Origin of the sequence: Pseudomonas sp. B16(2017) (assembly GCF_002113205.1) — a bacterium.
Classification (GTDB): domain Bacteria; phylum Pseudomonadota; class Gammaproteobacteria; order Pseudomonadales; family Pseudomonadaceae; genus Aquipseudomonas; species Aquipseudomonas pharyngis.
The window spans coordinates 1-169431 of sequence record NZ_NEKA01000016.1; the positions used below are offsets into that span (position 1 = coordinate 1).

150 protein-coding genes, 4 tRNA genes and 1 pseudogene are annotated in these 169431 nt (G+C 60.6%); 71 read left to right on the forward strand and 84 right to left on the reverse strand.

Annotated elements, in window-relative coordinates; translation table 11 throughout:
* Positions 1 to 294: pseudogene (locus tag CAG25_RS23280) on the reverse strand (energy transducer TonB); the annotation flags it as partial.
* 1090 nt (positions 295 to 1384) lie between these two features.
* On the opposite strand from CAG25_RS23280, the gene CAG25_RS23285 reads away from it, so the two are divergent.
* A complete protein-coding gene (locus tag CAG25_RS23285; RefSeq protein WP_085612736.1) occupies positions 1385 to 2008 on the forward strand; it encodes a glutathione S-transferase N-terminal domain-containing protein in 624 nt (207 codons plus the stop codon).
* Here the strand turns inward: CAG25_RS23285 and CAG25_RS23290 are convergent, their stop codons facing one another.
* The gene (locus CAG25_RS23290; protein ID WP_011335068.1) at positions 2009 to 2449 is read right to left on the reverse strand and encodes a CBS domain-containing protein; all 441 of its coding nucleotides are present in this window, start codon (positions 2447 to 2449) and stop codon (positions 2009 to 2011) included.
* Positions 2450 to 2638: 189 nt separating this feature from the next.
* Here CAG25_RS23290 and CAG25_RS23295 point away from each other — a divergent pair, with 189 nt between their 5' ends.
* A complete protein-coding gene (locus CAG25_RS23295) occupies positions 2639 to 4999 on the forward strand; it encodes a DNA polymerase II (protein WP_178076489.1) in 2361 nt (786 codons plus the stop codon).
* Here the strand turns inward: CAG25_RS23295 and CAG25_RS23300 are convergent.
* From CAG25_RS23300 to CAG25_RS23310, 3 genes are all read right to left on the reverse strand, one after another.
* Positions 4964 to 5434 (reverse strand): DUF1810 domain-containing protein, encoded by a 471-nt coding sequence (locus tag CAG25_RS23300; RefSeq protein ID WP_085612734.1) that lies wholly within the window; start codon positions 5432 to 5434, stop codon positions 4964 to 4966. The two genes, CAG25_RS23295 and CAG25_RS23300, sit on opposite strands and share 36 nt — an antisense overlap.
* Before the next feature lie 29 nt (positions 5435 to 5463).
* The gene (locus tag CAG25_RS23305; RefSeq protein ID WP_085612733.1) at positions 5464 to 6285 is read right to left on the reverse strand and encodes an aldo/keto reductase; all 822 of its coding nucleotides are present in this window, start codon (positions 6283 to 6285) and stop codon (positions 5464 to 5466) included.
* 90 nt (positions 6286 to 6375) lie between these two features.
* The gene (locus CAG25_RS23310; protein ID WP_085612732.1) at positions 6376 to 7524 is read right to left on the reverse strand and encodes an aldose epimerase family protein; all 1149 of its coding nucleotides are present in this window, start codon (positions 7522 to 7524) and stop codon (positions 6376 to 6378) included.
* A gap of 247 nt (positions 7525 to 7771) precedes the next feature.
* Between CAG25_RS23310 and CAG25_RS23315 the strand changes: the two genes are divergently transcribed.
* The 3 genes from CAG25_RS23315 to CAG25_RS23325 all read left to right on the forward strand — a co-directional run bounded on the left by CAG25_RS23315 (position 7772) and on the right by CAG25_RS23325 (position 9757).
* Positions 7772 to 8521, forward strand: a complete 750-nt coding sequence (locus CAG25_RS23315) for a hypothetical protein (RefSeq protein ID WP_039767696.1) — start codon at positions 7772 to 7774, stop codon at positions 8519 to 8521.
* 95 nt (positions 8522 to 8616) lie between these two features.
* The gene (locus CAG25_RS23320; protein WP_011335062.1) at positions 8617 to 9402 is read left to right on the forward strand and encodes a sulfite exporter TauE/SafE family protein; all 786 of its coding nucleotides are present in this window, start codon (positions 8617 to 8619) and stop codon (positions 9400 to 9402) included.
* A gap of 13 nt (positions 9403 to 9415) precedes the next feature.
* Positions 9416 to 9757: a hypothetical protein gene (locus CAG25_RS23325; RefSeq protein WP_085612731.1), complete on the forward strand. Its 342-nt coding sequence runs from the start codon at positions 9416 to 9418 to the stop codon at positions 9755 to 9757.
* On the opposite strand, the gene CAG25_RS23330 is transcribed toward CAG25_RS23325, so the two are convergent.
* Positions 9747 to 10211 carry a GNAT family N-acetyltransferase gene (locus tag CAG25_RS23330; protein ID WP_085612730.1) on the reverse strand — a complete coding sequence of 155 codons (465 nt, stop codon included), beginning with the start codon at positions 10209 to 10211 and terminating at the stop codon, positions 9747 to 9749. The two genes, CAG25_RS23325 and CAG25_RS23330, sit on opposite strands and share 11 nt — an antisense overlap.
* Positions 10212 to 10421: 210 nt before the next feature.
* Here CAG25_RS23330 and CAG25_RS23335 point away from each other — a divergent pair, with 210 nt between their 5' ends.
* Entirely contained in the window at positions 10422 to 10988 is a 567-nt protein-coding gene (locus CAG25_RS23335; RefSeq protein ID WP_085612729.1) for a DUF4174 domain-containing protein, read from the forward strand.
* A 170-nt stretch (positions 10989 to 11158) separates the two neighbouring features.
* Here CAG25_RS23335 and CAG25_RS23340 read toward each other — a convergent pair whose 3' ends face one another.
* Complete coding sequence (locus CAG25_RS23340; RefSeq protein ID WP_085612728.1) at positions 11159 to 12307, reverse strand: AAA family ATPase; 1149 nt, start codon at positions 12305 to 12307, stop codon at positions 11159 to 11161.
* 481 nt (positions 12308 to 12788) lie between these two features.
* Between CAG25_RS23340 and CAG25_RS23345 the strand changes: the two genes are divergently transcribed.
* Positions 12789 to 13121 (forward strand): hypothetical protein, encoded by a 333-nt coding sequence (locus tag CAG25_RS23345; RefSeq protein WP_371857745.1) that lies wholly within the window; start codon positions 12789 to 12791, stop codon positions 13119 to 13121.
* A gap of 61 nt (positions 13122 to 13182) precedes the next feature.
* Here CAG25_RS23345 and ampC read toward each other — a convergent pair whose 3' ends face one another.
* Entirely contained in the window at positions 13183 to 14349 is a 1167-nt protein-coding gene (gene ampC / locus CAG25_RS23350; protein WP_085612727.1) for a class C beta-lactamase, read from the reverse strand.
* Between the two features lie 160 nt (positions 14350 to 14509).
* Between ampC and CAG25_RS23355 the strand changes: the two genes are divergently transcribed.
* On the forward strand, positions 14510 to 15385 hold the full coding sequence (locus CAG25_RS23355) for a LysR family transcriptional regulator (protein ID WP_085612726.1): 876 nt from the start codon (positions 14510 to 14512) through the stop codon (positions 15383 to 15385).
* On the opposite strand, the gene gudD is transcribed toward CAG25_RS23355, so the two are convergent.
* Positions 15382 to 16725 carry a glucarate dehydratase gene (gene gudD, locus CAG25_RS23360; RefSeq protein WP_085608310.1) on the reverse strand — a complete coding sequence of 448 codons (1344 nt, stop codon included), beginning with the start codon at positions 16723 to 16725 and terminating at the stop codon, positions 15382 to 15384. The two genes, CAG25_RS23355 and gudD, sit on opposite strands and share 4 nt — an antisense overlap.
* A gap of 24 nt (positions 16726 to 16749) precedes the next feature.
* Positions 16750 to 18096, reverse strand: coding sequence for an MFS transporter (locus CAG25_RS23365; RefSeq protein ID WP_085612725.1), 1347 nt, complete (start codon positions 18094 to 18096; stop codon positions 16750 to 16752).
* A gap of 364 nt (positions 18097 to 18460) precedes the next feature.
* Here CAG25_RS23365 and CAG25_RS23370 point away from each other — a divergent pair, with 364 nt between their 5' ends.
* Both CAG25_RS23370 and CAG25_RS23375 read left to right on the forward strand, forming a co-directional pair.
* Positions 18461 to 19174 (forward strand): FadR/GntR family transcriptional regulator, encoded by a 714-nt coding sequence (locus tag CAG25_RS23370; protein WP_039767639.1) that lies wholly within the window; start codon positions 18461 to 18463, stop codon positions 19172 to 19174.
* Positions 19175 to 19268: 94 nt separating this feature from the next.
* On the forward strand, positions 19269 to 19499 hold the full coding sequence (locus CAG25_RS23375) for a hypothetical protein (protein ID WP_085612724.1): 231 nt from the start codon (positions 19269 to 19271) through the stop codon (positions 19497 to 19499).
* Positions 19500 to 19536: 37 nt separating this feature from the next.
* Here CAG25_RS23375 and yegQ read toward each other — a convergent pair whose 3' ends face one another.
* Positions 19537 to 20865 (reverse strand): tRNA 5-hydroxyuridine modification protein YegQ, encoded by a 1329-nt coding sequence (gene yegQ / locus CAG25_RS23380; protein WP_064597885.1) that lies wholly within the window; start codon positions 20863 to 20865, stop codon positions 19537 to 19539.
* Between the two features lie 156 nt (positions 20866 to 21021).
* Between yegQ and CAG25_RS23385 the strand changes: the two genes are divergently transcribed.
* Entirely contained in the window at positions 21022 to 22083 is a 1062-nt protein-coding gene (locus tag CAG25_RS23385; RefSeq protein WP_039767635.1) for an AI-2E family transporter, read from the forward strand.
* On the opposite strand, the gene CAG25_RS23390 is transcribed toward CAG25_RS23385, so the two are convergent.
* From CAG25_RS23390 to CAG25_RS23400, 3 genes are all read right to left on the reverse strand, one after another.
* On the reverse strand, positions 22080 to 22262 hold the full coding sequence (locus CAG25_RS23390; protein WP_064597883.1) for a hypothetical protein: 183 nt from the start codon (positions 22260 to 22262) through the stop codon (positions 22080 to 22082). The genes CAG25_RS23385 and CAG25_RS23390 overlap by 4 nt on opposite strands.
* 102 nt (positions 22263 to 22364) lie before the next feature.
* Positions 22365 to 22559, reverse strand: coding sequence for a hypothetical protein (locus CAG25_RS23395; RefSeq protein ID WP_007951579.1), 195 nt, complete (start codon positions 22557 to 22559; stop codon positions 22365 to 22367).
* 259 nt (positions 22560 to 22818) lie between these two features.
* Positions 22819 to 23169 carry a hypothetical protein gene (locus CAG25_RS23400; protein ID WP_007951578.1) on the reverse strand — a complete coding sequence of 117 codons (351 nt, stop codon included), beginning with the start codon at positions 23167 to 23169 and terminating at the stop codon, positions 22819 to 22821.
* Positions 23170 to 23423: 254 nt separating this feature from the next.
* On the opposite strand from CAG25_RS23400, the gene CAG25_RS23405 reads away from it, so the two are divergent.
* A complete protein-coding gene (locus CAG25_RS23405) occupies positions 23424 to 24242 on the forward strand; it encodes a shikimate 5-dehydrogenase (protein ID WP_064597881.1) in 819 nt (272 codons plus the stop codon).
* A gap of 190 nt (positions 24243 to 24432) precedes the next feature.
* Entirely contained in the window at positions 24433 to 24951 is a 519-nt protein-coding gene (locus CAG25_RS23410) for a cupin domain-containing protein (protein WP_085612723.1), read from the forward strand.
* Positions 24952 to 24968: 17 nt separating this feature from the next.
* Here CAG25_RS23410 and CAG25_RS23415 read toward each other — a convergent pair whose 3' ends face one another.
* A complete protein-coding gene (locus CAG25_RS23415) occupies positions 24969 to 25619 on the reverse strand; it encodes a YceH family protein (RefSeq protein ID WP_085612722.1) in 651 nt (216 codons plus the stop codon).
* A 126-nt stretch (positions 25620 to 25745) separates the two neighbouring features.
* Between CAG25_RS23415 and CAG25_RS23420 the strand changes: the two genes are divergently transcribed.
* On the forward strand, positions 25746 to 26255 hold the full coding sequence (locus CAG25_RS23420; protein ID WP_007951572.1) for a DUF1993 family protein: 510 nt from the start codon (positions 25746 to 25748) through the stop codon (positions 26253 to 26255).
* 65 nt (positions 26256 to 26320) lie between these two features.
* Here CAG25_RS23420 and sstT read toward each other — a convergent pair whose 3' ends face one another.
* On the reverse strand, positions 26321 to 27553 hold the full coding sequence (sstT, locus tag CAG25_RS23425) for a serine/threonine transporter SstT (RefSeq protein ID WP_064600897.1): 1233 nt from the start codon (positions 27551 to 27553) through the stop codon (positions 26321 to 26323).
* Positions 27554 to 27890: 337 nt separating this feature from the next.
* On the opposite strand from sstT, the gene CAG25_RS23430 reads away from it, so the two are divergent.
* On the forward strand, positions 27891 to 29051 hold the full coding sequence (locus CAG25_RS23430) for an MFS transporter (protein WP_007951570.1): 1161 nt from the start codon (positions 27891 to 27893) through the stop codon (positions 29049 to 29051).
* On the opposite strand, the gene nhaR is transcribed toward CAG25_RS23430, so the two are convergent.
* Positions 29048 to 29947, reverse strand: coding sequence for a transcriptional activator NhaR (gene nhaR / locus CAG25_RS23435; RefSeq protein ID WP_085612721.1), 900 nt, complete (start codon positions 29945 to 29947; stop codon positions 29048 to 29050). The genes CAG25_RS23430 and nhaR overlap by 4 nt on opposite strands.
* A 146-nt stretch (positions 29948 to 30093) precedes the next feature.
* Here nhaR and CAG25_RS23440 point away from each other — a divergent pair, with 146 nt between their 5' ends.
* Both CAG25_RS23440 and CAG25_RS23445 read left to right on the forward strand, forming a co-directional pair.
* Positions 30094 to 30333 carry a hypothetical protein gene (locus tag CAG25_RS23440; RefSeq protein ID WP_039767627.1) on the forward strand — a complete coding sequence of 80 codons (240 nt, stop codon included), beginning with the start codon at positions 30094 to 30096 and terminating at the stop codon, positions 30331 to 30333.
* Between the two features lie 29 nt (positions 30334 to 30362).
* The gene (locus CAG25_RS23445; protein ID WP_039767626.1) at positions 30363 to 31112 is read left to right on the forward strand and encodes a TerC family protein; all 750 of its coding nucleotides are present in this window, start codon (positions 30363 to 30365) and stop codon (positions 31110 to 31112) included.
* A gap of 74 nt (positions 31113 to 31186) precedes the next feature.
* On the opposite strand, the gene CAG25_RS28695 is transcribed toward CAG25_RS23445, so the two are convergent.
* A complete protein-coding gene (locus CAG25_RS28695; RefSeq protein WP_178076488.1) occupies positions 31187 to 31354 on the reverse strand; it encodes a hypothetical protein in 168 nt (55 codons plus the stop codon).
* Positions 31355 to 31585: 231 nt separating this feature from the next.
* Here CAG25_RS28695 and CAG25_RS23450 point away from each other — a divergent pair, with 231 nt between their 5' ends.
* The 3 genes from CAG25_RS23450 to CAG25_RS23460 all read left to right on the forward strand — a co-directional run bounded on the left by CAG25_RS23450 (position 31586) and on the right by CAG25_RS23460 (position 32776).
* On the forward strand, positions 31586 to 32257 hold the full coding sequence (locus tag CAG25_RS23450) for a peptidase C39 family protein (RefSeq protein ID WP_085612720.1): 672 nt from the start codon (positions 31586 to 31588) through the stop codon (positions 32255 to 32257).
* A gap of 93 nt (positions 32258 to 32350) precedes the next feature.
* Positions 32351 to 32557 carry a DUF6021 family protein gene (locus tag CAG25_RS23455; RefSeq protein ID WP_041475356.1) on the forward strand — a complete coding sequence of 69 codons (207 nt, stop codon included), beginning with the start codon at positions 32351 to 32353 and terminating at the stop codon, positions 32555 to 32557.
* Positions 32558 to 32569: 12 nt separating this feature from the next.
* A complete protein-coding gene (locus tag CAG25_RS23460; protein ID WP_007951563.1) occupies positions 32570 to 32776 on the forward strand; it encodes a hypothetical protein in 207 nt (68 codons plus the stop codon).
* Between the two features lie 53 nt (positions 32777 to 32829).
* Here the strand turns inward: CAG25_RS23460 and pbpG are convergent, their stop codons facing one another.
* Entirely contained in the window at positions 32830 to 33768 is a 939-nt protein-coding gene (pbpG, locus tag CAG25_RS23465) for a D-alanyl-D-alanine endopeptidase (RefSeq protein ID WP_011335039.1), read from the reverse strand.
* Between the two features lie 229 nt (positions 33769 to 33997).
* Positions 33998 to 34852: a bifunctional methylenetetrahydrofolate dehydrogenase/methenyltetrahydrofolate cyclohydrolase FolD gene (gene folD / locus CAG25_RS23470; RefSeq protein WP_011335038.1), complete on the reverse strand. Its 855-nt coding sequence runs from the start codon at positions 34850 to 34852 to the stop codon at positions 33998 to 34000.
* Between the two features lie 274 nt (positions 34853 to 35126).
* Here folD and CAG25_RS23475 point away from each other — a divergent pair.
* From CAG25_RS23475 to CAG25_RS23520, 10 genes are all read left to right on the forward strand, one after another.
* Positions 35127 to 35203 (forward strand) — tRNA-Arg (locus CAG25_RS23475).
* A 32-nt stretch (positions 35204 to 35235) separates the two neighbouring features.
* Positions 35236 to 35311: transfer RNA gene (locus tag CAG25_RS23480), tRNA-His, on the forward strand.
* 57 nt (positions 35312 to 35368) lie between these two features.
* A tRNA-Leu gene (locus CAG25_RS23485) sits at positions 35369 to 35453 on the forward strand.
* A gap of 76 nt (positions 35454 to 35529) precedes the next feature.
* Positions 35530 to 35605, forward strand: a tRNA-His gene (locus tag CAG25_RS23490).
* 400 nt (positions 35606 to 36005) lie between these two features.
* On the forward strand, positions 36006 to 37316 hold the full coding sequence (tig, locus tag CAG25_RS23495) for a trigger factor (RefSeq protein WP_064597869.1): 1311 nt from the start codon (positions 36006 to 36008) through the stop codon (positions 37314 to 37316).
* A 92-nt stretch (positions 37317 to 37408) separates the two neighbouring features.
* Positions 37409 to 38044, forward strand: a complete 636-nt coding sequence (gene clpP, locus CAG25_RS23500) for an ATP-dependent Clp endopeptidase proteolytic subunit ClpP (RefSeq protein WP_007951559.1) — start codon at positions 37409 to 37411, stop codon at positions 38042 to 38044.
* A gap of 113 nt (positions 38045 to 38157) precedes the next feature.
* The gene (gene clpX / locus CAG25_RS23505) at positions 38158 to 39441 is read left to right on the forward strand and encodes an ATP-dependent Clp protease ATP-binding subunit ClpX (RefSeq protein ID WP_064597867.1); all 1284 of its coding nucleotides are present in this window, start codon (positions 38158 to 38160) and stop codon (positions 39439 to 39441) included.
* Between the two features lie 162 nt (positions 39442 to 39603).
* Positions 39604 to 42000, forward strand: a complete 2397-nt coding sequence (gene lon, locus CAG25_RS23510) for an endopeptidase La (protein ID WP_039767614.1) — start codon at positions 39604 to 39606, stop codon at positions 41998 to 42000.
* A gap of 148 nt (positions 42001 to 42148) precedes the next feature.
* Positions 42149 to 42421: an HU family DNA-binding protein gene (locus CAG25_RS23515; RefSeq protein WP_002552737.1), complete on the forward strand. Its 273-nt coding sequence runs from the start codon at positions 42149 to 42151 to the stop codon at positions 42419 to 42421.
* Positions 42422 to 42652: 231 nt separating this feature from the next.
* On the forward strand, positions 42653 to 44524 hold the full coding sequence (locus CAG25_RS23520) for a SurA N-terminal domain-containing protein (protein ID WP_085612719.1): 1872 nt from the start codon (positions 42653 to 42655) through the stop codon (positions 44522 to 44524).
* Between the two features lie 60 nt (positions 44525 to 44584).
* Here CAG25_RS23520 and CAG25_RS23525 read toward each other — a convergent pair whose 3' ends face one another.
* Positions 44585 to 45790 carry an MFS transporter gene (locus CAG25_RS23525; RefSeq protein WP_085612718.1) on the reverse strand — a complete coding sequence of 402 codons (1206 nt, stop codon included), beginning with the start codon at positions 45788 to 45790 and terminating at the stop codon, positions 44585 to 44587.
* 122 nt (positions 45791 to 45912) lie between these two features.
* Between CAG25_RS23525 and CAG25_RS23530 the strand changes: the two genes are divergently transcribed.
* The 3 genes from CAG25_RS23530 (at position 45913) to CAG25_RS28700 (ending at position 48085) form a co-directional block, all read left to right on the forward strand.
* Positions 45913 to 46812 (forward strand): LysR family transcriptional regulator, encoded by a 900-nt coding sequence (locus CAG25_RS23530; RefSeq protein WP_085612717.1) that lies wholly within the window; start codon positions 45913 to 45915, stop codon positions 46810 to 46812.
* A 92-nt stretch (positions 46813 to 46904) separates the two neighbouring features.
* The gene (locus CAG25_RS23535; protein ID WP_085612716.1) at positions 46905 to 47768 is read left to right on the forward strand and encodes a DUF2242 domain-containing protein; all 864 of its coding nucleotides are present in this window, start codon (positions 46905 to 46907) and stop codon (positions 47766 to 47768) included.
* A 167-nt stretch (positions 47769 to 47935) separates the two neighbouring features.
* Positions 47936 to 48085, forward strand: a complete 150-nt coding sequence (locus CAG25_RS28700) for a hypothetical protein (RefSeq protein ID WP_178076487.1) — start codon at positions 47936 to 47938, stop codon at positions 48083 to 48085.
* Between the two features lie 4 nt (positions 48086 to 48089).
* Here the strand turns inward: CAG25_RS28700 and CAG25_RS23540 are convergent, their stop codons facing one another.
* Together CAG25_RS23540 and CAG25_RS23545 are read right to left on the reverse strand one after the other, a co-directional pair.
* Positions 48090 to 49130 (reverse strand): AraC family transcriptional regulator, encoded by a 1041-nt coding sequence (locus CAG25_RS23540; protein ID WP_085612715.1) that lies wholly within the window; start codon positions 49128 to 49130, stop codon positions 48090 to 48092.
* Between the two features lie 3 nt (positions 49131 to 49133).
* Entirely contained in the window at positions 49134 to 50261 is a 1128-nt protein-coding gene (locus CAG25_RS23545) for a nitrilase-related carbon-nitrogen hydrolase (RefSeq protein ID WP_085612714.1), read from the reverse strand.
* Between the two features lie 205 nt (positions 50262 to 50466).
* Here CAG25_RS23545 and CAG25_RS23550 point away from each other — a divergent pair, with 205 nt between their 5' ends.
* The gene (locus CAG25_RS23550) at positions 50467 to 52506 is read left to right on the forward strand and encodes an NADPH-dependent 2,4-dienoyl-CoA reductase (protein WP_085612713.1); all 2040 of its coding nucleotides are present in this window, start codon (positions 50467 to 50469) and stop codon (positions 52504 to 52506) included.
* 41 nt (positions 52507 to 52547) lie between these two features.
* Positions 52548 to 53456: a 1-aminocyclopropane-1-carboxylate deaminase/D-cysteine desulfhydrase gene (locus CAG25_RS23555; RefSeq protein WP_085612712.1), complete on the forward strand. Its 909-nt coding sequence runs from the start codon at positions 52548 to 52550 to the stop codon at positions 53454 to 53456.
* Here CAG25_RS23555 and CAG25_RS23560 read toward each other — a convergent pair.
* From CAG25_RS23560 to CAG25_RS23570, 3 genes are all read right to left on the reverse strand, one after another.
* Positions 53453 to 54007 carry a cytochrome b gene (locus tag CAG25_RS23560; RefSeq protein WP_064597845.1) on the reverse strand — a complete coding sequence of 185 codons (555 nt, stop codon included), beginning with the start codon at positions 54005 to 54007 and terminating at the stop codon, positions 53453 to 53455. The genes CAG25_RS23555 and CAG25_RS23560 overlap by 4 nt on opposite strands.
* A 196-nt stretch (positions 54008 to 54203) precedes the next feature.
* A complete protein-coding gene (gene phnX, locus CAG25_RS23565) occupies positions 54204 to 55031 on the reverse strand; it encodes a phosphonoacetaldehyde hydrolase (RefSeq protein ID WP_085612711.1) in 828 nt (275 codons plus the stop codon).
* 86 nt (positions 55032 to 55117) lie between these two features.
* A complete protein-coding gene (locus CAG25_RS23570) occupies positions 55118 to 56227 on the reverse strand; it encodes a 2-aminoethylphosphonate--pyruvate transaminase (RefSeq protein ID WP_085612710.1) in 1110 nt (369 codons plus the stop codon).
* Positions 56228 to 56340: 113 nt separating this feature from the next.
* On the opposite strand from CAG25_RS23570, the gene CAG25_RS23575 reads away from it, so the two are divergent.
* Positions 56341 to 57201: a LysR substrate-binding domain-containing protein gene (locus CAG25_RS23575; RefSeq protein ID WP_085612709.1), complete on the forward strand. Its 861-nt coding sequence runs from the start codon at positions 56341 to 56343 to the stop codon at positions 57199 to 57201.
* Positions 57202 to 57255: 54 nt separating this feature from the next.
* On the opposite strand, the gene CAG25_RS23580 is transcribed toward CAG25_RS23575, so the two are convergent.
* The gene (locus CAG25_RS23580; protein WP_064597834.1) at positions 57256 to 58128 is read right to left on the reverse strand and encodes a LysR family transcriptional regulator; all 873 of its coding nucleotides are present in this window, start codon (positions 58126 to 58128) and stop codon (positions 57256 to 57258) included.
* Positions 58129 to 58398: 270 nt separating this feature from the next.
* On the opposite strand from CAG25_RS23580, the gene CAG25_RS23585 reads away from it, so the two are divergent.
* Positions 58399 to 59724: an MFS transporter gene (locus tag CAG25_RS23585; protein WP_085612708.1), complete on the forward strand. Its 1326-nt coding sequence runs from the start codon at positions 58399 to 58401 to the stop codon at positions 59722 to 59724.
* 66 nt (positions 59725 to 59790) lie between these two features.
* Entirely contained in the window at positions 59791 to 61188 is a 1398-nt protein-coding gene (locus CAG25_RS23590) for an FAD-dependent oxidoreductase (protein ID WP_178076491.1), read from the forward strand.
* Positions 61189 to 61191: 3 nt separating this feature from the next.
* Here CAG25_RS23590 and CAG25_RS23595 read toward each other — a convergent pair whose 3' ends face one another.
* Entirely contained in the window at positions 61192 to 62598 is a 1407-nt protein-coding gene (locus CAG25_RS23595; RefSeq protein WP_085612706.1) for a type VI secretion system Vgr family protein, read from the reverse strand.
* Between the two features lie 220 nt (positions 62599 to 62818).
* On the opposite strand from CAG25_RS23595, the gene CAG25_RS23600 reads away from it, so the two are divergent.
* Entirely contained in the window at positions 62819 to 63523 is a 705-nt protein-coding gene (locus CAG25_RS23600; protein ID WP_011335021.1) for a YebC/PmpR family DNA-binding transcriptional regulator, read from the forward strand.
* 127 nt (positions 63524 to 63650) lie between these two features.
* On the opposite strand, the gene CAG25_RS23605 is transcribed toward CAG25_RS23600, so the two are convergent.
* Both CAG25_RS23605 and zapE read right to left on the reverse strand, forming a co-directional pair.
* The gene (locus tag CAG25_RS23605; RefSeq protein ID WP_085612705.1) at positions 63651 to 64961 is read right to left on the reverse strand and encodes a leucine-rich repeat-containing protein kinase family protein; all 1311 of its coding nucleotides are present in this window, start codon (positions 64959 to 64961) and stop codon (positions 63651 to 63653) included.
* Positions 64962 to 65023: 62 nt separating this feature from the next.
* Complete coding sequence (gene zapE, locus CAG25_RS23610; protein WP_085612704.1) at positions 65024 to 66157, reverse strand: cell division protein ZapE; 1134 nt, start codon at positions 66155 to 66157, stop codon at positions 65024 to 65026.
* 287 nt (positions 66158 to 66444) lie between these two features.
* Between zapE and CAG25_RS23615 the strand changes: the two genes are divergently transcribed.
* The 7 genes from CAG25_RS23615 (at position 66445) to CAG25_RS23645 (ending at position 72868) form a co-directional block, all read left to right on the forward strand.
* Entirely contained in the window at positions 66445 to 66954 is a 510-nt protein-coding gene (locus tag CAG25_RS23615) for a spore coat U domain-containing protein (RefSeq protein WP_085612703.1), read from the forward strand.
* Between the two features lie 101 nt (positions 66955 to 67055).
* Positions 67056 to 67589, forward strand: a complete 534-nt coding sequence (locus tag CAG25_RS23620; protein ID WP_085612702.1) for a spore coat U domain-containing protein — start codon at positions 67056 to 67058, stop codon at positions 67587 to 67589.
* A 20-nt stretch (positions 67590 to 67609) separates the two neighbouring features.
* Complete coding sequence (locus tag CAG25_RS23625) at positions 67610 to 68146, forward strand: spore coat protein U domain-containing protein (protein WP_064597818.1); 537 nt, start codon at positions 67610 to 67612, stop codon at positions 68144 to 68146.
* Positions 68147 to 68150: 4 nt separating this feature from the next.
* On the forward strand, positions 68151 to 68651 hold the full coding sequence (locus tag CAG25_RS23630; RefSeq protein WP_064597816.1) for a spore coat U domain-containing protein: 501 nt from the start codon (positions 68151 to 68153) through the stop codon (positions 68649 to 68651).
* Between the two features lie 24 nt (positions 68652 to 68675).
* Positions 68676 to 69458 carry a molecular chaperone gene (locus tag CAG25_RS23635; protein WP_085612701.1) on the forward strand — a complete coding sequence of 261 codons (783 nt, stop codon included), beginning with the start codon at positions 68676 to 68678 and terminating at the stop codon, positions 69456 to 69458.
* Positions 69459 to 69542: 84 nt separating this feature from the next.
* Positions 69543 to 71900 carry a fimbria/pilus outer membrane usher protein gene (locus tag CAG25_RS23640; protein WP_085612700.1) on the forward strand — a complete coding sequence of 786 codons (2358 nt, stop codon included), beginning with the start codon at positions 69543 to 69545 and terminating at the stop codon, positions 71898 to 71900.
* Positions 71897 to 72868 carry a spore coat U domain-containing protein gene (locus tag CAG25_RS23645; RefSeq protein WP_085612699.1) on the forward strand — a complete coding sequence of 324 codons (972 nt, stop codon included), beginning with the start codon at positions 71897 to 71899 and terminating at the stop codon, positions 72866 to 72868. Before CAG25_RS23640 ends, CAG25_RS23645 begins: the two co-directional genes overlap by 4 nt.
* A gap of 5 nt (positions 72869 to 72873) precedes the next feature.
* Here the strand turns inward: CAG25_RS23645 and CAG25_RS23650 are convergent, their stop codons facing one another.
* Positions 72874 to 73626: an anti-sigma factor gene (locus CAG25_RS23650; protein WP_085612698.1), complete on the reverse strand. Its 753-nt coding sequence runs from the start codon at positions 73624 to 73626 to the stop codon at positions 72874 to 72876.
* Positions 73623 to 74129 (reverse strand): RNA polymerase sigma factor, encoded by a 507-nt coding sequence (locus tag CAG25_RS23655; RefSeq protein ID WP_085612697.1) that lies wholly within the window; start codon positions 74127 to 74129, stop codon positions 73623 to 73625. The genes CAG25_RS23650 and CAG25_RS23655 overlap by 4 nt, the downstream gene beginning before the upstream one ends.
* Before the next feature lie 157 nt (positions 74130 to 74286).
* On the opposite strand from CAG25_RS23655, the gene CAG25_RS23660 reads away from it, so the two are divergent.
* Entirely contained in the window at positions 74287 to 75381 is a 1095-nt protein-coding gene (locus tag CAG25_RS23660) for a catalase family peroxidase (protein WP_039767523.1), read from the forward strand.
* Positions 75378 to 75923, forward strand: coding sequence for a cytochrome b (locus tag CAG25_RS23665; RefSeq protein ID WP_085612696.1), 546 nt, complete (start codon positions 75378 to 75380; stop codon positions 75921 to 75923). Before CAG25_RS23660 ends, CAG25_RS23665 begins: the two co-directional genes overlap by 4 nt.
* Positions 75924 to 75930: 7 nt before the next feature.
* Here the strand turns inward: CAG25_RS23665 and CAG25_RS23670 are convergent, their stop codons facing one another.
* A complete protein-coding gene (locus CAG25_RS23670) occupies positions 75931 to 77139 on the reverse strand; it encodes an MFS transporter (protein ID WP_085612695.1) in 1209 nt (402 codons plus the stop codon).
* Between the two features lie 146 nt (positions 77140 to 77285).
* Complete coding sequence (locus tag CAG25_RS23675) at positions 77286 to 78437, reverse strand: M14-type cytosolic carboxypeptidase (RefSeq protein WP_085612694.1); 1152 nt, start codon at positions 78435 to 78437, stop codon at positions 77286 to 77288.
* 97 nt (positions 78438 to 78534) lie between these two features.
* Between CAG25_RS23675 and CAG25_RS28490 the strand changes: the two genes are divergently transcribed.
* On the forward strand, positions 78535 to 78753 hold the full coding sequence (locus CAG25_RS28490; protein WP_143492966.1) for a hypothetical protein: 219 nt from the start codon (positions 78535 to 78537) through the stop codon (positions 78751 to 78753).
* A 163-nt stretch (positions 78754 to 78916) separates the two neighbouring features.
* On the opposite strand, the gene CAG25_RS23680 is transcribed toward CAG25_RS28490, so the two are convergent.
* The gene (locus tag CAG25_RS23680) at positions 78917 to 79255 is read right to left on the reverse strand and encodes a DUF6124 family protein (RefSeq protein ID WP_039767517.1); all 339 of its coding nucleotides are present in this window, start codon (positions 79253 to 79255) and stop codon (positions 78917 to 78919) included.
* 129 nt (positions 79256 to 79384) lie between these two features.
* Between CAG25_RS23680 and CAG25_RS23685 the strand changes: the two genes are divergently transcribed.
* Entirely contained in the window at positions 79385 to 80041 is a 657-nt protein-coding gene (locus CAG25_RS23685) for a LexA family transcriptional regulator (RefSeq protein WP_039767691.1), read from the forward strand.
* A 39-nt stretch (positions 80042 to 80080) separates the two neighbouring features.
* On the opposite strand, the gene CAG25_RS23690 is transcribed toward CAG25_RS23685, so the two are convergent.
* Genes CAG25_RS23690 through CAG25_RS23705 form a run of 4 tightly spaced genes read right to left on the reverse strand, consistent with a single transcriptional unit; the run spans position 80081 to position 85642 of the window.
* On the reverse strand, positions 80081 to 82030 hold the full coding sequence (locus tag CAG25_RS23690) for an acetyl/propionyl/methylcrotonyl-CoA carboxylase subunit alpha (RefSeq protein WP_085612693.1): 1950 nt from the start codon (positions 82028 to 82030) through the stop codon (positions 80081 to 80083).
* A complete protein-coding gene (locus CAG25_RS23695; protein WP_085612692.1) occupies positions 82030 to 82845 on the reverse strand; it encodes a gamma-carboxygeranoyl-CoA hydratase in 816 nt (271 codons plus the stop codon). The genes CAG25_RS23690 and CAG25_RS23695 overlap by 1 nt, the downstream gene beginning before the upstream one ends.
* A 13-nt stretch (positions 82846 to 82858) precedes the next feature.
* Positions 82859 to 84466, reverse strand: coding sequence for a carboxyl transferase domain-containing protein (locus CAG25_RS23700; RefSeq protein WP_085612691.1), 1608 nt, complete (start codon positions 84464 to 84466; stop codon positions 82859 to 82861).
* A gap of 12 nt (positions 84467 to 84478) precedes the next feature.
* Complete coding sequence (locus tag CAG25_RS23705) at positions 84479 to 85642, reverse strand: isovaleryl-CoA dehydrogenase (protein WP_039767508.1); 1164 nt, start codon at positions 85640 to 85642, stop codon at positions 84479 to 84481.
* A 201-nt stretch (positions 85643 to 85843) separates the two neighbouring features.
* On the opposite strand from CAG25_RS23705, the gene CAG25_RS23710 reads away from it, so the two are divergent.
* Entirely contained in the window at positions 85844 to 87541 is a 1698-nt protein-coding gene (locus tag CAG25_RS23710) for an AMP-binding protein (protein WP_085612690.1), read from the forward strand.
* A gap of 669 nt (positions 87542 to 88210) precedes the next feature.
* Here CAG25_RS23710 and CAG25_RS23715 read toward each other — a convergent pair.
* From CAG25_RS23715 to CAG25_RS23725, 3 genes are read right to left on the reverse strand one after another with little or no spacing between them, the layout of a single operon-like run.
* The gene (locus CAG25_RS23715; protein WP_007951509.1) at positions 88211 to 89110 is read right to left on the reverse strand and encodes a hydroxymethylglutaryl-CoA lyase; all 900 of its coding nucleotides are present in this window, start codon (positions 89108 to 89110) and stop codon (positions 88211 to 88213) included.
* Positions 89111 to 89164: 54 nt separating this feature from the next.
* Positions 89165 to 89566: a MerR family DNA-binding transcriptional regulator gene (locus CAG25_RS23720; RefSeq protein ID WP_011334998.1), complete on the reverse strand. Its 402-nt coding sequence runs from the start codon at positions 89564 to 89566 to the stop codon at positions 89165 to 89167.
* 55 nt (positions 89567 to 89621) lie between these two features.
* Positions 89622 to 90566, reverse strand: coding sequence for a LysR family transcriptional regulator (locus CAG25_RS23725; protein WP_011334997.1), 945 nt, complete (start codon positions 90564 to 90566; stop codon positions 89622 to 89624).
* A gap of 189 nt (positions 90567 to 90755) precedes the next feature.
* On the opposite strand from CAG25_RS23725, the gene CAG25_RS23730 reads away from it, so the two are divergent.
* Entirely contained in the window at positions 90756 to 91985 is a 1230-nt protein-coding gene (locus tag CAG25_RS23730) for an acyl-CoA dehydrogenase (RefSeq protein ID WP_085612689.1), read from the forward strand.
* A gap of 138 nt (positions 91986 to 92123) precedes the next feature.
* Here CAG25_RS23730 and CAG25_RS23735 read toward each other — a convergent pair whose 3' ends face one another.
* Together CAG25_RS23735 and xthA are read right to left on the reverse strand one after the other, a co-directional pair.
* Positions 92124 to 93458: a substrate-binding domain-containing protein gene (locus tag CAG25_RS23735; RefSeq protein WP_085612764.1), complete on the reverse strand. Its 1335-nt coding sequence runs from the start codon at positions 93456 to 93458 to the stop codon at positions 92124 to 92126.
* 120 nt (positions 93459 to 93578) lie between these two features.
* Positions 93579 to 94391, reverse strand: coding sequence for an exodeoxyribonuclease III (gene xthA / locus CAG25_RS23740; protein ID WP_085612688.1), 813 nt, complete (start codon positions 94389 to 94391; stop codon positions 93579 to 93581).
* Positions 94392 to 94565: 174 nt separating this feature from the next.
* Between xthA and CAG25_RS23745 the strand changes: the two genes are divergently transcribed.
* The 3 genes from CAG25_RS23745 to CAG25_RS23755 all read left to right on the forward strand — a co-directional run bounded on the left by CAG25_RS23745 (position 94566) and on the right by CAG25_RS23755 (position 100681).
* Complete coding sequence (locus tag CAG25_RS23745; protein ID WP_085612687.1) at positions 94566 to 95216, forward strand: N-acetyltransferase; 651 nt, start codon at positions 94566 to 94568, stop codon at positions 95214 to 95216.
* Positions 95217 to 95282: 66 nt separating this feature from the next.
* The gene (locus CAG25_RS23750) at positions 95283 to 97010 is read left to right on the forward strand and encodes an autotransporter assembly complex family protein (protein ID WP_085612686.1); all 1728 of its coding nucleotides are present in this window, start codon (positions 95283 to 95285) and stop codon (positions 97008 to 97010) included.
* A complete protein-coding gene (locus CAG25_RS23755) occupies positions 97007 to 100681 on the forward strand; it encodes a translocation/assembly module TamB domain-containing protein (protein WP_085612685.1) in 3675 nt (1224 codons plus the stop codon). The genes CAG25_RS23750 and CAG25_RS23755 overlap by 4 nt, the downstream gene beginning before the upstream one ends.
* Positions 100682 to 100865: 184 nt before the next feature.
* Here CAG25_RS23755 and CAG25_RS23760 read toward each other — a convergent pair whose 3' ends face one another.
* From CAG25_RS23760 to CAG25_RS28915, 8 genes are all read right to left on the reverse strand, one after another.
* On the reverse strand, positions 100866 to 103355 hold the full coding sequence (locus tag CAG25_RS23760; protein WP_085612684.1) for a fimbria/pilus outer membrane usher protein: 2490 nt from the start codon (positions 103353 to 103355) through the stop codon (positions 100866 to 100868).
* 85 nt (positions 103356 to 103440) lie between these two features.
* Complete coding sequence (locus tag CAG25_RS23765; protein WP_085612683.1) at positions 103441 to 104190, reverse strand: molecular chaperone; 750 nt, start codon at positions 104188 to 104190, stop codon at positions 103441 to 103443.
* Between the two features lie 72 nt (positions 104191 to 104262).
* Positions 104263 to 104850 carry a fimbrial protein gene (locus CAG25_RS23770; protein WP_011334439.1) on the reverse strand — a complete coding sequence of 196 codons (588 nt, stop codon included), beginning with the start codon at positions 104848 to 104850 and terminating at the stop codon, positions 104263 to 104265.
* 109 nt (positions 104851 to 104959) lie between these two features.
* Positions 104960 to 105607, reverse strand: a complete 648-nt coding sequence (locus CAG25_RS23775; protein WP_085612682.1) for a response regulator — start codon at positions 105605 to 105607, stop codon at positions 104960 to 104962.
* Positions 105608 to 105629: 22 nt separating this feature from the next.
* Positions 105630 to 108791 carry a hybrid sensor histidine kinase/response regulator gene (locus CAG25_RS23780; RefSeq protein WP_085612681.1) on the reverse strand — a complete coding sequence of 1054 codons (3162 nt, stop codon included), beginning with the start codon at positions 108789 to 108791 and terminating at the stop codon, positions 105630 to 105632.
* Positions 108792 to 108878: 87 nt separating this feature from the next.
* Positions 108879 to 110066, reverse strand: coding sequence for an EAL domain-containing protein (locus CAG25_RS23785; protein ID WP_085612680.1), 1188 nt, complete (start codon positions 110064 to 110066; stop codon positions 108879 to 108881).
* Entirely contained in the window at positions 110053 to 112863 is a 2811-nt protein-coding gene (locus CAG25_RS23790) for an ATP-binding protein (RefSeq protein ID WP_085612679.1), read from the reverse strand. The genes CAG25_RS23785 and CAG25_RS23790 overlap by 14 nt, the downstream gene beginning before the upstream one ends.
* A gap of 93 nt (positions 112864 to 112956) precedes the next feature.
* Positions 112957 to 113961 carry a fimbrial protein gene (locus tag CAG25_RS28915; RefSeq protein ID WP_085644029.1) on the reverse strand — a complete coding sequence of 335 codons (1005 nt, stop codon included), beginning with the start codon at positions 113959 to 113961 and terminating at the stop codon, positions 112957 to 112959.
* Positions 113962 to 114316: 355 nt separating this feature from the next.
* Here CAG25_RS28915 and CAG25_RS23800 point away from each other — a divergent pair, with 355 nt between their 5' ends.
* The 4 genes from CAG25_RS23800 (at position 114317) to CAG25_RS23815 (ending at position 119161) form a co-directional block, all read left to right on the forward strand.
* On the forward strand, positions 114317 to 114799 hold the full coding sequence (locus CAG25_RS23800) for a MarR family winged helix-turn-helix transcriptional regulator (protein ID WP_085612677.1): 483 nt from the start codon (positions 114317 to 114319) through the stop codon (positions 114797 to 114799).
* Entirely contained in the window at positions 114789 to 116258 is a 1470-nt protein-coding gene (locus tag CAG25_RS23805; RefSeq protein ID WP_085612676.1) for an efflux transporter outer membrane subunit, read from the forward strand. The genes CAG25_RS23800 and CAG25_RS23805 overlap by 11 nt, the downstream gene beginning before the upstream one ends.
* A 15-nt stretch (positions 116259 to 116273) precedes the next feature.
* Positions 116274 to 117476, forward strand: a complete 1203-nt coding sequence (locus tag CAG25_RS23810) for an efflux RND transporter periplasmic adaptor subunit (RefSeq protein WP_039767481.1) — start codon at positions 116274 to 116276, stop codon at positions 117474 to 117476.
* Positions 117477 to 117631: 155 nt separating this feature from the next.
* Complete coding sequence (locus CAG25_RS23815; RefSeq protein ID WP_039767480.1) at positions 117632 to 119161, forward strand: DHA2 family efflux MFS transporter permease subunit; 1530 nt, start codon at positions 117632 to 117634, stop codon at positions 119159 to 119161.
* A gap of 60 nt (positions 119162 to 119221) precedes the next feature.
* Here CAG25_RS23815 and lpxH read toward each other — a convergent pair whose 3' ends face one another.
* Together lpxH and CAG25_RS23825 are read right to left on the reverse strand one after the other, a co-directional pair.
* Complete coding sequence (lpxH, locus tag CAG25_RS23820; RefSeq protein ID WP_085612675.1) at positions 119222 to 119974, reverse strand: UDP-2,3-diacylglucosamine diphosphatase; 753 nt, start codon at positions 119972 to 119974, stop codon at positions 119222 to 119224.
* Entirely contained in the window at positions 119971 to 120477 is a 507-nt protein-coding gene (locus CAG25_RS23825) for a peptidylprolyl isomerase (RefSeq protein WP_085612674.1), read from the reverse strand. The genes lpxH and CAG25_RS23825 overlap by 4 nt, the downstream gene beginning before the upstream one ends.
* A 269-nt stretch (positions 120478 to 120746) precedes the next feature.
* Here CAG25_RS23825 and CAG25_RS23830 point away from each other — a divergent pair, with 269 nt between their 5' ends.
* From CAG25_RS23830 to CAG25_RS23840, 3 genes are all read left to right on the forward strand, one after another.
* A complete protein-coding gene (locus CAG25_RS23830; RefSeq protein WP_064597770.1) occupies positions 120747 to 122447 on the forward strand; it encodes a glutamine--tRNA ligase/YqeY domain fusion protein in 1701 nt (566 codons plus the stop codon).
* Positions 122448 to 122467: 20 nt separating this feature from the next.
* Entirely contained in the window at positions 122468 to 123850 is a 1383-nt protein-coding gene (gene cysS, locus CAG25_RS23835) for a cysteine--tRNA ligase (RefSeq protein ID WP_085612673.1), read from the forward strand.
* Between the two features lie 206 nt (positions 123851 to 124056).
* Positions 124057 to 125268 (forward strand): MFS transporter, encoded by a 1212-nt coding sequence (locus CAG25_RS23840; RefSeq protein ID WP_085612672.1) that lies wholly within the window; start codon positions 124057 to 124059, stop codon positions 125266 to 125268.
* A 16-nt stretch (positions 125269 to 125284) separates the two neighbouring features.
* On the opposite strand, the gene CAG25_RS23845 is transcribed toward CAG25_RS23840, so the two are convergent.
* The gene (locus CAG25_RS23845) at positions 125285 to 127150 is read right to left on the reverse strand and encodes a sigma-54-dependent Fis family transcriptional regulator (RefSeq protein WP_085612671.1); all 1866 of its coding nucleotides are present in this window, start codon (positions 127148 to 127150) and stop codon (positions 125285 to 125287) included.
* 270 nt (positions 127151 to 127420) lie between these two features.
* Here CAG25_RS23845 and CAG25_RS23850 point away from each other — a divergent pair, with 270 nt between their 5' ends.
* From CAG25_RS23850 to CAG25_RS23875, 6 genes are read left to right on the forward strand one after another with little or no spacing between them, the layout of a single operon-like run.
* Positions 127421 to 128515, forward strand: a complete 1095-nt coding sequence (locus CAG25_RS23850) for an ABC transporter ATP-binding protein (RefSeq protein ID WP_064597764.1) — start codon at positions 127421 to 127423, stop codon at positions 128513 to 128515.
* Positions 128515 to 129627, forward strand: a complete 1113-nt coding sequence (locus tag CAG25_RS23855; RefSeq protein ID WP_007951488.1) for an ABC transporter ATP-binding protein — start codon at positions 128515 to 128517, stop codon at positions 129625 to 129627. Before CAG25_RS23850 ends, CAG25_RS23855 begins: the two co-directional genes overlap by 1 nt.
* Positions 129624 to 130490 (forward strand): carbohydrate ABC transporter permease, encoded by an 867-nt coding sequence (locus tag CAG25_RS23860; RefSeq protein ID WP_007951487.1) that lies wholly within the window; start codon positions 129624 to 129626, stop codon positions 130488 to 130490. The genes CAG25_RS23855 and CAG25_RS23860 overlap by 4 nt, the downstream gene beginning before the upstream one ends.
* A gap of 9 nt (positions 130491 to 130499) precedes the next feature.
* Positions 130500 to 131300 carry a carbohydrate ABC transporter permease gene (locus tag CAG25_RS23865; protein ID WP_007951486.1) on the forward strand — a complete coding sequence of 267 codons (801 nt, stop codon included), beginning with the start codon at positions 130500 to 130502 and terminating at the stop codon, positions 131298 to 131300.
* 10 nt (positions 131301 to 131310) lie between these two features.
* Positions 131311 to 131583, forward strand: a complete 273-nt coding sequence (locus CAG25_RS23870) for a DUF2160 domain-containing protein (protein WP_039767461.1) — start codon at positions 131311 to 131313, stop codon at positions 131581 to 131583.
* 47 nt (positions 131584 to 131630) lie between these two features.
* A complete protein-coding gene (locus CAG25_RS23875) occupies positions 131631 to 133373 on the forward strand; it encodes an ABC transporter substrate-binding protein (RefSeq protein WP_007951484.1) in 1743 nt (580 codons plus the stop codon).
* A gap of 55 nt (positions 133374 to 133428) precedes the next feature.
* On the opposite strand, the gene CAG25_RS23880 is transcribed toward CAG25_RS23875, so the two are convergent.
* From CAG25_RS23880 to CAG25_RS24010, 28 genes are all read right to left on the reverse strand, one after another.
* The gene (locus CAG25_RS23880) at positions 133429 to 133806 is read right to left on the reverse strand and encodes a type II toxin-antitoxin system VapC family toxin (RefSeq protein WP_085612670.1); all 378 of its coding nucleotides are present in this window, start codon (positions 133804 to 133806) and stop codon (positions 133429 to 133431) included.
* A complete protein-coding gene (locus CAG25_RS28920) occupies positions 133803 to 134234 on the reverse strand; it encodes a type II toxin-antitoxin system Phd/YefM family antitoxin (RefSeq protein WP_256575417.1) in 432 nt (143 codons plus the stop codon). The genes CAG25_RS23880 and CAG25_RS28920 overlap by 4 nt, the downstream gene beginning before the upstream one ends.
* 158 nt (positions 134235 to 134392) lie before the next feature.
* The gene (locus tag CAG25_RS23890; protein WP_085612669.1) at positions 134393 to 135271 is read right to left on the reverse strand and encodes an alpha/beta fold hydrolase; all 879 of its coding nucleotides are present in this window, start codon (positions 135269 to 135271) and stop codon (positions 134393 to 134395) included.
* Entirely contained in the window at positions 135268 to 136173 is a 906-nt protein-coding gene (locus CAG25_RS23895) for a trans-aconitate 2-methyltransferase (RefSeq protein WP_256576184.1), read from the reverse strand. Before CAG25_RS23895 ends, CAG25_RS23890 begins: the two co-directional genes overlap by 4 nt.
* Before the next feature lie 41 nt (positions 136174 to 136214).
* Positions 136215 to 137438 (reverse strand): YcaO-like family protein, encoded by a 1224-nt coding sequence (locus CAG25_RS23900; RefSeq protein ID WP_085612667.1) that lies wholly within the window; start codon positions 137436 to 137438, stop codon positions 136215 to 136217.
* Between the two features lie 50 nt (positions 137439 to 137488).
* Positions 137489 to 137617, reverse strand: a complete 129-nt coding sequence (locus CAG25_RS28925; RefSeq protein ID WP_256574470.1) for a hypothetical protein — start codon at positions 137615 to 137617, stop codon at positions 137489 to 137491.
* Between the two features lie 489 nt (positions 137618 to 138106).
* Complete coding sequence (gene nuoN / locus CAG25_RS23905) at positions 138107 to 139570, reverse strand: NADH-quinone oxidoreductase subunit NuoN (RefSeq protein WP_064597748.1); 1464 nt, start codon at positions 139568 to 139570, stop codon at positions 138107 to 138109.
* A 7-nt stretch (positions 139571 to 139577) separates the two neighbouring features.
* Positions 139578 to 141110 (reverse strand): NADH-quinone oxidoreductase subunit M, encoded by a 1533-nt coding sequence (nuoM, locus tag CAG25_RS23910; protein WP_011334963.1) that lies wholly within the window; start codon positions 141108 to 141110, stop codon positions 139578 to 139580.
* Positions 141111 to 141149: 39 nt separating this feature from the next.
* A complete protein-coding gene (gene nuoL / locus CAG25_RS23915; RefSeq protein ID WP_085612666.1) occupies positions 141150 to 143003 on the reverse strand; it encodes an NADH-quinone oxidoreductase subunit L in 1854 nt (617 codons plus the stop codon).
* The gene (gene nuoK / locus CAG25_RS23920; RefSeq protein WP_003180046.1) at positions 143000 to 143308 is read right to left on the reverse strand and encodes an NADH-quinone oxidoreductase subunit NuoK; all 309 of its coding nucleotides are present in this window, start codon (positions 143306 to 143308) and stop codon (positions 143000 to 143002) included. Before nuoK ends, nuoL begins: the two co-directional genes overlap by 4 nt.
* 3 nt (positions 143309 to 143311) lie before the next feature.
* A complete protein-coding gene (gene nuoJ, locus CAG25_RS23925; protein ID WP_007951462.1) occupies positions 143312 to 143812 on the reverse strand; it encodes an NADH-quinone oxidoreductase subunit J in 501 nt (166 codons plus the stop codon).
* 9 nt (positions 143813 to 143821) lie between these two features.
* The gene (gene nuoI, locus CAG25_RS23930; RefSeq protein WP_011334960.1) at positions 143822 to 144370 is read right to left on the reverse strand and encodes an NADH-quinone oxidoreductase subunit NuoI; all 549 of its coding nucleotides are present in this window, start codon (positions 144368 to 144370) and stop codon (positions 143822 to 143824) included.
* Between the two features lie 11 nt (positions 144371 to 144381).
* The gene (gene nuoH / locus CAG25_RS23935; protein ID WP_007964859.1) at positions 144382 to 145389 is read right to left on the reverse strand and encodes an NADH-quinone oxidoreductase subunit NuoH; all 1008 of its coding nucleotides are present in this window, start codon (positions 145387 to 145389) and stop codon (positions 144382 to 144384) included.
* Entirely contained in the window at positions 145386 to 148100 is a 2715-nt protein-coding gene (gene nuoG, locus CAG25_RS23940; protein ID WP_085612665.1) for an NADH-quinone oxidoreductase subunit NuoG, read from the reverse strand. Before nuoG ends, nuoH begins: the two co-directional genes overlap by 4 nt.
* A gap of 138 nt (positions 148101 to 148238) precedes the next feature.
* Positions 148239 to 149594, reverse strand: coding sequence for an NADH-quinone oxidoreductase subunit NuoF (gene nuoF / locus CAG25_RS23945; RefSeq protein ID WP_085612664.1), 1356 nt, complete (start codon positions 149592 to 149594; stop codon positions 148239 to 148241).
* Entirely contained in the window at positions 149591 to 150088 is a 498-nt protein-coding gene (gene nuoE / locus CAG25_RS23950; RefSeq protein WP_003223804.1) for an NADH-quinone oxidoreductase subunit NuoE, read from the reverse strand. The genes nuoF and nuoE overlap by 4 nt, the downstream gene beginning before the upstream one ends.
* Before the next feature lie 2 nt (positions 150089 to 150090).
* Positions 150091 to 151875, reverse strand: coding sequence for an NADH-quinone oxidoreductase subunit C/D (gene nuoC, locus CAG25_RS23955; RefSeq protein ID WP_039767687.1), 1785 nt, complete (start codon positions 151873 to 151875; stop codon positions 150091 to 150093).
* 69 nt (positions 151876 to 151944) lie between these two features.
* Complete coding sequence (locus CAG25_RS23960) at positions 151945 to 152619, reverse strand: NADH-quinone oxidoreductase subunit B family protein (protein WP_007951456.1); 675 nt, start codon at positions 152617 to 152619, stop codon at positions 151945 to 151947.
* Positions 152620 to 152629: 10 nt separating this feature from the next.
* Complete coding sequence (locus CAG25_RS23965) at positions 152630 to 153043, reverse strand: NADH-quinone oxidoreductase subunit A (RefSeq protein ID WP_003223812.1); 414 nt, start codon at positions 153041 to 153043, stop codon at positions 152630 to 152632.
* Positions 153044 to 153590: 547 nt separating this feature from the next.
* Positions 153591 to 154916 carry an isocitrate lyase gene (gene aceA, locus CAG25_RS23970; protein WP_064597742.1) on the reverse strand — a complete coding sequence of 442 codons (1326 nt, stop codon included), beginning with the start codon at positions 154914 to 154916 and terminating at the stop codon, positions 153591 to 153593.
* A gap of 476 nt (positions 154917 to 155392) precedes the next feature.
* A complete protein-coding gene (locus CAG25_RS23975) occupies positions 155393 to 156145 on the reverse strand; it encodes a secretin N-terminal domain-containing protein (protein WP_085612663.1) in 753 nt (250 codons plus the stop codon).
* Between the two features lie 243 nt (positions 156146 to 156388).
* Entirely contained in the window at positions 156389 to 156814 is a 426-nt protein-coding gene (locus CAG25_RS23980) for a GNAT family N-acetyltransferase (protein WP_039767415.1), read from the reverse strand.
* Positions 156807 to 157982 carry a cupin domain-containing protein gene (locus tag CAG25_RS23985; RefSeq protein WP_007951451.1) on the reverse strand — a complete coding sequence of 392 codons (1176 nt, stop codon included), beginning with the start codon at positions 157980 to 157982 and terminating at the stop codon, positions 156807 to 156809. The genes CAG25_RS23980 and CAG25_RS23985 overlap by 8 nt, the downstream gene beginning before the upstream one ends.
* A gap of 86 nt (positions 157983 to 158068) precedes the next feature.
* The gene (purB, locus tag CAG25_RS23990) at positions 158069 to 159439 is read right to left on the reverse strand and encodes an adenylosuccinate lyase (protein WP_039767413.1); all 1371 of its coding nucleotides are present in this window, start codon (positions 159437 to 159439) and stop codon (positions 158069 to 158071) included.
* A 127-nt stretch (positions 159440 to 159566) separates the two neighbouring features.
* Complete coding sequence (gene hflD, locus CAG25_RS23995; protein ID WP_039767411.1) at positions 159567 to 160190, reverse strand: high frequency lysogenization protein HflD; 624 nt, start codon at positions 160188 to 160190, stop codon at positions 159567 to 159569.
* Positions 160187 to 161311, reverse strand: a complete 1125-nt coding sequence (gene mnmA / locus CAG25_RS24000; protein WP_007951446.1) for a tRNA 2-thiouridine(34) synthase MnmA — start codon at positions 161309 to 161311, stop codon at positions 160187 to 160189. Before mnmA ends, hflD begins: the two co-directional genes overlap by 4 nt.
* Positions 161312 to 161370: 59 nt before the next feature.
* Positions 161371 to 161817, reverse strand: a complete 447-nt coding sequence (locus CAG25_RS24005) for an NUDIX hydrolase (RefSeq protein ID WP_085612662.1) — start codon at positions 161815 to 161817, stop codon at positions 161371 to 161373.
* Between the two features lie 78 nt (positions 161818 to 161895).
* Entirely contained in the window at positions 161896 to 164121 is a 2226-nt protein-coding gene (locus tag CAG25_RS24010) for an NADP-dependent isocitrate dehydrogenase (protein WP_085612661.1), read from the reverse strand.
* Between the two features lie 481 nt (positions 164122 to 164602).
* Here CAG25_RS24010 and icd point away from each other — a divergent pair, with 481 nt between their 5' ends.
* On the forward strand, positions 164603 to 165859 hold the full coding sequence (gene icd / locus CAG25_RS24020) for an NADP-dependent isocitrate dehydrogenase (protein WP_007951441.1): 1257 nt from the start codon (positions 164603 to 164605) through the stop codon (positions 165857 to 165859).
* 79 nt (positions 165860 to 165938) lie between these two features.
* On the opposite strand, the gene CAG25_RS24025 is transcribed toward icd, so the two are convergent.
* The gene (locus CAG25_RS24025) at positions 165939 to 166232 is read right to left on the reverse strand and encodes a cold shock domain-containing protein (protein ID WP_085612660.1); all 294 of its coding nucleotides are present in this window, start codon (positions 166230 to 166232) and stop codon (positions 165939 to 165941) included.
* Between the two features lie 224 nt (positions 166233 to 166456).
* On the opposite strand from CAG25_RS24025, the gene clpS reads away from it, so the two are divergent.
* On the forward strand, positions 166457 to 166840 hold the full coding sequence (clpS, locus tag CAG25_RS24030) for an ATP-dependent Clp protease adapter ClpS (protein ID WP_011334948.1): 384 nt from the start codon (positions 166457 to 166459) through the stop codon (positions 166838 to 166840).
* A gap of 30 nt (positions 166841 to 166870) precedes the next feature.
* Positions 166871 to 169141: an ATP-dependent Clp protease ATP-binding subunit ClpA gene (clpA, locus tag CAG25_RS24035; RefSeq protein WP_007951436.1), complete on the forward strand. Its 2271-nt coding sequence runs from the start codon at positions 166871 to 166873 to the stop codon at positions 169139 to 169141.
* The last annotated feature ends 290 nt before the right edge of the window (positions 169142 to 169431 follow it).

Here is a 169431-nt window from a genome sequence, read left to right on the forward strand (position 1 = left end):
GGGCGGCGGCGGCTCCGGTGTCGGCGGGGCCGGCGGTGTCGGGCTGGTCAGCTCGACGGTCATTTCCGGAATTTCCGGTGGCGTGGGCAGCGGTTCGGCCCGCGCCTGCTGGAAAAACCACCAGGCGCCGCCGTGTATCAACGCCGACACCGCCACCAGCAACAGCATCTGCTGTTTGTTCAGGCCGCCGGGCTGCGAAGTGTTGGCCTTAAACACGGGCCGGCCCGCAACCGACGGGAGCGGCGCTTCCCGCAAGGGCCCCGGCGGACTTCTGTGCTTTACCGCATCGTTCATTAAAGCTCCCTCGGCTGGATGAAGGGCAATAAGGTGCCGTTCGAACAACACCGCGTTGTTCGAGTGAGTGGTCGCAACTTTCATACAGGTGTGCAGAAGCCGATAGTTGAACTATCTATTGAACAGGGCTTGTGCAGCTTATTGCTTCAGTAACGTCGACTTCGATGGTTCATTGATCCGGTCCGTGGCTGTTCTTTTATAAGTGAGTGTGCAATTGAGTGGCGAACATCATTCTTGCCCTCATGGTTGATGCAATAGCAACCGCTGTGCCAAAGAGTGACCAAATGTGTATCGGTTATTTCATGGGTGATACGTATGTCGCATTTATATAAGTTTCATTAAACAGGCCGGTTTTCCTGGGCGCATGTCGTCCCGATGGCCCTGTTTGCAGGGCTTTTTTCAGGGCGAGACAGCTCTGGCGCGGTATCGCGCTGTTCAGCGAGATAGAGCGGCTGTTCTCGTGTCGGCCAGGGCGCGTGATGGTGCGTGGCGGACTGATTTGGTGCGGGTCAGGGTTTTAGCGGGTCACAGGCGATGTTCCTTGTTCTTGTTTAAGTAAAGTCGGTCGCTCCGCATGAACGATGTAATGACTGGAAGTGCAGTTTTGGTGCGCTTCGAGCATCAACTCCAAACAGCAAAAGTTGTACGGGTGTGCTGTCTGAAAGTTATTGTCGAACAATCTGTTCTGGCATTCATTAATGCAGCGCGCACGCAATGACTGCTTGCGTGCTATTTAAAAAATAAATAGTGAAGGTGTTCAGGTAATAAAAGGAATGCACGGACTGTTCGGCGGGCGAACGCGGCGCAGGTAAACGGGCACGGAGAGAAGAGGGTGGCGCAGCAGATGAAGATTCACGCGGTGAACTCCTTGTTGCCAGCTCGGATACGCGAACTTTTGGTTCGGTATCGCACCTTACAAGAACGCGGATAGCGTTCGCTGATTGCTCTTGGTGCGGGATGGGCACCGCCAGCGCTGTTTTGCGAGATCAGGGATTCGCAAGCTGCCGATGAATGCGCAATCCGTGCCAAATTCGATACAACGGCTATAAATAGGGCCAGGCGGGATGCCTTTCGCAGTGGAGGAGGGGATATGTATCAGCTCTACGGACACCGCAACTCAGGAGCAGCGGCCATCGAGGCGGCGCTCGAGCTGTGCCAGGTGGCTTACCGCTTCATCGATATCGAGGCCAGTGCGGAAGCGGCGCAGGAGCTGGCGCGGCTCAATCCGCTCAAACAGATCCCGACCCTGCAACTGCCGGACGGCAGTGTCATCACCGAAAGTGCGGCGATCCTGATTCATCTGGGGCAAAGCTTTGCGCAATCCGGCCTGCTGCCGGCCAACGGCGCTGACCGCGATCAGGCGATTCGGGGCCTGGTGTACATCGTCAGCAATTGTTATGCGGCCATCGGGATCATTGATTACCCGGAACGCTGGCTGGTGATGCCGGACGAGGTCTCGCGACAGAATCTGATGGCGGGTGCGCGGGAACGACTGCACTGGAGCTGGGAGGTGTTTGCCGATCAGTTCTCGGCCGAGCTGTACCTGGACGATGAAACACCGGGCGCACTGGATGTGCTGGCGGCGGTGGTCACGCGCTGGGCCGGTGCCCGCGATCACCTGCGCCAGGCTCGACCCGGTTTCCATGCGTGGCTGCAGCGCATCGACCGGCACCCGGTGCTGGCGCCGGTCTTTGCGCGGCATTGGCCCGGCTGATCACTCCCCGCGAATGTACTGCTCCAGCTGTTTGATCAGTTCGGCCTGTTCGGCAATCGCTTCCTTGACCAGGTCGCCGATCGACAGCAGGCCGATCAGCTTGCCGTTCTCCACCACGGGCAAGTGACGCAGGCGTTTGTCGGACATGATGCCGAGGCAAGTGTCGACGGTCTGATGGGTGTCTACCGTGATCACGTTCGCCACCATGATGTCGCGCACCGGCGTGCCCACCGAGGAGCGTCCGTGCAGCACCAGTTTGCGTGCGTAATCGCGCTCGCTGATGATGCCCACCACGTTGTCGTCTTCCACCACGAGCAAGGCGCCGACGTTCTTCTCGGCCATTTTCATCAGCGCTTCGAGCACCATGTGATCGGGTTTGATCTGGTGCACTTCCTGATTTTTCGGATCTTTGAGCTTGAGCAGTTGGGCGACGGTTTTCATGGCGGTTACTCAGGTGTTGTCGTTGTTCTCCAAGCATCGTAGACGCAGGCGCGCAGGGCAAGGCCGCAAAACGGCAGATAACACGCAAAAAACGTCATTTGACCGGGTTTTTCATGGCGAGGCCTTTGTCACGGGTGGCGGCAATGCCGCGTAGAATGCCCGTCTGAATCAATTCCTGAGGTTGCAGTGGTGGATTTACAGCAGGGCTTCGTCCTGACCCGGCATTGGCGCGACACCCCGGCCGGCACCGAAGTCGAGTTCTGGCTGGCGACCGACGCCGGGCCGCGCCGTGTGCGCCTGCCGCATCAGCCGTCGGTGGCGTTCATCCCGGCGGCGCAGCGCGAGCAGGCCGAGCGGGTGCTGGCGGACGAAAAGAACGTCGAACTGCGCCCCTTGGCCCTGCAGGATTTCGAGCATCGCCCGGTGCTCGGGCTGTATTGCCAGCAGCACGGTCAGTTGATGCGCCTCGAAACCGCGCTCAACCGGCACAGTGTCGATGTCTTCGAAGCCGACGTGCGACCGCCCGAGCGCTACCTGATGGAGCGTTTCATCACCGCGCCCGTCTGGTTCAGCGGCACGCCCGATGCCGACGGCGTGTTGCTCGACGCCCACCTCAAACCTTCACCTGACTATCGCCCGCAACTGCGGCTGGTCTCGCTGGACATCGAAACCACCGAGCAGGGCGAGTTGTACTCCATCGCCCTGGAAGGTTGCGGCGAGCGCCAGGTATACATGCTCGGCGCACCGAATGGCGATGCCAGCATCGTCGATTTCGATCTCGAGTACTGCGAGTCGCGCACCCTGATCCTGAAGAAGCTCAACGACTGGTTCGCCTGCCACGACCCAGACGCGATCATCGGCTGGAATCTCGTGCAGTTCGACCTGCGTATCCTCCACGAACACGCCCGGCGCCTCGGCGTGCCGCTCAAACTCGGGCGCGGCGGCGAGGAAATGCAGTGGCGCGAGCACGGTAGCCGCAATCATTACTTCGCGGCAGCGGCGGGGCGGTTGATCATCGATGGCATCGAATCCCTGCGTTCGGCGACCTGGAGCTTTCCCTCGTTCAGTCTGGAAAACGTCGCCCAGACCCTGCTTGGCGAAGGCAAGTCCATCGACAATCCGTACCAGCGCATGGACGAGATCAACCGCATGTTCGCCGAGGACAAACCGGCGCTGGCCAAGTACAACCTCAAGGACTGCGAACTGGTCACGCGGATCTTCGCCAAGACCGAGTTGCTGAAGTTTTTGCTCGAGCGCGCCAGCGTCACCGGCCTGCCGGCGGATCGCAGCGGCGGCTCGGTGGCGGCATTCACCCATTTGTACATGCCGCTGATGCACCGCCAGGGTTTTGTGGCGCCGAACCTCGGCACCAATCCACCGCAGGCCAGCCCCGGCGGGTTTGTCATGGACTCGCAACCGGGGCTGTACGAATCGGTGCTGGTGCTCGACTACAAGAGCCTTTACCCGTCGATCATTCGTACCTTTCTGATTGATCCGGTGGGGTTGATCGAAGGCTTGCAGCATCCTGACGACAGCGACTCGGTGCCAGGTTTTCGCGGCGCTCGTTTCTCTCGCACCCGGCATTGCCTGCCGTCCATCGTCGCCCGGGTCGCCGAGGGCCGCGAGACCGCCAAGCGTGAGCAAAACGCGCCGTTGTCCCAGGCGCTGAAGATCATCATGAACGCCTTTTACGGTGTGCTCGGTTCCAGCGGCTGCCGGTTTTTCGATACGCGACTGGCGTCATCGATCACCCTGCGCGGCCACGAGATCATGCTGCGCACCCGGCAGTTGATCGAAGCCCAGGGCCACGCGGTGATTTATGGCGATACAGACTCGACGTTCGTCTGGCTGCGTCGCCCCCACGGTCAGGAAGAGGCGGCAACCATCGGCCGGGCGCTGGTGCAAAACGTCAACGACTGGTGGCGCGAGCATGTGCGCGAGCAGTACGGGCTGGAAAGCGCCCTCGAATTGCAGTTCGAAACCCACTACAAGCGCTTTCTGATGCCGACCATTCGCGGTGCCGAGGAAGGCAGCAAAAAGCGCTACGCCGGCCTGGTGACCCGCGCCGACGGCAGCGAGGAAATGGTCTACAAAGGCCTGGAAACCGTGCGCACCGACTGGTCGCTGCTGGCCCGGCAATTCCAGCAGGAGCTGTACGAGCGGATCTTCCAGCGCAAGCCGTATCAGGATTACGTGCGCGATTACGTGCGCAAGACCCTGGCCGGCGAGTTCGACGAGCGACTGGTCTACCGCAAGCGCCTGCGCCGCACCCTCGACGATTACGAACGCAACGTGCCGCCCCATGTGCGCGCCGCGCGGCTGGCCGATGATTACAACGCGCAACACGGTCGCCCGCGCCAGTACCAGAACGGTGGCTGGATCAGCTACGTCATCACCCTGGCCGGCCCAGAGCCGCTGGAAGTGCGCCGCGCGGCCATCGACTACGACCACTACATCACTCGCCAGCTGCAACCGGTGGCGGATGCGATCCTGCCGTTTGTCGACGACGATTTCTCAACCCTGATCGGGGGGCAACTGGGCCTGTTTTGAGTCCAGCAGTTGCAGGGTCCACTCGTCCTGAATGCCGTGGAAGAAACGCTCCAGCGCCTGATGCCAGAGGCTGTCGTCGTCAGCGAACTGGGCGAACAGGGTCATCGATGAGTGGAATTTCAGGTCGTCTGGATGGCCGAAGATTTCGGCAATTGAACGCTGCTGTGCGTTCAGCACCAGCTGCGTGCAGGTTCGCAGCCGGGCGCCGAGCAACGGGTGGTCGAGGTAGGCGCGGGTTTCCGGCGCCGAGTTGATCGCGAACCGCCGCGACATCTCGCTGCCGCCGAGCCCGGCCAACTGCGGGAACACGAACCACATCCAGTGGCTGCGTTTGCGGCCCTCGCGGAGCTCGCGCTGGACCCGTTCGAACACCGGGTCCTGGGCAAGCACGAAGCGTTGCAGGTTGAATGGATCGTCCTGATCAGTGCTTCTCATGGCGAAGCCCTCTGTCAGTCGGCGGTGGCTCAGACCATGGCCAGCCGCTGCTTGCGTTTTGGCGCCTGAAACACCTGGTCCAGCGCCGCCAGATCCCCGGCCTCGAGTTGCAGCTGCGCGGCTTGTGCATTGAGCTGCACGTGTTCCGGGCGCACGGCCTTGGGAATTGCAATCACCCCATCCTGACGCAGAATCCACGCCAACGAAACCTGTGCCGGGGTCACGCCGTGACGAGCGGCAATCTGTTTCAACACCGGCTCGGCAAGCATCGCGCCACCCTGGCCGATCGGGCAGTACGCCATCAGCGGCATGCGCTGCTGTTGGCACCACGGCAGCAGGTCGAATTCGATGCCGCGCTCTTCCAGGTTGTACAGCACCTGATTGGTCGCGCAGGCCGAACTCGACAGTTCCTCGAGATCATCGACGTCGAAATTCGACACGCCCCAGCGACCGATCTTGCCGTCCTCGCGCAGACGCTCGAAAGCCTCGACGGTTTCTTCCAGCGAATACTGGCCGCGCCAATGCAGCAGATAGAGGTCGATGTAATCGGTGTCGAGCCGGCGCAGACTGCGCTCGCAGGCCTGGGGAATGCCCTTGCGACTGGCGTTGTGCGGGTAGACCTTGCTCACCAGGAACACTTGATCGCGCAGGCCGGCAATGGCTTCGCCGACCACGCTTTCGGCACCGCCCTCGGCGTACATTTCGGCGGTGTCGATCAGGGTCATGCCCAGCTCGATGCCGCTGCGCAGGGCCGCGACTTCACGCGTGTGCGCCGAGCGGTCTTCGCCCATGCGCCAGGTGCCCTGGCCAATCACCGGCACCTGCACGCCAGCCAATTCGAGGGTACGCATTCAAACCTCCTTTCTGAAACGGTCGATACCTTGAGTGGGCAGCAGAATAGCCCACGGGTTCCGTCCGGTTCCAGAAAGGAGGTCAGGTGCTTACTTGGCGGAGAACTTCAACACCACGCTCTGGGTGTAGGTCTGGCCGGGATCGAGCCGGGTGCTCGGGAAGTTCGGCTGATTCGGCGAATCCGGGTAGTGCTGAGTCTCCAGGGTGAACGCGCCCCAGTGCGGATAGACCTTGCCACCCTTGCCCTTGACCGTGCCGTCGAGGAAGTTGCTGGTGTAGAACTGCACGCCCGGTTCGTTGGTGTACAGCTGCAAGTGGCGACCGGATTGCGGGTCACTGACTTCGGCAGCGAGTTTGCTGACGTCACCCTTGGTGTCCAGCGCCCAGTTGAAATCGAAACCGCCGTGTTTTTCTTCGGCGAATTTCAACTGCGGATGGTCGGCCTTGATGTGCTGGCCGATGGCGGTCGGTTTGGTGAAGTCCATCGGCGTGCCGGCCACGGGCGCCAGTTCGCCGGTCGGAATCAGCTTGGCGGTGACCGGGGTGTAATGGCTGGCGTGCAGGGTGGCGACTTGCTTGAGGATATCGCCATTGCCGGCGCCGGCAAGGTTGAAGTAGCTGTGGTTGGTCAGGTTGAGCACAGTGGGTTTGTCGGTGCTGGCCTTGTAGTCGATGCGCAGTTCGTTGCTGTCGGTGAGGCGGTAGGTCACCTCGGTGGTGAGGTTGCCGGGGAAACCCATTTCACCATCCGCCGACAGATAGGTCAGGGTCACGCCGACCGAATCCTTGTCCTTGGTTTCCTTCGCCTTCCAGACCTTTTTGTCGAAGCCCTGAGTGCCGCCGTGCAAGGCGTTGGTCTTGTCGTTCTGCGGCGCCTGGTAGCGTTTGCCGTCGAGCTCGAACGCACCGTCGGCCAGGCGATTGCCGAAGCGGCCGATGGTTGCGCCGAAGTACGCGGTGCCTTTCTGATAACCCTGCACATCATCGAAACCGAGGACGATGTCGTCGAGCTTGCCGTGCTTGTCCGGCACTTGCAGTGCCTGCAAGGTCGCGCCGTAGGTGATGACCGTGGCTTGCATGCCGTGGCTGTTGCGCAGGATGTATTGCTCGACCGGCGTGCCGTCATTGGTTTTGCCGAAGGCTTTGTGTTCGCTGGACAGGCCGGCGGCCTGGGCGGAGAGGGTGGCGATCATCAGGGACAGTCCGAGGCCGCAGAGTGAGTGTCGGGATTGAAGCATGGGTTGACCTTCCTTTTTGTTGTTGTTTTGAAAATCTTTAAATAGTCATGCTAATTAATGGATGAATGGGAATTTATAGCGGATTAAACGATTAATGCAAAAATAAAGTCGGACTAAATTGATTGAGCCAAGGGCGCCGAAGGTCGGGAATCCACGCCGGCACTGCACTTTTGCGAAATCCGCGGCTCTATCCATGGCCAGGGTGCGGTGACTTCCGCCGCACAGGAACGTGTCCGTCAAAGAATTCATGCCGAGAGTTTTGCACCCCATCGCTGCATTCATTCATCGCCCGTGCCTGCTGCTGGCCTGCCTGTCGACGCTGCTGCTCGGCGGTTGCAGCCATCAGGACGGCAACAATTTCATCACCCAGATGCGCGAGGGCAGGCCTCAGGAATTTCTCCAGACCAGCGTCGATCGCATGGCAACTCTGGCGATGCGTGACAACCTCGACAGCCTCTACCGCTTGATGGGCAAGTTGTATTTGCGTAACCCGGAGGAACTGCGCAAATCCGGTTTTCTCGACATTCGCACGGCGGTCAAGCAGGTGCGACTGGCCATCGAGCAACAGCAACCCTTGCCAACCCTCGGCGGCAAAAAGGATCTGGCAGCGCTGAGCTATGCCATGAGCCCGGAATTCCTTGGCGACCGGGTCGGCGCGTTCATCTATGCGATCGGCAGCATGCTGGTCACCGCCCACGGCAATCGCACCGAGTTCTACATGACCGATGCGATCAACCCGACCTTCGTCAACAACGCCGCGCGCAACATCGAGAAAGCCACGTGGATCCTCGCTCAGCGGCAGAACAAGGATGGCCAGCCGCTGCTGTTTTCCAACGAGATTTCCGAGGAGGGCAGCAACCTGAGCTTCGCCACGGAGTTCGGCAAAGTCGTGGCGCGTCTGGATCTGCTGACCCAGATGCTCGACGAGCGCTACCGGCGCATCGGTTTGAATTACGCCCAGAGCCTGTTGTTTTTGAATTTTTTGCCTGTGCAGTGAAATGGCATAACGATAGATCCGATCGATATAGGGCGTTATAAGAAAACTGGTTATGCTGCGGGCCGGATTTTCCTGTGGTTTGTCTGGACGTCTTAATGGAATTGGCAAATTTCGGCCTGGTGATTGCCGGGCTGGTGGTGGGGTTCATCGTCGGCATGACCGGTGTCGGCGGCGGTTCGTTGATGACGCCGATCCTGCTGTGGTTCGGCATCAATCCGGCCACGGCGGTGGGCACGGATCTGCTGTACGCGGCCATCACCAAATCCAGTGGCGTGCTGGTGCACAGGAAGAACAAGAACATCGACTGGGCCATCACCGGCTGGCTGACCCTGGGCAGTGTTCCGGCGGTGGCGATGACCTTGTGGTTCCTCAGCACCCTGCACACCGCGCCGGATGCGATGAACGCCATCATCAAGCAAGCGCTGGGCTTCGTGCTGTTCGCCACGGCGCTGGCGATTCTGTTCAAGAAGCGCCTGCTGGAATTCGCCCACAAACGCGCCGGCGGCAACTATAACCCCAGCGGCGCGCGCCTGAATGTCATGACCGTGATCACCGGTCTGATCCTCGGCACCATGGTCGCCCTGACCTCCATCGGCGCCGGCGCCCTTGGCACCGTCGCACTGTTCATCCTCTATCCGCTGCTGCCGACCCGCCGCCTGGTCGGCACCGAAATCGCCCACGCCGTCCCGCTGACCTTGGTCGCCGGCCTCGGCCACGCGAGCATGGGCAACATGGACTGGGGCGTGCTGGGCTTTCTGCTGGTCGGCTCGCTGCCGGGCATCTGGCTCGGCAGCCACCTGACCGGCCGCGTCTCCGATGAACTGCTACGCCCGTGCCTGGCGACGATGCTGGTATTGATCGGTTACAAGCTGGCGTTCTGATCGGCAGGCAGCCATGAGCGAAATCACATTCCATTGCAATGGCCGTCTCGCCATCACGGTCGAGCCCCGGGAAATACGCATGAGCCACTGGCTCTACGCGCCTCTAGTGGTTGATCAGCAGCGCCAACAGACGCTGCTGGACTTGAGTGGCAGCCAGTGGGACCTGATTTCCACTACCAATGAAACCGCTGGCGGTATTGATCTACTGCTGCGCAAATACCCGGGTGACAAACCAGCGGTGACATTGAGCGTCAGCCTTGATGACGGAATGCTTTGGCTTGGCGGCCGATGCGTCGAACTCTCCGGGCTGGAAGCGGCGCTGGAATTGGCGCTGAGCCAAGCGATCACTGGCTGATAGAGCGCTTCATCACCGTCACCGGCAATCCGTCATATTCCATTTCCTCCAGCACCTCCCAACCCAGGCGCGCATATAGCGACTGCGCGGCATCGGTGTACAGGTACAACTGTGGCACCCCCAGTGCGGCGGCTTCCTCGACGATGCGGTTGACCAGTTGCGAAGCGATCCCGCGGCCGCGCTGTTCGGCCTTCACGTAGACCCCGGCCAGCCACGGCGTCAGTTGCGGACGGGTGTCCATGTCGCTGTCGATCAGCAGCGCACCGCCGAGCAGTTTTCCATCTTCGATCGCCACCACCACGCTGGGGATCGCGCCTTTGCCGCAGGCGGCGCGCATGCGTTCGGTGCGGCTGGCGAGGGTGTCTTCGGGGCTGTACTGGCCCCATTCCTTGAAGTTGAGTTCGGCCAGTTCCTCGATCAGTTGCGGGTGATGGCAGAGGTAGTCGATGTGCATGCGCGTTGAACTCCATTTCACAGGTTGAACAGCCACCCTAATGCGGTCATAAAAGGTAATCAAATGCGCGACATGATCGCGCCCAACCGGTTGCGCAAAATCGGTGCTGACCTAAGCTTTGGGCAAGGCGAAACACTTTTGCCGGGCACCCCCCGGAACAATCGCCGCGATGCGCAATCATTAGAGCGTGGATATCAAAAGGAGATGCGCATGCTCATCAGGTCACTGACCCTGACACTCTTGCTGGCGATTGCCGGCCCCCTGTTCGCCGCCGACGGCGATTCCCCTCTGGACGTCGACAAGGGCATTAACCGCCCATTGATCGTGATCGCTTCCAGCACAGTCGATTCTTATTGGGTCAGCCTGAAAAAAGCGCTGGACGACCCGGCCAACAAACAAGGCATCGCCGACCGCAAGATCAAGGTTTACACCATCCTGAGCATGAGCGGTCAGGTCGATGGCAAAAGCCTCGAGCAGCAGCAAACCATGGCGCTGCTGCGCTCGCTGAAGCTGGGCGCCGGGGCGTATCCGAAAGTCTTCCTGGTGGGCAAGGATGGAGAGACCAAACTGACGGCTTCTGGAGAGGAAGCGGCGGCGGTCGATCTGAAGAAGATCTTCGACACCATTGATGCGTTGCCTGCCGCTGAAAAAGAAGCCACTTCCACCGTGGTCACGGCCCCGGCTGCTGCAGAACCGGCGCCGGCCAAGGGTGCGAAAGGGATAAAACCGGCGAAACCGACCAAACCGGCCAAGCCGCCGGAAATGCCGGATGATTGATTGAGGCAGGCTCTGAATAAAAATGGCGAACGTTATCAAGCGGTCGCCATTTTTTTGCCCACGGTGTTTTGATCTGAAGATGACCGCAGGCGGTCATGGAGGACAATCCAACACTGTTCTGCGATGCCGGTTCCTGTGGTTTTGATCCACATCTGATTGGCATCGAGTTTTTAAAGGTTGTTGCGCTCGTAAAGCTCGTCGTCATTCAGCACATAAACCAGTGCATCTTTTGCTTCGCTAACGACCAGGGGAGATTGGGTTGTCAGCACGAATTGGCAGTTTGGAAATGTTTTGCTCAATTGCTGGATAAGGTTGAGCTGCCATTCCGGATGCAGATGAAGGTCCACCTCATCGATGAGGACGACGCCTTCGCCGTGGAGCGGGTTGTCCAGTGACGGGTTCATCATGGCCAGTCGGCGGGCTATGTCGCCGACCAGCGCCAGCATCGACTTTTCGCCTTGCGACAATTGGGCGACATTGAAAGTGACGCCGTCCTTGTCGACCGCCATGTGCAGGCGAGGTTGTCGCTGTACTCGCAGGTTGGTGAAGCCCGGCATGAAGGCCGCGATGGCGCAGCAGACGGCCGTCAGTTGGGCGTCACGGGACGAAGCTTTTAGCTCGGATAACGTCTTCCAGGCTTCGCTCTCAGCACCAAGCTTTTGAGCTATTTCGTTCAATGCGGAATCGGAAATGCCGGACTCGTTTTCGCTGTCTTCACGCTCTCGAAACCATTCAAAGAAGCGGCGAAAGTCGGTGCTGTGTTTCAGTGAGTCGTCGTAGCCCGCCAGTTGATCGAAGGTTTGTCCGCTTTTGATTTTCAGCGGGATTTCGATAGCCGATCGCTCCACCGGATAGTAGGCGATCAGGGGGAGTGAGGCGTTGTCATCGGCTGTCAGCAGGACGCGATAGTGATCGGCGAGCAGATTTACGTCTTCCAGGGAGCTGCTCAGAGCCGTTTTCCCTTCCTGCTTGCTGTGTGACATACCCCATACGAATACATCGTCTTCTTCATCGGGATCAGAGTCGGGACTGACTCGCGGATGTGCAGGTTCTGCTACCGCGATCGAGACGATGGCAGCCGGGGTCTCTTTGCGAATGTCTTCCTCTGCGATATGGCTGCCATTGCCTTTTTGGGTGCGAATTCTTGCTATCAGCCAGCTCAGGCAGGTGGTGAGCGCTTTCAGCAGGGTGGTTTTACCGGCGCCGTTGATTCCCACGAAAACTGTGACGTTGGAATGGGATCCGGAGAGAGGAGCCAAATGAACGGTGATGTCATTGAACCGACCTACATTCGTGAGTTTGAGGCTGTCGATCTTCATTCATTCCCCTCTGTGTTTCAGTCGGTCAGGTGTTTGGCGAACGTCATTTCATCCGCGATAACCCGGCAATGCGGTGCAGTTTAGATGCATCTCTTTGAGCCGGTCACCTTTGAAAATCATTGCTGAATGTGCCCGGAAATTTACGCGGCAACACCCTTCAAACCCATCGGAAGTTTCCTTCAAAACGCGGCGGCGTTGGTGAACTGGTGGCTTGAGTCGTACGCCGATAACCTCATCGGGCCGCTGCAAAATCAGCGGTCGGATGTGGAAGTCCGGGGATAACAGGGAAGCGTATGTGCGCCTGTGACCACATGTTGGTATTTTTTATGCCACCATCGTTGTTTATGGCAGCTATGCGCAGGAGCACTCTCAAGTGCACCGGGTTTCTCTGGCCCCGGACTTCCACACCTGCGCAAAGCTGCCACCCTCTCGTGGAAGGGAGCTCGGCAGTTTTCTCCCTTAACGTCAGAGGTCTTCACACATGAAAAAAGCAGATCCGAGCAGGCCAGAAACTCCCACGAATTCAGATTCCCGCGAACAAATCGCTAATTCCAAACCCCGTTACATCCCCATCACCGGCATCGACTGCCAGATTCCCTGTCTCCTGATCGACCGAGAAGCCCCGTTAGACGTACTCCACGGCACCGCCGCCTACCGCTTGCGCAGCGTGACGCAGTTGCTGGAAACACTTTCATTGAGCGACGGCATCGGCCACGACGCCTTGCTGCTGCAGGACTTCGCCCGGGTGCTGGCAATCCCGCTGCGCGACAGTTGCGATCTGATGGATGTACTGGGCTGGAAGCTACAGGCGTAGTTTTCAAACCCTGAAATAAAAACGGGCGACCTTCTCAGGTCGCCCGTTTTTTATGGCGTGATTACCGGGTCAACTCACCCAGAATCCTGTGCGCAATCTTCACTCGCTCTCCATTCGGGTAGTTGCGATTCGCCAGAATCACGATCCCGACTTTCTTCGACGGTACAAACGCGACATACGCACCGTAGCCAGCGGTGGAGCCAGTCTTGTTCAACAGCACGTTCGCCAGTTCTGGCTGTGGCGGATTCAGCCATTTGACCTTGTGCGGTTCCATGGCCATTGGCGTCGAGTTGCCGTCCAGCAGGCGCTCGAGGCTGATCGGGTAGGTGTAGCGTTCCCAGCCCAGGCCCTGGGTCATGTCGCCGACCGTGTAGTAGCCGGTGTGGGTGAGGGCGATGGCTTTTTGCAGAGGTGTTTCGAGTTTGGCGGTGTCGAGGTTGGCCTGGACGTATTGCAGCAGGTCGGCGGCGCTGGTTTTCACGCCGTAGGCTTCGGAATCGAGGGCGCCGGGGCTGACTCGAACCGGTTTGTTGTTCTTGTCATAGCCCTGGGCGTAGAGCTTTTGTTCAGACGCCGGCACTGACAGGAAGGTGTGCTTGAGCCCGAGTTTCGGCAGCAGGGTTTCGGTCATGACCTGATTGAACGGCTGGCCGAGGCTTTTCGCCGCCAGGTAACCGAACAGACCAATGCTTGGATTGGAATACAGGCGCTGGCTGCCGGCCGGAAAGGTCGGTTTCCACTGTTGGTAATAGCCGAGCATCTTGTCGGCAGAATCCGCGGCATCCGGGAATTGCAGCGGCAGGCCCCCGGCAGTGTAGGTGCCCAGTTGCAGCAGGCTGATGTGGTCGAAGGCGCTGCCCTTCAGCTCGGGCCAGTGCTGGCTGGCCTTGTCGGAGAATTGCAGTTTGCCGCTGGCCTGGGCGTACGCGGCGAGGGTCGCGGTGAAGGTTTTGCTCACCGAACCGATTTCGAACAGGGTGTTTTCACTTACCGCTCGCCCGGTGCTTTTGTCGGCGACACCGTAATTAAAGTAATGCGCCTTGCCATCGACTGTCACGGCCACGGCGAGACCTGCGATGTCCTGTTGCTGCATGACCGGGGTCACGGTGGCCTTGACCAGTGCCTGCAACTGATCGTCGGTTGGCGGGGCGGCCAGGCAAGTGGCGGTGCTGAAGAAAAGTCCGAAAGCGCTGTAGGACTTGAATTTGTTCAGGTTGATCGAAGACATGCTTGAACCACTCTCCATGAGTGTTGATGGTGTTATCCCGCTACACTGCGAGCGTTTTTTCATTGGGCTGCTGATCGGCGCCGCCAAATCTAGGCAGTCCGTTGTCTTTCGGCAAACGATGAAAACTCGGATGAGCCATTAGAAAAATTTGGGATTAGGCATGATTCGACCTCAATTGCCTTTGAATGCATTGCGCGCCTTCGAGGCCTCTGCGCGTCATTTGAGCTTCACCCGCGCCGCCGTGGAGTTGTGCGTGACCCAGGCGGCCGTCAGCCATCAGGTCAAAAGTCTGGAAGCGCAACTCGGCGTGATCCTGTTCAAACGCCTGCCCCGTGGGCTGATGCTGACCGGCGAGGGCGAAACCCTGCTGCCGGTGCTGACCACGTCGTTCGATCATATCGCGCAGATGCTCGAGCGTCTGGCAGGCGGGCAATATCGGGAAATGCTCACGGTCGGCGCGGTGGGCACCTTTGCCGTTGGCTGGTTGTTGCCGAGGCTGGCGGACTTTCAGGCGAAACATCCGCTCATAGATTTGCGGCTGTCGACCAACAACAACCGGGTGGACGTCGCCGCCGAGGGGCTGGATTACGCGATCCGGTTTGGCGCCGGGGCGTGGCACGGCATTGAAGCGACCCGTTTGCTGGAGGCGCCATTGTCGGTGCTCTGCGTGCCGGAAATCGCCCGGCAACTGCACACGCCGGGGGATCTTCTGCAGCACCGTTTGCTGCGCTCCTATCGCACCGACGAGTGGCCGGAATGGTTTCACGCGGCCGGTCTGGCGACCCATGCTGCGCCGCCCCAGAGCATCGTGTTCGACTCGTCGCTGGCGATGATGGAAGCGGCGTTGCAGGGCGGCGGGGTGGCATTGGCGCCGCCGTTGATGTTTGCCCGGCAACTGGCGGCGGACCTGATCCGCCAACCCTTTGCCATCGAAATCAGCACCGGCAGCTATTGGCTGACGCGCTTGCAGTCTCGGCCGGAGACGTCAGCGATGGCGGCGTTCAAACACTGGTTGCTGGAGGCTGCGCAGGCTTAACGCACCAGACACGGCTTCTTGTTATCGAACGTCCAGCCCGGAATCAGAAACTGCATCGCCACGCTGTCATCCCGTGCGCCCAGCCCCATGCCTTTATAGAGTTCGTGGGCCTTGGCCACCTGATCCATGTCCAGTTCCACGCCCAGCCCCGGTTTCTTCGGCACCTGCACGCAGCCGTCGACGATTTGCAGCGGTGCCTTGGTCAGGCGCTGGCCGTCCTGCCAGATCCAGTGGGTGTCAATGGCGGTGATGTCGCCCGGTGCGGCGGCCGCGACGTGGGTGAACATCGCCAGGGAAATGTCGAAGTGGTTGTTGGAGTGCGAGCCCCAGGTCAGGCCCCACTCGTGGCACATTTGCGCCACGCGCACCGAACCCTGCATGGTCCAGAAGTGCGGGTCGGCCAGCGGAATGTCGACTGACTGCAACTGGATCGCGTGGCCCATTTCGCGCCAGTCGGTGGCGATCATGTTGGTGGCGGTTTTCAGCCCGGTGGCACGGCGGAATTCAGCCATCACTTCGCGGCCCGAATAACCATTCTCTGCACCGCACGGGTCTTCGGCGTAGGCCAGCACATGATGCTGGTCGCGGCACAAACGGATCGCTTCTTTCAATGACCACGCGCCGTTCGGATCGAGCGTGATGCGGGCATCCGGGAAGCGCTCGGCCAGTGCGGTCACCGCTTCGATTTCGGCATCGCCGCTGAGCACGCCGCCCTTGAGTTTGAAGTCCTTGAAGCCATAACGCGCGTGCGCAGCCTCGGCCAGACGCACCACGGCGTCGGCGGTCATGGCTTTCTCGTGACGCACGCGGAACCAGTCGTTGTCGGCATCCGGTTCGCTGCGGTAGGCGAGGTCGGTTTCCCGGCGGTCGCCCACGTAGAACAGGTAACCGAGCATCTTCACTTCATCACGCTGCTGGCCTTCGCCGAGCAATGCGGCCACTGGCACGTCGAGGTGCTGGCCGAGCAGGTCGAGCAGGGCGGCTTCCAGCCCGGTGACCGCGTGAATGGTGATGCGCAGGTCGAAGGTTTGCAGGCCACGGCCGCCGGCATCGCGGTCGGCGAAGGTCTGGCGGACCTGGTTGAGGATCTTCTGATAAGTACCGATCGGGCTGCCGACCACCAGGCTGCGAGCGTCTTCGAGGGTCTGGCGGATGCGTTCGCCGCCGGGCACTTCACCGACGCCGGTGTGGCCGGCGTTGTCCTTGAGGATGACGATGTTACGGGTGAAAAACGGCCCGTGGGCGCCGCTCAGGTTGAGCAGCATGCCGTCGTGGCCGGCCACCGGGATGACTTGCATTTCGGTGATGATCGGAGCTTTGGCGATGTCGTGTGCGGTCATTTGGCGTTGTCCTTTCAAGCGGATTCAGGCGTGTTTCGGCGCGGCATCGGCCACGGCGACGTCAGGTGCGGATTTGGGTGTCATACGGGCGGCGAATACGATGATCGCGGCAATGATCGAGGTCGCGGCCAGGCCATAGAGGCCGCCCTGGATCGAACCGGTGTGTTGCTCGAGCAAACCGAAAGTGGTGGGAGCGACGAAGCCGCCGAGGTTGCCCACTGAGTTGATCAACGCGATCACGGCAGCGGCGATCCGCGCATCGAGATAAGCCTGCGGAATCGGCCAGAACAGCGACGATGCGGATTTGAAACCCAGTGCGGCAAAGCAGATCGCGACAAAAGCGAAGATCGGCCCGCCGGTGGTGGACATGAACATCCCCGCAGCAGCGATCAGCAATGCAGTGGCCACCCACGCCTGCTGGTGTTTCCACTTCGCCGAGAACGAAGCGAACGCGTACATGCCAATGATGGACAGCAGCCACGGAATCGAGTTGAACAGGCCGACCTGGAAGTCGCTCATCTCGCCCATCTTCTTGATGATGCTCGGCAGCCAGAACGTTGCGGCGTAGATCGTCAATTGAATGAAGAAGTAGATCAGGCAGAACAGGATGATCTGGCGATCCTTGAGCAGTTTGCCCAGCGACGGGCGGATCGGGGTCGCGGCTTCGCGGGCCTTCTGTTCATCGTCGATGGCTTTGACCAGCGCATCCTGCTCGGCGCGGGTCAGCCATTTCGCATCGTGGGGCTTGGCGTCGAGCCAGAACCAGACGAATACGCACAGGCAGACCGAAAACATCCCCTCAATGAAATACATCCACTGCCAGCCATGCATGCCCAGACCTTCGATCTGCAGCAACAGGCCGGACAACGGGCCGGAAATCAGCGAGGCCACGGCCGAACCGCTCAAGAAAATCGCAATCGCCTTGCCGCGCTCGGCCCCCGGCAACCAGCGGGTGAAGTAGTAGATCACTCCGGGAAAGAACCCGGCTTCGGCCACGCCGAGCAGAAATCGCAGGATGTAGAAGTGGGTTTCGTTCTGGATGAACGCCATGCCGGCGGCCACCAGGCCCCAGGTGAGCATGATGCGGGTCAGCCAGATTCGCGCGCCGACCTTTTGCAGCAACATGTTGGAAGGGACTTCGAACAGCGCGTAACCGATGAAGAACAGACCGGCACCGAAACCGTAGGCCGCGGCACCGATGCCGAGGTCGTGTTCCATGTGGGTACGGACGAAACCGATGTTCACCCGGTCAATGTAATTGACGATGAACATGATGACGAACAGCGGCAGGACGTGGCGTTTGACTTTGGCAATGGCGGAGGACAGCACCGAATTGGCGCCCTCGTTCATCCCGGCAATGGACGATTTCACTTGGTTTTCTCCCACTCGTTATTTTTATGCGGGTTGTGGCTGGTGTTGCGTTGTTGATAGACATCATACAACTAGATTTTTTTGTCCTACAAGCGGGAGTGCTCAATCAAATTTGTCTACGGGAAAGGGTTTTTATGCTTTTTCAGATTTTATGCGCCGTGTTTGTTGGCTTTTGTAGGGGGGGTGGCACGCGTAGTAGAGCGTTTTGTTCCAGTGCAAGTGGGGCGACTGCCCGGCGCAATGGATGAATTTCTATCTAAAATTGAGTGTTGTCATACAAGTTGGATCCCGGAATTCATAGGAGCTCATACAAGTCATTGCCGCCAGTGCTACGATCGGTTTGCCTCGATCACCGGAACCGACCATGCAAGACGACTTCGACGCCCCCGCCCGTAAACGCGCGCACAACCTGGCCCACGACCTGGTGGAAAAACTGACCCAGAGCATCCTGCTCGGTCAGATGCTGCCCGGTGACAAGTTGCCGTCGGAAAACTCGATCGTTCAGGAACACGGCGTCAGTCGCACTGTGGTGCGTGAGGCGATTTCAAAATTGCAGGCGTCGGGGCTGGTGGAGACGCGGCATGGTATCGGCACCTTCGTGATCGAACGCGCGCCGGAGCAGGGGCTGCGGCTGAATGTCGACACCGCGCTGGGGGTGCGCAGTATTCTCGAGCTGCGCATGGGCCTGGAGACGCAAGCGGCGGCGCTGGCCGCGCAGCGCCGCACCGAGCAACAACTGGTGCAGATGCGTCAGGCGCTGGACGACTATCAGCGTCTATTGGCCAATAACGACAGCTGCGTCGAAGCCGACCGGCGCTTCCACTTGCTGATTGCCGAAGCCACCGGCAATGTCTGCTTCACCGAAATCATGCAACACCTTGGCAGCGCGATGATCCCGCGCACCCGGGTCAATGCGGCCGAGCGCGGGGCGGTGGATTTGAGCAAGCTCGGGCAACTGGCGAATCTTGAGCATGAGGCGATCTTCAACGCCATCAAACGTCAGGACGCGGACGCGGCGCGCGCGGCAATGTGGTTGCACCTGACCAACAGTCGAGACCGGTTTTCAGCCACGAGCTGAATGCCGCTGGTCTGTTCAATAGCACGCCCGGTGCGGCGGCACTTCCAACGAGTACGACCCGGATCTTCCGGGCCTCATGCTCTGAGGTGCAATCATGGCTGACGATACGCTGTTTCAGGGAGGCACGGCCCCAACCGACCCTACCGGCAAAGTCCCCGGTACGGATGAGCCGACTCTGGCCGATCACGAGATGCCGCCGGGCGTCATGCCCGGGCGCGACCCGTTGAGCGATGCCGACCGGCCGGAAGACTGGAAGGATCCGTCGTCCGATGAAGACATACCGCCGGCTGACGAGCCGACACCGCTGTCCGATGACAGGCGCTGAACAAAACCCGGCTGATTGCCGGGTTTTTTTGATGCTTTTAAACAGCGCCGAGATCGCGCATCAACAAGCCGAAGCGCAAATCCACCGCATCCGGAATCGGCAGATACACCGTGTGCCCGTCCCCCGGCGCCACGTCGATGGCTTCGCCCTTGAGGTTCTGCAGTTCATGCAGATCAAAATGGAAATTGCCCTTGGGCGTCATCAGTTCCAGATGATCGCCCAGCGCAAATCGGTTCTTAACCTTGACCTCGGCCAGACGATCCCGGCGCTCGCCGGTCAGTTCACCCACGAACTGCTGACGCTCCGACACCGAGCTGCCGTTCTGATAGTTCTGGTATTCGTCATGCACGTGCCGGCGCAGGAAGCCTTCGGTGTAGCCGCGCTGGGCGAGGGATTCCAGATCGGTCATCAGGCTGCGGTCGAATTCGCGGCCGGCCACCGCATCGTCAATGGCCCGGCGATAGACCTGGGTGGTGCGCGCGCAATAGAAGTGCGATTTGGTCCGGCCTTCGATCTTCAGTGAGTGCACGCCCATGCGGGTCAGGCGCTCGACGTGCTGCACGGCGCGCAGGTCCTTGGCATTCATGATGTAGGTGCCGTGCTCGTCTTCGAAGGCCGGCATCAGCTCGCCGGGTCGGTTGGCTTCCTGCAACAGGAACACCTGATCGGTGGGAGCGCCGAGGCCGAGGGTCGGTTGCGGTTCGAAGGTCTGCACGATTTCGCCGAGCTGGTTTTCGCTGGCCTCCTGCGCCGAGTATTTCCAACGGCAGGCGTTGGTGCAGGTGCCCTGATTGGCGTCGCGTTTGTTCATGTAACCCGAGAGCAGGCAGCGGCCGGAATAGGCCATGCACAGCGCGCCATGGACGAACACTTCCAGTTCCATGCCGGGCACTTGCTCGCGGATTTCGCCGATCTCTTCCAGCGACAATTCACGGGACAGGATGATCCGACTCAAGCCCTGCTGTTGCCAGAATTCGACACTCGCCCAGTTCACCGTGTTGGCCTGCACCGAGAGGTGGATCGGCATCTGCGGGAAGTGGCGGCGCACCAGCATGATCAGGCCGGGGTCGGACATGATCAGCGCGTCCGGCGCCATCTCGATCACCGGCGCCAGGTCCTTGAGGAAGGTCTTCAGTTTGGCGTTGTGCGGCGCGATGTTGACCACCACGTAGAAGCGCTTGCCCTGGGCCTGGGCTTCGCGAATGCCAAGCGCCAGGTTGGCATGATCGAACTCGTTGTTGCGCACCCGCAGGCTGTAGCGTGGCTGGCCGGCGTACACCGCATCGGCCCCGTAGGCGAAGGCATAACGCATGTTTTTCAGGGTGCCGGCGGGGGCGAGCAGTTCGGGGGTGAAGGAGGTCGTCATGGCGGCGTCGGTCGCAAAAGCGCGGCAGGGTAGAGCAGTTGCGCCGAGGGTTTAATGATCTGGATCTATGCTCAATGAAGAAACAGGGCACTCGCGCTGACGCTGGCTGACTAAACGGGACGGGCGCGGGTGGCGCCTGACTGACCTGGACCGGACATGAACCAAAAGAGTCTGCAATTCAAATCCCTCACCGTGCTGTTGTTTCTGGTGACGGTCGCCTTCATCTGGATCCTGCTGCCGTTCTACGGTGCGGTGTTCTGGGCGGTGATCCTCGGCATCCTGTTCGCACCGATGCAGCGCCAGTTGCAACTGAAATTCGGCTGGCAACGCAACCTCACATCACTGTGTACCTTGAGCATCTGCCTGGTGATTGCGATCTTGCCGGTGATCGTCCTCAGTGTACTGCTGGTGCAGGAAGGGGCGACGCTCTACGACAATATCGAAAGCGGCAAGCTCGATATCGGCGCTTATCTGGCGCAGTTCAAGCACAGCCTGCCGCCTTACTTTCAGCATCTGCTCGACCGCTTCGGCATGGGCGAGCTCAATGCCTTGCGCGAGAAGATCGTCAAGACCGCCATGCAGGGCAGTCAGGCGCTGGCGAGTCAGGCGTTCAGTTTCGGCCAGGGCACGTTCGAGTTCGTGGTGAGTTTTTTCATCATGCTGTACTTGCTGTTTTTCTTCCTGCGCGACGGCGCCGAACTGGCGCGCAAAGTGCGCACAGCGATACCGCTGGAGGAGCATCACAAGCGTCGCTTGCAGTTGAAATTCAATCGCGTGGTACGCGCCACGGTGAAGGGCAATCTGCTGGTGGCGATCACGCAGGGTGCGCTGGGCGGGGCGATTTTCTGGTTTCTCGACATTCCCAGTGCGTTGCTCTGGGCGGTATTGATGGCGTTTCTGTCGTTGCTGCCGGCGGTGGGCGCGGGGATTGTCTGGGTGCCGGTCGCGGTTTACTTCCTGCTCAGCGGGATGATCTGGCAGGGCGTGGTGCTGGGGCTGTTCGGGGTGTTCGTGATCGGTCTGGTGGACAACCTGCTGCGCCCGATCCTGGTGGGCAAGGACACACGGATGCCGGACTACATGATCCTGATCTCGACCCTGGGCGGATTGGCGGTGTTCGGGCTGAACGGCTTTGTGATCGGGCCGCTGATCGCGGCCCTGTTCATGTCGAGCTGGGCGCTGTTCATCGAAAGCAAACCGAAAGTGCAGCTGCCTTAAGCCTTGAACGGGCCGCTGAGCAGTTGTTGCGACAGCGCTTGAGCCGCCGGCAAGGACGTGAGCGGGCCGCTGACCGGCTCGCCGTCGCGCACCAGATACCAGCAGGCGAGCAGCCCCAGCTCTCTGAGCGATGCGGGAACGGCGCTGCCGACAACGGACATGATTTGAACCTGAGCCATGAAAAGTACCTCCATCAATCTGTGGAGCTACCTTAGGGAATTGGCCGTTTCAGGGACAATCAACGCTTTCGATAGTGGTCATTGACGCCGCTGAGGGCTGGCTCAATCCACCACTTGATCGAGCATGTGCACGATCTCGTGTTCGTTGAGAAAACCCTTACGCACCAGGTTTTCTGCCAGCAACGAGAGAAACTTCGCCGTGCGGTGGCCTTCCAGGTGCTTGAGTTCGGTCAGAGCGTTGTAGACCTTGCTCGAGGTGCATAAACCGACGATGCGGTGCGGATTCTGTGTAGGCATTCAAGTCGTCCTTGTTGTTATCAACCTGTTGTTTGCGGACGGATTCAGAGTGCGGTTCCGTCATGACAAATAGATGACCGTTTGTGTGTTGCCCCCGACGGTCGAGTCCATCATGCCGACTTTAACGGTTCAAACTGTCCCCACAGCGACCTTGGCGAGATTTTTTCAGACCTTGGCCGACGGACGGTTGGCTTTTCCGCCGGCAATAATATGCGCGCAATAAAAAGCCCCGCTAACAAGCGGGGCCCTTGTGTGCCGGTTACCAGCGCGGGCCACCGTAGTAGTGTGGCCGGCCGTAATAACCACGCGGCGGGCCGTAATACACCGGGGCCGGTTGGACGTAGACCGGTTGCTGCACATAGACCGGGGCCGGCTGGTAATAAACCGGTGGCGGCGGTTGCTGCACGTAGACCGGAGCCGGTTGAGCGTAAACAGGCTGTTGGACATACACCGGGCGATCCTGGTTGATGAGCGCCGAGCCGATGATGGCCGAGCCGACGATCGCACCAAATACCGCCGGGCCCTGCCAGCCACCGCCGTGGGCTTCTGCCTGACCCGTGATCGCGAATGCACCAATCAACAAGGCCACGATGGGGAGTTTACGAATCATGATAATTCCTCGGTTCTTCGACCCGGCGTCCGAACCTGCAACAGGCCCGGAATGGCGCGGGGATACTTCTAAGACAGCAACATTTTGAAAAACAGCACGGCCGCTGGGTAAATTTTGTGTAAGGTCTGTACCGGTTTGTTTACCGAGCTTGCGGCATCGACTGTGATGCCCGGAACAGACCGCCTAATCATCGTTCAGAACCCGATGGCCTGGCTAATCCCGTCCATCCGAAAGTGCATTCGAAGGAGCCTCCCATGCAGATGAACCCCAACAAAGACACCCAATTGTGCATGTCCCTGTCTGGGCGTCCCGGGAATTTCGGTCTGCGGTTTCATAACCATTTGTATGAACAACTGGGCCTGAATTTCTACTATAAGGCGTTCAGCAGCCAGGACCTGCCCGGTGCGGTCGGCGGGATCCGCGCGCTGGGGATTCGCGGTTGCGGCGTGTCGATGCCGTTCAAGGAAGCGAGCATTGCGCTGGTTGATGAACTGGACGCCTCGGCGGCGGCGATCCAGTCGATCAACACCATCGTCAACACCAACGGCCATCTCAAGGCCTACAACACCGATTACATCGCCATCGCCCAGTTGCTGGAAACCCACGCGGTGCCGAAGGACTCGACTTTCGCCCTGCGCGGCAGCGGCGGCATGGCCAAGGCTGTGGCCAGTGCCTTGCGCGATGGCGGTTACAAAAACGGTTTGATCGTCGCCCGCAACGAACGCGCCGGGCGTGCGCTGGCGGACTCCCTGGGGTATCGCTGGCAGGCGGAACTGGGCGACGAGCGCCCGCAGATGCTGATCAACGTGACCCCTGTCGGCATGGACGGTGGCCCGGAAGCGGGTCAACTGTCGTTTGAGGTGGATGTGATCAAGTCTGCCGACACCGTGTTCGATGTGGTGGCGATCCCCTCGGAAACCCCGCTGATCGTGCGCGGTCGTGCCGAAGGTAAAAAGGTGATCACCGGGCTGGAAGTGATCGCGATCCAGGCGCTGGAGCAGTTCGTGCTGTACACCGGCGTGCGGCCGACGGTCGAGCAGTTCGATGCGGCGGTGGCGTTTGCCCGCAGCTAAAGAGCTTGGGTCGTGCGGTGCCTGACCGGGCCTTTTCGCGAGCAAGCCCGCTCCCACATTGAAATGCATTTCCCCTGTGGGAGCGGGCTTGCTCGCGAAGGCCGCGACATGGTTTTTGATCCGAACAGTTTGCCTATACTGCCGGCTCGGCAAGCACAGACTTGCCCATCACAAAAAAGCCGAGGTTTGCATGCATCCGCCCATTCTCAACCTGAATGACGTCGAACTCGAACCACTCCCCGAATCATTGGCCCCCGAGGGCGAAACTGCCGGGCGTTATCAGCAGAAGTTCGCCCGGGTCGGCCAGCAACTTGGCGCGCAGAAACTCGGTTATCGGCTGTATGCATTGCCGCCAGGCATGCGCGGCAGTCCGTTTCACAGTCATCGGGTCAATGAGGAAATGTTTTACGTGGTGGCCGGGGAAGGGGAAGTGCGCCTCGGCGCCGAACGTTTCCCGATCCGGGCCGGCGACGTGATCGCCTGCCCGCCGGGCGGCCCGGAAGCAGCGCACCAGATCATCAACAGCAGTGCTGCGGAACTGCGCTATCTGGCGGTCAGCACCCAGCAGCAACCGGAAATCTGCGAGTACCCGGATTCCAACAAATACGCGGTGATGGACAACTTCAGCGTCGATGCCGAAGGCAATGCCTCGGGCTTCGTGGCGGTGGCGCGGCAGGCGGACGGGGTGGATTACTGGGACGGCGAATAACACCGTCCCCGGTGCACTTATTCTTCGAGACGGGCCAGACGCTCTTCCAGCGCCGCAATCCGCGCTTCCAGCTCTTCGATGCGCTCCACTGACACACCGCTGGCAGCCCCGCGATCACTCGGGTTCTGCCGCGCCGCGATAATCGCCTCGATGTCCGCCGGATCGCCCAGCGCGTGGGTATAACGATCTTCGCGCTGGCCGGCCTGACGTGGAATCAACACCGCCAGCTCCCGGGCGATCAGGCGTTCCAGCTGATGCACCACTTGTTCGGCGTCTTCAAACTCATGCATGCGACCGCTGCGGGTCAGCAGTTCGTTGACGGTCTGCGGGCCGCGCAGGAACATCAGCCCGGTCAGGATCAATTGCGCCGGCACCAGCTCCAGTGCCTTGTCGACCTTGTGCTCCCAGCGGTCGGCGCGGCTGCCCATCACCAGTTTGGTGAAGCCGCGGCTTTCGAGGGCGCGCAGGCTCTGGCCGACCTGGCCCTGGGTCAGGTTCATCACTGGCTCCCGGCTGGTTTTCTGGTTGCAGGCCAGCACCAGTGCGTTGAGGGTCAACGGGTAGGTTTCCGGGCTGGTAGCCTGTTTCTCGATCAACGAGCCCAGAATGCGGATTTCCGTGGCGTTGAGCCGTGGTTCGTCGGAGCGGGTTTCAAATTCTGTGGTCATCGCGCGTTCCCTCTGCAGTCGAAGGCGCCTAGCCTAATCCTTGCTGGATAAAAGACAAGCCGCGCCGCCATGCGAGCATGGCTATAATCGCCCCCACGATTCACCCAGCCACCACGTGAGACTGCCATGACCATTTCCCTGTACGCCGCATCCGTCCCGGTTTTTCAACAAATGCTCAACGCCGTGAGCGATGTGCTGAAAAAGGCTGAAGCCCACGCCACCGAGAAAAACATCGACCCGAACGCCTTCCTGCAAGCGCGTCTGTACCCGGACATGTTCCCGCTGGTGCGTCAGGTGCAGATCGCCGTGGACTTCGCCAAAGGCGTTTCCTCGCGTCTGGCCGAAATCGAAATCCCGAAATATGACGACACCGAAACCACCTTCGCCGAGCTGCAAGCGCTGATCGCCAAGGTTCTGGCCTTCATCGGCGAGATCAAGCCAGAGCAGATCAATGGCAAGGAAGGCATCGAGATCGTGACCCGTCCAGGCACCCCGAAAGAGAAGCGCTTCAGCGGCCAGGCTTATCTGCTGAGCTACGGTCTGCCGCAGTTCTTCTTCCACGTCACCACCACCTACGCACTGCTGCGTCACAACGGTGTGGAAGTGGGCAAGCGCGATTACATGGGCGCGTTCTAAAACGTTCTGCAACAAAAAGCCCGCCAAGGTTTGCGCCTTGGCGGGCTTTTTGTTGCGCCGGTTTTTTACGCCGGGCGCTGGGCTTTCTGCTCTTCGCCCAGGCACGCGGCGGCGGTGAACAGCACGTCGGTGGAGGAGTTCAGCGCCGTTTCGGCCGAATCCTGCAGCACGCCGATGATGAAACCGACGGCCACCACCTGCATGGCGATTTCGCTCGGGATGCCGAACAGGCTGCACGCCAGCGGGATCAACAGCAGCGAACCACCGGCCACGCCCGAGGCACCGCAGGCGCAGATCGCAGCGACGACGCTGAGCAGGATCGCGGTCGGGATGTCCACGGCAATGCCCAAGGTGTGCACGGCGGCGAGGGTCAGCACGGTGATGGTGATCGCCGCGCCGGCCATGTTGATGGTGGCGCCGAGCGGGATCGATACCGAGTAGGTGTCTTCATGCAGGCCCAGGCGCTTGCTCAGTTCCAGATTGACCGGAATGTTCGCCGCCGAGCTGCGGGTGAAAAACGCAGTGATGCCGCTTTCACGCAGGCACTGGAGCGTCAGCGGGTACGGGTTGCGGCGCAGCTTCCAGAACACGATCAGCGGGTTCATCACCAGCGCGACGAACAGCATGCAGCCGAGCAGTACCGCCAGCAGGTGCGCATAACCGATCAATGCGCCAAACCCGGAGGTGGCCAGGGTCGACGCTACCAGACCGAAAATGCCCAGCGGTGCGAAGCGAATCACCACCCGGACAATCAGCGTCACGCCGTTGGACAGATCACCCAGCACTTCGCGGGTGGTGTCGCCGGCGTGCCGGATCGCCACGCCCATGCCGATGGCCCAGGCCAGAATGCCGATGAAGTTGGCGTTCATCAGTGCGCTCACCGGGTTGTCGACCACGCTCAGCAACAGGCTTTGCAGCACTTCACTGATGCCGCCCGGCGCGCTCACCGCGATGTTGTCGGTGGACAGCACCAGATGCGACGGGAACATCATGCTGGCAATCACCGCGACCACGGCAGCGGCGAAGGTGCCCAGCAAGTAAAGGAACAGGATCGGCCGGATGTGGGTTTCCTGGCCGTGCTTGTGGTTGGCGATCGAGGCCATGACCAGCACGAACACCAGGATCGGCGCCACGGCTTTCAGGGCCGAGACGAATACTTTGCCGATGAAGGCCGTGCCTTTGGCCGCTTCCGGCGCGAACAGCGCGAGGGCGATGCCGGCAATCAGGCCGATCAGGATCTGGGTGACCAGGCTGAGGCTTTTAAGACGTTGCAATAGAGAAGGGGATGAAGCGGTCATGAACGGCATCTCTGTTTTTTATAGGGTGCAAGGTTGCGTGATCCGGGCGATTGATCGGGGGCAGGCCACGGACACAAACCGAAAGGACTGACGCGCCAGCCACACCGTTAAACGGGTGGTTGAATAGGGTGTACGTTTTGCAGGGCGCGGACTTTATCACAGGGTCGTCCGATTCCTTCAGGCCTGTGACGATCTGCCACCGGATCCCTCTACAACTTAGACAGGTTTGTGCAAGTCACTCGGGAAACACTCTGTTAAGATTGCGCATCCTTATTTTCAAGTTCTGCCAGCGGGCCCTCGGGTCAACGCTGGTGTCGTCGTTTTGCTGGAGTTCCTCATGCTGTTGCCCATCCTTCTGTTGTCCGCCGCCGGGTTTACGGTGCTGACCACGGAGTTCGTCATCGTCGGCCTGCTGCCGGCGATTGCCCGCGACCTGGCCGTCACCATCCCGCAAGCCGGGTTGCTGGTGACGCTGTTCGCTTTCACCGTAGCGATGTTCGGTCCTTTTCTGACCGCGTATTTCGCCCGTTTCGAGCGCCGCAAACTGTTCATCACCATCCTGATCATGTTTGGCCTGGCCAATACCGTGGCGGCGTTGGCGCCGAACATCTGGGTCATGGCGATTGCCCGGCTGATCCCGGCGCTGGGGCTGCCGGTGTTCTGGGCGCTGGCCAGTGAAACGGCGGTGGACATCGTCGGCCCGGACTTCGCCGGTCGCGCGATCGCCAAGATCGGCTTCGGCATTGTCTGCGCCACCGTGTTCGGCATTCCGGTCGGTACGCTGATTTCCGATGCGTTCGGCTGGCGCAGCGCGTTCGCCATTCTGGCGGTGATCGCGTTTGCCAAGGCGCTGCTGCTGTTTGTCTATCTGCCGAAAACCAGCCTGCACCAGCATCAGGTCAGTTTCGCCTCGCAGTTCAAGATCCTGCGCAGCCCGTTGATGCTCGGCCATGTGTTGCTGTCGATCCTGGTGTTCAGCGGCATGTTCACCGCCTACACCTATCTGGCGGATATTCTCGAAAGGCTGGCCGGCTTCAATGGCACCGTGGTCGGCTGGTGCCTGATGGGCTTTGGCGCGGTCGGTCTGATCGGCAACTCGCTGGGCGGTCGTGCGGTGGATCGCCATCCACTGATGGCTTCGGTGATGTTCTGCGCGTTCATGATTCCGGGGATGGTGGCGCTGGTGCCGAATATCAATTCGTCGCTGGGTCTGGCGGCGGCGATGGGCATCTGGGGCGTGACGCAAGCGGCGCTGTTTCTGGTCAGCCATGTGCGCTTGATGAAAGCCGCACCTGAGGCGCCGGCCTTCGCCGCGTCGCTGAACATTGCCGGGGCCAACCTCGGGATCGGCCTGGGCGCGATCATTGGTGGTCGGGTGATCGACAGCGCCGGTCTGGGCTTTGTGGGTTTCGCCGCCGCCGGGTTCATCCTGCTGTCGATTTTCCTCGCCATGGTGCTGATGGTGCTCAAGCCGCGCGACGTCTGCGCGCCGGCTTAAAAGGCTGTAAACAGCTCGCGTCGGGCACCTTCGGTAATCGCTTTGATGCCGGGGTGCTTGACCTTGCGCTCCACCGAGATCGCGTAGAACGACTCGCTCACCGCATCGGTCTGGCCGATCAACTCGACGCCGTACTGGCGCTTCACCTCATCGGCAATCACGCTCGGGCCGATGAAAATCCCGCTGCCGGACTGGCCGAACGCCTGCATCAGGGCGCTGTCATCGAACTCCCCGACAATCCTCGGCTGAATCTGCTGCTCGGCGAACCAGCGCTGTAAACGGCTGCGCACCACGGTTTCCGCGCCGGGGATCAACAGCGGCGCACCGTGCAGGCTGCGGGGAAAATCCTGACCGTATTGCGCGGCCAGTTCGGCGGTGGCAAAGAAACTGATCCCGCATTCGCCTAGCTTCTGGCTGTAGCCCTTGATGTCCAGGTGCGAGGGCATCGGGCTGTCGGAGATCACCAGGTCCAGGCGCTGGATTGCCAGATCCGCCAGCAGGCGCTCGAGCTTGTCTTCGCGGCAGGTGATGCGCAGCGGTTCGCTCAACTCCATGGTCGGCGCGATCAGGCGATAGACGATGGATTTGGGCACCACGTCCGCCACGCCGACCCGAAACAGGATCTGCTGTTCATTGGGCTGGGCGCGCAGCATCAGCTCCAGCTCGCCGCCGAGCTGGAACATCTGCTCGGCGTAGGGCAGGGTCTGACGCCCGGCCTCGGTGAGTTCCAATTGCCGTCCGACCCGTTGAAACAATTCGATGCCATAGGTCTGTTCGAGCAAGGAAATCTGCCCGCTGATGGTCTGCGACGTCAGGTTCAGTTGCTCACAGGCGCGCACGATGCTGCCGGTCTTGGCCACCACCCAGAAGTAGTGCAGTTGTCGGTAATTGAGCATGGGGTTCGGTCCGTCCAATACAGTTCGTATAAATCGAAGTATAGCCGCTAAAAATACGAATTTTCCTGAAGTGTTTGTCTCCCTAGAATGCCCAGCCATCGACGGCTGGCCTGTACGGCGCTGTCTGTTCTATCGAGGGAAGCATCATGAAACTAAAAACTACGGCGTTATTGATCGCGTCTTTACTGGTACTGGCCGGTTGCGATCAGGCCGAAAAGAGCGCCCAGCAACTGATGGGGCAGGCGGCTGAAGCGGCCAAGCAAGCCATCGATGACACGCACAAAGCCGCCGAGCAGGCGCTCAGCGATGCCACCGGCAATCTGATCAGCAAGAAAGAACCGAAAGACGACGAAGAAAAATCCGAATCGTCCTCCCAGGAAATCTAAACCGTCTTACACAGAGTCAGGACTGACCCATGGAATACCTGTTAGAACTCGCTTCCAGCCCGACCGCATGGATTGCCTTGGCCACACTGGTGGTGATGGAAATCGTGCTCGGCATCGATAACCTGATCTTCATCTCGATCCTGACCAACAAGCTGCCCGAGCAGTACCGGCAGAAGGCTCGTCGTCTGGGGATCGGCATGGCGCTGATCATGCGTCTGGCCCTGTTGAGCACCATTGCGTTCATCGTTCAATTGACCGCGCCGGTCATCGAGATCCTCGGCCACGCGTTCTCCTGGAAGGACATGATCCTGATCGCCGGCGGCCTGTTCCTGTTGTGGAAGGCGACGACCGAGATCCATCACAGCATGGACCCGGCACCGGAAGATCCGAAGACCGCGACGTCGAAGGTGACCCTGGGCTTCGCCGCCGCCATCGGGCAGATCCTGATGCTGGACATGGTGTTCTCGATCGACAGCATCATTACCGCTGTCGGCATGACCGAACACTTGCCGATCATGGTGATTGCGGTTGTGGTCTCGGTGCTGGTGATGCTGTTTGCGGCTGATCCGCTGGCCAAGTTCATCAACGACAACCCGACGGTGGTCATGCTGGCTCTGGGCTTCCTGATCATGATCGGCATGACGCTGATCGCCGAAGGCTTTGGCGCCCACGTACCGAAAGGTTATGTGTATGCCGCCATGGCGTTCTCGGCTGCGATTGAAGTGCTGAACATGATGTCGCGCCGCGCCAAGCAGAAGAAACTGACTGCCGAAGCGTAAACGCTGGAAAACCAAAGGCCGCCTGAACTTGCGAGAGTCCAGGCGGCCTTTTTGTTGGAGTCGGTTACGGAAAATCAGTGCGCGGTGGCGTGACGGGCATCGTTTTGCTCGATCTTCCTGGTCGGTGCGGGTTGTACCGGGTGGTGATGGCGGCGGGAAATCCGCAACACGCCCCACAGCATGGCGGCGGCAACGGCCAGCCAGCCGGCAATCAGCATTACGATGGTCATGGTCAGGCTCATCTGTGCCTCCTCTTTGCCCTGCGTCGGGCGCGCTTTCTTTGGCTCTTGTCTGAATGACAGTCTAGTCGCTGGTGTGTTTCAGGCTATTGACCAAAGGTCGGTGGTGACCAATCAGTTCGCTCTATGCAGCCGACGCATCTGCCGCTTTGGGCTATACCGCAGCGTGGCGCCGTCCTATGATCCTCGACCAAGCCGGAACACGATGACCGGTAACTGATCAAGAGAGTGATGATGGTGCAGCTATTTTCCCGGATTCGCGCGGCGCTGCTGGTGGCCGGTTGCGTGACAGCATTGGTGGGGTGTGCGGGCAGTGTGGCGCCGGAGGTCAAGCGCCTGCCGGAGCGGGTCGAGCTTAGCGGTACGTTCTATCGCGGGGAGGCCTATCAAAGCGGGCCGCAAGTGCTGGCCAGCCTGCTGTCGCAGCAGGGCATCGTGATCACGCCGGGTCTGCTGGAAAAACCGCTGCGCTTGCCGGGCGCCGAGGACAAATTGCAACAGAATCTGCAGAACCTTGCCCGTGAATACGGCATGGTCGTGTATCCGCTGGACAGCAACCTCCCGGCGCTGCTGACTCAGGTGGCGGCCGGGTATCCGGTGATGGTGCGTTTCAGCGAGGGTTCGGCGTTTTGGGCGGAGCCGCGTTACGCGATCCTGTCCGGCTACGATCGCTTGAAGCAGAAGGTGCTGCTGCGCGCCGGGATGAATCGCCGTGAATTGATGAGCTTCAGCTCGTTCGAGTCGGCCCTGGAAAAATCCGGCGGCTGGGCAGTGTTGATCCAGAAGCCGACGCAGATACCGGCGGCGGTCGACCAACAGCGCTGGCTCAAGGCTGCCGACGCACTGGCGCAAGCCGGGCAGGAGCGGGAAGCGGCGCAGGCGAGGAAGGCGCTGGCGGCGCATTGAGGTTCCGTTCGTCGCCTGTCGGGCACCCTGGCGGAGGATGCGCTTCTGAACTGTAGCGTCCCGTGTTTTACGGGCCAGTTTCAGGAGGCGAACATGGCAATTCCAACTTCACCCAGCGGGCCGCATTCTTCCGAGCATGGGAGCGGCGACGACCTGGGCTTCGATCCGGACTCGCCTGATCTGGACGATCCGCAAGTCGATCCCATTGGCCCGGCGAAGGCGCCGAAGGATGTGCAGCCGGGCGACGATCCCAAGCGTCCGGCCAAGCCTTACGATCCCTTGGCTGATCTCAAGCCTTGAAGCGAGGTGCGTATGAGTACCGATTCGAGTTTCGATGACCACAAGCCTGACAGTGTGCCAACCACCCCCGAGCCGGAAGTCGATCCGGTGCTGGATCCGGAGAGCCCGCTGCGCGATCCGCTGGCGCGTCCGGCGGTGGTGACGCCGGAGCATTCCCGCGACCCGAGCGCTGGTGATGGCATTCCCGATGACGACAAGATGCCGTTGCCCAACGACTGAGTGCATAAATGAAAAAGCCCCGACGATTCGGGGCTTTTTCATGGGGGGACGGATTACTTGGACGCTTCGATCACGCCGCTCTGGCGACTCTTGAGGTTTTTGTCGGCCTTGTATTGCTGAGCCACGGCGGGGACGTTGGCACTCTTGCCGGTTTCCACCCAACTGCGGATGCGGCTGGCATCGGCGAAGTGAGTGTATTTGCCGAACGCGTCGAGAATCACCAGGGCGACCGGGCGGTTGGCCATGCGGGTCACCAACACCAGACAGTGACCGGCAGGGTTGGTAAAACCGGTCTTGGTGATGCGGATATCCCAGTCGGCCTTGTTGACCAGGTGATCGGTGTTACGGAAGCCCAAGGTGTAATTGGGTTTGCGGAACGAGACGGTCTTTTCCTTGGTGGTGGTCAACTCGATGAGCAGCGGCTGTTTGTGCGCGGCCACCAGTAACTTGCTCAGGTCGCGGGCGGTGGAGACGTTGCGCTCGGACAGGCCGGTGGGCTCCACAAAATGTGTGCTGGTCATGCCCAGCGCCTTGGCCTTGGCGTTCATCGCGGCGATGAACGCCGCGTAACCGCCCGGATAGTGGTGAGCCAGGCTGGCGGCGGCGCGGTTTTCCGAGGACATCAGGGCAATCAGCAGCATCTCCCGGCGGGGCAGTTCGCTGCGCAGCTTGACGCGGGAAAACACGCCTTTCATTTCCGGCGTGTGGCTGATGTCGACGTCAATCCATTCGTCCATGTTCTGGTGCGCTTCGACCACTACCAAACCGGTCATCAATTTGCTCACGGAAGCGATGGGCACCACCACGTCCGGGTTGCTGGAATAAATGACTTTGTTGGTCTGCAGATCCATCAGCAGGGCGCTGCCGGAGGCAATCTTCAATTGCGAAGCGTCTCGAGGGGCGGCGGTGGTTTCGGCGGCGTTGACCGTTGGCGTGAGGAGCGTGCCTGAAAATGCAAAAACCAGGCTCAGGATGGACAGACGAATATTCACGCGGGCGAACTCATGAAGGTTGGAAATGCCGTTCTTTGTAACGGCCTGTGTCGTAAAAACGACGCATTGTAGGAGTATGGTTGAAGAACTGTCGATGGTTGTCCGCAAGGCATGAAAAAGTCGTGAAAAGCCCTGTAAAAATAGGGGTTTCCGGCGAACGGTAAAGGTTTTTTCGAGGGCATGAAAAACCCCGCACAAGGCGGGGTTCTCGGAGTGCGGAAAACGCGACTCAGGCGTGCAGGGTTTCTGCCGCGTAGAGGGTGTTTTCCAGCAGGCAGGCACGGGTCATCGGGCCGACGCCGCCGGGTACCGGAGTGATCCAGCCGGCGCGGGGCAGGGCGGTCTCGTAGACCACATCACCCACCAGTTTGCCGTCTTCCTGGCGGTTGATGCCGACGTCGATCACGATCGCGCCTTCCTTGATCCACTCGCCCTTGACCAGGCCCGGCTTGCCGGCGGCCACGACCACCAGGTCTGCGCGGCCGACGTGTCCGGCCAGATCCTTGGTGAAGCGGTGGGTAACGGTCACGGTGCAACCGGCCAGCAACAGTTCCATTGCCATCGGGCGACCGACGATGTTGGACGCGCCGACAACGACTGCGTCCATCCCGTACAGATCGGCACCGGTGCTTTCCAGCAGGGTCATGATGCCCTTCGGGGTGCAGGGGCGCAGCAGCGGAATACGCTGGGCCAGACGACCGACGTTATAAGGATGGAAACCGTCGACGTCCTTGTCCGGGCGGATGCGTTCCAGCAATTTGGAGGCGTCCAGGTGCTCTGGCAGAGGAAGTTGAAGCAGAACGCCGTCGATTGCCGGGTCGTCGTTCAGTCGATCGATCAGATCGGTCAGCGCTTCTTGAGTGGTTTCGGAAGGCAGGTCGTACGCTTGAGAGAGGAAGCCGACCTCTTCACAGTCTTTACGCTTGTGCGAGACATAAACCTGAGAGGCAGGATCGCTGCCGACCAGGATCACCGCGAGGCCTGGCGTGCGCAGACCTTGCTGGCGACGTTCGGCAACCCGTTGGGCGATCTGCTGGCGCAGGCTGGCGGCGATCGATTTGCCGTCGATTAGTTGTGCAGTCATTGCGCGTGATTAACCATCGAGAGGGGAAAAAAAGAGAACGTATTCTCGCATGTCAAACGGTGAGGGCAAAGGCGCTTGGTCAGCAAATTCCCCTAAGCCCTTTAATTAAATGAATTTTTTTCAAAAAGGATTTGACGACCTTCAGGTCGCTCTATACTATTCGTCGCACTTGTCGGGCACAGCCTAGCACTGGTTAAGAAGGTCGAGCGAAATCAACGTTTTGCGAGACTGGAAAGCACTTAGTTTGTAGTCCTCCAAGGGTACAGCTAACAAGGCGCCCGTAGCTCAGCTGGATAGAGCATCCGCCTTCTAAGCGGATGGTCGCAGGTTCGAGTCCTGCCGGGTGCGCCATTAGGTAGCATTGGCACAAGTAACGCGATATGGTGGGCGTAGCTCAGTTGGTAGAGCACGGGATTGTGACTCCCGTTGTCGTGGGTTCGATCCCCATCGTCCACCCCATATTTCGAAAGGCGCCAGATGTAACAGTCTGGCGCCTTTGCTTTAAAAGCTTCATCTGCGGATGTGGTGGAATTGGTAGACACACTGGATTTAGGTTCCAGCGCCGCGAGGCGTAAGAGTTCGAGTCTCTTCATCCGCACCAATCAAAGCTTCATTCATGCCATTGGCCGGGTGAAGTTCTACAAAGAAGTTGTTTGGCTTCTTTGGCACGCAATATGGTGGGCGTAGCTCAGTTGGTAGAGCACGGGATTGTGACTCCCGTTGTCGTGGGTTCGATCCCCATCGTCCACCCCATATTCCGAAAGGCGCCAGATTTAACAGTCTGGCGCCTTTTTTGTTTTACGGTTTCGGATTTCGGCGGCTGCAGGTTTCGGGCCGCAGGGCAGGGTGCTTCGTCGTATTAATGTTGCTCGATGATGCTGCGCTGTCCGCCGGCCTTGCTTGCGAGGTTGGCTGTCAGGGAGATGATTCAACCGCCTCTATATATAGAAGAGGTTGGCGCAGAGCCCTGGCTTGAATTGGCTGTATTTGCTAACAGGGCGAGGCGCAACCGTTTGTCCCCGTCTTCAAATGGCCTGCTGTTTTTTTACCCGTTTTCAGTAGGGTGACTTCTTGAGTTTGACCTACTAGAATGCTTGCCCTTGATTCTTGGGTCGGAAACGGCCGGCTAACGTCTGTGCAACGAGGAATATCCATGCAAGTTTCTGTTGAAAATACTACTGCTCTTGAGCGCCGCATGAGCATCACCGTGCCGGCTGAGCGCATCGAGACTCAGGTCAACAAGCGTCTGCAGCAGACTGCCCAAAAGGCCAAGATTGCTGGCTTCCGTCCAGGCAAAGTGCCAATGAGCGAAATCAAGCGCCGTTTCGGTGCTGATGCGCGCCAGGAAGCGATCGGCGACGTGATCCAGTCCTCCTTCTACGAAGCTGTGGTTGAGCAGAAGCTGAACCCGGCCGGTTCGCCGTCGATCGAGCCTAAGTCGCTCGAAGCTGGCAAGGACCTGGAATACGTAGCCGTATTCGAAGTGTTCCCTGAGTTCACCGTTGCCGGCTTCGAAGGCATCACCGTTGAGCGCCTGAGCGCTGACGTGGCTGACGCCGATCTGGACAAGATGCTGGACATCCTGCGCAAGCAGAACACCCGTTTCGAAGTGGCCGATCGTGCTGCCCAGAACGAAGACCAGCTGAACATCGATTTCGTTGGCAAGGTTGACGGCGAAGTGTTCGCTGGCGGTTCCGCCAAGGGCACTCAGCTGGTACTGGGTTCCGGCCGCATGATCCCTGGCTTCGAAGAAGGCCTGGTCGGCGCTAAAGCCGGCGAAGAGCGCGTTCTGAACCTGACCTTCCCAGAGGACTATCAGAACCTGGACCTGGCTGGCAAAACCGCCGAGTTCACTGTGACTGTAAACACCGTTTCCGAGCCAAAGCTGCCAGAGCTGAACGAAGAGTTCTTCGCTCAATTCGGCATCAAGGAAAGCGGCATCGACGGTTTCCGCACCGAAGTTCGCAAGAACATGGAGCGTGAACTGCGTCAGGCGATCAAATCCAAGGTCAAGAATCAGGTCATGGACGGTCTGCTGGCCACCAACCCGATCGAAGTGCCTAAGGCTCTGCTGTCCAACGAAGTTGACCGTCTGCGCGTGCAGGCTGTCCAGCAGTTCGGCGGCAACATCAAGCCAGACCAACTGCCGGCCGAGCTGTTCGAAGAACAAGCCAAGCGTCGCGTTGTCCTGGGTCTGATCGTGGCTGAAGTGGTCAAGCAGTTCGACCTGAAGCCAGACGAAGCCCGCGTTCGCGAAATGATTCAGGAAATGGCTTCGGCTTACCAGGAGCCTGAGCAGGTCGTGTCCTGGTACTACAAGAACGACCAGCAACTGAACGAAGTTCGTTCGGTTGTGCTGGAAGAACAAGTTGTGGATACTGTTCTGCAGAAAGCTAGCGTGACCGACAAATCGGTCTCTTACGAAGAAGCGGTCAAGCCGGTAGAAGCTCCAAAAGCCGACTGATTGTTTTTGCGTTAGAAGCACACACCATAAGCCAGCCTTCGAGCTGGCTTATGCGTATTCAAGACATGACTATTTGGGAGTGACTGCAGAGCATGTTCCGTAATTCCTATATTCAGCAGAACTCTGATATCCAGGCCGCCGGCGGCCTGGTCCCGATGGTTGTCGAGCAATCTGCTCGTGGCGAGCGCGCCTATGACATCTACTCGCGTCTTCTCAAGGAACGAGTAATCTTTCTGGTGGGTCCGGTAGAGGACTACATGGCCAACCTGATTTGCGCGCAATTGCTGTTCCTTGAAGCGGAAAACCCGGACAAGGACATCCATCTTTATATCAACTCCCCGGGCGGTTCGGTGACAGCGGGCATGTCGATCTACGACACCATGCAGTTCATCAAGCCAAACGTATCGACTACCTGTATCGGTCAGGCGTGCAGCATGGGCGCATTCCTGCTGACGGCCGGTGCACCTGGCAAGCGTTTCTGCCTGCCGAACTCGCGCGTGATGATTCACCAGCCACTGGGCGGTTTCCAGGGTCAGGCATCGGACATCGAAATCCATGCCAAGGAAATCCTCTTCATCCGCGAGCGTCTGAACACGCTGATGGCCAAGCACAGCGGCCGTACGCTTGAAGAAATCGAGCGCGACACCAACCGCGACAACTTCATGAGTGCAGAAGCTGCGAAGGAATATGGTCTGATCGACGAAGTGATCAACCAGCGCCCAGCTTAAAAATAAGCAGCTCAAAATAGGCTTGGTCGGCGCGTCTGATCAGCGGCGGGCTTGAAAAAGCCCGCAATAGCCTTCATCTTGTGTTGCAAGCCTATCGGATTTGGATCGAACGAATGACTGACACCCGCAACGGCGAGGACAACGGCAAGCTGCTCTATTGCTCCTTCTGTGGCAAAAGCCAGCATGAAGTACGCAAATTGATTGCCGGCCCCTCGGTCTTTATCTGCGACGAGTGCGTCGACCTGTGCAATGACATCATCCGCGAGGAGGTGCAGGAAGCACAGGCCGAAAGCAGCGCGCATAAATTGCCTTCGCCTAAAGAAATCAGCGGCATCCTTGATCAATATGTCATTGGTCAGGAGCGTGCCAAGAAGGTTCTGGCAGTAGCGGTGTACAACCACTACAAGCGTCTGAACCAGCGTGACAAAAAGGCTGACGACGTCGAACTCGGCAAGAGCAACATCCTGCTGATCGGCCCGACAGGCTCCGGTAAAACCCTGCTGGCCGAAACCCTGGCCCGCTTGCTGAACGTTCCGTTCACCATCGCCGACGCAACCACCCTCACCGAGGCGGGTTACGTGGGTGAAGACGTCGAGAACATCATTCAGAAGCTGCTGCAGAAGTGCGATTACGACGTAGAGAAAGCCCAGATGGGCATTGTCTACATCGACGAAATCGACAAGATTTCGCGCAAGTCCGACAACCCGTCGATCACCCGGGACGTTTCCGGTGAAGGCGTGCAGCAGGCCTTGCTCAAGCTGATCGAAGGCACGGTCGCTTCCGTACCACCACAAGGTGGCCGCAAGCATCCGCAGCAGGAATTCCTTCAGGTTGATACCCGTAACATCCTGTTCATCTGCGGTGGCGCATTCTCCGGTCTGGAGAAGGTCATTCAGAACCGTTCCACCAAGGGTGGTATCGGTTTCAACGCAGAAGTGCGCAGCAAGGAAGAAGGCAAGAAAGTCGGTGAATCCCTGCGTGAAGTCGAGCCTGACGATCTGGTCAAGTTCGGTCTGATCCCGGAATTCGTCGGTCGTCTGCCGGTCCTGGCGACGCTGGACGAGCTGGATGAGGCTGCTTTGATGCAGATTCTCACCGAGCCGAAAAATGCCCTGACCAAACAGTATGCCAAGCTGTTCGAGATGGAAGGCGTGGATCTGGAATTCCGGTCCGACGCGCTGAAATCGGTCGCCAAGCGTGCCCTGGAACGTAAAACCGGTGCCCGTGGCCTGCGTTCGATTCTCGAAGGTGTGCTGCTCGACACGATGTATGAAATCCCCTCGCAGTCCGAGGTGAGCAAAGTCGTGATCGATGAAAGCGTGATCGAAGGCACGTCCAAGCCACTGTATGTCTACGAAAACAGTGAGCCGGCTGCCAAGGCTGCACCGGACGCGTAAGCGCCCGGCCTGCCGGAACAAGGAAGGGGCCTTCGGGCCTCTTTTTTTTATGTCGTTTTTTACATCCGCTTTGCGCTTGTTTTTTTTCAAGGCAACCCCCATCTTGGTTTCAAGCTTAATTCCATCTGATTACGGCCATCTGGCCGCCGTAGAGGCGAAATCATGAAGACCACCATCGAATTGCCTCTCCTGCCATTGCGTGATGTCGTTGTGTATCCGCACATGGTTATCCCGCTGTTCGTGGGGCGCGAGAAATCCATCGAAGCCCTCGAGGCCGCGATGACGGGCGACAAGCAGATCCTGCTGCTGGCCCAGAGAAACCCGGCTGACGATGATCCCGGTGAAGAAGCTCTCTATCGCGTAGGTACTATCGCCACCGTTCTGCAGCTGCTGAAACTGCCGGACGGCACCGTCAAGGTTCTGGTCGAAGGCGAGCAGCGTGGCGCTGTCGAGCGCTTCAGCGAAGTCGATGGCCACTGCCGTGCCGAAGTGTCGCTGATCGACGAGGTCGACGCCGCCGAGCGCGAATCCGAAGTGTTTGTGCGCAGCCTGTTGTCGCAGTTCGAACAATATGTGCAGTTGGGCAAGAAAGTCCCGGCTGAAGTCCTGTCGTCGCTCAACAGCATCGACGAGCCTGGCCGCCTGGTAGATACCATGGCCGCGCACATGGCGCTGAAGATCGAGCAGAAGCAGGAAATCCTCGAAATCATCGATTTGTCGGCCCGGGTCGAGCACGTTCTGGCCTTGCTGGACGCCGAGATCGACCTGCTGCAAGTCGAAAAACGCATTCGTGGCCGCGTCAAAAAGCAAATGGAGCGCAGTCAGCGCGAGTACTACCTGAATGAGCAGATGAAGGCCATTCAGAAAGAACTCGGCGACAGCGATGAAGGCCACAACGAAATTGAAGACCTGAAAAAGCGCATCGACGCTGCCGGTCTGCCGAAAGACGCGCTGGCCAAGGCCACTGCCGAGCTGAACAAGCTCAAGCAAATGTCGCCGATGTCCGCTGAAGCCACTGTGGTGCGCTCGTACATCGACTGGCTGGTTCAAGTGCCGTGGAAGGCCCAGAGCAAGGTACGTCTGGACCTGGCCCGTGCCGAAGACATTCTCGACGCCGATCACTACGGCCTCGAAGAGGTCAAGGAACGCATCCTTGAATACCTCGCCGTGCAGAAGCGCGTGAAGAAAATCCGTGGCCCGGTGTTGTGCCTGGTCGGTCCTCCGGGCGTGGGTAAAACCTCGCTGGCCGAGTCGATCGCCCATGCCACCAACCGCAAATTCGTGCGAATGGCCCTCGGTGGCGTGCGTGACGAAGCGGAAATCCGTGGTCATCGTCGGACCTACATCGGTTCGATGCCAGGAAGATTGATTCAAAAGATGACAAAAGTGGGTGTCCGCAACCCGCTGTTCCTGCTCGATGAAATCGACAAAATGGGCAGCGACATGCGTGGCGACCCGGCGTCGGCGTTGCTGGAAGTGCTCGATCCTGAGCAGAACCACAACTTCAACGACCACTATCTGGAAGTCGATTACGACCTCTCGGATGTGATGTTCCTGTGCACCTCGAACTCGATGAACATTCCACCGGCGCTGCTGGACCGGATGGAAGTCATCCGTCTGCCGGGCTACACCGAAGACGAGAAGATCAACATCGCGGTCAAGTACCTGTCGCCCAAGCAGGTTGCAGCCAACGGCCTGAAGAAGGGCGAGCTGGAATTCGACGAAGAAGCGATCCGCGACATCATTCGTTACTACACCCGCGAAGCCGGTGTGCGTGGCCTCGAGCGGCAGATTGCCAAGGTCTGCCGCAAGGCGGTCAAAGAGCACGCGCTGGAAAAACGCTTCTCGGTAAAAGTGACAGCTGATCTGCTGGAACATTTCCTCGGCGTTCGCAAGTTCCGCTACGGTCTGGCCGAGCAGCAGGATCAGATTGGTCAAGTGACCGGCCTGGCCTGGACTCAGGTGGGCGGCGAACTGCTGACCATCGAAGCCGCTGTGGTGCCGGGTAAAGGTCAGCTGATCAAGACCGGTTCGCTGGGTGACGTAATGGTCGAATCGATCACTGCGGCCCTGACCGTTGTGCGCAGCCGTGCCAAGAGCCTGGGTATCCCCCTGGACTTCCACGAGAAGCGCGACACGCACATCCACATGCCGGAAGGTGCTACGCCGAAAGACGGCCCGAGCGCCGGTGTAGGCATGTGTACTGCGCTGGTGTCGGCTTTGACGGGTATTCCTGTGCGCGCCGATGTCGCCATGACCGGCGAGATCACCCTGCGTGGTCAAGTTCTCGCCATTGGCGGTCTGAAGGAAAAACTACTGGCCGCTCACCGTGGCGGAATCAAGACAGTGATTATTCCGGAAGAGAACGTGCGCGATCTGAAGGAGATTCCTGACAATATCAAGCAGGATCTGCAGATCAAACCGGTTAAATGGATTGACGAGGTCCTGCAAATTGCGCTGCAATACGCGCCGGAGCCCTTGCCGGATGTGGCTCCGGAGATAGTTGCCAAGGACGAAAAACGTGAGTCTGACTCTAAGGAAAGAATTAGCACGCATTAATACGCTTTTGCCTGGGGGGCTTCCTTGACAGCTTTTTAGAGCCCTTGTTATAAAGCGGCTCTTAAGTGTCTGTAGGCCATTCAGCACTCGTTTTTGCTTTCACCAAAAAACTTAGAATCATACTCAAATAGATATAAGGGGACTTAGAGTGAACAAGTCGGAACTGATTGATGCTATCGCTGCATCCGCTGATATCCCGAAAGCTGCTGCTGGCCGTGCGCTGGACGCTGTAATCGAATCCGTCACTGGCGCTCTCAAGGCTGGCGACTCCGTTGTTCTGGTTGGTTTCGGTACTTTCTCCGTGACTGATCGTCCAGCTCGCATCGGTCGTAACCCACAGACCGGCAAGACTCTGGAAATCGCGGCAGCCAAAAAACCAGGTTTCAAAGCCGGTAAAGCCCTGAAAGAAGCCGTCAACTAAGTTTGATTCAGGTTTTTACCCATCCGGGTCGGGGTCATGCCTGACTTGGCAGCGGAGCGGTAGAGCAGGCGGTTGGAATAGCTGCCTGTCACACCGGGATCGAGGGTTCGAGCCCTGTCCGCTCCGCCAGTTACGAGAAGGCGCATCCTCGGATGCGCCTTTCTTCTATCCGGATTCTACCCACGCTCCACGGTTGCCTAATTTTGAAGTTCAACCGTTTCTGGGGGACGCATGCTGCAGAATATCAGGGACAATTCACAAGGCTGGATTGCCAAGACCATTATCGGGGTCATCGTTGCACTGATGGCTCTGACCGGTTTCGACGCCATTTTCCAGGCCACGACTCACAAGAATGAGGCGGCCAAGGTCAACGGCGAAGAAATCAGCCAGAACGAGCTGAGCCAGGCGGTGGATATGCAACGCCGTCAGCTGATGCAACAACTGGGCAAGGACTTCGACGCTTCCTTGCTGGACGAAAAAATGCTGCGCGAATCGGCCCTGAAGGGTCTGATCGATCGCAAGCTGCTGCTGCAAGGCGCAGAACAATCGAAATTCGCTTTCTCCGAAGCGGCCCTGGACCAAGTGATCCTGCAGACGCCTGAATTCCAGGTCGACGGCAAGTTCAGTTCCGACCGTTTCGATCAGGTGATCCGTCAACTGGGCTACAGCCGCATGCAGTTCCGCCAGATGCTGGCTCAGGAAATGCTGATCGGCCAACTGCGCGCCGGTGTGGCGGGCAGCGGTTTCGTGACCGACGCTCAGGTGCTGGCCTTCGCCCGTCTGGAAAAACAGACCCGCGACTTCGCCACGCTGAACATCAAGGCTGACCCTTCGGCCGTGAAGCTGACTGATGACGAGGTCAAGGCCTACTACGACGAGCACGCCAAGGAATTCATGACCCCGGATCAAGTGGTCATCGATTACCTGGAGTTGAAGAAGGCTTCGTTCTTCGACCAGGTCGCCGTCAAGGACGAAGACCTGCAGGCGGCGTATCAGAAAGAGATCGCCAACCTGTCGGAACAGCGTCGTGCGGCGCACATTCTGATCGAAGTCAACGACAAGACCACCGAAGCCCAGGCCAAGGCGAAGATCGAAGAAGTCCAGGCGCGTCTGGCCAAGGGCGAGAAGTTCGAAGCGCTGGCCAAGGAGTTCTCGCAGGATCCGGGTTCGGCCAACAATGGCGGTGACCTCGGTTATGCCGGTCCTGGCGTTTACGACCCAGCCTTCGAGAAAGCCCTGTATTCGCTGAACAAGGATCAGGTTTCCGAGCCGGTTCGCACCGACTTCGGGTTCCACCTGATCAAGCTGCTGGGTGTCGAGGCGCCTGAAGTGCCGACTCTGGCCAGCCTGAAAGACAAGCTGACCCGCGAGCTGAAAACCCAGCAGGTCGAGCAGCGTTTCGTGGAGGCGACCAAGCAACTGGAAGACTCTTCGTTCGAAGCATCCGACCTGGCCCAGCCGGCGCAGGATCTGAAACTGACCGTGCACACCTCCAAGCCGTTCGGCCGTGAAGGTGGCGAAGGCGTTGCAGCCAACCGTGCCGTTGTGACGGCCGCGTTCAGCACCGAAGTGCTGGAAGAGGGTGCCAACAGCACCGCCATCGAGCTGGATCCGGAAACCGTGATCGTGCTGCGCGCCAAGGAGCACCTCAAGCCGACTCAATTGCCGCTGGAAAGCGTGGCCACCGCCATTCGCACCCAGTTGACCAAAGAGCATGCCAGCGCGGCTGCCAAGACCAAGGCGGAGCAACTGATCGCCAGTCTGCGTGATGGCAAGACCCCGCTGGACAAGGCGGTGGACGGTCAGAGCTGGAAAGTCACTGAAGCGGCGAACCGCGCTCAGGAAGGCGTTGATCCAGCGGTGCTCCAAGCGTTGTTCCGCATGCCGAAACCGGCCGCCAAGGACAAGCCGACCTTCACCAGCGTGAAGCTGGCGGACGGTAGCCTGACCATCGTGCGTCTTAACGGCGTGAACGAAGCAGCGGCTCCGACCGATGAAGAGAAAGCGCAATACCGTCGCTTCCTCGCCTCGCGTGTGGGCCAGCAAGACTTCGCGGCGTACCGCAAGCAGCTGGAAGCCGAAGCCGACATCAAGCGTTTCTGATGCCTGGCTGAGCCGCAAGACCCGAGCCCCGGATGAAAATCCGGGGCTTTTTTATGCGCGCTATCCGGCGTTCGGGAAGCCATGGCTCGGGGCATTGACGGTCGCATACAGGGTCAACAGCAACAGACCCGCGACAATCCACGGGTAACTCCCGACGCCCAGGTTGTTCAGCAACAGACCGCCCGCAAGCCCGCCGCCGGCAATTCCGACATTCCACAGGGTCACCAGCATCGATTGCGCGGTGTCGGCAGCCTCCCTGGCGGTTTTCGCCAGGGCCGTCTGCAACAGCGAGGGCATCGCGCCGAATGCCAGGCCCCAGACGGCGGTGGCGGTGTAGACCACGCCCGGCCATTCGCGCCACAGACCCAGTGCAATCGCCGACAGCAGGAACAGCGCCGCACTGACCAGAACCAATTGACGCAGCCAGCGATCAATCAGGCTGCCGACGATCCACAGGCTCAGTACCGACGCCAGGCCGAATACCAGCAACACCCGGTCGATTTCTCCGCCAAGTCCCGACGGTTCAAGAAAGGGCGCGATGTAGGTGTACAGAAGGTTGTGCGCGACGACGTAGGACAAAGTCACAAACAACACCGATCGCACGCCCGGCAAGGTAAACACCTGACGCAGTGGCAGGCGCTTTCCGGCGCGTTCACCGGCGAAATCCGGCACTTGCCAGCGCACCCAGATCACCAGCAGCAACGTCAGCCCGGTCATGATCGCAAAGCTCAGACGCCAGCCGACCGCCGTGCCCAGCAGCGTCCCGGCCGGAATGCCCAGCGACAGCGCAAGCGGCGCCCCGAGCATGGCCACCGTAATCGCCCGGCCCTGCAAATGAGGTGCGACCATCCGGCTCGCGTACCCGGCCAGCAGAGCCCAGAGCAGCCCGGCGAACACGCCTGCGATCAAGCGTGCAATCAGGGTCAGCCAGTACAGTTCCGACAGTGCAGTGATGCTGTTGGCGATGGCAAATCCACCAATGGCCGACAGCAGCAGCGGGCGTCGGCGCCAGCCTCGGGTGGCAATGGTGAGCGGAATCGCCGCCAGCATCGAACCGATGGCGTACAGCGTGACCAGTTGCCCGATCAGTGCCTGAGAGACATCAAGCCCCGCGCTCATCTGCGGCAGCAGGCCGGCGGGCATCGCCTCGGTCAGCACGGTGATGAAGCCGGCGGTGGCCAGCGCGAGCAGTGTGCCCAGCGGTAGTCGTTCATCGTGCTGGACGCTATTGGTCAGCGGTGTAGAGGTGAGTTGCGCATCGTTCATGATCCAGCATCCCTTTTGCCGAGAAAGACGAAGGCCATAGGGTAGGGCGCTGCACATTCGGGAAAAACAGGTTAGGGTTCCGAACATCTCGGACAAGAATGTCGTGAATCAGGGAGGGATGAATGGACAGCCTGGGCAGTATTTCAGTGTTTGTGCAGGTGGCGGAAACCCGCAGCTTTACCGAGGCCGGCCGCTTGCAGGGCGTGTCTTCGTCGGCGGTCGGCAAAAGCATTGCCCGACTGGAGGCACGACTCAATGTGCGGTTGTTTCACCGCACCACTCGCAGCATCACGCTGACCAGTGAAGGCGCGCTGTTTCTTGAACGTTGCCGCAAGATCCTCGCCGAAGTGGAGGCGGCGGAATTTGAACTGTGCGATGCCGCAGCGGCGCCTCACGGCAAGTTGCGGGTCAGCCTGCCGCAGGTGCATGACCTGGTGATGCCGGTCATGAACGAATTCATGGCGCTGTACCCGCAGATCGAACTGGATCTGGACCTGACCGATCGCATGGTTGATGTGGTTGAAGAAGGTTTCGACGCAGTGATTCGAACGGGGAAACCGCGAGACTCGCGACTGATGGCGCGACCGTTGGGCGAGTTTCATAGGGTGCTGGTGGCCAGTCCCGCGTATCTGCGCGAGCGCGGCGAGCCGCTGACTCCGACCGATCTGACTGAACATGCCTGCCTGCGCCATACGTTTCACGCCACCGGCAAACTGGAGCCCTGGCCGCTCAGACGCGAGGAGGGCGCTCCCGAACCGACCCTGCCGACACGCCTGGTCAGTACGTCGATCGAAGCCGTGCGGCATGCAGCGCTGGCGGGCATGGGCATCGCCTGTCTGCCGGATTTCATGATCCTTGAGGCGCGGCAGCAGGGTCGCCTGCAGCGCGTGCTGGATGAGCATCTGGAGCACGTCGGACAGTTCTGGGTGCTGTGGCCGTCGAGCCGGCATGCAACCGCCAAGTTGCGGGTGTTCATCGATCATTTATCGGCGCGACTTTTTCCTGCCACTGAAGGTCGATAGAGTTGTAACTGTTTTAAGACACTAATCCATACGCCGCGGGGCAGCGATCTGTTGCACAATACGCCCCGGACCGTTTTCCCTCAGGATGTTTAATGTTGAATTCTATTCCCGTGCGTTTCATCGGGTTGGCGTTGTTGCTGACCGCCGCTGCCGGCTGCTCCAAGGACAAGCCCATCTACGAGCATGAGAATTTCGACGACTCCGGCACCTTTTCGCGCAATTACCCGGTGACCGACACCGCCAGTTGCGAAGCGGCCCGCCGAGCGTTGCTCAGCCAGGGCTACATCATTACCAGCAATGACCCGAAACTGGTCAGCGGACACAAGAGCTTCCAGCAGACCGGCGAAACCCACCTGGAGATCAGCTTCAACGTGGTATGCGCCGATGATGGCAGCGCCGGCCATCACGCCACCGTGTTCGCCAATGCCCTGCAGGACCGCTACGCGCTGAAGAAGACCAACAACTCGGCCAGCCTCGGTGTCGGCGTGTTGGGCTCGGTTTCGATGCCGATCGGCTCGTCTGACGATTCGATGGTCAAGGTCGCCAGTGAAACCGTGTCGTCGCAGAAGTTCTACGAGCGCTTCTTCACGCTGGTCGAGCTGTTCCTGCCGGCCGAAGCGAAGAAGGCCGCGCACATCACCGAAAAACCGAAGACCGACCTGGGTGTGCCGGAAGCCAAAGCGGCGTCGGCTCCGTTGACTCCAGCCCCCGCGGCTGAACCGAACCCGGCCCCAGCACCGGCCGCCGAGCCCGCTGCAGCACCTGCGCCAGCGCCTGCAGAAGCGACCCCGGCCAGTTCCGAGCCGGTAGCACCGCCAGCGGAAGTGGCGCCGATTACCCCAGCACCGGTTACCGAGCCTGCGCCCGCCACGGAAACCATCACGCCACCGGCCAATCCGACGGACATACCGCCGCCCTCCGAGCCGATTCCGGCCATGCCTGCCTCCGGGCAGTAAACTTCACGCCACGCGTCCGACTCCTGTCGGACGCGTGGCGTTTTGTTGTCTCCCTTGAGCTTCTTCCTGCAAGCCTCGTCGAAAAATATCCCGCGATAAATTCCTGACCGCCTGCTACGTTTATTTCATGAAGGCCGTGTTTCATTTTTCCTTCACACGGGCACTTTATGCTCGAGGCACTGGTCATTTGTTCCAGGCCATTTCAAGCAAGCGTCAGGGGGGATTACGCAATGGATGACTATCAAGAAGAACTGCTCGAATTCCAGGCCTTTGAGCTGGATTCACCAGAGCCTGCGGAAGACGCCACCGAGCTGTAAGGCGTCAGCCTGTCTTGCGGTGACTGCGGCGAAATTCGCCCGGTGTCTGGCCGTTCCAGCGCTTGAAGGCGCGCTGGAAAGCTTCGGCCGAGGCGAAGCCCAGTAGGTAGGCAATTTCACCGAATGTCAGTTCGGTGTCGCGGATGTAGGTCATCGCCAGATCACGGCGGGTGTCATTGAGGATTGCGCGAAACTGCGTGCCTTCCTCGGCCAGTTTGCGCCGTAACGTCCAGGTCGGCAGCTTCAGGCGTGTCGCCACTTCTTCCAGGTCGGGTTCCCGGCCACCATTGAGCAACGGCCCGAGCAATTGCGTGATGCGTTCGCGCAGGCTGCGGGTGCGGGTCAGTTGTTCCAGTTCCCGTTCACACAAACCGAGCAAATGTTTCCAGGTGCTGGGGCAATGCTCCGGGTTGCGTTGGGCCAGGCTGGTGAGACTCAGGCGCAGTTGATTGTGTTCAGCGCCGAACTGGATCGGGCATTCGCCGAGTACGGCATAAGCGTCGCGATAATCCGGACTGTCGAATTCGATCTCGATCCGTTCGGCGCGCAAGGGCTCAGGGCTGACGCTCGACAGCTGATGCAGCCAGCCGGCAATGATCGAATCCACCACAAAGCGGTTGTAGGCGTTGTACGGGCTGATCGAGTAGAACCGCAGCCAAGCACCGCTGGCGTCCTCGTGGAAACTCGACTGGCCACGATAGTTGGAGCCGTACAAGGGCTCGAAGCGAGTCAGGCAGCGAGCGGCTTCGCGTACGGTCGGTGCCTGCGCAGCGGTGACACCGGCCAGCCCGGCCTGACTCAGGCGACTGAGCCGGCCCATGCGCAAACCCAGTGCCGGGTCGCCGGTCAGCTGGATCGCGCCATGCCCCAGGCGCATGTAGCGCGGGATCGACAGGCGCGCCCCGGCTTCGGCCAGTCGTGCGGTGTCCAAACCGTACTGTTCGAGCAATGGCAGCGGGTCGATCTCATGGCTGCGCACGGCATCGGCCAGGCTGTGGACGAAGCCCACCGACAGATCCCCGAGACGCATCGGCAGCGGCTTCACGGTTTACAACCAGAGGTTCAGCAGGCGCGCGCCGCGGGCTTCGCTGTCGGCGAATTGCTGGCCGTTGCTACTGAGGAAACTTTGCCCGGCGCTCGGCTTGTCCCAGAACTGCCCGCGCAGAAACACACTCATACCGGCCAGCGCCTTGCTGGCCGGCGGTTGCGCGGTCAGGGTCAGTTGGTGCCAGGCCTGGCCTACACTGACTGCTCCCGGTTTCAGGCTGACCGAGTCCGGCACGCTCGAGCCTTTGTAACCCTTCCAGGGTTGATCCCACACGCCATGACCGACGACAAACGCGGGCACCGCGATCAGCTGCGCGCCTTGCTCGTCGAGTTTGCGGTAGTTGTCCGGGTACCAGCTGTCGTTGCCGATCAACACGCCGAGGCGTCCGGCCGGGGTGTCGATCACATTGAACCGCGAAGCTTCTCGGGTGCCGGAGTCATCCTGATCGAAGACCGGACGCATCTGCCGCTGTGGCTGGCCGAGCGGCGCGCCGTCACGACCAAACACCACCGTGCTGTTGTACAGCGCGCCGCTGCCGGCCTTGAGCCGGCCGTCGGTAATGTTCGGTTCAGGCAACACGATCGAGCCGGCCACCAGGGTGATGTGGAACTCCTTGGCCAATCCACCGAACAGAGCCTGATAGTCCTTGGCCATGTCCCGGGACTTCATGCGCAGGTGCGCGTCATCCAGACGGCTGCTGCCCTTGGCGGCGAGCCAGGCGCGAGCAAACTGCACCGGGTTGCTCGCCGCCAGCCAGTTCATCGCTTCGGCGAGGGTGGCGGCCTGGTACAGCTCGTCTTTCTCGCCGCTGATCATCAGCCAGGTGCCGACATGCTCCGGCAGGATGACCACGGTTTTATCATTCAACAGCCCCTGATCCTGCGCCTGCTGCAAATAGGCGGCGAGCTTGCGGTGCAGGCGTTCGGGGCTTTGGTAGTCGGTGGGGAACAGCTCGGGCTGGATGCCCAGCAGGTTGCCGCGATCGGCGGGCGTGCCCTGATCGACCGCCAGTTTGATCCGCAGGTCCGACAGGTAATGACCGGTCGGGCGGTCAGCCGCCCACATGGCGTAGAAGGTGAGCGCGGCGATGAGCGCCATGGAAAAAGTCAGGTACAGAAGTTTGCGCATGAAATCCAACAACAACCGGGTACAGGGTGTGCGGACAGGGTAGGGCGCCAGCCCCGGCTTGCCAAGGGGCGCTGCGCATTTGGATCAATAACTTGTCAGTTACGGTCATTGAGTGACAGCGATGCGACTCCTAATCTGTCGAACATGACTGACGGGGGACGCAGAGCTCCCGCATTTTCCGTGATCGCTCGCTGTGGAGTTAACGATGACCGCCACTCAATACCCGCACCTGTTGGCCCCGCTGGACCTGGGATTCACCACCTTGCGCAACCGCACCTTGATGGGCTCGATGCACACCGGCCTGGAAGAGAAACCGGGTGGTTTCGAACGCATGGCGGCGTATTTCGCCGAGCGTGCCCGTGGCGGCGTCGGCCTGATGGTCACCGGCGGTATTGGCCCGAACGACGAGGGCGGTGTGTACTCGGGCGCGGCCAAGCTGACCACCGAGGAAGAAGCGCTCAAGCACCGCATCGTCACCCGCGCCGTGCATGATGCGGGCGGCAAGATCTGCATGCAGATCCTCCACGCCGGCCGTTATGCCTACAGCCCGAAACAGGTCGCACCGAGCGCCATTCAGGCGCCGATCAACCCGTTCAAGCCCAAAGAGCTGGACGAGGAAGGCATCGAGAAACAGATCCGCGATTTCGTCACTTGCTCGGTATTGGCCCAGACTGCCGAGTACGACGGCGTGGAGATCATGGGCTCGGAGGGTTATTTCATTAATCAGTTCCTCGCGGCCCACACCAACCACCGCACTGACCGTTGGGGCGGCAGCTATGAAAACCGCATGCGCCTGCCGGTGGAAATCGTTCGCCGCGTACGTGAAGCGGTCGGCCCGAACTTCATCATCATCTTCCGTCTGTCGATGCTCGATCTGGTGGAAGGCGGCAGCACCTGGGAAGAAATCGTCACCCTGGCCAAAGCCATCGAGCAGGCCGGCGCAACCCTCATCAATACCGGCATCGGCTGGCACGAAGCGCGGATCCCGACCATCGCCACCAAAGTGCCGCGTGCGGCGTTCAGCAAGGTCACGGCCAAGCTGCGTGGCTCGGTGAATATTCCGCTGATCACCACCAACCGCATCAACACCCCGGAAGTTGCCGAGCAGATTCTTGCCGAAGGCGATGCCGACATGGTCTCGATGGCGCGGCCGTTCCTCGCCGACCCGGACTTCGTCAACAAGGCTGCCGAAGGCCGCGCCGACGAAATCAACACCTGCATCGGCTGCAACCAGGCCTGCCTCGATCACACCTTCGGCGGCAAGCTCACCAGTTGCCTGGTCAACCCGCGTGCCTGCCACGAGACCGAGCTCAACTACCTGCCGGTCAAGCAGATCAAGAAGATCGCCGTGGTCGGTGCCGGTCCTGCCGGTCTGTCCGCTGCCACCGTGGCCGCCGAGCGCGGGCATCAGGTGACCTTGTTTGATTCGGCCAGCGAGATTGGCGGCCAGTTCAACGTCGCCAAACGTGTGCCGGGCAAGGAAGAGTTCTACGAAACCCTGCGTTACTTCAAACGCAAACTGCAGACCACCAACGTCGAGGTGTGCCTGAACACCCGCGTCGACGTGGCGAAACTGGTCGAGGGCGGTTACGACGAAGTCATTCTGGCGACCGGTATTGCGCCGCGTCTGCCGGCGATTCCGGGTGTCGAGAACGCCAAAGTGCTGAGCTACCTGGATGTGCTGCTCGAGCGCAAACCGGTCGGCAAGCGTGTGGCGGTGATCGGCGCTGGCGGTATCGGTTTCGACGTCTCGGAATTCCTCGTCCATGAAGGTGTGGCCACCAGTCAGGATCGCGCTGCGTTCTGGAAAGAGTGGGGCATCGACACGAATCTGGAAGCCCGTGGTGGCGTGGCCGGGATCAAGGCTGCACCGCACGCACCGGCCCGTGACGTGTTCCTGCTGCAACGCAAGAAGTCCAAGGTCGGCGACGGTCTGGGCAAGACCACCGGCTGGATTCACCGCACCGGTCTGAAGAACAAGCAGGTGCAGATGCTCAACAGCGTCGAATACCTGAAGATCGACGACGAAGGCCTGCACATCCGCATCGGCGAAACCGGCGAGCCGCAAGTGCTGCCGGTGGACAACATCGTCATCTGCGCCGGCCAGGATCCGCTGCGCGAGCTGCACGACGGTCTGATAGCAGCAGGGCAGAACGTGCACCTGATCGGCGGCGCCGATGTGGCGGCCGAACTGGATGCCAAGCGTGCGATCAATCAGGGCTCGCGTCTGGCCGCCGAGCTCTGATCCACCCTAGAATGCCGGCTCTTTGCACAGAGCCGGCCTTCATGTTTCTGCCTCCCACCGACTGGCTACCTCAAGCCCCCCTCGATCCCTTTCATCTGGACTGGCTCACTGCCGCCGGCATTGAAGTCGCGATCCTGCGTCTAGACCGCATCGATCCGCTGATCAGCGGCAACAAGTGGTTCAAACTCGTCGAACATCTGAAGGCCGCCGACCGCGCGGGTGCCGAAGGCATCATCAGCCTGGGCGGTGCGCACTCCAATCATCTGCATGCGCTGGCGGCTGCGGGCAAACGCCTGGGATTCACAACGGTCGGGTTATTGCGCGGGCATCCGCAGGACAACCCGACGGTCAGGGATCTGCAGGATTTCGGCATGCAGTTGCACTGGCTCGGTTACGGCGGTTATCGGGCGCGGCACGAGCCGGGGTTCTGGCAGCCGTGGCGAGAGCAATATCAGACGCTGCATCCGGTGCCCGAAGGTGGCGGCGGTTTGCCGGGGGCGCAGGGTTGCGCGGCGCTGAAGGACCAGGTCAGTGAACAACTCGGCAAGCTTGGTTGGGACGACTACCACGGTTGGTGGCTGGCCTGCGGCACGGGCACCACGCTCGCGGGATTGGTGTTGGCCGAGGCAGGCCAACGTGCGGTGTATGGCGCAATGGCTGTGCCCGACGATCACGGCGTCGCGGCCAATGTCGAGGCGATTGTCGGTGACACCGGAGGCTTTGAGCTGATCGACGCCAGCCGTGGCGGTTTCGCCAAGGTCGATCCGACGTTGCTTGAGTTCATCGCGCAATCCGAGCAAGCCAGCGGCATTCCCCTCGAACCGCTGTACACCGGCAAGGCCTTGCTGGCGCTCAAACAACAGATCGAGGCGGGCCGCTTTGCCCGGGGTTTGCGCTTGATCTTCGTCCACACCGGCGGCTTGCAGGGCCGGCGCGGATTCGACGGTTAACCCTGGCTGCGCTTGGGCATCATCCGCAGCAACGTGTTATCGCGCACCACGTAATGGTGATAGATGCCCGCCAGCGCATGCAGGCCGATCAGCCAGTAGCCGATGGTGCTGATCAGCACATGCCAGTGTTCAACGTCTTTGGCGAACACCTTGTCTTCACTCACCAGCAACGGCAGGTCGAAACCGTAGAACATCACCTGATGACCTTCAGCGCTGGTGATCAGCCAGCCGAGAATCGGCATGCTGATCATGAACAGGTACAACGCCCAGTGCATCAAGCGTGCGAGGGTGGTTTGCCACTGTGGCGAAGCCGGAAAGATTTTCGGCGCAGGCCCCAGGCTGCGAGCGAACAGGCGAAACCACACCAGCACGAACACAGTCAGCCCGAGCATGTAATGCACTTCGCGGATCAGCGTGCGACCACCACTGCCCTTGGGAAACAGCCCGCGCAATTCCATGCTGGCGTACACCAGCACCAACAGCACCAGCATCAGCCAGTGCAACAGGATCGATACGGTGCTGTAACGTGACTCGGAGTTTGTCCACGGCATACGGCGTTCCTCACGGTTCAGGGCTCAAGCGTGCCGTTCTGCGACGGCATGCCTTAACTGTAATCCCCTTTGGCGCGTTTGCCCGAGGCTAAAAAAGCTTTCACTGAGCTGAGTCAGCGATTTAGCTGAAAACACTCATGAAAAAACGCCAGTGTCGGGCAGACACTGGCGTTTTTGTTTGCCGCGATGGATGCAATCAGCTGCTTTGCGGCATCTCGCCGTTGGCCAGGCGCTTGTTGATGTCGGCGATCACTTCCGGCAGATCGCTGATGGTGTCGATCATGTAGTGCGGGCGCGAACCTTCGAACAGCGCGTGAATGCGCTTGCGTTCGCTGGCCAGCGCGTCGATGCCCAGTGCGCGGTAACCTGCGTAATCCAGGCCCAGCGCATTGCCGGAGCAGATCAGCGCCACGGTCCACATCCCGGCGCGACGGCCTTCAAGAATCCCCGGCACGGTGTCGTCGATCTTCACGCAGGCGGCGACATCGTCGATGCCCAGCGCAATCACGTTGGCCAGCGCTTGCGCAGGCCATGGGCGGCCGTTCGGCACTTCGTCGGTGGCGACGACGTGGTCGGCGATGTAGCCGTTGGTGGCGGCCAGTGCCACGACCTTGTCCATCACTTGCTTCGGATAACCCGAGCAGGAACCGATCTTGATGCCTTGCTGACGCAGGTGGGCGATGGTCTCCAGCGCGCCGGGAATCAGCGCCGAGTGCTCGGCGATTTTTTCGATCTGCAGCGGCATGAAGCGGTTGTAGATCGCGGTGACATCATCGTCGGTCGGGGTGCGGCCGAACGCCTTGCGATAGCGCTCGGCAACCTGCGGCTGATCGCACAGGGTGCGGATGTGATCCCATTTGCCCATGCCCATCGGGCCCCGGGCTTCTTCGATGGAAACCTGGACGTCGAACTCGGCGAAGGCTTCGACAAAAATCTGGGTCGGTGCGAAGGAACCGAAGTCGACCACGGTGCCGGCCCAGTCGAGGATGGCGGCTTGCAGCTGGGTAGGGTTGTTGTAGTTCATGGAGAAATCCTGCAGGAATGAGTTGTTTGGGCGTTCGGTGTACCTGTGGGAGCAAGCCCGCTCTCACAGGGGATTTGTGGTGTTGCTTAAATTTCCAGGACTTCCATCTCGCGCAGCACTTCACCCACCGCCGCGACGGCTTCGCGCATCTGCGCCGGGGTGACGTGGCCGATGCAGCCGACACGGAAGGTTTCGACCTGGGTCAGCTTGCCGGGGTAGAGGATGTAACCCTTGGCCTTGACCCGTTCGTAGAAGTCCTTGAACTGGTAGCGCGGATCTTTCGGTGCGTGGAAGGTCGCGATGATCGGCGCCTGAATCGCAGCAGGCAGGAAACTGCGCAAGCCGAGTTTGCCCATCTCTTCCATCAGCGCCTGGCAGTTGGCGGCGTAACGCGCATGCCGCGCGGGCAGGCCGCCTTCTTCGTTGTATTGCAGCAGCGCCTCGTGCAGCGCGGCGACCACGTGGGTCGGCGGGGTGAAGCGCCATTGGCCGGTCTTCTTCATGTAGCTGTGCTGGTCGAACAGGTCCATCGCCAGCGAAGGCGAATTGCCGGCGGCTGCGGCCAGGGATTCCTTGCGGGCAAACACGAAGCCCATGCCCGGTACGCCTTCCAGGCATTTGCCGGAGGCGGCGATCAGCGCGTCGAACGGGATTTTCTGTGCATCCACCGGTAACGCGCCGAACGAGCTCATTGCATCAATGATCAGGCGTTTGCCGTGTTGTTCGACGACCTGAGCGATTTCCGGCAGCGGATTGAGAATGCCCGTGCTGGTTTCGCAGTGGATCAGCGCTACGTGGGTAATGTCGTTGTCGGCGCGCAGCAGGCGGTCGACGTCGGCGGCGGTGGTCGGTTCGTCTTCAGCGGTTTCAAAGGTGCTGAACGAGCGGCCGAGCACTTCGCAGATTTTCGCCAGACGCTTGCCGTAGGCGCCGTTGATCAGCACCAGCACCTTGCCGTCGCGGGGGACGAGGGTGCCGATCGCGGCTTCGACGGCGAATGTTCCGCTGCCCTGCAACGGTACGCAGTGGTGGGTGGCGGCGCCGTTGAGGATCGCCAGCAGTTGTTCGCACAGGCTGGCAGTCAGTTGATTGAAGCGGTCATCCCATGAACCCCAGTCGACCATCATCGCCTGGCGGGTGCGGGCCGAAGTGGTCAACGGGCCGGGAGTGAGCAGGATGGGGGCGGCAGTACTCATTCGTGTGTCCTCGCGATTGCGCTGTGGGATGAAGCTACGGGGCCTACGTTGCAATTGGGCGGATCATCAATCAAATTGTTTGTTGTTATGCCAGCCATCAGTGAGGGTTATTCATGAACCTGTTCCAGCTCCGCGCCTTCGACGCCGTGGCCCGTGAAGGCAGCTTCACCCGTGCCGCCGCGCGGTTGTTCATCAGCCAGCCGGCGGTCACCGGGCACATCAAGGCGCTGGAGGAGCATTACCAGATCACCCTGTTGCGACGCACGGCGCGCCGGGTCGAGCTGACCGAGGAGGGCACCAAACTGGCGGCGATCACCCGGGCAATGTTCGGCATGGCCGAGGAGGCCCAAGCGTTGCTGGAAGCCAATCGGCAGTTGCTGACCGGACGCCTTGAGGTGGCGGCGGACGGCCCGCACATGGTCATGCCGATGCTCGCCAGCCTGAGGGCGCGCTATCCGGGGATCACGGTGAATCTGCGGTTGGGCAATGCTCAGGAAACCTTGGCGGCGTTGTTGTCCGAGCACGCCGACGTGGCGGTGCTGACCGAGGTCGAGCCGCGCAAAGGGCTGCATCTGCAAGCATTGAGTGAATCGCGGATCTGCGCGCTGGTGCCGGCGGGGCATCCATGGGCGACACGTTCCGGCGAGGTCAGGCTCAAGGAGTTGGATCAGGTGATCATGGTCTTGCGCGAGCCGAGTTCGATTACCCGGCGCACGTTTGATCAGGCCTGTGCCCAGGCGTCGGTCAGTCCACGGGTGTTGCTGGAACTGGACAGTCGCGAGGCGGTGACGGAAGCGGTGGCGGCTGAGTTGGGGGTTGGGGTGGTGTCATCGGTGGAGGTCAGTCATGACCCCCGTGTCGTCGCGATTCCCATTGCCGGAGAAGGGCTGGTGAACCGGCACATGATCGGCTGCGTGGAGCGCCGGCGGGAATTGCGGTTGATTCAGGCGTTTTTCGGATTGGCCCCCAACTGATACCCACCAGATCGTTCCCACGCGGACGGTTCGACGCCTCGACGGGGGAACGATCTACACCAGGCTTTCGCGCACCATATCCAGAAACGTCGCCACCACCCGCCGCGAACTCTGCTCGCGCAGGCACACCAGCGTCTCGGTCAAGCGCCGGGTGCAATCGGTGATCGGCAACGCGCAAACCCGCGAGTCAGCACCAAACTCCGCCGCCGACACCACCCCCACGCCAATCCCCACCACCACCGCCTCCCGCGCCGCTTCCCGGCCTTCGACCTGAATCGCCGGGCGGATGCGGAAGCCGGCGCGGGCCATTTCCTCTTCCAGGGTCTGGCGGGTCACCGAGCCGTGTTCGCGCAGCACCAGCGGCGTGTCGTCCAGATCTTCCAGGCAGATCGATTCACGCTCGGCCCACGGATGATGGCGGGAGACGAACGCCACCATCGGGTCGTTGCGCAGCGGCACACACAGCAGGCGTTCATCGCTGACATCGCGACCCAGCAACGCCAGATCGGCCTGATAGTTGAACAGTCGGAACAGCGATTCATCGGTGTTACCGGTCTCGATCTTTACGCTGATCCCCGGGTAGCGTTCGCAGAACCGGGCGATCTGCGGCAACACATGCACCGGCGCATCCACCGCCAGAATCAGGCTGCCGGTCTGCAAGGCCTGAGACTCCTGCAACAACTCCTGAGCTTCGGCCTCGACCACAAACAGACGCTGGGTGATCGCCAGCAAGCGTTCGCCCAAATCGGTCAGGCGCACCGAGCGTTTGTTGCGATGGAACAGCAACACACCGAAGCGTTCTTCCAGCTTGCGCACCTGGTCGGAAATCGCCGGCTGCGTCAGATAAAGCCGCTCGGCGGCCTTGGTGAAGCTTCCGTGCACGGCCACGGCGTGAAAGGCTTTGAGCTGGGCATGGGAAACCGACATGTTCTGACACCAGTAACAAGCTGAGCTTATGTGTGAAATACGATAAATCGATTTTATTTATTAAACAGTAATTGCTTTGATCGGCTCACGCCAACGCTGACTGCCCGGTTGGGCAGCGACGTTGGCCATGAGCCTGTGCGTGCAACACCAGGACTCATCTGACCGGTATCGCCGAAGGGACGGGGTGATATCGCAGTGCTCAACAATAAAAACACAGGCGTTTACTTATCGATTCTGCCGGCACACTCACACCCTGAGGTCAGAACCACAATGAACAAGCACATCGGCACCCTTGCGCGTTGGCGCATGCAGATCTTCGCTGTCACCTGGCTCGCTTACGCCGCGTTCTATTTCACCCGCAAAGCCTTTTCGGTGGCCAAACTGGGCATCGCCGAAGACCCCATCTTCACCCTCGACAAAATGGCCATGGCCAACCTCGACGCGATTTACCTGGCGGCCTACGCCATCGGCCAGTTCACCTGGGGCATGCTCGCCGACCGCTTCGGCCCACGGGTCGTGGTACTCGGCGGTTTGCTGATTTCCGCCGCTGCGGCGCTGGTGATGGGCAGTTTCGCGACGCTGCCGATCTTCGCCACCTGCATGCTGATTCAGGGGCTGGCGCAGTCCACCGGCTGGTCGGGGTTGTGCAAGAACCTCGGCAGTTTCTTCCCTTCCGAACAGCGCGGGCGCGTGCTGGGGTTGTGGAGTTCCTGCTATGCATTCGGCGGTCTGGTGGCCTCGCCGTTCGCCGGTTGGTGGGCCTACACGCTGATTGGTTCGTGGCACGCGGCGTTCATTTCCAGCGCGGCGGTGGTCGCGGTGGTGGCGGTGTTGTTCTTCATCTTTCAGCGCGACAAGCCGGAAGACGTTGGCCTGCCCGCCGTGGAGCCGGAGCCGGTCATCAGCGCCGAGGAAGCCGAAGCCAACAGCAAACTCAGCGTCTGGGAGCCGCTCAAGGAAATCCTGCGCAACCGCACGGTACTGGTGCTGGGTCTGGCGTATTTCCTGTTGAAACCGGCGCGTTACGCGATTCTGCTGTGGGGGCCGGTGATTGTGTTCGAGCAGATGCCTTCAGTCGGCAAGGTCGGCGCAGCGATCATTCCAACGGCATTTGAACTGGCGGGCCTGCTGGGTCCCATCATGATCGGCCTCGCCTCGGATAAACTGTTCGGCGCCCGCCGCATGCCGGCCTGCGTGTTGAGTCTGCTGGCGCTGACCGTGACCCTCGCGCTGTTCATGGGCGCCTTGCACACCGGCAGCGTGATGCTGGTGGTCGCACTGCTGTTCGTGATGGGCCTGACCCTGTACGGCCCGGACTCGATGATCAGCGGCGCGGCCGCGATCGATTTCGGCAAGGCCAGGGCCGGCGCCACGGCGGCGGGGTTCGTCAACGGCTGCGGCTCGGTCGGTGCGGTGCTCGGTGGTTTGCTGCCGGGTTACTTCGACTCGGTGACGGTGTTCATCGTGTTCGCCGGTTGCGCGCTGTTTTCGGCGCTGGTGCTGATTCCGCACTGGAACAGCCGCCCGGTCGGCGTCATGGAACCACGTGCCTACGTGCCCAACCGCGCCCTGACCATCAAACCCCTGCGTAACTGAAAACCCTCGCCTCGCGGCCTGCTGCGGCATTCGCGGCAGGCTGTGCCGTGGCCGACTGACCGGAGAATTTTCATGAGACCGTTTTGGCTGGAGCAGGCTTTGCAGCTCGACACGTCCGAACCTTGCCCGCCGCTGCAAGGCGATGTGCGCACCGACGTGTGCATCGTCGGCGGCGGTTACACCGGGTTGTGGACGGCGATCATGCTCAAGCAGCAGAACCCCGAACTCGATGTGTTGCTGATCGAAGCCGACATTTGCGGCGCCGGCGCCAGTGGGCGCAACGGCGGCTGTGCGCTGTCGTGGTCGGCGAAGTACTTCACTCTGGAACGACTGTTCGGCGTCGAAGAGGCGGTGCGGCTGGTCAAGGAATCCGAGCGCAGCATCCACGCCATCGGCGAGTTCTGCGAGCAGTACGGCATCGACGCCGATTACCGCCTCGACGGCACGCTTTACACCGCGACCAACCGCGCGCAATGCGGCTCGACCGATGCGGTGATTGCGGCGCTGGAGCGCAACGGCATCAACTCGTTTACCCAGCGGCCGGTCGCTGATGTACAGCGCATGGCCGGATCGGCAAAACACCTGGAAGGCTGGTTCTCGCCGGCCGCCGCCAGCGTACAGCCGGGCAAACTGGTGCGCGGCTTGCGCCGGGTGGCGTTGCAACTGGGCGTGCGGATTCATGAAGGCACGGCGATGACCGGTTTGGAGGAGGGCCGTCCGGCGCGCCTTCACACGGCGAGCGGCCGGGTGACCGCCGACCGCGTGGTGCTGGCGATGAACGCGTGGATGGCCCGTGCTTTCCCGCAGTTCGAGCGCAGTGTGGCGATCGTCTCCAGCGACATGCTGATCACCGAACCGCGTCCGGATCTGTTGCAGGAAATCGGTTTGACCAGCGGCGTGACCGTGCTCGATTCGCGGATTTTCGTGCACTACTACCACAACACCCCGGACGGCCGGATCATGCTCGGCAAGGGCGGCAATACCTTCGCTTACGGCGGGCGGATGCTGCCGGTGTTCGACCAGCCCTCGCCCTATACCGGGTTGCTCAAGCGCAGCCTCGACGACTTCTTCCCGGCCTTTGCCGATGTGAAAGTCGACGCAACCTGGAACGGCCCCTCGGATCGCTCGGTCACCGGCCTGCCGTTCTTCGGCCGGATGAGTGCCAGCGGGAATGTGTTCTACGGTTTCGGTTATTCCGGCAGCGGCGTCGGGCCGTGCCACATGGGCGGGCAGATCCTCGCTTCGCTGGTGCAGGGCCTCGACAACCCATGGACACGCTCGCCGCTGGTCAACGGGCCGCTGGGTTACTTTCCGCCGGAGCCGATCCGCTACCTCGGCTCGCTGATGGTGCGCAACGCCATTCGCCGCAAGGAGCGCGCCGAGGATCACGGTCGGCGACCCCGGCACCTTGACGTGCGTCTGGCGAAATTCGCGGCGGCGGCGGGCAAGGCCGACAAGGCGTGAGCGTCAGCGCGGCGGGGTGGAGCGGTTGAGCAGCCAGTCGAGCAACAGGTCCTCGTCGGGCTCGGTTTCTCTCGGTTGTGCCGGTTGGGGCCGGCAGGCGTCGAGGCAGAGGATCGGTCGGTCGGGATCGCTGTCGAGAAAACTGACCCAGACTTCGCTGCCGGCGCAGGGAAGATTTTCCCGAGGCACGCAGGCGTCGGCATGGGGCATGACCAACGGCAGCCACAGCCCTTCGCTTGCACCGTTACGTGAATGCTCCGGCCATAACCGGACGGCCATGCGTCCCTGATCGTCCACCTGCGCCGGTTGCCCCGGCGCACCGAGCAATTGCGCCGGGTGATACCCCGGAATGCGCGGACGCGGTTGTTGCGGCGACGGGCGAAACGGGGTCGACCAGGGCAGCGCGGTGAAGTCGTTGTGATAGCGGCGAGCCGTGGGAACTGGGTCGAGAATCGAAGGTTGCTGGCCTTGATGACGCAACTCGGTGATCAGCCACTGCTCGTTGAAGGCGTTTACCGGGTGCTCCGTGACTTGCAACAGGCGCCCGCTGAGCAGGCGCAGACAATCGCTGCGGCCCTGAATCGAGCGCGACCGGCAGCGTTGGCGCTCGAGCAGACGGCGACTGCGCTGGGTGGCGTGACGTTGCGCAGTTGGCAGAGACTCCTGTGGGGCGACGGCACTGCCCAGCGTGTGATTGGCGGCCTCCTGACCCTTGATCGGTCGCCCTCGCTCTCGTACGCCGGCAGGCATCGCAGGCATTACCGCCTCATGCCGCTGGAACAGGCTGCTGAGGCCGCTGGTTGACGCATCGAGCTGGGTGTTGAAAGGAATCGCCGTCAGTTGCTGTGGCAGGCTCAGGCTGTCATCGGCGAACACCACCACATGGCCGTCCGGCTGATGTTCGAAGTGGTAGTGAATGCCTTCCTCTTCGCAAAGCCGTTGCAACAGGGCCAAATCGGTTTCGTCGTACTGAATGCAGAACGGACGCGGCGGATAGTGGCCGACGGTCATCTCGATCCGGTAGCTGTGGGCGGGCAGGTGATGTTCGATCAACAGTTGCTCAAGGATGGCCGGCACGCTCAGTTGCGTGAAGACCCGGCGTACGGGATGTTGCTCCAGCGCTTGCAGATGCGGCATCAGCACCAGTTGGTAGGCGATCCGGTGCGTTGCGCGATGTTCGCAGCTGGCACTTTGAATGATGCCGTGAATGCCGTGATCCTCATCCAGGTGCAGAAACGCCGCCTGATGCAGCAGCCTGCCGGGTGACCAGGCGGGCGCCAGGCCCATGACCTCGATTTCAAACCGATAAGGCTGATTCAGCGCTTCATGACCGCTGAAGCGCAGCACCGGCAGGCTTATCCCGCCTTCGGCCAGGGTCAGTGAAAACGGGCTTTCCTTGTCATTGAGCATTCGGGCAGGCTCTGTTCTGGCAATACGGGCGACAGAGGGTACGAAAACGCGACGTTGATTGGACATGGCAAACCGGTTTTTCAGAATCGCCCTACAAGGCGCGTAGAAGATGTCGATCCGCAGCGGATTTTTTGGTCGATTGCCGACTTTAGGCCGTATAAACTTGCCGCCATGCGTCGGCCAATAGATGTCTCGGCGCCACAGATCAAGAGAGTGAGTAATGGGCGCACAGTGGAAGGTTAAACACAAAGAAGCGGCAGCCAACGCCAAGGGCAAGATCTTCGGCAAACTGGTGAAGGAAATCACCATTGCTGCGCGTAACGGTGCCGATACCGCCACCAACGCACACCTGCGTCTGGTGGTCGAACAGGCCAAGAAAGCCTCGATGCCCAAGGAAACCCTGGACCGTGCCATCAAGAAGGGTGCTGGGCTGCTGGGCGAAACCGTGCAATACCATCGCGTTACCTACGAAGGCTTCGCACCGCATCAGGTGCCGCTGATCGTCGAGTGCGTGACCGACAATATCAACCGCACCGTGGCGGAAATCCGCGTGGCGTTCCGCAAGGGTCAACTGGGTGCTTCCGGTTCCGTTGCCTGGGACTTCAACCATGTCGGCATGATCGAAGCGTCGCCGGACACCCCGGACGCCGATCCGGAAATGGCCGCGATCGAAGCCGGCGCGCAGGATTTCGAAGCGGGCGAAGAGGGTGCGACCCTGTTCCTGACCGATCCGACCGACCTCGATGCCGTGCAGAAAGCCCTGCCGGAACAAGGCTTCACCGTGCTGTCGGCCAAACTCGGCTACCAGCCGAAGAACCCGGTCAGCGGTCTGAGCGACGAGCAGATGGCTGAAGTCGAGGCGTTCCTCGAAGGCCTGGACAACCATGACGATGTGCAGGACATGTTCGTCGGTCTGGCCGGCTGATTTTTCGAGTCAGTAACGCTGCAATCGCGAGCAGGCTCGCTCCCACATTTGATCAGTGACCCTTTACAGGGGTGATACAAGTCGATTGTGGCAGCGAGCCTGCTCGCGATTGATCGCGCAGCGGTCATTACTGTTGCAGCACCTCAACGATCTCGCCGAACCCCGGCCGTGCCAGCACGTCCGGCTGACAGCACTGCTGTTCCAGGGCCTCCAGCGCCTGACGTTGTTCATCGCTCAACCCCGAGTCGATGCGTGCCAGCAGTTCCCCCAGCAAAATCCCGAACGCCCGCACTTCGAGGCGCTGCAGTGCACGGGTTTCAGGCGTGTCCGCCGTGGCATGGAATGATGCCGCGCCAAAATCCCCCAGCAGACAATCGCCCTGATCGTTCAACAGAATGTTGTGTCCGTAGAGATCGCCATGGGTGATGCCGTGACGGTGCAGATGCCCGGCGACCGAGGCAATGCCCCGGGCAATACGCAGGGCGACGTCGGCACTGAAACGGCAATCATCGGCATACACATCCCGTGAACAGGACGCCAGGCTCGGCAGTCCTGCCAGGTTGCGGTAACTCGAATCGATCAGTTGCATCACCAGGCCTTGCTGACCATCGGGATGCTGGTCGATGCGGCCTTCGACGCGGATCAGGTTCGGGTGCATCCCGGCGGTGATGCACGCGTTCATTTCATGCAGCGGCGAGCCGTCGCTGGTCATCTCACCCTTGTACAACTTGACCGCCACCGGCGTAGCCGACTGGTCCGCAGACTGCCACTGCGCCCGGTAAATCACCCCGGAAGCGCCTTCGCCCAGCCGTTGCTCCAGCTGCAGCGCCGACCAGTCGATCAGGGGCGCGTTGTTGAGCGCGTCGGCATCGGCTTCGGTTTCCAGCGGATTGCCGGCGTAGGCCAGCCAGGTCAGGCTCGGCAAGGTCAGCAACCATTGCGGCAGCTCGGTCAACTGGTTGGCGGCAATACGGATCAGTTCCAGCCGATGGCACTGGCTCAGTGACGGCGGCAGCGTGCGCAGGCGATTGCCGGCGAGCATGAGCTTTTGCAACAGCGGACGCTCGCCCAGTTCCGTGGGCAGGGTTTCGATGGCGTTGTCGGTCAGGATCAGCCAGCGCAACTGCGGCGGCAGCGCCGCGCCGGGCACCTGGATGATCCGGTTGGCCTTGAAACCGATCATCGTCAGCGCCTGACACTGGCCCAGGCACGCCGGCAACCGGGTGAACTGATTGTCCGAGCAGAACAGCACGCGCAGGCGTGTCAGGCGGTGCAAGTCGTCCGGCAGGCTGCTCAGGGCATTGCCGCTGAGGTTGAGCACTTCCAGCGTGTCGGCCAGGTTGAAAATCTCCGGCGGAAATTCAGTCAGGCCTTCAGCCAGGTCGAGCCGGGTGATGCCCGACAGTTCGCCGGCGCGCAGTTGTGCAAGGGTGTGCATGAAAAGGATCGCTATCTGGAAGGCGCCCGAGCGCCGGAAATGGGCGGCATGATAACGGCAAATCAGCCCGGTTCGTGCACTTCGCGCAATTGCCCGAGCCTGCTGCGGGTGCGGGCCAGATCGATCGCCTGGCCGCCGAGGCTTTCACGCAACGGGAGCTGGCCGAGCAGGGTCAGGTGTTTGTCCTGGTCGTAGAGCACGTCGATCAGATTGATGAAGCGTTGCTGGGCGGCGATCGAACATTCGCCCAGTTCCGGCAGTTCATCGATGATCCAGTGGTCGAAGCGCCGGCACAGTTCCAGATAGTCCATCACGGCGGTGGGCTGTTCGCAGAGGTCGTTGAAGGTGAAACCGACGCGCCGGTCTTCGCACAGCCGCGCCTGCAGATGCCGACTGCCGACCGCCAGAGACAACGGCGTGGTGCCGAGTGGCGGCAGCTTCAAGGCCTGGCGCTGCGCCGGGGTGGCCGGCCAGACGTAATAGCCTTGGGTGAACACCTGATGCGCATGCCGGCGCGCCTGGCTGCGGTAATCGTGCGGGCCGCCGACTTCCATGACCTGCATGCGCGCATTGATCAGGTCGATCACCGGTTTGAACCGCGCGTGGTACAGCGGGTTGGGCAGCAAGCCTTCGGGCGGGTAGTTGGAAGTCACCAACAGCAGGATCCCGCGCTTGAACAGCGCCTTGAACAAGCGGGTGATGAGCATTGCATCGCCGATGTCATGCACATGAAATTCATCGAAACACAGCACCCGACAGTCCAGCAGCAGCGTATCAAGGGTAACGGCCAAGGCATCGTCGCAGTCACGATGCTCGAACATGCCTTGGTGCAACTGGGCGAAGAACCCATGGAAGTGCAGACGGCGCTTTTGCGCAATCGGCAACGCCTCGAAGAATCCGTCCAGCAGCCAGCTTTTGCCGCGCCCGACCGCCCCGTGCAGATACAGGCTGGGCGGGGTTTGTGCAGGGGTGCCGAACAACAGGCCGGCCTGCTGCGCCATGCAGTCGATGACCCGCTGCTGGCTGTGGCTGAGGGTGTAGCCCTGGCCGTGGGCCTTTTGCCGGAAATAGTCACGCACCGATTGCGCACTGGCGGCGCATTGGCCCGCAGCGGTACTGGAGCGTTTGCCGAAGAGGCGGCGCAAGGCTGACCAGCGATGGGTCAGACGCGAACGTTCGGGCGGTCGGGCGGGCACTGCAATCACTCCGTCATCATCGGGCCGGCTCCCCGCGAGCGCGGCGGCGTAGTGTAACCAGACGGCTAGTTTTGCTTCCACTGCGCTTTATCGTTTTCCCGGACAGTAATCTGCGGCATGTACAGGTTTTTTCAACATTATGAATCGACCTGTTGCCAACCTTTCGAAACAAATCCCGGCGGTTGCCTGGATCCAATCGACTGGCGCAATCGGTGTCCGTTGCTAACCTGAAACACTGTAACGGCAGATACGCCGTCGCGATCAAGGAGCGGGCGGTGAAAGCAGGGATGGTCTGGGCATTGCTGGGCGGGCTCGCGGCACCGGCCCACGCCGCCGATCTTCAGGTCGAGGTGCGGGTCGATGTGCAACGCGGTTGCCAGTTGATTGGCCAGCAACGTGAAGCCGGTATCGAACAACTGGGCGTGCTCGATTTCGGCGTCACGGCGCGGCTTGGCGACCGGGACGGGCCACTCGGTGCGGCGCTGACGAATTCGCGCCTGCCGCGTCTGGAATGCAACCCGGACACCCCGTACCAGTTGCGTGTCGATGGCGGCCTGCACGGTGGCGTCGGCGAGGTGCGTTATATGGCGGGTGAGGCCGGCAGCAAGCCGATTCCCTATCGCCTGTATCAGGACGCCGCGCGGCAGGTGCCGCTGGTGGTGGATGTGCCGGTCAGTGGCCGGGTGCCGGACAGCGGCACGGTGGACTTGCCGTTATACGGGCGGATCGAACGGATGGCCGAAGTGCCACGGGTCAGCCGGTATTCGGATCTGGTGAAGGTGACGGTCACCTGGTGATCGCGGCGTTTTTTCAGCCATCCGCTGGATCCGGGCGGCGCAGGGAAGGGCGTTCAGTGATGAGCGCAATGTTCGAGTGATCCTGAAGGAGTAGGCGCTCAATGATGGACAGACACGGGCGGGTAATCGCCATAGCCACGCTGCTGATGTTCGCCGAGGTCGCGCCAGCGGCAGTCAGTGGGCAGATCGTCGCGCGGCTGACGTTGATTGCCGGCTGCGAAGTGACCAACGCCTCCAGCCCCGCCGGCCCGGTAGACGGGCTGGGCTCACTCGATTTCGGCCAGCAGGGCCCGACCTGGAATGCACCGATCAAGGCCAGCCTCAGCGAAGCAGGCAGCGGCCAGCTCAATGTCGCCTGTAACCCTTCGGTCACCGGGTTCACCGTGACCATCGACGGCGGCACCCATGGCGACGGCACCACACGCCGCCTGAGCAACGGGCGCCAGACACTTCCCTATCAGCTGTTTCTCGATGCCTCCGGCAGCCAGAGCTACAGCATTGGTCAACAACACAATTTCGCTGTCACCAGCGGCGCACAGATACCCATTCCGGTATTTGGCTCGGTGGTGGCGAACACCCGTGCGGTACCGGCCGGTGTCTATACCGACACCCTGACGGTGACGCTCGACTGGTAACCCCGTAGAGGACGGACACCATGCGTACGATTGCATCAAGGATAGCTTTGTCGTTGCTCGGCCTGACGCTCGCTTCCAGCGTCAATGCCGCCACCACGGTCACCGGCCAGATCACCTCCAGCCTGACCCTGATCAGCAGTTGCCAGGTCAACGGTTCCGGCGGTTCTACCGGGCTGAACTTCGGTGCGTTGAACTTCGGCACCGCCAACAGCCTGTTCACCACGGCGACCGGACAGGTGCTGGGCGGCGGGGGCGGGGCGCTGTCGATCCTGTGCTCGGCTGGCACCACGCCGACGGTCAAGGTCCGGGCGGGCGCCCATGACGGGCTCTCGCCGGGTGGCACTCGCGCGTTGTATGACGGAGTGGCCAATTACGTGCCGTATGACTTGTACACCGACGCCGGGCACTCCCAATTGTTGGCCATCGACGGGGTGATCAACCTCGCGGCCAGCACCGGTGTAGCGCAGACCGTGAACATCTACGGTCAGGCGGTCGGCAAGGCCGGGCTGCCGGCGGGCACGTACACCGACACGATTTCCGTTGAACTGACGTTCTAGCGCCATGGGCCGGCATGGCTGTGCGGGGCTGTTGCTGCTGTGTGCGGGCAGCTTGCCGCTGCCGTTGGCGGCGGTCACCAGTCAGAGCTTCCAAGTCAGTGCCACGGTGACACCGGGCTGTCTGGTGGTGGGGGGCGTATCGAACTATGGCGGGCTGAATTTCGGTTCGCGGTCGGCGCTTGCCACCGGCACGGTGCAGGTCGCATTGACCGGTGGCGTGACGCTGCAATGCACGCCGGGGGTGGCGCTTAACATGACGGTCGATGGCGGCCAATACAACAGCGGCGGACGACGCATGCAGATCAGCGGAGGCAGCGCGAAGGTGGCCTATGCGCTGTTTCGCGATGCGGCGTACAGCCAGAGCCTGGGCATCGGCCAGAGCGTGGCGGTGGCCTACAGCGATGCGAACAACATCAGTCTGCCGATCTACGGGCAGGTGCAATTACCGGGCAATCAACCCGGGGGGACATACAGCGATGTGTTGCAGGTGCAGCTGTCGTGGTGATGTGAAATGACAAGGAGCAGGTTTATGGGGTTTTTCACGTCACGCTATTCGTTCGCGTGTTGCGCCGTGCTGGCGCTGGTCATGTTCGGGACGCTCAAGGCCCAGGCTGCCAGTTCGGTGCTGATCTGGCCGATCGACCCGGTATTGGAGGCCGATCAGCAGGCCAGTGCGCTGTGGCTGGAAAATCGCGGCACGGAAACCGCCAACCTGCAGATACGCGTGTTCGGCTGGAGCCAGAGCGGTTTCGAAGAGCAATACCGCAATCAACGCGAGGTGATCGGCAGCCCGCCGGTGGCGAAGATCGAGCCGGGACAGAAGCAACTGGTGCGTCTGACCCGTACCAAGGACGTGCCGCCAGGCCAGGAGCTGGCGTATCGGATCATCATCGATGAAATCCCCTCGGCCCAGCCGCCCGTCGCCGAAGACGGCAAGACTGCGGCGGCGATCCGCTTCCAGATGCGCTATTCGGTGCCACTGTTCGCCTATGGCGCGGGGTTGTGGAGCAAGGAAGACAGCGCCCGCCAGCGTGACCCCAAGGGTATCGGCCTGCCGCAATTGAGCTGGCGCACGGTGGCGGTGGAGGGCCGTCCTTATGTGGAAGTGCGCAATCAGGGCGCGGTGCATGCGCGACTGACCGATGTGGCCATCACACAGGGCGGTCAAAGCAAACCGCTGGCCGAGGGATTACTCGGCTACGTACTGCCCGGCGCGGTGATGCGCTGGCCGGCACCGGGGCCGGTGGCGGGAGAGCTGGCGGGACGGATCAATGGCGCGGCCAAGGTGCAGAGCATTCCACCGGCGCGATAGCCATAGCGAGTCATGTCGAAGTGATCAGGCTTCGGCGCCAGCGGTTTCAGGAGGAATCAGTCCATTGACGGACGTAACACGCTAATGAGTCCAGGATGGGCTCGACGTATTCAGCGTCCGTTGTGGCTCATGACCGGCGCGTGGTGCCTGATGTTCATTCATCCATCCGGGGCCGGTGAACTGCCGCCGCCTCCCAGCGGCATGGAGGCCGTGAGTGATGCACAGTTGTTTCTGGAACTGGTGGTCAACCAGATGAATACCGGTCGGGTGGTGGCGGTGGAGCAGCGCGACGGGCGGTTGTTTCTGCCAGCCAGCGTATTGCGCGAAACAGGCATGAAGCTGCCGGCAGAGGCCGGTGCCGAAGTCGATCTCGACGGCCTGCCGGGCCTGCACAGCGATTACGACAGCGTCAGCCAGCGCTTGCTGCTCGACGTGCCACCGGACTGGCTGCCGGAGCAGTTCATCGGCAACCGCGAGGTTTATCCGCGCACCCCGGCGCTGAGCAGTTTCGGCGCGTTGTTCAACTATGACCTGTACCTCAATGACACCGACGACGCCGGCACTTACCTGGCGGCGTGGAACGAGGTGCGGCTGTTCGACAGCTGGGGCACGTTGTCGAACACCGGGCAATATCGCCGTACGTTGTCGGGGGATGCGGTCAGCACGCTGGACAACGGCTATCTGCGTTACGACACCACCTGGCGCTACTCCGATGATGAACGGATGCTGACCTACGAGGCCGGGGACGTGGTCAGCGGCGCCTTGCCCTGGAGCAGTTCGGTACGGCTGGGCGGTGTGCAGTTCTCAAGGGATTTTGCGGTGCGTCCGGATCTGGTGACCTATCCGCTGCCGCAGTTCGCCGGGGAAGCGGCGGTGCCGTCCTCGGTGGATCTTTTTATCAACGGCTACAAGTCCAGCAGCACCGACCTGCAACCGGGGCCGTACACCCTGACCAACATTCCGTTTATCAACGGCGCGGGTGAGGCGGTGGTGGTGACCACTGATGCGCTGGGCCGGCAGGTGTCGACCACGGTGCCGTTCTACGTCACCAGCAGCCTGTTGCAAAAGGGTCTGAGCGATTTTTCGGTGGCTGCCGGTACGTTGCGCCGGGATTATGGCCTGAAGGACTTCAGCTACGGGCCGGGCGTGACCTCGGGCAGTCTGCGCTACGGCGTCAGCGACACGTTTACTCTGGAGAGTCATGCCGAAGCGGCGGATTCCCTCACCCTCGGCGGGATGGGCGGCAACTTGCGTCTGGGCAATTTCGGGGTACTCAACAGTGCAATCAGTCAAAGCCGTTTCGATGGCGACGGTGGTCAGCAACTGAGCCTCGGCTATCAATACAGCGGCCAGCGCTACAGCTTTTCCTATCAGCGTCTGCAACGCCGCGATCGCTATGCCGACCTGACCGTGGTCGACAGCCCTTACACCACACTCAGCAAGCGCAGCGAGCAGGCGACCCTGAGCCTCAACCTCGAGCGCTGGGGCAGTCTCGGCGTCGGTTATTTCGATATTCGCGCGGCAGACGAAACCCGCACGCGGTTGCTCAATCTGAGCTGGAGCAAACCGCTGTGGCGCAACAGCAGTTTCTACCTGTCGGCCAACCGCGAAATCGGCGACAGCAACTGGGCGGTGCAGGCGCAACTGGTGATCCCGTTCGACCTGCGCGGCAGCCTGGCCATCAGCAGCGAACGCAGCAAGACCGGGCAGACGCAGCAGCGGGTCAACTACAGCCGCGCTGTGCCGTCCGAGGGTGGGGTGGGCTTCAATCTCGGCTACGCCAAGGGCGACGGCGCCGATTACCGTCAGGCTGACGTGACCTGGCGTCTGCAATCGGTGCAATTGCAGGCCGGCGTCTATGGCACGTCCGACGCGGAAACCCGTTGGGCCGATGCCAGCGGCTCGCTGGTGTGGATGGATGATCAAGTATTCGCCGCCAACCGTATCGACGATGCGTTCGTGGTGGTCAGCACCGACGGCTACGCGGACATTCCGGTGCGTTACGAGAACCAGCAGGTCGGCCAGACCGACCGCAACGGCCATTTGCTGGTGCCGTGGAGCAGTGCCTATTACCGCGGCAAGTACGAAATCGATCCGTTGAACCTGCCGGCCAACGTGCGCAGCCCGAATGTCGAACAGCGCGTTGCCGTGCGCCGGGGCAGCGGCTATCTGCTGGAGTTTCCGCTGAGCCGGGTGATTGCCGCGAGCATCGTGCTGGTGGATGCGCAGCAGAAGGAGTTGCCGCTGGGCAGTGGCGTGCTGCACGAACAGAGCGGCACGCGGACGGTGGTCGGCTGGGACGGACTGGTCTACCTGGAAAACCTCCAGGCGCAGAATTCGCTGCGGGTGACTCTCGCGGACGGCAAGACCTGCCAGGCGCAATTCAGCGTCGATCTGCAGCAGAACGAAGTGCCGCTGATCGGCCCGTTGGTGTGCCAATGATTCGGGCGCGGCTTGTTCTGTGGCTGCTGTTGCTGCTGCCGGGGCTGGCGCAGGCGCTGTGTTCGGTGGTGACCACCACGCCGGCCGGGTTCGGCAACATCAGTTCGATCGCCGTGCGCACCGCCTCGCAACCCAGTTCCACCTTGAACGGAGGCTTGAGTTGCACCGGTTCGCTGCTGTCGCTGTTGACCAACAATGATCATTTCTGGGCCACCGTCACCTCGACCCAGAGCGGTTTGCTCGGGCCCTCCGGCGACGTGATCGGTTACACGATCTACGCCAACAACAGCACCAGTTACCCGCTGACGCGTGGCACCGCCTATGACTTCGCCCGCAACGGCATTATCGACGCCCTCGGCTTGCTCGGCGGTACGGTGCCGAAAACCGTTCCGCTCTATTTCGGGACCACCATCGGCAGCAACGTGGCGGCGGGGGTATACACCGAAACCCTGAGCATTTTCTGGAACTGGAATTACTGCTCGGGCATAGGTGTCGGCGGGCTTTGCCTGGGCCGCGACATCAACAGCGGTACCACGACACTGACGGTCAACCTGACGGTGTCCAACGATTGCACCATCACCGCGCCGAACATCGCTTTCGGCAGCGCGCCGGTGGTCAGTGCGTTCACCCCGGTGACCGGGCAGACCATCAACCTCGCCTGCACCAAGGGCAGTGCCTACACAGTGGGGCTGAACGACGGGCAGAATGCGCTGAGCGTTGGCGGACGACGGCGGATGATTTCCGGCAGCAACTATCTGGCCTACGACATTTTCAAGAGTGCCGGGACCACCCGTTGGGGCAGTGTCGGCGCGGCTCGCCGGGCCAGCAGCGATGCCGAGGTCAACCCCGGCAACGGGTTGGGCACCGGCAGCCAGATCTTCAATTACAACGCGAAAATCTACACCGACCAGACCACACCGCCCGCTGGAACCTATCTGGACAATGTGGTGCTGGATGTGGGGTTCTGAACCGGCTAGAAGCTCAGCGATTGCTTGAGCATTTTCGCCGCCGGAGTATCGGTTGGGCTGACCATTGCGTAGTTGTAGCCTTTGCCGGACCAGTACTCGGCCTGCAGATCCCCGTCCTGGCGGCTGCCGCGGGGCAGAAAGGTATTCTTCGGTCCCGGTGGGCGTACGTAGAAACTGACCTTGTGCCCGCTCTGGTCTTCATACATCACCATCGCCGCCGGGCCTTCATCGGTGCTCAGCAGACGGCCGCTGACCGGTGCAAACCCGGCCGACGTCAGGTCCGGCAGGCGATTGGCCTGAGTGAAATAACGGTCGAGCCAGCGCTGGATGTCGCCATCGCCATCGACCTTGTAGTCCGCCGGCAGAAGCCCTTGCTGGGCGATCAAACGGTACGCCTGCAAGGCATCCGTCATCGGCGCCGGAGGATGAAAAACGGTCATGTCCCGAGCCTTCCAGCCACCGACACCGCCGAGGCTGACGGCAATCAGCAACACCGCCGCGCTGGCCCACTGGCGGCGCGATTGGCGTTTGAGGCGCTGACGGATCAGCGCCGGATCGAGGTCCGGATTGGCCGGCTGTTGCAAGGCGCCGCCGAGGGCGGCGCGCAGGTGCTGGGCGTCCTGTTGCCAGGCGCGAACCTGCGCCGCTTCGTCCGGGTGACTGGCGAGCCAGGTTTCCAGCACATGCCGGTCGGATTCGCTGAGCTGATGGTCGACGTAGGCGTGCAGGTCACGTTCGTTGGGGGGCAGACTGATCATTTGAGTATCCGCAAGGAAGGGCTGCTGATTTCCCCGTCGCTGAGCTGGCGCAAGGCCTGGCGAGCACGGGACAGGCGCGACATCACGGTGCCGGTGGGGACGCCGAGAATCTCGGCGACCTCCTTATAGGTCAGGCCTTCGACCGACACCATCAGCAGCAGCGCGCGCTGTTCGGTGGGCAGTCGGTCGAAGGCCTTCAAAGTCGATTGGGCAATGACGGTGCGTTCCACCGAGGGCTCGGCGTCATCGCGGCCGGTGAAGAATTCGAGCATCCGCGCATAGCGCCGCGAACGCCGATGCGCGTCGAGGAATTGCCGGTACAGGATCGAAAACAGCCAGGCGCGCAGATCACCGTCGGCGCGTTTGTCACCCCAACCCGACAGCGCGCGCTCCAGACTGGCCTGTACCAGGTCGTCGGCGCTGCTGCCGTTGCGAGTCAACGACACGGCAAAACGCCGCAATCTGGGGATTATTTCTCGCAGTTGTTCGTCGAATTCGCTCATGAAGTTCTGCTAGTCGCTACGCTGTGGACTAGGAAGACGCCCGGCATTGGAGGTTATTCCACGTTCTGAAAAATAAATACCGGGCCGTGGAATAAATCCCGATGGTGTGCGTCTTGCTGATTCTTCCTACTTGTGGCCGATGGCCCTGGAGTGCTTCATGGTTGATCGCAGTTCATCGCCCGGCGGGCCACAACGCCCGCCACTGAGTGCCGCGAGCCTGGTGTTGCGTCTTGGCGGAATCGCCGTGGTAGTCGCAGCCCTGGCCGGGGCGTTTGCCTACGTTCATGGTTCATTTGACCCACAACGCCTTACGCCAAAAGCGCTGGTCGATGTGCTGGAAAAGAACAACGGCGTGCATCCGGGCTTTCGCCGCAATCACGCCAAAGGTGTGTGCGTGATCGGACATTTCGAGAGCAGCGGCGAGGCTCGCTCGTATTCTGTCGCGCAAGTGTTCAACGAGCCGCGCACTCCGGTGGTCGGGCGCTTTGCGTTGCCGGCCGGCAGTCCGTATGCGCCGGACAGCGCCGTACCGATCCGCAGTCTGGCGCTGCGTTTCACTCAGGCCAACGGTCAGCAGTGGCGCACCGGGATGAACAGCATGCCGGTGTTCCCGGTTGGCACGCCCGAGGCGTTCTATCAGTTGCAGCAGGCGCAATCGCCGGATCCCGCCACGGGCAAGCCGGATCCGACCAAGGTGCCGGCATTTTTTGCCGCCCACCCGGAAGCCGTGCCGTTTCTGACCTGGATAAAAACCGCCAAACCTTCGGCCAGTTACGCGACGGAAACCTACAACAGTGTCAACGCGTTCTATCTGGTGGACGCCAGCGGCAAGAAGCAAGCGGTGCGCTGGAGCATGACGCCTCTGGCCCAGGACGCTGCCGGTGCGACCGCGCCTGAAGGTAGCGACTTCCTTGAAAAAGACCTGGTGCAGCGCCTGGCGGAAGGGCCGCTGCGTTTTCAGTTGAACATCACGTTGGCCAATGCCGACGATCCGGTGAACGATGCGAGCAAGACCTGGCCCGCCGGTCGCAAAGTGTTGAACGCCGGCACCCTGGTGCTGGAAAAGACCCAGCCGCAGCTCAGCGGCGAATGCCGTGACATCAACTACGATCCGTTGGTGCTGCCCGCCGGCATCCAGGGTTCCGACGACCCATTGCTGGCCGCGCGCTCGGCCGGTTACGCCGATTCCTACCTGCGTCGCACCAGCGAAGTCAGCCAACTGCCCACCGGCAAAAAGGAGGCTCGCCCATGAGCACGCAACCGACTCATTTCAATCCGCTGGCGCGGTTGCTGCACTGGTTGATGGCGCTGATGATCATCGCCATGTTGTTCATCGGGGCCGGTATGGTGACCTCGGTGTCGGCGCGGCATGAATGGCTGATCAATCTGCACAAACCGCTGGGCATCGCTATTCTCGCGTTGGTGATCGTGCGCATTCTGGTGCGATTGGGCACCCGTCAGCCGCCGCTGCCGGCGGATCTGCCGGGCTGGCAGGTGATGGCGGCCAAGGCCTCTCATCTGTTGCTGTACGCGCTGATGCTGGTGTTGCCGCTGCTGGGCTGGGCGATGATCAGCGCGGCGGGGGATCCGGTGATGCTCGGCGCGTCCCTGCAATTGCCGTCGATCGTGCCGGCGGATGCGCAGGTGTTCGCGTTGCTGCGCAAGGCTCATGGGTATCTGGCGTATCTGTTGTTCCTGACCGTGCTACTGCACTTGGCGGCCGCGCTGTTCCATGGCTGGGTGCGCCGCGACGAGGTGCTCGACAGCATGCTGCGGGGACGCAATCGCGGTTGATCGTGTGTCAGTCCGACGTGGCGAGGGCGCAAGCCGCCTCGCCACGTTTCCGGGTGCCCAGCGTTCGCCACCAGTACAGCAACGCGACCATGTTGATTGCGGCACCCAGCCCGCAGACGCCCGGCCATCCTGCCCAGGCGTACATGGCCGTCGAGGCGATTGAGCCCAAGGCGCTGCCAATTGAGTAAAACAGCATGTAGCCGGCGGTCAGTCGGCTTTGTGCCTCCGGGCGGACGCTGTAGATCAGGCTCTGGCTGGTCACGTGCACGGCCTGCAATCCCAGATCCAGGGTGATGACGCCAAGCAGCAGCGCCCACAACGAAGACTGGGTCAGTGCGATCGGCAGCCACGAGCCCAGCATCAGCAGCAGCGACAGACCGCTGACCCATTGCCCCCATCCTCGATCCGCCAGGTGTCCGGCTCTGGCGGCGGCGAGTGCACCCGCCGCGCCGGCGAGTCCGAACAATCCGATCTCACTGTGGGAAAGCGACAGCGGCGGGGCGGCCAGCGGCAACACCATCGGCGTCCACAGCACCATGGCGCTGGCGAAGGTGAGCAGGGCGAGGATTGCTCGTTGGCGCAGCACCGGTTCTTCACGAAACAGGCTGAACACCGAGGCGATCAATGCCACGTAATGCGTGGTCGGTCGTGCTTCTTCATCCTTGGGCAACACCCGAAACAGCAACACAGCCATCACCAGCGTCAATCCCGCTGACAGCAGATAGATTGAGCGCCAGCCGGCCAGATCAGCCATACCGCCGGCCACCGTACGCGCCAGCAGAATGCCGATGACGATGCCGCTGGTGATCACGCCCACAACCTTTCCGCGTTGCGCCGGGACGGCCAGGGTTGCGGCGTAGGCGACCAACACCTGGGTGACCACGGCCAGCAGGCCGGTCAGGGTGACGCCAATCAGCAGCCAGGTGCTGTTCGAGGCCAGAGCAATCATCAGCAAGGCTGCGGCGGACAACAGTGTTTGCGTGACGATCAGCCGCCGGCGGTTGAGCAGGTCGCCGAGGGGTACGAGCAATAACAGCCCGAAGCCGTAGCCGACCTGGGTCAAGGTCATGACGATGCCGATGCTGCCCGGCGAGATCTCGAAGGCTTCGGCCATCGCATCCAGCAGCGGCTGGGCGTAATAAACGTTGCCCACCGCGAGGCCGCAAGCGATGGAGAAAAGCAGTACGACACCTTTATCGAGTGTTGCAGTGTTCATGTCCCGGATCCTTTCAGGTTTCAATTTGAAACTTGAGTGACGGTAAGTAATCCGGTTTTGATTTGCAACCTGATTGAGTAAAAGTCGGCGCAAAAAAAAGATCGCAGACAGGCTGCGATCTTTTGTGAAGCGAAACTCAGGGGCGATCAGCGCAGGGTGTCGACCATGTCCGCGATGGTGGTCAGCACGTCCTTGCCCAGTTGCTTCGAGCGCTTGCCCGACCAGCCGGTGAGCGGATTCGGCGCATCATCGTGATCCTTGAACGGCATTTCCAGGGTCAGTGACAGGCAGTCGAACTTCTGGCCGACGCTGTTGCAGGCCAGGGTCACGTTGGCCTGGCCCGGTTCATCGCGGGTGTAGCCATACTTGGTCTGGAAATCTTTGGTGGTGTGCTTGAGGTGGCTGCGGAAGTGTTCTTCGAGTTTCTCGATCCGCGGGGTGTAACCCGGATTGCCTTCGCAGCCGGCGGTGAACACGTGGGGAATTTCTTCGTCGCCGTGTACGTCGAGGAACAGATCGACGCCGTACTTTTCCATTTGCTGTTGTACGAAAAGTACTTCCGGGCTGACTTCCTGACTGGCGTTCTGCCAGGCGCGGTTCAGGTCCTGACCCATGGCGTTGGTCCGCAGGTGACCGTGGAAGGCACCGTCCGGGTTCATGTTCGGCACCAGGTACAGATCGGCGCTGGCCAGCAGTTTGTTCAGCACTGGATCGTCATGATGTTCCAGGCGTTCGATCACGCCTTCCATGAACCACTCGGCCATGTGCTCGCCGGGATGTTGCTGGGCGATGATCCAGATCTTGCGTCGACCTTCGGCGCCAGTGCCTTTGCGCAGCAGCTGAATGCCGCGGCCTTCGACGCTTTTTCCGGTGGCCAGCAGTTCGGTGCCGGCCTTGGTCAGCGCCTGCTCGATCAGCCAGTCATGACGGCCACGGCTGTAGGGCTCGAAGTAGGCGAACCAGGCGTGGGTCTGCTCGGCTTCGAGGCAGAAGCGCAGGCTGTCGCCTTCGAATTGGGTCGGAATGCGGAACCAGTTGACGTGATCGTAAGAGGCGACCGCCTGATAGCCGGTCCAGGCTTTGTTGTAGGAGGACTGACTGGCGTTGACCAGACGGAACCAGTGTTCCTGATGAACGTGCAGGCCGCTGGCCTTGAAGTGGAACCACTGGAAATGGGCGCTGCGGGTATCTGGCCGAATTGCCAGAACCGGGTTGAGCGGATTGCTGATGTCGATGACTTGGATGTTGCCGCTGTCGAAGTTGGCGCTGATGTCGAACGAGGATTTGGCCACGGTCATAATCGGTTCCTGAATATGATTTTTATGGCGGCTACTTTACACGCAAGACAGGGGTGAAACCGAGGGAAATTGCGGGTTGCGGCGGGGGGCGTCTTCCGTGACGCGGATGCAGCTTAGTGGCTGTGCGATTGATTCTCAAGTGCTAATTGGCATTACTTTGCCCCAATGCGGCCGGGGTCCGCTTGCCAAGCAATATTCTTTTGATATTATCCGCGCCATCGAATTTGCAGCACCCAAAGACTTCATTAGCCTGAAGCCACAAGCCAGAAAACTGGCAAAAAAAAGACCCGGCAAAAAGCCGGGTCAAAAACCGTGATTAGCCTGATGAGGAGATAGTCCAGAAGACCGACCTAAGGTCTCTGGCCCATCGACTGATCTCGCGACCAGCTGCTTGCAATAATAATCATTATCATTTGCAAGTCAAATGTTTTTATCTGCGCGATTGGAAAGTTCTTTCCTGTCCGTCCGAACTCCCGTCTTCAGCGAACCGCGCCATCGAGCGAGTGATCGACCATCGCTCGTGCCATGTCCACCATGTGCACGACCGAAAACGCCAGATCCCGATTGACGCCCTGTAAGCCATCCGCAGCCTTGAACGCCGTGGCTGCTGCGCATCGCAGCAGGTCGGAGGCGTGGACCAGGGATTCTTCGCCACTCAGGTTGCTGTTCACGCCGAAGAAGCGTTCCTCTGCATCCGGTTCTGACACAGCTGGTTTCAAGTAATAGTCCAACGCCCGTTGCGCAGCGGCACACCCTTGCGGGGAGGTGAAGGTGGTATCCATTTGCAGGTCGGGCAAGTCTTTGCTGGTGATATTCATGGTGAAAGGTCACTCCTTGGTCGATTCAAATCCGTGACCCAAGAATAGTACTATCAGTATTTGTGACCAGAATTTAAATACTACAATATGTGTTTTGCCGGCCGCAGGCGTCCACGTATGGTGCCGCACATGGATAAATGGATTGAGTTGGTCAAGGCCAAAATGAGTGAACTCAACGTCACTCAAGTCGAACTCGGCGAGCGCGTCGGCATGTCGCAGGGCGGTATCGGCCATTGGCTGAACAAGCGCCGCGAGCCCGGCATTACGCAGATGAACCGCGTGCTGAAAGCGCTGGGTATGGAGTATCTCGAGGTCGCGGTGGTGATTCGTGAACCGCAGATCGATGCGGACGACGAAATGCCCCTGGCGCAGAAGTACAACCCTTACTTTCGCTATCCGGTCAGCGAGTGGAATGCGCCGGTCGAGGCCCGTGAAAGCCAGCCAGCGTATTCCAGTGCCAAGGACAAGCGACGTTTCGAACTGACGGATTACCACGCCCGTGGCCCGGCGTTCTGGCTGACGGTGACGGGTAACGCGATGACCGCGCCCACCGGGCAGAGCATCGGCGAGGGGATGATGATTCTGGTGGACCCGGCGCTGGAAGCCGAGCCCGGCAAACTGGTGATCGCCCAGTGGCCGGACAGCGACGAGGCGATTTTCCGCAAGCTGATCGAAGAGGGCGGCCAGCGTTACCTGGTGCCGCTCAATCCGACCTGGCCGAAAGCCTTGTTGACCGACGAGTGCCGAATTATCGGTGTCGTGGTTCAGGCAACGGCCAAATACTAGTCAGATCGATCCTCGTCAGGCGTAGGATCGATCCACCTTTCACGCTTCTTCCAGTTCGACCAGTGCGCTGCCTTCGCTGACCATTTCGCCTTCCTGGCAATACAGCGCCTTGATCACGCCGGCATGGGGTGCGCGGATGCTGTGCTCCATCTTCATCGCTTCCAGTACCACCAATTGCGCGCCGGCCTCAACCGCTTGCCCGGCCTCCACCAGTACCCGAACGATGCTGCCGTTCATCGGCGCCGTCAGACCGCCCTGATGGCTGTGACTGGCTTCGACAGCGCTGATCGGGTCATACGTTTCAACGCGTCGCAACTCGCCGTCCCATTGCAGAAACAGCACCTCTTCACGACGAATCGCCCGCAGCTGCCGACGCAGCCCGTAGTGCTCGAGTATCAGTTGCTCGCCGATCAGTTTTGCACTGCCGCCAGCACCGAGCGTCAACGCCCGGTCCTGCCCCTCGCAACTCAAATGCAAAGTGATTTCACGTGGCAGGCCAGCACGCAAACCGCTGGGAAGCGCCCAAGGCGAAGCGGGATCATCCGCCCGAGCCATCCCCGGCAGGCTCTGCGCAAAAGCCTGCGCCGCCGCCACCCAGAACTCATCGCTCAGCGCAGCAGGCGCTGGCAGCAACTGCTCCTGATAGCGCGGAATGAACCCGGTATCCAGCTCGGCCGCCGCGAACGCCGGATGACCGATGATCCGCCGCAGGAAGTTGATGTTGGTCTTCAGCCCGCCAATCGCAAACTCATCGAGCATGCTCAGCAGCCGCAAACGCGCCTGTTCACGATCCTCGCCCCAGGCAATCAGCTTGCCGAGCATCGGATCGTAGAACGGCGAAATCTCGTCGCCTTCTTCAACGCCGCTGTCCACACGGCGCCCCGGCCCTGCGGCGGATTCGCGATACAGATCCAGACGCCCGGTTGCTGGCAGGAAGTCATTCGACGGATCTTCCGCATACAACCGAACCTCAATCGCATGCCCGTTCAGCGGCACCTGATCCTGGGTGATCGGCAGTGCTTCGCCGCGAGCAACGCGAATCTGCCAGGCCACCAGATCGAGCCCGGTGATGGCTTCGGTGACCGGGTGTTCGACCTGCAGCCGCGTGTTCATCTCCATGAAGAAGAACTCGCCGCGAGCATCCAGCAGAAACTCCACCGTGCCGGCACCGACGTAGCCGATGGCTTGCGCCGAACGCACAGCCGCCTCGCCCATCGCCCGACGCAGTTCCGGGCTCAAACCCGGTGCCGGCGCCTCTTCGACGACCTTCTGGTGCCGGCGCTGGATCGAGCAATCGCGCTCGTTCAGGTACAGGCAATTGCCATGCTGATCGGCGAATACCTGGATTTCCACGTGCCGCGGCTTGAGCAGGTATTTCTCCACCAGCATCCGCGAGTCGCCGAACGACGACTGCGCTTCACGCTGTGCGGAGGCCAGCGCTTCAGCCAGTTGACTGACGTCCTCGACGACCTTCATGCCTTTACCGCCACCGCCAGCGGTGGCCTTGAGCAGCACCGGATAGCCGATGCGCTCGCAAGCATCGCGGAAGGTGTCCAGATCCTGAGCTTCGCCGTGATAACCCGGCACCAGCGGCACGCCAGCCGTTTCCATCAGGGCCTTGGCGGCGGATTTGCTGCCCATCGCGTCGATGGCCGAGGCGGGTGGGCCGAGGAAGATCAGGCCGGCCGCTTCGATGGCGCGAGCAAACCCGGCGTTCTCCGACAGAAAGCCATAACCCGGATGAATCGCCTGAGCGCCGCTGGCCTTGGCCGCGGCGATCAGTTTGTCGATTTGTAAGTAACTGTCGGCCGCTTTGCTGCCGCCCAGATCCACACGGATATCCGCTTCACGGCTGTGCCGTGCTTCGCGGTCGGTGGCGCTGTGTACGGCGACGGTGGTCATGCCCAGCGCCTTGGCGGTACGCATGACCCGGCAAGCGATTTCGCCACGGTTGGCCACCAGCAGGGTGGTGAGAACAGGTGCGCTCATCAACGCGGCTCCTTGGTGGTGGTTGCGGCTTGCCAGCTCGGCGCACGTTTCTGCAAAAAGGCCCGCAAGCCTTCCTGGCCTTCCGGGCTGACGCGGATGCGGGCGATGGCATTTTCGGTGTAGCGGCGCAGGGCCGGCGTCAGCGCGCCGTTGCCGACTTCACGCAGCAGATCCTTGCTGGCGCGCATGGCGGCGGGGCTGTTGAGCAGAAGGTTGTCGATCCATTGTTCGACTTTCTGTTCAAGCTCGGTTGCCGGATAGCTTTCCGATAACAAACCGATTTCACGCGCCCGCTGGCCGCCAAAACGCTCGGCCGTCAGCGCATAACGCCGCGCCGCGCGCTCGCCGATGGCTTGCACCACAAACGGACTGATCACCGCCGGCGCCAGGCCAATGCGCACTTCCGACAGGCAGAACTGCGCGTCATCGGCGCCAATCGCCATGTCGCAGCAACTGATCAGACCCAGCGCACCGCCGAACGCCGCGCCTTGCACCACGGCAACGGTCGGGATTTTCAGTTTGGCGAGGTTGTACATCAGCTCCGCCAGTTCCCGGGCGTCGTCGAGGTTGGTGTGGTAATCGAGTTCGGCCGATTGCTGCATCCAGGCCAGATCCGCGCCGGCGCTGAAGTGTTTGCCGCGTCCGCGCACCAGCAGGAAACGCAGGCTGGCGTCGCTGGCGACCTTGTCCAGCGCCAGGATCAGTTCGCGGATCATCTCGGCGTTGAACGCGTTGTTCTTTTCTTCGCGGCTCAGCCACAGGGTCGCGAAACCCCGTGGATCGCTCTGCAATTCGAGGGTGTTGAAGTCGCTCATGAGGTTCTCCCGATCACATCCGGAACACGCCGAAGCGGCTCGGTTCGATAGGCGCGTTCAACGACGCGGACAAGGCCAGGGCCAGTACATCGCGGGTCTGTGCCGGGTCGATGACGCCGTCGTCCCACAGTCGTGCGCTGGAGTAGTAGGGGTGACCCTGCTCTTCATACTGGTCGAGGATCGGTTGTTTGATCTCGCTTTCCTGCTCGGCACTGAACGCCTGGCCGCTGCGTTCGGCCTGCTCGCGCTTGACCTGAACCAGCACGCCCGCCGCCTGTTCGGCACCCATCACGCCGATCCGCGCGTTCGGCCACATCCACAGGAAACGCGGATCGTAGGCCCGCCCGCACATGCCGTAGTTCCCGGCGCCGAAGCTGCCGCCGATGATCACGGTGAATTTCGGCACCTTGGCGCACGCCACGGCGGTCACCAGTTTGGCGCCGTGCTTGGCGATGCCGCCGGCCTCGTATTTCTGGCCAACCATGAAGCCTGTGATGTTCTGCAGGAACAGCAGCGGGATGCCGCGCTGGCAGGCCAATTCGATGAAGTGCGCGCCTTTTTGCGCGGCTTCGGCGAACAGGATGCCGTTGTTGGCGAGGATCGCGATCGGGTAGCCGTGCAGATGGGCGAAGCCGCACACTAGCGTCGTCCCGAACAGCGCTTTGAATTCATCGAACACCGAACCGTCGACCAGTCGCGCAATCACTTCGCGCACATCGAACGGCTGCTTGGCGTCCGCCGACACCACGCCGTACAACTCGTCGCTAGCGTACAGCGGAGCAATCGGCGCGCGCTGCTGCACTTCGCCGAGTTTGCGCCAGTTGAGGTTGGCGACGCTGCGGCGGGCGAGGGCGAGGGCGTGCTCGTCGCTTTCGGCGTAATGGTCGGCGACCCCGGAAATCTTGCAATGCACATCGGCCCCGCCGAGGTCTTCGGCGCTGACCACTTCACCGGTCGCGGCTTTCACCAGCGGTGGGCCAGCGAGGAAAATCGTCGCCTGATTGCGCACCATGATCGCTTCGTCGGCCATCGCCGGCACATAGGCGCCGCCGGCGGTGCAGGAGCCCATGACCACGGCAATCTGCGGAATGCCCATGGCGCTCATGTTGGCCTGGTTGAAGAAGATCCGCCCGAAGTGTTCGCGATCCGGGAACACTTCGTCCTGACGCGGCAGGTTGGCGCCGCCCGAGTCCACCAGATAGATGCACGGCAGGCGATTCTGCTGGGCGATCGTCTGGGCGCGCAGGTGTTTCTTCACGGTCAGCGGATAGTACGAACCACCTTTCACGGTCGCGTCGTTGGCGACGATCATGCACTCGACGCCTTCCACGCGACCGATCCCGGCAATCACGCCAGCGGCCGGCACGTCTTCGCCATACACAGCGTGGGCGGCCAACTGACTGATTTCCAGAAACGGCGAGCCCGGATCGAGCAAGCGGTTGATCCGCTCACGCGGCAGCAGTTTGCCGCGCGAGGTGTGACGTTCCTGAGCTTTCGCGCCGCCGCCCTGGGCCACTTGGGCGAGCAGGGTATGCAGGGCGTCGACCTGTTTGAGCATCGCCGCGCTGTTGGCGGCGAACTCCGCTGAACGAGGGTTGAGCTGGGTATGCAGGATAGCCATGAACAGCTCCGTTTAGCGGGTTTCGTTGAACAGTTCGCGACCGATCAGCATGCGACGGATCTCACTGGTGCCGGCGCCGATTTCGTACAGCTTGGCGTCACGCAGCAGACGACCGGCCGGGAATTCGTTGATGTAACCGTTGCCGCCGAGAATCTGGATCGCATCAAGGGCCATTTGTGTGGCACGTTCGGCGGTGTAGAGGATCACGCCGGCGGCGTCCTTGCGCGTGGTTTCGTTGCGCTCGCAAGCCTGGGCCACGGCGTAGAGGTACGCGCGGCTGGCGTTGAGCTGGGTGTACATGTCGGCGACTTTGCCCTGGATCAGCTGGAATTCGCCGATGCTCTGGCCGAACTGCTTGCGATCGTGGATGTACGGCACGATCAGGTCCATGCACGACTGCATGATCCCGGTCGGGCCGCCGGACAGCACGACGCGTTCGTAATCGAGACCGCTCATCAGCACTTTCACGCCGCCGTTGAGCACGCCGAGAATGTTTTCTTCCGGCACTTCGACGTCATCGAAGAACAGCTCGCAGGTGTTGGAGCCGCGCATGCCGAGTTTGTCGAACTTGTTGCTGCGGCTGAAGCCTTTCCAGTCACGTTCGACGATGAATGCGGTGATGCCGTGCGGTCCTTTTTCCAGGTCGGTCTTGGCGTAGATCACGTAAGTGTTGGCGTCGGGACCGTTGGTGATCCAGGTCTTGCTGCCGTTGAGCACGAAACGGTCGCCGCGCTTATCGGCGCGCAATTTCATCGAGACCACGTCGGAACCGGCGTTCGGTTCGCTCATCGCCAGAGCGCCGACATGTTCGCCGCTGATCAGTTTTGGCAGGTATTTGGCTTTCTGTTCGTGGTTGCCGTTGCGGTTGATCTGGTTGACGCAGAGATTGGAGTGGGCGCCGTAGGACAACGCCACCGAAGCCGATCCACGGCTGATTTCCTCCATCGCCACGACGTGCGCCAGGTAACCCAGGCCAGCACCGCCGTACTCTTCCGGCACGGTGATGCCGAGCAGGCCCATGTCGCCGAACTTGCGCCACAGATCGGCCGGGAACAGGTTGTCGCTGTCGATCTGCGCGGCACGCGGGGCGATCTCCTTGGCGACAAAGGACTGAACCTGATCGCGCAGCATGTCGATGGTTTCACCGAGGGCAAAGTTCAGGGATGGGTAGCTCATGGGGCACCTTTTGGCTTTTTTGTAGGGTGGGGAGAAGGGCGTTTCAGTTCTCACCTTTACGTTAACGTAAGCCTGTGACGAATGGCTGTCAATCGCCCTTTACGTTAACGTCAACTTGAGCGAGAGTAGAGCCAGTTCTGAATGGTCGGAGCTGCCGTGGCTCCGTTCCAACACCCACTAATAAAGACAATAGGGGTCGTCATGGATCAACCCAGTGCAAACCCGCTGCGCAGCTATACCCGTGGTTCCCAGGACAAAGCCTTGCTGGCGATGACCATCGGGCAGAAGTTCGACGAGACCGTCGCGCAGTACCCGGACGGCGAGGCGCTGGTGTTGCGCCATCAGCAGCTGCGTTACACCTGGCGGCAACTGGCCGACGCGGTAGACGTGCATGCCAGAGCGCTGCTGGCGTTGGGTTTGCAGACCGGTGACCGACTTGGCATCTGGGCGCCGAACTGCGCGCAGTGGTGCATCGCTCAGTTCGCCACCGCGAAGCTCGGCGTGATCCTGGTCAACATCAACCCGGCCTACCGCAGCTCCGAACTCGAATACGTGCTCAAGCAATCCGGCTGCCAATGGTTGGTCTGCGCCGGGGCGTTCAAGAGCTCCAACTATCACGGCATGTTGCAAGGCTTGCTTCCGGAACTGGCCGAGCAATCCATCGGCGAACTGCGCAGTGAGCGCCTGCCGGAACTGCGCGGTCTGATCAGTCTCGATCCGCAGCCGCCTTCGGGTTTTCTTCCGTGGTCGCAACTGGCAGATCTGGCCGCCAGTGTCTCGCCAGCACAATTGCGTGAACGCAGCGACAGTCTGCACTTCGATCAGCCCGTCAACATTCAGTACACCTCCGGCACCACCGGTTTTCCCAAGGGCGCGACCCTCAGTCACTACAACATCCTCAACAACGGTTACATGGTTGGCGAAAGCCTCGGCCTGACAGCTGTTGATCGGCTGGTGATCCCGGTGCCGCTGTATCACTGCTTCGGCATGGTCATGGGCAACCTCGGCTGCATCACCCACGGCAGCACCATGATCTATCCCAACGATGCCTTCGATCCGCTGCTGACCCTGAGCACCGTCGCCGAAGAAAAGGCCACCGCACTGTACGGCGTGCCGACCATGTTCATCGCCATGCTCGATCAGCCGCAACGTGCCGAGTTCGACCTGTCGACCCTGCGCACCGGGATCATGGCCGGCGCCACCTGCCCGATCGAGGTGATGCGCCGGGTCATCAACGAAATGCACATGAGCGAAGTGCAGATCGCCTACGGCATGACCGAAACCAGCCCGGTCTCGCTGCAAACCGGACCATCCGACGAACTGGAGCTGCGCGTCACCACCGTCGGCCGCACCCAGCCGCAACTCGAAAGCAAAATCATCGACGAGGCCGGCAACCCAGTGCCACGGGGCACCATCGGCGAACTGTGCACCCGTGGCTACAGCGTGATGCTCGGCTACTGGAACAACCCGAATGCGACCGCCGAAGCCATCGACGCGGCGGGCTGGATGCACACCGGCGACCTGGCGAGCATGAACGACGAGGGTTACGTGTGCATCGCCGGGCGTAACAAGGACATGATCATCCGTGGCGGCGAAAACATTTACCCGCGCGAACTGGAAGAGTTCTTCTTCACCCATCCAGCGGTGGCGGACGTGCAGGTGATCGGCATTCCCTGCTCGCGTTACGGCGAGGAAATCGTCGCCTGGATCAAATTCCATCCCGGCCACAGCGCCACCGAGCAAGAACTGCAAGCGTGGTGCAAGGAGCGCATCGCCCACTTCAAGACGCCGCGTCATTTCAAGTTCGTAGAGGAGTTTCCGATGACGGTGACCGGCAAGATCCAGAAATTCCGGATGCGTGAGATCAGTATCGAAGAATTACGCGAAAACCAGACCTGACAAAGATCGAATGTGGGAGCGGGCTTGCTCGCGAATGCAGTGTGCCATTCAGCAAGCATGTTGACTGACCTGACGCATTCGCGAGCAAGCCCGCTCCCACAAAGGGGAGGGGCGGTGAAAACAGAAATCACAGGAAGCACAAAGGGGAGCCGAAGCTCCCCTTTAATTTTGTCGTCGCGTGCTCTTTTTTATTATTGAGGGGCGGTCTGTTGTTGTTTTTGGCAACCGTGGCCCTTTACCGCTGTTTTTGGCGACCCCCATCCGGGGTCAAGAGCAAACGTATTTTTTTGAGCGCTGATCTGCTTTCTCGCTAAGCGATCCAACCGATTCGGGAGCTACCTGAAGGTAGTTTTATTGTTCTCTGCCCGGTTGCGGGTCATTCCGAGGAATACCCTGAAAAGCACACCTTCTCCAAAAAAATCTGTTAGCTGCGTCTCTGCCGTGTTGTTTTTGTTATGTCAGAGTCGGTACGTCTTATTTTTATTGGTTTGCTGCTTTTTATTCTTGTTATGCCATAGAGATAGCAGAAGCCGTGCCAACTTTTAAAAGCCCTTGTAAATCAAGGGCTTGAGATTTTTGAAGGATTTGTCCTTCAGGCAAAACCAGACAATTTGTTTCCGTGTTACTCGCTTGTGCCCACGCTTCGCGCTCAGCGGTAACACCATCCCCTCACTGTGCGCTGCGAGCCTTGGCCACGCGCGAACCGGTCGGGCGACCCAGCACGGCACTGATCTGCTGGCCGGCGGCAATCAAGGCGTCGAGGTCGATGCCGGTCTCGATACCCAGGCCGTTGAGCAGGTACACCACATCTTCAGTGGCGACGTTACCGCTGGCGCCTTTGGCGTACGGGCAGCCGCCGAGGCCGGCGATCGAGCTGTCGAACACCGCGATGCCTTCCAGCAGGCTGGCGTAGATGTTGGCCATGGCCTGGCCGTAGGTGTCGTGGAAGTGGCCGGCGAGTTTCTCTCGCGGCACTTGCTTAGAGACCACTTCGAACAGTCGGCGGGTGGCGCCCGCAGTGCCGGTGCCGATGGTGTCACCCAGCGACACTTCGTAGCAGCCCATCGCGTACAGCTCGCGGGCGACCATGGCCACTTGTTCCGGGGCGACCTCGCCTTCATAAGGGCAGCCCAGCACGCAGGACACGTAACCGCGCACGGTAACGCCGTGCTGTTTCGCCGATTCCATGATCGGCGCGAACCGCGCCAGGCTTTCGCTGATCGAGCAATTGATGTTGCGCTGCGAAAAGGCTTCGGACGCGGCGGCAAACACGGCGACTTCCTTGACCCCGGCGGCCAGCGCATCCTCAAAACCGCGCAGGTTCGGCGCCAGCGCGCCATAGGTCACGCCGGGCTTGCGCTGGATCTGCGCGAATACATCAGCGGAACCGGCCATCTGCGGCACCCACTTGGGCGAGACGAAACTGCCGACTTCTATATAGCCGAGGCCGGCAGCGCTCAAGGCGTCGACCAGTTGCACCTTGTCGGCGACGCTGATTGGCTGGGCTTCGTTCTGCAGGCCGTCACGCGGGCCGACTTCGATCAGGCGTACTTGGGAGGGGAGGGACATGGCGTTGACCTGCTCTTTGAATTCCTGCGGAACCCCGTGTGGGATTTATTTGGATTACTGAACTGATTGCTGACTCTTGAGCGTCTGCTCCAGCGCCTGCACGCAGCGTTCTTCGGCGGTGTCGAGTTCCAGCTTCATCTGTTCGATGTCCAGCAGTTGCTGTTCAAGCTGTGCCCGGCGCTCGCTGATTTTCGCCAGCATGCTGTTGAGTTGTTTGGTGTTACCGCTGGAGGGGTCGTAGAGCTCGATCAGCTCGCGGCACTCGGCCAGGGAGAAACCGATACGCTTGCCCCGCAGGATCAGCTTCAGGCTGACCTTGTCGCGCGGCGAATAGATGCGTTCCTGGCCTCGGCGCTCGGGGCTGAGCAGGCCTTGTTCTTCATAGAAACGGATCGCCCGGGTGGTGATGTCCAGCTCGCGGGCGAGGTCGGAAATGCTGTAGGTCTGGCTGCTCATGAAAGCGCTCGAAGAAGGGTCTTGGCGCTAAGCTAATGGCAGGTTGACGTTTACGTCAAGTAGCGGGCGCCTGCAGCTTGTCGAGCTTCTTCTCATGGGCCGTCACTTGCTGGCACAGCTCGATCATCTGCTCGCGCATCCAGCGGTTGGCCGGGTCCTGATCGGTGCTTTCGTGCCAGTACAAATGGGTTTCCACCGGCGGCACATCGTTGACCGGCAGATTGAACGCATGCAGGTCATGGCGCCGAGCGAAACGTTCCGGCACGGTCATCACCATGTCGGTTTGCTGCAACACCTGGGACGCCATCAGATAGTGCTGCGAGCGCAGGGCGATCTTGCGCTGGATGCCCATTTTGCCCAGCGCCAGATCGACATGGCCCAGGCCACTGCGCCGGCTGGAAATATGAATGTGGGTCAGCGACAGGTAATCGTCGAGGGTGAATTTTTCCTTGGTCGCCAGCGGATGGCCCTTGCGCATGGCGCAGACGTAACGGTCTTCCATCAGCTTGACGTGGCGCACCTGCGGGTCGGTGTTGAGCGGCGCATCCACGGCAAAGTCGAGACGCCCGGCGGCCAGTTCCTTGGTGGTTTCCCGGCGTTTGGACAGGAAGCTTTCGATAATCACCGTCGGCGCCAGACGACGCAGGCGCTGGAACAGCGGCGGCAGAATCACAGCTTCGGTCAGGTCAGTCATGCTGATGCGGTAAGTCTTGACCGCTTGCGAAGGGTTGAAAATGCGACTTTCCTGAACCGACACCCGCAGCAGCGACAGCGCGTTGCGCACCGGGCCGATGATGTTCTGCGCCATGGGCGTCGGCACCATGCCTTGGGCGGTGCGTACGAAGAGCGGGTCGTTGAAGGTCTCGCGCAACCGCGCCAAGGCGTTGGACACCGCCGGCTGGGTAATGCCGACAATCTGCCCGGCGCGGGTCAGGTTGGCTTCGGTGTAGATCGCGTCGAAGACGATGAAAAGGTTGAGGTCGACCTTGCTCAGATTCATTACGCGGCTCTCTTGTTATAGATGCTTGTTATTGATGGATGGCGCGGGTCAGGGCGGCCAGGAAAATCAACCAATCATATATCGGTGATGAATGTTTATACACGCCGAGAATAGGCTAGGTAAATTATCAACGCTGTTCTAGCATCGATTGCATGACTTAAACAACCTGCCGAAAAAAGGTAATTGCTCATGGATTTCGCTTATTCGCCCAAGGTGCAAGAACTGCGTGAGCGCGTGACCGCGTTCATGGACGCTTACGTTTACCCGGCCGAAGCCGTGTTCGAACGGCAGGTTGCCGAAGGCGATCGCTGGCAGCCGACGGCGATCATGGAAGAACTCAAGGCCAAGGCAAAGGCCGAAGGTCTGTGGAATTTGTTTCTGCCTGAGTCGGAACTCGGCGCCGGCCTGACCAACCTCGAATACGCGCCATTGGCGGAAATCATGGGCCGTTCGCTGCTCGGTCCCGAGCCGTTCAACTGCTCGGCCCCCGACACCGGCAACATGGAAGTGCTGGTGCGTTACGCCAACGAAGAACAGAAACAGCGCTGGCTCGAACCGCTGCTGCGCGGCGAGATCCGCTCGGCATTCGCCATGACCGAGCCGGACGTTGCGTCCTCCGACGCCACCAACATGGCCGCCCGTGCCGTGCGTGATGGCGACGAGTGGGTCATCAATGGCAAGAAATGGTGGACTTCCGGGGCCTGCGATCCGCGCTGCAAGATCCTGATCTTCATGGGCCTGAGCAACCCCGACGCTCCGCGTCACGCTCAGCACTCGATGATCCTGGTACCGGTCGACACTCCCGGCGTGAAGATCCTCCGTCCGCTGCCGGTGTTCGGTTACGACGACGCGCCCCACGGCCACGCCGAAGTGCTGTTCGACAACGTGCGGGTGCCGTACGAAAACGTCCTGCTCGGTGAAGGACGCGGCTTCGAAATCGCACAAGGTCGCCTTGGCCCAGGCCGGATTCACCACTGCATGCGTTCGATCGGCATGGCCGAGCGCGCACTGGAACTGATGTGCAAACGTTCCGTGAGCCGCACTGCATTCGGCAAACCGCTGGCGCGTCTGGGCGGTAACGTCGACAAGATTGCCGACTCGCGGATGGAAATCGACATGGCGCGCCTGCTGACCCTGAAAGCGGCGTACATGATGGACACCGTGGGTAACAAGGTCGCCAAGAGCGAGATTGCACAGATCAAGGTCGTGGCACCGAACGTCGCGTTGCGGGTGATCGACCGGGCGATTCAGATTCATGGCGGGGCCGGGGTGTCGAACGACTTCCCGTTGGCCTACATGTACGCCATGCAACGCACCCTGCGCCTGGCCGACGGCCCGGACGAAGTGCACCGCGCGGCGATCGGCAAGTTCGAGATCGGCAAGTATGTGCCGAAGGAAATGCTGCGTAGCGGTCATTAAGACCGCGTCGCCAGCATCGCGGGCAAGCCCGCTCCCACAGGGATCTCCGGTGAACGCATTGTCGTGAACACCAGAAAAACCTGTGGGAGCGGGCTTGCCCGCGATGGCGTCAGTGCCCGCAACGCATCAACACCAGATTCAGTAAACCCAAACCTCAACCCGCCGATTCTTGATCCTGCCTTCATCCCCGCTGTTGGTCGCCACCGGCATCAGCGCGCCAAACCCGCGCACCTCGCGCAGCACCACGCCGTTCTTCACCAACTCCCGGCGGACCGCCATCGCCCGCAGCTTCGACAGCAAATCCGCCCGCGCCGGGTCGTCCTTGGCGTCGCCGAATCCCACCAGAGTTACCGCGCGGTCGGTCTTGTCGTGGTGCTTTATATAGTCGAACACCCGGGCCAGATCCTGACGGGCCTTGTTGTCGAGGCTGGCGCTGCCTTCTTCGAAACGGAAGTTCACGGTCAGACGCTGGGCGTGCCGGCTGAGGGATTGATAACCCTCGGGCATCAGCGCATTCGGTGTGACGGCGATGGCCTGCACGGTCTGGGCAATAAAACCGTTGGCCGCGACAATCGCCTGACCCCGGCGGCTCTGCGCAAACTCCACCAATGCCTTGGCCCAGGGATTGTTGTTGTCGGGCGGCAGATAGAAGAACAACCGCCGCGACAGCGGATAGTCTTCGGTGGCGATCAGGCTGGCGAGTGGCAACATCGCCTGGGATTGCCCGTCGACAATCGCCACGGCTCTGGCCTGGCGCACATAGGGCAGGCCGATAAAGCCAATGCCTTGTGGATCGGCGCTCACGGCGTCGGACAACTGCTCGCTGGATTCGAACCGTTTCGCGGCATTGCTCAGGGATTTCCCGCGACGGCTGAGAACAAGTTCCTTGAAGGTGTCGTAGGTGCCGGACTGATCATCCCGCGCATATAAATGAATCGTCCCACCCTTGCCGCCGACGTCTTCCCACGTCTTCGCCTCGCCACTGAAGATCCGCGCCAGTTGTTCGGTGTTCAATTGATTCAGCGGATTGTCGGGATGAAGGATGATCGCCAGGCCATCGATGGCAATGACTTGCTCGGCGTCGGGACTTTTCAGATCGCCCCGGGCTTGCAGGTTCAGTAGTTCGCTGTCCTTGATCGGTCGCGAAGAGGCGGCCAGGTCGGCGCTGGCGTTCTTGAGTGCAGTGAAACCGGTGCTCGAGCCGTGGGCAGCGATTTCCACCACGACCCTCTGGCCCTGGGCCGTCAGGCCGACGACTCGTTGTTCGTTGGCGGTGTCCGGGGTTTCGCTGTGGACTTTCAACAGCCCCTGGTCTTGCAACAGGCCTTCCACCAGCGCCGGGCCGAGCGCCGCGCCAATGGTGTTGGAACCCTGGATGCGCAATACCGGGCCGTTCTCGGGAATGGGCAACGCCGCAACCGCAACCTGCAGCCAGGCGCTCAGGAGAAAGACGAACAGAACACGCAGGGTCATGCCGGCACCGAATGCAGCCAAGGGGATTGCCGGGGAGATTAAGTCAGTGAGATTGCTGAAAGATGACAGTGCTCAAACTGTGGGAGCGAACTCCCACAGCGATTTGAGCTGATTGCGGTATCAGCTCAATTCAAGCCAGATCGGCGCATGGTCCGAAGGCTTTTCCATCCCGCGCAGTTCATAGTCGACGCCGGCGGCTTTCACCCGTGGCAGCAAACCGTGGGACGCCAGAATCACATCAATGCGCAGACCGCGCTTCGGCTCGTCTTCAAACCCGCGACTGCGGTAGTCGAACCAGCTGAACGTGTCGGTCACGTCCGGGTTCAGGTGACGGAAACTGTCAGTCAGGCCCCAGTTTTTCAGGCGGGCCATCCACTCGCGCTCTTCCGGCAGGAAGCTGCATTTGCCGGTTTTCAGCCAGCGTTTCATGTTGTCCGGGCCGATGCCGATGTCGCTGTCTTCCGGAGAGATGTTGACGTCGCCCATCACCACCAGTGGCTGTTCATTGTGGAACTGGCTTTCCAGCAGCGCTTGCAGATCGCTGTAGAAACGCTGCTTGGCCGGGAATTTGGTCGGATGGTCGCGGCTTTCACCCTGTGGGAAATAGCCGTTCATGATCGTCACCGGCACGCCGTTGGCGTCGGCGAATGTGCCCCAGATGAAGCGCCGCTGCGCGTCTTCTTCATCGGTGGCGAAGCCTTTGTGTACGGCAATCGGTTCCTGGCGCGAGAGCAGGGCGACACCGTAATGGCCTTTCTGGCCGTGGAAATACACGTGATAACCCAGGGCCCGCACTTCATCCAGCGGGAACTGGTCGTCGTGGACCTTGGTTTCCTGCAGGCCGATGACGTCCGGCTGATGCTTTTCGATCAGCGCCGCCAGCTGATGCGGGCGGGCCCGCAGTCCGTTGATGTTGAAGGAAACGATCTTCATGGTCGGCAGTCCTGGCAAAAGGGCGATGCTAGCTGACATGTAGGATCTGGGCCAGCGTGGCGGTAGTCCATATGCGCTGCTAATGTCTTTCGGGTGTGGGAACGATCCCTTCTGCCCAAGGCTCGTATAACAAGAACGGGGCCTCTTGAGTCCCGTCCAGGGAGAATCACCGTCATGCCTGAAACCCAAACCGCCGTTGCCGACATCCACATGCTCGACCGCGGCTATTCCCGTGAAGCGCGATCTCTTCTCTATCAGGCTTATCGCCACGAGCCGACCTTCGCTTATCTGTTCGAAGCCGAGCGCGCGGGTTACGAGCAGCGGGTGCGGGCCACGGTGCGAGAGCTGGTCAAACAGCATTTCCTGCAGGATCTGCCGGCCATCGGCCTGCTGGTCAACGACCGCTTGATCGGCATCGCCCTGATCGCGCCGCCGCAACGGCGTCTGGGCGTTACCGAAAGTTGGGCCTGGCGTTTGCGCATGGTGCTGAGCACCGGCTTCCGCTGCACCCGCCGTTATCTGGAATATCACGCTGCCGTTGAAGCCTGCGTGCCGACCGACTCGGTGCACATGCTGCCGCTGCTCGGTGTGCATCCACAATTTCAGGGCAAGCATTTCGGCGAGCAACTGCTGCAAGCGGTGCACAACTGGTGCGCGGTAGACGAAAGCTCCCAAGGCGTGATTCTCGACACCGGCAACCCGCGCTATCTGGAGTTCTACAAGCGTCAGGGTTACGAGGAAATCGGCGAAGTGGCCGTAGGCCCGGTACGCGAGCACGTGTTTTTCCACGCCAACCCACAGGTATTACAAACAGCAACGGGATGACCGTCGAACTTTTGGGGGAATTTCCTGTTCTATCACGCTCCCAAGCCCGTGATAGCATCCGCGCCTATGAAGTTTCCAGGAAGATTTACCAGTGGCGTGTTCATGCTGTTAAGCAGCTGCGCGGCGCTGGCGCAAAGTGAATTGGATGTGCGGATCAAACCGTCCAACGATGAACTCAAGGCCAATATAGAAGGCTATATCGGCAGCCTCGGCGATCGTGACGAAGAAGCCTTGCAGCGCTTCAGTCGCGGCGCCGAAGAACAGGCGCGCAAGGCCGCCCAGGCCTTGGGTTATTACCAGCCGCAGATCGAAAGTGACGTCAAGGGCGGTGAAAAACCGCGTCTGGTGCTGAACATCGATCCCGGCGAGCCGATCCGCCTGCGCAACGTGACCGTGCGTGTTGACGGCCCGGCGGCCTCTCTCAAATCCTTTCGAGTCCCCAAGAGTGACGTGCTCAAGCCCGGCGCGGTGCTCAACCATGGGCGTTATGAAGACGCCAAGCGCCTGATTCAGAACCAGGCCTCGCGTTATGGCTTCTTCAGTGGCCGTTTCACCAGCCAGAAATTGATGGTCGATCCACGCGCCGGGGTCGCCGATGTCGAACTGATCTACGAAAGCGGCCCGCGTTATGCGCTGGGCAAGGTCAGCTTCGAAGGCGACACCCCGTTCGACGAAGACCTGCTACAACGCATGGTGCCGTTCAAGGCCGGCGAGCCGTATGACTCCGAGCTGATCGCCGAACTCAACCGCGACCTGCAATCGAGCGGATATTTTGAAGGCGTACGGGTCGACGCCGCACCGACCGCCGCGAAAAACGACGTGATCCCGGTGGACGTCAAACTCGACACCCGCAAGCCGCGCACCATGGGCCTGGGTCTCGGTTATTCCACCGACGTCGGCCCGCGCATCAAGGCCAACTGGACCCGCCATTGGGTCAACCCGCAGGGCGACAGTTATGGCTGGGAGGCCGAACTCTCGGCGCCACGGCAGAACGTCGGTCTGTTCTACGACATCCCGCTGGACCCGCCGCTGACCGACAAACTGCGCTGGGCCGGCGGTTATCAATACGAGGACATCGACGGTTCCGACACCTTGAGCAAGCTGCTGACCTTCGGCCCGGAATGGCACAGCAAACTGCCCAGCGGCTGGCAGCGGGTGATCTCGTTGAAATGGCAGCGTGAGGAATACCAGCTCGGCGACGACTCCGGTCTGAGCACCTTGCTGATGCCCGGCGTCAGCTATTCCTACCTCAAGAGTGACAACCGCATCGACCCGCACAACGGCTATCGCCTGACCTTCGAAAGCAAAGTGGCGAAAGAAGGGCTCGGTTCGGACAACAACCTGCTTTATGGCACGGCGCTGATCAAGGGCCTGACCACCGTATTCGACAAGCATCGCTTGCTCGGCCGGGTGCAGGTCGGCGGCAGCGCCACCAACGGCTACAAATCGGTGCCGCCGTCGCTGCGCTTCTTCGCCGGTGGCGATCAGAGCGTGCGTGGCTACGACTATCAGAGCCTGTCCCCGGAGAACTCCGAGGGCGACCGCATCGGCGGGCGCTACATGGTGGCCGGCAGCGTCGAATACCAATACTCGATTGCCGAGAAGTGGCGCGTGGCGACCTTCGTCGATCAGGGTAACTCCTTTAACAAACTCGAACTGCCGAACCTCAAGACCGGAGTCGGTATTGGTGTGCGCTGGGTCTCGCCGGTGGGGCCGATCCGCCTCGACCTGGCCCATGCACTGGACGACGACGGCGGCATCCGGCTGCACTTTTCCATGGGGCCTGAGCTGTGAAGCGTGGTTTGAAAATATCGGCGCTGGCGCTGTTGTCGCTGGTGCTGCTGATCGTATTGAGCATCACCGCTGTGCTCGGAACGCAGGCCGGCAGCCGTTGGGTGCTGGGCCTGGTGCCGGGCCTGAGCGTCGACAACTTTCAGGGTCGCCTCGGCGGGCAGTGGAGCGCCGATCATCTGTTGTGGCAGCAGGACAGCAGCCGCGTCGAACTGGACAAGCCGATCTTCGCATGGTCGCCGCTCTGCCTGACGCGCATGACGTTGTGCATCCAGCAGCTCAAGGCCGACACCGTCAGCCTGCAATTCCCGCCGAGCGAAGAAGTCACCGAAAGCGGCCCGATCAAGCTTCCGGATCTGCAATTGCCCGTGACCATCGAGTTGGGCGACGTGCAGGTCGGCAGCCTGTTGTTCAACGGCAGTGAAGCGTTGAAAGGCCTGCAACTGGCGGCGCACTGGACTGCCAAGGGCATGCAGATCGACAGTGTGAAACTGCAACGCGACGAGTTGAGCCTGAACCTGTCCGGCCTGTTGCAACCGACCGGCAACTGGCCGCTGAACATCGCCGGTGATCTGACCTTGCCGTCGCCCGCTCCCGAGCCGTGGACGCTGGCGCTGAAAATCGACGGCGACCTGCTGAAAACCCTCAACCTGCACGCCGACAGCCGTGGCTACCTCGACGGCCAGTTGAGCGGCGAGCTGCAACCGCTGGTCGAAAACCTGCCGGCCAAAGTGCGGATCACCTCGGAGGCGTTCAAGCCGAGCGCGGATCTGCCGGATACCCTGCAATTCAATCAACTGGTATTGACCGGCGAAGGCGACCTGAAAAACGGTTACCAACTGCTCGGCAATGCGACGCTGCCTGCCGATAAAGGCCCGGTGGCGCTGCTGCTCAAAGGCAAGGTCGACGCCAACGGTGCGCAGATTGCCGGCCTCGATCTGACGGCCAACGACAAGCAAAGCCTCAAGCTCACCGGCAATGTCGACTGGAGCAAAGGCCTCACCGCCCAGGCGAATATCAACTGGCTGGATTTCCCCTGGCACCGGCTCTATCCGGAAATCGACGAGCCGCAGGTCACGTTGCGTACCTTCACCGGCGAAGTCTCCTACACCGACGGTCAGTACCTCGGTAACTTCGCCGCCGCCGCAGATGGCCCAGCGGGGGCGTTCAACCTGAGCAGTCCGTTCAGCGGCAATCTCAAGCAGATTTTCCTGCCACAACTGAAACTCGAAGCCGGGCAGGGCAAGGCCGAAGGCCATGTGAACGTGCAGTTCGCCGATGGCATTGCCTGGGACACCGCGCTGGAGTTGTCGGCGCTCAACCCGGCGTACTGGGTTGCGGAGTTGCCGGGCACCCTGGCCGGTCCGTTGAAGAGCAAAGGCGAAATGAAAAACGAACGCCTGAGCCTGAATGCCGACCTCGATCTGAAGGGCAAACTGCGCGGGCAACCGGCGATCCTGCAAGCCAAGGCTGACGGCGCGGGCGAGCAGTGGAATCTGAATGCCCTGCAAATCCGCCTCGGCGACAACAGCATCAACGGCAAGGGCAGCCTGCAACAGAAGCTCACCGGGCAGATCGACATCAAACTGGCGCGACTGGCCCAGCTCTGGCCGCAACTGCGCGGGCAGATCAACGGGCGGGTCGATGTCGCCGGCACGCTCAAGGCGCCGCAGGGCAAGCTCGGCCTGCAAGGTTCGCAACTGGCGTTCCAGGACAATCGCCTGCAAAGCCTCAACCTCGACGCCACCCTCGACAGTGCGCAACGGGCGAAGATCGACCTCAAGGGCAGCGGCATCCAGGCCGGCGATACGTCGCTGGGCACCCTGACCGCCAGCGCTCAGGGCGATATCAAAAACCAGAAACTCAACCTCGACCTGCTCGGGCCCAAGCTGAAACTGGCGTTGGGTCTGGACGGCAATCTGGACAAGGGCAACTGGCGCGGGCGTCTGGCCAGCGGCGACATTCAGGCCGGCGGCCAGGACTGGAAGCTGCAAAACCCGGCCAAGCTCGAACGGCTGGCCGACGGCAAGATCAACTTCGGCGCCCATTGCTGGATGTCCGGCAATGCCAGCCTGTGCGGTGAAGATCAGCGCCTGATGCCGGAGCCGAAGCTGCGTTATCACCTCAAGCAATTCCCGATCGAAAGCCTGGCGCAGTGGCTGCCGAAGGATTTCGCCTGGCAGGGCAAGCTCAACGCCGACCTGCAACTGGACCTGCCGGCCAGCGGCCCGAACGGCCAGGTCAGCATCGATGCCAGCGGCGGCACCTTGCGCATGCGCGAGAAGGATCAGTGGCTGGACTTCCCGTACCAGACCCTCAAGCTCACCAGCAAGCTCACGCCGAAACGCATCGACACCGACCTCAACTTCGTCGGCGGCAAGCTTGGCGAGTTGATGGTGCAGGCGCAGATCAACCCGCTGCCGGCGAGCAAACCGGTCAGTGGTTCGTTCCGCCTCAGCGGGCTTGATCTGTCGGTGGCGCGGCCGTTTGTGCCGATGGTCGAGAAACTCACTGGGCGCCTGAACGGCAGCGGCACGATTTCCGGTGGCCTGCTCGCGCCGCTGGTCAACGGCACCGTGCAGCTCAGCGACGGCGAAGTGTCCGGGCCGGAGTTGCCGATCGAGCTGCAAGCGTTGCAACTGCAAGCGGTGATCGCCGGTGAGGCCGTGCAATTGAACGGCGGCTGGAAAAGCGGCAAGAGCGGGCAGGGCAGCCTGAACGGCAACATCGCCTGGGGTCAGGCGCTGGTGGTGGATCTGGCGCTCAAGGGCACGCAATTGCCGGTGACGGTCGAGCCCTACGCCAAACTGGAAGTGGCGCCGGACCTGAAGATTTCCATGGCCGGCGATGAGCTGGCGATTGCCGGCAAGGTGCTGGTACCGAAAGGCGAAATCACTGTGCGGGAACTGCCGCCATCGACGGTGAAAGTCTCCGATGACACGATCATCGTCGGCGCGCAGACCGAGGAGGGCAAACCGCCGCTGGCGATGAAAATGGACATCGATGTGGTGGTCGGCCAGGACAAGTTGAGCTTCGCCGGGTTCGGCCTGACCGCCAACCTGCAAGGCCAGGTGCACATCGGCGACAACATGGATACTCGCGGTGAACTGTGGCTCAACGACGGACGCTACCGCGCTTATGGTCAGCGCCTGACGGTGCGTCGCGCGCGTCTGCTGTTTGCCGGCCCGATCGATCAGCCATATCTGGACATCGAAGCGATTCGCCAGACCGATGATGTGATCGCCGGTATCCGCCTGAGCGGCAGCGCCGAGCAGCCGACCACACAGATCTTCTCGGAACCGGCCATGAGCCAGGAACAGGCGCTGTCTTATCTGGTGCTGGGGCGTCCGCTGAGCACCACCGGCGAGGACAACAACATGCTCGCGCAGGCGGCGCTTGGTCTGGGCCTGATGGGCAGTTCCGGGGTCACCAGCAGTCTGGCCAGTGACCTGGGCATTCAGGACTTCCAGCTCGACACCCAGGGCAGCGGCAACACCACCAGCGTGGTGGCCAGCGGCAACATCTCGGAAAAACTCAGCCTGCGTTACGGCGTCGGCGTGTTCGAGCCGGCCAACACCATCGCCCTGCGCTACAAACTGAGCAAAAAGGTCTACCTCGAAGCCGCCAGCGGCGTGGCCAGTTCGCTGGACATCTTCTACAAGCGGGATTTCTAGAGCGCACCTGTTTACTTGAACCGAGGCGCGGCCTTCGCGAGCAATCTTGCTCCCAAAGAGATCTGCGGCTGACATGAATGTGTGCCTGCCACCGATCAAATGTGGGAGCGAGCCTGCTCGCGAAGGCGGCTTTCCAGCCAGCAGAGAGGGGGCGGCTGACACCTCTTCGCGAGCAATCTCGCTCCTAGTTTTGATCCGGGCGACATACCAACGATGCGCGCTCGTAATTCAACGCCTTGTCACGCTCGGGCAGTGCATACGACGCCTCGCAGCGCTGGCCTTGCCAGTTGATGGTCAGGGTGCCGGCGGCGTCCGCGACCAGCGCCAGTGCCTTGCCGCTTGGGTCGGAGATCGCCAGTTGCTTGCCGGCGGCGTCTTCCAGTGACGCCCCAAACGGGATTGGCTGGTGCTGCACATCGAACAGGGCGAATTGCACCCGACGCCCGGTCTTGCTGGCATAGCGCGCCAGTACCACGGCACCACGGCGCGGTACCACTTGCCGGGTGGCGTTTTCAATTTCGAAATCACCGCCCAGATCGCGGGTGTCGAGGCTGATCCAGTTGACCCGATACGGCTGCGCGTTGGACACCACCGCATAACCGTTGCCAGCGGTTTTCGCCCCGGAGAAGCTGGCGATCTTCACGCCTTCAACGCCCTCGACCTGTGCCAGCGCGAACGTCTCACCGACGGTCTGCCCGAGGTTGATGCCGCCCGCGTGACCGACAATCGAACCGGCAACATTGAGATTCTGCGAGTTGTAGCCACGGCCCTGGCTGTAACCGGCACTGATGTCCATCACCGACGTTCGTGTGCTGATATTGGCCGAGCCGGTGCTGCCGCCGGTGCGGCTGTTGCCGCCTTGTACCGAGTAGTAGGTGTCGCTGTCTTCGGACAGATAGCCGTTGATGCCGACCTGGGTACTGCTGGTGTCCTTCTGCGAGCTGGCCGAGACGAAAGCGCGTGGCGCGCGGGGTTTCGAACCCAAGGGAAACGACACTGAGAGATTGAACAACGTGTCGTTGTTCGCCGGCCCATAGTTGGCGACATCCTTAGTGTAAGTCGCGCTGAGGTTGTAGCTGACATCGCCCCAATAATTGCTGTAACCGGCCGCCAGGCTTTGCGAACCGCCTCGTCCCCAGTAGCGCTGGTCACTGGCATTGAGGTAAATACTGCCGAACTGCTGGTTGCGCCCAAGGCTCTGGTTGACGGTCAGGTCAGTGCGGGTTTTCGAGTTGCCGGTGCGCTTCTGGCCCTCGCTGTTCAGCTCCTCGACATGTTCGCTGAAGGTTCGATAGCCCTCGGTCGAATAGCGGTAAGCGGCGAGGGTGAAGTTGGTGTCGGTGCCGGTGAACGTCTTGGCGTACAGCGCGCGCAGGCTGTTGCCCTTGACGGTCTGGGCAAATGTGCGGCTGCTTGAGTGGGTCAGGTCCAGCGAGATCGCACCGATCGCAGTGTTGCGCCCGGCGCCAACGGAAAACGCCTGGAAATCTTCGCTGGCCTGGGTGCCCACGATCGCCGACAAATTGCTGCTGACACCGTAAGCCACCGTGCTGCTGACGAACTCCGGCGATTGCTGATCATCGCTGTTGCTGTTGTAGCGGCCCGCCGAAACGCTGTACTTGAGTTGCCCCTCGCGCACCATGATCGGCAGGCTGGAAAACGCCTGCACCGTGACCCGGCGCCGACCGTCGGCTTCGATGACGGTGATTTCCAGATCGCCGTTGGAGCCGCTGGGATATATGTCGCTGATTTCGAACGGCCCGGGTGGCACGTTGGCGGTGTACAGAATGTAATCGTTCTGGCGAATCTCCACGGTCGCGCTCGATTGTGCGATGCCGCGAATCACCGGCGCATAACCGCGCTCGCTGTCGGCACGCATGCCATCGTCGGAGGCCAGTTTCACGCCGCGATAGCGCACGCTGTCGAACAGGTCGGCATCAGAGAAAATGTCGCCGGCGCTGAACTGGCCCTTCAGCGCGGTGACGTCGTGTTGCAGATAACTGCGATTGCTCTTGAACGTGCTCGGCCGACCGGTGCTGCTGTTGAAGTTGGACTCGTTGCGCAAGCGCCAGCCGCCGAGGTTGATGCCGTTGCGTAGGCCGACGTTATTGGCGATCGTGGTATCGACGTCGGTGCTGTTGCGGTTGCTGCTCACCTGATAGTTGATGAACGCTGCGGGTACACCTTCGTCCCACAGCGCCGGATCGACATAACCACGGCGGCCACGCTCCATGGCGCTTTGCGGCACGCTGACCAGCAAGCGCAGGCGCGGCACGTCATAGCGCACGGTGGCCTGATCGATCAGCGCGGGCAGATCAAGGCAGGTGTCGGCGGCGGCGCTGTCCAGTTTGCCGCTGGCCTGCAGCTTGCCAAGATCCACACCCAGTTGCTTGAGCATGTCCAGCGTCAGGCAGGCTTCGACCTTGTGGCTGTCGGGATGGTGGCGAAAATCGATATCGCGACGGCCGACCAGGGTGTCGTTGCCATACAGGTCGACCCGATAAGTGCCGGGGAGAACCTGGCTGCCGGCGAGGAGGGTCTGCAGATCGACGGCAGACGTCGCGCCTTGCAGAAACGATGTATTGAATTGTTCTTCGCCATCGGCCAGGCAAGTTGTGCTGACGACCAGTGCAACCGAAAACGGCGCCAATCCATCGCGCTTTAAAAAAAACATGCAGGAACCCTATATCACCTCCGATACGAACTAACGGAGCGAAGAGAAATACAGTGAAAGTGCGGCTGATAAAGCGGCACGCGAGTTATGGCGATTCTTTATCAAGGCTGGCGCTAACTTCGGCGCTGCCGGAAAGTTGCGCGAAATAACGGTTTCGGGCGCCGTAGTCGTTGATGCTGCTGAATGACAGTTGCGCAGAACTGGCCGCGTTGGGTTGTTTGAGTGCGAACTCTTTTTGTTCGCCGGGCGCAATCATCATCGAATCGAATGGCTTTTCGCTGCTGGCGCCCGCTTGCATTGTTATATCGGCAATCGATACGTGATAGAGCCCTGGATTGTTCACCACCAACATGCTTTTGCCGGCGCGCTCGATCAGTCGCCAGCGCAACTCGGTCGGCGCTTGATAGGCTTTGTCTGGCAAACCGGCGGGGCGAAAGAACACCTTGATGCGCTGACGCACCGCCAGTTGCAGGGTGTTCGCGGTTTTCGCAGATTGAGGGATCTCCTGGACATTCAGCCACACCACTGACTCGCGGTCGCCGGGCATGCCGGTGCCTTCGTAGATAACCCGCAGAATCTGTTGTTGATCGCCGCTGACCCGCACCAGAGGCGGGGTGACGGCGAACGGCGCTGAACCTGCTTCGTCGCTGTCGGTGTCGACCCAGGACTGAACCAACACGTCTGCACCGCTGTTGCGCACTGTGATGCTGGCTTCTTTGTGGTTGCCATCGAAAATCAGCCGGGTGCTGCTCAACGAAATGCCGGCCATGGCCTGATTGACGGCGAACAGGCCCAGGAGGCCGACGCACAGGGATAGGGAATGACGTAGGAACATGAACAATTACCGCGCAAAGTGAAGGGAAGTGCAGGGCCGTTGCGCCCCGCACTGGTTCGATGAATCGCGCGATTATTCGTATTGCAGGGTGAACGGCAGGGTCGCATCGCCGCGACCGGCGACCGCCAGTTTCGGATCGACGGTGGTCACGTAGGCGGCCGAGAATTTCAGCGTGGTGTTGCTGTCTTGCAGGGTGTTTTCAATCCGCGCGGTGGTTGGCGATGTCAGGTCGATCACCGCGCCGTTGGAGTCAAGCAGGGCGATGCCGATGCCTTTTGCCGAGCCCAGGCCGTCGATTAGTTTCAAGACCTTGGTGCCGGTTTCGATGCCTGAACCTGCGCCCTTGGTCGGTTCGAAGATCATCGCCACCTTGGTCCCGGCATTGCAGTTGATCTTCATGTCGAAGTTTTCGACGCTCAGGGTGCCGTTGCCTTTCGGCGCGGTGGCGGTGCCCATGTCCTTGATCGACACTTCGCCCATGTTGACCGAGATTGTCTTGTCCTTGCCGGCGCCTTCGACCGAGCAGGCATCGTTGTTGATGGTACCTGTGAAATTGATGGTGCCGCTGCCAGCCTTGGTTGGCGAAACAGGATCGGCCGCCAGAACATTACCGGCAGCGAAGATCGACAAGGCGAGAAGCGTGCGAGACAGCTTTTTCATGTTGCTTTTCCATTGGTGGGGTTAAAGCAACACAATAAATCGCGTACTTGCGCTGGAACATCAGACGATTCCTAGATGCGCGGCAAGTCATGCTGAAGTGCGCAATTGTCTAGTTGAACAAGTTGCGCTCGATGCAATAAGTCATTAACTCCTGATCGCTGTTTACTTCAAGTTTTCGCATGGCTGAAACTTTCTGTGTACTGACTGTTTTGGCACTTCGGTTAAGTCCTCGTGCTATTTCATTGACGCCTTGTCCTTGCACAAACAACCGCAGGATTTCATGTTCTCTGGGCGACAAGCGGGCAAAGCGTTCATCCAGGTCCGCGCTGTTGTCCAGCACCGAAGTGGGTGCGGGTTGTTTGCTGCGAACCGTATGGCCTTTGGCAATGGCTTTGAGCGCCACTTCTATTTCAACGTGCAACTGGCTTTTCTGAATCACCGCCAGTACACCCAGTTCCTGCAGACGGGCCAGGATCAACGGATTGGAAATCATGGTCAGGACCAGCACCCGCACCTGGGGGAAATGCCGGGTCACATATTCCACCAGCTTCAGTCCGTCACCGTAACGCGAGTCACCGGGCATGTTGAAATCGGTGATCAACAGATCCACCGGCTGGGTCTTCAGCAAATCGATTAACTCATCGGGGCAAACGGCTTCGCCGATTACGCTGAAGTGGTGGTCACGCTCGACCAGTTCCCGCACCCCCAGCAGGACGATGGGATGATCATCGGCGATGACAACATTGAAGGTTTCCATGGGTGCTTTATCCAGAGTGAAATTATTCAAAGGCATCGAGCAGGTCGCTCAGGCGCGCCAGTTGTTGACGCACCTCACCGCCCAGCGCCGGGGTTACGGCCATGCCGGTCAGGCAACATTCCAGTTCGACGAATGCGCTGGCCAGGGCCGGGATCTGCACCGCGCCCAGTGCCCCGGCCATGCTGTGCAGTTGCCGCGCGACGCTGTCGGCATCGGCTGCGTCGAGCGCGTTGAGGGTGGTGTGAATGTCGCGGCGCAGGGTTACGACAAACAGCTCGCGCATTTTCGGCGAGAGCGTCGGCGGGGTATCGGCGACCGGCGCGACAGCGATATGGCAGTGGCTTTGCAGTTGCGCACGCAGCGTCGCCAAGTTCAGCGGTTTGACCATCCACGCGTTCATGCCGACGGCGGCGCAGCGCTCGCCTTCTTCGCGCAAGGCATTGGCAGTGACGCCGATGATCGGCAATGTCGCATCCTGCTCGCGCAGTGCTGCGGCCAGTTGATAACCGTTCATGACCGGCATGTTGACGTCGGTCAGCAGCAAGTCGAAGCGCCCCGGTGTCCAGTGCGCCAGAGCCTGTTCGCCATTGGTTGCGACAACCACCGAGCAGCCCAGCGCCTCCAGTTGTTCCTTGATGATCCCCGCGTTGATCGCATTGTCCTCGGCCACCAGCACGCGCAGATTCAGCGCTCGGGTGTTTGCCTGCCGCGACGGCGTGCGCTGCTGACCGGCGCCGTGCACGGCGAGGGCAATCGCCCAGCCGATCGCGCGCACGTCGTCGGCATCGACCTGCCAGTCATTGCCGCTCACCTGCGCCGGGTTGGGGCCAGCGGCAATGGCGACGATTCGCCGGCCAGCGAAAGCTGTAGCGCTGGCCAGTGGTGCAAGATCGACCAGCAGCGCCGAAGGCGGCGGCAGCTCGTTGGTCACCAGTCGACAGTCGAGGCCAAAGCGGTTCAGCCACGCCATCAGATGTTGCGCCAGTTCAGCGACTGGCGCACGCACGTAGACGGCGGGGCTGTCGGCGCCGATCGCCGGGCAATCGGCGAGGCTGCCCGGTGCGCAATCGAGCATCAGTTGCAAGTTGAAGCAGCTGCCTAGTCCCGGTTCACTGACCACGTTCAACTCGCCGTGCATCAACTCGCACAGCCATTTGCAAATGGCCAGACCGAGACCCGCGCCGGCATGACTGTCGGCTTCGTTGACTTGGTAGAAAGGGTCGAACAATTGCTGTTGCTGCGCCTGGGAAATGCCCACGCCCGAGTCGCTGACCTGCCACTGCACCCGGGCTCGACCGCTTGAGTTTTGCAGCACACGAACACGCACGACCACACGGCCGTTATCGGTGAACTTGATCGCGTTGCTAAGCAGGTTGTTGAGGATCTGGCGAATGCGCTGCGCATCACCGAGCAAGTGATCCGGCAGTGCTGCATCAATGCAGGCATACAATTGCAACCCTTTGCCGCGGGCAAAAGCGGCGTAGCTGCGCACCACGTCTTCGGTCAGTTCCAGCGGGCAGAACGGCTGAAGCTCGAGGTTCATCTGCCCGGCCTCAATCTTCGACACATCCAGCACATCGCTGATCAACTTGAACAGACTGGCCGACGAGCGCTGAATGGTCTCCAGATAATCCTGTTGGCGTGGGGCGAGGGCGGTCAGGCCGAGCAGCTCCAGAGTGCCGAGCACGCCATACAGCGGCGTACGGATTTCATGACTCATCGTCGCCAGAAACCGGCTCTTGGCCTGATTGGCCGAGTCGGCGGCCTGACGCGCGACTTCCAGTGCCGCGGCGTCTTCCACATGTCGGGTGACGTCGTGCAGCGCACACAGCCAGGCATCCTGACCCTGATAACGAGTGGCGACGAAAGCGACATGCAAATGCCGGCTGTCTATCTCCAGTTCGGCATGACCATGGCCAGTCGCTGCCTGCTGGTCAAGCAGGCTGATCAGTTCGCCAGTGTCGTGCCATTGCTGGGCGAGCTGGTTTTCCAGCAACACCTGATGATCGCGGCGGCTGATCACGCACAGGCCGGTCGGCGCGGTGTCGATGACCGCACGGCTGAAGGCTTCGCTTTCGGCGATGCTGGCGTGGGCAGTTTGCGCGGGGAGGATAACGCGTTGGGTGTACCAGCGATTGAGCGCGCGGCCACTGCCAAGCAGCGCCAGCACCAGTGCCAGCAGGCATAGCAGTGGCCACAGCGCGTAATCGAGAAAACTCTGCACGCTGATCACATAGATCGCCGTCCAGCGTTGGTCGCCGGGGCTGGTCAGCTTGAACACCAGGCCGTCGCGGGTCAGGTTCGCGCCGTCATCGAGCACTTGGTCTGGCTTGAGCGCACCGATCAACGCTGTGCCGTTGGGCGTGATCAGGGTGAAATCGTCGTAGATCGACCACTCCATCAAACGCTCGATATTGTTGACCTGGGACAGTTTCAACAGCGAGCCGAGCAGCACCCAGGAGTTCGCCCCCTCAATCCTCAGCGTCGGTTTACTCAGGTTGATCCGCACGTAAGCCAGCAGGCTCGGGGTGCCATCGTTTTCCTGCTCGAACGGGTAGGGAGCCCAGTGCACTTGCTCTGAAGTCTGTGCGTGGCGCTGCATGTTCATTTGGGTCATGAGTTCGACGAACCGGCCGACCTGCGTTGGCCCGGCGCCGCGCAAACGGCCGGTGGCAGGCACGGCGATATCGTAATTGTCCGGCCCGTTGAGCAGGATCACCTGCGGAGACTGGTAATGCGAGGCTGCCCAGAAGGCGCTGTAGTAAGCTGCCAGATAGCTGCCGAGGACAAACACCTTGGGGTGTTGGCTGGGGGCGATTCGCTCCGGATCGATCTTTACGCTGAACGGCAGCGAAAACGGCAGCCCACGGCCTTCGTAAATGTTCGGCCCTTCTTCGGGCAAAAGCTTTTGGACAACAGGCGGCGTCACAGCCTCGGCAAAGTACACACCCTTGGCGCTGGCCCTAGAGATCGCGTCGAGAAAGGCCTCCTGCTCGCGAATGTTTTCCATCAGTCGGGCGAAGTGGAACTGCAGGGTATCGCGCTGTTCTTCCACCATGCGCTGCACGCCCAGATAACTGATACCCAGCAACAGCAGCGCAAGCGCGCCGAGGATCAGTAAGCCCTTGTTTAGGCGCTGCGAGCTGTTGGCAAGTTTTTCCAGCAGGGCATTGGGGTGCGGCATCAATACGCTCGGTCGATAAAAGTGGGTAAGCGTTTGAACACGGCTGACCTCGATGGCAAGTGGTGGTCGTCCGCCGCGAGCTGCAGATCACCAGACATTCGCCGGTCCGTCATGACAGAGCAACTGCTGGAACTGTTCCGAAGACACGGCGTGGGAGATCAGGAAACCCTGAACCTGAGTGCAGTCGATTTTACGCAACAGAGCAAGTTCCTGCGCGGTTTCCACGCCTTCGGCGACCACCGTCAGACCCAGTTGCCGGCCCAACGTGACAATGCTGGTCAGCGCCTGCGCCAGTTCGGCGTTGCGGTTGCAACCCTGTACCAGCGCGCGGTCGATTTTCAGTTCGGTGAAAGGGGCCGAGACCAGGTTCATGTAGGAACTGTAGCCCTTGCCGAAATCATCCTGTGACAGGCCGAAACCCTTGATCCTCAAGCGGCAGGCACCGGCGTAGAAGTTGCTGATGTCATCGGGCACCGAGCACTCCATCAGCTCGAAACAGATCCGCGCCGGCAGCCCGTCGTGGTGCAGGACAAAAGCGAGGATGCGATCCGGCAGGTCGTGGCTGTTGAGCAGGTGCGTCGGCAGGTTGATCGACACCGGAATGTCATAGCCCTGCTGGCGCCATACCGCTTGGGCGGCCATTGCCTGTTCCAGTACCCGCCAGAGCAGGTGCTCTTCGAGATCGCAGGCGATCAGCGCCGGTAGAAAAACTCCCGGCAACAACGTGCCGTGTTCCGGGTGAGCCCAGCGTACCAGTGCTTCGGCGGCGACGATGCGACCATTGTCCAACGCCTTTTTTGGTTGAAACCAGGCTTGCAGCTCACCGTTATCCAACGCCCGTACAAGGCTCTGGCGGTCGATGCCAGCCTGCGTGGCGATCGGCACGTCCTGACGCAGCGCCTGCAACTGGTCGATCAGGCAACGCAGGGCGGCGCTGTTGACCGGTTTGGAAATCAGCCCGATGACTTTGACCTGCAGATTGCTCGCCACCAGGCTCGCGCCCATCAGCATGCGCCGTGAGGCGGCGCTCATGATCGCCAGTGCCGGGCGGGAGGGCTGCGCGGCCAGGCCCTGAATGAACTGCACGCCATCCATGCCCGGCATCAGCAGGTCGGTGAGCACCAGGTCGAACTCGCGTTTTTTCAGGCGCCGCAAGGCTTCTTCGCCGTCCCTGGCAAACTCCAGATCGAAGACGCCCAACTCGTTGAACAGGTTCTGCAAGTACAGATGCTGGAACGGGTGATCTTCGACAATCAGCAGGCTAGGGGACTTCATGAGCGACTCGGTGGTAGGGAGCCAGGACGATCGACAAGGCTCTTAGCGTAAAAGGTTTGATCAGGCAGTGATTCATGCCTGCGGCCAGACACAGCGCCTCTTCGCCGCGCAGGGCGTTGGCGGTGGCGCCGATGATCGGCGTGGTGCAGCCCAGTCTGCGCAGGGCCTTGGCCAGTTCATAACCGTTGAGGCGCGGCATGTTGACGTCGCTGAGCACGACATCGAAGGTGTTGGCCTGCCATAGCGACAAGGCCTCTTCGCCATCGCTGGCCAGCGCCACCGTGCAGCCGAGTTCTTGCAGCTGGTCGCGCAGAATCAATTGGTTGATGGCATTGTCTTCGGCGACGAGAATGTGCAGCTGCAGCGGCGCCAACGCCTGGGTCTGTGTCTGCTGATGCTCGATAACGGCGCCGCCCTGAGCTTGGCGCACAGCCTGGCGGATCGCGGCCAGATCGTTCAGATTCGCTATCCAGCCGTCGACTGTGCATTGCGGCTCACAGGCGCCCGCGCCGCTGGCCAGCACGCGTGGCCCTGACCAGCGCAGTTCGCTGTGCTGATCCATCGGCACCGGATACAGCTCAAGCAATACGCCGCCGTCGGCAGGCGCGTGACTGGCCGGCGCGCCGACGTGCGGGCGAGCGCCCCAGCGGCGCAGCCAGCCAGCGAGGCTGTCGGCCAGTTCGCGTACTGGCGACACCAAATAAACGATGTCGCCCGCCAGTTTCGGTTGTGTTTCAGGCGGCGTGTTGCCCGTGCGCTGCTCAAGCGGCAAGGTCAGGGAAAAACTGCTGCCCAGCCCCGGTTCGCTGACCATCTGCAGGGTGCCGTTCATCAAATTCGTCAGCCGCAGACAGATCGGCAGGCCCAGCCCAGTGCCCGCAACGACGTGGCTGTTGCCTTGGGTCTGGTAAAACGGCTCGAAAATAAATGTCTGATCATCGTGGGCAATGCCGCGCCCGGTGTCCGATACCTGCCATTGCACGCAGACGCGCTCGCCTTCGCGGGACAGCACGTTGACCCGCAGCACCACGCGTCCGGAATCGGTGAACTTGACCGCATTGCTCAGCAGATTGTTGAGGATCTGCCGGACACGACTGATGTCGCCGATCAGGCTGTCGGGCAGCTGCGGATCGAAGCAGGCATAGAGCTGCAAACCTTTGCTCTGCGCCGCCGCCGCGTAGCCCTGCACAACCTCTTGGGCCAGGGCAACGATGGAAAAGTCACTGAGTTCCAGCGCCAGTTGCCCGGCCTCAATTTTCGACACGTCGAGCACGTCGCAGATCAATTGCAGAAGGGTCGCGGACGAGCCTTCGATCGCGCGCAAGTAGCTTTTCTGCTGAGTGTCGAGCTGAGTGCGAGCGAGCAGTTCGAGAGTTCCGAGCACGCCATACAGCGGGGTGCGGATTTCATGGCTCATGGTCGCCAGAAACAGGGTTTTCGCTTCGTTGGCAGCATCGGCCGACTGCCGCGCCTGCTCCAGCGCCGCTTCGATTTGCCGGCGCGCGCTGATGTCGCTGAAGGCGCAAAACAACACGTCTTCGCCCTTGTAGCGGGTCGGCGCGCAACTCAGGTACAGGTGGCGACCGTCGGCGGTCTCGAAATAGTCGGTCAGGCACGGCGCGTGTTCAGCAAATGCCGCGCGGATCCAGCCGCGACCCAGTTGCTCTCTGCACGCGCCCAGCCATTGCTGCGCGAGCGTGTTTTCCAGTACCACCTGAGCGTCGCTGCGCCGCAACACACAGAGCGCCACCGGAGCGGTCTGGATCACATCGCGGCTGAACAACTCGCTTTCCACCAGCGCCTGAATCCGGTGCAGGGTCGGGGTGATGAAGCGATGCTCCAGGCGCCGGATCAACAGCCACACCAGACTGATACTCGCCTGACAGAACGCCAGCGCGCCGAGCATTTGCGGCCACAGGGCCCACAACACCGCTAGCAAGTCGATGGAGTAGGTCAGCTGCCAATCCGACGATTTAAGTTGTTTGCGCAATACCAGTTGCTCGGGCAGCCAGCCTTCTCCGACGAAACCGAAGAAATCCTGCTGGCGCAGCAGCGGCAGATTCTGCCCGGGCGGCGGTTTGTGGCTGTTGCTGAATAACGGCATGCCCTGAGAATTGAACATGGTGAACTCGCCGGCGCTGTGGTCGCTCAAGGCAGTGGCCACTTCACGGTCGTCCATTTCCAGGCCGAGCCAACCGGACTCCAGATCGCGTTCATCCAGACGAATGAAGATGTACAGCTGCGAGTGCCCTTGCCAGTTGTGGGTCAGCCAGATTTCTTTCAAGGCACTGTTGTTGCCGTGCTTGAGGGTTTCCAGGCGATCAAGCATCTCGTGCGGAAAGTCGTCGGCCATGGGCGTCGTGTTGTACAAGCGCCAGACCTGGGCTTCGGCGCCGCTGCTGACGTACAGCAGATTCAATTTGCGCGCTTGCAGATAGTCGCGCATGCGCTGGGTCAGCCAGATGCTCCACTGCTTGCCCGGTGTTTGTCCGAGCAGCAGACGGATCTCCTCTTCGGATAGCGGCGCGCTCAGCGCGGTCTGACGGGTCGCCGACAGACTCAGGCTTTCGAGCAGCGCTTCACGGGTGGTGAAAAACGTATGCGCCTCGGCGATGGCGCTGCTCATGTAGCTGCGCCGCTGGGAAATCTCACTGTTGAAGGTGAACAGCAGGAAGCTGTACACGCCGCCGAGAATGCCCACCAGCAACACCAGCGCGAAAATGCGCAACAAGCGTCGCGCCGCGTGGGGCGTGGACAGCACCGGGCTGATCTGATGGAGGTAGTTCTTCAAGCGCATCCCGGCACAGTAGGGCGGGCCGGGCACGACGAAAATCAGACAATTCCTAAAGAGGGGGGGCGAACAATCGGCTGTGGCAACGCGTTAATGGATTCACAGGTAACTCATGACAAAGGCAATCGTTGCGTTGGCTGATCCGGCGCGCATGCCCTTGTCAAACCCGCCATTGCCAGCTGTTTCAGCAATGCGAAAGTATCGGGCGCTCAGGGGGATTTTCAAGTTGCCTCCCGCAGTGGGATAGTCCGCGAACACATAGCTTTGATGTAAAACCAAAGGCGTTCCATCCGTGTTGAGTATTTGCAAGGCCAAACCCTCAGCAGTCGAATCTGCACTCAGCTTTACGATGCCCCTCGTTGAATTTTGCGAGGGAGAAGTTGAAGTAGGCTTGAGTGTATAAGTTACTTTATTAATGCCTGATGGACAGTTGTTGAGGCTTATGTCGAATTTGACCGGTTCAGAATAGGCTCCGTTATTGGCGAATATACTGATGTCGTGTGATCCCATGTCTACCTGGATATCAGGCGTTTCACAGGATTGAGGTACGATCGTTACGCCGTTGGTCGCCATTGTCATTGGTGATACACCGTCTGCATGGAAAACCCCAAGTGTACCTGCCGGGATTTTCTGTACACCGATTACATCCGCTATTTTGAATAGTCGTAGCACGTGTCTTGTGGTGTCCCATCCGTATCCACCCGCTTCTCGCCGAATGCCCGGATAAATGGGTATGGTTACGTTGTCTTTGAAAGACCACTGCCATGCAAGTCCAGTGGTTCCTATCGCGTAAACAAGGTCGCCCGATTTAGACACGCCGACGTTGTTCAAAACACCATATGAAAACTCGTTAGTGCATTTATATGAGCTGGGCGTAGGGCCGAGTGTGATTGGCGGACTTTCATATATTAGGGTGCCGTTAGGTGTGTCACGAGGAATGGAAAGTGTAGCGGGTACTTGCATAGTGAGAGTTGTTTGATGATGGTTTGGGTAGAACGAGCAATTAGCCGCGCCCGCGTAGCTGGACGCGAAGAGCAGCGTCAGGCACAGCGTGTGAATCAATTTCGTGATCGGGGTAGGGCGCTGCGGTTGGAAACGCTTCATGAAGAGGGCTTTACGTATCGGCCAATGAGCGGCGTACGTTAGCCGCGACACTCAAAGCTGGACATCAGGCGATTCCTAGAAAGCACCGGCGCTCTTCACATCGGAATGCGCTCCCCTGTAGGGGTAAGCCTGCTCGCGATGGCGTCCTTTCATTCACCATCAACGGTGCGGCTGATGGCCTCATCGCGAGCAGGCTCACTCCTACAGGCAACGCTTTCCAACGCCTACCCATCGCCCAAACCAAAGCCACTGGTCATCTGATTAGCAAGCCCCCTAACTATTACGTTGACATTCGCTGCCTAGGCAGTAACATCTCGACATACATTCACTGCCTAGGCAGTTATTAGGTGAGCACATGAAGCATTTCACCCCTGACGAATTCCAGCATTGCCATCTCGGCCTGTTGCTCGGCCGCGCCGCTTTACTCAAGGACAAGATCATCGACACCCACATGGAACCCCACGGCATCACCGCCGCGCAGTTCAAGGTGTTGATCATCATGGCCCAGTTCGGCGTCGACACCCCGGCCGAGCTGTGCCGGCACCTGTCGCTGGACAGCGGTTCGATGACCCGCATGCTCGACCGTCTGGAGCAGAAAGGCTTTCTGGTTCGCCAACGCAGCGAAGGCGATCGCCGTCAGGTGCAACTCAAACTCACCGAGCAGGGCCAGCAACTGGCCGATCGCCTGCCGCACATCGGCGCCGATGCCATGAATGAACTGGCCGGCGCCGTGACCCCGGACGAGTTGAAAACCCTGGAATACATCCTCAAGAAAATTTTGCTGGCAGCCGGTGACCCGATCACCCTCCAGCGGTTAGGTGAACACAATGAGCGGTAAAACCTTGCGCAGCAGCCTGACACTGGTGCTGTCGGCGATGATCCTCGCCGGTTGCGCCAACTACAGTGGCCTCGATACCCAGGGCGCGAGCCTCGATGCGAAAACCCTGCAGACCGGGCAATCGCTCAACGGTGTGACCCTGTCCCAGGCCGCGTGGCCGAAGAGCGACTGGTGGACCAGCCTCGGCGATCCGCAGCTCGACGGCCTGATTCGCGAAGCCCTGAAAGACAGCCCGGACATGCAGATCGCCGACGCCCGTGCCCATCAGGCCAGCGCCGCCGCGTATGCCGCCGATGCCGAGCGTTATCCGACCCTCGACGCCAGCGCCGGCATCAGCCGTTCGCGTCTGGCCCGGGATCAGGATCCGCTGGGGCAGGGTGGGGCTTACTCCACCGTGCGCAACATCAGCGCCGGCTTCAATTACAACTTCGACCTGTGGGGCGGTCAGCGTGACGCCTGGGAAGCTGCACTCGGTCAGGCTCGCGCCGCCGAGGTTGACCGTCAGGCCGCGCAACTGACCCTCGCCGCCGACGTGGCTCGGGCCTACAGCGATCTGGGTCAGGCGCACATCGTTTATGACCTGGCCAACGAAGATTTGAAGCGCACCAAACAGATGCTCGACCTGAGCCAGCGTCGTTTGAGCTCGGGGATCGACAGTCAGTACCAGTTCCAGCAGACCCAAAGTCTGGAAGCCAGCTCCGAAGCCAGCCTGATCGACGCCGAAAAACGCCTGAACAGCGCGAAAATCGCCCTGGCCGTGCTGCTCGGCAAAGGCCCGGATCGCGGCAACGAAATCGCTCGACCGAAAGTTCTGCAAGCCAGCGCCGTGGCATTGCCCTCGGTGCTGCCAGCCGAACTGCTGGGCCGTCGCCCGGATCTGGTCGCCGCGCGCTGGCGTGTCGAGGCGGCGAGCAAGGACATCGACTCGGCCAAGACCCGCTTCTACCCCAACCTGAACCTGTCGGCTTCCGCCGGTGCCGAATCCTTGTTGGGGGACGCGGTGTTCGGCTCCGCCAGTCGCTTCTTCAACATTGCCCCGACGATTTCGGTGCCGATCTTCGATGGCGGACGCCTGCGCGCCAACCTTGATGCCCGCGACGCCGATTACGACCTCGCCGTGGCGCAGTACAACAAAAGCCTGGTGAAAGCCCTGGGCGATGTCAGCGACACGATCAACCAGTTGCGTGACATCGGCCGGCAGATCGGCGCCCAGCAGCACGCGACCGAGATTGCCCAGGATTCTTACAACACCGTCGTCCAGCGTTACGGTTCCGGCATCGGCAACTACCTGGACGTGCTCAGCATCGAGCAGCAATTACTGCAGGCCCAGCGTCAGCTGGCCAACCTGAATGCCGAGCAGATCGACCTGTCGATTCAACTGATGCAAGCGCTGGGCGGCGGCTTCCAGGGTGAAACCCTGACCGCAGCCAACGCCACCCCAGCCACGCCGCACAACTAATTCAAGGTACTTGTCATGGCCACTGCCGAAAACACACAAGCTCAAGACAACGCCCAGGACACTGGCAATCCGCGCAAACGCAAGGTGATGCTGCTGGTGCTGGCCGTTGTGGTTGCCCTCGCCGGTGCCGGTGTCTGGGCGTATCACGAATTCATCGGGCGCTGGAGCGAAAGCACCGACGACGCCTACGTCAACGGCAACGTGGTGGAAATCACCCCGCTGGTGACCGGCACCGTGGTCAGCATCGGTGCTGACGATGGCGATCTGGTGCACGAAGGCCAGGTGCTGATCAACTTCGACCCGAACGACGCCGAAGTCGGTCTGCAAAGTGCCAAGGCCAATCTGGCCCGCACCGTGCGTCAGGTTCGCGGCCTGTACAGCAACGTCGACGGCATGAAGGCCCAGGTCAATGCGCAACAGGCCGAAGTGCAGAAAGCCCAGGACAACTTCAACCGGCGGAAAAATCTCGCGGCCGGCGGGGCGATTTCCCAGGAAGAACTGTCCCACGCCCGCGATGACCTGACCTCGGCACAAAACGCCCTGGCCAACGCCAGGCAGCAGTTGAAAACCACCAGCGCGCTGGTCGATGACACCGTGGTCTCCTCGCACCCGGACGTGATGGCTGCCGCCGCGCAACTGCGCCAGGCCTACCTGACCAACGCGCGCAGCACCTTGATCGCGCCGGTCACCGGTTATGTCGCTAAACGCACCGTGCAACTTGGCCAGCGTGTGCAGCCGGGCACTGCGCTGATGGCGGTGATTCCATTGGATCAGCTGTGGATCGACGCCAACTTCAAGGAAACCCAGCTGCGTGACATGCGCATCGGCCAACCGGTGGAAATCGAGTCGGACATCTACGGCAGCGACGTCAAGTTCAGCGGCACCATCGACAGCCTCGGCGCGGGCACCGGCAGCGCGTTCGCCCTGTTGCCGGCGCAGAACGCCACCGGTAACTGGATCAAGATCGTGCAACGTGTGCCGGTACGGATTCATGTCAACGCCGAAGAGCTGGCCAAACACCCGCTGCGCGTCGGCCTGTCGACCAATGTCGAGGTCAACCTGCACGACCAGAGCGGCCCGGTACTGGCCCAGCAGCCGCCGCAAAAGGCCTCGTTCAGCACCAACGTCTACGACCGCCAACTGGCCGAAGCCGACGCGATGATCACCCAGTTGATCCACGACAACAGCGCCGCGGTCAGCAAGACTGCGCAACGCTGATCCCATCCTGTGGGAGCGAGCCTGCTCGCGATGGCGATTTTTCAATTCAACAGTTTTGTTGGCTGAACCGCCGTCTTCGCGAGCAGGCTCGCTCCCACAAAGGGCGACTGCGTCTGTAACAGACACGGCGCCAACCCGGCTTCATAGGATTCACGATGAGCAATAACGCCTCTTTTACGCCGCCCAGCCTGTTGCTCAGCACCATCGGCCTGTCGCTGGCGACCTTTATGCAGGTGCTCGACACCACCATTGCCAACGTGGCGTTGCCGACCATTTCCGGCAACCTCGGCGTGAGTTCGGAGCAGGGCACCTGGGTCATCACCTCGTTCGCCGTGAGCAACGCCATTGCGCTGCCGCTCACCGGCTGGCTGAGCCGTCGCTTCGGCGAGGTAAAGCTGTTTCTGTGGGCGACCATCCTGTTTGTGCTGGCTTCGTTCCTCTGCGGTATTTCCACGTCGATGCCGGAACTGATCGGTTTCCGCGTGCTGCAAGGCCTGGTGGCCGGGCCGTTGTACCCGATGACCCAGACACTGCTGATTGCGGTGTATCCGCCGGCGAGGCGGGGCATGGCCCTGGCGTTGCTGGCGATGGTCACGGTGGTGGCGCCGATTGCCGGGCCGATCCTCGGCGGCTGGATCACCGACAGTTACAGCTGGCCGTGGATTTTCTTCATCAACGTGCCGATCGGGATCTTCGCGGTGATGGTGGTGCGCCAGCAGCTGGCCAAGCGCCCGGTGGTCACCAGCCATCAGCCGATGGATTACGTCGGGCTGATCACGCTGATCATCGGCGTGGGCGCGTTGCAGGTGATCCTCGACAAAGGCAATGACCTGGACTGGTTCGAGTCGAACTTCATCATCATCGGCGCGGCGATTTCGGTGATCGCGCTGGCGGTGTTCGTCATCTGGGAAATGACCGACCAGCATCCGGTGGTCAACCTGCGGCTGTTTGCCTATCGCAACTTCCGCATCGGCACGCTGGTGCTGGTATTGGGTTACGCCGGATTCTTCGGCATCAACCTGATCCTGCCGCAGTGGTTGCAGACCCAGATGGGCTACACCGCGACCTGGGCCGGTCTGGCGGTGGCGCCGATCGGCATTCTGCCGGTGCTGCTTTCACCGTTTGTCGGCAAGTACGCGCACAAGTTCGACCTGCGCCTGCTGGCCGGGCTGGCGTTCCTGGCGATCGGCCTGAGCTGCTTCATGCGCGCCGAGTTCACCAACGAAGTGGACTTTCAGCACATCGCCCTGGTGCAGTTGTTCATGGGGATTGGCGTGGCGCTGTTCTTCATGCCGACCCTGAGCATTCTGATGTCGGACCTGCCGCCGAGCCAGATTGCCGATGGCGCGGGTCTGGCGACGTTTCTGCGGACACTGGGCGGCAGCTTTGCGGCGTCGTTGACTACGTGGATCTGGATTCGCCGGGCGGATCAGCATCATGCCTATATGAGCGAGAGCATCAGCACCTTCGAGCCAGCGACTCGCGAGACCTTGCATTCGCTGGGTGGCGCGAGCCAATCGGCCTATGCGCAGATGGATCAGATCCTCACCAGTCAGGCGTACATGCTCTCCACCGTGGATTACTTCACGTTGCTGGGCTGGGGGTTCATGGGGTTGATTCTGATTGTGTGGCTGGCCAAGCCGCCATTCGCTGCCAAGGCAGGCCCGGCCGCCAGCGGTCACTGATCCGAAGTACGGTCAAATGTGGGAGCAAGCCCGCTCCCACATTTGTTTTTGGGTTTGGCTTTAGATTGCGGGGGCGGGCAGTGCTGGCGGCGGCGCGAAGTCGAAAGGCCCCAGCGCAAACCCGTTCTCATCCACCTGCAACGCCCAACCCTGACGATCCCAATCCCCCAGCACAATCCGCTTCGCCGCCTGATCACCGATCTGCAACTTGTGGATCGCCGGGCGATGCGTGTGCCCGTGAACCAGGGTTTTCACCCCGTATTCCTGCATGATCCGCGGAATTTCCTCCGGCGTGACATCGACGATGTCATTGGCCTTCATCCGCGTCTGCGCCCGGCTTTCGCTGCGCAGCTTGCGCGCGAGCTTGTGCCGGGTGCGCAAGGGCAGGTTGCGCAGGATGAACAGGCTCAGCGGATTGCGCAGGTAGCGGCGCAGCTTCATATAGGCTTCGTCGCGGGTGCACAGGCTGTCGCCGTGCATCAGCAGCACCGGTTCGCCGTAAAACCGCACGACACTCGGATCCTTCAACAGCGTGCAGCCGGCCTCTTTGCAAAAGGCCTTGCCGAGCATGAAGTCGCGATTGCCGTGCATCAGAAAGATGGCCGTGCCGCTGTCGCTGAGTTCGCGCAGGGCCTGGCAGATGGAACGCTGGAAGGGGGTCATGGCGTCGTCGCCAATCCACGCCTCGAAGAAGTCGCCCAGAATGTACAACGCACTCGCCGAGCGGGCGCGTCCGGCGAGCAAATCCAGAAACGCCCGGGTAATGTCCGGGCGCTCCTCTTCCAGATGCAAGTCTGAAATCAGCAATATCACGCTTCGATGATCTCGGCTTTCTCGATGATCACGTCGTCTGCGGGTACGTCCTGGTGGCCTGCCTTGGACGTGGTGGAAACGCCTTCGATCTTGTCGACAACGTCGGTGCCCGAAACCACTTTACCGAACACGGCATAACCCCAGCCCTGAGCGGTCTTGGCGGTGTGGTTCAGGAAGCTGTTGTCGGAGGCGTTGATGAAGAACTGTGCCGAAGCCGAATGCGGATCCATGGTGCGGGCCATGGCGATGGTGTACTTGTCGTTCTTCAGACCGTTGTCGGCTTCGTTCTGGATGCTCGGGCTCTTGTCTTTCTTTTCTTTCATGCCTGGCTCGAAACCGCCGCCCTGGATCATGAAGCCTTTGATGACGCGGTGGAACACGACGTTCTCGTAGTGACCCTTTTTAACGTACTCGATGAAGTTGGCGGTGGTGACCGGCGCCTTTTCAGCGTCCAGTTGCAGGACGATGTCACCGAAGTTGGTGGTCAATTTAACTTGAGTCATGATCGTTACTCTTTATAAGTTGAAGCGCGTTTTATAAGGAATTCGTGGGTATTGGGACATTTGGGCCCCGTACCGGTTCAGCCCGTGGGGGCCAAGGTGCGCAGTTTAGCGTGACAGGCGCGAATTTCGAGGCTGTTTTTCAAAACCCGGCGATTAAATGCATTCCTTTTAAGCCCTGCTCTGTCAGGGGCTTGACAGCATCGGCTATGATAGCGGCTTTGTTTTGTCAGGCCCGTGTCCCGGCCGCGCACTGTACGTTCAAGGATCCTATGAGCAAGCCCACTGTCGACCCTACCTCGAATTCCAAGACCGGCCCCGTTACGCCGGTCAATTTCCTGCGCCCGATCATCCAGGCGGACCTGGACTCGGGTAAGCACACGCAGATCGTCACCCGTTTCCCGCCTGAGCCCAACGGCTACCTGCACATCGGCCACGCCAAGTCGATCTGTGTGAACTTCGGCCTGGCCCAGGAGTTCGGCGGCGTCACTCACCTGCGTTTCGACGACACCAACCCGGCCAAGGAAGACCAGGAATACATCGACGCGATCGAAAGCGACGTCAAATGGCTGGGCTTCGAATGGTCCGGCGAAGTGCGCTACGCCTCGCAATACTTCGACCAGTTGCACGACTGGGCCGTCGAGCTGATCAAGGCCGGCAAGGCCTACGTCGACGACCTGACGCCCGAGCAAGCCAGGGAATACCGCGGCAGCCTGACCGAGCCGGGCAAGAACAGCCCGTTCCGCGACCGTTCGGTGGAAGAGAACCTGGACTGGTTCGCCCGCATGCGCGCCGGTGAGTTCCCGGACGGTGCCCGCGTACTGCGTGCCAAGATCGACATGGCCTCGCCGAACATGAACCTGCGCGACCCGATCATGTACCGCATCCGCCACGCCCATCACCACCAGACCGGTGACAAGTGGTGCATCTACCCGAACTACGACTTCACCCACGGTCAGTCGGACGCCATCGAAGGCATCACCCACTCGATCTGCACCCTGGAGTTCGAAAGCCATCGTCCGCTGTACGAGTGGTTCCTCGACGCACTGCCAGTGCCGGCGCACCCGCGTCAGTACGAGTTCAGCCGTCTGAACCTCAACTACACCATCACCAGCAAGCGCAAGCTCAAGCAACTGGTTGACGAGAAACACGTCAACGGCTGGGACGATCCGCGCATGTCGACGCTGTCGGGCTTCCGCCGCCGTGGCTACACCCCGGCGTCGATCCGCAACTTCTGCGAGATGATCGGCACCAACCGTTCCGACGGCGTGGTCGACTTCGGCATGCTCGAGTTCAGCATCCGTCAGGACCTGGACGCGAACGCCCCACGCGCCATGTGCGTGCTGCGTCCGTTGAAAGTCGTGATCACCAACTACCCGGAAGGCCAGGTCGACAACCTCGAACTGCCGCGTCATCCGCAGAAAGAAGAACTCGGCGTGCGCCAGCTGCCGTTCGCCCGTGAAATCTACATCGACCGCGATGACTTCATGGAAGAACCGCCAAAAGGCTACAAGCGTCTGGAGCCGAACGGCGAAGTGCGTCTGCGCGGCAGCTACGTGATCCGCGCCGACGAAGCGATCAAGGACGCCGACGGCAACATCGTCGAGCTGCGTTGCTCGTACGATCCGGACACCCTGGGCAAGAACCCTGAAGGCCGCAAGGTCAAAGGCGTGATTCACTGGGTGCCGGCCGCTGCCAGCATCGAGTGCGAAGTGCGTCTGTACGATCGCCTGTTCCGTTCTCCGAACCCGGAGAAGGCTGAAGACAGCGCGAGTTTCCTGGACAACATCAACCCTGACTCACTGCAAGTGCTGACCGGTTGTCGTGCTGAACCCTCGCTGGGCAACGCACAGCCGGAAGACCGTTTCCAGTTCGAGCGCGAAGGCTACTTCGTCGCGGATATCAAGGACTCGAAACCAGGTCAGCCGGTATTCAACCGTACCGTGACCCTGCGTGATTCGTGGGGCCAGTGATCAAGTCTTAAGGAAACACCGTGCTTACGATCTACAACACGCTCACCAAGAGCAAAGAAGTCTTCAAGCCGCTGGATGGCAACAAGGTGCGCATGTACGTCTGCGGGATGACCGTGTACGACTACTGCCACCTGGGCCACGGCCGCAGCATGGTCGCGTTCGACCTGGTGACCCGCTGGTTGCGGTTCAGCGGTTATGACCTGACCTACGTGCGCAACATCACCGACATCGACGACAAGATCATCAACCGGGCCAACGAGAACGGTGAATCGTTCGAAGCGTTGACCGAGCGCATGATCGCCGCGATGCACGAAGACGAAGCGCGCCTGAACATCCAGAAGCCGGACATGGAGCCGCGCGCCACGGATCACATCCCTGGCATGCACGCGATGATCCAGACCCTGATCGACAAGGGTTACGCCTACGCCCCGGGCAATGGCGACGTGTACTACCGCGTCGGCAAGTTCATGGGCTACGGCAAGCTCTCGCGCAAGAAGATCGAAGACCTGCGCATCGGTGCGCGGATCGAGGTCGACGAAGCCAAGGAAGATCCGCTGGACTTCGTGCTGTGGAAAGGCGTCAAGCCGGGCGAGCCGAGCTGGGAATCGCCGTGGGGCGCCGGGCGTCCGGGCTGGCACATCGAGTGCTCGGTGATGTCCACCTGCTGCCTGGGTGAGACGTTCGACATTCATGGCGGCGGCAGTGACCTCGAGTTCCCGCACCACGAAAACGAAATCGCCCAGAGCGAAGCGGCCACCGGCAAGACCTACGCCAACGCGTGGATGCATTGCGGCATGATCCGTATCAATGGCGAGAAGATGTCCAAGTCCTTGAACAACTTCTTCACCATTCGCGACGTGCTCGACAAGTACCACCCGGAAGTCGTGCGTTACCTGCTGGTGTCGAGCCACTACCGCAGCGCGATCAACTACTCGGAAGACAACCTCAAGGACGCCAAGGGCGCACTGGAGCGTTTCTACCACGCGTTGAAAGGCCTGCCGAACGTGGCGCCGGCTGGCGGTGAAGCGTTCGTCGAGCGTTTCACCACGGTGATGAACGACGACTTCGGCACGCCGGAAGCCTGCGCGGTGCTGTTCGAGATGGTGCGTGAGATCAACCGTCTGCGCGAGAGCGATCTCGAGGCTGCGGCCGGTCTGGCGGCACGCCTGAAAGAACTGGCCAGCGTGCTGGGTGTGTTGCAGCTCGAAGCCGATGACTTCCTGCAGGCCGGCGCCGAAGGGCGTGTCGATGCCGCTGAAGTCGAGGCGCTGATCGCTGCCCGTCTGGCGGCACGGGCCGGCAAGGACTGGGCCGAATCCGACCGCATCCGCGACCAGCTCACCGCCATGGGCGTGGTGCTGGAGGACGGCAAGGGCGGCACGACTTGGCGTCTGGCTGACTGATTGCTGCGCCTGTTACAAACAAAACCCGCCTTGTGCGGGTTTTGTTTTTCTGTCCCTACTGATCGTTCTCACGCAGACAGTTGATCGTTCCCACGCTCCGCGAGGGAACGATCCAGACAATGTGTGATTGCTTTTGGTATTCGCATAGGTCTTGATAGCGCACGCGGCAGGATGCTCATCAGCGGCGAATCCGGAAGGGAGGAATCATGGCTAATCACTATCGCGAGTTGGTATCGACACCCGGCGCGACCGGGCTGATCCTCGCGAGCTCTATTGCCCGACTGCCCCAGGCAATGATCGGCATCGGCATCATCACCATGCTGGTGCAGCAGACCGGCGTTTACTGGCTGGCCGGTGCAGTCGCCGGTACGTTTACCCTGGCCAATGCGCTGCTCGGCCCGCGCATCTCGAAACAGGTTGATCGGCGTGGCCAGAGTCGCGTGCTGCCCGTCGTCACGGCGTTCAGCATCGTCATGTTGCTGGCGCTGATTGTTGCGGTGCACCTGAGGGCGCCGGCCGCGCTGTTTTTTGTGCTGGCGGCACTGGCGGGGACGATGCCGAGCATGCCGTCCATGATCCGCGCACGCTGGACGCAATTGTTTCGTGGCAAGCCACAACTGCACACCGCGTTCTCGCTGGACACGGTCCTCACCGAACTCGCTTACATCATCGGCCCGCCACTGGCGATCGGTTTGAGCGTAAGTTTCTTCGCGGAAGCCGGGCCGCTGGTGGCGGTGGGGTTGCTGGCCGTCGGCGTGACGGCGTTTCTCATGCAGCGTCAGACCGAACCGAAAGTCGTGGCGGGCAACCGGAAAAACAGTGGTTCGACCCTGCTGATTCCCGGCGTTCGCACCATTGTCCTGGCACTGCTGGCGATGGGCGCCATTGGCGGATCGATCGATGTCGCCGTTGTGGCCTTCGCCAATGCCCAGGGCTGGCCAGCGTCCGCCACCTTCATCCTCGCCGCCTATGCGTTCGGCTCGCTGGTGGCGGGCCTGACCTTCGGCGCGTTGCGGGTTTCGCTGGCGATTGAAAAGCAGTTCTTTATCGGGATCCTGGTCACGGCAGTCACCGGCGTATTGCCGATTTTCTCACCGGACGTTTATGTCCTTACCGCGATGCTGTTTATCGCCGGCATCTCGTTCGCGCCGACCATGGTTGTGGTCATGAAGCTGGGAACAATCATCATCCCTGCAGCGAGGATGACCGAAGGCCTGACGTGGATGACCACCGGGATCAGCATCGGCGTGGCGCTCGGCGGCATGCTGGCGGGGCTGGTGATTGATGCTTTTGGTGCACGGGCAGGGTTCGCGGTCGCGATTGCTGCAGGTCTGATGATGATGGTCGTGGTGCTGATGGGCCTGCGGACGTTGGCGTCCGCATCGGCTGCGCCTGTTGAACCAGCAATTTCGGCCTGACCTGCTATGGGGGCGCTCAGCTTTCAAGCTGCCGCAATCGCTTGTACAGCGTATTGCGGCTCACCCCCAATCGCCGCGCCAGGTGGGAAATATTGCCCCCGGCCAGCTGCAACTCCCGGTTCAACGCCTCGGCATCGTTCAGGTCGATGCTCAACGGCTCGGCCACTTCGACGGGCTCCATCTCCAGGTCGACGAAAAAATCGTCCGGCAAATGCTCGGGTCGAATCGGTTGTTCCTCGGCCATCGCCAGCGCCACCTGCATCACGCTGCTGACCTGGCGCAGATTGCCCGGCCACGGGTGCCGCTCGAACAGTTCCAGCACCTCGCGACTCAATCCCGCCCACTGCGATGGCTCGCGATGTTGTTCCCACAGGCGTTTGAACAGCGCCTGCTTGTCGCTGCGCTCGCGAAGCGGAGGTAGTTCCAAGGTCAGGCCGCCGATGCGGTAGTACAAATCCTCGCGAAAGCGCCCCAGTTGCACCTGTTCCCGGAGCGAACGGTTGGTGGCGGAAATGATCCGCAGATCCACCGGGAACAGCTCGCTGCTGCCCACCGGTTGCACGCAGCGCTCCTGCAACACCCGCAACAGCCGGGCCTGGGTTGGCAGTGGCATATCGCCAATTTCATCGAGGAAAAGCGTCCCCTTGTCGGCCTTGCGGATCAGGCCGATGCTGCCTTTCTGGTTGGCACCGGTGAACGCGCCTTTCTCGTAGCCGAACAGCTCTGACTCCACCAGTTCGGCGGGGATCGCCGCGCAGTTGACGGCGATGAACGCCTGTTTGCTGCGGGAGCTGGCTTGGTGCAGGGCTTTGACGAAGACTTCCTTGCCCACCCCGGTTTCGCCGTGAATCAGCAGCGGGATGTCCTTTTCCAGCAGACGTTCAGCCTGGCGCACGGCTTTTTCCACGCGGCTGTCGCCGAAGTGCAATGTGCTCAGGCTGATGGCCGTGGGTGCGGCGACTTTCGGTTCGGCGGTTCTGGTTTCAGCGGTTCTTGTTTCAGTGAAGACTCGCGCCTGAACCGGCGCCTGTTTAGGTCGCTTCAACAAACACTGGAAACGATTGCGCCCGGAAGTCTGCAAGGCAAACGGCAAACCGTCCGGCTGATTGATCAACTCCAGCAACGACACCTTGAACAGGCTTTCAACGCTGACCCGCGACAAGCGCACACCCAGCAGATTGTCGGCCCGACGGTTGGCCGACAGCACCTGACCGCTCTCATCAAAGATCAGCAGCCCGGCCCACTGGCTGTCGAGGTTGTTCAACCCGGTGTTGAAGGTCAGTTGAAAGTGCTGACCATGGAACAGGTTGAGGATCAGCCGGTTCTCCACGGTCTGGCTCATCATCTTGACCATGCCGAGGGTATGCGAGGGCGGCAGATAGCTGTCACTGGACACATCAAGTACGGCGATGACCTTGCGCTCGGCATCGAAAATCGGCGCGGCGGAACCGGTCATGAAGCGGTTGGCCTTGAGAAAGTGTTCATCGTGTTCGATGTGTACCGCCTGCTCGCAGGCCAGCGCCGTGCCGATGGCGTTGGTGCCGCTGGCGCGTTCGATCCAACTCGCTCCCGGTTGAAAACCCCGCGCCAGACTCGGCTCGATAAAGCGTTGCGTGCCCCACGAGGTCAGCACCTGGCCCTGATTGTCGGCGAGCATGATCAGGCAGTTGGAATTGCTGAGGATGTTTTCGTAGTAGGGCAAGACTTCCTGGTGGGTGGTCTGCACCAGCGCGTGATGGCTGTCGAGCAGATGCGCGATGCCGGCGGCGGGCAACTGATCAAAGGCCGGGGCGCTTTGGTGATCCAGACCGAACGCGCGGCAACGTTGCCAGGAACTCTGGACGAGGGCGTCGTGGGAAAGCGGCGGAGCAGGTGCGGCCATGATTGGCAGTCTCTGAAGGGTGCTTTGTTGTTTTTGTTATGGCTCATTCGATGAGCAAAAAGCATCCATAGAGTGTTGTTCACTATTGTTCATTGTCAATCGCCAAACTGTTCAATTGTTCAGTCGCGACTGTTCACTTGTGTTCAGCTACGAACCACGGTTTGCGTGGCTTTCAGCGAATCTGGCGGTAAATCAACAGCTTGCCGTTTCTGGCACGAATGTCGCTCTACAGGACAGGTCGCTTGACTCCAATAATAAAAAGGCCGAGCCATGTCACTCACCCTGGAGCACGTCTGCCGTACCGTCGAGGGCCAGACCTGGATCGACGATGCGAGCCTGAAATTCGAACCTGGATCTTTCAACGTTTTGCTCGGACGCACGCTGTCCGGCAAGACCAGTCTGATGCGCCTGATGGCCGGTCTGGACAAGCCCGACAGCGGCCGCATCCTGATGAACGGCGTCGACGTCACCCAGCGCCCGGTGCGTTTGCGCAACGTGTCGATGGTCTATCAGCAGTTCATCAATTACCCGACCATGACGGTGTTCGAGAACATCGCCTCGCCGCTGCGCCAGGCCGGGATCTCCAATGAGCAGATTCAGAGCAAGGTGCAGGAAACCGCGAAGATGCTGCGCATCGAGAAGTTTCTCAAGCGCTATCCGCTGGAACTGTCCGGCGGCCAGCAACAGCGCACCGCGATGGCCCGGGCGCTGGTCAAGGATGCCGAGCTGATCCTGTTCGACGAGCCGCTGGTCAACCTCGACTACAAGCTGCGCGAAGAACTGCGCCAGGAAATGCGCGAGCTGTTCAAGGCGCGCCACACCATCGCGATTTACGCGACCACCGAGCCCAATGAAGCGCTGGCGCTGGGCGGCACCACCACCATTCTTCATGAAGGCCGGGTGATCCAGAGCGGCCCGTCGACCGAGGTCTATCACCAGCCGCAAACGGTGCTGGCGGCTGAATTGTTCTCCGAGCCGCCGATCAACCTGATGCCGGGGCGCATCGCCGGTAACGAAGTGAGTTTCGCCAACTTCGTGCACTTCCCGTTGAACGTCGACCTGCGGCCGGTGGGCGAGGGCGAGTTTCGTTTTGGCGTGCGCCCGAGCCACATCTCGCTGGTGCCGAGCAACGATGACGACCTGGAACTGGCGGTGACCGTCGAGGTGGCGGAAATCAGCGGTTCGGAAACCTTCCTCCACGTGCGCAACGAGCATTTCCTGCTGGTGCTGCATTTGCCGGGGGTTCACGAATACGACGTCGATGCGCCGATCCGCATCTATATCCCGACCCATAAACTGTTTGTGTTCGATGCGCAGGGCCGTCTGGTGCAGGCACCGGGCCGGCGCGTCGCGAGGGTTGCCTGATGGCCGAAATCCGTTTGCAGCACCTCGCCCACAGCTACAGTAAAACCCCGAGCGGGCCCGAGGACTATGCGATCCGCGAGATGGACCACATCTGGGAGCAGGGCGGCGCCTATGCCTTGCTCGGCCCTTCGGGTTGCGGCAAATCGACGTTGCTCAACATCATTTCCGGCCTGCTCAGTCCGTCCCAGGGCCATGTGCTGTTCGATGGCAAAGCGGTCAACGACCTGACGCCGGAGAAGCGCAACATCGCCCAGGTGTTCCAGTTCCCGGTGGTGTACGACACCATGACCGTGTTCGACAACCTGGCCTTTCCCCTGCGCAATCAGGGCCTGGCCGAGGCGAAAGTGCACAGCAAGGTGCAGGAAATCGCCGAAGTCCTCGATCTGCAAAACCTGTTGAGCAAAAAGGCGCGCAACCTCACCGCCGACGAAAAACAGAAAGTCTCCATGGGCCGTGGCCTGGTGCGCGATGACGTCTCGGCGATTCTGTTCGACGAGCCGCTGACGGTGATCGACCCGCACCTGAAATGGAAACTGCGGCGCAAGCTCAAGCAGATCCACGAGCAGTTCAACATCACCATGGTCTACGTCACCCACGATCAGCTGGAGGCCTCGACCTTCGCCGACAAGATCGCGGTGATGTACGGCGGCCAGATCGTCCAGTTTGGCACGCCACGGGAATTGTTCGAGCGGCCGAGCCACACCTTTGTCGGCTACTTCATCGGCAGCCCGGGGATGAACCTGATCGAAGTGCAACCGCAACCGGGCGGGGTCGGTTTCAACTCGACCCATCTGCCGCTGTCCGACGGCTTGCAGCGCCATATCGAACACGGCCAGTGGAAAAATCTGAAGGTCGGCATCCGTCCCGAGTTCATCCATGTGTGGGACGAGCCGTTTGATGACGCGATGCAGGCGCGGGTCGTACACGTCGAAGACCTCGGCACCTACAAGATCATGACCCTGGATCTGGACGGCGCACCGCTGAAAGTGCGTCTGGCCGAGGACAAACCGGTGCCCCAGGGCACGGCGTACATCAGTTTTCCGGCGCAGTGGCTGATGGTCTATGCCGACGAGTTTCTGCTGGATGCCACCGACAGCGAGGTACAGCCATGAACAAGGTGCAGAACAACAAGGCCTGGTGGCTGGTGTTGCCGGTGTTCCTGCTGGTGGCGTTCAGTGCCGTGATCCCGATGATGACCGTGGTCAACTATTCGGTGCAGGACATCTTCGATCAGTCCAGCCGCTACTTCGTCGGCGCCGACTGGTACAAGCAGGTGCTGCTTGATCCGCGTCTGCACGACTCGTTGCTGCGCCAGTTCATCTACTCGGCGTGTGTGCTGCTGATCGAAATCCCGCTCGGCATCGCCATTGCCCTGACCATGCCGACCAAGGGTCGCTGGTCGTCGGTGGTGCTGATCGTGCTGGCGATCCCGTTGCTGATTCCATGGAACGTGGTCGGCACCATCTGGCAGATTTTCGGCCGCGCCGACATCGGCCTGCTCGGGTCGAGCCTCAACGCCATGGGCATCAGCTACAACTACGCGGCCAACACCATGGACGCCTGGGTCACCGTGCTGGTGATGGACGTCTGGCACTGGACTTCGCTGGTGGCGCTGCTGTGTTTCTCCGGCCTGCGGGCGATTCCCGATGTGTATTACCAGGCTGCGCGCATCGACCGGGCCTCGGCCTGGGCCGTGTTCCGGCACATTCAGTTGCCCAAGTTGAAAAGCGTGCTGCTGATCGCGGTGATGCTGCGCTTCATGGACAGCTTCATGATCTACACCGAACCGTTCGTGCTCACCGGTGGCGGGCCGGGTAACTCGACGACCTTCCTGAGTCAGACCTTGACCCAGATGGCCGTAGGCCAATTCGACCTGGGGCCGGCGGCGGCATTCTCGCTGGTGTACTTCCTGATCATCCTGCTGGTGTCCTGGCTGTTCTACACCGCCATGACCCACAACGATGCCAACCGCTGAGGCCCGGCCATGAGCAAAAGAAAGCTGATCCCACTGCTGCTCTACATCCTGTTCCTGCTGGTGCCGATCTACTGGCTGCTGAACATGTCTTTCAAGAGCAACACCGAAATCCTCGGCGGACTGACTCTTTTCCCACAGGATTTCACGCTGGCGAACTACAAGGTGATCTTCACCGACCCGAGCTGGTATACCGGCTATATCAACTCGCTGTACTACGTCAGTCTGAACACGATCATCTCTTTGACCGTGGCACTGCCGGCGGCCTACGCGTTTTCACGCTACCGCTTTCTCGGCGACAAGCACCTCTTCTTCTGGCTGCTGACCAACCGCATGGCGCCACCGGCGGTGTTCCTGCTGCCGTTCTTCCAGCTGTATTCGTCGATCGGCCTGTTCGACACCCACATCGCCGTGGCGCTGGCGCACTGCCTGTTCAACGTGCCGCTGGCGGTGTGGATCCTCGAAGGTTTCATGTCCGGGGTGCCAAAGGAAATCGACGAAACCGCCTACATCGACGGCTACAGTTTTCCCAAGTTCTTCGTGAAGATCTTCATTCCGCTGATCGGCTCCGGCATCGGTGTGACGGCGTTTTTCTGCTTCATGTTTTCCTGGGTCGAACTGCTGCTGGCGCGCACGCTGACTTCGGTGAACGCCAAACCGATCGCGGCGGTGATGACGCGCACGGTGTCGGCATCCGGGATTGACTGGGGCGTACTGGCGGCAGCGGGGGTGTTGACTATTCTCCCCGGCATGCTGGTGATCTGGTTCGTTCGCAACCACGTGGCCAAGGGCTTTGCCCTGGGCCGGGTCTGAGGAACTGATGATGGAATGGATGAGCTGGACCGTCCCGACGGCGGCGTTTTTCATCGTGATTGGTTTGATCCTGGTGGGCATGACCACCTGGGAACTGCGCTCGCCGAGCATTTTGCGGCGAGGGTTTCTGCCGATTGCCACCACCCGTGGCGATCGCTTGTTCATCGGTCTTCTCGGCAGCGCCTACCTGCATCTGCTGGTAATCGGCGTGACCGACTGGAGCATCTGGGTAGCGTCCGCGTTGTCCCTGGTGTGGCTGTTGGCTGTGATGCGTTGGGGCTAGTCGAATCGCTCGGCAATCGTGCTCCGAAAACCTAACAGGAGGTCTCTATGTTCGATAAGAAAAATAAGCTGCGACATAGCATTTCATTGGCAGCCATGCTGGCACTCAGCGGTTTGAGCGCGTCCGCCTGGGCCGACGCCTACGAAGATGCCGCAAAAAAATGGATCGGCAGCGAATTCAAGCCGTCGACCCTGACGGCCGAGCAGCAACTGGAAGAACTGAAGTGGTTCATCAAGGCGGCCGAGCCGTTCCGCGGGATGGACATCAAGGTTGTCTCGGAAACCCTGACCACTCACGAATATGAATCCAAGGTGCTGGCCAAGGCCTTCAGCGAAATCACCGGCATCAAGCTGACCCACGACCTGCTGCAGGAAGGCGACGTGGTGGAAAAAATGCAGACGGTGATGCAGTCGGACAAGAACATCTACGACGGCTGGGTCAACGACTCGGACCTGATCGGTACGCACTTTCGCTACGGCAAGACCGAATCGATCACCGACCTGATGGCCAACGAAGGCAAGAACTTCACTTCTCCGACCCTCGACATCAAGGACTTCATCGGCATCTCCTTCACCACCGCGCCGGACGGCAAGATCTATCAATTGCCCGACCAGCAGTTCGCCAACTTGTACTGGTTCCGCGCCGACTGGTTCGAACGCGCCGACCTGAAAGCCAAGTTCAAGGAAAAGTACGGCTATGAACTGGGCGTGCCGGTGAACTGGTCGGCCTATGAAGACATCGCCAAGTTCTTCAGCGAAGACGTCAAGGAAATCGACGGCAAACGCATCTACGGGCATATGGACTACGGCAAGAAAGACCCGTCGCTGGGCTGGCGCTTCACCGATGCCTGGTTCTCCATGGCCGGTGGCGGCGACAAGGGCATTCCCAACGGTTTGCCGGTGGACGAGTGGGGGATTCGCGTCGAGGATTGCCACCCGGTCGGTTCCAGCGTGACCCGCGGCGGCGACACCAACGGACCGGCGGCGGTGTTCGCCACCACCAAATACGTCGACTGGCTGAAGAAGTACGCGCCACCGGAAGCGGCGGGCATGACCTTCTCCGAATCCGGCCCGGTGCCGTCCCAGGGCAACATCGCCCAGCAGATCTTCTGGTACACGGCCTTCACCGCCGACATGACCAAACCGGGCCTGCCGGTGGTCAATGCCGACGGCACTCCGAAATGGCGCATGGCGCCGTCGCCGCGCGGACCGTACTGGGAAGAGGGGATGAAGCTCGGTTATCAGGACGTGGGCTCGTGGACCTTCATGAAGTCCACGCCTGAGAAACAGAAACTCGCGGCCTGGCTGTACGCGCAGTTCGTGACCTCGAAAACCGTGTCGCTGAAGAAAACCATCGTCGGCCTGACGCCGATTCGCGAGTCGGATATCAACTCGCAAGCGATGACCGATCTGGCACCGAAACTCGGTGGTCTGGTCGAGTTCTACCGCAGCCCGGCCCGTGTGCAATGGACGCCGACCGGCACCAACGTGCCGGATTATCCACGCCTGGCGCAACTGTGGTGGAGCCACATCGCCGAGGCCGCCAGCGGTGAGAAGACCCCGCAACAGGCCCTCGACGGTCTGGCCAAGGATCAGGACGCGATCATGACCCGTCTGGAACGCTCCAAGGCCCAAGCGGTGTGCGCACCGAAAATGAACCCCGAGCGCGACGCGCAATACTGGTTCGACCAGCCGGGCGCACCCAAACCGAAGCTGGCCAACGAGAAGCCGAAAGGCGAAACCGTGAGCTACAACGAACTGCTCAAGTCGTGGGAGGCGGCACGCAAGTAAGGGTTTTTGAGGAATGGGACGGCACCTTCGGGTGCCGTTTTTCTTTGTGCGGGATTCAGACCAGAACAGCCAGATCTGTGTACTGAGCCACCAGGGGATCGGCGGTTAGCAGCTTCATCGGCTCAATCATGGCGGTTGCAACAATAAGCCGATCGAATGGATCGCGATGGCGGTGTTCAAGCTCCTTTACGGCAATGGCGTGTTCTGAGGTCACTGGGAGTTCGATAAAACCGCTGTCGAGGCTGTATTGCCTTATCTCTTCGAGATCAACATTCAACTTGCCGAGCCCGACCTTGATCGCCATCTCCCAGTAGGTCGCAGCGCTGATGTAGATTTCGGTGGCGTTCTCAATCAGTTTTCTGGCTTTTGCGGAGAGTCTGGAATCGTCTGAAAGCGTCCAGAGCAGAATGTGGGTGTCGAGCAATACCCTCATGACCGGCCACCCTCAAACGCGTCGAGCATGTCATCCGGTAGTGGCGCGTCGAAGTTTTCGGGGAGCACGAGTTTGCCCTTCATCGCACCTATGCGCGGACCGTGAGCGTTGGTGACAGGAACCAGACGAGCGAGTGCACGCCCATGTTTGGCAATTGTGATGATTTGCCCCGAGGCGGCCTCATCGACGAGTCTGGATAGATTGTTTTTGGCTTCGGCCAACGGAACGATGATCATCATGTCCTCCTCATATTCTGGACAAATATAGCCAGAATCAAGGGGGCCGGCAAAGTCCCGGATTTGTTCTGTGCAGGTGAGGGGCAAACCTGCACGCCGCGCTATATAGGGAAATTGCATGACTTTGCTCCGTCGCTCGACCACCGATGAATCGAAGCTGCTCACCAGCTCAAAAAAGATTTCACGTTTCATTGTCCGTTCTGGCCTCAGCCGCTTGGTAAACCGTGACCCAAGATAACGTCTTGTTTCCTGGCGTGGCTGTAGGACGAGACGGGCATTCTGGAGAGAGCTTTCTGTGTTCCCGGCGGGACGGGCCAGTAACGGAAAAAAATCCTACGGCCATATAACGCTCACCTTTCGATTTCACGTTTCACCGCCCGACGCACCGCTTTGAGGATGGCGTTTTCAAAGGCGTTGTGCCCGGCATGCAGCAGTCGGCAGTGGATGTTCATGCGTTGCCTGAGCCAGCGCACGCTGGCCATGCCATGGGTGTCGTGGATGCCCTGGATCAGCAGGGTGTTGTCGTCGAGGGTCAGGTATTCGTCCTTTGGTGTGAAGAAATAGTTGTGCAGGTGGTAATGCAGTTCGAGGCGGATCGCGAGCACCGCTTCCTGATCGACGAAGCGCTCCAGTGTGGCGCGGCAAATCGTCTGCCCTGTGCGACGTAGAACAGCGTTCAACCATTCGATGGCGGCGCGGTGTTGCTGCGATGGACAGCCTTCGCCGAGGATCCGGTAGATGTTCCTGGCGCGTTGGCCGGGCGATGATTCTGGCGATTGCGTCAGCCCGTCATTGAGCGCCTGATCGTAAGCCCGGACATTGTCGGCAAACGGCACGAATACCGAAACCAGCGTGGTTTTCAGCAGGTGCTGCGGGTAACGCTGCTGGTACTGAATCGCCAGCCAGCTACCCCATGACACGCCCAGCACGCTGATTTTTTCGAAGCCGAAATGCTGGCGCAGGGCATCGATGTCTTCGACACACGGCGCGGTGCTGTTGTCCCGCAGCTCGCCGTAAGGCGTCGAGCGCCCGCAACCCCGTTGGTCAAACAGGATGATGTCGAACCGGCCCGGGTCGAAGAACTGCAGATGGTGACGACTGATACGTCCGCCGGGGCCGCCATGGAGGAAAAACACCGGTTCGTGTCCCGGAACACCATGCCGTTCCCAATAGAGTTGATGGCCGTCGCCGGTCGGGTAATAACCTCGGCTGTGCAGGGAGAAGGTCATGACGCCTGAACCGTCAGACGATAGAACTGGAACAGCTCGACCTGCCCAGGCCGTGCCGCGACGCTGGATTCAAGTTTCAGGTGGTGGGTGGAGGCAAGCCAGGTGACCGGGATCAGCACCGGGGTGTGACCGAAAACGAGGATCGTGCCGCCGGGCTTGACGCAGCGGATCAGCGACTCGAATGCGGTTTGGGCCGCTCGGCGGGTCAAGACTTCGGCGTTGAGGAAACGCAGGATCAAGACATCGCAGCGAATCCCGGTATCGAAGGCTTCACTCGCCTCCAGCACATCGAACTCGACGGAGGTTGCGCTGTGCCATCGCCTGGCATGTTCGATCATCGAGGCCGAACGGTCACTGCCCAGGCAAAGACAGTCGGGCAGGGCACGGGCGAGATGGGCGATGAACGCGCCCGTTGAACAAGCCGGGTCGTAAACCAGTGCGCCTTTTTCTGTGATGGCCTGGAGCAGCCTGGCGCAGTATTCGCGCAGGTGGTGTTCGTCGGTGTTCAGCTGTTCGGCCAGTGATTCGTTGCCTTGCCAGAACTCTGCCGGGCAGACCGCTTCCCGGCCCGCCTCATCCAGCAGCGGGAAGGGAAACAGGATCTCGCTGTCAGCCTGATGCAAGGCGTGCTCGAAGAACTGCGCTTTGTCGGCGGGGGAGACCGTCCGATAGCCGATTGACAGCCCGTCATCCCCCCACAATGAATGCAGATGCGGGCCAAACAACATGTCGGGTTTGAGCGAGCTGCTGGCCTGCCATCGAAAATGCCGGTCACGTTGCAGGAGCTTGCGGCCGACCCAGAGCTCATCGTTCACCCGCAGGAAAAAAATGTGATGCAGTCCGCTGCCTCGCGGTTCGAGGAAGTGGCCAACAGCGCCGTTCTCGTTGAGGTAAAGGCGCATGGATCGGGCCAGTGTCAGCTCCCGGTTGCGATCGGGTCGGCTCATGGGACGGGCCTCTCCAGCGTACGGCCCCGGGCTTGCGGGAGGACGACGTTACCGCTGCAGACCACGAAGAAGCGTTCCAGTCCGGGGATCACCACATTGAGCAGGGTCGTGCCGAGCTCGGTTCGCTGCAGGACCGCTGCACCCAGCGTACGGCCATGAATCCGCAGGTCTTGAATCAGCAGGTGCAGTTGATTTTGCACCGACAGGTCTTTGGCGGAATCCGGCAGTCTCTCCTCGTGTTGAACGCAGTGATGCAGCAGCGTCTGCGGATCGAACTGCGCACAGCGCAGCAGGCGCGGGAACGGTTGCAGGTTGCGCAGCGCATTGGCCAGCGTCTGGCGGTATTCGGGTTCGGCGGCGCTGAGTTCCAATTGCACCAGTTCAGTGAGCGCCCGCCACGCCGCGTGGCGCGGGTCCAGGGAGCTGCCACTGCCGAAGACCTGTGGATGAGGCCCCGGCTTCGTGGTGAAGGCTAAAAAGGTCCGAGTCGTGAACTCGGTGCTGATATCCACCAGCACGATTTCGCCGTCGATTTCCTGTTCGGCGTCGGCCCACAGACGACCGAGTTCGTCGCTTTCAGTGAGACGCGCCACCCGTCGCAGTGGTGGATGGTTCTGATAATAAAAATGATCGAGCAGAAACAACGACACGGCGTCGCGCTCGATGCACTCGTTGGCGGCGTGCAGCATCGCTTCGTTGTAAGTGGCGCCAATCGCGGTGCCGCTGTTGCTGGCGTAACGCCGCACGGCGCGGTAGTCCGCCATGCCCGGTGACGAGGGTAAACGTGAGCCGTTCGGCGAAGTCAGCGCCACCGGATAGGAAAACCGGTCATGCCACGGCGGACAGACATAGGTCCGGCAGGTGATGTGCACGTTTTGCTGGCAAGTGAGCCTGTGCAGAAGCGAGTCATCGGCAAACATTGGTGTGTCTTTAAAATAGCGTTCCGTTTCGTGGTGAACATCGTAGGTACAGAGCTCATCCGTCCAGTAATGCTCGAGCGCTTCATAGAGCGCGCCCAGGTGCGCCTGATCCGCATAACCCTTGCCGGAGCCACGGGCATGACGGTTGTCGCCGCCATGAAGACTCGCCTGAACGGCAACCACTTTGCTGCCGAGGGTGCGGGTGTGCGGTGTGAGGCCCAGGCGTGAAAGTTCGGTGTGAATACGCCGTTCTGCCTGATCGGCCGTGAGCTCACGCTCGGCCAACGTTGTCTTGTCCATGATTTCCTTCCTGGAAAGCCCGCGAGGGCGCAAGGCCCCCGCGGGTTCTGTCACTCGGCGTTGAGTTCCGCCTGTTCTTCCTCGGTCAGTTGCAGCGCTTCGATCTGCTCTGGAGAGGGCGCTTCCTGCTCTTCCAGTTCATCGATAGGGTTTGCGTTCCAGCTGCCCATGTAGCCCATGATGTTGCTCCTTGGTTGTTGTTTGGGAGTGCTGTTGAAAGCACGAGCCGAATCTAAAAGGGCGGTGAGGGCGGGGTCAAAAATGTCCAGACGTTTCCAGCCGCGAGTTTCAGCGGTGTCGAAATACGTACTGATAAAACGTGAATTGACGTGCCGGAATCACCAGGCGGGGCGCTTCTGAGAGCATCGAACGGCGTGATAACGGTCGAGTCAGGCGAAAGGAATCTGCGTTCTGAGACGTTCTGTTTCCTGCCGTTGTCAGATGTTTCATCGCGGGGATGACGCAAATTCGTACTGAAGGATTTACGTGGACTTATGGAACAGTTATGCGGTGAGTTTTCCTATGAGGTTTGGCAAAGTACCGCACAATCGGCGCAAGCTTTCTGGCGTTCAAGCAGGACTGGCAGGGGGAACTCGGAATGCTCGCCCAGAAGCAAAAACGGCACCCGAAGGTGCCGTTTCTGTTTGTAGCCAACGATCGCTAAACGATCAGCCCGCCAGGCCCGATTGCTGAACCAGGGTCAGCAACGGTTGTGGGTACAGGCCGAGGAAGAACGCCAGGACGGCAATCGCCAGCAGCATCACGCCGCCTGCTTTCTGTTCCCAGTGCAGTTGGGCGTCGTGGCGGCGCAGGTTCGGTTCGATCAGGTACAGGGTGACCATCACGCGCAGGTAGTAGAACACGCCGATGGCGCTGCCCAGGACCAGGGAACCGACCAACCACCATTGGTGCGATTCGACACCGGTGGCGATGATGTAGAACTTGCCGATGAAGCCTGCGGTCAGCGGGATACCGGCCAGGGACAGCATCATCACGGTCAGTACGGCGGTCAGGTACGGACGGCGCCAGAACAGGCCGCGGTACTCGTACAGCGCGTCTGCGTCACGGCCGTTGTACGGGGAGGACATCAGGGTGATCACGCCGAAGGCGCCGAGGCTGGTGATCACGTAGGTGACCAGATACACGCCGATGGCTTCCACCGCCAGACCCTTGCTCGCCACCAGTGCGATCAGCAGGTAGCCGAAGTGCGCGATGGACGAGTAACCGAGCAGACGCTTGAGGTTGCTCTGGGTCAGGGCCAGCAGGTTACCGAACAGGATCGAAGCGATGGCGATGATAGTCAGCACGTTGCTCAGAACGCCACTGCTTGCGGCAGGGGAGATCTGGAACAAACGAACCATTACCGCGAACACGGCCACTTTCGACGCGGTGGCGAGGAACGCGGCTACCGGTGCCGGAGCACCTTCGTACACGTCCGGCGTCCACAGGTGGAACGGTACCAGTGACAGCTTGAACGCCAGACCGATCAGCATCATGCCCAGGCCCAGTTGCGCCAGCGAGCTTGGCAGACCGGTCGCGGCCAGGGCTTGACCGATACCGACGAAACTCAGCGAACCCGAGTCGGCGTACAGCAGCGCCATACCGAACAGCAGGAACGCGGAACCGGCGGCCGACAGCACCATGTACTTGATGCCGGCTTCCAGCGAACGCTTGTTGAAGAAGGCGTAGGCCACCAGACCGTAGACCGGCACCGACAGCAGTTCCAGACCGATGAACAACCCGGCCAGGTGCTGCGCGCTGACCAGAACCAGGCCACCGGCGGCGGCCATCAGGATCAGCAGGTACAGTTCTTCACGGTTGCCCGGGTAACCCGAACCGCCATCGCCGAGGTAGGCGTGAGCGAGGGTGACGCAAGCGAGGGTGGCGACCAGGATCAGCGCCATGTACAGGCAGGCAAAGGTGTCGATCTGCAGCAATGGAGTCACGGCCAGAGGCGCGACTTTCAGGGCCGGCAGGATCGACAGCAAGGCCAGGTTCAGACCCGCCACCGAAATCAGGAAGGTCTGCGAGTGGTTGCGGCGCCAGGCGATTGCCAGCATCACCACGATAATGGTGAGGCTGGTGATCAACAGTGGCGCTAGCGCAATAAAGTGTTGAATCGTGAATTCCATAGCGCTCTTACCGGGCCGAAGCGAGTTGAGTGAAGGCGGTGCCGAGCCACTGCTGCACGCCATGCATCGTGGCGGCGGAAGTGTCGAGGAACGGTTGCGGGTAGACGCCGAGGTAAATCAGCAGTACCGCAAGGCCCAGCACCATGATCAGTTCGCGACCGTCCATGCCGTGCAGGATCGAATCCGATTTGGACGGACCGAAGTAAGCGCGGTGGATCATGATCAGCGAGTAGACCGAACCGAACACCAGACCGGAGGTGGCAATCGCGGTGATCCATGGCGCACTGGCGAACGTACCGATCAGGATCAGGAACTCGCCGACGAAGTTACCGGTGCCTGGCAGACCCAGCGAAGCGGCTGCGAAGAACAGGCTGATCGCCGGCAGGTAAGCGATACGCGACCACAGACCGCCCATCTCACGCATGTCACGCGTGTGCAGACGCTCGTACAGCTGACCGCTGAGGATAAACAGTGCAGCTGCCGACAGACCGTGCGCCAGCATCTGGATCACGGCACCTTGCAGTGCCAGTTGGCTGCCGGAGTAGATGCCGATCAGTACGAAGCCCATGTGGGAAACGGACGAGAAGGCGATCAGACGCTTGATGTCGGTTTGCGCGAACGCCAGGAACGCACCGTAGAAGATCCCGATCAGACCGAGGGTCATGGCGATCGGCGCGAATTCGGCCGAGGCGTTCGGGAACAGCGGCAGGGCGAAACGCAGCAGACCGTAGGCCGCGGTTTTCAGCAAGATACCGGCGAGGTCGACGGAACCTGCAGTCGGCGCCTGGGCGTGAGCATCAGGCAGCCAGGAGTGGAACGGAACCACTGGCAGCTTGACCGCGAAGGCGATGAAGAAGCCGAGCATCAGAATGTACTCGGTGGTCATCGACATCTTGGTCTTCAACAGGTCGGCGTAGTTGAAGGTGATCACGCCGGTGCTGTTGTAATTGACCAGGACCAGACCGAGGATCGCCACCAGCATGATCAGGCCGGAAGCCTGAGTGAAGATGAAGAACTTGGTTGCCGCGTAGATCCGGGTTTTCTTGCCGTCCGAAGAACTGTGACCCCAGAGCGCGATGAGGAAGTACATCGGCACCAGCATCATTTCCCAGAAGAAGAAGAACATGAACAGGTCGAGGGCGAGGAACACGCCGACAACGCCGCCCAGGATCCACATCAGGTTCAGGTGGAAGAAGCCAACGTGACGCTGGATCTCTTTCCACGAGCAGAGTACCGACAGGATACCCAGCAGACCGGTCAGCAGGATCATCAGCAGCGACAGGCCGTCGAGGGCCAGGTGCACGTTGATGCCGAAGCGCTGGATCCAGACGTGCTTGAACTCAAGCGCCCAGGTCGGATCGGCGCCAGGCGCCGGAGCAAATGAATAGTCACCGTGGGCCCACAGCCAGAGGCCGAGGGCGAGTTCCAGGGTCATGGTCAACAGCGCAATCCAGCGGGGGAGGGTGGCGCCGAAGCGCTCACCCAGCCAGCACAGCAGGCCGCCGATGAAGGGGATCAGGATTAGCCAAGGCAGAATCATGACGGGCTCGTTTCCTTTCGCAAATTCGCAAGGTTCATATCAGACCGCTACCAGCACGACAGCGCCGATGACCAACACGGCACCAGCAGCCATCGAAGCAGCGTACCAACGCAGTTGACCGGTTTCGGTACGGCTCAGGGCGGTGTGACCCCCCTTGGCCATGCGCGGGATCAGACCGATGGTCTGGTCGAGCGGGTCTTTGCGCAGCATGTGGCTGATCGCAAGGTACGGCTTGACGAACAGTTTGTCGTAGATCCAGTCGAAGCCCCAGGCAGCGAACCACCAGGCCGAAAGGAGACGGCCGATGCCGCTGTTGGCGATCGCGGTCACGAAGCGACGCTTGCCGAGGAACAGCAGGGCCGCCAGCAGGATACCGGCCAGGGCGATGGCGCCCGAGGCAATTTCCAGACTGTGCTTGGCTTCGCCACCGGCATGGCCAACGCTCTCCGGCAGTACGCCGTGCAGTGGTGGAACGATCATGGCGCCGACGAAGGTCGACAGCACGATCAGCACCGACAGCGGCAGCCAGTGAGCGATGCCGTGACCGGCGTGGGCTTCGGTCTTGGCTTCACCGTGGAACGCGATGAAGATCAGGCGGAAGGTGTACAGCGACGTCATGAAGGCACCGACCAGACCTGCGTAAAGCAGACCGTGGTTGCCGCTGGCGAACGCTTCCCAGAGGATTTCGTCCTTGGAGTAGAAACCGGCGGTCACCAGCGGCAGGGCGGCCAGGGCGGCACCACCGACGATGAAGCTGGCGTAGGCCAGCGGCAGTTTCTTCCACAGGCCGCCCATCTTGAAGATGTTCTGCTCGTGGTGGCAGGCAACGATCACCGCACCGGAGGCAAGGAACAGCAGGGCCTTGAAGAAGGCGTGGGTCATCAGGTGGAAGATCGCGCCTTCCCAGGCACCAACGCCCAGCGCCAGGAACATGTAGCCGATCTGGCTCATGGTCGAATAGGCGAGGATACGTTTGATGTCGGTTTGCACCAGTGCGGCGAAACCGGCCAGCACCAGGGTCACACCGCCGACGATGCCGACCAGGTGCAGGATGTCCGGCGCCAGGGCGAACAGGCCGTGGGTACGGGCAATCAGGTAGACACCGGCAGTCACCATGGTTGCGGCGTGGATCAGTGCTGAAACCGGGGTAGGGCCGGCCATCGCGTCCGCAAGCCAGGTCTGCAGCGGCAGTTGCGCCGATTTACCGACCGCACCACCCAGCAGCATCAGGGTCGCCAGCACGATCCAGAAATCGCCGACCTTGAAGTGCTCAGGCGCTTTCACCAGCAGTTCCTGGACATTCAGCGTGCCCAGTTGCTGGAACAGGATGAACAGGCCGATCGCCATGAACACGTCGCCGATACGGGTGACGATGAAGGCTTTGAGTGCGGCGTTACCGTTGTTGCGGTTGCTGTAGTAGAAACCGATCAACAGGTACGAGCACAGGCCCACGCCTTCCCAACCGAAGTAGATGAACAGCAGGTTATCGCCCAGGATCAGGAACAGCATGCTGGCGATAAACAGGTTGGTGTACGAGAAGAAGCGCGAGTAACCGTCTTCGCCACGCATGTACCAGGAGGCAAACAGGTGGATCAGGAAGCCGACACCGACGACCACACCGAGCATGGTCACGGACAGACCATCCAGGTACAGCGCGAAGTCAGGCTGGAAGCCTTCCACCGACATCCAGCGCCACAGCACCTGGGTGTAGACGCCACCTTCCGGTGGCGCGACGTTGAATTGCCAGATCACGTAAGCCGCGACGATGGCAGACAGGCCGATGGAGCCGACACCGATCAGCGCCGACAGGTTTTCCGAGAAGCGGCCGCGGGAGAACGACAGCAACAGGAACCCGATCAGAGGGAATACGAAAGTCAGAAAGAGTAGGTTCATCCGCGCATCTCACTGGCAGCGTCGATATCGAGCGTGTGGAAGCGGCGATACAGTTGCAGCAGGATCGCCAGGCCAATACTGGCTTCGGCGGCTGCAAGGCTGATCACCAGGATGAACATGATCTGTCCATCCGGTTGCGCCCAGCGGGCGCCCGCAACGATGAAGGCCAGTGCAGAGGCGTTCATCATCACTTCCAGACTCATCAACACGAACAAAATGTTGCGGCGGACCATCAGGCCGACCAGACCAAGGCAGAACAGGATGCCGGCAACGGCCAATCCATGCTCGAGAGGGATAGCAGGCATGTCTTACTCCTTCGCCTCGTTACGGCCCAAATGGAACGCCGTGACGGCTGCAGCGAGCAGCAGCATCGAGGCGAGTTCGACCACCAGCAGATACGGACCGAACAGGCTGATGCCCACGGCTTTTGCATCGACGGTGGTGTGGCCGATGGCCTGACCGCTCTGGTGAGCGAACAGCACATACAGCAGTTCGGCCAGCAGCAGGGCGGCGAGAATCACCGGCCCCGCCCAGATCCCGGGCTTGAGCCAGGTGCGTTCCTGCTGCACCGAGGCCGGGCCCAGGTTCAGCATCATCACCACAAACACGAACAGCACCATGATGGCGCCAGCGTAGGCGATCACTTCCAGCACGCCGGCGAACGGAGCGCCGAGTGCGAAGAAGGTCATGGCCACGGCGATCAACGAAATGATCAGGTAGAGCAGGGCGTGCACAGGATTGGTGTTGGTGACCACACGCAGTGTGGACACAACAGCGATACCCGATGCGAAATAGAAAGCGAATTCCATCGTTCTTCCTTAAGGCAGCAAGCTCTTCACGTTGATCGGCTCGGCTTCGTTTTGTGCGGCGCCTTTCGGCTTGCCCGCAACGGCCATACCTGCAACACGATAGAAGTTGTAATCAGGGTTTTTGCCGGGGCCGGAGATCAGCAGATCTTCTTTCTCGTACACCAGGTCCTGACGTTTGAACTCGGCCATCTCGAAATCCGGGGTCAGCTGGATCGCGGTGGTCGGGCAGGCTTCCTCGCAGAGACCGCAGAAAATGCAGCGCGAGAAGTTGATACGGAAGAAGTCCGGGTACCAGCGACCGTCTTCGGTTTCAGCTTTCTGCAGCGAGATGCAACCCACCGGGCACGCCACGGCGCACAGGTTGCAGGCTACGCAGCGTTCTTCGCCATCGGGGTCGCGGGTCAGGACGATGCGACCACGGTAGCGCGGCGGCAGGTAGACCTGCTCTTCCGGGTATTGCAGGGTGTCGCGCTTGCGAAAGCCATGGCCGAAGACCATGACCAGGCTGCGCAACTGGGTACCGGTACCCTTAACGATGTCGCCAATATATTTGAACATGGGTCAAATCCTCACTGAACCGCAACCGCAGGTGTGTTCCACAACACAACCGCAGCGGTTATCAGCAAATTGATCAGGGTCAGTGGCAGGCAGAATTTCCAGCTGAAATCCATCACCTGGTCATAACGCGGACGCGGGATGGAAGCGCGCAGCAGGATGAACAGCATGATGAAGAACGCGGTCTTCAGTGCGAACCAGACGAAGGACAGTTGCGGCAGGATGCCGAACGGACCGTGCCAGCCACCGAAGAACAGGGTGACCAGCAGCGCCGAGATCAGGATGATGCCGATGTATTCACCGACGAAGAACATGCCCCATTTCATACCGGCGTATTCAATGTGGTAACCGTCGGCCAGTTCCTGCTCCGCTTCCGGCTGGTCGAACGGGTGACGGTGAGTCACGGCCACGCCAGCGATGAAGAAGGTACAGAAGCCGAAGAACTGCGGAATGATGAACCACAGGTTCTGCGCCTGGTACTCGACGATGTCGCGCATGTTGAACGAGCCGACCTGCACCACGATGCCCATCAGGGCCAGGCCCATGAACACTTCGTAGGACACGGTCTGCGCCGAGGCACGCAAGCTGCCCAGAAGGGCAAACTTGTTGTTACTCGACCAGCCGGCGAACAGCACCGCGTAAACCGACAGACCGGCCATGGCGAAGAAGAACAGCAGGCCGATGTTCAGATCCGCCACGCCCCAGGTCGGGGTGATCGGGATGATCGCGAACGCGATCAGCAGGGCGGACATGGCCACCACCGGTGCCAGGGTGAAGATCACCTTGTCGGCAAACGGCGGGGTCCAGTCTTCCTTGAAGAACATCTTCAGCATGTCGGCTGCGATCTGGAACATGCCGAACGGGCCAACGCGGTTCGGACCGTAACGGTCCTGCCACCAGCCCAGCAGGCGACGCTCGACAAAGCTGAGCAACGCGCCTGCGACCACCACGGCCAGCAGGATCACGATGGCCTTGATGACCGTCAGGATCACATCGATCACTTCAGGGGTGAACCAGGTCATTGTGCTGCCTCCTGCAGACCATCAACGGTTTGGCCGAAAATCGCCGGCGGAATGCCTGCCAGACCGGCCGGCAGTGCAACCAGGCCAGCGCCCAGCTCTTCATTGATGCGCAGCGGCAGACGCAGGGTCTGGCCGGCAACGTTGAGGCTCAGCAGTGCGCCGTCGTTGACGCCCAGGCGATCCGCTTCGGACTTGGCCAGTGCAACGTAGGCGGCCGGGATACGTTCCTGGACCGGTGCGGCTTTCGACGAGTTCTCCTCGCTGCCGAACAGGTGGTAGAACGGCACGGCTTGCCAGGTGCCCTGGGCCGGGTTGAACGCGCGCGGAACACTGGCGAACCAGTTCAGCGAATCACCGCTGCTTTCGATCAGGCGGGTGCCCGGATCGCCGGCGCGCAGGTGACCACCGACCTCGTCCTGGAACTTGTTCCAGGCCTGAGGCGAGTTCCAGCCCGGCGACCAGGCGAACGGCACTTGCTGACGCGGTTCGGCGGAGCCCGAGTAACCTTCCATCGAGAAGGCGAACGCGGTGTCCTTGTCCTGCGGGGTGCGTGGTTCGTGAACGCTGATGTCGGCGCGCATCGCGGTGCGACCGGAGTAACGCAGCGGTTCACGCGCCAGTTTCAGACCCTTGATGCGGAACGAGGCGGACGGCGCGGCGTCGACGATGCGGGCCAGTTGCGGGGTGCTCGAAGCAACGGCAGCGGTCACGTGGTCGAGTTGCGTCCAGTCGATCGGCTGGTTCAGCAGGGTGGCGCGCAGGGCGTGCAGCCAGCGCCAGCCTTCGTGGACCAGAATGCTCGCGTCCATGTATTGCGGGTCGAAAACCTGGAAGAAGCGCTGGGCGCGACCTTCCTGGCTGACCAGCGTACCGTCGCCTTCAGCGAAGCTGGCGGCTGGCAGAACCAGATGCGCGCGGTCGCTGGTGGCGGTCTTCTGATGGTCGGCAACGATCACCACTTGCGCAGCGTTCAGTGCCGCATCGACCTTGGCTTTGGCGGTGCGGGTGTACAGATCGTTTTCCAGCACGACGATGGCGTCGGCCTTGCCGTCGATGACCGCTTGCAGCGCAGCATCGACCGATTCGCCACCGAGCATGGCCAGGCCGAGGCTGTTGGCTTCCGGCACGATCAGGCTGATCGAACCGTTCTTCTCGCGCAGCTTCAGGGCCTTGGCGATGTTCGCCGCGGCTTCGATCAAGGCTTTGGAGCCCAGCGAAGTACCGGCGATGATCAGCGGACGCTTGGCCGCGAGCAGGGCGTCGGCGATGCGCTTGGCCAGCTCCAGGGCTTCGGCGTCCAGACCTTCAACGGCCGGTGCGCTGGCGTCCAGGGCGTGAGCCACGGCGAAACCGATGCGGGCCAGATCGTCTGGAGCGGCGTGTACACACTCTTCGGCGATGTCGTCGAGCTTGGTTTCAGCCAGGCTGGCGATGAACAGCGGGTTCAGTTCGTGCTGACCGATGTTCTTCACCGCAGCGTCGAGCCAAGGCTGGACGCGCATGGCTTCGGCCATGTCTTCGGCCTTGCCTTTGACCGACTGACGCAGGGCCAGGGCCATACGGGCGGCAGTCTGGGTCAGGTCTTCACCGAGGACGAACACGGCGTCGTGATCTTCGATGTCGCGCATGTTCGGCACGGGCAGCGGGCTGTCTTTCAGCACTTGCAGGACCAGACGGATGCGTTCCAGCTCCGAGGCTTCGATACCGGAGTAGAAGTGCTCGGCACCGACCAGCTCACGCAACGCGTAGTTGCTTTCCAGGCTGGCACGCGGCGAACCGATACCGACGATGTTGCGACCGCGCAGCAGGTCGGCGGCTTTGTCCAGCGCAGCATCCAGGCCAAGCTTGGTGCCGTCGGCCAGCAGCGGCTGACGTGGGCGGTCGGTGCGGTTGACGTAGCCATAACCGAAACGGCCACGGTCGCACAGGAAATACTGGTTCACCGAACCGTTGTAACGGTTTTCGATGCGACGCAGTTCGCCGTAACGTTCGCCCGGGGAGATGTTGCAACCGCTCGAGCAGCCATGGCAGATGCTCGGCGAGAACTGCATGTCCCACTTGCGGTTGTAGCGCTCGGAGTGAGTCTTGTCGGTGAACACACCGGTCGGGCAGACCTCAGTGAGGTTGCCGGAGAACTCGCTTTCGAGGGTGCCGTCTTCAACGCGACCGAAGTACACGTTGTCGTGGGCGCCGAATACACCGAGGTCGGTGCCGCCGGCGTAATCCTTGTAGAAACGCACGCAGCGGTAGCAGGCGATGCAGCGGTTCATCTCGTGGGAAATGAACGGGCCCAGTTGCTGGTTCTGGTGGGTACGTTTGGTGAAGCGATAACGGCGCTCGTTGTGGCCGGTCATCACCGTCATGTCTTGCAGGTGGCAGTGACCGCCTTCCTCGCACACAGGGCAGTCGTGCGGGTGGTTGGTCATCAGCCATTCGACGACACTGGCGCGGAACGCCTTGGATTCTTCATCGTCGATGGAGATCCAGGTGTTGTCGGTGGCAGGGGTCATGCAGGACATGACGATGCGACCACGGGTGTCGTTCTCGTCGGTGTACTGCTTGACCGCGCACTGGCGGCACGCCCCGACGCTACCAAGCGCGGGGTGCCAGCAGAAATAAGGGATGTCGAGGCCCAGCGACAGACATGCCTGTAACAGGTTGTCTGCCCCGTCGACTTCGAGCGCTTTGCCGTCTACGTGGATAGTGGCCATGGTTCAAAGGTCTTCGTTGGCCCGGTGTCAGCGGGCGTGGCTAATGGAATCTTGTTATCCGTCCGAATCCAGTCAGCCCCGAAAGGCGTCATCGGACGAAAGGCGAAGGGCACGGACCCTTCGCCTTTTTTTAAGCGTTTACGCGCCGACTGTGATCGGCTTCGCCAGAGGCGGGACGGTGGCGCTTGCGGGCGCGATACCGGCTTCGAACTCTGGACGGAAGTATTTGATGGCACTGCCCAACGGCTCCACGGCACCCGGTGCGTGAGCACAGAAGGTCTTGCCCGGGCCGAGGAAGTTGACCAGACCCAGCAGGGTCTCGATGTCGCCTGGCTGGCCACGGCCTTGTTCGATGGCCATCAGCAGCTTGACGCTCCATGGCAGGCCATCACGGCAAGGGGTGCAGAAACCACAGGATTCGCGAGCGAAGAACTGCTCCATGTTGCGCAGCAGGGACACCATGTTGACGCTGTCGTCCACCGCCATGGCCAGGCCGGTACCCATACGGGTGCCCACCTTGGCGATGCCGCCGGCGTACATTTGTGCGTCGAGGTGTTCCGGCAACAGGAAACCGGTACCGGCGCCGCCTGGCTGCCAGGCCTTGAGCTTGTAACCGTCGCGCATGCCGCCGGCGTAATCTTCGAACAGTTCGCGACCGGTCACGCCGAATGGCAGTTCCCACAGGCCAGGGTTCTTGACCTTGCCGGAGAAGCCCATGAGCTTGGTGCCCATGTCTTCGCTGCCGTCGCGGGCCAACGATTTGTACCAGTCCACGCCGTCGGCGATGATCGCCGGCACGTTGCACAGGGTTTCAACGTTGTTCACGCAGGTCGGCTTGCCCCAGACGCCGACGGCGGCAGGGAAGGGCGGCTTGGAGCGCGGGTTGGCGCGGCGGCCTTCGAGGGAGTTGATCAGTGCGGTTTCTTCACCGCAGATGTAACGCCCGGCGCCGGTGTGGACGAACAGCTCGAAGTCGAAGCCGCTGCCCAGGATGTTCTTGCCCAGCAGGCCCGCTGCCTTGGCTTCTTCCACGGCACGGTTCAGGTGCTTGGCGGCGGTGGTGTACTCGCCACGCAGGAAGATGTAGCCACGGTAGGTTTTCAGCGCGCGGGCGCTGATCAGCATGCCTTCGATCAGCAGATGGGGCAGTTGCTCCATCAGCATGCGGTCTTTCCAGGTGTTCGGCTCCATTTCATCCGCGTTGCACAGCAGGTAGCGGATGTTGATGGATTCGTCCTTTGGCATCAGGCCCCACTTCACGCCTGTGGGGAAGCCTGCACCGCCGCGACCTTTGAGGCCTGCGTCTTTCACGGTCTGGACGATGGCGTCCTGATCCATGTCGGTGAAGGCCTTGCGCGCAGCGGCGTAACCGTTCTTGGCCTGGTACTCGTCGAGCCACACGGCTTCGCCGTCGTCACGCAGGCGCCAGGTCAGCGGGTGAGTCTCGGCCGAACGCTGGATGCGGTTGGCAGGACCGAAAGAAGTCAGGGTCATACGTAGCCCTCGAGCAGTTTGGCGACGCCGGCAGGCTGGACATCGCCAAAGGTGTCGTCATCGATCATCAGCGCCGGTGCCTTGTCGCAGTTGCCAAGGCAGCAGACCGGCAGCAGGGTGAAACGACCGTCGGCAGTGGTCTGACCCAGGCCGATACCCAGGTTGTTCTGGATTTCGCTGACCACCGACTCGTGGCCGCCGATGTAGCAGACCATGCTGTCGCAGACGCGAATGATGTGACGGCCGACCGGCTGACGGAAGATCTGGCTGTAGAACGTGGCCACGCCTTCAACGTCGCTGGCCGGGATGCCGAGGATCTCGCCGATGGCGTACAGGGCGCCGTCCGGCACCCAGCCGCGTTCCTTCTGGACGATCTTCAGGGCTTCGATCGACGCCGCGCGCGGGTCTTCGTAGTGATGCAGCTCATGCTCGATGGCCGAGCGCTCGGTTTCACTCAAGGTGAAACGGTCTGTCTGGATAAGCGTGCTGTTCATGCTTAGCGGTCCACGTCGGCCATAACGAAATCGATACTACCCAGGTACGCAATCAGGTCCGCGACCATGCTGCCTTTGATCACCGAAGGGATCTGTTGCAGATGCGGGAAGCTCGGAGTGCGGATCCGGGTACGGTAGCTCATGGTGCCGCCGTCGCTCGTCAGGTAATAACTGTTGATGCCCTTGGTCGCTTCGATCATCTGGAAGGATTCGTTGGCCGGCATGACCGGGCCCCACGAAACCTGCAGGAAGTGCGTGATCAGGGTTTCGATGTGCTGCAGCGTGCGCTCTTTCGGCGGCGGCGTGGTCAGCGGGTGATCCGCCTTGTACGGGCCTTCCGGCATGTTGCGCAGGCACTGGTCGATGATCTTGACGCTCTGGCGCATCTCTTCGACGCGAACCATGCAGCGGTCGTAGGCATCGCCGTTGGCGGCCAGCGGTACTTCGAACTCGAAGTTCTCATAGCCGGAGTATGGACGCGCCTTACGCAGGTCGAAGTCGCAACCGGTGGAACGCAGGCCGGCACCGGTGACGCCCCATTCCAGGGCCTCTTTGGTGTTGTACTGGGCAACGCCGATGGTACGACCCTTGAGGATGCTGTTCTGCAGGGCGGCCTTGGTGTATTCGTCGAGGCGCTTTGGCAGCCACTCAACGAAGTCTTTCACCAGTTTTTCCCAGCCGCGCGGCAGGTCGTGGGCAACGCCGCCGATGCGGTACCAAGCCGGGTGCAGACGGAAACCGGTGATGGCTTCGATCACCGTGTAAGCCTTCTGGCGGTCGGTGAAGGTGAAGAACACCGGGGTCATGGCGCCGACGTCCTGGATGTAGGTACCCAGGAACAGCAGGTGGCTGGTGATCCGGAAGAACTCGGCCATCATGATGCGGATGACGTCGACCTTCTCGGGTACCTTGATGCCGGCCAGCTTCTCGACCGAGAGCACGTACGGCAAGTTGTTCATCACGCCGCCGAGGTAGTCGATACGGTCGGTGTACGGAATGAAGCTGTGCCAGGACTGACGCTCGGCCATCTTCTCGGCGCCACGATGGTGGTAACCGATGTCCGGAACGCAGTCGACGATCTCTTCACCGTCCAGTTGCAGGATGATGCGGAACGCACCGTGCGCCGAAGGGTGGTTCGGACCCAGGTTGAGGAACATGTAGTCCTCGTTCGGGCCGGAGCGCTTCATGCCCCAGTCTTCAGGACGGAAGCGCGCGGCTTCTTCCTCGAGCTGTTGCTTGGCCAGGTTCAGGCTGAACGGATCGAACTCGGTGGCGCGCGCCGGGAAGTCCTTGCGCAGCGGGTGACCTTCCCAGGTCGGCGGCATCATGATGCGCGACAGGTGCGGGTGACCTTTGAAGTCGATGCCGAACATGTCCCAGACTTCACGCTCGTACCAGTTGGCGTTCGGCCAGATGCTGGTGACGGTCGGCAAGCTGAGGTCGCTCTCGGACAAGGCGACCTTGATCATCACGTCACTATTACGTTCCAGCGACATGAGGTGATAGAACACGGTGAAATCGGCACCGCCCGGCAGCCCTTGACGCTTGGTGCGCAGACGCTCGTCCACGCCGTGCAGGTCATAGAGCATGACGTACGGCTTGGGCAGGTTGCGAAGGAAGGTCAGGACTTCGACGAGCTTGGCGCGAGCCACCCACAGCACCGGCATGCCGGTGCGGGTCGGCTGAGCGGTGAACGCTTCGGCGCCAAAACGGTTGTTCAGTTCGACGACCACATCCTGGTCGTCTGCCTTATAAGGCGGGATGTACAGAGCACTGCCTGTAGTCATGGTTATTTTTTCGCTTTCGGTCAACGTAAAGAATGAAGCCAGCTTCTCGTTTCTATGAAACAGACTGGATCAGACTTCGTCAGGGCTGCGCAGGTTGGTGACTGCGATTCGCTGTTCGCGGCGCTGTTCCTTCTGCGAAGGCATGTCGGCGCGATAAACGCCTTGATCGCCAACGACCCAGGACAGTGGGCGACGCTCCTGGCCAATGGATTCCTGCAACAGCATCAAGCCTTGCAGAAATGCTTCTGGACGGGGCGGGCAGCCAGGTACGTAGACGTCAACGGGCAGGAACTTGTCCACCCCCTGAACCACGGAGTAGATGTCGTACATGCCGCCGGAGTTGGCGCACGAACCCATCGAGATCACCCACTTGGGTTCGAGCATCTGCTCGTACAGGCGCTGAATGATCGGCGCCATCTTGATGAAGCAGGTCCCGGCGATAACCATGAAGTCGGCCTGACGCGGTGATGCCCGGATAACTTCGGCGCCGAAGCGCGCGATGTCGTGGGGCGCCGTGAAGGCCGTGGTCATTTCCACGTAGCAGCACGACAGACCGAAGTTGTACGGCCACAGGGAGTTCTTACGTCCCCAGTTGACCGCGCCACTCAGCACGTCTTCCAGCTTGCCCATGAAAATGTTTTTGTGGACTTGATCCTCTAACGGATCGGAAACGGTTTCCCGCTGGCCGATCGGATACTGCTCGTTAGGAGCATCGGGGTCGATTCTGGTGAGATTGTATTGCATTGCCAAAGCCTCATTGTTTCAGCTTCGCCTGCCGCTTGCGACGAGCTTCCGGAGCCCAGTCAAGGGCGCCCACTCGGAACAGGTAGACAAGACCTGCCAACAGAATTGCTATGAAAACGAGAGCTTCGACGAATCCGGTCCAGCCGCTTTCGCGGACGGACACAGACCATGCAAAGAGAAAGAGGGCTTCGATATCGAAGATCACGAACAGCATCGCGACCAGATAGAATTTGGCTGAGAGCCGCAAGCGGGCGCCACCGGTAGGTAGCATGCCGGACTCGAACGGTTCGTTTTTGCTGCGGCCCCAGGCTTTTGACCCGAGGAGGCTGGAGACGCCGAGCATGAAGGCGCACAGGCCGACTACACCCAGAAGGAAAATGGCAAAGCCCCAGTTGTGGGCCATGAGTCCTGTCGCTTCGGGCATGCTGGAAATCCTTAACAGAGAGCAAAGGTCTCTGAGCTTGATAAAGAAATAAGGCAGTGACGATATGTCGCAGCAATCAATCGCGCTGATTTTATGGCTAAATACCCTGCAAGTAAAATTCCTATGGCGAAATTATTTATTGGAATAAGGACATAGCACACCTCGAAGGGGCCGCAGCCCATGCATTGCGGGCATTAGCCGGAATTTCAAGAATTATGTTTTGTGGGAAATGTAACGAACATAGTTGTCGCTAAATGATAATTGATAGCGTTTGCAGTGGTTTCGTAACTGTTTAACGGGTCAGTAGTTGGGAAGTTGTCTTATATGCGCGTTACTGCAAGTAGCGGCGGCGCCCGTTTTAGCCGATTTTTGCGATGCGGATACCGCTCTGGATCAATGTTTTGCCTGACAGGCTTCGCCAATTCCTGAGGTGCCTGGAAAACCACAGGCAAAAAAACGCCCCGAACCAGTCGGGGCGTCAGTTTTTTCGGCAATGCGGTTAGCTTTCTATACGGTCCGCAAAGGCCGTTCGCTCAGGCGAAGTCGATCAGTGGAACTGTTCTTCTTCGGTCGAACCGGTCAGTGCGGTTACCGACGACGAGCCACCTTGAATCACGGTGGTCATGTCGTCGAAGTAGCCAGTGCCCACTTCCTGCTGGTGAGCCACGAAGGTGTAACCCTTGGCGGCGTCAGCGAATTCCTGCTCTTGCAGCTTCACGTAGGCAGTCATGTCGTTGCGGGCGTAGTCGTGCGCCAGGTTGAACATGCTGTGCCACATGTTGTGAATGCCGGCCAGGGTGATGAACTGGTGCTTGTAACCCATGGCGGACAGTTCGCGCTGGAACTTGGCGATGGTCGCGTCGTCCAGGTTTTTCTTCCAGTTGAAGGAAGGCGAGCAGTTGTACGACAGGATCTGGTCCGGGTATTCCTTTTTGATCGCTTCAGCGAAACGACGGGCTTCTTCCAGGTCCGGCTTGGCGGTTTCGCACCAGATCAGGTCGGCGTACGGCGCGTAGGCCAGGCCTCGGGCGATTGCCTGGTCCAGACCTGCACGAACCTTGTAGAAACCTTCCTGGGTACGGGTGCCAGTCACGAATGGCTGGTCGTACGGATCGCAGTCGGAAGTCAGCAAGTCGGCAGCGTTGGCGTCGGTACGGGCCAGGATGATGGTCGGTACACCGGCAACGTCGGCAGCCAGACGAGCCGCGGTCAGCTTCTGCACGGCTTCCTGGGTTGGAACCAGCACCTTGCCGCCCATGTGGCCGCATTTCTTCACGGAAGCCAGCTGGTCTTCGAAGTGAACGCCGGCGGCGCCTGCTTCGATCATGCTCTTCATCAGCTCGTAGGCGTTCAGTACGCCGCCGAAACCGGCTTCGGCGTCAGCCACGATTGGCGCGAAGTAGTCGATGTAGCCTTCGTCGCCCGGGTTCTTGCCGGCTTTCCACTGGATCTGGTCGGCGCGACGGAACGAGTTGTTGATGCGCTTGACCACGGTTGGAACCGAGTCCACCGGATACAGCGACTGGTCCGGGTACATCGATTCGGCGGAGTTGTTGTCCGCCGCGACTTGCCAGCCCGACAGGTAGATCGCCTGGATACCGGCTTTAACCTGTTGAACAGCCTGACCACCGGTCAGGGCGCCCATGCAGTTGACGAAATCTTTCTCTGGGCGGAAGGACGGCTTGGCACCCTGGGTGACCAGGTTCCACAGCTTCTCGGCGCCCATTTTTGCAAAGGTGTGCTCTGGTTGAACCGAGCCACGCAGACGGACGACGTCAGCAGCGGAGTAATTGCGAGTCACGCCTTTCCAGCGCGGGTTTTCAGCCCAGTCTTTTTCAAGGGCTGCAATTTGCTGTTCGCGTGTCAGTGCCATGGAGATAAACCTCGTCGCGTCTTTATGAAAAGTTGTTCTGCGGTGGAAAATTCCTTGCGCTCGCTGACCAGAAGCTTAGGTGGTCAGGTCGGGTTCGGCGGGGCAGGCGACGGGATGAACGATGGGCTCGAGGGGAGGTGAGCAGGTAAAGGCGAACTGGTGGGCGCATTCGGGCGTCGTGGGCCTTTATACGAACGACAGTGTAAAGCCGGGTTACCTAATTACGCTTCCGTCCCTCGGGACAACTTCGTTCCAGTCGGCAACCTCGTCAAACACACCTTGTGGGCGGTACAGACACGAAACGGCTCGCGGGGATGGTTGCGAGCAGCGCTTCGAAGGCCCTTGCCAGGGCCTCTGATTAGCGGGAGCGAGGCCATCATGCCTTCGCTTTTTTGGCTCGTCAAACGTTTTGTAGTGCTTTTTTTCAAGCACTACATCTTTCGTCTAATACGACTAATCAGTCAGTTTTTGGTGCTTTAGTCCAGCGTGTCGACTTTCACCCGCAACGTCATGTCATCCCGGCCTTGAGTAGAGTAGCTGCGGGCCAGGCCCTGTTTGTCGGCCTGGGTCTGGCGATTCACGCCGGCGAGGGTGATCCATTCGCCCAGCCGTCCGGTGACAGTTGTGTCGGTGCTTTGCACGTTCACTACATCGAGACGTTCCTGGCTCATGCGGTCACGGTTGGTACTGATGGCCAGGTGAACGGTTTCGCCGGTGACGCTGGCGGTGACGTAAAAACCCTGGGTGACGTTGCGATATTGAGTCTGGCTGCTGTAATCGCCGTAGGAGTTGGTCTGGCTGCTGGTGATCGGCACGCTCTGGCCGACCTGGATCAGCGCCGGTGCACCTTCGCTGGCCTGGATCTGCTGAATGCCGCCGTCACGGCTGGCGGTGCTGCGGCTGATGATCCGGGTCTGCGCGCCATTGACTGAATAACCTTCGTCGCCACGGCCGTTGTTTTCGTTGGTGTCGACCGTGATCAGCAAGCGCTTGGGCGCGGTGTCGAGCTGCGATAGCAGGTCCTTGAGTTCTTCGATCTTGCCGGGCTCGGCCTTGACGATCAGCTGGTTGCCATAGGCGCTGACCTGGCCGTCCTTGCCGATGAAGTCCTGAGCCACCGGCAGCATGTCGGCGCTGGTGTGGTACTTGAGGGGCACGATTTCTGTGGCTGCCATCACCGAAACACTGCAGCCGAGCAGCAGGGTGGTGAGCAGGGTGCGTAGGGACATGTCCGTTATCTCCGCTTTCGAAAGGCTTGATATTGCCAGTTTGTCGGCCCGGGGTGGGGCAAGTTGAATCGTAGACAGCAAAACGCCCCGGCATCCGAAAATGGCAGGGCGTTTTGTGGTGTTCTGGAGGGCCTCTTCGCGAGCAAGCCCGCTCCCACATTGGATCTCTGCCGAGCACAAAATCTGTGTTCGCTGGAGGTCTCCTGTGGGAGCGGGCTTGCCCGCGAATGCCGCGACGCGGACTTATGCCGAATGACGAACCATGTCGACATGCGGAATCCCGGCTTCGAGGAATTCCTCGCTGACCAGATTGAAACCCAGGCGCTCATAGAACGCCGTGGCCTGTACCTGGGCGCTGAGCATCTGCTGCTTCAGTCCGCGCTCCTCTGCTTCGGCGATGACCGCCTGCATCAGCGCATCGCCGACCTTCAGACCGCGCCAGTCCTTGAGCACCGAAACCCGGCCAACATGCCCGTCGGGCAACAGGCGGGCGGTGCCGATCGGAAAGTCGCCTTCGAAAGCCAGGAAGTGCACCGCTGTGGCGTCGTCGGCGTCCCACTCAAGCTCGGGTGGAACCGATTGTTCGGCAATGAACACCGTTTCGCGAATGCGGCGGATCTCGGCGTTGTCCTTTTGCCAGTCTGCAACACGTACGCGAATCTTATTCATCGTCGGCGAACCCCAGGCTTCCCTGTTTGACCAATTCGCACAGCAGGCCGCGACCGTCTTCGTCGCTCAGCCAGTCACCGAGGTTGTCGGTGTGCAGGGCGTCGGCGGAGCAGATCAGCTTCAGCAGCTCGCGCAGCTTGCCCGGCAGGTAACGGCTCTGGCCGCTGGCGAACAGCAACAGATCGTCATCGACGTCCGACCACGCCAGGCGCGCGCTCGGGTTGCGGATCAGGATGGCGCCGTCTTCGAGCGCGCCAAGAAGGTCTTCTTCCTCGACTTCTTCAGGGCCGACCACCAGCTCTGGATAACGCGGCTCGGTCATGTACTGGCCGAACCAGGTCAGCAGCAGGCGCTCATCGCTCATGTGCTCGGCGAGCAGTGCTTTCAGGCGGCCGAGTGCATCGTGCTGGATCTGATGTGGATCATCGCTGACCGGTTTTGCATCGGCGTCGGTGTAGCGCTCTTCGTCAGTCAGGAACTGGCTGAGGAAATCGGTGAAGTGGGTCAGCACTTCAGCGGCGCTTGGTGCGCGAAAGCCGACCGAGTAGGTCATGCAGTCATCGACGGCAACACCGCAGTGGGCCAGGCGCGGCGGCAGGTAGAGCATGTCGCCCGGTTCCAGAACCCACTCTTCGGTCTCGTGGAATTCGGCGAGGATGCGCAGATCCGCGTGTTGCAGCAGCGGGCTTTCGGAGTCGCACATCTGGCCGATTTTCCAGTTGCGCTTGCCGTGGCCTTGCAGCAGGAACACGTCGTAGTTGTCGAAGTGCGGGCCGACGCTGCCACCCGGGGCGGCGAAGCTGATCATTACGTCGTCGACGCGCCAGCTCGGCAGGAAGCGGAAATTTTCCAGCAGCTCGCTGACTTCCGGCACGAACTGATCGACCGCCTGCACCAGCAGGGTCCACTCGCGCTCCGGCAGTTTGCTGAATTCGTCTTCGGCGAACGGGCCGCGACGCAGTTCCCATGGACGCTCGCCGTGCTCGATCACCAGGCGCGATTCGACTTCCTCTTCCAGGGCCAGGCCGGCGAGTTCGTCGGCGTCGATCGGGCTTTCGAAATCAGGAATCGCCTGACGGATCAGCAGTGGTTTTTTCTGCCAGTAATCGCGCATGAATTCGCGCGCCGTAAGACCACCCAGAAGTTGAAGAGGAATATCGGGATTCATATGTAACCTATTGAAAAAAAGCATTTTTCAGACGGGAATAAAAACGCCCGGCGCGGCCGGGCGTCTCAAACGGGTCAAGCAGTCGATCAGATGCGTTTGGCTTGCGCTACAGCGTTGCCGATGTAGTTGGCCGGGGTCAGTTGCTTGAGCTCGGCTTTCGCAGCGGCCGGCATGTCCAGGCCATCGATGAAAGTCTGCAGCGCTTCAGGGCTGATGCCCTTGCCGCGAGTCAGTTCTTTCAGCTTCTCGTACGGGTTTTCGATGTTGTAGCGGCGCATCACGGTCTGGATAGGCTCGGCCAGGACTTCCCAGCACGCGTCCAGATCGGCAGCGATCTTGTCAGCGTTCAGCTCGAGCTTGCTGATGCCTTTGAGGCTCGCTTCGTACGCGATCACGCTGTGGGCGAAGCCGACACCGAGGTTGCGCAGAACGGTGGAGTCGGTCAGGTCGCGCTGCCAGCGGGAGATCGGCAGTTTGCTCGCCAGGTGCTGGAACAGTGCGTTGGCGATGCCCAGGTTGCCTTCGGAGTTTTCGAAGTCGATCGGGTTGACCTTGTGCGGCATGGTCGACGAACCGATTTCGCCGGCGATGGTGCGCTGCTTGAAGTAACCCAGGGAGATGTAGCCCCAGATGTCACGGTCGAAGTCGATCAGGATGGTGTTGAAGCGCGCAATGGCGTCGAACAACTCGGCGATGTAGTCGTGCGGCTCGATTTGCGTGGTGTACGGGTTGAAGCCCAGGCCCAGCTCGTCTTCGATGAAGGCGCGGGCGTTGGCTTCCCAGTCGATCTGCGGGTAGGCCGACAGGTGGGCGTTGTAGTTGCCGACAGCGCCGTTGATCTTGCCCAGCAGCGGAACGGCAGCAACCTGAGCGATCTGGCGCTCGAGACGGTAAACCACGTTCGCCAGCTCTTTGCCCAGGGTGGTCGGCGAAGCCGGCTGGCCGTGGGTGCGCGACAGCATCGGCACGTCGGCGAAACGGATGGCCAGTTCGCGGATGGCGTTGGCGGTCTGGCGCATCAGCGGCAGCATCACGTCATCACGACCTTCGCGCAGCATCAGGGCGTGGGACAGGTTGTTGATGTCCTCACTGGTGCAGGCGAAGTGGATGAATTCGCTGACCTTGGCCAGCTCCGGCAGCTTGGCCGCCTGCTCCTTGAGCAGGTATTCGATCGCTTTGACGTCGTGGTTGGTGGTGCGCTCGATCTCTTTCACGCGCTCGGCGTGCTCCAGCGAGAAGTTTTCGGCCAGTTCATTCAGAACGGCGTTGGCTTCGGCGGAGAAGGCTGGCACTTCCGGGATGCCGGCGTGAGCGGCCAAGCGCTGGAGCCAGCGCACTTCAACCAGAACACGGGCACGGATCAGGCCGTACTCGCTGAAAATTGGGCGCAGGGCCTGGGTTTTGCCGGCGTAGCGGCCGTCAACAGGGGAAACCGCAGTGAGCGAAGAGAGCTGCATGGGGTGTTCTCGGACAGTCGGGCAACGAAATGGGGCGCGTATCATACATGAAAAAATCCGCCGGTCCGTCGCCAACTGACCGGCGTATTACGCGTTACAGGCTACAAAGCTTTTATTGCGCGACGATTTACTCGCTGCGCATCAACGGATACAGCTCTTTGAGCAACTTGCGCCGGCTGACGACCAGCTGCCAGCGGTGACCGCCGAGCTGGCGCCACAGGCGTGCCGAGCGAATGCCGGCGAGCAGCAGGGCGCGGATCTTCGAGGCGTTGCTCGGCTGCTGCAGGTTGCGCATGTCGCCGTGCACCTGAATGCGCTGGCGCAGCGTGCTCAGGGTGTCCTGATACAGCGCGCCGCAGGCCGCTATCACGTTTTCGTGGGCAGGGCCGAAATGCTCGACCTGCGACTGGATCTGCGGCAGACGCTTGCCGATCACGTCGAGCATGTCGTTGCGCTTGGCCAGTTGCCGCTCAAGACCAAGCATCGACAACGCGTAACGCAGCGGTTCGCGCTGCAAGGTGCTCGGGTCGCGCTCGAGGGCGCCGATCAGTGCGCGGTAACCCTCGCGCAGGTTGATGTCGTCGCCGCCGTAAACATCCAGCGTGTCTTTCGGGTCACGAACCAGCAGGCTGCCGAGCATGCAGCTCAGGCCGGCCTCGTTGGTCTGGCCAGTCTTGGCGATCCGGTCCACTAGCACGGCGGCGAGAAACACGCCGCCCAGAGCGGTCAATTGCTCCTGAGTCGGGCTCATGCCTGGCCGCTCCACGGCTCGGCGACTTCGATCACGCCGCCACCGAGGCAGATTTCACCGTCATAAAACACCACCGACTGGCCCGGCGTGACTGCGCGTTGCGGCTCGTCGAACACGGCGCGATAGCCGGTCGCGGTTTTTTCCAGGGTGCAGGCCTGATCGCTCTGGCGATAACGAACCTTGGCGGTCAGGCGCAATGGCTGGCTCAGATCGATCGGATTGACCCAATAGATTTCCGAAGCGAGCAGGGCGCTGGAGAACAGCCACGGATGGTTGTTGCCCTGACCGACGATCAGCTCGTTGGTGTCCAGATCCTTGCGCAGCACGTACCACGGCTCATCGCCGGCGTCTTTCAGACCGCCGATACCCAGGCCCTGACGCTGGCCGATGGTGTGATACATCAAGCCGTGGTGACGGCCGATGACTTCACCTTCGGTGGTCTTGATCTCGCCCGGTTGCGCCGGCAGGTATTGCTTGAGGAAATCGCTGAAACGGCGCTCGCCGATGAAGCAGATCCCGGTGGAATCCTTCTTCTTGGCGGTTGCCAGCTCGTATTTCTCGGCAATTGCACGGACTTCCGGCTTTTCCAGCTCGCCGACCGGGAACAGGGTCTTGGCGATCTGTTCGCCGCCGACGGCGTGCAGGAAGTAGCTCTGATCCTTGTTCGGATCCAGGCCCTTGAGCAGCTCCGTGCGGCCGTCGATGTCGCGGCGGCGCACGTAGTGACCGGTGGCGATCAGGTCGGCGCCGAGCATCATGGCGTAGTCGAGGAACGCCTTGAACTTGATCTCGCGGTTGCACAGGATGTCCGGGTTCGGCGTGCGACCGGCCTTGTATTCGGCCAGGAAGTGCTCGAACACGTTGTCCCAGTACTCGGCGGCGAAGTTGGCGGTGTGCAGTTTGATACCGATCTTGTCGCACACGGCCTGGGCATCCGCCAGGTCGTCCATGGCGGTGCAGTATTCCGTTCCGTCGTCTTCTTCCCAGTTCTTCATGAACAGGCCTTCCACTTCATAGCCCTGCTCGATCAGCAGGAGAGCGGAAACGGAAGAGTCCACGCCGCCGGACATGCCGACAATGACGCGCTTCTTGGATGTGTCAGAAGGGGCTGGATCACGCATAGGGATTCAATGAGTGTCTTGAAAAAGGACGCGATTCTATCAGGCTCACGGCCTCAAGGCTAAAGGGAAGGGCGGATCAGTTCGAGGCCGAAGCGATTGCCGGCCAGATAATCGTCGATGCAACGGATGATCAGCTCGCTGCGCCAGTTATCGCGCTGGGCCAATAATTCGTCGCGGGTCAGCCACTTGGCGCCGACGATGCCGTCGTCCAGTTGATAATCCGGGTGGTGTTTTACCGCTTCGGCGCTGAAGCATACCCGCTGGTAAGTCACGCCGTTGCTCGGGGCGGTGTACAGATAAATGCCGATGACGGCGGTGGGTTCGACGTCCCAGCCGGTTTCCTCGAGGGTTTCGCGCACGGCGGCTTCGATCAGGGTTTCGTCCGGATCGAGATGGCCGGCCGGCTGATTGAGCACGTTACGCCCGGCCTTGTGTTCCTCGACCATCAGGAAGCGGCCGTTGTCCTCGACGATGGTGGCGACGGTGATGTGGGGGAGCCATTGCATTGATTGAATCTCCTGGGCGAAAGGCAGAAACACAAACCCCGGCGCATGGCCGGGGTTTGTGATGTTCCCTTTACAACCTTAAACCAGCGCAGCGATGGCCGCGTTGAAGGTTGCGCTTGGGCGCATAGCCTTGCTGATCAGCTCGGCGTCGGCGTGGTAGTAACCACCGATGTCCACTGGCTTGCCCTGAACGGCGTTGAGCTCGGCGACGATGGTCGCTTCGTTCTCGGTCAGGGTCTTGGCCAGGGTCGCGAACTGCGCTTGCAGTGCAGCGTCTTCAGTCTGGGCGGCCAGGGCTTGTGCCCAGTACATCGCCAGGTAGAAGTGGCTGCCGCGGTTGTCGATGTTGCCGACTTTGCGCGATGGCGACTTGTTGTTGTCGAGGAACTGGCCGGTGGCCTGGTCCAGAGTCTTGGACAGTACCAGCGCTTTCGGGTTGTTGTAGTTCACACCCAGGTGCTCGAGAGAAGCGGCCAGGGCCAGGAATTCACCCAGCGAATCCCAGCGCAGGAAGTTCTCTTCGACCAGTTGCTGCACGTGCTTCGGAGCCGAGCCGCCGGCGCCGGTTTCGAACAGGCCACCGCCGTTCATCAGCGGCACGATCGACAGCATCTTGGCGCTGGTGCCCAGTTCCATGATCGGGAACAGGTCGGTCAGGTAGTCGCGCAGTACGTTGCCGGTCACCGAAATGGTGTCCTTGCCTTCGCGGGTGCGCTGCAGGGTGTATTTCATGGCATCGACCGGCGCCATGATCTGGATGTCCAGACCAGCGGTGTCGTGATCCTTCAGGTAAGCCTGAACCTTCTCGATCACCACGCCGTCGTGGGCGCGCATCGGGTCCAGCCAGAAAATGGCTGGAGTTGCGCTTGCACGAGCACGGTTGACGGCCAGTTTGACCCAGTCCTGGATCGGCGCGTCTTTGGTCTGGCACATGCGGAAGATGTCGCCGGCTTCAACAGCCTGCTCCATCAGCAGGGTGCCTTTGCTGTCGGTCACGCGAACCACGCCGTCGGCCTTGATCTGGAAGGTCTTGTCGTGGGAGCCGTATTCTTCAGCCTTTTTCGCCATCAGGCCAACGTTTGGCACGCTGCCCATGGTGGTCGGATCGAAAGCGCCGTTGGCTTTGCAATCTTCGATCACCGCCTGGTAGATGGTGGCGTAGCAGCGATCCGGGATCACAGCCTTGGTGTCGTGCAGCTGGCCATCGGTGCCCCACATCTTGCCGGAGTCACGGATCATGGCCGGCATCGAGGCGTCGACGATAACGTCGCTCGGCACGTGCAGGTTGGTGATGCCTTTGTCGGAGTTGACCATCGCCAGCGACGGACGAACGGCATAGACCGCTTGCACGTCAGCTTCGATCTGGGCTTGCTGCTCGGCCGGCAGGGATTTGATGCGGGCGTACAGGTCGCCGATGCCGTTGTTCAGGTTGAAGCCGATCTCGGCCAGCACGTCGGCGTGCTTGGTCAGGGCGTCCTTGTAGAACTCGGCAACGATCTGGCCGAACATGATCGGGTCGGAGACCTTCATCATGGTGGCTTTCAGGTGAACCGACAGCAGCACGCCTTGTTGCTTGGCGCTGTCGATTTCAGCGGCGATGAACGCGCGCAGGGCCTTTTTGCTCATCACGGAGCAGTCGAGGATCTCGCCCGCCTGAACGGTGGTTTTTTCTTTCAGGACGGTGGTGGTGCCGTCTTGGGCGACCAGCTCGATTTTCACGGTGTCAGCGGCGTCGATCAGGGCCGCTTTTTCGCTGCCGTAGAAATCGCCGGTGCTCATGTGAGCGACGTGGGACTTGGAGTCCTTGGCCCAGGCGCCCATTTTGTGTGGGTGCTTGCGAGCGTAGTTCTTGACCGACAACGGCGCGCGACGGTCGGAGTTGCCTTCACGCAGAACCGGGTTCACGGCGCTGCCCTTGACCTTGTCGTAACGCGCCTTGGCATCTTTGTCGGCGTCGCTGGTCACGGTTTCCGGGTAGTCCGGCAGGTTGTAGCCCTGGGCCTGCAGTTCTTTGATCGCGGCTTGCAGTTGCGGAACCGAGGCGCTGATGTTCGGCAGCTTGATGATGTTGGCTTCAGGCGTAACGGCCAGGTCGCCCAGTTCGGCGAGGTGGTCGGCTACGGCTTTGTCGCCCAGTTGCTCGGGGAAGCTGGCCAGAATACGTGCTGCAAGAGAGATATCGCGGGTTTCCACGGCGATATCGGCCGAGGCGGTGTAAGCCTCGATGATCGGCAGCAGGGAATAGGTGGCGAGGGCTGGAGCTTCGTCGGTGAAGGTATAGATGATCTTCGAGCGGGTGGGCATATTCGGATTAACTCTCTCTTCTTTGCTAAAGCGTGCGCAGAAACTCGAGGGGCGCCGGGTAAGCGCGTTCGTTCAAAGTCATCCATGAACCGAATGTCGAGATTCTTCGCGGTGATGTTGGGTGCATCAGTAGAGCGTCAAGCAGTCGGACTGCGGTAACAACCCGACCAATCAGGCGGAAAGTCTCGTGCTAGAGAGGCCAGCCGTCGTGACCCTTTGGTCAGCGGGCGGCATTATACATAGGTAGCTGGCAATCTGCCGATGGTTCATATGCAACGATTCTCGTCCATTGGTCTAAAGGTCGCAGGCCGGGGTGGGGCGTAGAGTCGCCGTGAATGCTTGAGATTGGCGCTTTTCCCTTTGCTTTCAGGCTTGTATGAACCGAGATGTGGTCGCGCCCGGAACAGAGGGTTTGCGTGTTGATTTAACTGGGTTACGCTCGAACCAAGCCAGATGTTCAATCCAAACAATGGAGTTCAGCATGGGTTACAAGAAGATTCAGGTTCCAGCCGTCGGCGACAAAATCACCGTCAACGCAGACCATTCTCTCAATGTCCCTGATAACCCGATCATTCCCTTCATCGAAGGTGACGGCATTGGCGTCGACGTCAGCCCTGTGATGATCAAAGTGGTTGATGCTGCCGTAGAGAAAGCCTACGGGGGCAAGCGCAAGATTTCCTGGATGGAGGTTTATGCTGGCGAAAAAGCGACTCAAGTCTATGACCAGGACACCTGGCTGCCCCAGGAAACCCTGGACGCCGTCAAGGATTACGTGGTTTCCATCAAGGGCCCGCTGACCACTCCAGTCGGTGGCGGCATCCGCTCCCTCAACGTCGCCCTGCGCCAACAGCTCGATCTCTATGTCTGCCTGCGCCCGGTGGTGTGGTTCGAGGGCGTGCCGAGCCCGGTGAAAAAGCCCGGCGACGTCGATATGGTGATCTTCCGCGAGAACTCCGAAGACATTTATGCCGGTATCGAATGGAAGGCCGGCTCCCCTGAGGCCACCAAGGTCATCAAATTCCTGAAAGAAGAAATGGGCGTCACCAAGATCCGTTTCGACCAGGACTGCGGCATCGGCATCAAGCCGGTTTCGAAAGAAGGCACCAAGCGTCTGGTGCGCAAGGCCCTGCAATACGTAGTGGACAATGACCGCAAGTCGCTGACCATCGTGCACAAGGGCAACATCATGAAATTCACCGAAGGTGCCTTCAAGGACTGGGGCTATGAGGTGGCGAAGGAAGAATTCGGCGCCGAGCTGCTTGATGGCGGCCCATGGATGAAATTCAAGAACCCGAAAACCGGCCGCGAGGTCGTCGTCAAGGACGCGATCGCCGATGCCATGCTCCAGCAGATCCTGCTGCGTCCGGCCGAGTACGATGTGATCGCCACCCTCAACCTCAACGGTGACTACCTGTCCGACGCCCTGGCGGCGGAGGTGGGCGGTATCGGTATCGCGCCCGGTGCCAACCTGTCCGACACCGTGGCCATGTTCGAGGCGACCCACGGTACCGCGCCGAAATATGCCGGCAAGGACCAGGTCAACCCGGGTTCGGTGATCCTGTCGGCGGAGATGATGCTGCGCCACCTGGGCTGGACCGAGGCGGCCGACCTGATCATCAAGGGCACCAATGGTGCAATCAAGGCCAAGACCGTGACCTACGACTTCGAACGTCTGATGGAAGGCGCCACGCTGGTGTCGTCTTCGGGCTTCGGTGAAGCGCTGATCAAGCATATGTAAGAAAGACGGCTGCAACGAAACCGCCCGGCTCGAGTGATCGAGCCGGGCGGTTTGTTTTCTGGCAGGTGTTCGGGTTACTTCAGCTGGTCACTGATTGGTGATGAGCGGCAGCAGCAGCCGAGGCGGCATCTTTCGCGGCCTCGACATTGACATTCTGAATTTTTGTGGCATGCAGGCCTTTGGGCCCTTGCACGATCTCGAATTTGACGATTTGCCCGGCTTTCAGGGTTTTGTACCCCTCCATCTCAATGGTGGAGTAGTGGGCAAATAAATCGATGGTCTTACCATCTTCATCATGTCCCATGGGGCCATCGGCGTTGATGAAACCGAACCCCTTGGCATTGTTGAACCATTTCACCTTGCCGACAGCCATGCTCAAATCCCTCTGCAACAGTCTCCATCGCTGGAGTATCATCCAATCCATCCGCAGTCGAATCCGTTAAAAAGATTGACTCCGCGGATCTTTTTTCCCCACTGTGGGTTCTATTGGTTGTAACACCGTTTTCCCGATAGTCAAGGTGACCGGGCAGTCGGAGTTGAAAACGTGTCAAGCCGCCCCCACCACTGTATTTGCACAACTGACGAACCTTTCTTTCCATGCATGCAATCAGCCAGATTCGACTAACATTCAATCAGGATCGCCCGCTTCTCCAAAAGGATCTTCCACAGGAGCACGACGACGATTCGGCAGGCGTTGCTGTTCAGGAAGCAAAGCCTGCGTTACAGGCGCCGCCGATGTACAAGGTGGTTTTGTTCAATGATGACTACACACCGATGGATTTCGTCGTCGAAGTGCTCGAGGTGTTTTTTAACCTGAATCGCGAGCTGGCGACCAAGGTCATGCTGGCCGTCCACACAGAAGGGCGGGCAGTATGTGGAGTGTTTACCCGCGACATCGCCGAGACAAAGGCCATGCAGGTCAACCAGTACGCCAGGGAAAGCCAGCATCCGCTACTCTGTGAAATCGAGAAGGACGGTTAATCGCCGACCACTTGGGTATGAGGTGAAGCTATGTTAAACCGCGAGCTCGAAGTCACCCTCAATCTTGCCTTCAAGGAGGCACGTTCGAAACGTCATGAATTCATGACCGTCGAACACCTGCTGCTGGCCCTATTGGACAATGAGGCTGCCGCCACCGTATTGCGTGCCTGCGGCGCAAACCTCGACAAACTCAAGCACGACCTGCAGGAGTTCATCGACTCCACCACGCCACTGATCCCCGTTCACGACGAGGATCGCGAAACCCAGCCAACCCTGGGCTTCCAGCGTGTGCTGCAACGTGCTGTCTTTCATGTGCAGAGCTCGGGCAAACGCGAAGTGACCGGCGCCAACGTGCTGGTTGCAATCTTCAGTGAGCAAGAGAGTCAGGCGGTGTTCCTGCTGAAACAGCAGAGCGTTGCACGCATTGATGTCGTCAACTATATCGCCCACGGCATTTCCAAAGTGCCGGGGCATGGCGATCACTCTGAAGGTGAACAAGATATGCAGGACGACGAGGGCGGTGAGTCTTCTTCTTCTGGCAATCCGCTGGACGCATATGCCAGCAATCTCAACGAACTTGCACGCCAGGGCCGGATCGATCCGCTGGTCGGGCGTGAAACGGAAGTCGAGCGTGTCGCGCAGATTCTGGCGCGTCGTCGCAAGAACAATCCGCTGCTGGTCGGCGAGGCGGGCGTGGGTAAAACCGCGATTGCCGAGGGCCTGGCCAAGCGCATTGTCGACAACCAGGTGCCGGACCTGCTGGCCAACAGCGTCGTTTACTCACTCGATCTGGGCGCTCTGCTCGCGGGCACCAAGTATCGCGGTGACTTCGAGAAGCGCTTCAAGGCGTTGCTCAATGAACTGAAAAAACGTCCGCAGGCGATCCTGTTCATCGACGAGATCCACACCATCATTGGTGCGGGTGCTGCGTCCGGTGGCGTGATGGATGCCTCGAACCTGCTCAAACCGCTGCTGTCGTCTGGCGACATTCGCTGCATCGGCTCGACCACGTTCCAGGAATTCCGTGGCATCTTCGAAAAAGACCGTGCCCTGGCACGTCGCTTCCAGAAGGTCGATGTCGTCGAGCCGTCGGTGGAGGACACCATCGGTATCCTGCGTGGCCTGAAAGGTCGCTTCGAACAGCACCACAACATCGAATACAGTGATGAGTCGCTGCGCGCCGCTGCGGAACTGGCTTCGCGCTACATCAATGACCGGCACATGCCGGACAAAGCCATCGATGTGATCGACGAGGCAGGCGCGTACCAGCGTCTGCAACCGGTCGAGAAGCGCGTGAAACGCATCGAAGTCCCTGAAGTCGAGGACATCGTGGCGAAAATCGCGCGGATTCCGCCGAAGCATGTCACCAGCTCCGACAAGGAACTGCTGCGTAATCTGGAGCGTGACCTGAAGCTGACGGTGTTCGGTCAGGACGCGGCGATCGATTCGCTGTCGACTGCGATCAAGCTGTCCCGTGCCGGTCTGAAGTCGCCCGACAAGCCTGTTGGTTCGTTCCTGTTCGCAGGGCCGACCGGTGTCGGTAAAACCGAAGCCGCGCGTCAATTGGCCAAGGCGCTGGGGATCGAACTGGTTCGCTTCGACATGTCCGAGTACATGGAGCGCCACACCGTATCGCGTTTGATCGGTGCGCCTCCGGGTTATGTCGGTTTCGACCAGGGCGGTCTGTTGACCGAAGCGATCACCAAGCAACCGCATTGCGTATTGCTGCTCGATGAAATCGAGAAGGCGCATCCGGAAGTCTTCAATCTGCTGTTGCAGGTGATGGACCACGGTACGCTGACCGACAACAACGGGCGCAAGGCGGACTTCCGCAACGTGATCGTGATCATGACCACCAACGCCGGTGCTGAAACGGCGGCACGTGCTTCGATCGGTTTCACCCATCAGGACCACTCGTCCGATGCGATGGAAGTGATCAAGAAGAGCTTCACGCCGGAATTCCGCAACCGCCTGGATACCATCATTCAATTTGGTCGCCTCAGTCACGAGGTTATCAAAAGCGTGGTGGACAAGTTCCTTACCGAGCTTCAGGCGCAGCTGGAAGACAAGCGGGTGCTTCTGGAAGTCACCGATGCGGCGCGCAGTTGGCTGGCGGCCGGTGGTTACGATTCGGCCATGGGCGCTCGTCCGATGGCGCGTCTGATCCAGGACAAGATCAAGCGTCCGCTGGCGGAGGAGATTCTGTTTGGCGAGCTGGCCGAGCATGGCGGTGTGGTTCACATCGACATCAAGGATGGTGAGTTGACGTTTGACTTCGAGACTACCGCAGAAATGGCTTGATAGCCGGGAAGTGGAAAGGCGCCTTCGGGCGCCTTTTTATTGTCTGTTTGTTTGGTGTGAATATCCGTTGTTGCGGTAACGGCTTCTTAGGGTTCCGCCCTTACGGCGGGTCACTTTTGGCAAACGCGGTGCGTGTCAAGGCACCTGTCGCCTTGTTCCAATCGTTGTTAGCCAGTTGAGCCCTTAAAGTCAGGGCGCTCTGGGTTTAAATACACCGCATCAGCTAGTTTCCAGTTGCGTGTCCGAGTGCTCCAACGGCTCGGATTAGCTTTCCTGGCATCCTCATAAAG

Excerpts from the sequence above, each read along its gene's own strand:
- CAG25_RS23675 (WP_085612694.1), bottom strand. The coding sequence starts at position 78,437 with ATGACCGTGGCCAAATCCTCGTTCGACATCAGCGCCAACTTCGACAGC.
- CAG25_RS23900 (WP_085612667.1), bottom strand. The coding sequence starts at position 137,438 with ATGGACAAGACAACGTTGGCCGAGCGTGAGCTCACGGCCGATCAGGCA.
- CAG25_RS23640 (WP_085612700.1), top strand. The coding sequence starts at position 69,543 with ATGAGTCCAGGATGGGCTCGACGTATTCAGCGTCCGTTGTGGCTCATG.
- CAG25_RS23800 (WP_085612677.1), top strand. The coding sequence starts at position 114,317 with ATGAAGCATTTCACCCCTGACGAATTCCAGCATTGCCATCTCGGCCTG.
- CAG25_RS23635 (WP_085612701.1), top strand. The coding sequence starts at position 68,676 with ATGGGGTTTTTCACGTCACGCTATTCGTTCGCGTGTTGCGCCGTGCTG.
- CAG25_RS23430 (WP_007951570.1), top strand. The coding sequence starts at position 27,891 with ATGCTGTTGCCCATCCTTCTGTTGTCCGCCGCCGGGTTTACGGTGCTG.
- CAG25_RS23860 (WP_007951487.1), top strand. The coding sequence starts at position 129,624 with ATGAACAAGGTGCAGAACAACAAGGCCTGGTGGCTGGTGTTGCCGGTG.
- CAG25_RS23615 (WP_085612703.1), top strand. The coding sequence starts at position 66,445 with ATGGTCTGGGCATTGCTGGGCGGGCTCGCGGCACCGGCCCACGCCGCC.
- phnX (WP_085612711.1), bottom strand. The coding sequence starts at position 55,031 with ATGAACTACAACAACCCTACCCAGCTGCAAGCCGCCATCCTCGACTGG.
- nuoK (WP_003180046.1), bottom strand. The coding sequence starts at position 143,308 with ATGCCTGCTATCCCTCTCGAGCATGGATTGGCCGTTGCCGGCATCCTG.
- CAG25_RS23310 (WP_085612732.1), bottom strand. The coding sequence starts at position 7,524 with ATGCTTCAATCCCGACACTCACTCTGCGGCCTCGGACTGTCCCTGATG.
- CAG25_RS23525 (WP_085612718.1), bottom strand. The coding sequence starts at position 45,790 with ATGAACGATGCGCAACTCACCTCTACACCGCTGACCAATAGCGTCCAG.
- CAG25_RS28920 (WP_256575417.1), bottom strand. The coding sequence starts at position 134,234 with ATGAAACGTGAAATCTTTTTTGAGCTGGTGAGCAGCTTCGATTCATCG.
- CAG25_RS23850 (WP_064597764.1), top strand. The coding sequence starts at position 127,421 with ATGTCACTCACCCTGGAGCACGTCTGCCGTACCGTCGAGGGCCAGACC.
- CAG25_RS23400 (WP_007951578.1), bottom strand. The coding sequence starts at position 23,169 with ATGATTCGTAAACTCCCCATCGTGGCCTTGTTGATTGGTGCATTCGCG.
- CAG25_RS23975 (WP_085612663.1), bottom strand. The coding sequence starts at position 156,145 with ATGTCCCTACGCACCCTGCTCACCACCCTGCTGCTCGGCTGCAGTGTT.
- CAG25_RS23890 (WP_085612669.1), bottom strand. The coding sequence starts at position 135,271 with ATGACCTTCTCCCTGCACAGCCGAGGTTATTACCCGACCGGCGACGGC.
- CAG25_RS23545 (WP_085612714.1), bottom strand. The coding sequence starts at position 50,261 with ATGCGCAAACTTCTGTACCTGACTTTTTCCATGGCGCTCATCGCCGCG.
- CAG25_RS23580 (WP_064597834.1), bottom strand. The coding sequence starts at position 58,128 with ATGTCGGTTTCCCATGCCCAGCTCAAAGCCTTTCACGCCGTGGCCGTG.
- clpS (WP_011334948.1), top strand. The coding sequence starts at position 166,457 with ATGCATGCAATCAGCCAGATTCGACTAACATTCAATCAGGATCGCCCG.
- CAG25_RS23770 (WP_011334439.1), bottom strand. The coding sequence starts at position 104,850 with ATGAAAAAGCTGTCTCGCACGCTTCTCGCCTTGTCGATCTTCGCTGCC.
- CAG25_RS23645 (WP_085612699.1), top strand. The coding sequence starts at position 71,897 with ATGATTCGGGCGCGGCTTGTTCTGTGGCTGCTGTTGCTGCTGCCGGGG.
- CAG25_RS23450 (WP_085612720.1), top strand. The coding sequence starts at position 31,586 with ATGGTGCAGCTATTTTCCCGGATTCGCGCGGCGCTGCTGGTGGCCGGT.
- CAG25_RS23870 (WP_039767461.1), top strand. The coding sequence starts at position 131,311 with ATGGAATGGATGAGCTGGACCGTCCCGACGGCGGCGTTTTTCATCGTG.
- CAG25_RS23650 (WP_085612698.1), bottom strand. The coding sequence starts at position 73,626 with ATGATCAGTCTGCCCCCCAACGAACGTGACCTGCACGCCTACGTCGAC.
- CAG25_RS23875 (WP_007951484.1), top strand. The coding sequence starts at position 131,631 with ATGTTCGATAAGAAAAATAAGCTGCGACATAGCATTTCATTGGCAGCC.
- CAG25_RS23420 (WP_007951572.1), top strand. The coding sequence starts at position 25,746 with ATGACCATTTCCCTGTACGCCGCATCCGTCCCGGTTTTTCAACAAATG.
- CAG25_RS23655 (WP_085612697.1), bottom strand. The coding sequence starts at position 74,129 with ATGAGCGAATTCGACGAACAACTGCGAGAAATAATCCCCAGATTGCGG.
- CAG25_RS23865 (WP_007951486.1), top strand. The coding sequence starts at position 130,500 with ATGAGCAAAAGAAAGCTGATCCCACTGCTGCTCTACATCCTGTTCCTG.
- CAG25_RS23325 (WP_085612731.1), top strand. The coding sequence starts at position 9,416 with ATGAGCGAAATCACATTCCATTGCAATGGCCGTCTCGCCATCACGGTC.
- CAG25_RS23775 (WP_085612682.1), bottom strand. The coding sequence starts at position 105,607 with ATGGAAACCTTCAATGTTGTCATCGCCGATGATCATCCCATCGTCCTG.
- hflD (WP_039767411.1), bottom strand. The coding sequence starts at position 160,190 with ATGAGCCCGACTCAGGAGCAATTGACCGCTCTGGGCGGCGTGTTTCTC.
- CAG25_RS23290 (WP_011335068.1), bottom strand. The coding sequence starts at position 2,449 with ATGAAAACCGTCGCCCAACTGCTCAAGCTCAAAGATCCGAAAAATCAG.
- CAG25_RS23555 (WP_085612712.1), top strand. The coding sequence starts at position 52,548 with ATGTTTCTGCCTCCCACCGACTGGCTACCTCAAGCCCCCCTCGATCCC.
- CAG25_RS23665 (WP_085612696.1), top strand. The coding sequence starts at position 75,378 with ATGAGCACGCAACCGACTCATTTCAATCCGCTGGCGCGGTTGCTGCAC.
- CAG25_RS23625 (WP_064597818.1), top strand. The coding sequence starts at position 67,610 with ATGCGTACGATTGCATCAAGGATAGCTTTGTCGTTGCTCGGCCTGACG.
- clpX (WP_064597867.1), top strand. The coding sequence starts at position 38,158 with ATGACTGACACCCGCAACGGCGAGGACAACGGCAAGCTGCTCTATTGC.
- yegQ (WP_064597885.1), bottom strand. The coding sequence starts at position 20,865 with ATGACGACCTCCTTCACCCCCGAACTGCTCGCCCCCGCCGGCACCCTG.
- aceA (WP_064597742.1), bottom strand. The coding sequence starts at position 154,916 with ATGGCACTGACACGCGAACAGCAAATTGCAGCCCTTGAAAAAGACTGG.
- CAG25_RS23660 (WP_039767523.1), top strand. The coding sequence starts at position 74,287 with ATGGTTGATCGCAGTTCATCGCCCGGCGGGCCACAACGCCCGCCACTG.
- CAG25_RS23830 (WP_064597770.1), top strand. The coding sequence starts at position 120,747 with ATGAGCAAGCCCACTGTCGACCCTACCTCGAATTCCAAGACCGGCCCC.
- nuoM (WP_011334963.1), bottom strand. The coding sequence starts at position 141,110 with ATGATTCTGCCTTGGCTAATCCTGATCCCCTTCATCGGCGGCCTGCTG.
- CAG25_RS23685 (WP_039767691.1), top strand. The coding sequence starts at position 79,385 with ATGGATAAATGGATTGAGTTGGTCAAGGCCAAAATGAGTGAACTCAAC.
- CAG25_RS23880 (WP_085612670.1), bottom strand. The coding sequence starts at position 133,806 with ATGAGGGTATTGCTCGACACCCACATTCTGCTCTGGACGCTTTCAGAC.
- CAG25_RS23715 (WP_007951509.1), bottom strand. The coding sequence starts at position 89,110 with ATGTCCCTCCCCTCCCAAGTACGCCTGATCGAAGTCGGCCCGCGTGAC.
- CAG25_RS23605 (WP_085612705.1), bottom strand. The coding sequence starts at position 64,961 with ATGCACACCCTTGCACAACTGCGCGCCGGCGAACTGTCGGGCATCACC.
- CAG25_RS23840 (WP_085612672.1), top strand. The coding sequence starts at position 124,057 with ATGGCTAATCACTATCGCGAGTTGGTATCGACACCCGGCGCGACCGGG.
- CAG25_RS28695 (WP_178076488.1), bottom strand. The coding sequence starts at position 31,354 with ATGAGCCTGACCATGACCATCGTAATGCTGATTGCCGGCTGGCTGGCC.
- CAG25_RS23790 (WP_085612679.1), bottom strand. The coding sequence starts at position 112,863 with ATGCGCTTGAAGAACTACCTCCATCAGATCAGCCCGGTGCTGTCCACG.
- CAG25_RS23815 (WP_039767480.1), top strand. The coding sequence starts at position 117,632 with ATGAGCAATAACGCCTCTTTTACGCCGCCCAGCCTGTTGCTCAGCACC.
- CAG25_RS23560 (WP_064597845.1), bottom strand. The coding sequence starts at position 54,007 with ATGCCGTGGACAAACTCCGAGTCACGTTACAGCACCGTATCGATCCTG.
- CAG25_RS23705 (WP_039767508.1), bottom strand. The coding sequence starts at position 85,642 with ATGAGCTACCCATCCCTGAACTTTGCCCTCGGTGAAACCATCGACATG.
- CAG25_RS24005 (WP_085612662.1), bottom strand. The coding sequence starts at position 161,817 with ATGCAATGGCTCCCCCACATCACCGTCGCCACCATCGTCGAGGACAAC.
- CAG25_RS23445 (WP_039767626.1), top strand. The coding sequence starts at position 30,363 with ATGGAATACCTGTTAGAACTCGCTTCCAGCCCGACCGCATGGATTGCC.
- CAG25_RS23570 (WP_085612710.1), bottom strand. The coding sequence starts at position 56,227 with ATGAGTACTGCCGCCCCCATCCTGCTCACTCCCGGCCCGTTGACCACT.
- CAG25_RS23440 (WP_039767627.1), top strand. The coding sequence starts at position 30,094 with ATGAAACTAAAAACTACGGCGTTATTGATCGCGTCTTTACTGGTACTG.
- CAG25_RS23690 (WP_085612693.1), bottom strand. The coding sequence starts at position 82,030 with ATGAGCGCACCTGTTCTCACCACCCTGCTGGTGGCCAACCGTGGCGAA.
- CAG25_RS23710 (WP_085612690.1), top strand. The coding sequence starts at position 85,844 with ATGGATCAACCCAGTGCAAACCCGCTGCGCAGCTATACCCGTGGTTCC.
- CAG25_RS23405 (WP_064597881.1), top strand. The coding sequence starts at position 23,424 with ATGCAGATGAACCCCAACAAAGACACCCAATTGTGCATGTCCCTGTCT.
- CAG25_RS23780 (WP_085612681.1), bottom strand. The coding sequence starts at position 108,791 with ATGCCGCACCCCAATGCCCTGCTGGAAAAACTTGCCAACAGCTCGCAG.
- CAG25_RS23460 (WP_007951563.1), top strand. The coding sequence starts at position 32,570 with ATGAGTACCGATTCGAGTTTCGATGACCACAAGCCTGACAGTGTGCCA.
- CAG25_RS23585 (WP_085612708.1), top strand. The coding sequence starts at position 58,399 with ATGAACAAGCACATCGGCACCCTTGCGCGTTGGCGCATGCAGATCTTC.
- CAG25_RS23960 (WP_007951456.1), bottom strand. The coding sequence starts at position 152,619 with ATGCAATACAATCTCACCAGAATCGACCCCGATGCTCCTAACGAGCAG.
- CAG25_RS23965 (WP_003223812.1), bottom strand. The coding sequence starts at position 153,043 with ATGCCCGAAGCGACAGGACTCATGGCCCACAACTGGGGCTTTGCCATT.
- CAG25_RS23535 (WP_085612716.1), top strand. The coding sequence starts at position 46,905 with ATGTTGAATTCTATTCCCGTGCGTTTCATCGGGTTGGCGTTGTTGCTG.
- CAG25_RS23345 (WP_371857745.1), top strand. The coding sequence starts at position 12,789 with ATGAAAAAAGCAGATCCGAGCAGGCCAGAAACTCCCACGAATTCAGAT.
- CAG25_RS23370 (WP_039767639.1), top strand. The coding sequence starts at position 18,461 with ATGCAAGACGACTTCGACGCCCCCGCCCGTAAACGCGCGCACAACCTG.
- CAG25_RS23735 (WP_085612764.1), bottom strand. The coding sequence starts at position 93,458 with ATGACCCTGCGTGTTCTGTTCGTCTTTCTCCTGAGCGCCTGGCTGCAG.
- CAG25_RS23720 (WP_011334998.1), bottom strand. The coding sequence starts at position 89,566 with ATGAGCAGCCAGACCTACAGCATTTCCGACCTCGCCCGCGAGCTGGAC.
- nuoC (WP_039767687.1), bottom strand. The coding sequence starts at position 151,875 with ATGACTACAGGCAGTGCTCTGTACATCCCGCCTTATAAGGCAGACGAC.
- CAG25_RS23750 (WP_085612686.1), top strand. The coding sequence starts at position 95,283 with ATGAAGTTTCCAGGAAGATTTACCAGTGGCGTGTTCATGCTGTTAAGC.
- CAG25_RS23335 (WP_085612729.1), top strand. The coding sequence starts at position 10,422 with ATGCTCATCAGGTCACTGACCCTGACACTCTTGCTGGCGATTGCCGGC.
- lon (WP_039767614.1), top strand. The coding sequence starts at position 39,604 with ATGAAGACCACCATCGAATTGCCTCTCCTGCCATTGCGTGATGTCGTT.
- CAG25_RS23385 (WP_039767635.1), top strand. The coding sequence starts at position 21,022 with ATGAACCAAAAGAGTCTGCAATTCAAATCCCTCACCGTGCTGTTGTTT.
- CAG25_RS23745 (WP_085612687.1), top strand. The coding sequence starts at position 94,566 with ATGCCTGAAACCCAAACCGCCGTTGCCGACATCCACATGCTCGACCGC.
- nuoJ (WP_007951462.1), bottom strand. The coding sequence starts at position 143,812 with ATGGAATTCGCTTTCTATTTCGCATCGGGTATCGCTGTTGTGTCCACA.
- CAG25_RS23415 (WP_085612722.1), bottom strand. The coding sequence starts at position 25,619 with ATGACCACAGAATTTGAAACCCGCTCCGACGAACCACGGCTCAACGCC.
- CAG25_RS28700 (WP_178076487.1), top strand. The coding sequence starts at position 47,936 with ATGCTCGAGGCACTGGTCATTTGTTCCAGGCCATTTCAAGCAAGCGTC.
- CAG25_RS23805 (WP_085612676.1), top strand. The coding sequence starts at position 114,789 with ATGAGCGGTAAAACCTTGCGCAGCAGCCTGACACTGGTGCTGTCGGCG.
- CAG25_RS23315 (WP_039767696.1), top strand. The coding sequence starts at position 7,772 with ATGCCGAGAGTTTTGCACCCCATCGCTGCATTCATTCATCGCCCGTGC.
- folD (WP_011335038.1), bottom strand. The coding sequence starts at position 34,852 with ATGACTGCACAACTAATCGACGGCAAATCGATCGCCGCCAGCCTGCGC.
- sstT (WP_064600897.1), bottom strand. The coding sequence starts at position 27,553 with ATGACCGCTTCATCCCCTTCTCTATTGCAACGTCTTAAAAGCCTCAGC.
- CAG25_RS24025 (WP_085612660.1), bottom strand. The coding sequence starts at position 166,232 with ATGGCTGTCGGCAAGGTGAAATGGTTCAACAATGCCAAGGGGTTCGGT.
- icd (WP_007951441.1), top strand. The coding sequence starts at position 164,603 with ATGGGTTACAAGAAGATTCAGGTTCCAGCCGTCGGCGACAAAATCACC.
- CAG25_RS23985 (WP_007951451.1), bottom strand. The coding sequence starts at position 157,982 with ATGAATCCCGATATTCCTCTTCAACTTCTGGGTGGTCTTACGGCGCGC.
- CAG25_RS23680 (WP_039767517.1), bottom strand. The coding sequence starts at position 79,255 with ATGAATATCACCAGCAAAGACTTGCCCGACCTGCAAATGGATACCACC.
- tig (WP_064597869.1), top strand. The coding sequence starts at position 36,006 with ATGCAAGTTTCTGTTGAAAATACTACTGCTCTTGAGCGCCGCATGAGC.
- CAG25_RS24010 (WP_085612661.1), bottom strand. The coding sequence starts at position 164,121 with ATGCCCACCCGCTCGAAGATCATCTATACCTTCACCGACGAAGCTCCA.
- ampC (WP_085612727.1), bottom strand. The coding sequence starts at position 14,349 with ATGTCTTCGATCAACCTGAACAAATTCAAGTCCTACAGCGCTTTCGGA.
- CAG25_RS23760 (WP_085612684.1), bottom strand. The coding sequence starts at position 103,355 with ATGTTTTTTTTAAAGCGCGATGGATTGGCGCCGTTTTCGGTTGCACTG.
- CAG25_RS28925 (WP_256574470.1), bottom strand. The coding sequence starts at position 137,617 with ATGGGCTACATGGGCAGCTGGAACGCAAACCCTATCGATGAACTGGAA.
- CAG25_RS23305 (WP_085612733.1), bottom strand. The coding sequence starts at position 6,285 with ATGCGTACCCTCGAATTGGCTGGCGTGCAGGTGCCGGTGATTGGCCAG.
- CAG25_RS23375 (WP_085612724.1), top strand. The coding sequence starts at position 19,269 with ATGGCTGACGATACGCTGTTTCAGGGAGGCACGGCCCCAACCGACCCT.
- CAG25_RS23700 (WP_085612691.1), bottom strand. The coding sequence starts at position 84,466 with ATGGCTATCCTGCATACCCAGCTCAACCCTCGTTCAGCGGAGTTCGCC.
- nhaR (WP_085612721.1), bottom strand. The coding sequence starts at position 29,947 with ATGCTCAATTACCGACAACTGCACTACTTCTGGGTGGTGGCCAAGACC.
- CAG25_RS23825 (WP_085612674.1), bottom strand. The coding sequence starts at position 120,477 with ATGACTCAAGTTAAATTGACCACCAACTTCGGTGACATCGTCCTGCAA.
- CAG25_RS23630 (WP_064597816.1), top strand. The coding sequence starts at position 68,151 with ATGGGCCGGCATGGCTGTGCGGGGCTGTTGCTGCTGTGTGCGGGCAGC.
- CAG25_RS23455 (WP_041475356.1), top strand. The coding sequence starts at position 32,351 with ATGGCAATTCCAACTTCACCCAGCGGGCCGCATTCTTCCGAGCATGGG.
- CAG25_RS23855 (WP_007951488.1), top strand. The coding sequence starts at position 128,515 with ATGGCCGAAATCCGTTTGCAGCACCTCGCCCACAGCTACAGTAAAACC.
- nuoE (WP_003223804.1), bottom strand. The coding sequence starts at position 150,088 with ATGAACAGCACGCTTATCCAGACAGACCGTTTCACCTTGAGTGAAACC.
- CAG25_RS23845 (WP_085612671.1), bottom strand. The coding sequence starts at position 127,150 with ATGGCCGCACCTGCTCCGCCGCTTTCCCACGACGCCCTCGTCCAGAGT.
- CAG25_RS23395 (WP_007951579.1), bottom strand. The coding sequence starts at position 22,559 with ATGCCTACACAGAATCCGCACCGCATCGTCGGTTTATGCACCTCGAGC.
- CAG25_RS23530 (WP_085612717.1), top strand. The coding sequence starts at position 45,913 with ATGGACAGCCTGGGCAGTATTTCAGTGTTTGTGCAGGTGGCGGAAACC.
- CAG25_RS23895 (WP_256576184.1), bottom strand. The coding sequence starts at position 136,173 with ATGCGCCTTTACCTCAACGAGAACGGCGCTGTTGGCCACTTCCTCGAA.
- CAG25_RS23300 (WP_085612734.1), bottom strand. The coding sequence starts at position 5,434 with ATGAGAAGCACTGATCAGGACGATCCATTCAACCTGCAACGCTTCGTG.
- CAG25_RS23695 (WP_085612692.1), bottom strand. The coding sequence starts at position 82,845 with ATGAGCGACTTCAACACCCTCGAATTGCAGAGCGATCCACGGGGTTTC.
- nuoI (WP_011334960.1), bottom strand. The coding sequence starts at position 144,370 with ATGTTCAAATATATTGGCGACATCGTTAAGGGTACCGGTACCCAGTTG.
- xthA (WP_085612688.1), bottom strand. The coding sequence starts at position 94,391 with ATGAAGATCGTTTCCTTCAACATCAACGGACTGCGGGCCCGCCCGCAT.
- CAG25_RS23285 (WP_085612736.1), top strand. The coding sequence starts at position 1,385 with ATGTATCAGCTCTACGGACACCGCAACTCAGGAGCAGCGGCCATCGAG.
- CAG25_RS23725 (WP_011334997.1), bottom strand. The coding sequence starts at position 90,566 with ATGAATCTGAGCAAGGTCGACCTCAACCTTTTCATCGTCTTCGACGCG.
- CAG25_RS23320 (WP_011335062.1), top strand. The coding sequence starts at position 8,617 with ATGGAATTGGCAAATTTCGGCCTGGTGATTGCCGGGCTGGTGGTGGGG.
- CAG25_RS23355 (WP_085612726.1), top strand. The coding sequence starts at position 14,510 with ATGATTCGACCTCAATTGCCTTTGAATGCATTGCGCGCCTTCGAGGCC.
- CAG25_RS23330 (WP_085612730.1), bottom strand. The coding sequence starts at position 10,211 with ATGCACATCGACTACCTCTGCCATCACCCGCAACTGATCGAGGAACTG.
- CAG25_RS23520 (WP_085612719.1), top strand. The coding sequence starts at position 42,653 with ATGCTGCAGAATATCAGGGACAATTCACAAGGCTGGATTGCCAAGACC.
- CAG25_RS23980 (WP_039767415.1), bottom strand. The coding sequence starts at position 156,814 with ATGAATAAGATTCGCGTACGTGTTGCAGACTGGCAAAAGGACAACGCC.
- nuoH (WP_007964859.1), bottom strand. The coding sequence starts at position 145,389 with ATGACCTGGTTCACCCCTGAAGTGATCGATGTGATCCTGACGGTCATC.
- CAG25_RS23785 (WP_085612680.1), bottom strand. The coding sequence starts at position 110,066 with ATGAAGTCCCCTAGCCTGCTGATTGTCGAAGATCACCCGTTCCAGCAT.
- CAG25_RS23340 (WP_085612728.1), bottom strand. The coding sequence starts at position 12,307 with ATGAAGATCGACAGCCTCAAACTCACGAATGTAGGTCGGTTCAATGAC.
- CAG25_RS23575 (WP_085612709.1), top strand. The coding sequence starts at position 56,341 with ATGAACCTGTTCCAGCTCCGCGCCTTCGACGCCGTGGCCCGTGAAGGC.
- CAG25_RS23550 (WP_085612713.1), top strand. The coding sequence starts at position 50,467 with ATGACCGCCACTCAATACCCGCACCTGTTGGCCCCGCTGGACCTGGGA.
- clpA (WP_007951436.1), top strand. The coding sequence starts at position 166,871 with ATGTTAAACCGCGAGCTCGAAGTCACCCTCAATCTTGCCTTCAAGGAG.
- nuoF (WP_085612664.1), bottom strand. The coding sequence starts at position 149,594 with ATGACCCTGACTTCTTTCGGTCCTGCCAACCGCATCCAGCGTTCGGCC.
- nuoG (WP_085612665.1), bottom strand. The coding sequence starts at position 148,100 with ATGGCCACTATCCACGTAGACGGCAAAGCGCTCGAAGTCGACGGGGCA.
- CAG25_RS28915 (WP_085644029.1), bottom strand. The coding sequence starts at position 113,961 with ATGAAGCGTTTCCAACCGCAGCGCCCTACCCCGATCACGAAATTGATT.
- clpP (WP_007951559.1), top strand. The coding sequence starts at position 37,409 with ATGTTCCGTAATTCCTATATTCAGCAGAACTCTGATATCCAGGCCGCC.
- gudD (WP_085608310.1), bottom strand. The coding sequence starts at position 16,725 with ATGACCGCACACGACATCGCCAAAGCTCCGATCATCACCGAAATGCAA.
- CAG25_RS23730 (WP_085612689.1), top strand. The coding sequence starts at position 90,756 with ATGGATTTCGCTTATTCGCCCAAGGTGCAAGAACTGCGTGAGCGCGTG.
- CAG25_RS23810 (WP_039767481.1), top strand. The coding sequence starts at position 116,274 with ATGGCCACTGCCGAAAACACACAAGCTCAAGACAACGCCCAGGACACT.
- purB (WP_039767413.1), bottom strand. The coding sequence starts at position 159,439 with ATGCAGCTCTCTTCGCTCACTGCGGTTTCCCCTGTTGACGGCCGCTAC.
- CAG25_RS23595 (WP_085612706.1), bottom strand. The coding sequence starts at position 62,598 with ATGCTCAATGACAAGGAAAGCCCGTTTTCACTGACCCTGGCCGAAGGC.
- nuoN (WP_064597748.1), bottom strand. The coding sequence starts at position 139,570 with ATGGAATTCACGATTCAACACTTTATTGCGCTAGCGCCACTGTTGATC.
- CAG25_RS23390 (WP_064597883.1), bottom strand. The coding sequence starts at position 22,262 with ATGGCTCAGGTTCAAATCATGTCCGTTGTCGGCAGCGCCGTTCCCGCA.
- nuoL (WP_085612666.1), bottom strand. The coding sequence starts at position 143,003 with ATGAACCTACTCTTTCTGACTTTCGTATTCCCTCTGATCGGGTTCCTG.
- mnmA (WP_007951446.1), bottom strand. The coding sequence starts at position 161,311 with ATGCGTGATCCAGCCCCTTCTGACACATCCAAGAAGCGCGTCATTGTC.
- CAG25_RS23670 (WP_085612695.1), bottom strand. The coding sequence starts at position 77,139 with ATGAACACTGCAACACTCGATAAAGGTGTCGTACTGCTTTTCTCCATC.
- CAG25_RS23620 (WP_085612702.1), top strand. The coding sequence starts at position 67,056 with ATGATGGACAGACACGGGCGGGTAATCGCCATAGCCACGCTGCTGATG.
- CAG25_RS23765 (WP_085612683.1), bottom strand. The coding sequence starts at position 104,190 with ATGTTCCTACGTCATTCCCTATCCCTGTGCGTCGGCCTCCTGGGCCTG.
- CAG25_RS23600 (WP_011335021.1), top strand. The coding sequence starts at position 62,819 with ATGGGCGCACAGTGGAAGGTTAAACACAAAGAAGCGGCAGCCAACGCC.
- CAG25_RS23410 (WP_085612723.1), top strand. The coding sequence starts at position 24,433 with ATGCATCCGCCCATTCTCAACCTGAATGACGTCGAACTCGAACCACTC.